The organism is Myxococcus faecalis, from assembly GCF_050039385.1.
Taxonomy (GTDB): Bacteria; Myxococcota; Myxococcia; order Myxococcales; family Myxococcaceae; genus Myxococcus; species Myxococcus fulvus.
On sequence record NZ_CP144336.1, the window covers coordinates 288358 to 519043 of the forward strand.

175 protein-coding genes and 1 other RNA gene (2 of these 176 running past the window's edge) are annotated in these 230686 nt (G+C 70.5%); 75 read left to right on the plus strand and 101 right to left on the minus strand.

Annotated elements, in window-relative coordinates:
• The 5 genes from VZQ01_RS00970 to VZQ01_RS00990 form a co-directional block, all read right to left on the minus strand.
• Positions 1 to 350 carry the beginning of an aspartate aminotransferase family protein gene (locus VZQ01_RS00970; RefSeq protein ID WP_046713256.1) on the minus strand. 886 nt of this gene lie to the left of the window's left edge, so only the first 350 of its 1236 coding nucleotides appear in the window; it begins with the start codon at positions 348 to 350; its stop codon lies off the left edge, out of view.
• 46 nt (positions 351 to 396) lie between these two features.
• Entirely contained in the window at positions 397 to 1803 is a 1407-nt protein-coding gene (gene hslU / locus VZQ01_RS00975) for an ATP-dependent protease ATPase subunit HslU (protein ID WP_426746678.1), read from the minus strand.
• Between the two features lie 10 nt (positions 1804 to 1813).
• The gene (hslV, locus tag VZQ01_RS00980; protein WP_223751764.1) at positions 1814 to 2341 is read right to left on the minus strand and encodes an ATP-dependent protease subunit HslV; all 528 of its coding nucleotides are present in this window, start codon (positions 2339 to 2341) and stop codon (positions 1814 to 1816) included.
• A gap of 72 nt (positions 2342 to 2413) precedes the next feature.
• Positions 2414 to 3316: a tyrosine recombinase XerC gene (locus tag VZQ01_RS00985; RefSeq protein WP_426746679.1), complete on the minus strand. Its 903-nt coding sequence runs from the start codon at positions 3314 to 3316 to the stop codon at positions 2414 to 2416.
• Positions 3317 to 3375: 59 nt separating this feature from the next.
• Positions 3376 to 5643: an EF-hand domain-containing protein gene (locus VZQ01_RS00990; protein ID WP_426746680.1), complete on the minus strand. Its 2268-nt coding sequence runs from the start codon at positions 5641 to 5643 to the stop codon at positions 3376 to 3378.
• A 194-nt stretch (positions 5644 to 5837) separates the two neighbouring features.
• Between VZQ01_RS00990 and VZQ01_RS00995 the strand changes: the two genes are divergently transcribed.
• Complete coding sequence (locus tag VZQ01_RS00995) at positions 5838 to 6149, plus strand: hypothetical protein (protein ID WP_223751767.1); 312 nt, start codon at positions 5838 to 5840, stop codon at positions 6147 to 6149.
• 18 nt (positions 6150 to 6167) lie between these two features.
• Here the strand turns inward: VZQ01_RS00995 and VZQ01_RS01000 are convergent, their stop codons facing one another.
• Positions 6168 to 7826, minus strand: a complete 1659-nt coding sequence (locus tag VZQ01_RS01000; RefSeq protein ID WP_426746681.1) for a gliding motility protein — start codon at positions 7824 to 7826, stop codon at positions 6168 to 6170.
• On the minus strand, positions 7823 to 9196 hold the full coding sequence (trmFO, locus tag VZQ01_RS01005; RefSeq protein ID WP_223751769.1) for a methylenetetrahydrofolate--tRNA-(uracil(54)-C(5))-methyltransferase (FADH(2)-oxidizing) TrmFO: 1374 nt from the start codon (positions 9194 to 9196) through the stop codon (positions 7823 to 7825). Before trmFO ends, VZQ01_RS01000 begins: the two co-directional genes overlap by 4 nt.
• 286 nt (positions 9197 to 9482) lie before the next feature.
• Here trmFO and VZQ01_RS01010 point away from each other — a divergent pair, with 286 nt between their 5' ends.
• Positions 9483 to 9869: a TraR/DksA family transcriptional regulator gene (locus tag VZQ01_RS01010; RefSeq protein WP_141329652.1), complete on the plus strand. Its 387-nt coding sequence runs from the start codon at positions 9483 to 9485 to the stop codon at positions 9867 to 9869.
• A 57-nt stretch (positions 9870 to 9926) separates the two neighbouring features.
• On the opposite strand, the gene VZQ01_RS01015 is transcribed toward VZQ01_RS01010, so the two are convergent.
• From VZQ01_RS01015 to pgeF, 8 genes are all read right to left on the minus strand, one after another.
• On the minus strand, positions 9927 to 10508 hold the full coding sequence (locus VZQ01_RS01015; protein WP_141329650.1) for an ExbD/TolR family protein: 582 nt from the start codon (positions 10506 to 10508) through the stop codon (positions 9927 to 9929).
• Between the two features lie 3 nt (positions 10509 to 10511).
• A complete protein-coding gene (locus VZQ01_RS01020) occupies positions 10512 to 11033 on the minus strand; it encodes an ExbD/TolR family protein (protein WP_426746682.1) in 522 nt (173 codons plus the stop codon).
• Between the two features lie 20 nt (positions 11034 to 11053).
• Positions 11054 to 11794, minus strand: coding sequence for a MotA/TolQ/ExbB proton channel family protein (locus VZQ01_RS01025; RefSeq protein WP_223784669.1), 741 nt, complete (start codon positions 11792 to 11794; stop codon positions 11054 to 11056).
• Between the two features lie 75 nt (positions 11795 to 11869).
• Complete coding sequence (gene topA, locus VZQ01_RS01030; RefSeq protein WP_223751771.1) at positions 11870 to 14446, minus strand: type I DNA topoisomerase; 2577 nt, start codon at positions 14444 to 14446, stop codon at positions 11870 to 11872.
• 11 nt (positions 14447 to 14457) lie between these two features.
• Positions 14458 to 15579 carry a DNA-processing protein DprA gene (locus VZQ01_RS01035; RefSeq protein WP_267696534.1) on the minus strand — a complete coding sequence of 374 codons (1122 nt, stop codon included), beginning with the start codon at positions 15577 to 15579 and terminating at the stop codon, positions 14458 to 14460.
• A gap of 135 nt (positions 15580 to 15714) precedes the next feature.
• The gene (locus VZQ01_RS01040; RefSeq protein ID WP_194869556.1) at positions 15715 to 16947 is read right to left on the minus strand and encodes a LysM peptidoglycan-binding domain-containing protein; all 1233 of its coding nucleotides are present in this window, start codon (positions 16945 to 16947) and stop codon (positions 15715 to 15717) included.
• Positions 16948 to 16973: 26 nt separating this feature from the next.
• The gene (locus VZQ01_RS01045; protein ID WP_141332706.1) at positions 16974 to 17846 is read right to left on the minus strand and encodes a tetratricopeptide repeat protein; all 873 of its coding nucleotides are present in this window, start codon (positions 17844 to 17846) and stop codon (positions 16974 to 16976) included.
• A gap of 84 nt (positions 17847 to 17930) precedes the next feature.
• Positions 17931 to 18695 (minus strand): peptidoglycan editing factor PgeF, encoded by a 765-nt coding sequence (gene pgeF / locus VZQ01_RS01050; RefSeq protein WP_426746684.1) that lies wholly within the window; start codon positions 18693 to 18695, stop codon positions 17931 to 17933.
• A 192-nt stretch (positions 18696 to 18887) separates the two neighbouring features.
• On the opposite strand from pgeF, the gene VZQ01_RS01055 reads away from it, so the two are divergent.
• On the plus strand, positions 18888 to 20813 hold the full coding sequence (locus VZQ01_RS01055; protein ID WP_408890678.1) for a GGDEF domain-containing protein: 1926 nt from the start codon (positions 18888 to 18890) through the stop codon (positions 20811 to 20813).
• Positions 20814 to 20833: 20 nt separating this feature from the next.
• Here VZQ01_RS01055 and VZQ01_RS01060 read toward each other — a convergent pair whose 3' ends face one another.
• The 4 genes from VZQ01_RS01060 to VZQ01_RS01075 form a co-directional block, all read right to left on the minus strand.
• Positions 20834 to 21427 carry an SGNH/GDSL hydrolase family protein gene (locus tag VZQ01_RS01060; protein WP_426746685.1) on the minus strand — a complete coding sequence of 198 codons (594 nt, stop codon included), beginning with the start codon at positions 21425 to 21427 and terminating at the stop codon, positions 20834 to 20836.
• 16 nt (positions 21428 to 21443) lie between these two features.
• On the minus strand, positions 21444 to 22901 hold the full coding sequence (locus tag VZQ01_RS01065; protein WP_223751777.1) for a trypsin-like peptidase domain-containing protein: 1458 nt from the start codon (positions 22899 to 22901) through the stop codon (positions 21444 to 21446).
• Between the two features lie 77 nt (positions 22902 to 22978).
• A complete protein-coding gene (locus VZQ01_RS01070) occupies positions 22979 to 24568 on the minus strand; it encodes a glycoside hydrolase family 57 protein (protein WP_426746686.1) in 1590 nt (529 codons plus the stop codon).
• A gap of 25 nt (positions 24569 to 24593) precedes the next feature.
• Positions 24594 to 27074, minus strand: a complete 2481-nt coding sequence (locus tag VZQ01_RS01075; protein ID WP_426746688.1) for a DUF4912 domain-containing protein — start codon at positions 27072 to 27074, stop codon at positions 24594 to 24596.
• A 133-nt stretch (positions 27075 to 27207) separates the two neighbouring features.
• Between VZQ01_RS01075 and VZQ01_RS01080 the strand changes: the two genes are divergently transcribed.
• Together VZQ01_RS01080 and VZQ01_RS01085 are read left to right on the plus strand one after the other, a co-directional pair.
• On the plus strand, positions 27208 to 30681 hold the full coding sequence (locus VZQ01_RS01080) for a glycosyltransferase family 4 protein (RefSeq protein ID WP_426746689.1): 3474 nt from the start codon (positions 27208 to 27210) through the stop codon (positions 30679 to 30681).
• 99 nt (positions 30682 to 30780) lie between these two features.
• Entirely contained in the window at positions 30781 to 35280 is a 4500-nt protein-coding gene (locus VZQ01_RS01085) for a response regulator (protein ID WP_426746690.1), read from the plus strand.
• A 164-nt stretch (positions 35281 to 35444) separates the two neighbouring features.
• Here the strand turns inward: VZQ01_RS01085 and VZQ01_RS01090 are convergent, their stop codons facing one another.
• Entirely contained in the window at positions 35445 to 35651 is a 207-nt protein-coding gene (locus VZQ01_RS01090) for a hypothetical protein (RefSeq protein WP_223750048.1), read from the minus strand.
• Between the two features lie 211 nt (positions 35652 to 35862).
• On the opposite strand from VZQ01_RS01090, the gene VZQ01_RS01095 reads away from it, so the two are divergent.
• From VZQ01_RS01095 to VZQ01_RS01130, 8 genes are all read left to right on the plus strand, one after another.
• Positions 35863 to 36801, plus strand: a complete 939-nt coding sequence (locus tag VZQ01_RS01095; RefSeq protein ID WP_141322822.1) for an AAA family ATPase — start codon at positions 35863 to 35865, stop codon at positions 36799 to 36801.
• 93 nt (positions 36802 to 36894) lie between these two features.
• A complete protein-coding gene (locus VZQ01_RS01100) occupies positions 36895 to 38310 on the plus strand; it encodes a patatin-like phospholipase family protein (protein ID WP_223750049.1) in 1416 nt (471 codons plus the stop codon).
• Between the two features lie 93 nt (positions 38311 to 38403).
• Entirely contained in the window at positions 38404 to 39351 is a 948-nt protein-coding gene (locus VZQ01_RS01105) for a branched-chain amino acid transaminase (protein WP_223750050.1), read from the plus strand.
• A 153-nt stretch (positions 39352 to 39504) separates the two neighbouring features.
• Entirely contained in the window at positions 39505 to 40842 is a 1338-nt protein-coding gene (locus VZQ01_RS01110; RefSeq protein ID WP_141322819.1) for a DUF8689 domain-containing protein, read from the plus strand.
• Positions 40843 to 40956: 114 nt separating this feature from the next.
• On the plus strand, positions 40957 to 41799 hold the full coding sequence (locus VZQ01_RS01115) for a Fic family protein (protein WP_141322818.1): 843 nt from the start codon (positions 40957 to 40959) through the stop codon (positions 41797 to 41799).
• A 219-nt stretch (positions 41800 to 42018) separates the two neighbouring features.
• Complete coding sequence (locus VZQ01_RS01120) at positions 42019 to 43140, plus strand: DHH family phosphoesterase (protein WP_223784676.1); 1122 nt, start codon at positions 42019 to 42021, stop codon at positions 43138 to 43140.
• Positions 43137 to 44282, plus strand: coding sequence for a cysteine desulfurase family protein (locus VZQ01_RS01125; RefSeq protein ID WP_426746692.1), 1146 nt, complete (start codon positions 43137 to 43139; stop codon positions 44280 to 44282). The genes VZQ01_RS01120 and VZQ01_RS01125 overlap by 4 nt, the downstream gene beginning before the upstream one ends.
• Before the next feature lie 485 nt (positions 44283 to 44767).
• Positions 44768 to 45991: a right-handed parallel beta-helix repeat-containing protein gene (locus VZQ01_RS01130; RefSeq protein ID WP_426746693.1), complete on the plus strand. Its 1224-nt coding sequence runs from the start codon at positions 44768 to 44770 to the stop codon at positions 45989 to 45991.
• Positions 45992 to 46027: 36 nt separating this feature from the next.
• Here VZQ01_RS01130 and VZQ01_RS01135 read toward each other — a convergent pair whose 3' ends face one another.
• From VZQ01_RS01135 to VZQ01_RS01145, 3 genes are all read right to left on the minus strand, one after another.
• Complete coding sequence (locus VZQ01_RS01135; RefSeq protein WP_223750054.1) at positions 46028 to 46210, minus strand: hypothetical protein; 183 nt, start codon at positions 46208 to 46210, stop codon at positions 46028 to 46030.
• Between the two features lie 121 nt (positions 46211 to 46331).
• Entirely contained in the window at positions 46332 to 47315 is a 984-nt protein-coding gene (locus VZQ01_RS01140; protein ID WP_426746695.1) for a serine/threonine-protein kinase, read from the minus strand.
• Positions 47312 to 48244, minus strand: a complete 933-nt coding sequence (locus VZQ01_RS01145) for a tetratricopeptide repeat protein (RefSeq protein ID WP_141322812.1) — start codon at positions 48242 to 48244, stop codon at positions 47312 to 47314. The genes VZQ01_RS01140 and VZQ01_RS01145 overlap by 4 nt, the downstream gene beginning before the upstream one ends.
• Positions 48245 to 48440: 196 nt before the next feature.
• On the opposite strand from VZQ01_RS01145, the gene ssrS reads away from it, so the two are divergent.
• The 5 genes from ssrS (at position 48441) to VZQ01_RS01170 (ending at position 52629) form a co-directional block, all read left to right on the plus strand.
• Positions 48441 to 48636, plus strand: a non-coding RNA gene (gene ssrS / locus VZQ01_RS01150) — 6S RNA.
• 19 nt (positions 48637 to 48655) lie between these two features.
• Complete coding sequence (locus tag VZQ01_RS01155) at positions 48656 to 49282, plus strand: 5-formyltetrahydrofolate cyclo-ligase (protein WP_141322811.1); 627 nt, start codon at positions 48656 to 48658, stop codon at positions 49280 to 49282.
• Positions 49279 to 50070: a TIGR00282 family metallophosphoesterase gene (locus VZQ01_RS01160; protein ID WP_141322810.1), complete on the plus strand. Its 792-nt coding sequence runs from the start codon at positions 49279 to 49281 to the stop codon at positions 50068 to 50070. The genes VZQ01_RS01155 and VZQ01_RS01160 overlap by 4 nt, the downstream gene beginning before the upstream one ends.
• A 59-nt stretch (positions 50071 to 50129) precedes the next feature.
• Entirely contained in the window at positions 50130 to 51392 is a 1263-nt protein-coding gene (gene tyrS / locus VZQ01_RS01165) for a tyrosine--tRNA ligase (RefSeq protein ID WP_223750057.1), read from the plus strand.
• Positions 51393 to 51492: 100 nt separating this feature from the next.
• Positions 51493 to 52629 carry a hypothetical protein gene (locus tag VZQ01_RS01170; RefSeq protein ID WP_426746696.1) on the plus strand — a complete coding sequence of 379 codons (1137 nt, stop codon included), beginning with the start codon at positions 51493 to 51495 and terminating at the stop codon, positions 52627 to 52629.
• A 328-nt stretch (positions 52630 to 52957) separates the two neighbouring features.
• On the opposite strand, the gene VZQ01_RS01175 is transcribed toward VZQ01_RS01170, so the two are convergent.
• From VZQ01_RS01175 to VZQ01_RS01185, 3 genes are read right to left on the minus strand one after another with little or no spacing between them, the layout of a single operon-like run.
• On the minus strand, positions 52958 to 54352 hold the full coding sequence (locus VZQ01_RS01175; protein WP_426746697.1) for a hypothetical protein: 1395 nt from the start codon (positions 54350 to 54352) through the stop codon (positions 52958 to 52960).
• 56 nt (positions 54353 to 54408) lie between these two features.
• Positions 54409 to 60462, minus strand: coding sequence for an alpha-2-macroglobulin family protein (locus tag VZQ01_RS01180; RefSeq protein ID WP_426746698.1), 6054 nt, complete (start codon positions 60460 to 60462; stop codon positions 54409 to 54411).
• Positions 60463 to 60511: 49 nt separating this feature from the next.
• The gene (locus VZQ01_RS01185) at positions 60512 to 61159 is read right to left on the minus strand and encodes an SAM-dependent methyltransferase (RefSeq protein ID WP_074957450.1); all 648 of its coding nucleotides are present in this window, start codon (positions 61157 to 61159) and stop codon (positions 60512 to 60514) included.
• A 52-nt stretch (positions 61160 to 61211) separates the two neighbouring features.
• Here VZQ01_RS01185 and VZQ01_RS01190 point away from each other — a divergent pair, with 52 nt between their 5' ends.
• The 3 genes from VZQ01_RS01190 to VZQ01_RS01200 all read left to right on the plus strand — a co-directional run bounded on the left by VZQ01_RS01190 (position 61212) and on the right by VZQ01_RS01200 (position 62334).
• Positions 61212 to 61652, plus strand: coding sequence for a hypothetical protein (locus VZQ01_RS01190; protein WP_223750062.1), 441 nt, complete (start codon positions 61212 to 61214; stop codon positions 61650 to 61652).
• A 61-nt stretch (positions 61653 to 61713) separates the two neighbouring features.
• On the plus strand, positions 61714 to 62001 hold the full coding sequence (locus VZQ01_RS01195) for a hypothetical protein (RefSeq protein WP_046713217.1): 288 nt from the start codon (positions 61714 to 61716) through the stop codon (positions 61999 to 62001).
• A 36-nt stretch (positions 62002 to 62037) separates the two neighbouring features.
• Positions 62038 to 62334, plus strand: coding sequence for a hypothetical protein (locus tag VZQ01_RS01200; RefSeq protein ID WP_223750063.1), 297 nt, complete (start codon positions 62038 to 62040; stop codon positions 62332 to 62334).
• Positions 62335 to 62392: 58 nt separating this feature from the next.
• On the opposite strand, the gene VZQ01_RS01205 is transcribed toward VZQ01_RS01200, so the two are convergent.
• Positions 62393 to 63532 carry an acyl-CoA dehydrogenase family protein gene (locus VZQ01_RS01205; protein ID WP_141322803.1) on the minus strand — a complete coding sequence of 380 codons (1140 nt, stop codon included), beginning with the start codon at positions 63530 to 63532 and terminating at the stop codon, positions 62393 to 62395.
• Positions 63533 to 63882: 350 nt separating this feature from the next.
• Between VZQ01_RS01205 and VZQ01_RS01210 the strand changes: the two genes are divergently transcribed.
• The 4 genes from VZQ01_RS01210 to VZQ01_RS01225 are packed head-to-tail and all read left to right on the plus strand — an operon-like array spanning position 63883 to position 69905.
• The gene (locus VZQ01_RS01210; protein ID WP_255653572.1) at positions 63883 to 64968 is read left to right on the plus strand and encodes an efflux RND transporter periplasmic adaptor subunit; all 1086 of its coding nucleotides are present in this window, start codon (positions 63883 to 63885) and stop codon (positions 64966 to 64968) included.
• Positions 64969 to 65009: 41 nt separating this feature from the next.
• Positions 65010 to 68156: an efflux RND transporter permease subunit gene (locus tag VZQ01_RS01215; protein WP_223750065.1), complete on the plus strand. Its 3147-nt coding sequence runs from the start codon at positions 65010 to 65012 to the stop codon at positions 68154 to 68156.
• Positions 68156 to 68725, plus strand: coding sequence for a MarR family winged helix-turn-helix transcriptional regulator (locus tag VZQ01_RS01220; protein ID WP_141322801.1), 570 nt, complete (start codon positions 68156 to 68158; stop codon positions 68723 to 68725). Before VZQ01_RS01215 ends, VZQ01_RS01220 begins: the two co-directional genes overlap by 1 nt.
• 1 nt (position 68726) lies before the next feature.
• The gene (locus VZQ01_RS01225; protein ID WP_426746699.1) at positions 68727 to 69905 is read left to right on the plus strand and encodes a hypothetical protein; all 1179 of its coding nucleotides are present in this window, start codon (positions 68727 to 68729) and stop codon (positions 69903 to 69905) included.
• On the opposite strand, the gene VZQ01_RS01230 is transcribed toward VZQ01_RS01225, so the two are convergent.
• The 3 genes from VZQ01_RS01230 to VZQ01_RS01240 all read right to left on the minus strand — a co-directional run bounded on the left by VZQ01_RS01230 (position 69871) and on the right by VZQ01_RS01240 (position 71932).
• On the minus strand, positions 69871 to 71040 hold the full coding sequence (locus VZQ01_RS01230) for a CaiB/BaiF CoA transferase family protein (protein ID WP_426746700.1): 1170 nt from the start codon (positions 71038 to 71040) through the stop codon (positions 69871 to 69873). The genes VZQ01_RS01225 and VZQ01_RS01230 overlap by 35 nt on opposite strands.
• Positions 71041 to 71135: 95 nt before the next feature.
• Positions 71136 to 71465, minus strand: a complete 330-nt coding sequence (locus VZQ01_RS01235) for an SCP2 sterol-binding domain-containing protein (RefSeq protein ID WP_223750067.1) — start codon at positions 71463 to 71465, stop codon at positions 71136 to 71138.
• 98 nt (positions 71466 to 71563) lie between these two features.
• On the minus strand, positions 71564 to 71932 hold the full coding sequence (locus VZQ01_RS01240; protein ID WP_174816746.1) for a response regulator: 369 nt from the start codon (positions 71930 to 71932) through the stop codon (positions 71564 to 71566).
• Between the two features lie 224 nt (positions 71933 to 72156).
• Between VZQ01_RS01240 and VZQ01_RS01245 the strand changes: the two genes are divergently transcribed.
• Complete coding sequence (locus VZQ01_RS01245; RefSeq protein WP_223750068.1) at positions 72157 to 73161, plus strand: sensor histidine kinase; 1005 nt, start codon at positions 72157 to 72159, stop codon at positions 73159 to 73161.
• An 88-nt stretch (positions 73162 to 73249) separates the two neighbouring features.
• A complete protein-coding gene (tatA, locus tag VZQ01_RS01250; RefSeq protein WP_223750069.1) occupies positions 73250 to 73474 on the plus strand; it encodes a twin-arginine translocase TatA/TatE family subunit in 225 nt (74 codons plus the stop codon).
• A 133-nt stretch (positions 73475 to 73607) separates the two neighbouring features.
• Here the strand turns inward: tatA and VZQ01_RS01255 are convergent, their stop codons facing one another.
• From VZQ01_RS01255 to VZQ01_RS01280, 6 genes are all read right to left on the minus strand, one after another.
• Positions 73608 to 75476 carry an AMP-dependent synthetase/ligase gene (locus VZQ01_RS01255; RefSeq protein WP_426746701.1) on the minus strand — a complete coding sequence of 623 codons (1869 nt, stop codon included), beginning with the start codon at positions 75474 to 75476 and terminating at the stop codon, positions 73608 to 73610.
• Positions 75473 to 76213, minus strand: coding sequence for a tetratricopeptide repeat protein (locus VZQ01_RS01260; RefSeq protein WP_223750070.1), 741 nt, complete (start codon positions 76211 to 76213; stop codon positions 75473 to 75475). Before VZQ01_RS01260 ends, VZQ01_RS01255 begins: the two co-directional genes overlap by 4 nt.
• 150 nt (positions 76214 to 76363) lie before the next feature.
• On the minus strand, positions 76364 to 77101 hold the full coding sequence (locus tag VZQ01_RS01265) for a sigma-70 family RNA polymerase sigma factor (protein ID WP_046713205.1): 738 nt from the start codon (positions 77099 to 77101) through the stop codon (positions 76364 to 76366).
• A 226-nt stretch (positions 77102 to 77327) separates the two neighbouring features.
• Complete coding sequence (locus VZQ01_RS01270) at positions 77328 to 78752, minus strand: FAD-binding oxidoreductase (RefSeq protein WP_426746702.1); 1425 nt, start codon at positions 78750 to 78752, stop codon at positions 77328 to 77330.
• Positions 78749 to 79306 (minus strand): GTP cyclohydrolase I, encoded by a 558-nt coding sequence (gene folE / locus VZQ01_RS01275; RefSeq protein ID WP_046713204.1) that lies wholly within the window; start codon positions 79304 to 79306, stop codon positions 78749 to 78751. The genes VZQ01_RS01270 and folE overlap by 4 nt, the downstream gene beginning before the upstream one ends.
• Before the next feature lie 106 nt (positions 79307 to 79412).
• Complete coding sequence (locus VZQ01_RS01280) at positions 79413 to 79757, minus strand: Rieske (2Fe-2S) protein (RefSeq protein ID WP_248541693.1); 345 nt, start codon at positions 79755 to 79757, stop codon at positions 79413 to 79415.
• Positions 79758 to 79899: 142 nt separating this feature from the next.
• On the opposite strand from VZQ01_RS01280, the gene VZQ01_RS01285 reads away from it, so the two are divergent.
• The 7 genes from VZQ01_RS01285 to VZQ01_RS01315 all read left to right on the plus strand — a co-directional run bounded on the left by VZQ01_RS01285 (position 79900) and on the right by VZQ01_RS01315 (position 86843).
• Positions 79900 to 80325, plus strand: coding sequence for a hypothetical protein (locus tag VZQ01_RS01285; protein WP_223750074.1), 426 nt, complete (start codon positions 79900 to 79902; stop codon positions 80323 to 80325).
• Positions 80326 to 80406: 81 nt separating this feature from the next.
• Complete coding sequence (locus tag VZQ01_RS01290; protein WP_223784689.1) at positions 80407 to 81777, plus strand: zinc-regulated TonB-dependent outer membrane receptor; 1371 nt, start codon at positions 80407 to 80409, stop codon at positions 81775 to 81777.
• 25 nt (positions 81778 to 81802) lie between these two features.
• Positions 81803 to 82729 carry a metal ABC transporter substrate-binding protein gene (locus VZQ01_RS01295; protein WP_223750076.1) on the plus strand — a complete coding sequence of 309 codons (927 nt, stop codon included), beginning with the start codon at positions 81803 to 81805 and terminating at the stop codon, positions 82727 to 82729.
• A gap of 4 nt (positions 82730 to 82733) precedes the next feature.
• Complete coding sequence (locus VZQ01_RS01300; RefSeq protein ID WP_426746703.1) at positions 82734 to 83579, plus strand: hypothetical protein; 846 nt, start codon at positions 82734 to 82736, stop codon at positions 83577 to 83579.
• Positions 83566 to 84387 carry a metal ABC transporter ATP-binding protein gene (locus VZQ01_RS01305; RefSeq protein WP_223750078.1) on the plus strand — a complete coding sequence of 274 codons (822 nt, stop codon included), beginning with the start codon at positions 83566 to 83568 and terminating at the stop codon, positions 84385 to 84387. Before VZQ01_RS01300 ends, VZQ01_RS01305 begins: the two co-directional genes overlap by 14 nt.
• A complete protein-coding gene (locus VZQ01_RS01310; RefSeq protein ID WP_223750079.1) occupies positions 84368 to 85243 on the plus strand; it encodes a metal ABC transporter permease in 876 nt (291 codons plus the stop codon). Before VZQ01_RS01305 ends, VZQ01_RS01310 begins: the two co-directional genes overlap by 20 nt.
• Before the next feature lie 103 nt (positions 85244 to 85346).
• Positions 85347 to 86843 carry a hypothetical protein gene (locus VZQ01_RS01315; RefSeq protein WP_223784690.1) on the plus strand — a complete coding sequence of 499 codons (1497 nt, stop codon included), beginning with the start codon at positions 85347 to 85349 and terminating at the stop codon, positions 86841 to 86843.
• Positions 86844 to 86846: 3 nt separating this feature from the next.
• Here VZQ01_RS01315 and VZQ01_RS01320 read toward each other — a convergent pair whose 3' ends face one another.
• The 7 genes from VZQ01_RS01320 to VZQ01_RS01350 all read right to left on the minus strand — a co-directional run bounded on the left by VZQ01_RS01320 (position 86847) and on the right by VZQ01_RS01350 (position 91941).
• Positions 86847 to 87395, minus strand: coding sequence for an isochorismatase family protein (locus VZQ01_RS01320; RefSeq protein ID WP_141322786.1), 549 nt, complete (start codon positions 87393 to 87395; stop codon positions 86847 to 86849).
• A 63-nt stretch (positions 87396 to 87458) separates the two neighbouring features.
• Positions 87459 to 87887, minus strand: a complete 429-nt coding sequence (locus tag VZQ01_RS01325; RefSeq protein ID WP_426746704.1) for a MerC domain-containing protein — start codon at positions 87885 to 87887, stop codon at positions 87459 to 87461.
• Positions 87884 to 89608: a hypothetical protein gene (locus tag VZQ01_RS01330; protein ID WP_426746705.1), complete on the minus strand. Its 1725-nt coding sequence runs from the start codon at positions 89606 to 89608 to the stop codon at positions 87884 to 87886. Before VZQ01_RS01330 ends, VZQ01_RS01325 begins: the two co-directional genes overlap by 4 nt.
• Positions 89580 to 90221: a hypothetical protein gene (locus VZQ01_RS01335; RefSeq protein WP_223750083.1), complete on the minus strand. Its 642-nt coding sequence runs from the start codon at positions 90219 to 90221 to the stop codon at positions 89580 to 89582. The genes VZQ01_RS01330 and VZQ01_RS01335 overlap by 29 nt, the downstream gene beginning before the upstream one ends.
• Positions 90222 to 90235: 14 nt before the next feature.
• Complete coding sequence (locus tag VZQ01_RS01340; RefSeq protein ID WP_223750084.1) at positions 90236 to 90619, minus strand: hypothetical protein; 384 nt, start codon at positions 90617 to 90619, stop codon at positions 90236 to 90238.
• Positions 90620 to 90715: 96 nt separating this feature from the next.
• Positions 90716 to 91207 (minus strand): hypothetical protein, encoded by a 492-nt coding sequence (locus tag VZQ01_RS01345; RefSeq protein ID WP_223750085.1) that lies wholly within the window; start codon positions 91205 to 91207, stop codon positions 90716 to 90718.
• 299 nt (positions 91208 to 91506) lie between these two features.
• Complete coding sequence (locus VZQ01_RS01350) at positions 91507 to 91941, minus strand: hypothetical protein (RefSeq protein WP_223750086.1); 435 nt, start codon at positions 91939 to 91941, stop codon at positions 91507 to 91509.
• Between the two features lie 224 nt (positions 91942 to 92165).
• Between VZQ01_RS01350 and VZQ01_RS01355 the strand changes: the two genes are divergently transcribed.
• From VZQ01_RS01355 to VZQ01_RS01365, 3 genes are all read left to right on the plus strand, one after another.
• Entirely contained in the window at positions 92166 to 93638 is a 1473-nt protein-coding gene (locus VZQ01_RS01355; RefSeq protein WP_426746706.1) for a hypothetical protein, read from the plus strand.
• A 99-nt stretch (positions 93639 to 93737) separates the two neighbouring features.
• Positions 93738 to 94448: a Bax inhibitor-1/YccA family protein gene (locus VZQ01_RS01360; RefSeq protein WP_046713189.1), complete on the plus strand. Its 711-nt coding sequence runs from the start codon at positions 93738 to 93740 to the stop codon at positions 94446 to 94448.
• A 139-nt stretch (positions 94449 to 94587) separates the two neighbouring features.
• Positions 94588 to 95739, plus strand: coding sequence for a lytic polysaccharide monooxygenase (locus tag VZQ01_RS01365; protein WP_426746708.1), 1152 nt, complete (start codon positions 94588 to 94590; stop codon positions 95737 to 95739).
• Between the two features lie 76 nt (positions 95740 to 95815).
• Here the strand turns inward: VZQ01_RS01365 and VZQ01_RS01370 are convergent, their stop codons facing one another.
• Entirely contained in the window at positions 95816 to 96157 is a 342-nt protein-coding gene (locus tag VZQ01_RS01370) for a (2Fe-2S) ferredoxin domain-containing protein (RefSeq protein WP_223750089.1), read from the minus strand.
• Positions 96158 to 96761: 604 nt separating this feature from the next.
• Between VZQ01_RS01370 and VZQ01_RS01375 the strand changes: the two genes are divergently transcribed.
• Entirely contained in the window at positions 96762 to 99551 is a 2790-nt protein-coding gene (locus VZQ01_RS01375) for a vitamin B12-dependent ribonucleotide reductase (protein WP_223784692.1), read from the plus strand.
• Between the two features lie 174 nt (positions 99552 to 99725).
• On the opposite strand, the gene VZQ01_RS01380 is transcribed toward VZQ01_RS01375, so the two are convergent.
• Positions 99726 to 105299, minus strand: coding sequence for a GspE/PulE/PilB domain-containing protein (locus VZQ01_RS01380; protein ID WP_426746709.1), 5574 nt, complete (start codon positions 105297 to 105299; stop codon positions 99726 to 99728).
• A gap of 335 nt (positions 105300 to 105634) precedes the next feature.
• Here VZQ01_RS01380 and VZQ01_RS01385 point away from each other — a divergent pair, with 335 nt between their 5' ends.
• Positions 105635 to 107575, plus strand: coding sequence for a trypsin-like peptidase domain-containing protein (locus tag VZQ01_RS01385; protein ID WP_426746710.1), 1941 nt, complete (start codon positions 105635 to 105637; stop codon positions 107573 to 107575).
• 97 nt (positions 107576 to 107672) lie between these two features.
• On the opposite strand, the gene VZQ01_RS01390 is transcribed toward VZQ01_RS01385, so the two are convergent.
• A complete protein-coding gene (locus VZQ01_RS01390; protein ID WP_223750093.1) occupies positions 107673 to 109067 on the minus strand; it encodes an undecaprenyl-phosphate glucose phosphotransferase in 1395 nt (464 codons plus the stop codon).
• Between the two features lie 218 nt (positions 109068 to 109285).
• Complete coding sequence (locus VZQ01_RS01395; RefSeq protein ID WP_267696573.1) at positions 109286 to 110428, minus strand: glycosyltransferase; 1143 nt, start codon at positions 110426 to 110428, stop codon at positions 109286 to 109288.
• Between the two features lie 82 nt (positions 110429 to 110510).
• On the opposite strand from VZQ01_RS01395, the gene VZQ01_RS01400 reads away from it, so the two are divergent.
• Complete coding sequence (locus VZQ01_RS01400) at positions 110511 to 111626, plus strand: glycosyltransferase family 4 protein (RefSeq protein ID WP_426746711.1); 1116 nt, start codon at positions 110511 to 110513, stop codon at positions 111624 to 111626.
• A gap of 162 nt (positions 111627 to 111788) precedes the next feature.
• On the opposite strand, the gene VZQ01_RS01405 is transcribed toward VZQ01_RS01400, so the two are convergent.
• From VZQ01_RS01405 to pssA, 13 genes are all read right to left on the minus strand, one after another.
• A complete protein-coding gene (locus tag VZQ01_RS01405) occupies positions 111789 to 113093 on the minus strand; it encodes an O-antigen ligase family protein (RefSeq protein WP_426746712.1) in 1305 nt (434 codons plus the stop codon).
• A gap of 13 nt (positions 113094 to 113106) precedes the next feature.
• Positions 113107 to 114222, minus strand: coding sequence for an LptF/LptG family permease (locus tag VZQ01_RS01410; RefSeq protein WP_426746713.1), 1116 nt, complete (start codon positions 114220 to 114222; stop codon positions 113107 to 113109).
• Positions 114219 to 115328, minus strand: a complete 1110-nt coding sequence (locus VZQ01_RS01415) for an LptF/LptG family permease (protein WP_223750097.1) — start codon at positions 115326 to 115328, stop codon at positions 114219 to 114221. Before VZQ01_RS01415 ends, VZQ01_RS01410 begins: the two co-directional genes overlap by 4 nt.
• Complete coding sequence (gene purD / locus VZQ01_RS01420; RefSeq protein WP_426746714.1) at positions 115325 to 116590, minus strand: phosphoribosylamine--glycine ligase; 1266 nt, start codon at positions 116588 to 116590, stop codon at positions 115325 to 115327. The genes VZQ01_RS01415 and purD overlap by 4 nt, the downstream gene beginning before the upstream one ends.
• Position 116591: 1 nt before the next feature.
• Positions 116592 to 119426: a zinc-ribbon domain-containing protein gene (locus VZQ01_RS01425; protein WP_426746715.1), complete on the minus strand. Its 2835-nt coding sequence runs from the start codon at positions 119424 to 119426 to the stop codon at positions 116592 to 116594.
• A gap of 3 nt (positions 119427 to 119429) precedes the next feature.
• Positions 119430 to 120974, minus strand: coding sequence for a bifunctional phosphoribosylaminoimidazolecarboxamide formyltransferase/IMP cyclohydrolase (gene purH, locus VZQ01_RS01430; RefSeq protein WP_426746716.1), 1545 nt, complete (start codon positions 120972 to 120974; stop codon positions 119430 to 119432).
• A gap of 104 nt (positions 120975 to 121078) precedes the next feature.
• Positions 121079 to 121570 carry a sigma factor-like helix-turn-helix DNA-binding protein gene (locus tag VZQ01_RS01435; RefSeq protein WP_141322767.1) on the minus strand — a complete coding sequence of 164 codons (492 nt, stop codon included), beginning with the start codon at positions 121568 to 121570 and terminating at the stop codon, positions 121079 to 121081.
• 55 nt (positions 121571 to 121625) lie between these two features.
• Positions 121626 to 122150 (minus strand): MerR family transcriptional regulator, encoded by a 525-nt coding sequence (locus tag VZQ01_RS01440; RefSeq protein WP_223750101.1) that lies wholly within the window; start codon positions 122148 to 122150, stop codon positions 121626 to 121628.
• 378 nt (positions 122151 to 122528) lie between these two features.
• Positions 122529 to 124793, minus strand: a complete 2265-nt coding sequence (locus tag VZQ01_RS01445) for a serine/threonine protein kinase (RefSeq protein WP_426746717.1) — start codon at positions 124791 to 124793, stop codon at positions 122529 to 122531.
• 22 nt (positions 124794 to 124815) lie between these two features.
• On the minus strand, positions 124816 to 127293 hold the full coding sequence (locus VZQ01_RS01450; protein ID WP_426746718.1) for a protein kinase domain-containing protein: 2478 nt from the start codon (positions 127291 to 127293) through the stop codon (positions 124816 to 124818).
• Between the two features lie 147 nt (positions 127294 to 127440).
• Positions 127441 to 127785, minus strand: a complete 345-nt coding sequence (locus tag VZQ01_RS01455) for a hypothetical protein (RefSeq protein ID WP_046713170.1) — start codon at positions 127783 to 127785, stop codon at positions 127441 to 127443.
• 197 nt (positions 127786 to 127982) lie between these two features.
• Positions 127983 to 130934 (minus strand): choice-of-anchor D domain-containing protein, encoded by a 2952-nt coding sequence (locus tag VZQ01_RS01460; protein ID WP_426746719.1) that lies wholly within the window; start codon positions 130932 to 130934, stop codon positions 127983 to 127985.
• Between the two features lie 163 nt (positions 130935 to 131097).
• Positions 131098 to 131742, minus strand: a complete 645-nt coding sequence (gene pssA / locus VZQ01_RS01465) for a CDP-diacylglycerol--serine O-phosphatidyltransferase (protein ID WP_223784701.1) — start codon at positions 131740 to 131742, stop codon at positions 131098 to 131100.
• A gap of 154 nt (positions 131743 to 131896) precedes the next feature.
• Here pssA and VZQ01_RS01470 point away from each other — a divergent pair, with 154 nt between their 5' ends.
• Positions 131897 to 134413 (plus strand): penicillin acylase family protein, encoded by a 2517-nt coding sequence (locus tag VZQ01_RS01470; protein WP_223784702.1) that lies wholly within the window; start codon positions 131897 to 131899, stop codon positions 134411 to 134413.
• A gap of 375 nt (positions 134414 to 134788) precedes the next feature.
• Complete coding sequence (locus VZQ01_RS01475; RefSeq protein ID WP_141322761.1) at positions 134789 to 135238, plus strand: DofA protein; 450 nt, start codon at positions 134789 to 134791, stop codon at positions 135236 to 135238.
• Positions 135239 to 135265: 27 nt separating this feature from the next.
• Here the strand turns inward: VZQ01_RS01475 and VZQ01_RS01480 are convergent, their stop codons facing one another.
• A complete protein-coding gene (locus VZQ01_RS01480; RefSeq protein ID WP_223750107.1) occupies positions 135266 to 136084 on the minus strand; it encodes a ThiF family adenylyltransferase in 819 nt (272 codons plus the stop codon).
• Positions 136085 to 136581: 497 nt separating this feature from the next.
• Here VZQ01_RS01480 and VZQ01_RS01485 point away from each other — a divergent pair, with 497 nt between their 5' ends.
• Entirely contained in the window at positions 136582 to 137940 is a 1359-nt protein-coding gene (locus tag VZQ01_RS01485; protein WP_426746720.1) for an alpha/beta fold hydrolase, read from the plus strand.
• Between the two features lie 10 nt (positions 137941 to 137950).
• On the opposite strand, the gene VZQ01_RS01490 is transcribed toward VZQ01_RS01485, so the two are convergent.
• Together VZQ01_RS01490 and VZQ01_RS01495 are read right to left on the minus strand one after the other, a co-directional pair.
• Positions 137951 to 139738: a sigma 54-interacting transcriptional regulator gene (locus VZQ01_RS01490; RefSeq protein ID WP_223750109.1), complete on the minus strand. Its 1788-nt coding sequence runs from the start codon at positions 139736 to 139738 to the stop codon at positions 137951 to 137953.
• A gap of 132 nt (positions 139739 to 139870) precedes the next feature.
• Positions 139871 to 140476, minus strand: coding sequence for a GNAT family N-acetyltransferase (locus tag VZQ01_RS01495; RefSeq protein ID WP_408890711.1), 606 nt, complete (start codon positions 140474 to 140476; stop codon positions 139871 to 139873).
• A 465-nt stretch (positions 140477 to 140941) separates the two neighbouring features.
• On the opposite strand from VZQ01_RS01495, the gene VZQ01_RS01500 reads away from it, so the two are divergent.
• Genes VZQ01_RS01500 through VZQ01_RS01540 form a run of 9 tightly spaced genes read left to right on the plus strand, consistent with a single transcriptional unit; the run spans position 140942 to position 151422 of the window.
• Entirely contained in the window at positions 140942 to 141646 is a 705-nt protein-coding gene (locus tag VZQ01_RS01500) for a hypothetical protein (RefSeq protein WP_426746722.1), read from the plus strand.
• Positions 141647 to 141649: 3 nt separating this feature from the next.
• A complete protein-coding gene (locus VZQ01_RS01505; protein WP_223750112.1) occupies positions 141650 to 142444 on the plus strand; it encodes a DUF4126 domain-containing protein in 795 nt (264 codons plus the stop codon).
• Positions 142445 to 142468: 24 nt separating this feature from the next.
• Complete coding sequence (locus VZQ01_RS01510) at positions 142469 to 143095, plus strand: 4Fe-4S single cluster domain-containing protein (RefSeq protein ID WP_426746723.1); 627 nt, start codon at positions 142469 to 142471, stop codon at positions 143093 to 143095.
• On the plus strand, positions 143092 to 144177 hold the full coding sequence (locus tag VZQ01_RS01515; RefSeq protein ID WP_223750114.1) for a hypothetical protein: 1086 nt from the start codon (positions 143092 to 143094) through the stop codon (positions 144175 to 144177). Before VZQ01_RS01510 ends, VZQ01_RS01515 begins: the two co-directional genes overlap by 4 nt.
• On the plus strand, positions 144174 to 144740 hold the full coding sequence (locus VZQ01_RS01520; RefSeq protein ID WP_223750115.1) for a hypothetical protein: 567 nt from the start codon (positions 144174 to 144176) through the stop codon (positions 144738 to 144740). The genes VZQ01_RS01515 and VZQ01_RS01520 overlap by 4 nt, the downstream gene beginning before the upstream one ends.
• A complete protein-coding gene (locus VZQ01_RS01525; protein WP_223784710.1) occupies positions 144737 to 146854 on the plus strand; it encodes an AAA family ATPase in 2118 nt (705 codons plus the stop codon). Before VZQ01_RS01520 ends, VZQ01_RS01525 begins: the two co-directional genes overlap by 4 nt.
• On the plus strand, positions 146847 to 147113 hold the full coding sequence (locus VZQ01_RS01530) for a hypothetical protein (protein ID WP_046713159.1): 267 nt from the start codon (positions 146847 to 146849) through the stop codon (positions 147111 to 147113). Before VZQ01_RS01525 ends, VZQ01_RS01530 begins: the two co-directional genes overlap by 8 nt.
• Complete coding sequence (locus VZQ01_RS01535; RefSeq protein ID WP_426746725.1) at positions 147113 to 150379, plus strand: DUF8586 domain-containing protein; 3267 nt, start codon at positions 147113 to 147115, stop codon at positions 150377 to 150379. The genes VZQ01_RS01530 and VZQ01_RS01535 overlap by 1 nt, the downstream gene beginning before the upstream one ends.
• Complete coding sequence (locus VZQ01_RS01540) at positions 150376 to 151422, plus strand: AAA family ATPase (RefSeq protein ID WP_223750117.1); 1047 nt, start codon at positions 150376 to 150378, stop codon at positions 151420 to 151422. Before VZQ01_RS01535 ends, VZQ01_RS01540 begins: the two co-directional genes overlap by 4 nt.
• Positions 151423 to 151470: 48 nt before the next feature.
• Here VZQ01_RS01540 and VZQ01_RS01545 read toward each other — a convergent pair whose 3' ends face one another.
• Positions 151471 to 152943: a hypothetical protein gene (locus tag VZQ01_RS01545; RefSeq protein ID WP_426746726.1), complete on the minus strand. Its 1473-nt coding sequence runs from the start codon at positions 152941 to 152943 to the stop codon at positions 151471 to 151473.
• A gap of 204 nt (positions 152944 to 153147) precedes the next feature.
• Here VZQ01_RS01545 and VZQ01_RS01550 point away from each other — a divergent pair, with 204 nt between their 5' ends.
• From VZQ01_RS01550 to VZQ01_RS01570, 5 genes are all read left to right on the plus strand, one after another.
• Complete coding sequence (locus VZQ01_RS01550; protein ID WP_426746728.1) at positions 153148 to 154638, plus strand: hypothetical protein; 1491 nt, start codon at positions 153148 to 153150, stop codon at positions 154636 to 154638.
• Between the two features lie 43 nt (positions 154639 to 154681).
• Entirely contained in the window at positions 154682 to 156040 is a 1359-nt protein-coding gene (locus VZQ01_RS01555; RefSeq protein WP_223750120.1) for a WGR domain-containing protein, read from the plus strand.
• A 7-nt stretch (positions 156041 to 156047) separates the two neighbouring features.
• Positions 156048 to 157199, plus strand: coding sequence for an STM4014 family protein (locus VZQ01_RS01560; RefSeq protein ID WP_426746729.1), 1152 nt, complete (start codon positions 156048 to 156050; stop codon positions 157197 to 157199).
• Between the two features lie 94 nt (positions 157200 to 157293).
• Positions 157294 to 158502, plus strand: a complete 1209-nt coding sequence (locus tag VZQ01_RS01565) for a type 2 periplasmic-binding domain-containing protein (RefSeq protein ID WP_426746730.1) — start codon at positions 157294 to 157296, stop codon at positions 158500 to 158502.
• 210 nt (positions 158503 to 158712) lie between these two features.
• A complete protein-coding gene (locus VZQ01_RS01570; RefSeq protein ID WP_426746731.1) occupies positions 158713 to 160047 on the plus strand; it encodes a reverse transcriptase family protein in 1335 nt (444 codons plus the stop codon).
• Positions 160048 to 160103: 56 nt separating this feature from the next.
• Here the strand turns inward: VZQ01_RS01570 and VZQ01_RS01575 are convergent, their stop codons facing one another.
• From VZQ01_RS01575 to VZQ01_RS01620, 10 genes are all read right to left on the minus strand, one after another.
• Positions 160104 to 163250 (minus strand): efflux RND transporter permease subunit, encoded by a 3147-nt coding sequence (locus tag VZQ01_RS01575; RefSeq protein WP_426746733.1) that lies wholly within the window; start codon positions 163248 to 163250, stop codon positions 160104 to 160106.
• A gap of 12 nt (positions 163251 to 163262) precedes the next feature.
• Positions 163263 to 164429: an efflux RND transporter periplasmic adaptor subunit gene (locus tag VZQ01_RS01580; RefSeq protein WP_305070691.1), complete on the minus strand. Its 1167-nt coding sequence runs from the start codon at positions 164427 to 164429 to the stop codon at positions 163263 to 163265.
• A gap of 361 nt (positions 164430 to 164790) precedes the next feature.
• Complete coding sequence (locus VZQ01_RS01585) at positions 164791 to 165708, minus strand: carboxylesterase family protein (protein ID WP_223750125.1); 918 nt, start codon at positions 165706 to 165708, stop codon at positions 164791 to 164793.
• 234 nt (positions 165709 to 165942) lie between these two features.
• Entirely contained in the window at positions 165943 to 166827 is an 885-nt protein-coding gene (locus VZQ01_RS01590) for an STM4011 family radical SAM protein (RefSeq protein WP_426746735.1), read from the minus strand.
• Positions 166824 to 168140 (minus strand): STM4012 family radical SAM protein, encoded by a 1317-nt coding sequence (locus tag VZQ01_RS01595; protein ID WP_426748917.1) that lies wholly within the window; start codon positions 168138 to 168140, stop codon positions 166824 to 166826. The genes VZQ01_RS01590 and VZQ01_RS01595 overlap by 4 nt, the downstream gene beginning before the upstream one ends.
• 11 nt (positions 168141 to 168151) lie before the next feature.
• Entirely contained in the window at positions 168152 to 168946 is a 795-nt protein-coding gene (locus VZQ01_RS01600; RefSeq protein ID WP_223750127.1) for an STM4013/SEN3800 family hydrolase, read from the minus strand.
• Positions 168937 to 169692 (minus strand): HAD family hydrolase, encoded by a 756-nt coding sequence (locus VZQ01_RS01605; protein ID WP_223784717.1) that lies wholly within the window; start codon positions 169690 to 169692, stop codon positions 168937 to 168939. The genes VZQ01_RS01600 and VZQ01_RS01605 overlap by 10 nt, the downstream gene beginning before the upstream one ends.
• 42 nt (positions 169693 to 169734) lie before the next feature.
• A complete protein-coding gene (locus VZQ01_RS01610) occupies positions 169735 to 170880 on the minus strand; it encodes an LOG family protein (protein WP_223750129.1) in 1146 nt (381 codons plus the stop codon).
• A 37-nt stretch (positions 170881 to 170917) separates the two neighbouring features.
• On the minus strand, positions 170918 to 171865 hold the full coding sequence (locus VZQ01_RS01615) for a L,D-transpeptidase family protein (RefSeq protein WP_223784718.1): 948 nt from the start codon (positions 171863 to 171865) through the stop codon (positions 170918 to 170920).
• 59 nt (positions 171866 to 171924) lie between these two features.
• Complete coding sequence (locus VZQ01_RS01620) at positions 171925 to 174177, minus strand: AAA family ATPase (protein WP_426746736.1); 2253 nt, start codon at positions 174175 to 174177, stop codon at positions 171925 to 171927.
• A gap of 435 nt (positions 174178 to 174612) precedes the next feature.
• Here VZQ01_RS01620 and VZQ01_RS01625 point away from each other — a divergent pair, with 435 nt between their 5' ends.
• The 5 genes from VZQ01_RS01625 (at position 174613) to srmL (ending at position 179646) form a co-directional block, all read left to right on the plus strand.
• Positions 174613 to 175857, plus strand: coding sequence for a heparin lyase I family protein (locus tag VZQ01_RS01625; RefSeq protein ID WP_223750131.1), 1245 nt, complete (start codon positions 174613 to 174615; stop codon positions 175855 to 175857).
• 92 nt (positions 175858 to 175949) lie between these two features.
• On the plus strand, positions 175950 to 176267 hold the full coding sequence (locus VZQ01_RS01630) for an antibiotic biosynthesis monooxygenase (RefSeq protein ID WP_141327140.1): 318 nt from the start codon (positions 175950 to 175952) through the stop codon (positions 176265 to 176267).
• On the plus strand, positions 176264 to 177439 hold the full coding sequence (locus tag VZQ01_RS01635) for an iron-containing alcohol dehydrogenase (protein WP_426746738.1): 1176 nt from the start codon (positions 176264 to 176266) through the stop codon (positions 177437 to 177439). The genes VZQ01_RS01630 and VZQ01_RS01635 overlap by 4 nt, the downstream gene beginning before the upstream one ends.
• Before the next feature lie 24 nt (positions 177440 to 177463).
• Positions 177464 to 178201: a dienelactone hydrolase family protein gene (locus VZQ01_RS01640; protein WP_141327136.1), complete on the plus strand. Its 738-nt coding sequence runs from the start codon at positions 177464 to 177466 to the stop codon at positions 178199 to 178201.
• Positions 178202 to 178488: 287 nt separating this feature from the next.
• Positions 178489 to 179646: a PheS-related mystery ligase SrmL gene (srmL, locus tag VZQ01_RS01645; protein WP_426746739.1), complete on the plus strand. Its 1158-nt coding sequence runs from the start codon at positions 178489 to 178491 to the stop codon at positions 179644 to 179646.
• Here the strand turns inward: srmL and VZQ01_RS01650 are convergent.
• A complete protein-coding gene (locus tag VZQ01_RS01650) occupies positions 179634 to 181163 on the minus strand; it encodes a pyridoxal phosphate-dependent decarboxylase family protein (RefSeq protein ID WP_223784723.1) in 1530 nt (509 codons plus the stop codon). The two genes, srmL and VZQ01_RS01650, sit on opposite strands and share 13 nt — an antisense overlap.
• Before the next feature lie 17 nt (positions 181164 to 181180).
• Positions 181181 to 182779, minus strand: a complete 1599-nt coding sequence (locus tag VZQ01_RS01655; protein ID WP_426746740.1) for a xylulokinase — start codon at positions 182777 to 182779, stop codon at positions 181181 to 181183.
• A 169-nt stretch (positions 182780 to 182948) separates the two neighbouring features.
• Here VZQ01_RS01655 and VZQ01_RS01660 point away from each other — a divergent pair, with 169 nt between their 5' ends.
• Together VZQ01_RS01660 and VZQ01_RS01665 are read left to right on the plus strand one after the other, a co-directional pair.
• Entirely contained in the window at positions 182949 to 184445 is a 1497-nt protein-coding gene (locus VZQ01_RS01660) for an ArnT family glycosyltransferase (protein ID WP_426746741.1), read from the plus strand.
• A gap of 260 nt (positions 184446 to 184705) precedes the next feature.
• Positions 184706 to 188308: an endopeptidase gene (locus VZQ01_RS01665; RefSeq protein ID WP_223784726.1), complete on the plus strand. Its 3603-nt coding sequence runs from the start codon at positions 184706 to 184708 to the stop codon at positions 188306 to 188308.
• 110 nt (positions 188309 to 188418) lie between these two features.
• On the opposite strand, the gene VZQ01_RS01670 is transcribed toward VZQ01_RS01665, so the two are convergent.
• Entirely contained in the window at positions 188419 to 189591 is a 1173-nt protein-coding gene (locus VZQ01_RS01670) for an AI-2E family transporter (RefSeq protein WP_426746742.1), read from the minus strand.
• Between the two features lie 308 nt (positions 189592 to 189899).
• Here VZQ01_RS01670 and VZQ01_RS01675 point away from each other — a divergent pair, with 308 nt between their 5' ends.
• Together VZQ01_RS01675 and VZQ01_RS01680 are read left to right on the plus strand one after the other, a co-directional pair.
• Positions 189900 to 190229, plus strand: a complete 330-nt coding sequence (locus tag VZQ01_RS01675; protein WP_223750139.1) for a hypothetical protein — start codon at positions 189900 to 189902, stop codon at positions 190227 to 190229.
• 111 nt (positions 190230 to 190340) lie between these two features.
• Positions 190341 to 190763: a cupin domain-containing protein gene (locus VZQ01_RS01680; protein ID WP_223750140.1), complete on the plus strand. Its 423-nt coding sequence runs from the start codon at positions 190341 to 190343 to the stop codon at positions 190761 to 190763.
• Between the two features lie 25 nt (positions 190764 to 190788).
• Here the strand turns inward: VZQ01_RS01680 and VZQ01_RS01685 are convergent, their stop codons facing one another.
• Genes VZQ01_RS01685 through VZQ01_RS01695 form a run of 3 tightly spaced genes read right to left on the minus strand, consistent with a single transcriptional unit; the run spans position 190789 to position 195764 of the window.
• Complete coding sequence (locus VZQ01_RS01685) at positions 190789 to 193350, minus strand: polynucleotide kinase-phosphatase (RefSeq protein WP_426746743.1); 2562 nt, start codon at positions 193348 to 193350, stop codon at positions 190789 to 190791.
• Positions 193347 to 194750: a 3' terminal RNA ribose 2'-O-methyltransferase Hen1 gene (locus VZQ01_RS01690; RefSeq protein WP_426746744.1), complete on the minus strand. Its 1404-nt coding sequence runs from the start codon at positions 194748 to 194750 to the stop codon at positions 193347 to 193349. Before VZQ01_RS01690 ends, VZQ01_RS01685 begins: the two co-directional genes overlap by 4 nt.
• Entirely contained in the window at positions 194751 to 195764 is a 1014-nt protein-coding gene (locus tag VZQ01_RS01695; protein ID WP_426746745.1) for a YxiH-YxzG fusion protein, read from the minus strand.
• Positions 195765 to 196081: 317 nt separating this feature from the next.
• On the opposite strand from VZQ01_RS01695, the gene VZQ01_RS01700 reads away from it, so the two are divergent.
• Entirely contained in the window at positions 196082 to 197365 is a 1284-nt protein-coding gene (locus tag VZQ01_RS01700; protein ID WP_223750144.1) for a DmpA family aminopeptidase, read from the plus strand.
• A 136-nt stretch (positions 197366 to 197501) separates the two neighbouring features.
• Positions 197502 to 199202: a hypothetical protein gene (locus VZQ01_RS01705; RefSeq protein WP_426746746.1), complete on the plus strand. Its 1701-nt coding sequence runs from the start codon at positions 197502 to 197504 to the stop codon at positions 199200 to 199202.
• An 11-nt stretch (positions 199203 to 199213) separates the two neighbouring features.
• Here VZQ01_RS01705 and VZQ01_RS01710 read toward each other — a convergent pair whose 3' ends face one another.
• The 3 genes from VZQ01_RS01710 to VZQ01_RS01720 all read right to left on the minus strand — a co-directional run bounded on the left by VZQ01_RS01710 (position 199214) and on the right by VZQ01_RS01720 (position 206066).
• Entirely contained in the window at positions 199214 to 200971 is a 1758-nt protein-coding gene (locus VZQ01_RS01710; protein ID WP_223750208.1) for a DUF885 domain-containing protein, read from the minus strand.
• Positions 200972 to 201006: 35 nt separating this feature from the next.
• A complete protein-coding gene (locus VZQ01_RS01715; RefSeq protein ID WP_426746747.1) occupies positions 201007 to 203961 on the minus strand; it encodes a DEAD/DEAH box helicase in 2955 nt (984 codons plus the stop codon).
• A 68-nt stretch (positions 203962 to 204029) separates the two neighbouring features.
• Positions 204030 to 206066, minus strand: coding sequence for a membrane dipeptidase (locus VZQ01_RS01720; RefSeq protein WP_426748918.1), 2037 nt, complete (start codon positions 206064 to 206066; stop codon positions 204030 to 204032).
• 271 nt (positions 206067 to 206337) lie between these two features.
• Between VZQ01_RS01720 and VZQ01_RS01725 the strand changes: the two genes are divergently transcribed.
• Together VZQ01_RS01725 and VZQ01_RS01730 are read left to right on the plus strand one after the other, a co-directional pair.
• Positions 206338 to 207792: an amidase gene (locus tag VZQ01_RS01725; protein ID WP_426746748.1), complete on the plus strand. Its 1455-nt coding sequence runs from the start codon at positions 206338 to 206340 to the stop codon at positions 207790 to 207792.
• Between the two features lie 149 nt (positions 207793 to 207941).
• Complete coding sequence (locus VZQ01_RS01730) at positions 207942 to 208340, plus strand: helix-turn-helix domain-containing protein (RefSeq protein ID WP_223784733.1); 399 nt, start codon at positions 207942 to 207944, stop codon at positions 208338 to 208340.
• A gap of 53 nt (positions 208341 to 208393) precedes the next feature.
• Here the strand turns inward: VZQ01_RS01730 and VZQ01_RS01735 are convergent, their stop codons facing one another.
• The 14 genes from VZQ01_RS01735 to VZQ01_RS01800 form a co-directional block, all read right to left on the minus strand.
• On the minus strand, positions 208394 to 208963 hold the full coding sequence (locus VZQ01_RS01735; RefSeq protein ID WP_223784734.1) for an imm11 family protein: 570 nt from the start codon (positions 208961 to 208963) through the stop codon (positions 208394 to 208396).
• A gap of 3 nt (positions 208964 to 208966) precedes the next feature.
• The gene (locus tag VZQ01_RS01740; protein WP_141329754.1) at positions 208967 to 210271 is read right to left on the minus strand and encodes an AHH domain-containing protein; all 1305 of its coding nucleotides are present in this window, start codon (positions 210269 to 210271) and stop codon (positions 208967 to 208969) included.
• Between the two features lie 77 nt (positions 210272 to 210348).
• The gene (locus VZQ01_RS01745) at positions 210349 to 210807 is read right to left on the minus strand and encodes a hypothetical protein (RefSeq protein ID WP_426746750.1); all 459 of its coding nucleotides are present in this window, start codon (positions 210805 to 210807) and stop codon (positions 210349 to 210351) included.
• A gap of 12 nt (positions 210808 to 210819) precedes the next feature.
• Positions 210820 to 211278, minus strand: a complete 459-nt coding sequence (locus VZQ01_RS01750) for a hypothetical protein (protein ID WP_223750149.1) — start codon at positions 211276 to 211278, stop codon at positions 210820 to 210822.
• Positions 211250 to 211711, minus strand: coding sequence for a hypothetical protein (locus VZQ01_RS01755; protein ID WP_426746752.1), 462 nt, complete (start codon positions 211709 to 211711; stop codon positions 211250 to 211252). The genes VZQ01_RS01750 and VZQ01_RS01755 overlap by 29 nt, the downstream gene beginning before the upstream one ends.
• A 9-nt stretch (positions 211712 to 211720) precedes the next feature.
• Positions 211721 to 212155 (minus strand): acyl-CoA thioesterase, encoded by a 435-nt coding sequence (locus tag VZQ01_RS01760; protein ID WP_426746753.1) that lies wholly within the window; start codon positions 212153 to 212155, stop codon positions 211721 to 211723.
• Between the two features lie 16 nt (positions 212156 to 212171).
• Positions 212172 to 213491, minus strand: a complete 1320-nt coding sequence (locus tag VZQ01_RS01765) for a hydroxyacid-oxoacid transhydrogenase (RefSeq protein WP_426746755.1) — start codon at positions 213489 to 213491, stop codon at positions 212172 to 212174.
• A 66-nt stretch (positions 213492 to 213557) separates the two neighbouring features.
• Positions 213558 to 214499, minus strand: a complete 942-nt coding sequence (locus VZQ01_RS01770) for a serine hydrolase (RefSeq protein ID WP_223784740.1) — start codon at positions 214497 to 214499, stop codon at positions 213558 to 213560.
• Positions 214499 to 215026: a choice-of-anchor Q domain-containing protein gene (locus VZQ01_RS01775; RefSeq protein WP_426746757.1), complete on the minus strand. Its 528-nt coding sequence runs from the start codon at positions 215024 to 215026 to the stop codon at positions 214499 to 214501. The genes VZQ01_RS01770 and VZQ01_RS01775 overlap by 1 nt, the downstream gene beginning before the upstream one ends.
• A 21-nt stretch (positions 215027 to 215047) precedes the next feature.
• Positions 215048 to 216907, minus strand: a complete 1860-nt coding sequence (locus VZQ01_RS01780) for a hypothetical protein (RefSeq protein ID WP_426746759.1) — start codon at positions 216905 to 216907, stop codon at positions 215048 to 215050.
• Between the two features lie 4 nt (positions 216908 to 216911).
• Complete coding sequence (locus tag VZQ01_RS01785; protein ID WP_223784742.1) at positions 216912 to 217664, minus strand: protein phosphatase 2C domain-containing protein; 753 nt, start codon at positions 217662 to 217664, stop codon at positions 216912 to 216914.
• Positions 217665 to 217666: 2 nt separating this feature from the next.
• Positions 217667 to 218506 (minus strand): vWA domain-containing protein, encoded by an 840-nt coding sequence (locus VZQ01_RS01790; RefSeq protein ID WP_223784743.1) that lies wholly within the window; start codon positions 218504 to 218506, stop codon positions 217667 to 217669.
• A gap of 124 nt (positions 218507 to 218630) precedes the next feature.
• On the minus strand, positions 218631 to 219833 hold the full coding sequence (locus tag VZQ01_RS01795) for a M20/M25/M40 family metallo-hydrolase (protein ID WP_426746761.1): 1203 nt from the start codon (positions 219831 to 219833) through the stop codon (positions 218631 to 218633).
• 272 nt (positions 219834 to 220105) lie between these two features.
• Positions 220106 to 221335, minus strand: coding sequence for a mechanosensitive ion channel family protein (locus VZQ01_RS01800; protein ID WP_223750158.1), 1230 nt, complete (start codon positions 221333 to 221335; stop codon positions 220106 to 220108).
• A gap of 264 nt (positions 221336 to 221599) precedes the next feature.
• Here VZQ01_RS01800 and VZQ01_RS01805 point away from each other — a divergent pair, with 264 nt between their 5' ends.
• Complete coding sequence (locus tag VZQ01_RS01805) at positions 221600 to 222826, plus strand: endonuclease/exonuclease/phosphatase family protein (protein ID WP_223784746.1); 1227 nt, start codon at positions 221600 to 221602, stop codon at positions 222824 to 222826.
• 7 nt (positions 222827 to 222833) lie between these two features.
• Here VZQ01_RS01805 and VZQ01_RS01810 read toward each other — a convergent pair whose 3' ends face one another.
• Genes VZQ01_RS01810 through VZQ01_RS01820 form a run of 3 tightly spaced genes read right to left on the minus strand, consistent with a single transcriptional unit; the run spans position 222834 to position 226267 of the window.
• Complete coding sequence (locus VZQ01_RS01810; protein WP_426746763.1) at positions 222834 to 223148, minus strand: hypothetical protein; 315 nt, start codon at positions 223146 to 223148, stop codon at positions 222834 to 222836.
• Positions 223149 to 223179: 31 nt separating this feature from the next.
• Positions 223180 to 224628: an aldehyde dehydrogenase family protein gene (locus tag VZQ01_RS01815; RefSeq protein WP_426746765.1), complete on the minus strand. Its 1449-nt coding sequence runs from the start codon at positions 224626 to 224628 to the stop codon at positions 223180 to 223182.
• Positions 224618 to 226267 (minus strand): acetolactate synthase large subunit, encoded by a 1650-nt coding sequence (locus VZQ01_RS01820; protein WP_074957532.1) that lies wholly within the window; start codon positions 226265 to 226267, stop codon positions 224618 to 224620. Before VZQ01_RS01820 ends, VZQ01_RS01815 begins: the two co-directional genes overlap by 11 nt.
• 104 nt (positions 226268 to 226371) lie before the next feature.
• Between VZQ01_RS01820 and VZQ01_RS01825 the strand changes: the two genes are divergently transcribed.
• The 3 genes from VZQ01_RS01825 to VZQ01_RS01835 all read left to right on the plus strand — a co-directional run bounded on the left by VZQ01_RS01825 (position 226372) and on the right by VZQ01_RS01835 (position 228635).
• Positions 226372 to 227256 carry a LysR substrate-binding domain-containing protein gene (locus tag VZQ01_RS01825; protein WP_426746766.1) on the plus strand — a complete coding sequence of 295 codons (885 nt, stop codon included), beginning with the start codon at positions 226372 to 226374 and terminating at the stop codon, positions 227254 to 227256.
• A gap of 132 nt (positions 227257 to 227388) precedes the next feature.
• Positions 227389 to 227784 (plus strand): VOC family protein, encoded by a 396-nt coding sequence (locus VZQ01_RS01830; protein ID WP_223750164.1) that lies wholly within the window; start codon positions 227389 to 227391, stop codon positions 227782 to 227784.
• A gap of 53 nt (positions 227785 to 227837) precedes the next feature.
• Positions 227838 to 228635, plus strand: a complete 798-nt coding sequence (locus VZQ01_RS01835) for a phytanoyl-CoA dioxygenase family protein (protein WP_426746767.1) — start codon at positions 227838 to 227840, stop codon at positions 228633 to 228635.
• Between the two features lie 217 nt (positions 228636 to 228852).
• On the opposite strand, the gene VZQ01_RS01840 is transcribed toward VZQ01_RS01835, so the two are convergent.
• Positions 228853 to 229548: a sigma-70 family RNA polymerase sigma factor gene (locus tag VZQ01_RS01840; RefSeq protein ID WP_408890747.1), complete on the minus strand. Its 696-nt coding sequence runs from the start codon at positions 229546 to 229548 to the stop codon at positions 228853 to 228855.
• Positions 229549 to 229586: 38 nt separating this feature from the next.
• On the opposite strand from VZQ01_RS01840, the gene VZQ01_RS01845 reads away from it, so the two are divergent.
• A protein-coding gene (locus VZQ01_RS01845) for a tetratricopeptide repeat protein (protein ID WP_426746768.1) crosses the window boundary here: on the plus strand, positions 229587 to 230686 show its start. Its footprint extends 1825 nt past the window's final position; the window shows 1100 of its 2925 coding nt (coding positions 1–1100); it begins with the start codon at positions 229587 to 229589; its stop codon lies off the right edge, out of view.

A 230686-nucleotide genomic window follows, 5' to 3' on the forward strand; every position in this document is an offset into this window, starting at 1 on the left:
GAGTTGCAGAAGAACGCGCGCGACAGGCCGCTCCACTCGCACAGCTGCGCCGCCAGGTCGATCTGCGGCTGCGAGTAGAACGCGTTGGAGACGTGCCACAGGGTGTCCAGCTGCGCGTGCGCCGCCGCCACCACGTCCGGGTGACAGTGCCCGAGCGCGCACGTGGCCACGCCCCCGATGAGGTCCAGGTACTCCCGCCCATCCGCGTCCCACACGCGCGTACCCTGCCCACGTGCCAGGACGATGGGCTGCTGCTTGTAGTTCTGCAGCAGGTGGTGGCGGGCCTTCTGGATGAGGGTGTCGTTGGAGCTGGGGGCGGCCGAGGGCACGGGTTGCGGCAAGGGAGTCAACCTTCCTTGTGGTGAGGGCACTGCGGTGTGCGCGCCATATAGCGCGCTAGAGGATGTAGCGCGACAGGTCCTCGTCCTGGACGATGGCGCCCAGCCGCTCGCGCACATAATTGCCGTCCACCTGGAAGTCCCGGGGGCCCAGCTCGCTGGCGGAGAAGGAGACCTCGTCGAGCAGCCGCTCGAGCACGGTGTGCAGGCGGCGAGCGCCGATGTTCTGCGTGCGCTCGTTCGCCTGCTGGGCGATGCGCGCCAGCTCCGTCACCGCGTCGTCGGTGAAGGACAGGCGCACGCCCTCGGTGGAGAGCAGCGCGGTGTACTGGCGCAAGAGGGAGTTCTTCGGCTCGCGCAGGATTCGGATGAGGTCGTCGCCGGAGAGCGGCTCCAGCTCCACGCGGATGGGGAAGCGGCCCTGCAGCTCCGGGATGAGGTCGCTGGGCTTGGAGACGTGGAAGGCGCCCGCGGCGATGAAGAGCATGTGGTCCGTCTTCACCATGCCGTACTTGGTGTTGACGGTGGAGCCCTCGACGATGGGGAGGATGTCGCGCTGCACGCCCTCGCGCGAGACGTCCGGGCCTCCCCCGCCCTTGCCGCCGCCGTCGCGGCTGGCGATCTTGTCGATCTCGTCGATGAACACGATGCCGCTCGACTCGGCGCGCACCACCGCCTCGCGCTGGACGCGGTCCGGGTCCACCAGCTTCTGGGCCTCCTCCTGACGCAGGAACTGGAGCGCCTCCGGCACGCGCACCCGACGCCTGCGCGTCTTGCTCATGCCGGGCATGTTCTTGAAGAGGTCCTGCAGGTTGACGCCGATCTCCTCCATGCCCTGGCCGGAGAAGCCGCGCATGAAGGTGGGCGCGCTGTCGCTCGTCTCCACCTCCACGAACTGGTCATCCAGCGTGCCCGCGCGCAGCTGGGCGCGCAGCTTCTCGCGCTCGTTGTCGCCCAGGCGCTGGGGCGCGGGCTGCGCAGGCGGCGGCGCGAAGCCGAACGGCGGCGGCGAGGACGGCGTGCGCGGCGCGCCGTTGTTCTGGAGCAGCTCCATCAGCCGGTCCTCGGCGAGCTCCTCCGCGCGGGGGCGGACCTTCTCCGTCTCCTCCTCGCGCACCAGGCCGATGGCGGCCTCGACGAGGTCGCGGATCATCGACTCCACGTCGCGGCCCACGTAGCCCACCTCCGTGAACTTGGAGGCCTCCACCTTGACGAACGGCGCCTGCGCCAGCTTCGCGAGCCGGCGGGCGATCTCCGTCTTCCCCACGCCGGTGGGGCCGATCATGATGATGTTCTTCGGGTGGATCTCGTCGCGCAGGTCGTCGGAGACCTGCTGGCGGCGCCAGCGGTTGCGCAGGGCGATGGCCACCGCGCGCTTGGCGGCGTTCTGCCCGACGATGTAGCGGTCCAGCTCGCCCACCACCTCACGAGGCGTGAAGGCGGACGTCTTGCGCGATTCGGCCACGGGGAGGCTCCTAGAGCTCTTCGATGGAGATGTTGGAGTTGGTGTAGATGTCGATTTCGCCCGCGATGGAGAGCGACTGCTGCGCCACCTCGCGAGCGGTCAGCTGCGTGTGGGCCATCAGCGCCCGGGCGGCGGCGAACGCGTAGGGGCCTCCGCTGCCCACCGCGGCGATGCCGTGGTCCGGCTCGATGACGTCCCCGGCGCCGGACAGGATGAACGTCTTGTCCTTGTCCGCGACGACGAGCAGCGCCTCCAGCCGGCGCAGGAAGCGGTCCGTGCGCCAGTCCTTGCCCAGCTCGACGCAGGCGCGCGCCATGTTCTTCTGGTGCTCCTTGAGCTTGCCCTCGAAGCGCTCGAACAGGGTGAAGGCATCGGCGGTGCTGCCCGCGAACCCGGCGAGGACCTGCCCCTCGCCCAGCTTGCGGACCTTCTTCGCCGTGTTCTTCATCACCGTCTTTTCGAGCGAGACCTGACCGTCGCTGGCGATGGCGACTTTTCCGTCGCGTCGCACACAGAGGATGGTGGTGCCGTGGAACATGGAGCGGGTTTAACAAGCCGCGCCCCGCGTTTCCAAGGAACACCGCCCGCCTGTCCGCTCCCGCACCGTTTCTCAGGCGCGGGGGTGGGCGGCGTCGTAGACCTGCTGGAGCTGCTCCCAGCTGACGTGGGTATACCGCTGCGTGGTGGACAGGCTCGCGTGGCCCAGCAGCTCCTGGATGCTGCGGATGTCCGCGCCCCCACCGAGCAGGTGCGTGGCGAACGAGTGACGCAACGCGTGCGGACTCACCTTGCGCGCCAGCGCGCACTTGAGCACGTGCTGGTCCAGGTGTCGGCGGATGCTCCGGGGCGTCAGCCGGCCGCCGCGGAAGTTGAGGAAGATGGCCTCCGGCGCCTGCCCCGGCCTGGGCTCCGCGAGCAGCTCTCCCCGGCGCGCCAGGTACGCCTCCAGCGAGCGGATGGCCTGCGCGTTGACGGGCACCAGGCGCTCCTTGCTGCCCTTGCCCATGACCCGGACGATGCGGCCGCTCCGGTCCACGGCGAGCAGGTCCAGGTCACACAGCTCGCTGATGCGCAGCCCGCCGCCGTAGAGCATCTCCAGGATGGCCTTGTCGCGCAGGCCGAGCACGGACTTCAAGTCGTGCACGTCGAGCAGCGCGAAGACCTCCTCCACCGGCAGCACCTTGGGGAGCGCCTTGGGCAGTTTCGGGCTCTTCACCAGCTTGGCGGGGTTGGCGGGCAGCAGCTTCTGGCGCACCAGGTACTTGTAGAAGGACTTGATGGAGGCCAGGCGCCGCGCGCGGCTGGCGGGCGCGTGGTCCACGCTCAGGGTGCCCAGGTAGCCGCGAATCGCCGCGTGCGTGCCGGCGAGCAGGGACGACTTCATCCGCTCGACCAGGTAGCGCTCGTAGTCCACCAGGTCGACCAGGTAGTTGCGCACCGTGTGCGGGGACGAGCCCTTCTCGTCCTCCAGGTGGACCCGGAACTTCTCCAAGAGCGGCGACAGGTTCGTCATGGCGAGGGGAGCGTAGGGGGCCCGGAGAGCCTCGCAAGATTCCGGGCCCCACGAAACCCCTACTTCGTCGGCACGGCCGGGGCGGTGGGCACGACGACCGGCGCGACGGGAGGCGTGGGCAGCAGCGCCACGCACGTGGCGTCCGACAGCCAGGCCTTCTGGCACATCCAGGTGAGGATGGGGTTGCGCACCTGCCAGAGCAGGATGAACAGCACCAGCGCCGCGAGCCCCAGGCGGGACCACCAGGACAGCCCCTCCTGCTCGCCATCCTCGTCCTGCTGGGCGAGCAGCGCCGGGCGGACCATGTCTCGGTGGTCCACGCGCGCGCCCTTGGGCAGTCGGGGCCGGCGCGTCACCAGCGTGGACAGCCCGCGCGTGAGCATCAGCCGATCATTGAGCGCCCAGCCGGAGCCCTCCAGCAGCAGCGCCAGGTTGCGCCGACGCAGCTTCAGCCAGCCGAGCAGCCCCGCCGGCGCCATCACCGCGATGGCGATGAGCGACGCGGCCGTGATGACGTCCCCCAGCGTCAGGGACTTCACCTGCGAGACGATGAACGCGAACGAGGAGCCGAGCGCCGCGGCCGCGATGCTGCCGGCCGCGATGACCCCCGCGAGCCCGCCAGGCGCCGCCGCGGGAGCGGGAGCGGGCGCCGCCGTGGCCGGAGCCGGGGGCGCGGTGGGGGATGGGGCCGCGGCCACCGTCTTCGCGTAGCCCTCCTCCAGCGTCGCGTCGAAGGTCTTCTCGCCCGCGGTGGCCATGCCCTCCACCTTGCTGGTGATGAAGCCGGCCATGCGCGTGAAGGGCATGGTCATCGACTCCCACAGCGACACGGGCTGACGGATGACGTGCGTGACCGTGGCGTCGTGCTCCTGGTTGTCCACGTCGTAGAAGACGCCGCGCTTGCCCACGACCAGGTCCGTGCTGCGGCCGCGCGTGACGGGCACCGCCACCTCGTAGCCGGGCGTGCCGTCCTTGGGCGCGACCATCACGTAGAGGATGCACGTGGTGCCCTGGCTCGTCAGCGCGGCGTGCTCGGCGCGGTTCTTGGCGAGCACCGACAGCGTGTACTTGCGCCCGCCGAGGATGAGCGTCCCGCGCTCCATCAGCGCCGGGGCCTTGGGCAGGTACAGGTTGGGCATGCTGATGAAGTTGTTGGCGAACACCAGCAGCCAGCGCTGGTAGAGCACCAGCCGCTCCAGCTCGATGATGGACGCGAGCGTGGGCGCCAGCGCGAGGTCCGCCTGGCTCGCGGCGTCGAGCGCATCCACGTCCGCGAGCGACACCGTCTCCAGCGAGCCGGCCAGCTTGTGCAGGGGGCTCGCGTCGCGCGTCGCGAACCACGCGAGCACCGCGTCCGCCTTCGCCACCAGCTCGCGCCACGCCGTGTCCGTCAGGCGCTCCGGGTCCCCCGTCAGCGGCGCCGCGACGTCGCGACGGAATGCCTGGAGCTGCTCGTACGCGGGGCCGCGCAAGAGGCGCGACCACTCGAGCACACCCGCCGCGTCGGGAGGAGCAATCGGCAGGGCGCCCGCGGCCTTGCCCAGCGCGGCCGTGTCACCGAGCGCGCCCTCCACCCGCTCCGCGCGCAGCCGCAGGGCCGCCGCCGCCTCGGGCTGCGCGGCGACGAGCCGGCACTGCAGGAAGTACGCGTCCAGAAGCGGCGCCACCTCGCGGATGCGCTTCGCGCGCGCCTCGCTCTCCTCGCCCCAGACGAAGACGTCGCCGCGCTTGCCCAGGTGCGTGAGCAGCGCCTGACGCTCGTCGCGGAAGCGCTGGAGCATGGGCTTGTCGACGCCCGCCTCCCCCGCGCGGTTCTTCACCTCGGGGAAGGACGCCATGATGTCGCGGGCGAGCGGACGCAGGGACTCCGGCAGCCGGTCCGGGGCGATGATGCCGTCGCCGTTCTGCCCCGCCTTGCGCAGCGCCTCGTCGCTGGCGCGGACCTGGGCCAGGGAGATTCGGCCCGTGTCCGCCGCGCCCACGGTGCGCAGGATCATCTCCGCCGCGCTCCGCAGCGGGGCCCCCTCCGAGGACAGCGCGTTGAGCTCCAGCACGTCGCTGCTCGCGTCCGCGCCGCGCCGGTCCTTCAGGTGTCGAGCGGCCCAGTCCACCGCGCTGCGGACCTCCGCCACGCGGACACGGCCATTGCCATCCGTGTCGAGGAACTTGAGGAAGGCCGGGTCACAGCTCAAGCCCTCCAACGGGCACGCCGTGGCAATCCACTGCGTCTCGGGGATGCGCGAGGCCTCCACGAGCACGTCGAAGGTGGGGATGTCGACCTGGAGCGAGCCGCCATAGCGGCGATACGTGAGCGGAGTCGAAGTCATGCGCGCCGCGGACCTAAGCACACCCGAGGACCCTCGGGCGACACCGAGCGAGGGGCTCCTGGGTTGTCATCCCGGACCCGGTGTCTCCGGGCCAGGACGACGGCGCGGGCCAAGCCATCGGAACGACGTGCCTCCCGCTGGCGAGGCCCCTGCACCCGTCGGCGGCACACCGCTTCACCTCCGCGAGGGAGCCGATGCACACCGCCGCCACCACCGAGTACGACGACCGTTTCCACCTGAGCCGCAAGCGCTACTTCCAACTGCTCGCGCTCTCCAGTCTCTGGTTCACGGTGAACGACACCCCACTGCTGCCCGTGGGGTTCTTCTTCGCGCTGCGCTTCGTGGGCGCCAACTACGAGACGACCTTCTTCCACTCGCTGCGCACCGGCCACAAGGTGGTGCTCGCATGCCTGGGCGTGGCGCTCTTCTCCGTGCTCGCCTTCGGCCCGCACGCGGGCTTCAGCATCGGGGACGGAGGCGTGAGCTTCCAGCTCACGCTCCGGTGAGTCCCGAGGTCTTCCGGGTCAGGGCAGCGCGCTCACGCTGTAGACGCCCGCCTTGGGCCCCTGCGCGATGATGTAGACGGCGCGCGCGTCCTCCTTGCCGCCGAAGTACACGGGCACCTGGACGCCCTGGTCCAGCGGCTTTCGCGCCTGCGTCTTCGCGTCGTACACGGCGATGTCGTACGTGTCCGAGTCCATGCGGGCGTACGTGGCCAGCACGCGCTTGCCATCCGTGGACAGCTTGTAGCTGAAGATGCCCTGGAGCCACGTCTGCGGCTCGGCCTTCTGGGGCAGCTCCAGCGCCTTGAAGTCACACGCGCGGCCGTTGCGGATGCAGTTCGAGCGGAACACCACCTGGCCGTTGCCCGGCATGAAGCCGTAGCCGAACACGCCCCGGTGCACCTTCTCCGCCTTCTCCGCGCCCAGCGGATAGAGCATCAGGTCCACCGAGTACTCGGGCTTGAGGAAGCGCGAGAGGAACGCCACGTAGCGCGCGTCCGAGCCCCACACGAAGTTGGGCACCCGGTCCCCCACCCGCTTGGGCGCGCCGTCCGGCAGCGACGCCACCGCCATCAACCCCGCGCGCGCCGTCACGTCGTACTTGTCCAGGAAGCCCACCGCCTGCGAGTCCGGCGAGAAGGCGAAGGTCTCCACGCGCTCGCCCACCTTGCGGCCCGGGCCGCCCGCCGCGGGGCCCACGTACAAGTCTCCCGGCACGTCCGGCTTGCCGTTCTCCGAGCGCGCCAGCCACTTGCCGTCCGGAGAGAAGCCGAACGACTGCGACGCGACGGCCAGCCGCTTCGGCTTCTCCGCGGGCAGCTCCGCCAGGTAGAGGTCATAGAGCCCGCGCACGGACTCGCTGCGCACCTGGAAGGCCACGCGCTGGCCATCCGGCGACACCGAGTAGTCGCCCACCTGGTCCGCCAGCTTGCGCGGCGCGGCCTCCGGCTTGTCCACGGTGACGACCGCCAGTCCGCCCGCCGCGGACAGCCGCCGCTTGAACAGGAGCGCCTTGCCGTCGGCGGTGAACTGCGCCGTGCTCACCTCGGCCGCCACGTCGACGAAGGGCCCCGCGGGCAGCGGCCCCAGCTTCAGCTTGCCGCCGTCGACGAACGCCACCTTCGTTCCATCCGGCGAGGGCAGCATGTAGCTGACGGCCGTGCCGAGCACCGCCGGCTCCGCCTTCGCGTCGTCGAGCGTCGCCACGTTGAGCGTGCCCGACTGCGAGGCCGGGTTGTAGCCGGTGAGGTACAGCGCGTAGCGCGAGTCGGCCGAGAACAAGAGCCCGCCCGGCACGTTCGTCACGCTGTCGCCCAGCTTGCGAGGCTCCCCTCCCTCCACCGGCACCACGCGCAGCTCGCCCAGCAGCATCTGCGGCGGCACGCCGTCCAGCCGGGGCTTCTGCCCGTTCATCAGGTACGTGGCGAAGCGCCCATCCGACGTGAGCCGCAGGTCCGCCGCGCGGCCCGCGTCCAGCAGCAGCCCCTGCCCCGCGCCCGCCGGAGCCCGCCCGGAGGGGCTCGGCGCGGCGGGCGCGCTCGGCGCCGCCGCCGAGGGAGTCGCGGCCGACGGGCTCCCCGCCGGCTTCGCGTCCTCGCTCTTCTTGCATCCGCCGCCAGCCACCACGAGCGAGGCGACCAGCCCCGCGCCCAGAAGTCGTCCCAGCCTCGGCCGAATCATGCGCTCCTCTGCTCCTCGTGCTCCGGGGCGCCCGATGCCGGGACACCCGCGTGTGGCAGCCACGCCGCCAGGTCCGTCCTCGCGCGGGCCGAATACGCCACGCGCTTCTCCGCCTTCTTCATCCGCCCCGTCAGCGGCGGGAAGAGGCCGAAGATGATGTTGGAGGGCTGATGCGGGTAGTCCGGCGGGTGCGCTTCGCCCGTCACATGACGGAACAGCGCGCCCAGCGCCGTCGTCGCCGGGGGCGGAACCCACGGCTTGCCGCTCAGCCGCGCATGCAGCGCCAGCGCCACCAGATAGCCGCACGCCGCGCTCTCCACGTACCCCTCCACGCCCGACACCTGCCCCGCGAAGAACACCCGGGGCTCGCTCTTGAGCGACAGGTCGCTCGACAACAGGCGCGGCGAGTCGATGAACGTGTTGCGGTGGATCTGCCCCATCCGCAGGAAGTCCGCGTTCTGCAGGCCCGGGATGCAGGTGGTGAAGATGCGCTTCTGCTCCCCCCACGTCAGGCGCGTCTGGAAGCCCACCATGTTCCACGCGGTGCCCGCGCGGTCCTCCATGCGCAGCTGCACCACGGCATGGGGCTCCTTGCCCGTGCGCGGGTCCCTCAGCCCCACCGGCTTCATCGGCCCGTAGGCCAGCGTGTCGTCGCCGCGTTCCGCCATCACCTCGATGGGCAGACAGCCTTCGAAGTATTTCGGTTCCTCGAAACTGTGCGGAACCACCTTCTGGCCCGCCTTCAGCTCCGCGATGAACCGGTAGTACTCCTCGCGGTTCATCGGCAGGTTCAGGTAGTCGTCCCCGCCGCCCTTGCCATAGCGGCTCTGCCGGAAGGCCACCGTCAGGTCGATGGAGTCCGCCGACAGGATGGGGGCGATGGAGTCGTAGAAATAGAGCTTCTGCCCCACGTGCCGCTCCAGCTCGCGCGTCAGGGCGTCGGACGTCAGCGGCCCGGTGGCCACCACCACGGGGCCCTCCTCGGGCAGCGTCTCCACCTCGCCCGCCACCAGCTCCACGCCGCCGGAGTTCCTCAGCGCCTGGGTGATGGCCTGGGAGAACCCCTCGCGCTCCACCGCCAGCGCGTCGCCCGCGGGCACCCGGTGCGCATCCGCGCTCGACAGCACCACCGAGCCCAAATCCCGCAGCTCCGCGTGCAGCAGGCCGATGGCGCTCTCCGGGTTGTCCGAGCGCAGCGAGTTGCTGCACACCAGCTCCGCGAGCGAATCCGACTTGTGCGCTGGCGAGCGCTTGTGGGGCTTCATCTCGCGCAGCACCACCGGCACGCCCCTGCGGGCGAGCTGGTACGCGCACTCCGTGCCCGCGAGACCGCCGCCAATCACCGTCACCCGCTGCTTCACGTCCGACATCCGCGTCCTCCCGGGAGCGCCCACGCGCGCGTGCCCGTCAGCCAACAGTTAGCAGGACTGGCACGCCCTGTCCCGACCGTGAATCCACGAGCGTCAACCCGTCGTCGGGGACAGGCCGCCGTGTCCGCCCGCCCGCCCCCCGAGCCACCTTTGCCCCCCGTTGGAAGGCGCGGTTTCCGCACCTGGGTTGCACCCCTACGTTTCTCGCGTTCGTCGCTCGGGGCCGCGTGCTTCCGAGCGAGCGCAAGACGCACTCGAAGCAGCATCCACGAAGACGAGGCCCATCATGAGCCGAGCCCAAGACTTGCTGAGGGTACGCGAGATACTCCAGCGCCGCAGGCGGGAAATCCTCACCACGAGCGACGGCGCGCACCGCGAGCTGACGGCGCTCAAGGAGCAGGAGCGCGACCCCGAATACGAGGAGCAGGCCCAGTCGGAGCTGGCGGACTACACCCTGTCCAGCCTGATGGAGGCCCAGCGGCGTGAAATCATGCTCATCGACGCCGCGCTGCGGCGCATGGACATGGGCGTCTTCGGCGAGTGCGTGGACTGCGGCCAGGAGATCTCCAAGGAGCGCCTGGAGGCCCTGCCCTTCGCCATCCGCTGCGAGGAGGACGCCACCGCGCACGAGCAGGAGATGCGCGGCGGCCACTACGCCACGCCGTCCCTCTAGGCGACGCGGGACACGGACACGGGCCGGGCGCTCCCTGACTCACGCCAGGGGGCGCCTTCAGTCTCCGTCCTTCTTGAGGACGACGAAGCGGTAGTTCTCCAGCTCGTTCTGTCCCGCCGTGTAGAGCACGCTCAGGAGCATGTCGTACGGCACCTTGCGGTCCGCGATGACGGACAGCTCCTGGCTGAAGGGCGCCTGCGGATTGCGCTCCGCGATGTACTTGAGCTTCTCCACTTCCTTCTTCAGTCGCGCGTCGAGCGGGAGCACCAGCCGGCCCTGGAGGGCCTCGGCCGGGAGCTGACCGTTCACCAGCCGCAGCACCTCGCGCTCGCCCACGAGGATGCTCTTGGGGGTGATCGTGACGGCCACCGTGTCCCGGGGCGTCGCGCGCGTGGTGGACACGGGGGGACGCACGTCCTCGGACGCCGTCACCGCCGCGGAGGACGAGGCGAAGGACTTGAGCAGGAACACCAGGAGGATGGTCATCATGTCCATCATCGCGGTGATGTTCAGCTCCTTGATCTCCCCCGCCGCCTCGCGCTCCTTGCGCTTCTTGCGCGCCAGGGCCCGGCGGTAGCGCAGCCGCGCGAGGGCCTCCTCGTCGACGACCTCCGGCACGTGCGGCAGCGTCTCGGCCATGGCTCAGGTCCCCGCCAGCGTGACGTCGGGGAACAGCAGGCGGCGCTGGGCGCCCTGCTCCTCGCGGATGGCGTCCATCGTCTGGATGAGCGCGTCGTAGGGGATGTCCGCGTCCGCGCCGACGATGACCTTGGTCTCCTTGGGGAACTCCGACTTGATCTTCATCATCCACGCGTTGAGCGCGGCGTAGTCGAAGTCGCCGTCGGCGCGGGTGGGCACCGTGGGCGCCCCGGCCTCGCCGAGGATGGCGTTCTCGCTGCTGACGAAGTGACCCTTGCGGGAGATGAGCACCGACAAGGTCAGCTTCGGCTCGTCGCTCGCCGACTCCTGCGTCATGCCCGCCGATGGAGGGCCGTACGCCGGCGCGCTCACGTTCAGGATGCCGAACGAGGCCAGGCCGGTGATCGACAGCAGCATGAAGATGATGAGGTTCATGAGGATGTCGAGGTACGGGACGACGTTCAGCTCGCCCGACTCCTCTTCCTCGCGGACCTTCAGCTTGCGGCGGGAGTAGTAGAACGCCATGGACGCGCGCTCCGCCCGCGCTACGACGCGCGAGCCTCGAGCTCCGTGGCCGCCGGGTCCACGCCGCCGCGCCGCGACAGCAGGTTCTCCAGCTTCAGCGCGTGCAGCTCCAGGCTCTCCACCATGCCCTTGGCGTACGACGTCAGGAACAGGTGGAACACGATGCACAGCACCGCGATGGAGAGCGCGAAGGCCGTGTTGTTCATCGCCTTGGAGATGCCCTCCGACAGGAGCACCTGCTTCTGCTCCGCCGGCACATTGCCCAGCGCCTGGAAGGTCCCGATGAGGCCGAAGATGGTGCCCACCAGGCCCACCAGCGTGGCGATGTTCGCCAGGGACCACAGCCAGGGGATGCGCTTCGTCACGTGCGGGCTGTACTCGACGATGGCCTCCTCCACGCCCTTGGCCACCTCGATCTCACCCCGGTTGGCGTTCACCAGCCCCGCGCGGATGACCTTCGCCAGCGGCGCGTTGGGCGCCATGGCGCAGACCTTCACCGCCCGGTCCAGGTTGCCGCTGCGCACCAGCTTGGAGATCTGCTCCATGAAGGGCGCGGGGTTCAGGTTGTAGCGGAACACCAGCGTGACGATGCGCTCGGTGGCCACCGCCAGCGCGCACGCCAGCCAGAACAGGTTCACGAACATGAACGGACCGCCATCCTTGAAGAACTTGATGACGGAGTCCGTGACACCCAGCTTGCCGGCGTCCGCGGCCGCGAGGCTCGCGTTGACCAGCCACTCGCTGACCACCGAGGAAATCATTGGCCGGGTTGTAGGGCGGGCCCGCCGAAGCTGTCAAGCCACGGACGGGCCAGCCCCCTGTAAACACTTGGGTTTTCAGGCAGCCGAGCTGGTCCCCGGGTCCGTGGGGACGCCCGGCTGCTCCGCGACCTCCCGCCGGTAGTCGCACTCCTTGTTGGGGCAGGAGATGTACGCCCCGTCCCGCTTGGAGAACTTCTGCAGCAGGTACGGCGAGGCGCACTGGGGGCAGGACTCGGCGAGCGGCCGGTCCCAGGCGGCGAAGCGGCAGTCGGGGTAGCGGTTGCAGCCGAAGAAGATCTTCCCCCGGCCGCTGCGGCGCTCCGTCAGGTAGCCCTGCTTGCACTCCGGGCAGTTGACGCCGATGGAGATGGGCTTGGACGTCTTGCAGTCCGGGTAGCCCGAGCACGCCATGAAGCGCCCGAAGCGGCCGCGCTTGATGACCATGGGCTTGCCGCACTTCTCGCACAGCTCGTCCGTCGTCTCCTCCTCGACGATGACGATCTTCCCCTCGGCGTCCCGCTTGAAGTCCTTGGTGTTCTTGCAGTCGGGGTAGTTCGAGCAGGCGAGGAAGTGCCCCATCTTCCCGAACTTGATGACGAAGTGGTTGCCGCACTTCTCACAGGCGATGTCGGTCTTGATCTCCTCGCGCTTGACGTCGCGCATCTCCGCCTTCGCCTTCTCGAGCGTGTCCTTGAAGGGCCCGTAGAAGTCGCGCAGCACCGCCACCCACTTGGCGCCGCCCTCGGAGATCTGATCGAGCTTCTCCTCCATCGTCGCCGTGAAGGTGACGTCCAGTTCGTGGGGGAAGTGCTTGACGAGCATCTCGTTCGTCATCTGCCCCAGGTCCGTGGGCCGGAAGCGGCTCTCCAGCTTCTCCACGTACTTCTTGTCCTGGATGGTGGAGAGGATGGCCGCATACGTGGACGGCCGGCCGATGCCCTTCTCCTCCAGCTCCTTCACCAGCGTGGCCTCGCTGAAGCGCGGGGGCGGCTGGGTGAAGTGCTGCTCGTGCACGAGCTTCTGCAGCCCCAGCTTGTCGCCGTCGTTGAGCACCGGCAGGTCGCCCACCGCGTCGGCGCCGTCCGCGCTCTCGTCACCGGCGGCCTTGGCCTTCTCCTTCTCCGCCTCCTCTTCCGGCGTCAGGCCCGCGCCGTACACCGCGAGGTAGCCGGGGAACTTCAGCGTGCTGCCGGAGGCGCGGAACGTGGCCCGGCCCGCGGCGATGTCCGCGCTCGTCTGGTCGTACACGGCGGGCTTCATCTGGCACGCCACGAACCGGTTCCAGATGAGCTCGTAGAGCCGGAACATGTCCTGCTCGTCCATCGCGTCGAAGAACGGGCGCACCCGCTCCGGCGGGTACTCCAGCGACGTGGGGCGGATGGCCTCGTGGGCGTCCTGCGCGCTCTTGCGCGACTTGTAGACCACCGGCTCCTCGGGCAGGTACTCCGCGCCGTACTTCGTGCCGATCATCTCCCGCACCTGCTTCACGGCGTCGTCCGACAGACGCGTGGAGTCCGTGCGCATGTACGTGATGAGCGCCGTCTGGCCCTCCTCGCCGAGGGGCACGCCCTCGTAGAGCTTCTGGGCCAGCGTCATCGTCTTCTTCGCGGTGAAGGACAGCCGGTTGGCCGCCTCCTGCTGGAGCTTGGACGTGATGAAGGGCGCGGGCGCGTTGCGGCGGCGCTCGCGGCGGTCCACCTTGGCCACGTTGAAGGCGGCGCCCTGCAGCTCGGCGACGAGCGCCTCCGTGTTGACGCGGTCCTTCAGCTCCACCTTCTTGCCGTCCACCTTGGACAGCTTGGCCTTGAACGGCGGCGGGCCGGACGGGCCCTCCAGGAGCGCGTCCAGCGTCCAGTACTCCTCGGGGACGAAGGCCTTGATCTCCGCCTCGCGCTCCACGATGAGCCGCACCGCCACCGACTGCACGCGGCCGGCGGACAGGCCCCGGCGGATCTTCTGCCAGAGCAGCGGGGAGATCTGATAGCCCACCAGGCGGTCCAGGATGCGGCGCGTCTGCTGCGAGTCGTAGTTGTCCTGGTTCAGCTCGCGCGGCTGGGCGATGGCTTCCTGGATGGCCTTCTTGGTGATTTCGTTGAAGGTCACCCGCATCGCGTCCGGGTGCGCCAGCTCTTCCTTGATGTGCCACGCAATGGCCTCGCCCTCGCGGTCGGGGTCCGTGGCCAGGAAGACCTTGTCGGCGGACTTCGCCATCTTCTTCAGCTCGTTGAGAACCTTCTCCTTGCCCTTGATGACCTCGTACTCGGGCTGGAAGTCGTGCTCGACGTCGACGCCGATCTTGCTCTTGGGCAGGTCCTTCACGTGCCCCACGGAGGCCTTCACCGTGTAGCCGGAGCCCAGGTACTTCTTGATGGTCTTCGCTTTGGCGGGGGACTCCACGACGACCAGGTAGTGCGGCCCCTTGCCGCGCGGCGTGGCCTCCTCCTCCGCATCCGCCTCCACGGAGGGCAGCGCGTCGTCGTCACCCTTCTTCGTCGCGCGCCGACGGGCGGCCGTCTTCTTCGCCGCGGCCTTCTTGGCCGCAGGCTTCTTCTTGGCGGCGGTGCGACCGGCCGCCTTGCCGGCTGCCTTGCGGGGCGCCTTCTCCTCGGTCGCCTCGGTCTCTTCCGCCTTCTTCTTCGTCCGCGTGGCCATGACTCTCCTACCTAGAGCTTCTCGTACAACCTGCCCGGGTGCTGGAGGACCAGCCCCGTCATCTCCAGCTCCACCAGCGCGCTCACCAGCGCGGCCGGCGTGAGGGTGCTCCCGGCCAGCACCTCGTCGAACGTCCGGGGAATCCGGTCCAACACCGCATAGGCCCCGCGTGCTTCCGCGGAGAGCCGGGCCCAGCAATCCTCCCTGCCCGGCGCCACCATCCACCCAGGGTCAACACCCACCGCCCGCCAGACGTCCTTCACGTCCAGGCACGCGCTCGCGTGGCCCTCTCGCAACAGCGCGTTGCAGCCCGCCGCCCCCTCCTGCCGCACGTCCCCGGGCATCGCGAGGACGGGCCGTCCCTGCGCCCGCCCCGCCCGGGCCGTGTACAGACTCCCCGACTCCGCCCCCGCCCTCACCACCAGGACCGCATCCGATGCGCCGGAGATGAGGCGGTTGCGCCGGGGGAACGTCGTGGTGCTCGCCCGGACCCCAGGCGGCAGCTCGCTGAAGAACACCCCACCCCGCTCCAGGAAGTGGGGCAGCAGGCGGGCCTGCGCCGGGTCCAACGCGTCCAGCGCCGACCCCAGGAACGCCCAGGTCTCCCCTCCCGCATCCAGCGCGCCCCAGTGACACGCCCGGTCCACGCCCGCCGCCGCTCCGGAGACCACCCCCACCCCGCCCTCGGCCACCTGACGGGCCAGCGACCGGGCGAACGGCAGGAAGCCCTGGTCCGGACGCCGGCTGCCCACCATCGCCACCCGTCGGCGCGGGGGGCCCGGCTGGCCCCGGAAGAACAGCAGCGGCGGCGCGTCCTCCACGTCCCGCAGTCGCTCCGGGTAGGCCCGCTCGTCGGCGAACGCCACCCGCGTGCCACTCGTCCGACACAGCTCCAGGAGTCGCTCCGCCACGGCCGGCAGCCCCGCCACCGCCGCCAGCCTCTGGCGGACCTGTGGGGAAACCGGCGCGTCGGACACCCAGTCCCGTACAGGAGTCGAGGCCAGGGGCGCCAGGCGACCGTCGGCGAACGCGCGCAGGGCGACCAGCGTCCTCGGCCCCAGGCCGGGAACCGCCCAGAGCGCCAGGCACGCCTGCTGCTCCGCCGTGAGGCTGTCCGTCTCAGCGTCCGCCATACCGACCCCCACTCGAGACCCACCTATATAGAAGATGGGTCCCCTGGGAGGGGCGCGACACATAAACACCGGGCCGCCACCGGTCAAGCACTCAACCCCTCCGGCGTGGAGGGGGATGCACTTTTCCTGCCGGACTCAGCGGCTGGCGCTGGTCGCCGGCGCGGCGCCGCTCGGACGCATGAGCGCGCGATCTCCCGTGGAGACCTCTTCCAGGGAGTTCATCATGAGGCAGTTGTTCGTGCGCTCCTTCACCTCGGTCACCATGCACGTGCCGATGCGCTCCCAGGGCAGCGCCTTGTCCGCCTCCGACTGGGCCGGCACGACCTTCTTGCCCAGCACCGCGCGCGCCGGATCCCCCTGGCGCAGGATGACGAAGGTGTTGCCCAGCTGCACGCCGTCCGCGCTGCCCTTGTCCAGGACGATGGTGTTGTGCTCGCCCAGGAGCGTCAGGTACGGCACCAGCGAGGTGATGACCGTGGCGTTGAGGTCCTTGGAGTTCGTGTTCGGACGCGGGGCCACGCGCTCGGTGAGCTTCTCGCCGTAGGGGCCCACCAGGAAGCCGCGCTCGATGCCGTCCCAGGTGTCGACGATCTGCGCCGTCACCAGGCCCTTGTCCACGCGCACCACGCGCAGCGTGCCCGCGAAGTCCGTCAGGTAGCCCAGCTTGGCGCCCGTGCGCGGGTGGTGCACCGCCTGCGTGGTGTGGAACACGACGTAGCGGTCGCCCACCTTCGCGTCCGCCTTGCGCTTGAAGCGCACGTAGACGTTGTCCGGGAAGGACAGCATGTGCGCGCCGTTGGGCGAGCCCTCGATGCGGCCCGCCTCGTCCAGCTCACGCGGCGTCACGAAGCCCTGCGTCGTCACGGGGCGCGACGAGGACACGTCGTAGCCGATCTTCCCCGTCACGGTGACGGTGTTGTCGGCGAGCTCCGTGGGCGCGACCACGTCCCCGGGGTCCTGCTCGGTCTCCACGCGCTGGGGGACCTCCTCGCCGGAGCCGAAGAAGCGCACCTGGTTGCCCGGGTAGATCCAATGCGGGTTGGCGATCTCCGGGTTGTAGGACCAGACCTTCGGCCAGTACCAGGGGCTGTCCAGGTAGCGCTGGGACAGGTCCCACAGCGTGTCGCCCTCCTGCACCGTGTGGACGGTGCCCGGCGCGCTCTCGCGGCCCCTGGGCGCGCCCGGGGGCAACTGCACGGTGGTGCCGCCGGAAGGAGGCTCGGGGGCCTCGTCCATGACGTCGGCGCCTTCAGTCTCTCCGCCAGCCTCCGTGTCGTCCTGCTCGCCACCCTCCTGCTGCGCGAGCGCGCTCCAGGCGGGGGCGACGGCGAGGCTCAACATCAGCGAGGTGAGGATCCGGGAGCGCATCGCACGACTTCCTTTCGATGAAGACTTCACTGCGAGAGCGCGGCGAGCCGCTGCTCCGCCTGCGTGGCGGCGGCCGTCCCCGGGAACTGGGTGACGACGCGCGTGTAGAGAGCCCGGGCATCCGCGGCCTGGTTGAGCCGCACCCGACACTCGGCGAGCCGGAGCATGCCGTCCAACACGGCGTCCCCGGCGGGATAGGTGGCGATCAGCCGCTCGAACGTGCTGGCGGCGTCCTTGAAGTCGTTGAGCCCCATCTGCCCCAGCCCGCTGAAGTACAGCGCGTTGTCCGCGCGCGGGTGGCGGGGGTTCTCCTCGGAGAAGCGGCGCAGGCGCTGCACGCCCCCCTCCACGTTGCCGGTGCGCAGCATGGACACGTACTTCTCGTAGTCCGCGTCGAGCACGTCCGGGTCCGGCTGGTCCGCGGGGTCCTCGCCCCGCGTGCTCACCATGGTGGCGCCGCCCGAGGAGGAGATGGAGGCCACGGGCGCGGAGTCCTCGCCCACCGGGCTGATGAACATCTCCATCTGCTCGGAGTCCGGCTCCACCACCGCCACCTGCGTGTTCAGCCTGGGCGCGGGCTCGAAGCGCGGCTTGAGCTTCACCACGGACAGCTCCGGCGTGGACATCAGCGCCCCACCCGACTCCACCGCCGTGACGGGCACCGTCGCGGAGGAAGCGGGCCGGGCCGCGCTGGGCGCCGTGCGCGCGCGGTCCACCGCGGCATGGGCCTCCAGGCGCTCCAACCGCTCCACCAGCCGGGACTGCGACTCACGCAGCGCGCGCACCTCGGCCGTCAGCGCCCCGACGTCCGCCTGGGAGGCGGCGTTGTTGGCACAGGCGCACAGCGCGCACAGCGGCGCGGCGACGAGCAGGCGGAAGATGACGGAGCGCGCGAGCACGGGCCTCGATGGACGCAAGGGAATTCCCCCGCGAGGATAGGAAGGCACGTCCAAGAGCGTCAAGAAAACGGCCGGAAGCCGCCCCTAGAACCGGTTCACCACCAGGTTCAGGTGCCGTCCGGTGCGCCCCGCGTCACGGCGGTGGGAGAAGAACCGCGAGGGCTCGCACGCGGTACAGGCCTGTAGCACGTCCACGTGCTCCGGCCGCAGCCCCGCGCCCACCAGTGACCTCCGCACCGCCCGGCTCAGGTCCAGCCGGACGCGGCCGGAGCGTTCCACCTCCACGACGTCCGCGCCGAAGCGCTGCGTGAAGCGCTGCCCCAGCTCCTGCGACACCTCGTAGCAGCAGCGCTGGATGGAAGGCCCCACCGCCGCGAGCAACCGCTCCGGCCGGGCCCCCCGCGCCACCAGCGCCTCCACGGCGCGCGCGCTGATGACCAGGTCCGTCCCCTTCCACCCCGAGTGGATCGCCGCCACGCGCCGCCCGTCCGGGTCCACCAACACCACCGGCACGCAGTCCGCCGTCCCCACCGCCACCCAGGTGCCAGGGACTTCCGTCCACAGCGCGTCCGCCTCGCCCTCCACCGGCCGCAGTGCTTCGTCCACCTGCTCGACGCGCGCCTCCAGCACCACGTCGCCATGCACTTGTGACACGCGGGACAGCGCGCCCAGCGGAGCACCCGCCGCGCCCGCGAGCCGGCGCAGGTTCTCCTCCACCTTCTCGCGCGCGTCTCCGGTGGAGAAACCCAGGTTCAGCGAGGAGAACGGGCCTTCGGACACTCCCCCCGCGCGCGTCGCGAAGCCGTGAGGGACTGGGAGCAGTCGGGACGTCAGCAACTCAATCGACATGGGGAAGCCTCTTCTAACCTCCCCTCCCCGCGCGACGCACGCGGACGTCGGCTCGCGCCAGCCGGATGCGCCAACGGAATGATAAATTTCCCATGGAAGTACGTTTGACAGTCCGCGTCAGCCCATTGACAATTCCGCGGACTCTTCGTGAAACGAGTGTCGTCTTTTCGAACGAAGTGACGCGAACGCGCCATGCCCCTGGGTCCCGACACCGTAGGCCGGAAGCTCCTCTGGAGCATCGCTCTGCCGGGACTGGTGGTGGCGCTGCTGGGGGTCGGTCACTTCTGGCGCGAGGCCCGGGTGGCGGTGCAGGACGCCACGCAGGTGGAGTCGCTCGCGCTCGCGGAGTTCGTCGCCTCCACCTTCATGCTGCCGCAGCCTCCTGGCGCCGCGGCGCACGGGGCGGTGACGGAGGTGCTGCACTCGGACACGCGGCTGTTCCGCTCGGTCGAGGACGTGCGCGTGCTGACGGCGGACGGCATCATCCGCTGGTCTCGCAACCCGTCCGAGGTGGGCACCCGGCACCGCGAGGCCGAGCGGCTCACCCGCCCCGGGCCGGAGACGGCGCGCTCGGCGGACGGCGTCACCGAGGTGGTGCGTCCCCTGGGCGGACCGGAGTGCGGCGGCTGTCACACGCGCGGTGAGGTCCCTGGCGAGAGCGTGCTGCAGATGCGGATGTTGGAGCCCGCGCTGCACCAGCAGCTCACGCACGTGTTCGGCGGCGCGCTGGCGTCCATGGCGCTGTTCGCCATCCTGCTCGCGCTGGTCATCGCGCTCTCGCTGCACTTCAACCTCACGCGGCCGCTGCGTCGGCTGAGCGCGGCGATGGGGCGCGCGGAGGCCGGAGACCTGCTGGTGCGCGCGGACGTGCGCGGCACGGATGAAATCGCCCGGCTGGGCGCCGCCTTCAACCAGATGCTCGCGCGGCTCACCGCCATGAAGGCGGAGGAGATCGACACCCACCGAGATCTGGAGCTGGTGAAGGAGAAGCTCGCGCTCAAGGACGAGCTCGAGGACCGCCTGCGGGAGCTGTCGCTGCTGTTCGACATCACCCGCTCGCTCAATGACACGCTGGAGCTGGACGAGCTGCTCGACGGCGTCACCCGGCTGGTGGTGGAGCGGCTGCAGATCCCCGAGTTCTCCATCATGCTCCTCAACCCGGAGGGCGCGCTGGAGGTGCGGCAGGCGTGGCCGGAGCACCGTGGGTCCGAGGGCCTCACCTTCGCCCTGGGCGAGGGCGCGTGTGGACGCGCGGCGCAGACGCACAAGGCGGTGTACCTGCCGGACGTGGCGGACCCGACGAGCATCTTCGCGCGCCGCGGACTGTCGGCGGACGCGCTGAACACGGGCGCGCTGCTGGCGGTGCCCATGGTGCACGCGGGCACGCTCCTGGGCGTGGTGAACTTCCAGCGGCCGCACATCGCCAGCTTCTCCGCAGGCGAAATCGAGCTGCTCACCGCCGTGGCGGACATCGCCGCGGCCGCGGTGAAGAACGCGCGGCTGCACGCGGAGACGGTGAAGCTCACCATGACGGACCCGCTGACGGGAGTCCCCAACCGGCGCCACCTGTTCCAGCGCATGGAGCTGGAGCTGGCGCGGGCGCAGCGCTTCGGCACGCCGCTGGCGCTGCTCATGGTGGACGTGGACCACTTCAAGCGCCTCAATGACCTCGCGGGCCACCGCGTGGGTGACGAGACGCTCCGCCGCGTCTGCGACATCCTGCGCACGCGCGTGCGCAAGGTGGACACGCTGGCGCGCTACGGCGGCGAGGAGTTCGTCCTGCTGCTGCCCCAGACGACCAAGCAGGACGCCATGGACGTGGCGGAGAAGCTGCGGCGCGCGGTGGCGGAGCACCTGGTGCTCTCGCAGCCGGGGCTGCCCGGAGGACACGTCACCGTCTCCGTCGGCGTGTCCCACTTCCCCAGCGACGCCTCCACGCAGGAGGGCCTGGTCGACAGCGCGGACGCGGCCCTCTATTGCAGCAAGCGCACGGGCCGCAACCGCAGCACGGCGTTCGAGGTGGGGATGGAGATCCACCCCGGCCGTGAGCGCGGCCCCCACGCGCCTCCCGCGGAGGCCGCCGCGTCGACGCCTCCCGGTGGCGTGGCCAAGGCCTGAAACCGGGGTACCCCACCGCTTCAGCGCGACACGAGCGTGCGCACCGTGGGCAGCATCAGGTCCGCCCACTCCTCGTAGCCCTCATCCGAGGGATGGAACCCGTCCTGCGAGAAGAAGTGCGCCGAGCGCGGGAACATCTCCCGGCTGGCCGAGTGCAGGTCCACCAGGTGCAGCCCTTCCGCGCACGCCACCTCGGCGATGGCGGCGTTGAAGGGCTCGATGCGGCCCTCGTAGAGGGTGCTCGGCACCATCCGCGCAATCGGCGCCAGCGCCATGTCCGCGATGTTCACCAGCACGAGCGGCGCGCCGGTCTGCTTGAGCCTGCGAGCGATCCGCTCCAGGTCCTCGCGGAAGTCCTCCAGCGCGGTGCCGCGCCAGATGTCGTTGGTGCCCACGCCCAGGGTCACCAGCGTCGGCTGCGCGGCCACCGCCGCCTTGACCTGGCCGGTGAAGACATCCCGGATGCGCGCGCCGCTGACGCCCAGGTTCGTCAAGCCGAGTGACAGGCCATCGCCGCGCAACCGCGAGGCGAGGCGCTCTGGATAGCCCCCTCCCCGCGTCGCGCCCACGCCCATCGCCGTGCTGTCTCCGAGCGCGACGTAGTTGACGCTCATGTGCGCCATCCCTCCGCTACGGCACGCGCAGCGCGCGCAGCAGGCGGCCACCACCCGGCCCCGTCACGCGCAGCAGCAGCGTGCTGCCCGCGGGCGCGGCGCGAATCGCCTTGGCCAGGTCATCCGCCCGGGCCACCGGCTTGCGATTGACCTCCACCACCACCATGCCCGCCTCGAGCTGCGCGCGGTCCGCGGGAGAGCCCGGCACCACGTCGGTGATGAGCGCGCCCTGGCGGTCCGTGAAGCCCGCCTGCTGCGCCGTGCGCGCATCCAGGTTCTGCAGGCTGACGCCCACGCGGCGGGAGCTCTCCTGCGACTCGTCCCCCTCCTGCTTGCGCGCGGCCACGCCCTCCAGGTCCGGCCGCGTGCCGAGCGTCACCTTCACGTCCTGCTTCTTGCCCTCGCGGAACACCGTCAGCGTGGACGTGCTGCCCGGCCGCTTGAGCGCCACCGTGCGCGTGAGCTGGCCGCTGGACGTCACCTGCTGCCCGTCGATGGCGGTGACGACGTCGTCGGACTTCAGCCCCGCCTTCGCCGCGGGAGAGCCCGGGTTCACCTGCGTGAGGATGGCGCCCTCGGTGACGGGCAGCTTGAGCGCGCCCGCCAGGTCGCGCGTCAAATCCTGGATGCCGACGCCCAGCCACGCGCGCGTGACGGAGCCGTCCTTCTCCAGCTGCGGCACCAGCGCCTTCACCAGGTTGCTGGGCACCGCGAAGCCGATGCCGGTGCCACCGCCGACGATGGCCGTGTTGATGCCGACGACCTCGCCCTTCATGTTGAACAGCGGACCACCGGAGTTGCCCGGGTTGATGGCGGCATCCGTCTGGAGGAACTCGTCGTACTGGCTCGCGCCGATGTCGCGGGCGCGCGCCGAGACGATGCCCAGGCTGACGCTGGAGGCCAGGCCGAACGGGTTGCCGATGGCGACCACCCAGTCCCCCACGCGCAGCGCGTCCGAGTCGCCCAGCTTCACCGTGGGCAGCCCCTCCACCTTGTCCTTGAGCTTCACCAGCGCGACGTCCGTCAGCGGATCCCTGCCCACCACGGTGCCGGCGAACGAGCGCCCGTCATCCAGGCGCACGGTGATGGAGACGGCGCCCTCCACCACGTGGTTGTTCGTGAGGACGATGCCCGTCGGCTCGATGATGAACCCCGAGCCCGCGCCCTGGCGCAGCGGCTCCCGCCCGCCCCTCCCGCCGCCGAAGAAGCGGTCGAAGAGCGGGTTGTCATCCATGCCACCGCCCATGCCCCGGGGACCGCCGCCCCCGCGCGCCTGCACGTCCACGTTGACGACGGCGGACTTCACCGACTCCACCAGCGGAGCCAGCGACGGCAGCGCCTGCGCCTCCCGCGTCGCGGGCTGGAGGTTGCCCGGCGCGGTCTGCGCCGGAGCCTGGGCCCAGGAGACCGACGGGACGGCGAGCAGGAGCGCGCCGACCAGGGCCCTGCGGAACATGACGGGAGAACGGTTCATATGCACCCCAAGCTAAAGCCGAAATGCGGTCCCGCAAGCGAAAGGGCCTGTGGGCGGTCATCCAGCGGAACGTGGTGTCAGCCGGGCTGGTAGAGGCGGTAGTCCAGCTCCGGGAAGACGTTGTCGCGCGCCTCCAGCCCGGTGAGCCAGGGCTCGTCCAGGGTACCCGCGCGCAGCTCGTCGTGCAGGCGGAGGAAGTGGCGCACGTGCTCCTGGGTGCGGCGCTTGGCGTAGTCCACCATGGTGCCCGTCTTCATGATGAAGGCCCAGTCGGAGCTCTGGGCGAGAAGCAGCTCGCGAGCGGCCTGGTTGAGCGCGCGGCGCTGCGAATCGGTGGCCTCCGGGAAGTCCCGGGCCAGCCCCACCATCTTCCGAGCGCAGTGGTTCAGGTGGCGGTAGACCCAGTCGTTGCTGTCGTCCAGCCACATGTGCGCGTAGCCGCCCGCGCCCCACGAGGACATCGGCGGCGTGGCCACCTGGTTCTCGGGGTGGTCTCGCAGGTCGTCCGCCGGCGTCACCAGGTCGAAGGTGGACCGGGCGCGCGCGGCCTGACGGATGAAGGACTCGAGGAACCACGGCCCCTCGAACCACCAGTGGCCGAAGAGCTCCGCGTCGTACGGGGCCACCACCACGGGCTTGCGGCCCCCGAGCCGCGAGGCGAGGTACTCGAGCTGCCGCTGCCGGTTGAAGAGGAAGTTGCCGGCGTGGACCTCGGCGCGTGCGCGGGCTCGCGCGGGGTCATAGGGCTGCTTGTCGTTCGTCTTGCCGGTGATGCGGTAGTACTTGAAGCCCGTGTTCTTCCGGTCCCCCGTGGGTTGGATGTACGGGCGGATGTAGTCCAGGTCCAGGTCCCAGCCGATGTCCCGGTAGAACTCGCGGTACTCGGGGTCGCCGGGGTAGCCGTACTCGGAGCTCCAGACCTGCTGACTGCTCTCGGGGTCTCTCGCGTACGCGGCGACGCCGGCCTCGGTGAAGATGGGCGCGTAGGGCCCGTGGAGCGGGCGCGGCGTGGCGTCCGTGAGGCCGTGCGTGTCGACGAAGAAGTACCGGATGCGCTCGGCGGCGAGCACGCGCTCCAGGCCCGGGAAGTAGCCGCACTCGGCCAGCCAGATGCCCGCGGGGTCCTTCCCGAAGTTCTGCCGGTAGTGGTTGGCGGCGACCGACACCTGCGCGCGCACGGCCTCGGGCACCTGCTGCATCAGCGGCAGGAAGCCGTGGGTCGCGTTGCACGTGAGGATGTCCAGGTGGCCCGCGTCCTGGAGTCGGCGGAACGCGGAGACGAGGTCTCCTCGGTAGCGGTCATGGAAGGCGCGGCGCAGCGACTCGAAGTGGTCGCGATGGAAGCGCGCCAGGGGACCGAAGGTGGCGTCGGTCCTCGTGCGATGGACCTCGCGCTCGCCCAGCTCACACAGCTGCTCGAGCTTCCTCTCGTAGCGCTTCATCAACAACTCGTCGCGCAGCATGGTGACGAGCGTGGGCGACAGCGTCATCGCCAGGCGGAACGGGACTCCATCCTCCGCCAGGGAATCGAACGCGAGCAGCAGCGGGAGGTAGGTCTCGGAGATGGCCTCGTAGAGCCAGTCCTCCTCGAGGAAGTCCTCGTGCTCGGGATGACGGACGAACGGCAGGTGCGCGTGGAGGACGAGAGAAAGGGAGCCCAGGCTCATGGTCGGTCGGGAGGTCCGTGGAGGTTCACGAGCGGCCGCCGCCCGAGGGCGGCTTCCGATGCGGGGGCTCGTTCGAGACAGCGGGTGGAGGACTCCTGACCTCCAGGACGCGCTCGGAGGCGGCGCGGTCCCTGGCGTCCGACGACCCGGAAGGCGCGTCGAAGAAGCCCGACACGGGGATGACCGACGCGGGCTCGTCGTGTCGCGGCGGCGCGGGCTCGCGAGTCTCTCGTGGGCGTGCCTCGAAGTAGCCGGACTCCGGCGAGGTGGGCGTCCCTGCGCCGGGGAGCTCTCGGGTACCCCGTGGCGCCTCGCTGTTCGCCGGTGTGGCCGCACCAGACACCCCAGGGCCCTGGTGAAGGTCCGGGCCCTCGCGCGAGGACGTGTCCCCATAGCGCAGGTCCGAGGCCTCGAAGGCTCGCGGGCTGGGCTCGACGTGGCGGGACGCCGCCACATCGCCATGACGGGGCCCCGCAACGACCTCGGGCGACGCGAGGGGCATGAAGTCCGAGCTGGTCAGCGCGCGTGGAGGTGACACGAGGTACTGCCAGCCCGCGGCGTCGCTGTAGGCCCAATCCGATGCACCCGAGGCTCTCGGAGGGGACTCCAGATAGCGCCAGCCGGACGCCCCCGGAACCTGCGCGGAGGCATCGAAGTACCGCATGTCCGATGCGCCCGGAGCACGCGGGGGCGATTCGAAGTATCTCCGGTCGGACGGCGACGGTGGCGCGGTGCCACCCGCGACGTCGACGTAGCGCATGTCCGATGCGCCAGGAGCTCGACCGACCTCCAGATACGCATACGTGGGGCGAGGACCTTCGACGGGTGGACGGGCGCCTTCGAGCCTGCCCACCGAGGGCGATTGATATCGCTGGTCCGAAGCCCCCGGAGCCCGCGGCGGCCCCACTTCGAGATACACGAGCGTGCGCGGCGCGGGAGGCGCGAGGGGCGGCTGCTCCGCGTAGCGCATGTCCGAGGCCCCGGCCATCCGAGCCTGGGCTTCGAGGTAGCGCTGCGAGGCGACGTAACGCTGATCCGAGGCTCCCGGCGCGCGTCCGATGCCGGCGAGGTGCGGGCCCGAGGATTCACCTGGAAGCACACCCTCGACGTCGAAGCGCTCGCGGTGGACGACGGAGATGTCCTTCATCCCCGCGCTTCCTGGCAGCTCCACGCGATGCCACGTGACGTACTCGCGCTCCTCCACCGGAGGCACCTGGCGCCTGGGAACGGGAGGCGCCTCGGGCTCCACGGGGACCGGGCGACGCATGAACCGCACGGAGGTGTCGGTCGACACGCCCGCCGGAGGAAGTGCAACCCGGTTGCTGGAACCACCGATTCTACGCGAACGACCATCGCGCCCGAGGAAGTGTGCCTCGATGCGGTACAGACGTCCGGAGGGCAGCCCGTGGATGTAGTAACCGCGCGTCTCGAGCACGCAGTCGAGCTCGCGCACGAGCGCGTCTCCGTCGAAGACCCGCAGCACGGCGCGAGGGGAATCGAGGTCACGCATCGCGCGCGTCCGCGTCGCGGCGCTGAAGTCCCAGAGCGCGAAGAGCGTGTTCGGGTCTCTCGCGAGCAGCAACACCGTGTCGTCCTGGTACTCGGAGGGCAGCGCATCCCGCGCGGCGGTATGTCCCTCGCCTCGCTCCGAGGACACGGGCGGGTGCTCGACCTTCTCCTGGAGGTGATGACGTCGGGCCTCGCTCTCGCCGGCGACACGGGCGACGAAGAAGCCTTCGATGACCGGCTCCGCGCGATGCTGCTCGACGGGAGCAGGTGCGGGCGGCGGCGCCTGGGATGACTCGGGGGCGCCCATCGGCGCCGAAGGCGTGGGTGCCGAGCCCTCGGCCTCCGCCCTCGCGGGTTCACGAGGCGCTCGAGGCTTGGGCGGAAAGTTCACCACCTGCGCGGGCCGCGCCGAGGGAGGACTGCCGGGCTTCTCGGAGGCGCGCTTCGCAGCCACGCGCTTGGGTGCGGACACCCTCCCCTGCTCCGAGGGCTCCTCCGCCCGGGAACGACCTGGCTTCGGCTTCGACTCGGCGGGCGCCTTCGCCACCGTCACCGGGGACGCCCGAGTCGCCCGCTTCGAGGCCAGCGCGTCCTTCGTGGCGCCACCGCGAGACGTCGGGGCCTCGGCCTTGGCGGACACGGCCGGGGCCTTCGACGCGGCGGTCTTCATCAGGGGCACCGCCTTCGTGGGGGGCCGGGCCCTGGCGGTCTTGGACGCCGGCGCTGGAGCCTTGGCCGCGGCGGCCTTCACCGGCGGAGCGGGTCGGGTCGCGATTTTCGCCGGGACCGGAGTTTTTTCAGCCGGGGCCTTCTTCGCGGCGGCCTTCTTCCCGGGAATCCTGAGGCCCGCCAGCCGGGCGAGCTTCGCCAGCGCGGGCACGAAGGCGGCCAGGGCGGCGATCAACTCTTCCTTCTTGAGCTTGCTGTATCCGCTCCCCAGGTGCTTCCGAGCCAGCTCTCGCAGGGAGCCGACGGTGACGCTCTTGAGGTCGTCCATAGGCACCGTTCGCCTTTAGGTCGCTGGCACTGGAGGGTCAACGTGCCAGCATTGCTTGTGTTCGTCGCCCGACCCCCTCAGCTTCTCATCAACCGATGACACCCACGATGCGGCTGGGTATTCTGCCCCCGCTTTGAGCGACCTGCCCAGACTGCTCCTGTGCAGCTTCGACGTCATCCCCGGCCCATCCGGCTCGTCACGCCGTTTGACCGAGTACCTCAAGGCGTTGCCCGACCGCTTCTCTGTGGTGGTGCTATCGGCGAAGACGCCTGACCACTCCCATATCGAGAAGTACCAGGGCGCTCGGCTGCTGCGCGTGCCGGTAGGCTCGGGGGACCTCGCCTCGCGAATCCAGGCCTTCGAGCGGGCCGTCCGGCGCCAGCTCGAGAGCGAGGACTATGCGCTCGCCCACTTCACGGACCCCTTCGGGGGCTACGCGCTGTGCGAGCTCAAGGGGGACTACGGCTACCGCCTCATCTACGAGGCGCAGACCTTCCCGTCCCAGGAGCTGCGCTACACGCACCCGCAGACGGAGGGCGACCGGCGCTTCCTGTCGAAGGTCCGCAGGCAGGAGCTGTTCTGCCTGATGAACGCGGACCGCATCATCACCGGCTCCGAGACGACTCGCTCGTACATCCAGTCCCTCGGCGCGAGCGAGGAGCTCATCCGTGTCGTGCGCGCCCCCGTGGACCTGGGGCCCTTCTCGCCCGACGTGCTGGGCGCTCCGGATGGGGAGCCGCTGCGGCTGATGTACCTGGGCAGTCACGTGGGCTGGCAGGGGCTGCCCACGCTGCTGCGCGCGGTGGCGCTGGCGGCGAAGCAGGTGGAGGTGCGGCTGACGCTCGTGGGCGCGCAGCACCCGGACTGGCAGCCGCACCTGGACGAGCTGGTGAAGGAGCTCGGCCTGAAGGACCAGGTGGAGTTCCAGCCGCCGGTGCACCACGACGACGTGGCGAAGGTGCTGGCGCTGGCGGACGTGGGAGTGCTGGCGCTCGACGATGTGGAGCGCAACCGGCTGCAGGGCGGACCGCTGGCGAAGGTGTCCGAGTACTGCGCCGCGGGCCGGCCCATCATCGCCGCCGACCTGCCGGTGTGCCGCGAGCTCATCCCGGCGGACGCGGCGGTGTTCTTCCCCGTCGGCGACAGCCAGGCGATGGCGGCCCGCATCGTCGAGCTGGCGCGCGACGTTCCTCGGCGAATCGAGCTGGGGCAGCGGGCGCGGGAGCACGCCGAGTCGGCGCTCGACGCGGGGGTCATCCGCGGGCAGCTGCTGGATATCTACGACTCGCTGTTGGACAAGCGCTCGGTCCCCGTGTCGGGCCGGAGCGAGGATGACCTGCCCGCGGCGACGATGGTGACGGGCACGCCGACCAGCCGGCTCGCGTCGCTGCTGCCGCCCGACAGCGGGCGCATCAAGATTCCGCAGCCGGCGAAGCGAGACCCCGTCGAGGAGAAGCCCGCCGAGCCCCCGTCCGAGGTGGCCGCCGAGGAGCCCCCCGTGGTGATGGGGATGGTGCTCGAGGACGGGTTCGATACGCGGCTCATCAAGACGGAGCCGGACGCGCGACCCATCGAGCCTCCCGTCGTCATGGGGCTGCCGCTGCGTGAGCGCGCCGCACAGACGTCGACTCCGGGCGCAGCTTCGTCGACCTCGGCCCCGACGACTTCCGAGCCCACGCCGGTGACGGCGCAGGGCATCCCTCCGGATCCGACACCGGTCACGCCCCGTCGCACGACGGAGCCCGAGGAGCCGGAGCAGGACGCGCCTGAAGCCTCACCTCGTCGCGAGGAGGACGCGGCGGAGGAGCGGCTGTCGAAGGTCCCGCCGCATGGGACGCCCCGGCTTGGGGATGAGCCACCGGCGCCGACGCCCGTGGAGTCACAATCGGCGAGGTTCCCGGACGAGTCGCGTGAGGAACCGGGCGGGAAGGAGGCCCGTGATGAGCGCGCCGAGGAGCCTCCGTCGCCGACGCCCGTGGTTCGCGCGCCGGCTCCGCTTCCGATGGATGAGCCGCCGTCCCCCACGCCCATCATCCGCATGCCGGCCTCGTTGAAGGATGACCGGGGCGCGATGGCGCGGGACGGGGGGGCGTATTCCAACGGCCGCCATTCGACGCGGGAGGAGCCGCCCTCTCCGACGCCGGTGGTCCGGGCGCCGGCGCCGCTGCCGTTCGACGAGCCGCCCTCGCCCACCCCCATCGTCAAGGCGCCCGCGCCGCTGCCGTTCGACGAGCCGCCCTCGCCCACGCCCATTGTTCGCAGCCCGCTCGCCTCGCGAGCGGAGGACGACGCACCGGCACCGACTCCGATCATCCCCGCGCGCTCGGTGCTCGCGAGTCGGAGCACGTCCGCACGGGTCGAGACACCGTCGCGTCGGATGGCGCCGCTCACTCCGCAGACGAAGGGCTCACCCGACGGAGACCGCGGATCGACGCGAGTCGACTCAGAGCGTCCGTCGGTTCGTGGTGCGCCCGTACCGGATCCGGAGCGTCCCGCGGGGCGCGCGGGCGCGACAACTGACTCCGAGCCCCCCTCGGTTCGCGGCACGCCACTCCCCGACGCGGAGCGCCCCTCCGTCCGAGGCACCCCCGTCCCCGAACCGGAACGGCCCTCCGGGCGCACTCCGACGGTCCCCGAGCCCGAACGGGCCTCCGTGCGCGTCCCGAATCCCGACTCGGAGCGGCCCTCGGTCCGAAGCGCCCTGCCGGAGCTGACCGCTCGCGGTCACACCACGGACCCGGAACGAAACACCCCGCGCCCCTCCGGCATCGTCGAACCGGAACGTCCTCGCACGGGTGAGACGGATCGGCTCCCGCCGCTCGTCCGTCCCAGCCCGCCGCCCGACCTCTCGCGCAGCGGATCACGCGGCAGCGCGCTCGACCCGGATCGCCCTCCGCCCATCCTCACCCCGGGAGCCGGCACCCCTTCCGTCGGAAAGTCCTCCCTGCTGGGCGACCTGCCGCCGCCCGACACCGACCGAGGACCTCCCGTCCTCAGCCCCTCCAGCGACGCCGACCGGCCCCCCTCCCTCCCCCCTCGCGCCACCAGCGCCCCGCCGCCCGTTCCCCGGCAGCGGCCGCCGCGCCTCTTGTCCATCGACGGGCCCCCTCGACTGGAGCCCGTCGACACCTCCGCGTCCCGCCCCGGCCTGCCCGCCATCAGGTCCCCCGAAGCCGAGGACGAACCGGAGGAGATCTCCGAGGACGAGGCCCACGCCATCGAGGATGGCGAGGAGGCGGGCCCCACTCCGCCCCACTCGCGCCCACGTCTGGACGATGAACCGGACGAAATCAGCAGCGACGAGGTCGAGGACGCCGAGGTCTCCGCCAGCAGCGCCGCCCAGCTCGTCGACGACGAGGACGACCTCCAGGAAGCCGACGCGGACCCCATCCCCGACGAGGACGAGGGCCCCCCGCCCGAGCCGCTCTCCTCGACGCTGAACCCCTGGTTCGCCCAGCTCGCCCACGGCTACTGTCCACCGGAAGGCACTCAGTTCGCGCGCCACACGCCCCCCACCACCTTCCCGGGGCGGGACGACGACGCGGATCCATCCCGAACGCCCTCCGCCCCCCGTGCACCAGGCGTCGTTCGCGGCAAGAGCTCGTGAAGCAGCCAACCGAGCACCCTCCGGAAAGTTTCCAAGCGTCGCTCCCGCCCAGTAGGATGTCGCGGTTTTCACTGCACTTTTTACGGGTGAAAGGGCTTCATGGAGCGCCGCGTCCTCATCGTTGAAAGCCAGAACGACTTCGCCCTCAGCATGGCGACCGTGCTCAAGAGCGCGGGTTACCAGACCGCCATGGCGGCGACCGCGACGGATGCGCAGCGCGAGCTGGAGAAGCGCCGACCGGATCTCGTCGTCCTTCGGGCCGAGCTTCCGGATCAATCCGGTTTCACGCTGTGCGGGCAGATCAAGAAGGGCAAGTGGGGCCAGAACCTCAAGGTCCTGCTCCTCTCCTCCGACACGGGCGTCGAGGGCCTCACGCAGCACCGGCAGACGCCGGGCGCCGCGGACGGCTACCTCGTCATCCCCTTCGAGATGGGAGAGCTGGCCACGATGAGCACGGGCATCATGCCCCCGGGCCAGGACGAGTCGGACGCCTCGCTCGACGCCGCGCTCGCCGGTAACGCGCCGCGCGAGGCGCCGCCCCCCATGCCGGGCATCCGCACCAACGCCGGCGGCCCGCCCAAGCTCCCCAAGCGCGAGCGCCGCAGCGCGATGACCGAGGAGGACCGCGCCTTCCTGGACCGCGCCTTCCAGTCCATCGCCGACCGCAAGGCGGAGCTGCTCGCCGAGTCGCGTCAGCTCAAGCGCCCACCCCCGCGCCGCGAGCTGATGGGCACGCCGGAGGGGAAGATCCAGATCCTCCGCGACGAGCTCAAGACGCGCGAGGCCCAGCTGGCCCGCCTCTCCGAGATCTGGAGCGTGCGCGAGCGCGAGCTGCTCTCCGGCGAGGACCGCCTCCACGAGAAGGACGTGGAGCTGCAGGGCCTCAAGATGCAGGTGGACGATCTGCTGCGGCGCTTCAACGAGGCCCAGCAGGCGATGCTCCAGAAGGAGCGCGAGCACGGCGCCACCGTCGACGACCTGCTGCTGCAGAAGTTCTCCTCGGAGAAGGACCTCATCGAGGTCGTCGCCTCCAAGGAGAAGGACATCAACCTGCTGCGCAAGGAGGTCCACAACCGCGACGACGACCTCGCGCGGCGGGGCGCCGAGCTGGAGCACCTGCGCGGCGAATACGAGAAGCTCGACAAGCACCTCAACGTCGTCACGTTGGAGTTCGAGGTCAAGGAGCAGAAGCTCCAGGACAGCGTGCGCGCGCACGAGGCCGAAGAGGCCCGGCTGGGCAAGCGCGGTGACGACTTCGAGGCGGAGCTGGGCCGCACCATCAGCGAGCGCGACCAGCGCTACGCCGAGCTGGACGGCGAGATTCAGGCCCTCCAGGAGCGGCTGCAGCAGACCGAGCAGGAGCGCGACTCCACCGTGCGCGGCCTGGAGACGCGCGCCGCCTCCGCCGAGGAGCACGGCGCCCGCGCCGACGCGGAGATCACCCGGCTGAACGCGGAGCGCGACGCGCTCGAGGCGCGGCTCAGCCAGCAGGTGGCGGATCTCGAGACGGACCTCGCGCGCACCACCGGCGAGCGGGATCAGCTCCGGCTGGACAAGGACGCCCAGGAGGCGGAGCTCAGCCAGCGCATCGAGGACCGCGACGCCAAGATCTCGGCGTTGGACCGCGAGCTGTCGGAGACCATCGCCCGCAACGAGCGCACCGAGGCGGACCTCAACTCCAGCATCCAGCAGCAGCTGGAGCGCATCGGCGAGCTGGAGGGCGAGGTCGAGGCCGTCAAGGCCCACCTGGCCGACCGCGAGGCCGAGCTCACCGGTGAGCTGCAGGCGCTCACCGAGGCGAAGAACGCGCTGGAGGAGGACCTCACCGGCCGCCTGGAGGCGCTGCGCGTCGCCAAGGACGCGCTGGAGGAGGACCTCACCCGCCAGCTCGAAGAGGTCCGCGCCGCCAAGGCGGAGCAGGAGGCCGACCTCACAGGTCAAATCCAGGCCCTCACCTCGCAGCTCGAGGCGGCCCAGAACCAGGGCGAGCAGCTCCAGGCCCGCGTCGCGTCCCTCGAGGGCACCGTCGCCCAGCGCGAGTCCACCATCGAGGGACTCCAGGGTGATGTCGCCACGCGCGACCAGCGCATCTCCGAGCTGACCGGAGACCTGGAGGCCACCAGCCAGACGCTGGCACAGACGCAGGGCACGCTCGCGCAGACCGAGCAGCAGCTCGCGGACACGCAGGGCACCCTCGCCTCCACCGAGCAGTCGCTGTCCGAGACGCGCGGCGAGCTGGAGGCCACCAGCCAGTCGCTGTCCGAGACGCAGACGCGCCTGGCCCAGACGGAGGAGGCGCTGTCCTCCACGCGCGGGGAGCTGGACGCCACCAGCCAGACGCTCGCGCAGACGCAGGACACCCTCTCCCGCACCGAGCAGCAGCTCGCGGACACGCAGAACACGCTCGCCACCACGGAGCAGTCGCTCTCCGAGACGCGCGGCGAGCTGGACGCCACCAGCCAGACGCTGGCGCAGACCCAAGGGACGCTCGCTCAGACCGAGCAGCAGCTCACGCAGACCGAACAGCAGCTCGCGCAGACCCAGGGGACGCTCGCCAACACGGAGCAGTCGCTCTCCGAGACGCGCGGGGAGCTGGATGCGACGAGCCAGACGCTGGCGCAGACCCAGGACACGCTGGCGCGCACCGAGCAGCAGCTGGCGCAGACGCAAGGCACGCTCTCCCAGACCGAGGGCAGCCTGGCCGAGACGCGCGGCGAGCTGGAGGCCACCAGCCAGACGCTCACCCAGACGCAGAACACGCTGGAGGAGACGCGCGACGAGCTGGGCACCACCACCGCGCAGCGGGATCAGCTCAAGCTGGAGCTGGACGAGACGCGCGCTGTGCTCCAGGAGACGCAGGCCTCGCTGTCCCGGACCACGGGCGAGAGGAACCAACGCATCGCCGAGCTCCAGGCCCTGGGCGAGGCCAAGGACGCGCTGGAGCAGCTGCTCACCGGCCAGATTGGCCAGCTGCGCGGCGAACTGTCTGAGACGCTGGGCAACTACGAGGCCGAGCGCGCCGCGCACGAGAAGCTCGCCGCCGAGACGAGCGCCACCATCGAGGCGCTCACCGGCGAGCGAGACGGGCTGCGCTCGGAGCTGGAGGCCACCAGCCAGACGCTGGAACAGGTGCAGGGCCAGCTCGCCGCCACCCGCGACGCCCTGTCGCGCGAGCAGCAGGCGCACACCACCAGCCGTCAGCAGGCGGCCAGCACCCAGTCCGCGCTGGAGGGCGAGCTCAACGAGGCGCGCAACCAGGCGGAGGAGCTGGGCGAGCAGCTCACCATCACCAAGCACGAGCTGGGCGCCCGCGTCGCGGACGTCACCCAGCTCACCGCGCAGCTCGCCCAGGTGGAGGACACCCGCGCGAACCTCAAGGAGCGCCTGGACACCCTCACCGAGGAGTCCCAGCGCCGCGAGGAGCTGCTCCAGAACGACCTGGCCACCAAGGGCAAGGAGCTCTCGGACACGCTGCGCAAGCTCACCCAGGTGACGCAGGAGAAGATGCGTCAGGCCGAGGTGCTCAACCGCGAGGTCGCCACCCGCACCGAGCAGGTCAAGGCCCTGGAGACCAAGCTCCAGACGCAGGCCACCGACGCCAAGCGCCACGCGGACGGGCTCGGCCAGCAGATGGCCGGCCTGAACAACCAGCTGGAGCTGGCGAAGAAGGCGCTCGGCGAGCGCGAGGAGCAGCTGCGCGCGGCGGGCACCAGCCACCAGAAGCTGACCCAGGAGCGCGACGGCCTGGCAGGACAGCTCCAGCAGGCGCAGGCGGCCCAGGCTCAAGCGGCCCAGGCCTGGCAGCAGGAGCGCGCCGAGGCGAAGCGCGCGTCCGACGAGCTGGCGGCGAAGCTGGCCAAGGCCGAGCAGCGCATCGCCCAGCTCACCCAGGAGGCCCAGGCGAAGGCGGCCGACGCGGACGCCAAGGCCAAGGACCTGCAGGCCCAGCTCGCCACCCGCACCAAGAAGGTGCAGGACCTGGAGCTGGCGGTGGAGAACGCGCAGGGCGCCAAGGCCCGCGCGGAGAAGGACCTGGCCGCCAAGGTGGCCGCCGCCGAGGGCAAGGCCAACGAGGCCGCCGCCCGCCTCGCCACCGCCCAGAAGGAGCGCAAGGACCTGGAGGCCCGCCAGCTGCGCGAAATCGAGGAGCTCAACACCAAGCAGAAGGCGGAGCTCGAGCGGCGCGAGGCCATCAAGACGCAGGAGGTCACCCGCCTGCAGCAGTCCGTCCAGGAGAAGAGCAAGGCGCTCAAGGTCGCCGAGCTGGAGCTGGCTCGCTACAAGAGCAAGGCCCCCGCCGCCACGCCCGCCCCCGTCGCCGCCAAGGCCGCCAAGGCCCCGGCGCCCGTCGAGGACGACGACCTGGCCACCCGGCCTCAGCTCAACCAGGTCATCCCCGCGGCCGCGGCCCCCGCTCCCGCCAAGGCCGCCAAGGCCGCCGCGAAGCCCGCCGCCGCGAAGAAGGCCGCTCCCGCCCCCGCCCCGCTGGGTGGCGACGAGTCGGAGCCCACGGACCGCACCATGGTCATCCAGCTGCCCACCCAGGCCGCCAAGGAGGATGACGACTGGACGGCCCTGGTGGACGAGCTGGACAAGTAGCGGGCCTGGGGCCGCCTCACGTGGGGCGGCCCCGCCGGCTTGCCGTCACCCTGGCTGTCTGGAGTCCCGGCATCCGCCGGAAGGCCGGCGGTCCGCCGACCCGGAGGGCTTCGGGAGCGACTCGCCTGGAGCCGCGACATCCGTGCCCTACCTGGGTGAAAAACTCAGAGGACGGCGCGCGCGTCGCGCACCAGCTCCTTGAAGTGCAGTGAGGCGAGGACGTCGCGGAGGGAGGCCTCACGGCCCACGCTGTGCGCCTGCGCCTGCGCCTCGCGCCAGCGGGCCATCAGCGTCCGCAGCGTGATGTACGCCAGCAGCAGCGGGAAGCCTCCCGGCAACAGGAGCACCGCCACCGCCATCACCATCCTCATCCACGCCCACACCATGACCACGGACCTCGCTGCTTTCCCTTCGTGAGTTGCGCCACTGAGATGCACGGTGCGTGCCCACGGTGCGCAAATAATTTCCCTCCCTTTTCCGCAGGGTTGGGGACCAGCGGGGCAAGAGAGCCGCGACGTGGGGGTGAGGATCCTGGCATTTTTGCCGCAGTCGCCTGAAAGGCCCTCGGTTAAGTTCCGCCGCGTGAGCACCCCAGAGACGGCCAAGGTCCGCGGATTCGACAGCGTCGCGGACGCAGAGAAGCAGCTCGAGCAGGTGGGATACCTGCCTTCACCGGAGATCGCCACCGCGGCCTTCCTGGCGGACCGGATGGACAAGCCCATCCTGGTGGAGGGCCCCGCGGGCGTGGGCAAGACGGAGCTGGCGCGCGCCATGGCCGCCGCGCTGGGCCGCGAGCTCATCCGGCTCCAGTGCTACGAGGGCCTGGACGAGGCCAAGGCGCTCTACGAGTGGGAGTACGCCAAGCAGCTGCTCTACACCCAGCTGCTCAAGGACAAGATTGGGGAGATGGTGGAGGGCACCCAGTCGCTGGCGGAGGCCGCGGATCGGCTGGCGTCCGGCGACGCGGTGTTCTTCTCCGAGCGCTTCCTGTTGCCCCGCCCCATCCTGCGCGCGCAGCTGTCCGAGCGCCCCGCCCTGCTGCTGGTGGACGAGATCGACAAGGCGGACCCGGAGTTCGAGGCCTTCCTGCTGGAGGTCCTCTCCGACAACGCCGTCACGATTCCGGAGCTGGGCACGTTCCGGGCGAAGCACATCCCGCGCGTGCTGCTCACGTCCAACGCCGCGCGCGAGCTGTCGGACGCGCTCAAGCGCCGCTGCCTGCACCTGCACATCGACTTCCCGGACCGCGAGCGCGAGCTGCGCATCGTCCGCTCCCGGCTGCCCCAGGTGCCGCAGGTGCTCGCCGAGCAGGTGGTGGAGGCCGTCGCCGCCATCCGCGCGCTGGACTTGAAGAAGGCTCCCTCCATCAGCGAGACGCTGGACTGGGCGCAGAGCCTGGTGCTGCTCAACGCGGACCAGCTCACCTCGGACGTGGTGGCCTCCACGCTCAACCTCGTCCTCAAGTACGAAGGCGACATCGAGAAGGCGCGCGCCAACCTGCCGCAGATCGCCCAGGCGTGAGGTGCGTCGGGACACCCGCCTCCGCGTGAGCCGGGGCATCCGTCCACCGGTGTATGCTCAGGCGGCCCGCTCTCCTCGAGGCCCTGGCCGCTCGTGCTCCTGAAGGAACGCTTCCAGATCAACCGCCCGCTCGAGCAGCAGGAGCTGACGCTCGTGCGCGCGTGCGTGGACGGCCCCGGCCTGCTCGACGCGCGCGAGGAGGCCGTGCTGCGCACCGCGCTGTCGCTCGCGAAGCTCTACAAGGTCCAGCACGGCGGCCTCGACGTGGGCGTGGGCGCGCAGCTCACCCCTTTCCGTGAGGAGGTGGAGCGGCGGCTCGGCCCGGTGCTGAACGGCGCGAGGCCTCCCACGCGGGACAGGCTGGTGCCGCACGTGAGGGACTTGCGCGAGCACGCGGCCCGCGCGCGCGATGGAGTCCTCGCGCGACTGCGGGGACGTGTACCGCCCGAGGCGCTGGACAGGGAGCTGCGGCACAAGGAGCTCGTCATGGTGACGGGCGGCGGAGGCGGCACCGCCTTCGTGTACCTGGGCGTGATGAGCCTGCTGGCCGAGCACGCGCTGGAGCCCCGGCTGCTCGCGGGCGCGTCGATGGGCGCGGTGCTCGCGCTGATGCGCTCGCGCATGGCGCGCTTCGACCCCACGGAGATGATCAACATCGTCCGGGGCCTGTCCTTCCGGAAGCTCTTCCGCTTCATCTCCACGGAGAGCCGCTACGGCCTGCCCGCCGCGCTGCGGCTGTTCCTGCGCGCGGGCCTGGGCCGCTTCTTCGGCGCGGGCCCCGAGGGCAGCGGCATGCGGCTCAAGGACCTCCCCGTCCCCACGCTCATCGCCGTGGGCGGCATCCGTCGGGGCATGCTCCCCAGGCCGCTCGAGTATTACGAGCGCCTGCTCGGCACCAGCCCCCTGGGGCTGCTCGACCCCGTGGGGGTCGCGCGCCGCATCCAGGCCGCCATGGGCGCCATGGCCGAGCTCTTCACGCGCCCCGAAATCACGATGCGCCTGCACCTGGGCGCCGACGACGCGAGCGGCGAGTTCGACGCGCTCGACGCCGCGGGCTTCTCCTCCGCCCTGCCCGGCGTCATCCACTACGACGTGCTGCGCGAGGACCCGCGCATGCACTCGCTGCTCGACGGGCTGATGGCGCACCACGGCATCGCGCGCTTCATCGACGGAGGCCTCGTCGACAACCTCCCCGCCAAGGCCGCCTGGAAGGCCGTGGCCAAGGGGCGCATCGGCACGCGCAACACCTTCATCCTCGCGCTGGACGGCTTCGCGCCCCGCCTCGCCACGCCCTTCTGGCTGCCCCTGCAGCGGCTCGCGGCGATGACGGTGGCGCCCAACCTGCCCTACGCGCATCACATCAAGCGCTTCCCTCGCACGCTCTCACCGCTCGACGTCGTGCCCTCCGTGGAGCTCGCCTCCAAGGCCCTCCACTTCGGCCGCAAGGCCATGGCGGACGACCTGCCGTGGCTCCGCCGCATGCTGACCCCCTTGCCCGCCGTGCTCTGAATTCCGGGGAACGGCTTTCACGCTTTGACCTCATAGCGTGTGGTGGCTAGAAGGGCGGGGCAGTTCCACTTTTCAGGGCGAAGGAACCCCCGCATGAGCTCCACCTCGACCAGCGTATTGCGTGCCGACCAGATCTGGCTCGACGGCAGATTGGTGAAATGGGACGAGGGCCATGTCCATGTGATGACGCACGCCCTCCACTATGGGCTGGGCGCGTTCGAGGGCATCCGCGCGTACCGCACGCATGATGGCCGGCTCGCTGTGTTCCGCCTGCGTGAGCACATCCGCCGGCTGCTCGACTCGGCGCACATCATCATGCTGAAGATTCCGTACTCCGAGGACGAGCTGGTCGAGGCGTGCCTGGACGTGCTGCGCAAGCAGAAGGACCTGTTCGCCAACGGCGCGTACCTGAGGCCGGTGGCCTTCATGGGCGACGGCGCCATGGGCCTGGGCGCCGTCAACCCCACCCGCGTCGCCGTGACGGCGTGGGATTGGGGCGCGTACCTGGGCGACAAGGGCATCCGCGAGGGCATCCGCGCCAAGGTGAGCTCCTTCACCCGCATGCACGTCAACGTGAACATGGTGCGCGGCAAGATCTCGGGCCAGTACGTCAACTCCATCCTCGCCAAGCGCGAGGCGGTGCTCGGCGGCTATGACGAGGCCATCCTCCTGGACATCAGCGGCTTCGTGGCCGAGGCGTCCGGCGAGAACATCTTCATGGTGAACAAGAAGGGCGTCATCAAGACGCCGCCCCTGTCCTCGCCCATCCTCGACGGCATCACCCGCGACACCGTGCTGAAGATCTTGCGCGACAGCGGCCGCGAGGTGGACGAGGTCACCTTCACCCGCGACGCGCTCTACATCTGCAACGAGATCTTCTTCACGGGCACCGCCGCGGAAATCACTCCCGTGCGCGAGGTGGACGACCGCATGGTCGGCACCGGCAAGCCCGGCCCCATCGGCACCTTCGTGCAGGAGACGTACTTCCGCACCGTCCGGGGCCAGGAGCCGCGCTACGCCGAGTGGCTCACCTACGTCTGACGCTCCACCCGTCCGGCTCCCGGCGCCCCTGACGGCCCGGGAGCCCGACGTCCCTTCCTCCACCCGAGGGCCCCGACGCCCCGGTGACGGAAGACCCTCCCCCCCATCGTCGCCTGCCCTCCACCCACCGGATTGGGCTAGAAAGGGCCCCCGATGGCACCCGCCGGCCCCGCATACGACGACAATCCATTCAAGCTAGAGAACCCGTCCATCCTGGACATCGCCCCGGCCGAGCCGAAGACGGTGGAGGAGACGGGGCTCAAGATGGGCCTGCTCGCGGACATCGCGCTCAAGTTCCTCTACTACTCCGGTACGGGCACCGGCATGGGCATCGCCGACGAGATGCGGCTGCCGTGGCCGGGCGTCATCGAGCACGTGGTGGATTTCCTCGCCACGGAGAAGCTGGTGGACCTGCGGGGTGGCAAGGGCTTCGGCCGCGCCTCGGTGGAGTTCATCCTCACGGAGAAGGGCCGCGAGTACGCGCGCGACGCGCTCACCCGCACCACCTACGTGGGCCCCGCCCCCGTCCCCATCGAGCAGTACAACGCGCTCATCACCAGCCAGACCGAGGAGACGCCCGTCGTCAGCCAGGAGGAGCTGGTGATGGCGCTCAGCCACCTCACCGTGCCCGCGGAGCTGATGGACAAGCTGGGCCCGGCGGTGAACTCCGGCCGCTCGCTCTTCCTCTACGGCCCGCCCGGCAACGGCAAGACGAGCCTGGCCGAGGCCGTCTCCCACATGTTCGGCGGCGAGGTGTACGTCCCGCACTGCCTGGAGATCGGCAATCAGATCATCCAGGTGCATGACCACCTCATCCACACCCCCGTCCCGCTGGAGCTGGGCCGCGACACCTCCGGCCGCCGGCAGACCTTCGAGATGGACAACCGGTGGATGCTCTGCCGCAGACCCGCCGTCGTCGTCGGCGGCGAGCTCACGCTGGAGACGCTCGACCTCATCTACTCGGAGAGCACCCGCTTCTACGAGGCCCCGTTCCAGGTGAAGGCCAACGGCGGCATGCTCCTCATCGACGACTTCGGCCGCCAGAAGGTCCACCCCACGGACCTGCTCAACCGGTGGATCGTCCCCCTCGAGAAGCGCGTCGACTTCCTTACCCTGCATACCGGGAAGAAGTTCGAAATCCCGTTTGATCAGCTTCTCGTGTTTTCAACGAATCTTGATCCGAAGGAACTGGTGGACGAGGCCTTCCTGCGGCGCATCAAGTACAAGATTGAGGTCACGAATCCGGACGAGGAGTCCTACCGGGAGATCTTCCGCCGGGTGTGCGAGGCGGCGGGAATCCCCTATGTGGACCAGGCCGTCACGTACCTCATCGAGCACTACTACAAGCCGCGGACCATGCAGCTGCGCGCCTGTCACCCCCGGGACCTGGTGGGACTCATCAAGGACGCGGCGCGCTACCGGCAGATCCCGCCCGCCCTCTCCAAGGACCTGCTCGACCAGGCGTGCGAGGTCTTCCTCGTCAATCTCTAACGGAATTCGTTGTTACAACCGTGCGGAATTTCTAGAATCCGCATGCCGTTGTATCGCTCGGCCGCACGCTATGGCCACTCTTGGGTGGCTCGGCGCAAGAAGGAGCCGCAGTCCGTGAAGGAACGCTACCAGGACATCGACGAGAAGAACGAGGCGCTGCGCGATTACCTCGAGATCTTCAAGGACAAGCAGCAGGCGCGTGACTTCCTCGAGCAGTTCGAGATGTCGTGGATCTACCACGACGCCGCGTTGGAAGGCGTGGTCTACACCCACCAGGAGCTGAAGGCCGCGCTGTATCCGCAACGCGCGAGCGCCGAGGCCTCGATGATTCCGGTGGTGCTCGAGATCCGCAACCACAAGGCCGTCTGCGACTTCATCCGCGAGGAAGCCGCGGGCGCCAAGAAGCAGGCGCAGATCACCCTCACCACCATCAAGCGGATGCACGACCTCTTCCTCGGGAACACCCCCGAGGCGCTGGCCGAGCGCGCGCGCATGGAGCGACGGGAGCGCACCGAGAAGGAGCTCGCCAAGGAGCGTGAGCGCTCGGGGCTGCGCAAGGACATGCCGCTGCACCGCACGTACTTCCACGACATCCACCAGCCCGCGAAGATCCAGCCCGCGCTGGAGAAGCTGGTGGACTACACGGCCAGCGCGGAGTTCCGCGAGTTCCACCCCATCAAGCAGGCCGCCACCGTGCAGCACATGTTCCTGCAGATCTTCCCCTTCACCGAGCACAGCGGGAAGGTGGGGCGCATGTGCAGCAACCTCATCCTGCTGCGCAACAACTACATGCCCGCGGTCATCCACTCCATCGATCGGCAGCGCTATTACGAGTGCTTCCGCGGCCCGGCGGCGCAGTTCCGCACGGTGCTGATGGACGCGATGGAGAACTCGCTCGACAACGGCGTGAAGTACTTCCGGGACCTGGGCCGCAAGTACAAGGCCATCAACAACTAGGTCCCCTCCCGCCAGGAAGACCAGGCCCCCTCCGGCCGGCAAGGCCCGCCGCCGGAAGGGCGGGCCTCCGCACCCGGGGCAGGAAGGCGTCCGGGCACCCGGTCTTCCGCCCCCGCGTGAACGTCGGCCGGGGCATCTGCAACTTTGGTGTGCGGCAGACACCCCGCACCCGCCGGCCCCTCGAAACCGGGAGCCGGAGGAAGTAAAGAAGACCACTCCATGCCCGTGACACAGTCCTTCAACAGCCGCCGTGCCCAGGGAGCCTCGGGGGGCGAGCTGACGGAGCCTCCGCCACCGCGACTGGCCCTGCTGTCGGCGCGGGACAAGCTGGAGCGGCTGCTCGAGGTGGCCAAGGGCCATCGCAAGGCGCTCATCCTCACCCACGACAACCCGGATCCGGACTCGCTGGCCGCCGCGGTGGCGCTCGCCCAACTGCTCGAGCGCCGGGCGAACCTGGAGGCCCAGGTGGGCTACGGGGGCATCATCGGCCGGGCGGAGAACATCGCCTTCGTGAAGGTGCTGCGGCTGCCCGTCTCGCACGTGTCGCAGCTGGACTTCGACGAGTACGACCTCTTCGGGCTGGTGGACACGCAGCCCAAGGTGGGCAACCACTCGCTGCCCGCGCGCATGGAGGCGCACCTGGTGGTGGACCACCATCCGCTGCGTGAGGAGAGCCTGGCCTCGCCGTTCGCGGACGTGGGCGGCGACTTCGGCGCCACGTCCACCATGCTGGTGGAGTACCTGCGCGCCGCGCGCGTGGAGCCCTCGGTGGAGGTGGCCACCGCGCTGTTCTACGGCATCAAGGCGGACACGCGCGACCTGGGCCGCGAGACGACTCAGACGGACATCGACAGCTACCTGTGGCTGTTCCCGCGCATGGACAAGTCGATGCTCGCGCAGATCGAGCACCCGGAGCTGCCGGCGCGCTACTTCCAGCTGTACCACACGGCCTTCGAGCGGGCGAAGGTGTACGGCACCGCCATCGTCACCGACCTGGAGGAGGTCTACTCCCCGGACATGGTGGCCGAGGTCGCCGAGCGGCTGATGTTCCTCGAGGGCACCAAGTGGTCGCTGGCCTTCGGCACGTACCGAAACCAGCTCTACTTCAGCCTGCGCGTGAAGGACCGGCGGATGAACGCGGGCCGGCTCATCCGGGAGATCTTCGAGGACTACGGCGGCTCGTCCGGCGGCCACGGCAGCATGGCGGGCGCGCGGCTGCCGTTGTCGGGCAAGGCGGCGCAGCGCAAGGCGCTCAAGCGCGAGCTGGTGAACCGCTTCCTCGATGCCTTCGGCGTCGCCGACGAGCGGCCCGTGTCGCTGCTGTCCGCGCAGGACTCGTGATCTACTGGGACCACAACGCCGCCGCGCCCGTGCGCGCGGAGGTGGCCTCGCTGCTCGCGCGCGCCTTTCTGCAAGGGGGCCACGGCAACGCGTCCAGCGTGCACGCGGCCGGACGCGAGGCCCGCGCCAGGCTGGATGCCGCCCGGGCCCGGGTGGCGCGGGTGCTGGGCTGCGAGCCGAAGGAAGTCTGCTTCACCGCCTCCGGCAGCGAGGCGGACGCGCTCGCGCTGGTGGGCGCCTTCCACGCGCGCCCCGTGGCGGAGCACCGCCGCGTGGTGACGTCCTCGGTGGAGCACCCCGCCCTGCTCGGCGCGGTGGCGCGGCTGGAGCAAGAGGGCGCGCAGGTGGTGCGGGTGGCGCCGGGCGCGGACGGGCGGGTGCGTGAGGAGGACCTGCTCGCGGCGCTGACGCCGGACACCGCGCTGTGCTCGTTGATGTGGGCCAACAACGAGACAGGCGTGGTGCAGCCCGCGGCGGAGCTCTCGCGCGCGTGTCGCAAGCAGGGCGTGCTCTTCCACACGGACGCGGTGCAGGCGGCGGGCAAGGTGCCGCTGTCGTTGCGCGAGGTGGACGCGGACCTCCTGTCCCTGTCCGCGCACAAGTTCGGCGGCCCCTCGGGGGTCGGCGTGCTGGTGGTGCGCAAGGGCGTGGACGTGCGGGCCCTCACGCCGGGACACCAGGAGGGGGGCCGGCGCGGAGGGACGCAGAACATCCCGCATGCGGAAGCCCTCGCGCTCGCGCTGGAGCTGGCCGCGAGCGAGCAGCCCCAGGTGGCCTCGCGCGTCGGCGCGCTGAGAGACGCCTTCGAGCAGGCGGTGCTCGCGCAGGTGCCGGGCGTGGTGGTCAATGGCGCGGGCGCGCCGCGCGTGCCCAACACCAGCAACCTGCGCTTCGAGGGGGTCGAGGGCGAGGCGCTGCTCATCGCGTTGGACCTCGAGGGCATCTGCGTGTCGATGGGCGCCGCGTGTGCCTCCGGAACGCTGACGCCCTCGCATGTGCTCCGGGCCATGGGCCTGTCGGCGGCCGAGGCCCGAGGCAGCCTGCGCTTCAGCCTGGGCTCCGAGACACGCGAGGAGGACGTGCGACAGGTCGTCGACGCCCTGCGTCGTCACGTCCCCACCGTCAGGGCGCTCTCGGGCTGAGGCCGGCGTGGCCCGGCGTGCTTGCAGGGTGAAAGGCGCGATTGACGCGGCCGCCCATCACGCGCGCGAGCATCCGGCGTTGAATGCCCCATCCCCCCTGGGGTGCATGGACCTTGAACATGCCCGCTCCGGTGGAAACCATTCTTTCCGCTGCCGATGCACGGGGGGAACACATGGGGATGGGCTCAGGAGGGAAGCAGTGGCTGACGCATCGACTCGCGGTGCTCGCGGGTGCGCTCGCGCTCGCGTGCGCGCCGGGCTCGGGACAGGAGGACGCCTCGCCGACGGAGGACGTCACGCGGGCCGCGAGCGCGCCGACGCCGCTGTGGGACGAGGACGCGATGCCGCTCGAGGCCGCGAGTGCTTTTAGAGATCGCTGCCCGGGGCCGGAGGCGGCGCTCGGCGCCACGCTCCACGTCGCGAACCTGGGACCTCGGGACGCCGAGGCGCCGCTCGGCTCTCGCGCCAATCCCTTCACCACCATCATGGCGGCGGTGAGGGAGGCACAGCCAGGGAACATCATCCAGGTCCACGCGGGCATCTATCCGGAGCAGGTCGCCATCACGCCGCTGAAGGCGCGCGCCGGCACGGCCTCCGCGCCCATCGTGCTGCGAGGTGAGCGCGCCGCGCGCCCCATCATCGTCCCCTCCGCCACCGACGTGGGCAGCCTGGTGATGCTGAGCCAGCCCTATTGGGTGGTCGAGTTCGTCGAGGTCGACGTGCGCGAGCGGCCCTCGTTCGCGGCGTTGTTCGAGAACGACACCACCTGCACGCAGCTCACCGATTCGGTGCTCCACGGCGGGCGCGCGGGAGGTGGCGTGGTCGTCAGCGACGCCTCACGGCTGCTCATCTCCGGCAACAAGGTGCATGACTTCTCGCGATGGGGTCAGGACTCCCACGCCGTCGTGGTGAAGGGGGCGTCGCGCGAGGTCTTCATCGTGGGGAACGATCTGCATGACGCCTCGGGAGACGCCGTGCAGTGCCAGCCCAACGAGGGCCGCCCCTCCGCGCTCTTCATCGAGGGGAACCAGATGCACGACTGCGGGGAGAACGGCATCGACGTGAAGGCGTGTGACGACCTGGCCATCCAGGGCAACGTGTTCTTCCGCTTCCCGAACCTGGAGCGCTTCCCCTGGCAGGCGACGACGTCCGCGGCGGAGGCGGTGCTGGTGCACGAGGACGCCACGAACATCCGCATCATCGGCAACGCCATCTTCCTGGCGGGGAGGGGCATCTCCATCGGCGGCCTCTCCCCCGTGGACAATCCCGTCGACGTGCTGGTGAAGGGCAACGTGGTGACGGACATCTTCAACTTCGCGAACCGGGCCAATGGCCAGGGCATCCGCATCGTGCGGGCGCACCGGGTGCGGGTGCTCGACAACATCATCGAGCGGACGGAGGACTCGGGGCTGCGGCTCGCCGCGGACGAGCCGCTCGTCGTCACGGACCTGCAGGTCTACGGCAACACGCTGCGCGACATGACGAGCTTCGTGAAGCTGGGACGCGACACCGCCCGCCCCGGACTGCGGATGGACCGCAATCGCTACGAGGGGGCGGACGGCAAGTTCAGCGCCTTCGGACTCCTCTCCATCGGCACCTTCACCACCTGGCAGAACCGGCTGGCCCCCTTCAACCTGGAACAGGGCTCCTCGCTCATCACCGCCGAGCCCGACGATGGGCAATCACCGCCCATGGTCGGCGAGGAGTGACACGTCGCCCGCGGCGCGGTGAGCGGCGCCTGGGCGCTACCACGGTTGATCGGGCAGCGACTTCTCGCGCACCTCTTCGTCCGGCTGGCCGTAGCCCGGCATCCCGTCCTCGCGAGGCTCCTCGGGCCGGGCGGGCAGCCGCTCGGGCTGCTCCTCACGCGTCTTGCGCTCGGGGGCGGACTCTTCGGGCTTCGGCGGCGGGGGCTTCTGGGTGGCCATGGCGGTCCTCGCGAGGGGGGCGCCGCGCGCACCTTGGCGCGGCATGCGAGGAGGTTCGTCATCCCCGCGCCCTCGTGCGACTGCCAGCGCCGAGGCGACAGCGGGGCGCGGGGCCGCTCCCCTACTCCGTGCCCGAGGAAGGCGGGGGCACCACCACCGCGGGCATGATGTCGCTGGCGCCGAACAGCCCGCGCACCACCGCGGCGATGGCCAGCGGCGTCCCCACGCGCTCGTCGTAGTGCGGCGCGAGCGCCTGGGCGAAGGACTCCGCCGTGGTGAACCGGTCCTCGGGGCGCGCGGAGAAGGCGCGCCGCATGACGTCCTCGAGCGCCTCGGGAACCTCCGGACGCAGCTCGCGCAGCGGCCGGTACGCGCGGGAGCGGATGGCCTGGAAGACCTCGTCCGGCGTGGCGCCCGTGAAGGGGCGCTCCAGGGTGAGCAGCTCGTAGAGCACCACCGTCGCCGCCCACAGGTCCGCCTCCGGGCTCACCTCGCCCAGGAGCGACTCCGGGGAGAGGTAGTACGGCTTGCCCAGCACCTCCCCCTCCTGGAGCTTGCCGTCCACGAGCACGCGCGAGACGCCGAAGTCCCCCAGCTTGATCTCCCCCACGCGGGAGATGAACAGGTTCGACGGGGACACGTCGCAGTGGACGATGCCCAGCGGCTCGCCCTGCGCGCCGGTGGCGGAGTGAGCGTACGCCAGCGCCTCCAGCAGCACCTTGCCCAGGTACACCGCGAAGTCGAGCGGCAGGGGGATGCCTCGCACCTTGCAGCGGCGGAGGATCTGCCCCAGGTCCCGCCCGTCCACCAGCTCCATGACGATGAAGTAGATGCCCTCCAGCTCACCGGCATCCAACACCGTCACGATGTTCGGGTGGTGCAGCTGCTTGGACAGCTGCGCCTCGCGCGAGAACAACGTCACCGAGTCCGGGTCCGCCGTCAGCGCCGGCAAGAGCCGCTTGAGCGCGACGGTCCACCCCTCGCGCGGGCCCGACAGCACCCGCGCGCGGTACACCTCCGCCATGCCGCCCTTGCCGAGCACGGAGAGGATTTCATAGGGGCCGAAGACCCGCTGGGCTTTCGGAGGCGAAGGCGTCTGGCTCACGGGCTCGAGCTTCCGGCTCCCGCCGACTCGCGGCCCGGCGCGCGCTTGCGATTCTTCACCGTCTTCTGCACCTGCTCGATGTCCGCGGCGAGCGCCCGCACCAGCACCGCCTCCCAGGGCTTCGGACTCTCCGGCGCCCAGTTCAGCTCCAGCGCCCGGCGCAGCAGCGGCACCACGCGCCCCTTGAAGCCCTGCTGCTCCGCCGCGTACGCCTGCCACGCGTAGACATCCGGCCGCGACGGAGGCACCGGGCGGATCCGCTCCAGGTACTCCACCGCCCGGACGGCGTTGCCCGAGCCCAGGTTGCTGGCGGCCATGCCCACCAGCGCGTCGATGTCCTTGTTGTCCTCGGCCAGCGCCGCCTCGAAGCGCGCCCGGGCCATGTCCCACTTGCCGTTCGCCAGCAGGTTCTGCCCCAGCTCCACCGGCCGGGTCCCCAGGGGCTGGGGCCGCGCCGCCGCGGCCTCCTTCGCCGGCGCCAGGGACGCCTCCACCTCATCGGGGGGCGCGGCGGGCACCTCCTCCTCGCGCTCCACCGGCTCCGCCCCCCGGACTCCGCGCAGCGTCAGCACCGAGTCCTTCAACCCGGGCGAGTGACACTTGGGCGGCAGCCGGAAGTGCGCGCTGAGCACCAGCGAGTTGGGGTTGTAGACGGCCAGCGCCGTGAAGGGCCTCACCCCCACGCAGTCCGGCGGGGGGCCCTCCAGGCAGAGCTGCACCGTGGCCACCAGGACGTTGCCCTGGAACTCTCCGGACAGGACTTCGGTGCCAGGGGCGAACTTGCAGCCACCTCCGGACCCGGCGGACAAGCCCACCAGGCGCTCGCCTTCCATGTGCAGGTCCACCTGCCCGTAGGTATCCCCCTGGTAGGGGCCTGCGAGCTTCGGTCCCGCCCAGGCGAGGCCGGAGGCGACGGAAAGAGCCGTCACGAGTCCCTTGTTTAGAAGCGAGGGCGGCATGTGCGGGGTGTGGGGGACTGCCATCATAGGGGGCCTGCGCCCGCCTTGTAAACGCGCGAGGATGCCTTGACCTCGCCGCTTCCCATCCTTATCATTTCAAAAGGTGGTCGCGAGTTTTCGCTGTAATTTCGGGACCTTGGTGGCACTGTAGCTTTGTTTCAAGGGCTGTCCCCTGCGGGGCGCGTGATGCCCAGCAGAAATTCGAACCGATACGTCCATTCCGGGGTCCGTTTCGGTCGCCATGTGCAAGCCCTCCCTCCTCACGGGGGATGAGGGAAGCCTGCGGCGGCATGATTTCGGTTCCCACCTGGCTTTTGAGGGTTCAATGGACGCTGGGCACACGGCCATGCGGCGGGGGACTTTTTCTGCGGAGCGGCGGCGGTGAGCGAGACGGTGGTGGAAGAGGCGGCGGCGGCGAGGAAGCAGACGCTGCGGGATGAGTTGACGGCGCGCCGCAAGGCGATGACGCCCGATCTCATCGATACGCGGGGTCTCAAGGTCCAATCTCGATTCCTGGCGACGAAGTATTACGAGAAGGCGCGGTACGTGGCGCTCTACGCCCCCATCAAGGGCGAGGTCCCCACGCAGGACATCCTCAAGGCGGCGCTGCAGGACGGGAAGATCGTCTGCTACCCGCTCTCCCATGTGCACGGGCGGATCCTCTCCTTCCGGGCCATCAAGTCCGAGCTGGAGCTGGAGCCCGGGCGGCTGGGCGTGAGGGAGCCGACGAACGCGTCGGATCTCATCGCGGTGGAGCAGATCGACCTGTTCGTGGTGCCGGGACTGGGCTTCACGGAGGACGGCAAGCGGCTGGGGCGCGGAGGCGGCTACTACGACGCCACCCTGCGCGCGGCGAGTCCCCGGAGCCGGCGCGTGGGACTGGCCTTCAAGGAGCAGCTCGTGTCGGTGCTGCCCACGACGGGTGACGACGTGGACATGGACCTCGTGGTGACCGAGTCCGAGGTCCACCGCGGCCTGCATCGCGAGCCAGAGTTCCTGGATACGTGAAGGTCCTCTTCATGGGAGACGTGGTGGGTCGTCCGGGGCTTCAAGCCGTCCGCGCCCTCCTGCCACGCCTGAAGGCCACCCATGGCATCGAAGTGACCATCGCCAACGCGGAGAACAGCGACCAGGGTGCCGGCATCTCTCCGGAGACGGCCGACACCCTGCTGTCCGCGGGCGTGGACCTGCTCACGAGCGGCAACCACTTCTGGTCCAAGAAATCCATCATCCCCTGGGTGACGGCGCGGCCGGACAAGCTGCTCCGGCCCGCCAACTATCCCAAGGACACCCCGGGCAAGGGCCATGGCCTGGTGACGCTCCCGGACGGGCGCGCGCTGGGGGTCATCAACCTGGAGGGTCGCGTCTTCATGCGTCCCCACGACAACCCCTTCGAGGTGGTGCTGGGGTTGGTGGAGGAGCTGAAGGCGCGCACGCCGTGCGTCCTCGTGGACATGCACTGCGAGGCCTCCAGCGAGAAGAACGCCATGGGGGCGCACCTGGACGGGCGGGTGTCCGTCGTGGTGGGCACTCACACGCACGTGCAGACGGCGGACGAGCGAATCCTCCCCGGCGGCACGGCCTTCATCACCGACGTGGGCATGTGTGGCCCGCTCGACTCCGTCATCGGGATGAAGAAGGAGCAGTCGCTGGCGCGGTTCCTGGGGCAGAAGCACGCGCCCTATGAAGTGGCCGAGCGGCTCGTCTACCTGCAGGGCGTGGTGGTGGACATCGACGACGCCACCGGCCGCGGCCGGAGCATCGAGCGCGTGCGCGTCCACCTGCCGGGTACCTGAACTTCCGGAAGCGGAAGGCTCGCGTGCAGGGCGGGGGTTTCGGTTATGGTCCGCCGGCCATGAATCAGGACGCACTGCGCAAGGCGACCCCCGAGGAGCAGTTCGAAGAAGTCACCCGCGGCACGGTGGACCTCCACTCGCCCGAGGACCTGAAGAAGAAGCTCCAGTATTCGTATGACTCGGGCAAGCCGCTGGTCATCAAGGCGGGGTTCGACCCGAGCCGGCCGGACCTGCACCTGGGCCACTCGCTGCTGCTCACGCGCATGCGGCGCTTCCAGGACTTCGGCCACTCGGTGGTGTTCCTCATCGGCGACTTCACGGCGCTGATTGGAGACCCCACGGGGCGCAACGCCACGCGCCCGGCGCTCACCCGCGACGAGGTGAAGGCGAACGCGGAGACGTACAAGCAGCAGGTCTTCAAGGTGCTGGACGCGGACAAGACGACGGTCCGCTTCAACTCCGAGTGGCTCGACAAGCTCGGCACCGAGGGGATGATCCGCCTGGCGTCGCGCTACTCGCTGCAGCGCATGCTGGAGCGCGACGACTTCAAGAAGCGCCACCGGGACAACGTCTCCATCGCCATCCACGAGCTGCTCTACCCGCTGCTGCAGGGCTACGACTCCGTGGCGCTGAAGTCGGACGTGGAGCTGGGCGCGACGGACCAGCTCTTCAACCTGCTGGTGGGCCGGCAGCTCATGCGCGAGGAGAGCATGGCCCCGCAGGTCATCATGACGGGCCCCATCCTCGAGGGCCTGGGCGCCCGCCTCATCGACGGGAAGATCGTCGGCGACAAGATGTCCAAGAGCCTGGACAACTACGTGGGCGTCAGCGAGCCGGCGGACACCATGTTCGGCAAGCTGATGAGCATCACCGACGACCTGATGTGGCGCTACTACGAGCTGCTCTCGTCGAAGACGCTCAAGGAAGTCACGGAGCTGAAGGCCAAGGTGGCCAGCGGCGAGGTGCACCCCAAGGCCGCGAAGGTGGCCTTCGCCCGGGAGATGACGGCGCGCTTCCACGACGAGGAGGCGGGCCGCAAGGCGGAGGAGGACTTCGAGAAGCGCTTCGCGAAGAAGGAGCTGTCCGCGGACGCGCTGCCCCAGGTGGACGTGTCGCTGGGCGGCGCGCCCACGCTGCCGCTGACGAAGGTGCTGGCCGAGGCGAAGCTGGTGGCGTCCTCGACCGAGGGCCGGAAGATGCTGGCCCAGGGCGGCGTGCGGGTGAACGGCGAGAAGGCCACGGACCCGAAGGCGGAGCTGTCCGCCGGCGAGTACACGCTCCAGGTGGGCAAGCTGAAGGCGGCGCGAGTCAAGCTGGCGTGAATTCCCTCCGGGGGTGGTGCGTCCCTGGTGGCCGAGGAGTGGCCCGTCCCGTCCCTCGTGTCGAGGGGCGGGGTGGGATTGGGATACAGTCCCGCGCACCATGCGTCTTTCCGCCGCCCTGAGCCTCGGTCTGCTGCTGAGCGCCCTCCCCGCCCTCGCGGGCCCGGGCGCGTTCGTCTCCGAGTCCTCCGTCGACGCGGTGGAGCAGCCCGAGTCCTCCCGCGTCGTCTTCACCGTGGAGGCTGGGAAGACGTATCCGTTGCTCAAGAAGGGCGGCCCTGCCCGGGCGTGGTGCAAGCTGCGGGGCCCCTCCGCCGAGGGCTGGGTGCTGTGCGAAGGTGCCGAGGAGTCCGCGGCCCCTTCGGCGCCGAGCGCGGCCACGCTGGCGGCGGCGGACCGGGCGGATGCGTCCGAGCGCGCACGCAGTCGCGAGAAGCAGCTGGCGGAGCGTGAAGAGGAGAACCGCGCGCCTGTCGTCGTCACCGCCCCGAGCGCCGAGGCTCCCCGGTATGCCGCCGAGACGAAGCCCGCCGTGTCGTGGAAGCCGGCCACGGGCTGCGCCACGACGTGCTCGCGAGAGCCGCTGTTCGCCACGCCCCCTCCCCTGTCGGCGATGGACCGGGAGGTGTTGGGTTTATGCCCCGCGCGGCCGGACGTGAGCGTGAGCGCGGCGGACGTGCGGCGCTTCGTCGCCCGGCACTACGACGACTCGCGGCTCCAGACGGCGCTGTCCGCGGCGGGACGCCCTGGAAACCGGCAGGCGAACATCGACTGGCTGACGAGCCTGTGGGTGAGCACGGGGCCGCGCAACGCCTTCACGCACGTGTTCTGTGGGGACGACTGGCAGCGCGGTCCCATTGGCGGGCTGCACTTCCTGCCGCGCTACGCCCAGCTCGAGGCGGAGGGACGCATCTGCTACGGCGGCCCGGTGCGCGGAGGTTCCGCGAAGACGAAGGAGCAGTACCTCATCCGCTTCCAGGGCGTGGCCCCGTGGTCCTGTGGCGAGAAGCGCGTGGGCGGGTTCACCGACTCGCAGGACGCGGTGGGTCTGATGTCGATCGGGACGCGGGCCTTCGCGCGCTGCTGCGCTCGGGATGGGGCGAAGAAGGAAGGTGGCGTGTACGCCGCGAAGGACCTGGGCAACACGCGCTGGCAGATCTGGTGCGGCACGCGCAACGGCACCTACGGCATCGCGACGCTGCACCCCACGGACAACGCCGCCACCTGCGGCGAGTAGCCGCTTGGCAGCACCGAAGGCTTCGCCACACGGCCCTCCACCGACAACGTCGCCGCCTGCGGCGAGGAGCCGCTCCGTTCGCGGACCACCTCGAGAGGCACACGATGTGCCTCATGGCGCCACTCCGCCATCCCGCGGACCACGCCGCCTCCTGCGGTGAGTAGCCGCTCAGCTCGCGCACTGCCTCGACAGGCACGCGCCTCATGGGGCCACTCCAGCATCCGCACGCCCCATGGTCACCATGGCCCTTCTCAGGGACGCGGAAGCTCGCTCTTGGACGGACCAGGCGGCCACCGCCGCGAGGTCGATGACGTCCCCGACTGCACCGTCAGGGCGCGACGTACTCGCGAGGCCGGTAGCCCAGTCGGGTGACTTCGAGCTGCCCGTGCGCGAGCGGGTCCTGGAACACGCAGACCAGGTCCGGCCGGCCTTCACAGGCCGAGGGCACCATCCACTTGGTGATGCGCTGGATGAGCTCGTCGGTCATCGTCCTGTCCGCGAAGCGCTCGTAGCGGACATGGATGAAGCGCGACAGCGCCAGAGGAGCCATCCACGACGTCGTCGCCGCGGTGATGGGGAAGATGTCCACGCCGAAGCTGTCCACCTGGAGCCACGGCGTCGCGTTGTGTGGGAAGGGGCGCGTCGGGAGCACGCCGCTGTTCACGTACACATCGACGTCCTCGCGCGCGGGCCACCCTTCCAGCTTCGATGTGTCCCCTCGCCCCGACTCATCGAGTCCTGACTCGAGCGTCGTGAAGAAGCCCACGCGAAGCCGGTTCGGGTACTCCGCCGACGGGTAGTCGTAGGGGTAATCCAGCGGGTCCGTGGCGTCGATCGCCGCCTGCGCGGTGAAGACGCCGGGGGTCGCGAAGAGCACCTGCGCGATGGGGGCGTAGGCGGCCAGCTTCGCGCGGAGGACCGCCACTCCCGGCGCCTCTCCCGAGCAGTACCGGGGCCAGGCGCGCCGCAGGGAGTCGACCGTCTCGCCCAGGCTCAGGTTCACGAAGCGGACGCCATGTCGCTCGATGACGCCCCGCAGCCCCGTGGCCGCGCGCTGAGCCCTGCCCCTCAGTCGCTCCAGGGCGCCCGGCTCACCCGTGGGCTCGCAGAACTCCGAGCGCGACAGTTCATACAGGCCCGGATGGTCCATCACGACGATGGGCTGCCGGGGATTGGCCTCCACCAACAGGGAGAACACCGTGCTGCCGTGTCCCACGCTCTGTCGACCCTGCTCGGGATAGTGGGCCCGCAGCGGCTCCGCCAGCGCGCGCAACGCCTCGGCCGGGATGAAGTCCTCGGTGGCGAACGTGGTCAGTGCCTCGTGGAACCTGGGGGGAACCAGCCACCCTGGGTCCGCCGCGACGACGTCACCGCCCTCCAGCGCCCGGTAGTACCCGAGGAGTCGATTGCGATAGCGCAGCGCCCTCGCGGGCAACGTCGGGAAGTCGTCGACGATGAGCAATGCTTCGCCCGTGCTGTCCTTCATGGCGAAGTCGCGCGTCGGCGCGAACGGCACCGTCACGCGGGGACAGCCGCGGGTGTCCTCCCCCTGGTAGCACGTATCCGAGAGGATCTCCGTCCTCAGGGCCTCCAGTCGCGCGGCGCGCTCGGGAGACAGCCGGTACTCGGGCGCGGGCGGCTCCGCGTCGCCGTTGGAGCACGCCAAACCGAGACACAGCAGCAGCCACCCACCCGACCGACACAGACCGCGCGACAAGGACATGACGACACCCGCTCCCAGGGGACCCGGGCCCGCCCGGCCCGGGCCCTGGAGCGAGCCTACTTCGCGGCCCCCACCGTGATCACCGCTCCCGACGAGTACGCGGTGAACTCCGGCGCGTACATGGACTGCACGGTGGCGGGCCCCACGCGGAACGTCCCCGCCATGTTGGCGCGCAGCCGGTACTTGAAGGTGTATTCACCCGCGGGCAGCCACTCGAAGAAGAAGTTCGAGCCCGAGTCCCGCGTCTCCTCGTACCAGACGATGCCCAGGTCCCACCGGTGCCGCGACTGCGCGTTCTCCGGCTCCAGGCCCGCCGCGCGCGGATCCCTCAGGTGGACGTACTCCGCCGCGTGCCTGGTGCGCAGCGACAGCTGCACCTCCACCTCGTCACCCGGGGCAATCATCGCCCCTTCCTTCAGCGGCTGGAGCACCACCTGCTTGCCCTCGCGCTCGCGACGGAAGTAGCGCCGCGACACCTGGAAGAAGTCACCCCGGTCCTCGTCCGGCAGCTTCTCCGTGGAGAAGTGCCACGTGGCCGACGCGAAGGCGAAGCCCTGGGTCGTCTTCTCCACCACCACGCTGCTCATGGTCTCCGGCTGGAGCTCCGGCCCGAGCACCACGACCTGGTTCTTCTTCCCCGTGTACGCGTCCGGCGCGAACTCCATCCGCACCACGCGCGGGCCCACCGTCACCTTCGCGTCCTCGCGGATGCCCAGCGCACCCTCGGCCTCCAGGTACTTCACCAGCGCGTAGAGCGCCTCGGCCGTGGCCCGCGTGGACTTCCAGTGGTTGAGCTTCTTGTCGAGCAGCAGCCACTGCACCAGTCCCTCGCGTCGGGAGTCCTTGGGCCGCAGCTCCGTCAGCGTGCGCAGCGCGAAGGCGTGCGTCTCCGTGGTGTCGTTGTACCAGAGCCAGCTGCGGTCCTCGGGGGCCCAGTACGTGCCCAGCTCCTCGCTCGTCTTCGCCGAGTCCATCACGCTGTCCCAGACCTTCAGCGCGTCCGGGTTGCGCCCGGCGCGCTTGAGCGTCAGGGCCAGGTAGCCCTTCAGGTACGGCGAGTGCTTCTTCCAGTGCGTGAAGCTGAAGGCGAGCATCGCCTTGCGCTCGTCCTCGGTCAGCGCGTCGCCCGTGTAGCTCGCGTTCGGATAGTTGGACGCCACGTAGTTGAGGAAGGTGAGGAACTCCCAGCCCACCCCCTTCTTCATCAGCTTCTCGGAGTACTCCTCGCGGTAATGCCGGGCCACGTACTCCCAGGCACGGCTCGTCATGTCCGCCGGGACCTCCACGCCGTACTCCATGGCGCGCGACAGGCCGTGCAGGATGTAGAGCGTCATGTACGGCGACGGCGGGCCACCCGGCCACCAGGGGAAGCCGCCGCTGGACGTCTGCGCCTTGCGCAGCTTCGCCATCGCCGAGTCCCGCTCCGCCCGAGCCACCTTCGGGTCCAGCACCTTCACCAGGCCCGCGTTGCCCTCGCGGCCGCCCTTGGCCAGCTCGAGCCAGGGCGTCTCCTCCAGGGCCATCTTCCGGTTCGGGTCCACCGCGTCCCAGGTCTCGAACTGGGTCTCCCGCTGGCTCATCTCCTTCGCCATCTTCGCGACGGCCGGGTACTTGTCGTAGAGGCTGCCCAGGATGCCGGAGGACACGAAGCGGTTGAGCGTCTGCTCCGAGCACTCGTAGGGGTAGTCCACCAGGTAAGGCAGCGCCTGGAGCGCGGAGTAGAAGAGCTGCGTGTCCACCGTGACGACGAGCTGCTCGTTCACCCGCGTGGAATCTCCGCCCTTCTTCAAGTCGTCGAAGCGCATCGTCTTCGAGCCCGGGCCCTTGAGCGTCACGAAGCGCGACTGCGCCAGGTGCACGCGGCCGGGGAGCACGGGCAAGGGCCGCAGCTCTCCGTCGCTCAAATCCCCGGAGCGGGCCTCCACGAGGAAGGCCACCTGGCCCACGCGCGTCGGCGTGGTGAGCGGGAAGCGCAGGCTGGTCCCCCGCCCCGCCGCCACCGTGAAGGCCTGCGACGCGTTCTTCACGCCGAACTCCGACAGCAGGCTCTTGCGAGTATCCGGGTCGACGATGTCCAGCGTGAGCGTGCCCTGCTTCTGCTGCTCGGAGGCGTTGTTCACCACCACCTCCAGCACCGCGCGGTCTCCCTCGCGCAGGAAGCGCGGCACGTACGGCCGCACCATCAGCTCCTTGATGCTGCGCGTGGTGCGCTGGGCCGAGCCCCCCTTCAAGTCCCTCGTGAGGCCGTGGACCCAGACATTCCAGGCCGTCACCGAGTCGGGCACCGTGAACTCCAACGACGCGGACCCGTCGTTGCCCGTGATGAGGTGCGGCACCCAGAACGCCGTCTCCGCGAAGTTGGAGCGCAGCCCGCTGGACGGCGCCTCGGCCTGACCGCCGCCCGGGTTGGGCTTCTCGGCCTTCGCCTTCTGCTCCATCGGCGGCGCCGGAGGCGGCGGAGGAGGAGGAGCCCCCGGAGCATCCTGCTCGCGCATCACCCTCGACTCGTTCCGGACCATCTCCGGAGCCGCCGCGGACGGACTGGCGACACCCCCGAAGCTCATTCGCGAGGACCGGTGCCGACGCCCGGGTCCTCCCACGCCGTAGCCGTCATCGAACCGCAGCCGGTCCGACGAAGGCTGCGTCCACGAGGAGAACTCTCCGTAACCCTGTGACACCAGCCACTGGGCGTGCGACATGGACAGCGAGGTCCCCAGCTCCACCGCCGTCGCGCGGTTGGGATAGAGGCTGGAGGCGCTCGGCGGCGAGTGCGGCGCGAACAGGTCCAGCGACTGGTCGTACATATACGCGAGCAGCTCCGCGGCGCCCGCCTCCACCTTCGCGCCCTTCGGGCCCTTCACCGTCACGCGCCAGGTCTCCTTCGCGCCGGGGCGGATCTTGTCGCGGAACGTGGAGAACTCCAGCTGCAGCTCCTTGTTGTCCCACGGGACGAAGACGTGCTCGGTGAAGCGCACGAACTGCCAGTCACGCACGGCCACGAGCACCGCGGTGAAGCCGCCGCGCATCGCCTCCGTCACCGGAATCTCCACCACCGACGCGCCCTCGCCCGCCACCAGCGCCTTGCGCAGGATGCGCGTGTCTCCCTGGTACAGGTCCAGCACCAGCGGCTGTCCTTCGAAGCCGGACGTGGCCAGCAGCCGCGCCTTCTCGCCCACGCGCACCGAGGACCGCTCCACCACCAGCGCCGCGGCGAGCTCGGCCGGCGACTTCGTTCCGGCCACCAGCAGCTCGCGCGCCACGGTGAAGGTCTGCCCGAAGGCGTCCTTCGTCTCGTAGTGCAGCCGATAGGCGCCCGCCTCGAGCGCGGGCAGCGTCACCTTGGCCACGCCGTCCTGACCGTGCTGGACACTGCCCTTGGCGCGCTCCGCGCCATCCGCCCAACGGGCCAGCACCGACTCGGGCTTGTAGTCCTGCGCCCAGCGCGGCTGGAGCGCGTCCCCCGGCGTGGGCGAAGGCGCGGCGGCGGGGTCTTCCTTCAGGTTCGGCGGCGTGGGAATCGGCTCGTCCGCCGGCAGCAGCGGCTGCGCGGGCTGCTTGAGCGCCACGAGGCGCCAGCGTCCCTCACCGGGCTGCGGCGCGCCGTCCAGCGTGGAGCGGACCAGCCGCACCTCCGACCTCGCGCCCTGGGACAGGAAGCCCGTGTCCGTCTCCACGCGGCCCTCCACCGCGACGAAGCCCAGGCGGAACGCCCGCTCCGCCGAGCGCGTCTCGCCGCCCTCGTCGGTGGCATCCGCCTCCACGCGGTAGCGCCACGTCAGCCCGGGCGTGCTCGCGGAGCGCTCGTCCGCCTCCGGCGTGAACGTGATGTCGAAGCCGCCGTCCTCCTTCACCGACGACGAGCCCGCGGCGACCAGCTGCCGCTGCTGCGAGATGAAGCGCGTGTCGTACCACCACCACCAGGGCAGCACCGGCTCGCGGTACGCGCGCCAGCGCACCGTGCCGGACGCCACGGGCAGCCCGAAGTAGTAGCGCGCCTCGCCCTTGAAGGTCGCCGGCCGGTTGAGCCGCATCGGCGAGTCCGGGTCCTTCAGCGTCACCTCGAAGGTCGGCCGCTTGTACTCCTCCACGCGCACCGCCGCGCTGCCACCCGACTCGACCTGGACCTGCCACGCGCCCAGCAGCCGGCCCGTGGGAATGGTGAACTCGCCCGCCGCCGAGCCGAAGTCGTTCGTGCGGACCTCCTTCGACGCGACCTCCTGGTAGTTCGGGTCCATCAGCCGCACCTTCACCGAGGTGTGCGGCATCGTCTCGTAGCGCGACTGGCTCGTCTGTCCGCTGTACGCCACCACCTTCCACTGCAGCTTCTGCAGCGGCCGGTAGACGCTGCGGTCCGTGAAGACGAGCGACGACACGACCTGCTGCGGCTCCGAGAAGGGATAGAAGTTCACCCCGTTGAGCAGCATCAGCGCGGACCTCCCCTCGCCCAGCACCACGATGTAGCTCTGGTAGTTCTGGCCCTTGGGCGCGTCGAACGACACCTCGCCCTGGGCATTGCTCTTCGCCCGGGCCACGGTGCGCGGGCCCTGGCGGTAGTCCATCTGGACCAGACGCACGGCCACGTCCGGCGCGGCGACGCCCGTGTCGCCCTTCACGATGCGCGCGTCCACGCCCCGGCCGCGGATGTTGCGGGTGATGGCCACCCACGGCGTCACCGACAGGAACGACGCCTGGATGCGGTTGCCCTTCTCACGGAAGTCCTCCCGCGCGGACGCGACGATGACGTACGTGCCCACGTCCTTCAGCGGCGGCGTGACGAAGGTGCGGTGCGGCTGGAAGTCGGGCGTGGCGGGCAGCTGCGTGGTCCACGTGGCCACGGGCTTCGTGCTCCGGACGAGGCGCAGGAGCGCGTCCCCGTACGGCAGCAGGTTGTAGTCGTCGATCTTCTTCAGCCGCGCCTCGACATCCAGCGGGTACGCCCGGAAGTGGAGCGCCGGCACGTTGCGGTGCGTGACCTCCACCGAGCGACGGTTCGCGCCGTCCGACTGCATGGAGACGACACGGAAGTCCGGCGCCTCCAGCGACTCCACCAGCGTCCGGCACCGCGAGGCGCCCAGCGACTTGGGGAACGCCGCCATGCCCGCCTTGCCGAGCGCGTGCGCCCGCACCGCGTGGCCCGCCGCGTTCTCCTGCTCCGCCAGGAGCCCCTGCCCCATGGACCACCAGGGCACGTCCTTGAACCCCGCCAGGTGCGCGGTCAGGTGCTCGCGGATGCGCGCGCGGTCCTCCGCGTCGGTGATGTGCTGATGCAGGACCTCGTAGCGACGCAGCCGCGCCTCCAGCGCCGCCTCGCGCCGTCCGCCCGCGCGGTGCCAGGACTCCAGATCCCCCAGCACCGCGGCCACCTTCACCAGCGGGTGGATGTTCGGGTCCGTCAGGTCCACCACCGGCGTGCCCTCCAGCAGCGAGCGCAGGTCCAGCTTGAAGACCTCGTTGGCCTGCTCGGGCAACCAGTGCGTGCTGTCGGCGAGCAGCTCCACGCGCAGGTACGTGACGGCGTCGCGCAGCGTGGGCCGGATGCCTTCCGGGTACGTGTTCAGCTGCAGGTACTCGGACAGCGCCTTCACCGGCTCCTGGCCCAGCGCCTGCCGCTGCTTCCAGAGGTCCTCGTACGCGCGCTGCGCCTCGGTGATGAGCTGCGAGTACGTCCACGCCTTCAGGTCCACCGGCCCCGAGGACGCCACCTGCTCGCGCTGACGGACCTCCCAGCTGTAGACGCGCGCGTACGTGACGAGCGAGTTGGCGTAGTAGAGGTTCAGCGCGGCGCGAGACAGCTGCCCCTTGGGCCAGGGCTCCTCGCGCAGGAAGCGCACCGCCGTCTCGTACCCGTGCAGCGCCCTGCGCAGGCGCACCGTGCGGAGCAGCGCGCGCGTCCACTCGGCCTCGTCCTGACCTTCACGCGCCTTGACGAGCCGGGCCTCCGCGCCCTTCGCGGCGGCCTCGTACTGCTGATTCGACTCCAGCGCGTCGATGTCCTTCCACGAGGGAGGCGCCTTCGCCGCCGCGGCGCCGAGCGCGGGCGGGGCGAAGAGCAGCAGGGACACGAACAACAGCGAGACAGTGGATGCCCAGGTGCGGAGGGTGTGGTGCATGGTCGGCACTCTAGACACAGGAGGCCGCCCCACCGTTCCACAATGCGGATCAACTCGCGGGGGGCGCCCCCTCCGACGGCGCCTTGCGGCGCAGCCCCACCAGGTAGACCTCCATGCTGGCGCCGCGCGTCGCCTCGGGGCGCACCACCTTCACCTCCTCGAAGAGGGCGCGCACCTGGTCGCGGAAGTCCTCGAAGTCGCCCCCCATGAACACCTTCGCCACGAAGGACGAGCCGGGCCGGCCCCGCTTCTGGGCCAGCTCCAGCGCCTTGCCCGCCAGCCGCAGGCTGCGCGCCTCGTCCGTGGCCTTGATGCCGCTCGTCTTGGGCGCCATGTCGGAGATGACCGCGTCGAACAGGCCGTCATGCAGCGCGGTGAGCTTCGCGTCGAAGTCGTCCGCGAGCACGTCCAGCACCGCCGTGCGCACGTGCCGCTGGGTGAAGGGACGGATGGCGACGATGTCCACGCCAATCACCTGCCCCGTGCCTCCCACCGCGTCCGCGAGGATCTGGAGGAACCCTCCAGGCGCGGCCCCCAGGTCCAGCACCACATGGCCCTTCTTCACCATGGGGAAGCGTTTGATGAGCTCGTCGACCTTGAAGGCGGACCTCGCTCGGAGGCCCTCCTGCTTGGCTTTCTGGAAATAGTGGTCTTTAGGACGGTAGGGCTTGCCCATGTCAGGGGGGCTCCCTACCATCCGCTACTGTCTTCGGGAAGCCGGGGCAGGCGTGGGTGTCGAGGCCCGCGCAATGGCGATTCCGGAGGACGAGGCGATGGGCACCCGGAGCTTGACGCTGGCGCTGTGCTTCACCCTGCTCTCCTCGGGCGGGGCGGTCTACTGCTACACCCGGGCGGATGCGCTCCAGGTGCAGGGGCAGTGGCTGATGGAGCGCGGCACCGCCCAGGCCCAGGAGTACGCCCAGCGGCTGGACGACAAGGCCGCCGCCGCCCAGCTCAAGACGTTCTCCGAGCGCCGCGGGGTGATGGAGAAGGCGCACCTGTGGGAGCGCGGGATGATGCTGGCCGTGCTGGCCGCCGCCCTGTCCCTGGTGGGTGCCTACGTGCTGTTCCTCCTCAAGCGCCTGGATGACCAGCTCCTGGATGCCCTCGGGGAGCTGCGCCCCTCCGCGCCGCCCTCGCCCGCTCCCTCGGAGCGCACGCCGGCGCTCGTGTCCAGCCTCCAACGGTAGGCCTCCCGGCCGTCACGCCACGCTGGCAGAATGTCCCCCCTGCTCTTTCGCGGAGGTGGTCATGGCCGGCTGTGCGCACTGTGGACACACGCTCGACATCATCGCCAACCAGGTCGGTCGCAGCGACACGTGTCCGAAGTGTGACGAGGACGTGCGCTCGTGCCGCAACTGCCGGCACTACGACGCGAGCTTCGCCAAGGAGTGCAAGGAGCCCTTCGCGGAGGTGCCCTCCGACAAGGACGGCGCCAACTTCTGCGAGCTGTTCCAGATTGGCGAGGGCGGCCTGCACGCGAAGGCGAGCCGCGACGCGCTCATGAGCGCCGCCGAGGCCCTGTTCCGCAAGCGATGAAACGCCCCACGGCGGGCCCGTGATAGACGCTCGGGCATGAACCGAAAGCTCATCGGACTGCTCGCGCTGCTCGTGCTCCCCGGCTGCGTCACCGTCGCCGCCACCACCGCCGCCGTGCCCAAGGAGCGGGCCACGGAGTGCGTGAAGATCTGCACCGACCTGGACATGGAGTTGGGCGCGTTGGTCATCATCCGCAACTCCGCGGGGTGCGTGTGCTCCCCCAAGGGCAAGCCGGCGACCCCCGAGGACATGGGCGCGGCGGCGGCGGGAGCGGTGCTCGACGACGAGCAGCAGAGCGGCACCTACGCCTCGCAGCAGGGCGGCGTCCGCTGAAGGAGCACGCCCGGGCGGACCGGACACCACCGTCCGCCCGAGCCGTGCTCACGGCCTCCTAGAAGCCGTAGAGCTTGGAGATGATCTCCTTCATCACCTCGGAGGTGCCGCCGCCGATGGTGATGAGGCGCACGTCGCGCCACATGCGGGCGACGGGCGTCTCCTCCACGTAGCCCATGCCGCCGTAGAACTGCTGGGCGTCGTAGGCCACGCGCTGGGCCAGGTCGCCCGCGAACAGCTTCGCCATGGAGATCTCCTTCACCGGGTTCTCCTTCCGGTCGAAGAGGTCCACCGCGTGGTACGTCAGCCGCCTGGCCGCCTCGATGGCCGTCAGGTGCTCCACGAACTTGTGGCGCCACACCTGGAACTTCATCAGCGGCCGGCCGAACGCCTCGCGCTCGTTGCCGTACTGGATGGCGTCCTCCATCATCCGCTCCATGCCGGCCACCGCGGTGATGGCGCCCACCAGGCGCTCGCCCTGGAAGTTCGTCATGATGTGGTAGAAGCCCTCGTTCTCCTCCCCCAGCACGTAGCGCGCGGGGATGCGGCAGTCCTCGAAGTACAGGACGGCCGTGTCCGAGGACAGGTTGCCCACCTTGTCGAGCTTCTTGGAGACGCCGAAGCCCTTCACGTCCGTGGGGAACGTCACCAGGGAGATGCCGCCGTAGCCGGCCTCACCCGTGCGCACCGCCAGCGTGATGAAGTCCGCGCGCGTGCCGTTGGTGATCCACATCTTCGAGCCGTTGATGACGTAGTCGTCGCCGTCCCTGCGCGCCGTCGTCTTGAGGCTCGCCACGTCCGAGCCGCAGCCCGGCTCGCTCACGCCCAGCGCGGCGATCTTCTCGCCCTTGAGCGCCGGCTCCAGGAACTCCTTCTTCTGCTCGTCGGTGCCGATCTCGTTGATGATGGGCGTGGCCATCTGGCTCTGCACCAGGAGCGCCATGTTCACGCCCGCGTTCTTGCTGTAGCTGAGCTCCTCGCAGAACGCCGTGACGTACCAGTAGTCCAGTCCACTGCCGCCGAAGCGTGGATCATGGTTGATGCCGAGGAAGCCCAGCTCCGCGCACTTCTTGAACAGCTCGCGCGGGAAGATGCCGGCCCGGTCCCACTCCAGCCCGTACGGCGCCATCTCCTTGTCGACGAAGGCTCGCACCGTCCTGCGAAACGCCTCGTGCTCCTCGGTGAACGGGTTCGGCATGCACGCTCCTCCCTGGAGAAATCCGGGGGGTACCTCGGGGGATTGATTCGCGAATCAATACGCAGCCCCGTCCGGTGGGCAACACCCGTGACGCAACCGGCAAGGTGACGCAGTGAGCCAACCCGCTCGCCCTCCGGGGCAGGTCCCGCAGAAAGTCCTGCTTGCCCGGTAAGCGGGCGTTAGGTAGGCGCGTCAGGAGATAGTCCGCATCACGGAGTATCCCCTTGACAGACAGTTCAGTCTCTGTAGTTTCTGGGGCGCAGACTTTCCATGGCATCAAGCCGGAGCAGCGACCTGGAGGAGTCCAGGTCACGCGAGCCGGCAGGAGCAGGACGATCGTGATTCGACGCATGTGGATGGCCGCGGTGCTGGCGGCGGTGATTTCGACGGGCTGCGGCAAGGGTGGAGCCCAGCCGACCCTGCCCCAGCAGACGGGCCCGGCGGCGATGGGCGTGAAGGCGATTGCGCCCGCCACGGAGCTGGAGGCCAGCGTGACGCGCGTCACCGGTCAGGTCCGCTCCAAGCAGGAGGCGACGCTCAGCCCGCAGGCCAGCGGCACCATCGCGAAGATGCTGGTGAAGGTGGGCGACAAGGTGAAGAAGGGCCAGGCGCTGGCGGTGCTGGACACGTCCAACATCCTCATCGGCGTGGAGCAGGCGCGCGCGGTGAAGGCGGCGGCGGAGGCCGGGCTGCAGCTGGCGACGAACAACCTGGAGCGCACCCGCAAGGTGGCCGAGGGTGGCGGCATCGCGGCGGCCGGCCTGGACCAGGCGGAGATCGGCCAGAAGCAGGCGGCGGCCCAGGCGGCCCAGGCCACGGCGGCGCTGCGCATGGCGGAGGAGAACCTGCGCGACATGACCATCGTCGCCCCGTTCGATGGTGTCATCACGGCCCGGCTCAAGAACCTGGGTGACTCGGTGGCCATGACGCCGCCCACCGCGGTGTTCACCCTGGTGGACACCACGGGCCTGGAGGTCCGCGCGCTCGTGCCTGAGTCCGTCGTGGACAAGGTCAAGCCCGGCGTGAAGACGCACGGCACGGTGAGCCCCAGCGGCATGCGCTTCGAGGTGCAGGTGGCCACGGTGGGCGCGGTGGTGGACGCCACCAACCGCACCGTGGAGGTGCTGGCGGACGTGGTGGGTGAGACGACCAACCCCCTGCGCCCCGGCGCGCTGGTGGACCTGGACTTCTCCAACGTCGCGGAGCAGGCGGACGACAAGGGCCTGTTCCTGCCGACGCAGGCCGTCTCCGCGCGAGGCCAGGACGGCTTCGTGTGGGTGGTGCAGGACGGCACCGTGCGCAAGCGCGACGTGCGCGTGGAGCGCGTGCTCCCCGGCTACGTGCGCGTCCTCCAGGGACTCAGCGCGGACGAGCGCGTGCTCGCCGACTCCTCCCTGGACGTGAAGGAGGGCACGGCCGTCCGCGTGGTGCAGTGACGCCCTGCCCTTCCCCTTCGAGACTTATAGGGAGCTGCTGAATGAGCCCACTCAAGACCTTCATTTCACGACCCATCTTCACCGCCATGTTGATGATGGCGGTGGTCGTGTTCGGCATCAACGCGTACCCGCGCATCGGCGTGGACCAGTTCCCGGACGTCGACTTCCCCGTCGTCACGGTGACGACGGTGCTGCCCGGCGCGGACCCGGAGACCATCGAGAAGAACGTCAGTGATCCGCTGGAAGAGGCGCTCAACACGCTCAACGGCGTGGAGCAGCTTCGCTCCATCAACATGGAGAGCGTGTCGCAGATCGTCGTGCGCTTCACGCTGGACACGGCGGTCGACGTGGCGGCGCAGGACGTGCGTGATCGCGTCCAGGCGACGCTGAGCAAGCTGCCGAACGAAATCGAGACGCCCGTCGTCGAGAAGTTCGACATCGGCGCGGCGCCCATCGTCACCCTGTCGCTGTCCGGCGCGCTGCCCATCCAGGAGCTGACGCGGACGGCCGAGGACATCGTCAAGCCGGCGCTGCAGCGTCAGCCGGGCGTGGGCAGCATCGACGTGACGGGTGGCCGGGAGCGTGAAATCCAGCTCGTGGTGGACCCGGACCGCCTGCGCGGCTTCGGCATGGCCATCAGCGACGTGAGCCAGGCGGTCAAGGCGCAGAGCCTGGACATGCCGGGTGGTCGCACCATGGACTCGGGCCGCGAGCGCGTGCTGCGCCTGACGTCCGAGGCCAAGAGCGTGGACGACATCCGCAACATCATCCTTACCAACACCAACGGCGCGCCGGTGCGCGTGCGTGACGTGGCGGACGTGGTGGACGGCCCGGAGGAGGCGCGCGGCGCGGCGAAGAACGGCGACCGCAGCGCCGTGGCGCTCATCGTGCGCAAGCAGTCCGGCTCCAACACGGTGCAGGTGGCCGAGCTCATCAAGGAGTCGCTGGCGGACATCAACAAGCAGCTGCCCGAGGGCATCCTCATCGAGACGGTGTCGGACAACTCGCGGTTCATCCGCTCGTCCATCGCGTCGGTGCAGTTCGACCTGGTGCTCGGCGGTGTGCTCGCCGTGCTCATCGTGCTGGTGTTCCTGCGCAACCTGAACTCGACCATCGTCGCCGCGATTGCCCTGCCGGTGTCCATCGTCGGCACGTTCGCCGTGATGGCCGCGCTGGGCTTCACGTTCAACATGATCACCATGCTGGCGCTGACGCTCTCCATCGGTCTGCTCATCGACGACGCCATCGTGGTCATCGAGAACATCGTGCGTCACATGGAGGAGGGTAAGTCCCCCATGCAGGCGGCCATGGACGGCGCCGGGCAGATCGCCGTCGCGGTGCTCGCGGTGACGCTGGCCATCGTGGCGGTGTTCATCCCCGTGGCCTTCATGGACGGCATGATGGGCAAGTTCTTCTACCAGTTCGGCGTCACGGTGGCGGTGGCCACGCTCATCTCCTACGCCGTGTCCATGACGCTCACGCCGATGATGTCGTCGCGCCTGCTTCGTCACCACGGCCAGCCGACGGGCATCTCCGCGAAGGTGGAGAAGGTGCTGGTGGGCATGGAGACCGGCTACCGCAACCTGCTGGCGGGCATCCTGCGTCGCCGGGCGCTGACGCTGGTCATCGCGGTGGGCGTGCTCTTCGCCACCTTCGCGATGGCGCGCTTCCTGAAGTTCACGTTCATCCCCGAGCAGGACAACGGCAACATCAAGATGACGGTGGAGCTGCCCATCGGCTCGACGCTGCAGGAGACGCAGGCGGAGCTGGACCGGCTCGACGCCGTCATCCGGCCGTTGCCGGGCATCGCCTCCACCTTCGCCACCGCCGGCGGCGGCGTTCAGGAGGAGGTGCACAAGGGTGAGCTGCTCATCAACCTGGTGAACGTGAAGCTGCGCGGCTACACGCAGGGCGAGCTCAAGACGTACCTGCGCCAGAACATCAAGGCGCCTCCTGGAGTCCACCTCGCGGTGCAGGACATCTCGCCGGTGGCCGGTGGCGGCTCGCGCACGCAGGCGGTGCAGTTCAACCTGCGCGGCGACAACTGGCAGCAGCTCATCGAGACCGCGGAGAAGGTGAAGGCGGCCATGGCCAAGAACCCGGGCCTGGTGGACGTCGACTCCACGTACCGCTCGGGCAAGCCGCAGTACGACGTGGAGGTGGACCGCGAGCGCGCCGCCGCCCTCGGCGTGCCGGCCGCGTCCCTGGGCGCCACGCTGCGTGCCTTCCTCGGCCGCGACAAGTTCATGGACTACCGCGAGGGGGGCGAGACGTACGAGGTGAAGCTGAGCCTGCCGCCCTCCACGCTGGCGTCCGCGGACTCGCTGGGCAAGCTCACGGTGCGCTCGCCGAGCGGCCAGCTGGTGGAGCTGCGCAACCTGGCGAAGATCACCCCCGCCGACGGTCCGGTGCAGATCGACCGCGAGGCGCAGAAGCGGCAGATCACCCTGCTGGCCAACCTGGCCAGCGGCTACCAGCTCTCCGAGGCCATCGCGTTCATGAACACGACGGCGCAGGAGCTGGCGCCCGCGGGCGTCATCCACGACTTCGAGGGCAACGCGAAGGAGCTCGGCAAGGCGGTGACGGCGTTCGTCTCCGCGCTGCTGCTCGGCATCATCCTCGTGTACATGATTCTCGCGGCCCAGTTCGAGAGCCTGGTCCACCCGTTCACCATCATGCTGTCCCTGCCCTTCGCCTTCATCGGCGCCATCGGCGCGCTGCTCATCACCGGGCAGGCCATGTCCATGTTCGCCCTCATCGGCGTCATCATGCTCATGGGTCTGGTGGTGAAGAACGGCATCCTCCTGGTGGACTTCACGCTGCAGCTTCGTGAGGAGGGCAAGTCGGCCACGGAGGCGCTGCTCGGCGCCGCCCCGGTGCGTCTGCGTCCCATCCTCATGACCACCATCGCGATGATCGCCGGCATGGTGCCGGTGGCCATCGCCCGCGGCGACGGCGCCGAGACGCGCGCGCCCATGGCCATCACCATCATCGGCGGTCTCATCACCTCCACGGTGCTGACGCTGGCCGTGGTGCCGGTGGTGTACTCGCTGCTGGATCAGCTCACGGAGAAGTTCAAGCGCAAGAAGGGCCCGGGCTCCGCTCCGGACCACGGCACGCCGCACGCCGTGGACCCGCACAGCGGCAAGCCCGCGGTGGCCGCCGCCGCGCGAGTGGAGACGGCCTGATGCGAGTGCCGGCCAACAGACCGGCCCTCCGCGTGCAGCCGACGGGCGCGGGCGAGGAGGAGCTGGAGTCCACCGAGGATTCGGGCGCGGCCTACGAGGCGCCCCCCGAGGAGGACACCTCCACTCCCGCGTCGCGGCGGCTGCACGACCTCATCATCCAGCTCGGGCGCTACCGCTCGTTGAGGGATCCGCTGCACGGAATCTGCGAGAGCAACCAGCTCACCCCCACGCAGATCCACGTGCTGATGTGGCTGGGCAACGACGGCCCCACGCACGTGGGCGTCCTGGCCCAGCGGGTCGGAATCACGAAGAAGACCATCACCGGCGTGGTGGACCGGCTGGAGGACATGAAGATGGTGGAGCGCACGAGGGACGCCGAGGACCGGCGCGCCGTCGTCGCGCAGCTCACCCCGGAGGGCGTCAAGCTCTTCACCCTCATCAGCCGCAGCGTGGACCAGGGGCTGCGGCGGATGCTGGACCTGCTTCCCCCCGATGACCAGGAGGCCCTCTTCGGCCTCCTGGAGCGGGTGCTGAAGCGGCTCGGGACCACGCCCGAGCAGGCCATCTAGGATGGACGAGCGCGCGTCGGTGGCGACCTCCGCCCGACGCGCGCTCCGTCTCCTGGCGTGCCTCCCCTGTCTCTTCTTCACCCCACAGGTTCGAGCCGAGCCCTCGCCGCTCGCGCGTGAGCTGGCGTCGAGGTGCCGCGCGTGGGCCTCGGATGCACGGGCTCCGTGGGCGCTCGCGCATGGCATGGCGCTGGACGGGCGTGAGTTCCGCGCGGCGGATGGACGGCTCGCCGCCGAGGTCGTGGTGGCGGACTTCCTGCGCCAGGCGCCCGCGCGAGAGCAGACCGCGGCGAGCCGGGCGGACGTCTACTTCGACTCGTTCACGTCCGACGGCACACCGGTGGAGCCGCACCCCGCGCTCCAGGTGAAGACGCTGCTCGCCTCCGGGTTGCCCTTGTCACAGCGCTTCAAGACGGACTGGGGCGAGGTGACGCTGCGGGAGCTGGTGGAGGACGTGAAGCGCGACTTCCGCATGGCGCAGGTGGAGTCCGGTGAGAGCGCGTGGATGTTGGAGGCGCTCTCGCTGAGCTCGCGGCCCGGGGATTCGTTCCGTGACTCGACGGGGCAGCGGGTGCGCGTGGATGAGGTGATGACCCGTGCGCTCACGGCGCTGGAGACGGCGAACGCGGAGCTGGCCGAGGGGATGAAGGCGAAGCGGCCCGAGGTGCCCAAGCGGGGCCAGGGCATCTACGCGCATCCGTGTGGCGGGCTGCACTACTTCCAGGCCGTGGCCGGCTGGGCGCGGCATGCCTCGGTGCGTGCGGCATGGAGACGACGGCTCGCGGCCCAGGTGGACGTGCTGCTGTATCGGCTGGATTCGGAGACGCGGCAGTACGAGACCGCGTGGGCCTCGGCGCCCGCGGAGCGCGAGCGCGTCCTCGCGCAGATGCTGAAGTTCCAGGGGCATCTGCTGGAAACCCTCGGGCGATTGCGGGAGGACACGGGCTGGCGCCCTACCCCCGCACAGCAGCAGACGGTGGAGCGGGCACGCCGGTACCTGGAGAACACGGTGCGCCGGATGGACCAGACGGGCCTGCTCGCCGCCCCCGCGTCGGTGGCCGGGCGCGACAAGCAGCTCGCGCTCGACCTGGTGGGCGACACCTGTCACGCCGCTCGAGGAGAGTCCTTCTGGAGCCCCCGAGAGCTCACACGCCCAGCCGCGCCATCTCCTCCTCGGTGAAGCCCGCCTCCGAGAGCACCTCGCGCGAGTGCTGTCCCAACCCGGGCGGCTCGCGCAGCGGCGTGGGCCCCATGCGCAGCGGCGTCAGCAGGTGCGTCACCTTGCCCAGCCTGGAGTCCTCCGCCTCGACGAAGAGCCCCCGGGCACGCAGCTGCGCGTCCTTCAGCACGTCGTCCCCTTCGGCCACCGGCTCCACGCACAGGTCCGAGCCGGCGAACCGCTCCGCCCAGTGCGCCAGCGGCTTCGAGGCGAACAGCTTCGTCAGCTCCGCCTTCACCCGCGCGCCCGCCTCCCCTGGCGCGTACGCGTCCTCCATCAGGTCCGGCCGCTCCAGCCGCTCGCACACGCCCGAGAAGAACTTGGGCTCCAGCGCGCCCACCGCCAGCCACCGGTCGTCCGCCGTGCGGTACAGGCCGTAGCACGCATACCCGCCGTTGAGCGCCTCGCGCCCGCGCTCCAGGGGCGCGCCCTGCTCACCCATGAAGAGCCGCGCCGCCAGGTGCATGTGCAGGAACGCCGTGGCCCCGTCCGTCATCGACACGTCCACGAACCGGCCCAGCCCCGTGCGCTCGCGCTCGTACAGCGCGGCCAGGATGCCCACCAGCGCGAAGAGGCTGCCGCCACCGATGTCCCCCATCTGCACGCCCGGGAACGCCGGCGCACCGCCCGCCTCGCCGCCGTACCCCAGCAGCCCCGCCCGGGCGATGTAGTTCAGGTCATGCCCCGCCTTGAGCCGGTCCGGCCCCGTCTGCCCGTACCCGGAGATGGAGCAGAAGACGAGCCGGGGGTTCTCCGCGCGCAGCACCGCCTCCCCCACGCCCAGCTTGTCCATGACGCCCGGACGGAAGCTCTCCACCAGCACGTCGTGCGTGCGCGCGAGCTTCTTGAGCGCCTCGCGCCCCTCGGGCGTCTTGAGGTTCAACGTCAACGAGCGCTTGTTCCGGTTGAGCCCGTAGAACAGCGCCCCCACGTCGTCACGCGACGGCGGCATCGCCCGGACGTAGTCACCGCCCTCCGGCTCCTCCACCTTCACCACCGTGGCACCCAGGTCCGCCAGCACCAGCGTGGCGTAGGGACCGGGCAACAGGCGCGACAGGTCCAACACGCGCAAACCCTTCAGCGGCAACGTCGACATGGGAGTCTCTCCAGGAGGTGCTCGGGGGCCCGAAACGACACGCGGCGCGCTCCCGAGGACGGGGGCGCGCCGCACATGACTCACTCAAACGGCCATCAGCCCAGGATCTTCGCCAGCTTCATCGCGAGACCCATGTCCATGGGCTTGAACTTCAGCTTGCCCTGCATGGCCGCCATCTGGGGGTTGAGCGTCTTGTTCTTGATCTTCACGAAGTCGTCGTTGCTCACGAGGATGGTCATCTTCGACGCACCTTCGTGGCCGGCGGAGACCCAGCCCTCGGACTTGGTCAGGTCCAGCGTCCACTTCCCGCCACCCTCACCGGAGACGTCGAAGTGGATGATGGCGTTGACCTCCTTCGCCAGCTCCGGCTTCGCCGTGAGCTTCTGCGGAATCTCGGTCTCGATGATTTCCTTCGCGGTCGTCATGGGGCGCTCCTTGGCCTGGTCGTTGATTGGAGAATCAAGACGGGGGGACCGTAATGTCGCCCCCCTGGCAGGTCAAGGCATCAGATGCGCCGTGTTCATCACGCGCTGGTCGTGTTCGCGGCCGACGAGGGCAGTGAGCGGCGCACCATGTTGAGCAGATCATTGAGCTCGAACGGCTTGGCCAGGTGCCCCACCGCGCCGATGTCCTGGGCCTTGCTGCCCACGTTGCGGTCCGCGCTGAGGACGATGATGGGGATTTCCGCGTGCGTCGTGGGCCGCTGGCGCATGCGCTGGGCGAACTCCCACCCGTCCATCACCGGCATCATCAAGTCCAGCAGGATGAGGTGGGGGGGCTCCGGCTCGAGGCGCTCCAGGGCCTCCTTGCCGTTGCGCGCGCGGCGGATGACGAAGCCCTCGGCCTCGAGGATTTCGGAGAGGGCTTCGAGGATGTCCGGATCATCGTCCACGACGAGGACGACGGGGGCACCATCAGGCTGTGTGTTAGGCGGAGTCAGGGCAGTCTCCCTCGGTGCGACGCTGGGGATTCTTCCACCATCCTCCCACCCGGCGGCGCAACAAAAACGCGCTCCCCGCACGCGACGGGGGTGCACGTTGCAAAACCGACAGTCACGCCCCACCCTTTCCGTGACCTGCTGGACGGGAGGTGGAAAACGTGAGGAGCCCAGGGGAGATGGGAGCTGGCAGCACGGCGGAAGCGCCTGGCCTCGTCCTCGTCCCCACGCAGGGGCCCCCGCGCCTGCTGGGCGGCCTGCTGCTCGAGCATCTGGGCCTCCAGGCGCTGCCCGGGGACGTGAGCTCCCTGGACGCCCTGCTGGGCGCCGCCGGCTTCCAGCGCCGCATGGGGGACGCGCGCCTCTGGGAGAAGGACGACGACCACGTCCTGCTCGCGGGCGAGGAGTCCCTGGGCGACGGGGGGCGCCTGTTCTGGACCTTCCCCGTGGCGTGGGACGAGGCCGACAACCGCCGGCGGGTGCGCTACCTGGGCATGGCGTCCCACGACCTGCGCGGCTCGCTGGCCAACATCCGCTCCTATGCCGCGCTGCTGCTCAACGGCCGCTCGCCGCTGGAGCCCAAGGTGCAGCGCGGGCTGGAGACCATCCTGCGCAACGCGGACCGCTCGCTGTCCTTCTCGCAGGACTTCTTCGACTCCAGCCGCGCCGACCTGGGCTCGCTCGCCTGCGAGCCGGAGCGCCAGCCCCTGTTGCCCCTGCTGGACGCGGCGGTGGAGCGGCAGCGCGCGGCGGCCACCGCCGCCAACGTGGCGCTCGTGCTGGACCTGGACCCGAGCGAGGCCCAGCCCGAGGTGAGCGTGGACGGCGCCCGCATCCAGCACGCCCTGGAGGCCTTCATCCTCTACCAGCTCTCCCGCGCCCAGCCCGGCGAGGTCATCCACCTGCGCATCCATCCCGGCGCGCCCCGGGTGCGGGTGGAGGTGCGCCGCGAGGGGGTGCCCCTGTCGGACGAGGACGCCTCGGCGGTGTTCCGGCGCGAGGAGCGGGCCTTCCGGGAGAAGAAGCTGGAGGATCCGCTGCGCATCTACCTGGCCCGCCAGGAGGTGGAGGCGCACGGGGGAAGCGTGGGGGTGGAGACGGATCCGTCCGGCAGCTCCCTCTTCATCACCCTGACGGCGGTGCCGGGCGCCACGCTCGCAGAGGCAGCGGCCCTCCAGGCATGACACGTCCGCTCTTGCTGGCGGTCCAAGGCGCCCCCCGGTATGCTCCGCCCGTTTTCACGAAGGAGCCGTGATGCTGGGGCTGAAGCCGATGGAACTTCTTCTCATCCTGTTTGTGCTGCTGCTCCTCTTCGGGGCCACGCGGCTGCCGCAGCTCGGCTCGTCCCTGGGCAGCGCGATTCGCAACTTCAAGCGCGGCTTCGGCGGCGAGGAGGACGCGGGGACGCCCGGCGCCGACAAGAAGGGCGGCAACCTGGCCAGCGGCGGCAACGTGGACAAGGACGTGAAGTCCTCGTCCCCCAGCAGCCACGCCTGAGCCCCGCTTCCTGAAGCCCCCTTGACGCACGACGCCCGCTCCACCCCTCCTCCAGGGGCCGAGCGGGCGTTGACGTTTCCACCGGCCAGCCGGGCCCCCGGTCGACCGCACCGGGGGCGAGCGGCCTTGAGCGCTACTCGACGACGGCCACGTTGTCGTACATGGCGTCGATCTGCGCCTTGTACTTCTGGCTGCACACCTTGCGCTTCACCTTGAGGGTGGGCGTCAGCTCGCCGGACTCCTGGGTGAAGTCGGCGGACATGATGGTGAAGCGCTTGATGGTGGCGTACGGCGGCGAGTCCGCGTTCACCTTGTCCAGCACCGCCTTCACGGCCGCGTGGACCTCGGGGCGCTTGGCGTTCTCCGCGTAGCTGCCCACCGGGGCGCCCTTCTCCTCCAGCAGCTTCTTCGCCGTGTCCTCGCCCACGGTGATGAGCGCCACCAGGTACGGGCGCTTGTCGCCGTACACCATGGCCTGGCTGAGGATGGGGAAGGTCTTGAGCGTGTTCTCGATGTTCTGCGGCGCCACGTTCTTGCCGCCCGCGGTGACGATGATGTCCTTCTTGCGGTCGGTGATGCGCAGGTAGCCGTCCGAGTCCAGCTCACCGATGTCCCCGGTGTGGAACCAGCCGTCCGCCTCCAGGACCTCGGCCGTGGCCGTGTCGTTCTTGTAGTAGCCCTTCATGATGCAGGGGCCACGGGCGAGCACCTCGCCGTCGGAGGCGATCTTCACCTCGGTTCCCGGCATGGCGGGGCCCACGGTGCCGATCTTGATCTTGTTCGGGCGGTTCGCGTTGGTGGGCGCGGCCGTCTCCGTCAGGCCGTAGCCCTCCACCACCTTGAAGCCGAGCAGGTCGAAGAAGTAGCCGATCTTCCGCGACAGCGGCGCGCCGCCGGAGACGAACAGGCGCATGTTGCCGCCCAGCTTCTCGTCCAGCGTGCCGCGCACCTTGGTGAACACCAGCTTCTTGGCCAGGGTGAACGCCAGGCCGTCGTACTCGCGGCCCTGCTGCTTCGCCTCGACGTACTCGTCGAACAGCTTGAAGGCCCAGCGCGCCATCCGGCCCTTGAGGCCCGGGGCCGACGTGCCGTTGGACACCACCGTGTTGTAGACCTTCTCGAACACGCGCGGCACCGACGGCAGCACCGTGGGGCGCGTCTCCACGATGTTCGCCATCAGCTTGTCCACCGACTCCGCGATGATGAGCCGGAAGCCCATGGACAACCACGCCGCCTTCACCACCTGCGCGAACACGTGCGCCAGCGGCAGGAACAGCATGACCGCGTCGCTGGGCTCCATCATCCCGATGGCCTGCACCGCGTGCGCCTGGTACGTCCAGTTGCCGTGCGTGAGGATGGCGCCCTTCGGGTCACCCGTGGTGCCCGAGGTGTAGATGAGACAGTTGGTGTCCTCGGACTTCACCGAGGCCACCCGCTCCTCGAAGGACGCCGGGTTGGCCTGGTGCGCCTCGCGGCCCTGGGCCATCACGTCCGCCAGCGCGACCTCCTGGCCGCCCGCCACGGCGCCCTCGAAGACGATGACCTTCTGGACGGTGGGGCACTCGGCCAGCTTCTGCCGCACGCGCGTCAGGCGGCCCGCCTGCTTGGCATCCTTCTCGTCATTGTCCACGAAGACGAAGGACGTCTCCGAGTGCTTGATGACGTAGCGGAACTCGTCCGGGAGGTTGGACGAATAGATGGGGACGGTGATGGCCTGCGCCGCCGTGATCGCCAGGTCCGCGACGATCCACATGAGGCTGGTGTTGGCGAACAGCGCCACCCGGTCCCCGGGCTTCACGCCCTGCGCCACCAGGCCCGCGGACAACGCCTTCACGTCGTCCAGCACCTGCCCGAAACTCACGTCCTGCCAGCGGCCGTCCTTCTTGTGCGTCACACCCGCCTTGGAGGCGTTCTGCGCGCGCTGGATCAGCAACTGGACCAGGTTTCCCTCCTGCGCTCCGGCCGCCGAAGCCGAAGGTCCTACCTGATTCTCTGCTCTCACTTGAGCTCCTCCTCGATGTCGGCTTCGACCTTCTTCGCCCACTCCTGGATGCGCCGTCCCTCCGGGGGGTCGTACGCGACGCTGCCCTGCTTCACCTTCTGGATGGCGTTGCGCGCCTCCTTCGCCTTGTCGTCCCTGAGGAGCGTCTCGGCCAGGAAGTAGTATGCGCGCAACATCTCCGGATGCTGCTGGATGGCCTTCTCGTAATACTCGGCCGACTTCTTGAGGTCCCGCTTGGGCCAGGGCAGCTCGTAGTAGTAGCGCCCCTTGGCCAGCAGCGGCGCGGCGCCGTAGAAGCCGGAGTCCAGCTTGATGGCCGCGTCGAGCCGCTCGTTGAACTTGCCTTCAAGGCCCTCGCCCAGCGCCTTCATCACCCCCACTGCTTGAGAGTAGGCGCCAATCCCCGCCGCCGCGAAGTAGTGGCCTTCCACGCGGTTGGGGGCCAGCTTGACGGCCTTCTCCGCCACGTCCCACGTCTGCCGGCCGAGCACCTTCTTGAGCTTCTCGCTCGCGGCCCCGTCCGCCTGCCACTGGAGCTGTCGCGCCTGGCGCCACACCAGCTCGAAGTCGTCCGGCGTCACCGACAGCGCCGCCTTGAGCTCGGCCTCCAGCGCCTTGCCACCCTCCGCCTCGCCACGTCGCTCATGCAGGGCATCCAGCCGAGCGAGCAATTCCGGCTCCGCCGCCCGTGCCGAAACCGCCACGAACGAGCACAAGGCGAATAAAATCAAGCGCATGGCGGGTGGGCTTAGCACGCACGCTCGGTTGCACGCAAACGACCAGGACCGACTTTTCCACCAAACAGAAGGGGCGGGTCCAGCAAGGGTTGAAGACCCCGCCAGTCCCGCCCCATTCGAGCGCCTCCCCAGGTGGGGAAGCGAGGTGGCTCAGGCCACGTCCTGCAGGGCCTGCTCCTCGTTCTCGTTGAACGCCGAGAGGTAGCGCTCGAGGAACGTCTTCGTCTTGAGCTCCACCTGGCGCACGCGCTCGCGCGACACGCCCCAGCGCTGCCCCAGTTCCTCCAGCGTCAGCGGCTTGTCCTGCGTCAGCCGCTCCGTGAGGATGTCCCAGCCCAGGTCGCCGATGCGCTTGCGCACCTTGGTGAGCGCGTCCTGGATTTCGGTGTCCTGCTCGTTCGACAGGAACACGTCCTGGGGCGACGGCCCGTTGTCCTCCAGCCGGTCCAGGAAGGTCGTCTCGCCTTCCTCGTCGATGGAGGCGTCGAGCGAGAAGTCCACCATGCTGCCCCGCTCGGCCTCGCCGCCGCGCACCTGGCTGCGGTTGTCCTTCAGATAGCGGGTGATGTAGGCGCGAATCCACCACACCGCGTACGTCGCGAAGCGCACGTTCTTCTTCGGATCGAAATGCTCGATTGCCTTCATCAGGCCGACGTTGCCTTCCTGGACGAGGTCATCCAGGCGAGCGCCGCGATTGGCGAACTTCTTCGCGACGGCGACAACGAAAGCCAGGTTGGAGGTGGCGAGCGTCTGCCTCGCCGACTCGTCGCCCTTGCGAGCGCGCCGAGCCAGCTCGTACTCCTGCTCGCGAGTCAGTTGCTGGTGTCCCCCCAGCTGACGCAGGTATTGCGACAGGCCCTCCGCCGCAAACTTCGTCGAGTTGGCCATGATTTCCCGTCCTCCGTTCGATGCCGGACGCGCCGTCCCCGCCGACTCGCGTCCACCTGTCTCTAGGACGCCCAACGAGCGAAAGGGTTTCTCATTCCATCGCCGAAAGTCGTTTCGACTGTCGAACTTCGCCCTCACGCGGACGCAAGGCTTGCGCTTCCGCTGACTTGCAAGGTCGAGAAGCACCGACTCCCACGGCGATGGCCGCGACGCGGCCACTCACTCATCAACGTTTGAGCGCGGGGAAGATTTTCTCGGGATTGAGCAGCCCTGATGGGTCGAAGAAGGCCTTGAGCCGCCGCTGCAATTCCAGCAGCGCTGGCTGCTGTTCGAGCGCGAGAAATTCCCGCTTCGCGAGGCCCACACCATGCTCGCCTGTGATCGTCCCGCCCAGCTCCACCGTCATCAACAACATGCGGCGCAGCGCCTCATCCACCAGCGGGCGTTGATGCGGGCCTTCATAGAGGATGTTGGCGTGGAGGTTCCCATCGCCCGCATGGCCATACGTGGCCACGGTGAGGCCCAGCTGGGCGCCCATCGCCTTCAAGCGCTCGATGACCTCGGGGATTCTCGAACGTGGGACGACGATGTCCTCGGAGACCTTGCGCGGCTTGAGCGCGCGCAGCGCGGGGGAGATGACCCGACGCACGGCCCACAGTTTCTCGCGTTGGGAATCATCCTGCGCGACGAGTGTTTGACTGGCTCCCTGCTGTGCGCAGATGTCGCCGAGGCGTGACAGCTCCTCCAACAAACCCTCTGCGCCGTGGCCATCGACCTCGGCGATGAGGGCCGCGCCCGCGCCGGGTGGGAACTGGAAGCCGCGTCCGTCCACCGCGCGCAGGGCCACGTCGTCGATGAGCTCCAGGCATCGGGGCAACAGGCCCGCCGCGAGCACGGCCGACACCGCGCGGGCCGCGTCCAGCACCGACGGAAAGACGACCAGGGCGGTCAGCACTTTTCGTGGGAGCGGAATGAGCTGGAGGGTGATTTCGGTGGCCACGCCCAGCGTGCCCTCGGAGCCGACGAAGAGGCCCACCAGGTCGTAGCCGGCCACGCCCTTGATGGTGCGCCGCCCCACCTTGACGACCTCGCCGTCCGGGAGCACCCACTCCAGGCCGATGACGTAGTCGCGCGTGACGCCGTACTTCAGCGCGCGCGGGCCGCCCGCGTTCTCCGCGACGTTGCCGCCCAGCGTGCACGACTCCCAGGAGTTGGGGTCCGGTGGATAGAAGAGCCCCACGGCCTCCACGGCCTTCATCAGGTCGCCCGTCACCACGCCGGGCTCCACCACCGCGGTGAGGTCCTCCACGGAGATGGAGCGGATGCGGTTCATGCGCTCCAGGCTCACCGCCACGCCGCCGCACAGGGGCAGCGAGCCACCACTCTTGCCCGTGCGCGCGCCACACGGCGTGTAGGGGACTCCGTGCGCCACGCAGGCCTTGAAGATGGCGGAGACCTGCGCGGTGTCCTCGGGGAACACGACGACATCCGGAGGGAAGATGCCGCTGTCGGACTCGTCCCGCGCGTAGGCGGCGAGCGTGGCCTGGTCGCGCTTCAGCTGCCCGGCGGCGAGCACCCGCGAGAGCGCCTCGCACACGCGCTCCACCCGCTCGGGCTCCACGCGGTCCGGCCGCGCGGACACGTCACTCATCGCCGCGCCCCGAGCCGCGCCCACAGCTCGCGTCGCAGCGCACCGTCGCTGCGCAGCTCGCCTTCATAGGCCTCCGCGTGGGTGATGGCGTCGCGCTGCTGGGGACCGCGCATGCGCAGGCACGCCTGCTCCGCCTCGATGATGCACGCGGTGGCGGGGCTGCCCAGCTCACGGGCCAGGGAGCCCGCGACCTCGCGCGCCAGGTCCTCCTGGAGGATGAGCCGGTGCGCGAAGCAGTCCACCAGCGCGGACAGGCCGCCGAAGCCCGCCACGTGCTTGCCCGGGACGTACGCCACATGCGCGACGCCCGTCACCGGCAACAGGTGGTGCGGACACATGGAATGGAAGCGCAGGCCCGTCACCACCACCAGCTCACGCGACGAGCCGCGCGGCGCGGAGAACGTCTTGCCCAGCACCTCTCCGGGCGTCTGGGCATAGCCGTCCAGGAACTCGCGGCTCCAGGCGTCGGCCACGCGCTTGGGCGTGTCCACCAGGTTCTCGTCATCCATCGGCAGGCCGGCGGCCCGGAGGAAGGCCTCCACCGCGCTCGCCATGGCGACGGGGTCTGGCACGCTGGCGAAGGACCTGGGGGCAGGGACTCCGCGGGGACGGACTTTGGACGAGCTCACGGGGCAAGGACTCCTGCGGGGGTGCGGGCGCTCAACGGCCGGGCACCCTATCCGATGCGGCGATGAGGATCTCCCCACCTCGCACGAGCACGTCGTAGATGCGAACCTTCGCGTCCGGGCGCCAGGGGCACAGCCCCGTGCGGACATCGAACGGCCAGGCGTGCAGGGGACAGTGCAGCAGCGTCCCCTCCAGATCTCCCTCATGAAGCGAGCCGCCACGGTGGGGACAGGTGTCCTCCAGCGCGTGCACCTGCCCGTCGACCCGCACCAGGGCCACCCGGGTGTCTCCCACCTGGACCACGGCGCGACCGCGTGCGTCCAACGCGGTGAGCCGCGCCACCGGAATGAAGCGTCCGTCCGGTTGTCCTTCCTCCATCCAGGTGTCTCCCTCGCCCGGGCCCACCGGGCCGCCCTACGTGAATGCGGTGACACGAGTATGCGTCCCACCACCGTGCTAGCCTGCCTTGACTCTCCCGGGGGCCGTCAGTAGAGCACCCGGGCCTCCCCCCTTCCCGCCGATGACCCAGCGCGCCCATACCTTCGCCCGCGGCACCGCGACGCTGTTGGTCGTGCTGTGGGCGTTGCAGCCGCTGGGGACCCTGCTCCATGCCCGGGACGCGCACGCGCACCGCTTCTGTCCCGAGCACCAGACCTTCGAGGAGACGGCCAAGGGCACGGGTGCCATCCAGGCCCGGCTCGCCCCGGAGAAGCTGGCGCAGCTGACCGCCGTTCCTCCCTCGGGCACGGACTCCAGCCGGCCGACCCACGAGACGTGCCCACTCCTCACGTCGAGCTCGCGCGACGAGGGGTGGTTCGTCGCGCCCTCCTCGTGGGTCCTCGCGCGGCTCGTGGTGAGCCGTCCCACCACCGCGCCGCCCCACGTCACCCCTCCCCTCTCCGTCCTCGACACCGCGCCCAAGTCCTCGCCACCCGCGCACGCCTGAGTCGCGTCCGCAGTGAGCTTGCAGGTCCTGTGCTGTGGGGCGCCACGCGCACGCGTGCGTCCCGTCCGAGGAGCATCACCGGTGTCATCCGTTCCACGTCGTCCGCACGGCGCGCTTTTCGTCGTGTCCCTCTCCGTCCTGTTGTCCACGGCCACGGCCGCGGCGCAGGAGCTTTCCCCACCCTCTCCCGATGCGGGCGTCCCCGCGTCGGACGCGCCCACCGCCGAGCCCGACGCCGGCCCTTCCTCCGACCTGCCCGCCGGCCTGACGCCGGAGGAGATGGCTCAAATCGAGAAGGCCTTCGGCGGCGACACGCAGCAGGGCGTGCCCGCCAGCACCTCCGCCGCGCCGGATGCCACACCCGGCGGGGGCTTTCCGCTGTCCATCCCTGGCGCGAGCAGCGGCACCAACTTCCTGGACATGAGCTTCATCCTGGATGTGGCCGCGGCGGCCTTCACGTCCAAGGAGCCGCTGCAGGGCGGCGCGCATGACCCCACGCGCAACGGCTTCAACCTGCAGCAGCTGGAGCTGTCCATCGGCTCGGTGGTGGACCCGTACTTCCGCTTCGACGCGAACATCGTCTACAGCCAGTTCGGCGTCGAAATCGAGGAGGCCTACGGCACCACGCTGGCGCTCCCCGCGAGCCTCCAGGTGCGCGCGGGTCAGTTCCTCACCCGCTTCGGCCGGCTCAACGCCACGCACCCGCACGCGTGGGACTTCGTGGACCAGCCCTTCGCGATGAGCCGCGTCTTCGGCGGCGAGGGCAACCGGGGCCTGGGCGTGGAGCTGTCGTGGCTCACGCCACTGCCCTGGTTCGTCGAGGTGACGGGCAGCCTCACCGACGCCACCGGCGAGGCCACCGCGCGCAGCTTCCTGGCGTCCTCGGGCGACCGCGTGTTGTCGCCGTTGGACCTGCAGGCCACGGGCGTCGTGAAGCAGTTCTTCCCGCTGTCGGACGACCTGTCCTTCATGTGGGGTCTGTCCGGCGCCACGGGCCCCAACCCCACCGGCTACCGCAACCGCACGGACATCTTCGGCACCGACCTGTACCTGCGCTACCGCCCGATCACGGAGGCGAGCAACACGCTGGTGTCGCTGCAGGTGGAGGCGCTCTACCGACGCAGGCAGGTGCCCGGCGACGTGCTGACGGACTTCAACGCCTACGCCCAGCTCGCGTGGCGCTTCTCCCAGCGATGGGCCACCGCCGCGCGCTACGAGCTGGGGACCGCGGCCAAGGGTGAGGACGGCCAGGTGGCCGTGGACCCGTTGGACCCGGAGTGGACGAAGCGTCGCGACCGCGTCTCGGTGAACCTCACCTTCTGGCCCACCGAGTTCTCCCGCCTCCGCTTCCAGGCCGCGCGTGACAACGCACGGTGGCGCGACGAGGCGGACTACTCGGCGTTCCTCGCCCTCGAACTGGTCACGGGTGCCCATGGCGCCCATGCGTTCTGAACCTCTTTCACGGGAGCCCTTCCCCATGCGTTCTCTTCGATTCGTCGCGGCCCTGTGCGCCGCCCTCTGTGTGCTCGCCGCCGCCCCCGCGCTCGCGGCCGTCAATGTCGTCACCACGCTGCCGGACCTCGCCGCGCTGACCAAGGCGGTGGGCGGAGACCTGGTCAAGGTGCAGTCCATGGCGCTCGGGACGCAGGACCCGCACCGCGTCGACGCCAAGCCCAGCCTCGCGCTCGCGCTGCGCAACGCGGACCTGCTCGTCTGCGTGGGACTGGACCTGGAGGTGGGCTGGCTGCCGAACCTCCAGACCGGCTCGCGCAACCCGCGCATCCAGCAGGGCAGCCCGGGCTTCCTCAACGCCTCGCAGTTCGTGCGGCTGCTCGAGGTGCCCCCCACCAAGGTGGACCGCAGCGAGGGCGACGTGCACCCCGGCGGCAACCCCCACTACCTCTACGACCCGAGGCAGGGCGCGGCCGTGGCGCGCGGAATCGCCGAGCGGCTGGCCCAGCTCGACTCCAAGAACGCGGCCACCTACCGCGCCAACGCGGCGAAGCTGACGGCGGACCTGGATGCGGCGCGCGTGGAGTGGGAGAAGCGGCTGGCGGGCCTGAAGGGCGCGCCCGTGGTCGCCTTCCACCGGACGACGGCGTACCTGGCGGACTGGCTCGGCTTCGACGCCATCGCGTTCCTGGAGCCCAAGCCGGGCATCCCGCCCAACCCGTCGCACGTGGCCGGCGTGCTGGTGCTCGCGCGTCAGCGCAAGGCGCGCATGGTGCTCATCGAGAGCTACTACAACGACCGCGAGGCGAAGATGCTCGCCGGCATGATTCCGGCGCCGCTCGTCGTCCTCCACGGCGGCACGGACTTCCGCGCGGGCGAGACGTACCTCCAGCACATCAACGAGATGGTGGGCAACCTGGAGAAGGGCCTCAACGCCGGGAAGGGGGGCTGACGCCATGAAGCTTGGACGACTGCTTCCCCTGTTGTTGCTGTCCGGCTGCGCGCTGGACGCGGGCGAGGGCTTCGCCGTGCTCGAGCCCACCGTCCACGCGACGTATGTCCCGGCGGTCTCGCGCGATGCGGGCAATGGCTTCCAGCGCCTCGCGTCGGACTACCAGCTGCGACTGGACTCGGCCGCGCTGGGCGTCTCGCATGTCGAGCTGGTGGGTGGCGCGGGCGGTGGTGGGCCGACGACGTTCGACCCCGCCAATCCGCCTCCGGGTTACTCGCTGTGCCACAACGGCCACTGTCACAGCGACAGCGGCGCGCTCGTGGACTACGAGGACATCGAGGCGGAGCTGGGCGGCGGCGCGTCCTCGTCCGTGGTGGCCGCGCTGCACGTGGATGGCACGCTGGACCTGCTGACGTCGGCGGCGACCCCGGTGGAGTGCGAGCCGGACTGCGAGCTGCCTCGCACCGCGCTGTCCCGCGGCGTCTGGGAGGTGACGGCCGTCACGCTGACGGGCGTCGTGCGCGACTCGCGCGCAAGCCCCAGGCTCCAGGAGGTGCCCTTCCGGCTCACGCTCGAGTCCACGGGCGGCGAGGAGGCCGAGCCGCTGTTCACCGTGACGGGGGACGTGGACGTCCCGTCGGACCGGGAGCACAAGCCGCGCGTGAAGCTGGACCTGTCGCTCGCGGTGCCGCCGAGCATCTTCGACACCGTGGACTGGGCCCAGGTGACGCCCGGCGCGGACGGCGTGCTGGACCTGGGCACGGCCGCGAACGAGGCGACCCGCAAGGCGCTGCTCGCGGAGCTGGCGGAGCTGACACCCCAGGCGGAGGTCCGACGTGAAGACCGATGAGCCCGTGCCCTCCGAGGGCACCGCGCACGCCGTGTCGCCGACCTTCACCGTGGGCGAGCCGCTGCTCACCTGCACGGAGCTGGTCATCGGCTACAACGACAAGGCCATGCTGCCGCCCATCAACATGGTCATCCGCCGCGGCCAGTTCATCGCCGTCGTCGGTCGCAACGGCTCCGGCAAGAGCACCTGGTTCAAGACGCTGCTGGGCATGCTCGAACCGGTGTCGGGCACCATCTCCCGGAGCCATCCGACGATGCGCAGCGCGTACGTGCCGCAGACGTCCAGCATCGACTCCATCCTCCCGCTGCGGGCGCGGGAGCTGACGGCGTGGGGGCGGCTGCGCGGGTGGAGCTTCCTGTGGCCCTTCGCGCGCAAGCCGGAGCGCGACGCGGTGGAGGTGGCGCTGGAGACGGCGGGCGCGAAGGCCATCGCCAACAAGCCCTACCGCGAGCTGTCCGAGGGCCAGAAGCAGCGCACGCTGCTGGCCCGCCTCATCGCCACCGAGGCGGACCTGGTGCTGCTGGACGAGCCCACCGCCGCGATGGACGCCGTCGCCGAGCGCGAGACGATGCAGCGGCTGTGCTCGCTCGCGCGGGAGCGCGGCCTGGGCGTGGTGGTGGTGTGCCACGACCTGGAGGTGGCCGCCGAGCACGCGGACGTGCTGCTCTTCGTGGACCGGGAGACCTCCGCCTTCGTCGTGGGCGACGCGCGCACCGTGTTCTGCCACCCCGCCTTCCGTCGTCAGTACGGCGACGAGTACTGCCACCGCGCTCCCGAGGGACCCCACCGTGGACCCGATGCTCGCTGAACCCTCCCAGTGGCAGCAGTTCGTCGAGGGGTTCGAGCTGTTCAGAGACCCGCTCCTGTGCGCGCTCCTGGCCGGGGGCGTGCTGGGCTTCCTGAGCGTCTACGTCGTGCTCCGGCGCATGGTGTTCGTCAGCGCCGCGGTGGCCCAGTCCGCCGGCCTGGGCGTGGCGCTCGCGTTCTACGCGGGCATCCACCTGGGCTTCGAGGTGGAACCCGTCATCGGCGCCACCGCGCTCGCCCTGCTCGCGACGATGCTGCTCATGATGGACCCCACGCGGCTGCGCCTGACGCGTGAGAGCCTGCTGGGCATGGCCTATGCCCTGTCCGGCGGCGCGGCCATCCTCGTGGGAGACCGCATCGCCCAGGAGTCGCACGACATCCAGGGCATCCTCTTCGGCACCGCCGTGCTGGTGACGCCCGAGCAGCTGCGCACCGTGGCCGTCGCGGGCATCGCGGTGATGGCGCTCCACCTGTGGTGGTACCGGGGCATCACCTTCGCGAGCTTCGACCGCATCGGCGCGCTGGTGCAGGGGCTGCCGGTGCGACTGCTCGACGGCGTGCTGATGGTGTCCATCGGCGTCATGGTGGGCGTGTGCGCGCGGGCCCTGGGCGCCCTGCCCGTGTTCGCGTTCTCCACGCTGTCCGCCATCGCCGCGCTGATGTTGGACCTGCGGCTGCCGTGGACCTTCGTCGTGGCGACGCTCGCGGGCATCGTCTCCGGCGTGGGTGGCTACATGTTCGCCTACTTCTTCGACTTCCCGGTGGGCGGCTCGCAGACGGTGGTCGCCGCGCTCCTGGTCGGCGTGGCCATGGGTGCACGCGCACTCATCCAGTTCGTTCTGCGCAGAGCCAGTTGAAACCCGTGCGTGCCGGGTGAGGGGTATCCCCCGGCGCGCAGATATGCACCCGCGCGAAGGCCGTTCCCCGTTCATCCCAGCGATGAATGACGCGAGGTTGCACATGGAGCCGCGAAGCGGGTGGTGGTGTCTTGTCTGGCTGCTCTTCGTGGGGTGTGCCCATGCCCCCCGCTCCGAGGAGCCTGACACGCCGAAGTTCGAGCACGTCTTCCAGAAACCCCTGGAGGAGGCGCTGGCCGTGACGCGGGAGCTGCTCGCCAACCGCGGCATGACCTTCGAGCAGACGGAGGACCCGCACCAGTTGCTCACCACGTGGGAGGTCCGTGACTCCATGCGGACGGCGAACAACACCTATACCCGCTACCTGGTGACGGGCATCGCCGTGGGTCCGCGCCAGTCCGTGGTCCGCGTGTTCAAGTCGACGTTCCAGTCGTCCGGGAACGACGCCAGTCGCGGCGACCACTGGTGGAAGATCCTCTGGGAGCGCGCGGAGATGGACATTCAGAGCCCAGCCCAGTTCCAGACGGGTCTCCAGCGCGCCATGCCACGCAGAGGCGGTCCCATCGAGCTGCGCAACGCGCTCAAGGGGACCCGAGACCTGGACCTGGAGAAGGAGCTGACGCTGCGGCTGGAGTCCGGCCCGTCGCTGGAGGTGGTGAGCGGGAACGTGAAGGAGGACCCGCGTCCACCGGCTCCCGTGCGCGACTCGGACTTCTATCTCACGCGCTGGAAGGAGGACGGCGTGAAGGAGGGCCCCTGCGCAGAGACGATGCGAGGGCTGCATGAGCTCCTGGCTCCGGGGCTCACGCTGCTGGTGGGCGAGCAGCTGGGCTCACGCGAGGCGCCCGCGGTCGTGGGCGAGCTGGTGTGTCAGGTGGCCGAGCTGGGGCTGCCCGTCGCGCTGGGCGTGTCCATCCCTCGCAAGGAGCAGGAGCGGCTGGACCGCTACCTCGCGAGCCCCGGTGCGCCGGCGGACCAGGACGCGCTGCTCGAGGGGCGCTTCTGGCACCGGCCCTATCAGGACGGCCGCAGCAGCCGGGCCATCCTGGACCTCATCGACCGCGTGCGGGCGATGCGGCTCGCGGGGCTCGCGGTGTCGCTGGTGGCGTATGACACGGACCTGAAGGGCGGCAGCGAGCGGGACCAGGCGCAGGCGGACCTCTGGAATCGTCGCAGGCAGGCGCTCAAGGACGAGGTGCAGGTGGTCCTCGCGGGCAACACGCACACGCGCACCGTCGCGGGCACGCCGTGGGACAAGGCCTTCACGCCCATGGCCCACCTGCTGAAGGCCTCGCGGCTCGTCGTGCTGGAGATGAGCTACGCGCAGGGCACGCGGTGGGGGTGTGACCTGGACCGCGCCGGGAAGATCCAGTGCGGCTTCGTCGGCGCGACGCCCAGCGGACGCGTGGCGGCGCGGCCGGGCCTGTCGCCCCACATCACCCTGTTCGAGGCACCCACGCCCGAGGGCACGCATGGACTGCTCTACGTGGGCGAGCTGTCGCCGTCGCTCCCGGCCATCTCGCCCCACAAGGAAGCACCGCCGCCCACGAACATCCGGCCGCCTCGGCCGATGCGCGACGACAAGCCGCCCATGTTCTAGGCGTCAGCGGACCGCGGTGGAGATGGCCTTGAACTCGGGCGTGCCCGCGCGCCCGAGCACGTCGAACAAGGCGGTCTCCACCGTCGCCACCACGGCGCCCGCGTCGCGGCACAGGTCCAGCCCCACCCGGCGGTCCTCCGTCGAGCGCGACAGCAGCGCGTCCGCCAGCAGCACGGGCAGCAGCCCCTTCTGCGCCAGGTCCCTCGCCGTCTGGAAGACGCAGATGTGCGTCTCCATTCCCGCGATGAGCACCTGCTTGCGCTCACCCAGCTGCGCGAGCACGTCCGGCACCGCGGCGCTGAACTCGAGCTTCTCCACGGCCTTGTAGCTCTTCAGGAACATCTTCAGGAGCGAGTGCGTGGGCCCCAGCCCCTGCGGGTATTGCTCCGTGACGATGATGGGCAGCCCCAGCGCGCGGGCCCCCTGGATGGCCGCGTTGGTGCGCGCGAGCATCCGGTCCAGTGCGTCGCGCTCCATGGCCGCGCACAGGCGCTCCTGGACATCGACGATGAGCAGCGCGGTCTGGTCCTGCGTGAGACGGAAGGTGGCCATGCCCCCTCCTCGCGCGAATGGCGCGGGGCCGTCAAGCGCGAGGCACGGTGGACGCCCGACGCCTCACGCTTCGGCGCGGGCCGCTTCGGGCGGACAACACTCGCGGCACAGCGTCCGGTTGCGACCATGCGCCACGGCCAACAGCACGCCGCCGCCCACGGTGAGTCCCACCTCCCACGCCTCGTCCGCGCCCTCGGGCACCAGGAAGGCCCCGGCGCCGAGCAACCCGAGCCCTCCCACCGCGAGCACCGGCACCCACGCGCGGCGATGCAGCCGCCACCCCGGGAGGAAGGCCGCGAGCGCTCCGAGCAACGCCAACGCCAGCAGCCCGCGGTGAGCCCCCTCCCCGCCCAGCCACCCCGCCAGCGCCGCGGGCAACAGCCCGAGCACCGCGGGGAGCACCAGGCAATGCACGAAACACAACGCGGAGAGCAGCTGTCCCACGCCATCCCAGCGCGAGGGCGCGACGGCGCTCCGTTCAAGAGAGCTCAACAGGACACCTTCTCCAGGGAACGGAAGTCGGGAGGAACCGGGGGCGGCGCCTCCGCTGTGTGGACCAGTCGCAGGATGCGCCCGCGGCCGGAGATGTACGTGCGCGCGCGCCGCAGCTCCGGCAGGTGCTCGTCCGCGTCACGCCACCGCTCCAGGAAGCGCTCGAAGTCCTGCACCGCGAGCACCCGCTCCCCCATCGCCACGTGCGTCTCCGCCAGGAGCAGCCGGTAGTGGCCACACGCGGGGCGCTCCTCCACCAGCGCGCGCGCCAGCTCCAGCGCCTTCTGCTCGCGCTCGCCGCGCAGCCGCGCCCGGGCCAGCGTCTCCCGCGCGGGGCGGGAGAAGGCCGAGGGCCCCGCGGTCCGCAGCCGCCGCTCCATGCGCCACGCGCGCACCAGCGTGGCCTCGGCGCGGCCACCATCACCCCGGCGTGACTCCAGCGCGCCGCGCAGCTCCTGCTCGGCCACCTCCACGACGCGGGCGACATCGCGCGGACACAGCTGCCGTCCCTCGGCGCGGCGCAGCTCGGACAGGGGCGCGTGCAGCAGCGCGAGCGCATCACACGCGCGCTCCACCTCCGAGAGTCGGCCGGCATCCATCGCGTTGATGCCGCGCGTGTACAGGCGCAGGCCATCGCGCAGGCCCCGCTCGGCCGCGGAGAGCGCGCCCGAAAGCTCCAGGGGCACGTCCGCCGCCGCGCGGCAGAAGCCGAAGCGCAGGTGCGTGGACACCAGCGTGGACGCCGCGAACAGGAGCGCCTGGGGCTCGGCGCCCGCGGACTCCACGCGCTGACGCAGCCGCCGCGCCCACGTCTGCGCGTCGCTGTACTGCCCCGCCTCCGCGCAGCCCTGGCTGAGCAGTCGCATGGCCAGCTCCGCGCACGGCGCGAAGGACGCGGGCAGCGACTCCGCCGCCAGGTACGCGTCATCCGTCTCCACGACGGCCTCCAGCACCCGATAGGCCGCGTCCGTCTCCCCCAGCCGGCTCAGCAACCGCCCCGACGCCAGCAGCGCGGGGCTCGCTCCAGGCGCGAGCCGGGGCAGTCGCAGCGCGCTCTCGTGCGCCGCTTCGGGGCGGGAGCTCGGCAGCGTCGCGCACACCCAGGCGAAGTGGACGCCCACGTGGTCCGGACTCGTGCGCATCAAGTCCCGCAACATCGCCTGCGCGTAGGGCTGGCCCTGTCCGGGGCGGCCGTCCGGCTCGTAGCCGTCCACGAGGAAGCCCGCGAGCAGCAGCTTCGCCTCGACGTCCTCGGGATAGCGGTCGATGAGGCTCTCCATCTCGCGGATGAAGGCATGGCGACCGTTGGCGGGCCCCTTGTCCGACAGCAGGCTGGCCGCGACGATGTAGCGCTGCTCCAGGTCCGGCAGGCCCTCGCTCAGCGCGAGCGCGCGGGCCATGGCCTCGGCGCGAGCGGCCGCGAAGCGCGCTCCCGGCCCGCGCGTCAGGGCCAGGCCCCACCACGCCATGGCCAGCTCCGGGTCGTGCCTCGCCGCCTCCGCGAAGGCGCGGCGGGCCTCCGAGCCCCAGCCCAGGTGCAGGAGGCTCAAGCCCTGGTCGAACCAGGCCTGCGCCAGCGGCACACGCGTGCTCACCTTCAGGTGCGAGGCGCCCAGTCCCTCGCGCAGCCGGGGACGCGGAAGCGCCTCGTCCGCGACGTCCTCCCAGGCGGCCTGGACGTAGACGGATGGCTCATCGTTGCGCAGCAGTCGCGACAGCATGATGTCCTCCCAGTGCCCCGGCATCCGAGGCGCCACAGGCTTCGAATTCACAACCCAGTGAGCGAATGCGCGCGCCGAGCCGCCACCACGCGGCGGCCAGCGCTTCCGGTGGAACCGGAGACGCCTTGCGCCGCGACGCGACGCACGCACGCCTCCAGTCCAGTCCCACTTCCCGCAGCACCCAGTCCTCGTGCCCGGCCAACCACTCGGCGAGCTCCACCAGACACTGGTGGACCTCCCGCCGCTCTCCGACGGTGGCCGGAGCCCGCGAGGGACCCAGCTCACTCGCCTGGAAGGCCGGACGCGCGGGCGCGTGCTCGAGCCAGCGAGGGGTGAAGCCGTCCCGTGGGACGAAGACGGCCTGACCGCACTCGCACAGCGCACCGAAGCCCCAGAGCGACAGCCTTCCGCCGTGCGCCAGCGCGATGGAGTAGGCGCTCTGCCCCTCCACGCCCTCGGGCCGCGCGTGACGCGTGAGCCCTCGACGCAAGAGGAGGTTCCCCTCCGGGCAGCGCACATCCTGTCCGAGACACCACATGGTGACGTCGAACAGGCGGTCCGCGTCCCGGAGGACGTCGCGGGGAAGCAGCTGAAGGGCCTCGGTTCCAGACATGGGGTCTCCGGGGCTCAGCTCGCGGACTTCTTCGCGGGGGCGCCGGAGCGGATGGCCGTGTCACCGAACAGGGCCTTGGAGTCCACCGCCGCGCCGCCCTTCTTCGACAGCACCGCGTTGATGGCCCGCACCAGCTTGCCGCGAACCTTGCGGGGCAACGGCTTGTCCTCGAGCGCCGCCTGGAGCTGCTGCGAGCTCACACCCCGGCCGCTCTTCGGCTTGGCGAGCGACAGCTCCGTGTAGCTCTTGCCCTGCGTCTCCTTGTCCCGCCGCTTCGAGGTCCGCTTGCGCGCGAGCGCGCGGCCATCACTCCCCTGCGCCTCCAGCTGACGGGACAGGCGCAGCAACGCGTCGGAGGCAATCTGCTTCTCGGTCAGGAACTGCTGAAAGGTACCCATGGTCTTCTCTCCAGGAGGGGCCGGCCGGAAGGCCGACCCCGGATTCGGTTGAGGCAGGACACGAGGCCCCTCGCGAGGCCCCGGACACGCGGCCGGCTAGTGCTCGTGGCCCTCGTGCGACGCCTCCTCGATGACGAGGTTCACGGACGCGGAGGTGGTGGGGCCGAAGGTGAAGGTGAACGTGCCGACGGACAGCGGGACGACGTGGCGACCCTTGATGTCGGTGCAGGACTCGGAGCTCTTGGCGCTCTCCTCGATCTCCACCGCCGCGCCGCTGGCGTCGGTGATGACCACCGGCACGTCCGCGCTCAGGTAGAGGACGTAGTCGGTGGCCTCCGCCGCGGCGAACGACACCGAGCCCCGACGGCCGCCCGCGCCATCCACCAGCGAGATGTCGTAGCGGCGGTGGTCGTTCGACACGGAGGGCGGCGTGCCCGTCAGCGTGGCGTTGACGGCCGTGGACGGGCCCTCGGCCAGGTGCTCGCACCCCTCGACATCGACGTCCTCTTCGTGCGGCTCGTCGTCACCGCAGGCGGTGGTCAGGAGCGCGGTGGACATCAGGAGGGCGGCCAGAAGCTTCTTGTTCATGTGTGTAGCTCCACGTGGATGGACTGCGGATACCCAGCCACCAACGCCGCCACGGACCCCACCCGCGAGGGCAGAGCCAAGACAGACATGGGCGACAGGGTGGGAATCGCGCGAACCGTGCGCGACACGGGGGGCGAGAGCGTGCACGCAGGGGAAACGAGTCATCCGGCGGCGCGTCGCGCGACGTCTGACGCGGGGCTCCGAATTCCGGAGCCGGACGTCAGGTGTCGACCACGGACCGCGGCCTCCTCACGGCATGGCTGTGCCGGGAGCGAGGGACGCGTACCCTGGGTGCTGACTCAGGCGCGAGGCGGAGAGGCCTTGGGGGCCAGGTGCAGACGGGCCACGGGCTCCGCGTGGAAGCGGAACACGGCCAGCGCCGGCGAGGAACGGGTGGGCACCCGGGTGACGACCGGGGTGACCTCTGTCGGAGGAGGACCCTCGCGACGGATCAACGTGTGGACGCAGTGGGCCTCGGAGCCGTGGCCCGCAGGAGCGTCGTCACGAGAAGTCAGCCGGACGTCGTCGAAGGACTCCTCGGCGACGGGGGCGGTGTGCGAGCCCCCCTCCTCCACGTGGACCACCTCACCGTGCTCCAGACACGTGGCGTGCTGGACCATGGCGAAGTGGAGCACCGTCCCCATGTACGCCAGCGCACACACAGCCGCGAGCGGCAGCGCCAGGAGGCGCGACCGGACGAGACGCGAGGGCAGCGAGTGGAGGGAGCGGCTCACGGTGATAGGGATTCCAGCGTTGAACGCAACGCGGTTGTAAGCCAGACGGAGCGCGCGTGCAAGTCACACGAGCGAGTCCGTGGCGCGCGCGGGCCCCGCTGCTTGTTGGCGCGCGCGCCGTGAGGGGCCGTGCAGGCGGCGCGCCGATGGACCGGTGAGCCTGTCCGCGCATAGGTTCGCCGCCCCGGGCAGGCCCCGGCATCTCGAGAAGGACAGAAACACCCGTGCAAGAGCTCATCGACGTGCTGCGACATCAGGCGCGCCACTTCGCGCCCGAACTCGCGCAGCTCGCGTACAAGCGCGGACTGGCCGTCACCCAGTCGGACGGCACCACGCGCCCCATCCCCATCACCGCGACGCCCGTCATCCTCGACGCCGCGGAGATCCGCCGCCGCGCGGAGCTGTCCGCGCACCTGGCCTCCGCCACGGTGAAGATGGCGCGCGCGTGGCTCGCCGCGCCCGACGCCGAGCTCCTGCTGGCCTCGCTCTCCCCGCTCGAGCGCGCGCTCGCGGAGCGCACCTGGCCCCAGGCGGTGCGGCTGGCCACCACGCGCGTGGACTACTTCGTCTCCGGCGGAAAGCCGTGGGCGCTGGAGGTCAACGCGACCATTCCAGCCATGCAGGGCTACTCGGACATCGCGGCCCGCACGTTCATCGAGGTGGTGGCGCGCCACTTCCGCTATCCGGAGAAGGCGCTGCCCTCGCTGCTCACGCTCAACGGCAGCAACGCGCTGGCGCTCTATCGTTCGCTGTTGGACGGTTACGCCGCCGAGCGCCCTGGCCGGTTCCCGGACACGGTGGCGCTGTTGTGCCGCCGCAACGACGCGCAGATTTCGGAGCTGCGGTGGCTGTGCGAGCGCTTCCGGGAGTTCGGCGCCGACGCGGACATCGTTCACCCGGATGAGGTGTCCGGTGATGCGACGTTCGAGGCGCGCGGCAAGAAGTACGACCTGGTCTACCGCCACCTCTTCGTGCGGCGGCTGGAGCAGCAGCCCTCGCCGTGGGTCGAGGACTTCCTCGCCACGGTGCCCGGCAAGAAGGCCGTGTTCCTCAACCCGCCCGCGTCGCAGGTCGAGGTGAAGTCCACCTTCGCGCGCCTGTCGCAGGCGCTGGCGGAGCCCGAGCTCGCCGAGGCCGCGGGGCTCACCCCCACGGAGCTGGAGGCCATCCGCGCCTCCGTTCCCTGGACGCGGCTGTTCCGCGCGGGCCCGACGACGGGGCCGGATGGGACGAAGCTGGACGACGTGGTGGCGGAGGTGGCGCGCAACCCCGCCCGCTTCGTGCTCAAGCGGGCGTGGGACTACGGCGGCAAGGCCGTGTTCCTCGGTCGCTCGGCGGGCACGGTGCCGTACACCGAGCGCGTGACGGCGGCGTATGGCGAGCCCCTGGGCTGGCCGGAGCTGTGCGCGCGCGCGGCGAGCGACCCGACGGGCGGCGGCTTCGTCGTGCAGGAGATCGTCGACTCTCCTCCCGAGGACCACCTGCTGGTGGAGCCGCATGGGACGGTGCTGCCCACGTCGTTCTTCGTGGACTACTCGGCCTACGCGTCCGTGGGGCTGGCGAAGCAGCCCGCCTGGGGCGGCGTGTGCCGGGGCTCCATGGCGGAAATCGTGAATATCGTGGGCGGCGGCGGCGTGCTGCCCCTCATCACCACCGAGGTCGCCTCGAAGCTTTTGCTCGCGTGGAAGGCGATTTAAGGAAGGGCCTCAGCCAGGGTCCGCGCACGCCCGGGTCGAAGACGCTATAAGCAGTGGCGCCGCCGGGGCGGGTCCCCGGCGCGAAAGGATACGATTCAAATGGCCTGGGAAACTTCCGGATGGCAGACGGCCGAGAGCGACTCGGTCAACTCCGTCCTGGTGCAGGAGTCGAAGCGCGCGTTCATGACGCGCGTGCATGGTTGGATGTTCGCGGGGCTGCTGCTCACGGGCGTGATGGCCATGGTGACGCTGAGCAACGAGGCGCTCCTGCGCACGGTGCTCGAGTGGCGGTTCGGGTTCATGATCGCGCAGCTGGGCGCGGTGTTCGCGCTGTCGTTCCTGGCGCCCCGCCTGTCGGGCCCGGCGGCCGCGGCCCTGTTCCTGGGCTACTCCGCGCTCACGGGGATGACGTTCTCCATCCTCTTCCTCGTCTACACGGCGGGCAGCATCGCGCAGGCGTTCTTCCTGACGGCGGGCGTCTATGGCGCCATGGCGTTGTACGGCACGGTGACCAAGAAGGACCTGAGCGCCTGGGGCACGTTCCTCTTCATGGGCCTCATCGGCGTGGTGCTCGCGGGCCTGGTCAACCTCTTCATGCGCAGTGACATGATGTCGTTCGTCATCGCGTGCGCGTCGGTCCTCGTGTTCGCGGGTCTGACGGCGTACGACACGCAGAAGCTGCGGGAGATGCACGCCAACACCGGCTACAGCAGCGCGGCCACGGTGAGCATCGTCGGCGCGCTGACCTTGTACCTGGACTTCATCAACCTGTTCCTCGCCATCCTCCGGTTGCTCGGCCGCCGTCGGTAGTCAGGCAGGCGACAACCCTCCGTTCGCGACGAGCGGCGGCACGGCCCATGTGGGCACGTGTCGCCGCTTTTTTATTGGGGCGTGTTTGACCCGATTGCCGGCCCTCCCTGCTCCATCCGTGGGCACAGGAGGAAACCCCATGCAGAGGTCTCTCGCATCATCCCTCGTCGCGCTGTCCCTGTTGTCCTCGAGCCTGGCGTCCGCGCACGGCTCCATGGAGGTGCCGCTCAGCCGCGTCTACGGCTGCTTCAAGGAAGGACCGGAGACGCCCAAGTCCGCGGCGTGCAAGGCTGCCATCCAGAGTGGTGGCACCCAGGCGCTCTATGACTGGAACGGTGTCCGGCAAGGCAACGCCAACGGCCGCCACCGCGAGCTCATCGCGGACGGCAAGCTGTGCAGCGCGGCCAACGAGAGCCACCGGGGCCTGGACCTGGCGCGCACGGACTGGCCCGCGACGCTCATCTCGCCGGACGCGAACAACCGCTTCGACTTCGTCTTCCACGCGACGGCGGTGCACGCGACCGCGTACTTCCACCTCTACGTCACGAAGGAGGGCTACAACCCCGCGCTGCCGCTGAAGTGGTCGGACCTGGAGGCCTCGCCCTTCTGCACGCTGACGGCGCCGTCCGCCCCGCAGAACAACCGCTATCGATTCACCTGTCCGTTCCCCCAGGGGCGCACCGGCCAGCACGTCATCTACGCCATCTGGCAGCGCTCCGACAGCCCGGAGGCCTTCTACGCGTGCACCGACGTGAAGTTCAGCAACACGCCCCCGCCCCCCACCACGTGGAAGGAGCTGGGCGCGGTGCAGGCGCGCGAGGACCTGGCCGCGCAGAGCAAGGTGACGCTGCGCCTGTTCGACAGCGGCGGTCGTGACGCGGAGACGCACCCGCTGACGCTCTCCGCCGCGACGCCCGCGGCCACGTGGATCTACCAGCTGGCCCAGCAGGTGAACGCCACCTCCAGCCGGGTGCAGGTGGGTGAGCTCCAGACGAACGGCACCGTGCGGCCGGCCAACAGCGCCACCGCGAACCGCGTCTACTCGCGCGAGGCGAGCGACTCGTTCCAGCTCGACATCGAGAAGCCCACGGGCGGCGGCGGGGACCCGGCGCAGTACAAGTATCCCAATGGCATCGACAGCTACGTGGCGGGGACGCTGGTCGAGGGGACCAACGGCAGCATCTACCGGTGCAAGCCCTTCCCCTACTCCGGCTGGTGCAAGGGCTCCGCGCCGTACTACGCGCCCGGCACGGGCAGCCACTGGAGCGACGCGTGGGAGTTCGTGCGCTGAAGGAGCGCTCGAGGTCGGTCCCGACGCGATGACGCAGTGGATGGGCGGGGGGTTGCCGGGGGCCAGGTGCCTTGCGTCAGCTCCCCGCTTTCTCCTTGCGGGAGAACGGCATCAGCAGCCGCTCCACGGGGCGGCCGTTCATCAGGTGCTCCTCGACGATCTCGCGCACGTCCTCCACCTTCACGCCCGCGTACCAGGAGCCCTCCGGGTAGATGACGACGGACACGCCGAAGGCGCAGGTGTCCAGGCACCCCGCGGCGTTGGCGCGCATGCGGCCCTTCACCCCGCGCTTGTCGAGCTCCTCCTTGAACGCGGCGCGCACCTCCTCCGCGCCCTTGGTGGCGCAACACCCCTTGGGGTGTCCGTCCGGTCGACGGTTGGTGCAGACGAAAACGTGGCGCTGGAAGGGAGGAGGCATGCTGGCCTCCTAACGCGCCGGATGTCCGAAATCGACCCCCTCCTGGCCACCCGGCGACGGGACTGTCGAGCGGCGGGCGCGCGGATCATCGCCCCCACTTGTGGCATCGCGGATCCCATGCACAGACTTTCAGCAAACGTCCCCCAGTGATCACGCCCGTTTGCGTCGGAGTGACGATACATGTCTCGCACGCTGTTATCCGTCAAGGTAGAGCCTGGCTTGCGGTGCCGGCGCCAAGGGTCTAGATCCGCCCTTGCACGCCCTCCGAGCTACAGGTTGCTACGCCCTCTGCCCGCACGGACGGCAGCGGGATAGAGCCCATTTAGTTGTGTGTGCGACAAGGCACAGCACTACCAATAGGGTCTGAGCTGTTCCTTGATCAGCCGAGGCGAAGCGCGTATTGATCCCGGCCGCCCGGTCCTCGGCCGGGCAATCTCCACAACGGAAGTCCGGGGCCAGCAGCCCCCCACGCACCGCTCGCGAGCCTGATCCAGTGCCGCTCACGCCTGTCCGCGTGACGTCCCTGGAACCTCCGGAATCTCGCGCGTTTAGCGTTGCGCAAAATTTTGCATTCCAACTCAGAGTGAACCCGGAGGGTGGCGACATGGAGAAGGAACTGAGTTCGAAGGCCCTGATCAACGGCAAGGAGCGCCGTGCGGCACGCAGCAAGCCGAAGGGGGTTTCGACGGGGCTGGGCCTGGAGCGCTACTTCACGACGCCGGGCGTGGACCCCGCGGACGAGCTGGCGTGGGAGTACCGCAGCGCGAGCATCACCGGTGAGGACGGCAAGGCCGTCTTCGAGCAGAAGAACATCGAGGTCCCCCGCTCCTGGTCGATGCTGGCCACCAACGTCGTGGCCTCGAAGTATTTCCGCGGCACGCCGGGCACGCCCGAGCGCGAGACGAGCGTGCGCAAGCTGGTGGCGCGCGTGGTGGACACCCTCACCCGCTGGGGCGTGGAGGGCGGCTACTTCGCCACGGACGTGGACAAGGAGACCTTCCACGCCGAGCTGACGCACCTGCTCCTGCGCCAGAAGGCCTCGTTCAACTCCCCCGTCTGGTTCAACGTCGGCGTGGAGGCGCAGCCCCAGTGCTCGGCGTGCTTCATCAACAGCGTGGATGACTCCATGGAGTCCATCCTCACGCTCGCCCGTACGGAGGGCATGCTCTTCAAGTACGGCAGCGGCACCGGCAGCAACCTCTCCACCATCCGGGGCAGCAAGGAGCTGCTCGCGGGCGGAGGCACCGCGTCCGGCCCGGTGTCGTTCATGCGCGGCTTCGACGCCTTCGCCGGCGTCATCAAGAGCGGCGGCAAGACGCGCCGCGCGGCGAAGATGGTCATCCTCAACGCGGACCACCCGGACGTGCTCGAGTTCATCCGCTGCAAGTCCGCCGAGGAGAAGAAGGCCTGGGCCCTCATCGAGGCCGGGTATGACCCGTCCTTCAACGGTGAGGCCTATGCCTCGGTGTTCTTCCAGAACTCCAACAACTCCGTGCGCGTCACCGACGACTTCATGAAGGCCGTCGTCTCGGATGGCCCCTGGCAGACGCGCGCCGTGCGCGACGGCTCTCCCCTGGACACCTACCGGGCGCGCGACGTGTTCCGCGAGATCGCCGAGGCCGCGCACCTGTGCGGTGACCCGGGCATGCAGTTCGACACCACCGTCAACGGCTGGCACACGTGCTCGACCACCGCGCGCATCAACGCGTCGAATCCGTGCTCCGAGTACATGTTCCTGGACGATTCGGCGTGCAACCTGGCGTCGCTGAACCTGATGCACTTCCGCGACATCGCGGGTGACTTCGACGTGGCCGCCTTCAAGCACGCCGTCGACGTCATGCTCATGGCGCAGGAGATCATCGTCGGCTTCTCGCGCTACCCCACCGAGCGCATCGCCAAGAACAGCCACGACTACCGGCCGCTGGGGCTGGGCTTCGCGAACCTGGGCGCGCTGCTGATGGCGTCGGGCCTGCCGTATGACTCGGACGCGGGCCGCAACTACGCGGCCGCCATCACCTCGCTGATGTGCGGTGAGGCCTACGCGATGAGCGCGCGACTGGCCGAGAAGCAGGGCCCCTTCGCCGGCTACGCGAAGAACGCCGAGCCCATGCTCGGTGTCATCCGCAAGCACCGCAAGGCCGCCTACAGCGTCCCCCAGGCGGGCGTCACGGCCGACCTGCACGCCGCGCAGAAGGCCGCGTGGGACTCGGCGCTCGCCCTCGGTGAGGTCCATGGATTCCGCAACAGCCAGGTCACCGTGCTCGCCCCCACCGGCACCATCGGCTTCATGATGGACTGCGACACCACCGGCATCGAGCCCGACATCGCGCTCATCAAGTACAAGAAGCTGGTCGGCGGCGGGATGCTGAAGATCGTCAACCAGACGGTGCCGCAGGCGCTCGAGAAGCTGGGCTACCCCCAGACGCAGGCCCAGGACATCGTCGCCGCCCTGGACAAGGCCGACACCATCGAGGGCGCTCCCCACCTCAAGCCCGAGCACCTGTCCGTCTTCGACTGCGCCTTCAAGCCCGCCAACGGCTCTCGCAGCATCCACTGGATGGGCCACATCCAGATGATGGAGGCCTGCCAGCCCTTCCTCTCCGGCGCCATCTCCAAGACCGTCAACATGCCCTCGGACTCCACCGTGGAGGACATCGAGAAGGCGTACATGGAGTCGTGGAAGCGCGGCCTGAAGGCCGTCGCCGTCTACCGCGATGGTTGCAAGCGCACCCAGCCGCTCAACACGTCGAAGGCCGGCGTGAAGGACACGCGCAAGGCCGAGGCGGCCCCCGTGGTGGAGCCGGCCGTGAAGCCGGAGCCTCGCGCGGTGCGCCGTCGCCTGCCGGACGAGCGCCGCTCCATCACCCACAAGTTCTCGATTGGCGGCCACGAGGGGTACCTCACGGTCGGCATGTACGAGGATGGCTCGCCGGGCGAGCTGTTCATCGTCATGGCGAAGGAGGGCTCGGTGGTCAGCGGGTTGATGGACAGCTTCGCCACCAGCATCTCCCTGGCGCTCCAGTACGGCGTCCCGCTGAAGGTCATGGTGGACAAGCTGAGCCACACCCGCTTCGAGCCGAGCGGCTTCACGGGCAACCCCGCCATCCCCATCGCCAAGTCCATCACCGACTACATCTTCCGGTGGCTCGAGCTGAAGTTCCTGCCGAGCGAGGACCTGGTGGAGGACGCGGTCCTGTCTCCCGCGGAGGGCGCGTCCAAGCAGCCCGCCCTGCCCGCCCAGGCGGCCTCGTTGTCGCTCCCGTCGACGAACACGCGCGCGACGTGGCTCAACCAGGCGGATGCCCCGCCCTGCCACACCTGCGGCGCCATCATGGTCCGCAGTGGCGCTTGCTATAAGTGCGGCAACTGCGGCGCGACCAGCGGCTGCAGCTGAACCTCACGCGATGAGCTGAAGCACTCGAGGGCTCCGGAGCGCTGCTTCCGGGGCCCTCGCTGTTCTCGCGCTCGCGGCGGCGGCCACGCGGGTGGCGCGGTACGCCCGCCGTGCCCACTTGGGGCGCGAGGTCCGTGGATGCGGGACCTCGCGCGGGAGCGGACGATGCGTGGCTCAGTCCGCCCGGGTCGCGGGCAGCCGGTCGTAGACCTCCGAAGCCTTCGCGGACACTCGCGTCAGCTCGTCGAGCGTCGTGGTGGCCACCTGCGCGCCTCCCGAATCCGCGACGACGAACGCCACGGGACGCCCACGGGCGCGGATGGGGACGACGAGCAGGTGTGACGTGGGCCCACCGAGCGCGGCGAAGATGGCCTCGTCCTGGACGCAGGACGGAGCATCGAAGCTGCTGGGCCCCAGCTGGCCGAGCGCGGACACGAGCAGCGACGGGGCCTCCAGGTCCACCTTGAGCGAGGCCACTGCGGGGCTGTCACTCCCCGGCCCCCATGCATGGCCGACGCGCACGAGCCCGAAACTCTCCCCGAGCAGGAAGGCTCGCTGGAATCGACCCGCGCAGTAGGCGATCAACACCTTGCCGAGCACGCCTTGTGAGCCGACGTCATCGAGCGCCGTGAGGACCTGGTCCGCGGAGACCCTGGGGCCGTCGGGGCTCGCGTCTGGAGTGGACTCGTCCGCGGCGGCCAGCAGCGTCGTCAGTGCCTCCGAGGGAGCACGGGCCTGGGGCTGCCAGGGCTGCTGGATGAAGTCCCAGGCGGAGGCGAGGGGAAGCTCCGTGGTGGCGCCCGCTGGCGCCGCCGGACGAGCGTTGCCCTCGAGGTCCACCGCGCGGTCCTCCCACGTGTTCTCCGCGGAGTGACCGATGGTTCCGTTGCCTTCGGCCCCCTGCCACCCGACGAACTCCCACGTGGACGCGAGCTGCATCGGCGCATCGTCCGCCGCTGGAAGTTCGTCCAACTCGATGGCCGCGCGGCGCAGCGGGACGGGCCTGGGGGGCGGCGCCGAGGGCGTGGGCTCCGCGTCGGGCACCTGGGGCTCGCGCAGGGCAATCACCTCGGCGCCCGAGTGGGGACTGGGTGACGGTGGATCCACGGGAGGCGAAGCCACGGTCGCGGAGCCGGAGGACTCACCGTGGGATGCGAGCATCGTCCCCGCGGCCTCGAGGGTCAGGGTCTCCCCCACGTCGCCCTCGACGGGCAGGGAGGACGACGCCCCCGAGTCAATCGCGGAGGCTGGCGTGTCCTGGGCAACCGGGCTCGCGTCACCGAGCGTTGCCTTCATGAGCTTCCAGTGTTCGACCGACGGCGCTTCCGTGCTGTCGGATGCGGCGGCGCCCGAGTGCTCGGCCTCGGGGACCTCCGGTGACGACGGGACCTCGGCATGAGGCTTCACCTCGGTTTCGTCGAGGTAGGCCACCGCGGAGGACGACTGGACCTCGGGAGCGCTCGACGTCTCCGCGTTGCGCGTCTCTGTCGCGTCGTTCGATAGCGCGGCGGTCTGGAGCGCTCGTGCAGCCGACCCGGTGGTCGATGTGAGAGGCACCTCAGGCGCTGCGCTGTCATCGGACTGCGCGGAGATGGAAGGGGCATCAACGCTCGGCTCGAGCGTGGAGACCTCGCTGGAAGACCGCGCGACGGTTTGGGACGGCTCGTCGACAGCTCGGCGCTCTTCCGGCGTGGTCCTCGCCTCTCGCGCGGCAGGCTCCACATCCACGGAAGCCCCCGTGACCTTCGACTCCGGCTGCGCGACATCACCCCAGTCATCAAGCGGGCTCGCGTCCTGGCCGGTGATGCGGCCGTCCGCCCCGGAGACACCCTCCGCCACGGGACGCGCGGAAGGCGCACGGTCGGAAGCCGCGGCGCTCGAATCGACCTCGACCGTCTGGAGCGAACTGCCCTGTGCTGTCTGCGATTCGACCGCGAACGGCGCGGAGGCAATCACCGAGGCGAGGGCCACGTCCGAAACCGTCTCGACATCAGCTGGTGCGGCCCCGTCCAGCGTCGGCACATCGGAGCCCGTGGTGGACGGCGCCACCACCGCGCCCTCCCCGACTTCTTCAGGAGTGGAGAGCCGAACCGCCTCGGCATCCTCGGACGACGATGCGGCTGCGTCCTTGTCCGCGGGAGCGACGTGCTCCTCCAGTCGGGCAGGGACCGGCACATCGGTCGTCGCAGCCGCGCCCTCTCCTTCGAGCGGGTGGGCCGCGCGCGACGTGGCACCGGCCTCATGCGATGAGGCGGGCTCGACCCCATCGACCTGCGCGTTATCACGTGCCTCGATGCGTTCGTCCGCCACACGGGGTTGCGCGAGGTGCGTCTGCGCTCCGCTCAACGGCTCGGGGTGCTTGGCGACGGTCTCGTGCGAGGCGACTTCGCCGCTCGGCGCAGGCTCAGTTCGAGCACCCGCGTCACCCTCACTCCACGGTGACCCGGAGACGTCGGACGTCGTGGCCTGCGGCGACTTCTCCGCGGCACGTTCCCCAGGAGGGAGCTCCTCCTCGGACACGTCCCCCCGTGTCAGGTCGCTCGCGGCTTCGACGTTCAGCGCTGGAGCCGAGCCCGCTGCCGTCGGAGGACTCGCTGCGGCGACCGCATCGTCCAGACCCTGCGTGTTCGACGACGCGAGCCCCGCCACTTGCGCAGGTCCATCGTCGAGAGCACCGAGCGCCGCTGGAGAGACGTCACGTGCGTCTGTCTCGCGAACCGACGAAACCTCGGAGGCATCCGCGGCCTTCGCCGGCCCATCGTCGAGAGCGCTGTGCCCCGCTTGAGGGACCCCAGGTGCTCCACCCTCACGAACCGCGGAGACCTCGGAGCCATCCGAGGCTTGCGCCTGACTGCCTTCGCGAGCGCTGAGCACCGCGCTGGAGACTTCGAGCGCGCCTCCATCGAGGACCGCTCCGGCCACGGAGGCATCCGGGCCCGAAGCGGACTGGCTGTCCTCCGTGGAGAGAATCTCCGGACCCGACTCAGACTCCACGCGCGCATCGAGCGCGCTCGGAGGAGCCTGCGAGACATCGCCGACCGAAGGCGTTGCGGGTCCGATGCTCGACGGAACGGAGCTGGCGGCGGCGTGCGGTGGCGCTCCTCTTGGCGCCATCCCCGGAGGTTGTGGCGCGGCGATTCCCTTCATGCCCGGAGGCGGCTGCGGCCCCATCGACGGGCGCGGCGCTGCACCACCCACTTCGGGAGTCATGCCGCCCATGGGCTGGGGCGGACGCACCGTTCCTGGAGGCGGTGGCGCTCCGGGTCCTCCGGACATCGAGGGAGGTCGTCCCCCTTGCATTCCGGGAGGCATCGCACCGTGCGGTGGTCCGGGGACCGTGGGGAAGCCCGTTCCCGAGGGAGGGCGCGCACCCGACATGCCTGGAGGCACGGGGCCTTGTGGGGCCCCCATGCTCGGCATGCCCGGGTTCGAAGGACGCGTCCCCGCGCCCCCCGGAGGCACCGGCCCCTGCGGTCCCGGACCGCCCGCTCCCTGCGGAGGACGAGGTCCCATCCCAGGAGGCACGGGCCCGGGCACCGTGGGAACTCCCGTACGCGACGGAGGCCGTGCCCCCGTCATCCCAGGAGGCACGGGCCCCGACGGAGGCCGAGCGTTCATCATCCCAGGAGGTGCGGAACCAGGCCCCCCCATCGACCCCGGAGCAGGCGCGGCCCCAGGCATCGGCGGCGCCCCTGGTCCCGGAGGCGGCCCGCCCACGCCCTGCGCGGGTCTCGCCACCATTCCAGGCGGCAGCCCCTGACCTCCCGCTCCGGGTCCACCCGGAACAGGAGGCCCTCCCTGAACGGAAGGCATGCCGCTGCTCGACGGAGGCCGGGCCCCCATCATTCCAGGGGGCCCACCAGGTCCACCGGCGACAGGTCCACCTCCAGGCGCCCTGGGCGGAACAGCCCCCTGCACCGAGGGCACTCCACTGCTCGAGGGAGGACGCGCGCCCGGCATCGCAGGCGGCCCCACGGGGCCCGGTCCACCCGGCATCCCAGGAGGCACAGGGCCAGGAACCACGGCCATGCCCGCGCTCGACGGAGGTCTCGCTCCGCTCATCCCAGGAGGAACAGGTCCCTGCGCACCGGACACGACGGGAATCCCCACCCCCGACGGCCGGGCACTCGCGAGCCCCGGCGGGACAGCCCCTGGGCCCCCCGGCGCGCCGGTGTTCGGAGGAGGCCTTGCGCCTGGCGCGGCGGCCGGTCCCCATCCCGGTGACGCAGGCGGCTTCGCGCCTTGAGGCGCCGCGGACGGAGCCACCACCGGAGCGCCCAGGCCCGGCTGCGGCCGCGCTCCCGGTCCCGCCACGGGCCCCGGAGGCACCGTCCCCTGCGTCGCCACGGCCGGCTCGGAAATGCCACCCGCGGCAGCGGACGGCCGCGCCGCAGCCCCCATCCCCGAAGGAATCCCACCCTGCAGTCCCGAGGCAGCGGCCTCCACGACTCCACCGGGAGCAGACGGCGGTCGCGGGGCCATCGCCGGAGACACCGGCGCCTGCGGCTCCACGGGTGCGCCTCCGGCTCCAGGTCCACGAACCGGAGGCAGCCCCGCGCCACCAGGCCCCGCCGCCCGGGCCAACCCCGGAGGTTGGACCGGAGACCACTGCCCCGCGGACTGTCGCGACACCATGCCCGGCGGTTGAGCGGATTGTCCCCCCTGTCCCTCGGGGTTGCCGGCGAGCACCGGGCTCCTCGGGGCGGGAGTCTCCACCACCTCCTCCATCACCCCTTCGAGCACCTCCTCGGTGTCCACCACATCGAGTTCCTCGGTGGGCTCGATCTCCTCCGCCGCCTCGAACTCCTCCTCGGGTTCGATCTCCTCCGCCTCCTCAATCGGCGTGGGAGGAATCGCCGGAGCCAGCCGAGGCGGCTCCGCCGGCGCGAGCCGAGGCGGAGGCCCCGACGGCCGAGCCCCTCGCGCCGCGTCCACGGACGCCAACTGGAGCGGCCCCGGAGGCCGGGCCGACGCCGCGGGCCCCAGCACGGGTGGCCCGGACTTCGTCACCACCGCCGCGGGCGCCTCCGACGCATCCCCCAGCAGCCCCCCCGTTGGCGCCAGCACCGGGCTCGCTCCCGTCCACGGCGTCTCTTCCGTCGTCGCGTCGTCGGAGTCGTCACTCAGGAACTGCCCGGGCGCCAATCCACCGAACATCCCCTCCGTCCCCGGAGCGGCCCGCACGGGCGCGGGCGGGGGCGGAGACTCGGGCTGCTCCACCACCCCGCCCCGCGTCTGCACGGGCGGGGCCGCGGGACGAGGCGGCGGCGCCGGAGCCAACCGCCGGGCCGTCGCCATGCTCAACGAGCGCGACTCGCGCCGGATGCCATAGCGCTGGGCCTGGTAGTGGAACAGCCGCAGCTCGGGCGTGATGTGCGGAAGGATTCGCAGGCCCGTGATGAACCCCAGCGCGTCCGTGTGCTGGATTTCGAAGGGGCTCGCCATGGCCACCCTCAGCCGGCGCCCCTCCTGTCCCAGCGGGAAGGCCAGGTGCTTCTCCGCGAGCGCCGCCGGAAGCAACGTGAGCGTCGCGTCCGTGACGGCCTCGAAGTCGGCCTCCTGCGCCACCGGGTAGCGGGTCTGCTCCCCCAGCACCATCGCCAGGGTGTCGATGTCCAGCATCTCCAGCTCGACGAGGATGGAGCCCAGCCGCCCACCGTAGATGAGCTGTGCCTTCAGGGCTTCGTCGAGCTGCGCCTGCGAGAGGAGGCCCTTGCGGACCAGGATTGCTCCGAGCTTTTCGGCCATGCCTCCCGGAGTCTAGACGGCTTCGCCCCACACCGGACCGGCCCCCGTGCGCCCTCGCGTCATTTCGCCCAGGTCCGCGGGTACCTCGCACACAACCCGGCGGCAACAATCGCGCTCCGTGTGAAATCAGACGGGCGCCCAACCTGCCTGCCCTCCCCCCGAGACAGTGTCAGTTCCGCGTCCAGGACCCTTGCTCCCGGCAAACGCCGCCAGGCCCACATCCCATCGCCTTGTTGCAACCGGGTACTCAACTGCGAGTCGGGGCCCTACGTGACTGCCGCTATAACGGTGCGTGCAGCCCACGCTGCGAAGTCCCATCCCCTGCAGGAGAACCGATGAAACGATTCCAGCTCGCAGGTCTCGTCGCCGCGCTGTCGCTCAGCGCGCCGGCGGCGCTGGCCTCGGCGCCCGTGTGTGAGGCGACCGTGTCGCCCGCCTCCCAGCGCGCCACGAAGGTCGGCGAAGACGTGCACCGGCGTTTCGAGTCGGCCCATCCCTACGCCACCCCGGAGCTGCGCACACGAAGCGGTCCGCTCCACACCGACGTCATCACCCACCCGGGCGCCGCGTACATCGCCGCGCACTTCGAGCGGCTGGAGCTGGCGGAGGGCGACTTCGTCGTGGTGCGCGCCCCGGACGGCTCCCGCGCCAAGCGCTACGACAACCGCCACCCGGGCGCGCGCGACGGCTTCTGGGCCCTGCACATCCCCGGCGACACGGCCATCATCGAACTGCACAGCGCGGACCACCCCGGCCGCCAGGGCATCCTGAACCAGCACGGCTACAGCATCGACCGGTTCGCGCGCGGCTACACCAACGAGGAGATGGGCTTCACCTCCGAGCTGAACAAGGCCGTGTGTGGCGCGGACGACTCGCGCTGGGCGCCCTGCTACGCCGCCAGCGACCCCGCCATCTACGGCCGCGCCCGCCCCGTGGCGCGCCTGCTCATCGGCGGTTCCAGCGCGTGCACCGGTTGGCTCGTGGGCAGCCAGGGCCACGTCATGACGAACCAGCACTGCATCGCCACCGCGAGCGACGCGCAGAACACCGACTTCGAGTTCATGGCGGAGGGCTCCAGCTGCGCCACGAGCTGCGGCAGCTGGTTCGGCTGCCCCGGCCACGTCATCTCCGGCGGCACCCTGGTCCAGGCGGACGCGCCCCGTGACTACGCGCTGGTGCGGCTGGCGATGAATCCCACCAACAGCTTCGGCTACCTGCAGCTTCGCGGCTCGGGCGCGGTGGTGAACGAGCGCATCTACGTCCCGCAGCACCCCGCCGGGTACGGGAAGAAGATCGCCGTCGCCTCCACGGACGCCTCGGACGCGTCCGGCTTCGCGGAGGTCTACAGCCTCAACGAGCCGTCCTGCCAGTCTGGCGGCCCCAACGACGTGGGCTACTTCGCGGACACGCAGGGCGGCTCCTCGGGCTCCCCCGTGATTGGCCATGGCGACCACCTGGTGGTGTCGCTGCACCACTGCGCCAACTGCCCCAACCGCGGCGTCCCCATCCAGGCCGTCATCAGCCACCTGGGAGCGAACCTGCCCACGTGCGCCCTGCCCGCCGCCGGCTGCCCCAACCCGAACGGGGACGGCACACCGCCCCCGGAGGAGCCGCCTCCGCCGGCCAACTCCTTCGCGTACACGGCCTCCAACACCAGCGACGCCCAGCAGAACACGACGAACAAGCGCATCGCCCTCACCGCCGGCCAGACGCTCACCGTGGCCACCTGCGGCCTGACGGGAGCGAAGACCTCCGGGGACACCTATCTGCGCCTGCACAACCCGTCCGGAGCCTCCGTGGCCGCCAACGACGACGCCTGTGGAGGCCGCGGCTCCAGCATCACCCACGTCGCCACCGTCACCGGAGAGTACGAGGTGCGCGCGGGCTGCTACGCCAACGGGAGCTGCGGCGGCACCGTGGTGTGGGAGGTCTCCGGCGGAGGCAATCCCCCCACGCCCCCCACCTCCGGCACCTTCCAGTACAACGGGACGAACACCGACAGCGCCCAGCGCAACACCACCAACCGGGATGTCGTCGTCACCGCGGGCCAGACGCTCCTGGTGGCCACCTGCGGCCTGCCGAACACGTCCTTCAGCGGGGACACCTTCCTGCGCCTCTACGGCAACGGGGCGCAGGTCGCGGCGAACGATGACGCGTGCGGGGGCCGGGGCTCCAGCGTGAGCTACACCGCCACCGCCAACGGCACGGTCCAGATTCGCGCGGGCTGCTACACCAGCGGGACCTGCAGCGGCACGGTGGTCTGGAACCTCCAGTAGCGCGGGTCCGGTTCCACGGCGCGTCGGGCTCTCGGATTTCCACGGCCCGGCGCGGGCGGGGGCCTCGGATTTCCGAGGCCCGCTCGCCCTCCCGACGTCAGTAGGCGTTCTTCGAGAGGAAGCCGCCGAGCGCGGTGCGCACGAGGATCTTCAGGTCCATCAGGAGCGACCAGTTCTCGATGTAGTACAGGTCGTACTCGATGCGCTTCTCGATGCACGTCTGGCCGCGCAGGCCGTTGATCTGCGCCCAGCCGGTGATGCCCGCCTTCACCTTGTGCCGCAGGTGGTAGCGCGGAATCTGGCGCTTGAACTCCTCGATGAAGACGGGGCGCTCGGGGCGAGGGCCCACGAGGCTCATGTCCCCCGTCAGCACGTTGAAGAACTGCGGCAGCTCATCCAGCGAGTACTTGCGCAGGAACGTGCCGATGACGGTGCGGCGCGGGTCGTCCTTGCGCGCCATCATCGCCCCGGAGTGCTCGGCGTCCACGCGCATGGTGCGGAACTTGAGGATGGAGAAGGTGCGCCCGTCCATCCCCATGCGCTCCTGGCGATAGAGCACCGGCCCGCGGCTGGTCAGCCGCACGGCGATCGCGGTGGCCAGGATGAGCGGCGAGGTGGCGAGGATGGCCAGGAGCGAGAAGAGGATGTCGAACGCCCGCTTGGCCACCCGGCTCCAGCCCTCCATCGGGTCGCCCTGCAGCCGGATGATGGGCAGGCCGCCGAACTCCTCCAGGCCGCCATACAGGGTGATGTACTGGTAGAGGTCCGGGACGACGCGGACGTCCACGGTGCGCAGCGCCAGTTGCTCCATGAGCTGCTTGACGTGGGCCTGCTCCTGCAGCGGCAGCGCGAGGATGACCTGGTCCACCGGGTGCGCGTCCAGCACGCGCTCCACGTCGCCCACGTGGCCAATCACGCGCACGCCGTTGACGTACTGGCCCACCTTCTCCGGCCGCAGCGACAGAAGGCCCGTCACCCGGAAGCCCAGTTCCTTGTGGACCTCCACCGTCTCCACCACGCGCTGCCCCAGCTCCCCCGCGCCGATGACGAGGATGGACTTCAGGTTGTGGCCGCGCCGGCGCACCTCGCTGAGTACGTAGCGGAACGCCAGCCGGCTGCACGTGACCAGCACGAAGGCGTAGACGACGAAGATGACCAGCGTCAGGCGCGAGTAGCGCTCGCGCACGAAGTAGGTCACCGCCACCAGGATGAGCGTCGCGGTGATGGTGGACTTGAAGACCTCGAACACCTCACCGGTGTTCGTCCGGGAGCGGATGGCCGCGTACAGCCGCGACTGCTTGAAGGTCACCGGGAAGATGACCAGCAGCATCAGCAGGAAGACGAACGAGTCCTCCCAGGGAGGGATGCCCTCCGTGACGGGGACGATGCCCGAGAACCGCGTGGCGTACGCCAAGGCGAACGCCAGCGCGAGCATCACCATGTCCGCGACAACCTTGATGGACGTGTAGAAGCGCTGGAGACGACTGAACACGCCTGGACTCCTGTAACCTGGTCAACGGGGCGCCACCCCACTGCAAGACTCGCACCCTGGTCCGACGAGCACGCGTCCTGCCCGACTCCCTCTGACGAGACGGCCTCCTAACACGGAAAAACGCGTGAAACCAATGGGTTACCTCCACCCCGGCTGGACAATGGTGGGCAGAGGACACAGCCCGTCGATGAAAGACGGAGGTGGGGATGACAGCCGCGTCACACCGCCGTGGCGCGAGTTGTGGATTTCGTCGACAGGCTGAGGAGCGACTCCACTTCGCGGAGCATCGCCTGCTGGAAGGAGGCGCGGCTGAAGCGCTCGGCCTGCGAGCGGGCCTCTCGGGGACTGAAGCTCGCTTCCCAGGAATCGAAGCGGCGGACGGCCTCCGACAACGACGCGGGTGTCTGTTCTGAAAAGAACAGTCCGGTGCGGCTGTTCACCGTCTCCAACGCGCCGCCCTTGGCGAAGGCGATGACGGGGCGGCCGGTGGCCTGGGCCTCCAGCGGGGTGATGCCGAAGTCCTCCTCGGGCGTGAAGATGAGGGCGCGGGCGTCCCGGTACAAGGACGGCAGGGCGTCATCGGAGACGTTGCCCAGGAAGCGGATGTTCGGCGGCGGAGCGCCGGAGGTGAGCCGCGCGGCCTCCTGGCCGGTGCCCACCACCCAGAGGGGAACGCCCAGCTCGCGGAAGGCCTCGAGCGCGATGTCCAGCCGCTTGTAGGGCGCGAAGGCGCCGAGCCACAGGAAGTATCCGCCGCGTCCCCCGCCCTCCAGCGGAGACCGGGTGAAGCGCTCCAGGTCCACCGGGGGATGCACGACGGTGGCCTCGCGCCCCCAGAAGCGCTGGAGCTTGCCGGCGACGTGGTGGCTGTTGGCCACGAAGCGGTCCACGCGCGCCGCCGAGGCGCGGTCCCAGCGCCGCAGCCAGGGCCGCACCGCGTGCGCCGCCGCGCGCACGGGCAGCCGGGCGCGGCCGGGGCCGAAGTAGTCGTCGAACAAATCCCACATGTACCGCATGGGCGCGTGCACGTAGCTCAGGTGCGGCACCCCCGCGGGCGCGCGCAGGCCCTTGGCCACGCAGTGGCTGGAGGACAGCACCAGGTCGTAGTGCCCCTGGAGGCGCAGCGACTCGATGGCCCGGGGCATCAGGGGCAGCAGGTGCCGGTAGCGGCCGTGGACGCCGGGGATGTGCTGGAGGAACGAGGTGAAGATGCGCCGGGACTCGATGGCGGGGGACTGGGTGCCCGGCTGGTGGATGAGGGTGTAGATGTCCGCGTCGGGCAGTGCTTCGCAGAGCGCGTCGAGCACGCGCTCTCCCCCGCGGTGGGTGACCAACCAATCGTGGACCAGGGCGACCTTCACGAGGGCGGCTTCTAGCACCCCCCATGCCGTGCACGGCCAGCAACATGAAGCAGGTGGCTGCCTGCCCCCACGAGGGCCGCGCGTGTGGTACGCGGGAAGCGTGGCTCAAGTCCTCCTCGACCTGCGCATGGTGCGCGGCCGGCTGCATGGAATCGCTCGCTACGCGCTGGAGCTGGCGCGACGTGTGCCGCTCCTCGCGCCGGACCTGCGCTTCTCCGCGCTGGTGCCACCCGAGGGGCTCCCCTCGGACCTGGGGGTGCTCGCGCCCCGGATCCCGCTGCACCGCTCGCTCGCGGGCTTCCTCTCGCCGGTGGAGCAGGCCGCGCTGGCGGCGGAGCTGACGAGGCTGTCACCGGACGTCTTCCACGCCACGTCGTTCTCGCTGCCGCTGTTCTGGCGCGGTCCGCTGGTCGCCACGCTGCATGATGCCAACCACGTCGCGCTCGCCCGCGAGTACACGCCGGCGCAGGCGCTCTACTACCGGCTGGTGGTGGGTCCTCGCGCGAGGCGGGCCTCGGCGCTGGTGACGGTGTCCGAGTTCTCCCGGGAGGAGCTGGCGCGACACCTGGGGCTGTCGCCCTATCGGCTGCAGGTGATCCACAACGGCGTGGACCCGAGCTTCCAGCCGCCGTCCCCGGTGGAGGCCCGCGCGTTCCGCGAGCGGCACGAGCTGCCCGCGCGCTACGTGGCCGCGGTGGGCAACGCGAAGCGGTTCAAGAACCTGGAGCTGCTGCGCCACTTCGCCGCGGACCTGCCGGTGCCCATCGTCCTGCTGGCCGGCAAGGGCGCGGTGGCGCACGAGCTGGGGCTGCACGAGAACGTCCTGGACCTCGAGGAGCTGCCCGAGTCTCAGATGCCGCTGTTCTATGGCGCCGCGGCGGCGCTGCTGTTGCCCTCGAAGTACGAGGGCTTCGGGCTGCCCGCGCTCGAGGCGATGGCGACCGGGTGCCCGGTGCTCGCGGCGGACGCGACGGCGCTGCCCGAGGTGGTGGGGGGCGCGGCGTTGAGACTGCCTCCGGATGACCCGGACGCCTGGCGCGAGGCGACGCTGCGAATCCTGCGCGACGATGCGCTGCGCTCGGAGTTGATGGAGCTGGGGCGAGAGCGCGCCGCGCGCTTCACCTGGGACGAGTGTGCTCGGCGCACCGTCGCCGTGTACCGGCGTGTCCTCGAGAACCGCGCGCCCTCCACGACCTGAGGAGTCGACCGACGTCACGCCTGCACGTCGCATCCCGCGGGCGGCGACACCTGTTCCTCACGCGGCCTCGAAGCAATTCATGGCGCGAGCCATGGAAAAGCCCTGACACACGACGACGCGCCAGGCCGAGGCAGAGCGGCGACACGCAACGCCGCTCGGACCTCACTCGTGCGCGGCGGGCGCCGGTGCGGCGGGCCGACGTGGCGAAGCGCCGCGCAGCACCCCGCTGCCCTCGCACAGCCCCAGTCCCCACACGAGCGCGAACGACAGGTGCACGCTGGAGTGGAACGGCAGGTAGTGCACGAGCGCGAGGATGTGGAAGCCCACGAACGACAGCAGCGCGCCGGTGGCCGCGATCGACCCCGCGCGGTGTCGACGGATGAGCGCCCAGCCCAACAGGCCGTGCACGGTGAGCATCAACACCAGCCCCACCAGCCCCGTCTCGGCCCACACCGTGAGCCAGAGGTTGTGCGAGTCCGTGGCCAGCAGGTCCGTGATGCCCGACTCGTCCTGCCGCGCGAGCACCGCCGCCTTGTGGTTGCCGAAGCCCACGCCCACCCAGGGGTGGTCCTGGACGAGGCTCCAACCCACCGTCATCGCCAGCTCGCGCTCGCCGCCGTAGATGTTGTCCGCCGCCTTCCCCAGGCGCGCGCGCCACGCGGGAGACGCAAGCACGACGACAATCAATCCGGCGATGAGCCCCAGCCCCACCCTGCGCGCCAGGCCGCTCACGAGCAGCAGCAGCGCCACCACGCTCACCATCAACGCCGCGCCGAGCGCCGCGCGCGCGAACGCGTTGTAGATGGACACCAACATGCCCAGCACCACCACCCCCGCCAGCAGCCGACGGCGCGCGACCTCGGAGCCTCCGAGGATGGCCAGCGCGGGCCCCAGCGCGGCGATGGCGCCGTGCGCGAAGCGCAACCGGTGGAAGAAGATGCCGCCCGCCGCGTAGCGCGGTGAGGCCTCCGTGCCGAAGTTCTCGTGCAGCCGGGCCAGGTTCAGCTTCAGGAACGCGGGGGGCTCCCAGGGCCAGCGCACGCGGTTCTGGAAGACGCCCAGGCCCGCCGCGAACAACCACCCGCCCAACACCGTCCCGGCAAGCGCCAACCAGGGCACCCCCACCGAGCCCACGCACGCCACCGCCGCGCCCGCCACCGAGTCGAGCACCTGCCCGTAGCGGGAGCTCCGCGGCCACGCCGCCGCCGCGCCCGTCATGAGCGCGAGCGCGGGCGACACCACCTGCCACGCGCACAAGGCCACGCTCGCCAGGACATACGCGCGCACGTCCCTGGCGAGCACGAGCCTCCGCTTCGCCAACAGCACCAGCGAGAGCAGCACCGCGGCGGACGCGGCCACCTGCAGCACGACCTCCGCCAGCACGAGTCCCACGGCCCAGGCGAGCAGCACTCCGGCCACGACGCGACGAAGAAGAATCTCCAGCCGGGGCTGGGAGGGTTGGTCCATGAGGGGGTTCACGCTATCTCACGGCGAGCCAACGACGGGGCACGTGAAGAAACCCCTCCCGACGGAGCCAGAGCGCGGCGGCCACCAGCACGAGGATGACGGGGGGTGTCCACGCCGCCACCGGGGGTGACAGGCGCTCCGTCAGCACCAACGTGCGGCACACCATCATCAGGCCCCACATGCCCACCGCCACGAGCAGGCCCTCGACGATGGCGGCGGTGAGGTGGCCCTTGCGGCTGTTTCGCAGCGCCAGCCCCACCCCCAGCAGCGCGGCCGGCAGCGCCGCCAGCGGATAGGCGAAGCGGTTGTGCAGCGCGAGCTCGAACTGCTTGGTGGCGAGCCCCACCTCGCGCCGCGCGACGATCTGCTCGCGCAGCTCCCGCACGCGCATCTGCTCCGGACGGCCCGGGCGGATGCGGAAGGCCGAGGCGGCGATGCCCAGCTCGTACTCCGCGCTCTCCAGGCTCTTCACCGCCGTGTCCTGCTCCCCGCTGAACGTGCGCTCCACCACGCCCGTCAGTCGCCAGCGGTTGCCGTCCAGCCACTCCATGCGCGCCGCGTCCAGTCGGCTTCGCAGATCGAACTCGCGCGACAGGGTGAAGATGGACACATCCTGGAAGCCCTCCTGCGCGCTGCCCGCGCGGAGGAAGAAGATGCGGTCCCCTCGGCGGAACCACTGCTTCGGCGTGTAGTAGAAGCGCCAGTCCCCCCACCGGTTGAAGCGCTGGGTGGTGATTTCGTCCACGCGGCGCCCGGCGTGCGTCGCCACGACCTCGTCGAAGACCACCAGGCCCGAGCAGGCCAACAAGCCGAACGCCAGCACCGGCATGTACAGCGCGGAGGGGCCGAAGGTCAGCGCGCGGATGGCCGTCACCTCCCCCTGCTTGCGCAGCGCGGACACCGTGGTGCCCGCGGCCAACAGCAGCGCGGCCGGCCCCAGCTGCTGGACGGCCATCAGCGCCTTGTAGCCGTAGAGCTTCGCCGCGTCCGTCACCCAGCCCGGGCCCGTGTACGTCTTCGCCCGGTCCACGAAGTCCACCACCACGAACACGAGCACCAGGCCGCCGAGGATTCCCAGCGCGAAGCGCACGTACGTCCGCAGCACATAGCCGAAGAGCGTCAGTCTCACCGGACCGTCCCCGAGCGGCTCACCCGATACAGGGCCACCGCCCCCACCACCATGAACACGACATTGGCCAGCTGTCCCGCGAGCGCCGCCGGCAGCTTGCCCTGCTGTCCCAGCTGCTCGAAGGCCCGGCTGAGCAGGTAGTACAGGACGTAGCCACCCAGCGTCAGCAGGTAGCCCCACGCGCGGCCCGCCTGTCGCCGACCGATGGCCAGCGGCGTGCCCAGCAGCGCGAACGCGATGGGCGCCAGCGCGCCCCCCAACCGGCTGTGCAGCGCCATCCGGAAGCCTCGCGCGTCGCCGCCCTGCGCCTCCGCCTCGCTCGCCGCCTGCATCAACTCCACCGGCGTCAGCTCCTCCTTCGCGGAGGTGAAGCGGCCCCGCTTGCCCATGGACGCACCCACGCCCACGCTGATCTCCGCGCCATCGAAGTGGATGACGCTGTAGTCCTCGCTCGCGCGCCCGGAGCGGTGCACCTCGCCGTCCTCCAGCGCGAAGCGCAGCACCTCGCCGCTGTTGGACGTGCCCACCTGTCCGCGATGCGCCAGCACGAGCAGGGGCGAGCTCGCCTCGCGGTCATCGTGCAGCAGGACGTTCGTCCACTTGCCGTCCGCGGACACCTTCTCCGCGTACAGCGTCAGGTCACTCAGGTCCTCGTAGAAGGTCCCCGACTTCACGTCGCCCACGACGTTCTTGCGGATGACCTCGCTCACCAGCTCCTTCACGCCGGTGAGCCCCCACGGCTGCGCGGTGGAGGTGATGAGCAGCATGAGCGCGCTGAGCGCCACCGCGATGCCCATGGGCGCCGCGAGCAGCCGCGAGGGCCCCACGCCCAACGCCTGGAGCGCCGTCAGCTCGCGGTCCTCGCCCAGCCGCCCCAGCCCCAGCAGGATGGCCAGCAGGAAGGCGATGGGCAGCGCCATCATCAGGAAGTGCGGCGTCAGGTACGCCACCAGCCGGCCCAGGTCCGTCAGCGTCACGGACGAACCCAAGAGCACGTCCGTGCCCCGCAGGAACTGCATCACGAAGAGCAGCAGGAACATGAAGGCCACCCAGACACCGAGCGGCACCAGCAGTTCCTTGAGCAGATAACGCGAGATGCGCGTCACGGCGTCGCCTTCAGCCCCTTCGCGCCGATGTCACGACGGAAGTGCATGCCCTCGAAGCGGACCGCCTCCACCGCCGCGTAGGCGCGCTCCCGCGCCCGCGCCAGGTCCTCGCCCCGGGCGCACACCGTCAGCACGCGTCCGCCACTGGTCACCAGCGCCCCACCCCGCTCCTCCGCGCCCGCGATGAACACCAACGCGTCCGCCGGCACCGCGTCCACCCCGTCGATGCGCTGCCCCTTGCGCGGTGACTCGGGATACCCCTCCGCCGCCACCACCACGCCCACCGAAGCGCCGGACGCGGCCACCAGCGACCTCGACTCCAGCTGCCCCCGCGCGCACGCATCCACCAGCGGCAGCAGGTCCTCACCCAGCTGCATCATCAACACCTGCGTCTCCGGGTCTCCGAAGCGCGCGTTGAACTCCAGCACCTTGGGGCCGCTCCGCGTGAGCATCAGCCCCGCGTACAGCACGCCCCGGAACGCAAGCCCGCGCCGACGCAGCACCGCCAGCGTGGGCGCGATGACGCTCTCGCCCACCTCCGCCAGCTGCCGCGCGTCCAGGAAGGGCGCCGGGCTGTAGGCCCCCATGCCTCCGGTGTTCGGACCGGTGTCGCCATCCCCCACGCGCTTGTGGTCCTGCGACAGGGGCAGCATCGCGTAGCGCTCGCCGTCGCAGAGCGCCATGGCGGAGACCTCTTCGCCCTCGAGCAGCTCCTCCAGCACCATGCGCTGGCCCGACGAGCCCAGGGCCGCCACGGCCCGCACCGCCTCGCGCGCGGCCTCCACGTCGTGCGCGACGATGACGCCCTTGCCCGCGGCCAGCCCGTCCGCCTTGACGACGATGCGGCCCTGCGCCACCGCGTAGGCCTCCGCCTCCGCCGCGTCCGTGAACGTCCGGAAGGCCGCGGTGGGCACGCCCGCCTCCGCCATGATCTCCTTGGCGAAGGCCTTGGAGCCCTCGATGAGCGCGGCGCCCGCCACCGGCCCGAAGCAGGCGATGCCCGCCTTCGCCAGCGCGTCCGCCACACCCGCCACCAGCGGCGCCTCCGGCCCCACCACCACCAGGTCCACCGACTCGCGCTTCGCGAGCGCGACGACCTCGTCCGGCGAGTCCGCCTTCACCGGCACGTTCGTCGCCAGCTTCGCGGTGCCCGGGTTGCCCGGGGCACACCACAGCCGCGTGAGGCGCGGGCTCTGCGACAGCTTCCACGCCAGCGCGTGCTCACGGCCTCCGGAACCCAGCAACAGGACCTTCACATCCACCTCATCTGTCCAACAGGTAGAGCATCCGTTTGGCGGGGAGGTACTCGGGGTCCAACCCCACCACGCTCACGAGTTCCTTGCGCGCCTCGGCTCGCCGCTGCGTGGACTCCAGCTCCGCCAGCCGCACCCTCGCGGACCAGAGCGTGGGAGACAACCCCAGCGCATCCCGCAGCGCGCGCTTGGCGGGCTCCACCTGACGGCCGTCCGCCAGCGCCCAGCCATGCGCCAGGTGCGCCACCGGGTGCTGCCGCCCCGCCGACACCGCGCGCGCCGACAGCGCCCGCGCCTCCGTGGTGTTGCCCTTGCGCGAGGCGATGAGCGAGCGGTACGCCAGCGCGTCCGCGTTGTTCGCGTCCGACTCCAGCACGTCGCGCAGGTGCCGGTCCGCCGCGTCCAGCTCCCCCTGGTGGAAGCGCAGAACCCCCTCGTAGAGGGAGGGGCCCGGGTCATCGGGGTTCTGCGCGAGCGCGAGGATGGTGCCCTCCACGCCCCTCACCGTCTCCGCGGGCCGCAGCCAGAAGCGCGTGCTCACGGGCCGGGGCTCCAGCCGCAGCGGGTCCGCCGCCAGGGCCTGTTTCAGCACCCGGAACGCCTCCGTGCTCCGCTTCGCCGCGGCCTCGGCCACGCCCGCCAGCAACTGCGCGTCCAGCCGCCGCGCATCCAGGCCCGTCGCCGTCTGGAAGCGCTCCAGGGCCTCCAGGGGCTTCTTCTCCAGGAGCAGCAGGCGGCCCTCCAGCACCGCCTCCAGCGCGCGGTCCTCGAGCCGACCCTTGATGCCGTCCAGGTGCTTGCGCGCCCTCGCCGCGTCGCGCTGCTCCAGCGCCACCAGGAAGACCTGCAGGTGCGCCTCGGGCAGCTCCTTCGCCAGGCCCAGCGCCTCTTCCGCGGCCTTCACGCCCGCGTCGCTGTTGCCCGCGGCGCGCTCGGCGGCGGCCAGGTGCACGAGCACCTGCGCCACGTCGCGGTGGTCATGTCGCTCGCGCGTCTTCAACAGCGCCCGCAGCTCTCGCACGCCCGCGGCGGCATTGCCCTCCGCCTGATAGCGCAGCACCGCGAGCGGCAGCAGCGCCCGCAGCTCCCCGGGGTCCGCCTTCACGCGCGCCTCGTACAGCTTGCGCGCCTCCTGCGGCTCACCGACCTCCTGGTAGATGCGTGACGTGGCCGCCAGGCTGTCCCAGTCCCGAGGGTCCGCCGTCAGGCGCTTGCGCAGCGTCTCCAGCGCGAGCTTGTACTCACCCGCGGACTCGTGCGCGAGCGCCCGGTAGTACTGGATGCGCTTGAGGTCCGGGGCGAGCTTCTGCGCCATGCCGAACTGCTGGTCCGCCAGCCCCCCGGACGACGACAGGTAGACGCGGCCCATCACCAGATGCGCCTCCGCCTTCTGCGCATCCGTCGCCTTCGCGTGCGCCAGCGACTCCTCCGCCAGCACCCGGGCCCGCTCACGCGGCGCGCTCTGCCGCGAGCGCGTCAGCAACAGGTTCGCCTCCGCCAGGAGCAGTTGGGGCACGCGCCCAGCGCGCGACTGGGCGGCCTCGACCAGCTCGCTCGCCTCCTTGAAGGCCCCGTCATCCAACCCCGCGCCGCGCCCCAGCGCGAGCGACTGGACATAGCCCGCGATGGCCTCGTCGCTGCGAGGGTCCAGCAACAACGCCTGCTGGAAGGACTCCTCGGCCTCCGTGTACGCGGAGCGCTCCTCGCGGGCCAGCTGCCGCCGGCCGTCCTCGAGTCGCTGCGCGCTCGTGCCCTCCAGCTCCAGGTACTTCAGCTTCCAGCGCGGGAGCACCGTCTGGATGACCTCGGGGATGGGCGCCACGACGGGCGTCGCGGCCGCCTGCCGCGCCTCTTCCTGATGCTGCAGGTAGAAGTAGCCGCCCACCCCCGCGCCACCGAGCACGAGCACCAGCCCGCCCACCAATCCCCAGCGCCCCCCACCGCCCGACGAGCCCTGCTTCTGCGCGGAGCCCGAGCGCACGTTGGACGGCGGACGCGCCGCGGCGCGCTTGCCACTGCGCGGCTCCGCGCCCAGCTCCGGCGCGGGCGGGCCCCGCATCGAGCTCACGTCGTCCCGCATGCTCTGCCCCAGCGAGGCGTCCACCCCACCTTCCTCGGGCGCGGTGAGCGGGGGCAGGAAGTCCATGCTTCCCGGAGCGGCGACGGGCGCGGCCGACTTGGGCGCACTGCCCGCGGACTCGCGCTGACGGCACGCATCACAGATGCCGAGCGCCTGGTCGAACGGGTCGACGAGCGGCTTGTTGCAGGTGCGGCACCCCATCGTCGCCGGCTTCGGCGCGGCGGCAGCGGCGGGCGGAGGCGCGGCGGGACGCGGCGGCGCCACGGAGACAGGCACCGCGCCGGGCTCCGAGGAGATGCGAGCCACGGGCGCGGGCGGCGAGGTGGGCGCGGGCCCCAGGAAGTCGAGCAGCGGATCCGCTCCCGCCGAGGGCGCCGGCGCGGGCCCGCCCAGGTCGGCGAACGGGTCCACCGGCGGCGCGCTGCTCGGCGAGGGCTCCGGCATCGCACCGAAGTCTCCGAACAGGTCGGCCTCCGGCGCCGCGGCCTTCGCGGGCCGGGCCGGAGCGGCGGGCGCCTGCGCGGGCGTCGGCGCCGGGGCGCCGAAGTCACCGAACAGGTCATCCGCGGGAGGCGGCGCGGAGGAAGCGGGCGCCGCGGGACGTGACGGGGCCGCTGGCGCGTCCTGTGAAGGCGCGGCCGAGGGATCCCGCCGGACGAGCTGCAGGTTGCGGCAGCGGGGACATTGCGCGCGGACGCCCTTTGCCGTGATCAGTCGATCATCGATGGCATAGGCGGCGGCGCATTTCTGGCAGACGATGCGCATGAGTCAGTGCCGGAAGTGTCGCACTCCGGTCACCACCATGGCCATCCCATGTTCGTCCGCGGCGGAGATGACCTCCGCATCCCGAACAGAGCCGCCCGGCTGGATGACGCAGGTCGCACCCGCCCGGGCCGCCTCGTCCAGGCCGTCCCGGAAGGGGAAGAAGGCGTCCGAGGCCACGGCGCTCCCCTGGAGGGCCGCTCCGCCGCGCTGCATCGCGATTCGGACCGAGTCCACCCGGTTCGTCTGTCCGCCGCCCTGCGCCAACAGCTGGCTGCCCGAGGCGAAGACGATGGCGTTGCTCTTGACGTGCTTGCACACCTTCCAGGCGAAGCGCAGGGCGCGCTCCTCGTCCGGTGTGGGTGCCCGCTTGGACACCACCTTCCACCCCAGCTCCGGCTCCACCGCGTCCCGGTCCATCAGCAGCAGGCCCCCGGACACGCTCCGGCCGTCCAGCTGGGCCCTTGGCCGCGCGGTCGGAGACGCGAGCGCCGCGCCCGCCTCCAAGAGCCGCAGGTTCTTCTTGGCCGCCAGCACCTGCAGCGCCGCCTGCGAGTACGAGGGGGCGATGACCGCCTCCAGGAACGTCTCCGCCATCGCCTGCGCGGTGGCCTCGTCCACCTCGCGGTTGAACGCCACGATGCCGCCGAACGCGGAGGTCTCATCCACCGCCCGCGCCGTGCGGTACGCCTTCACCAGCGCGTCATCCACCGCCACGCCGCACGGCGTGTTGTGCTTGATGATGACCGCGGCGGGCCGCTCGGCGAACTCGAGCGCCAGGCCCAGCGCCGCGTCCAGGTCCAGGATGTTGTTGTACGAGAGCTCCTTGCCCTGGAGCACCTTGGCGAAGCCCACCGTCGGCTCCGAGGGCGCCGAGTGCTCGCGGTAGAAAGCACCGCGCTGGTGCGGGTTCTCCCCGTAGCGCAGGTCCTGCGCCTTCTTGAACGACAGCGACAGCTCTCCGGGGAAGGGCTCGCTTGCCTGCGCGGACAGCCACGCGGAGATGGACGCGTCGTAGGCCGCCGTGTGCGCGAACGCCTTGCGCATCAGCTTGCGCCGCGTCGCCTCGCCCACCGCCTTGTGCTGCTCCAGCTCCGCGAGCACCGACGGATAGTCGTCCGGGTCCACCACCACGGCCACGTGGCGGAAGTTCTTCGCGGAGGCGCGCACCATCGCCGGCCCGCCGATATCAATCTGCTCGATGACGTCCGCCTCCGCCGCGCCCGACGCCACCGTCTGACGGAACGGATACAGGTTCACCGCGACCAGGGAGATGGGCTCGATGCCGTGCGCCTTCATCTCCTCGCGGTCCGCCTCCAGCTCCAGGCGGCCGAGGATGCCGCCGTGGATGCGCGGGTGGAGCGTCTTCACGCGGCCGCCGAGAATCTCGGGACTCTGCGTGTGCTCGGACACCTGGGAGGCGGGGATGCCGGCGCCCTTGAGCGCCTCCAAGGTTCCCCCCGTCGACAGCAACCGGAACCCCAGGTGAACCAGCCCCTGGGCGAAGGGAACCAGACCGCGCTTATCGGAAACGCTGAGGAGTGCCAGCACGTGTGCGCCTCGGTGTGCGGGAAGCGGCGGTACTAGCAACCACCCCCTGGGGTGTCAACGCAACACGTCGGCGCGACGTTGGCGGCACCAGGCCGCCGGTCGATTCAGGGCTTGCGGGCCGAGACAGGAGGCTCGGCCTCGGTGGCCTCGCGCAGCTTCATCAGCCCGCGCGTCTCCACCTGGCGGATGCGCTCACGGGTGAGGTTCATGATCTCCCCCACCTCCTCGAGCGTGATGCCGCCCTTCTCCGCCACGTCCAGGGCGCAGGTGTGCTCCAACTCCCAGATCTCCTTGTCCGGGAAGTTGAGCTTGATGGACCCCGTCTCCGGGTTCACGTCCAGATACAGGTTGTGCTTGCAGGAGACGAACATGCACGGACGCGGTCCGTTCACGCAGTCCGCGCGCGTGCGCGGCCGGGTGTCGTCCATCTGCTTGAGCAGGTCCGCCTCTTCCGGGTCCACCTGCCCGGTGAGCCGACGGCGGCGCAAATCACGCGCCATCTCCTTGCGCGACATCGTCTTGGACCGTCGGCGCTCCTGCGCCAGGTCCTCTTGCGCCTGGTCTCCGCCCTCCTCCACTTGCTTCACTTCCGACATGTCCCCTCCACGTGAGGCCAGTCTAACCGGGTCCACCGGTTGCAGGGCCGGCATCTTATTGCGAACTCATCGTTTCGTCTTCGCGTGCGGTCACCGCGCTGCCCAGCCGGGCCACGTCCCGGACCAGATCCTGCGCTCTTTGCCGCAGCGTTGCCAACTCCGCCTCGAGCGAACGTCGATGCTCCCCCCCGAAGGCGCGCTCTCCCAACTCCTCCTGGAGCCCATCCAATAGACCGCCGAGGTCGCGTTCCACCTGGTCGATGTGGTTGCGGTGGAAGACGAAGGACTTCTTGATGTCCTCCAGGGTGTGCCCCTCCGCCATCATCTTCTTGATGACATTGATCCGGCGCACCGCTTCCACGGGGTAGAGCCCCAGGCTCCCCTGGTGCTTCCCCTTCCGCCCCACCCGGCGACTCCTCGGTAGCAACCCCGCCTGGACGTACTTGCGGAAGGTCGCCTCCGACAGCCTCACGCCCCTCGGACGAAAGATTTCAAGGATGGCGCTCGCGGGCAGACCGCCCGCGTTCTCGCGCTCGATCCGAGCAATCTCGTCGGGAGCCAACAGGTCCATCGGTTCCATTGAATATAAGCCACTCAGTAGAGGACACTGAGTGCCAGAAACGACCATTCGGTGTCAAGGCAGACCGCTACAGGGCTGTTGTGCTGTCGGCCTGTTCACGCTTTCGAGAAAGACGGCGGGTGCGCCCGCGCCCGAGCGAGCGGCGCTTCGAACGGAGTGCTCGCGGACCCGGAGGACCCCTCGGTTTTCCACGAGGCGACGCGCGACGCGGGGTGACGGGAGACCCGGCGTGCGACTCGGACGCGGAGTGATGCGGACGAAGCGGGGCTCCGTCACGCGTGGCGCGAGGGCGGAACAGGGATGCAGGCGGGCCGGGTCAGCTCACGGCGCGCGGCGCAGACGACGCGATGCTTCGGGGGGCGACGTCGCCGCGGAGGTTCAACGACCGCGCGGCGGTCGGAACTCTCGCGTCACCGTGCCGCCCGCGGAGAGGGTGATGACGAAGAGCTTCTCGCCCGCGGGATGATGGAAGAGCAGCTTGTAGGTGCCCGGCGCGAGCTTGAAGGTCGCTCGGCCGGAGACTTCGCCCAGCTTCCGTCCGTCGAGGAACACCGTGGCATACGGCGTGGCCCGGACGAGCAGCGTGCCCGTGCTCGCGGGGACCTGCGACGAGGGCTCGGGGACGGAGTCTCCTCCCCTCGAGGGAGTCGGTCCCGCCGCGAGCACCTCCTCGCGCTTCATCCCCTCGACCTCGGCCTCTGAATCGGCGGACGAGGGCTCCACCACCGGGCTCGCGGCGTCACCGGTCTCCACGTCGACCTTCGGCGCGGTGGGAGCCTGCCCCGTGCCACCCCGCGCGCTGAACTCGCTCGGCGCGGGAACGGCCTCGGGCGGAGTCTTCACCGCGGAGGTGGAAGGGGTCTGCGTGCCCGTCGGCACCGGGTTCCATCGATCCTGCGTCACCACGATGGCGGACACGAGCAGCGACAGGCCCAGGCTGCCGACGAGCAGCCACGTCCTCGGCCGCCGCGACTTCGAGGTCGAAGCGCTGCCCGGCGAGGAATCGGTGACGGTGGGGACCTCACTGCCCGACAGGGACTGTGGCCCCCCTGCCCGCGCATCGGGCACCGCGACGTGGTTCCCGTCCGTCGAGGTCCGCGCACGGCCCTGGCTCGCGTCTCGTTGCGCCCAGGCTCCCGAGTCTCCCTCACCGACGGGCTCCGGAGCACCCTCCGGCCGGGGCGAGGATGTCGCCGCCCCCTCGGACACGTCGGAGACCGCGTCGTCATGCTCCGCGAGTGAGTCCCGTCGCGAGACAGCGGCCACGTCGCCCGGACGGCTCGGCGTCCGAGCGGGCACCGCCGACACGCCGGAGGTCTCCTTCTCGAGCGGCAACGCAACCGAGGGGGTCCCCTCCGGGCGGCTCGGGCGCACCGAGGCCAACGGCGCGGCCACGGGTGGAAGCGAAGACGGCGTGGGCCTGCGAGGCACCGGCGACGACGCCACCGCCGGCAGCGGCATCATCGGCGTGGCCATGGGCGGCAACGGGACGAGCGGCGCCTCCATCACGGCCTCGTCGCGCCGGGGCAGCACGAAGGTGGACGCGTCGAAGTCCTCGTCGGGCGAGGACGGCGCCCCACCCGTCCGCCCCGGCCTCATCACCGCGGTGGGCTCCCTGCGCGCCGGAGCCAGCGGCGCGACGTCCTCGTCGTCACCCTCGGGCCCCTGCTCGCCCGGCAGCACCTGCGTGCGCTCCTGCACCGCGGGCAGCGCCATGGTGGGCGTCGTGGGGAACAGCCGCCGCAGGAAGCCCGCCAGGTCCGTGTCATCCACGGAGCGGGCGTGCCGCAACACGCACTGCGCCAGGGCGCGCTCCAGTTCTCCCGCAGTCTGGAACCGCGCGGCCGGATCCCTCTCCAGCGCGCGCATCACCACCGCGTCCAGCTCCGCGGGCACCTCCGGGTTGAGCCGCGCCGGGGGCGGGATGACGCTGTGCTGCACCGCCCGCAGCACCGCCAGCTCCGAGTCCCCGTCGAACAGCCGCCCGCCCGTCAGCATCTCCCACAGCACCACGCCCAGCGCGAACAGGTCCGTGCGCGAGTCCACATCCTCGCCCCGCGACTGCTCCGGGGACATGTACGCGAACTTGCCCTTGAGCATCCCCGGCTGCGTGAGCTTCTTGCCCGCCTTGGCGATGCCGAAGTCCGTCAGCTTCACCGCGCCGTCGTACGAGAGCAGCACGTTGTGCGGCGTCACGTCGCGGTGCACCAGGTCCAGCGGGTGCCCGTTCACCTTCAGCCGGTGCGCGTAGTGCAGCCCCCGGGCGACCTCCGCGCCGATGTGCGCCACCAGCATCGGCGGCATCGGCTCCATCAGCTCCTTGCACTTGCGCCGCAGCTCCCACAGCGAGCAGCCGCGCACGTACTCCATCGCCAGGTAGTACGTGTCCTCGTGCTTGTCGAAGTCGAAGATCTGCACCACGTTCGCGTGGTTGAGCCGCGAGGCCAACCGGGCCTCCGCGATGAACATCCCCACGAACTCCGGGTCGCTCGCCAGGAACGCGCGCACCCGCTTGATGACCACTTCCTTCTCGAAGCCCTCCGCGCCCCGGGCGGTGCAGAGGTAGATCTCCGCCATCCCGCCCTCCGCGAGCTTGCGGCGGACGACGTACTTGCCGATCTGCGTACCGGCGAGGAGCGTCAAGGGAGCTTCCGGAGCATGTGCGCTATTCGAACTTCACGCTCACGACGTTCAGGTCGATGGGCTTCACTTCGATACGTCGACTGAGCGTCTTCTTGAGGTCGGGATTGAAGAATTTGCAGTCGTAGCTGCCAACGCGCAGCTCTACCGCCTCGAAGGGCGTCTCGCCCAGCTTCTTCCCTCCACACGTCACCTCGGCCCACGGCCTGACGGCGAAGCGCACCTTCGCCATCCGCGTCTCCGCGCGGACCTCCTGCCGGGGCGGACGCGGCGGCGTCACCACCGGGGCCACCCTCGCCTCAGGCTGCAGCGTGAAGCGCTCCACCTGCTCCGGCCCCGAGCCCACCGTCACGGTGCGCTCCAGCGGGTGGTGCTTCGCGGCCTCCACCCGGACGGCCAGCGCCACGCCCGGCGCGGACTCCACCACCAGCGGCGCCGCACCCTGCTGGCGCCCATCCACGTACACGAGCGCCTGCGCGGGCTGCGCCTCCAGCCGCAGGCGGACCTTCTGGGCGACCTGCGCGGGAGGCGCCTCCACGGGCGCCTGCTCCGGCTCGGCCACGGGCACGGGCTTCTTCTCCACCGGCGCCACCGACACCAGCTTCAGCACGCCCAGCGGCAAAGGCCCCGAGGCCTGCACCTCCAGCTCCGTCCTCAGCTCCTGGTAGCCCTCCAGGGACACCACGAGCGCGTAGCGCCCCTCGGGCATCCCCGGCAGCGTCAGCGGCGTGCGCTCGGGCAGCTCGCGCCCGTCGAACACCACCCGCGCGCCCGCGGGCTCGGTCTCCAGCCGCGCCTGCACCGGCGCCGACTCGCCCGGCTTCATCCACGCCCACAGCAGCACCAGCACCACCAGCCCCAACCCCACCGCGGGAATCCACCAGCCCAGCCGTGACGTGGTCGCCTGCGACACCTCGCCCGTGCGCGCCGCGCCCTTCTTGCGCCCCGGCCGCGACATGCCCAGCGACAAGGTGGGCGCGTCCTCCTCCTGCTCCTCATCCTCCTCACGCGGCACTGGCAGCGCCAGGCGGGAGGGCCTCGAGGGTGACGCCACCTCCGGCAGCGCCAGGCGGGAGGGCCGCGACGGCGTCGACGCCAGCTCCGGCATCGCCAGCGTGGGCGCGTCCTCCTCCACGTGGTGGCCGTGGTGCACGACGACGGGCACGGCCCGCGTCGGCGGCCTGCCCTCGGGCTTGGGCTCGGTGGCCGCCTTCACGTCCGTCAGCGTGGCCCGGGACGCCGCGCGCCCGTCCATCGTCGGCGCGTCCTCCTCCACCCGCGGCGCCGCCGGCACCGCGCCCAGCCCCGAGCGCGACGCCCGCTCCGGCGCGGACGACGACTCCAACGCCCGGCGCTGGCCCGTCAGCCGGCCCGCCGGTGACTCCAGCTCGATGCGCCCCGTGTTCCGCGTCTGCCCGCGAGGCCGCAGCGCCGCCGTCTCCCCCTCGGGCGCCACCGCCGAGCGCGACAACGACGGCCGCAGACCGCTCCTGCGAGGGCCCTGTTCCTGGCGCCCGGATCCCGACGCGGGGTCGGAGTCCTCCATCGGCACCTCGCCCGAGCGCGCCTCCGACGCCAGCCGCTCCGCGTAGATGTCCTTCATGTACACGGCGACGTGCGCCGTGGACGAGGGCAGCCGGTTCGCGCTCAGCCAGTCCTCGAGCGCCAGCTGCAGGTGGACCGCCTCCTGGTAGCGGTCCACCGGGTCCTTCGCGAGCGCCTTGAGGACGATGGCGTCCAGGTCCTGCGGCACCCGGGGGTTCACCTGCGAGGGCGGCAGCACCTTGCACTCGGCCACCGCCGCCAGGGTCTGGATGTCGCTGGGGCGCTTGAACAGGCGCGTGCAGGTGAGCAGCTCGTACAGCACCACGCCCAGGGCGAAGATGTCCGCCCGGCAGTCCACGCGCTGACCCGCGGCCTGCTCCGGCGACATGTACGAATACTTCCCCTTCAGCACGCCCGAGCGCGTGACGGTGGCCTGGTCCGCCGCCTTGGCGATACCGAAGTCCACCACCTTCACCCCACCCTCGAACGTCACCAGGATGTTCTGCGGGGACACGTCGCGGTGGACGATGCCCAGGGGCCGCCCCGTCGACGGGTCCGTGCGCTTGTGCGCGTAGTCCAGGCCCGAGCACGCCTCGATGAGGATGCGGCACACCAGCGGCACCGGCACCGGCTGCCCCATCGCCTCCGACTGCTTCCAGATGCGCCGCAGGTCGTCGCCGTGGATGTACTCCATGGCGATGAAGAACGAGTCGTCCTGCGCGCCCAGGTCGAAGATCTGCACCACGTTCGCGTGGTTCAGCCGCGCGGCGATGCGCGCCTCGTCCAGGAACATCTTGACGAAGTCGTCGTTCTCCGCGAGGTGCGGGAGGATCCGCTTCACCACCACCAGCTTCTCGAAGCCCTCCGGGCCCTGCTGGCGCGCGAGATAAAGCTGCGCCATCCCGCCCATGGCGAGTCGCTTCAGGAGCTGGTACCTGCCATACGTTTCAATGGTCACGGCGACCTGACCGGCACTCCCACAGGGATACCCACGGCCCGTGGCCTACCGGAATCCGGGCGCGGCGAAGTCCCGAGCGTAAGCCCACACGACAGGGGGGTCAAACCCTTGTAGGCATGGCGGAACCGGTTAATCGCGGCCCGCGCGCTACCGCCGGGCCACCCGGACCTCGCGCGTCTCGCGCATCAGCGCCTCCAGTTCGTCCAGGTGCCGCTTGAGCACCGGCATCAGCACCGGCGCCCGGTCCACCCGGTCGAACAGGTCCAGGACCCGGTCCACCTTGCGCTCGATTTCCTGGGCTCGCGCCGGAGAGATGCGGCGCAGGAGCAGGTCGGCGCCGGCCTCCATCAGGGCGCGGGCGACGGCATCCCGGGAAGCGAGCGGCTCCTCCTTGCGGCGGCCCTCGCCCTGGATGACCCGCAGGCCCGGCGAGCGCGCCGCGCTGGGGCGGGCCGGGCTCGTCGTCTTGGTTCCTTCGGAGTCTGGGGACATCACCGGGTGCCTCCTCGGCGGGAGCGGGTACGACCTCAGGGTACACACCGTGAGGAGCGCTCCAATTTTCTGGTCATCCGCACAGGCGGAAGCAGACCTGTAGCACCCGGGACCGACATGAACGTCGAGGGCCGGATGACCGGCCCTTCGACTGGCTCACACCTCCTGTCTGGAAGCCCCCGCCCGCGCCCGCCTGCTCACCCGGCGTCGCACGAGCGGCGGTAGCTGATGGACACCTTGGCGCCCGGCGCCGGCACGTTGGTGAAGACCACGCTGTTGGTGGGCGCGTCGTAGCGCCAGCCCGTCGTCACCGGGGCGCCGTTGACCGTCACCGTCACGCTGCCCGGCTCCGGCGAGTCGCTCAGCGGGAAGCGGTCCTGGGCGGAGAAGGCCTTGTTGGCCACCGCGGACAGGAGCGGGCCGTAGTTGGCCGCGCAGACGTTCATCACCTCGCCGCCGGTGCGCGCGGTGGCCTCCGCGTAGCGCGTGCCCGTGCCGCCCGCGGTGCCGCACGCCGTCGCCGTGGGGGCGATGGCGTAGAACGTCGCGCGCTGGGGCTGGTTCTGCCCCTTGAGCTGCTGGGCCCACGCCACGTAGGTGTCCACCGCGTCCGGCGAGTGGTCATCCTCGTCGCCCACGAACACCACCACCAGGGCGGCCGCGTCGCGCAGGAAGCCCAGGTTGCCGTCGCGCGGCAGGGACGTGCGCGGATCATCCGCGTTGTTCACCAGGGGCGGCGACAGCGCCCGCCGCATCGACTCGAAGCCCTGCTCCACCTGGGCGCACTGCCCCACCTGCACGTTCTGCTGCAGCAGCGTCGTCAGGTTCGGCGTGTTCTGGGTGAGGATGCGCGGCCGGGCGTTGTCCGCCGGGAAGAAGCGGCCGGCCTCGCCACCCTGCGCGCCGCCCGGGCACGCGTTGGAGACGGCAGAGATGCCCGTCGTCGTCACGGCCACGTGCAGGTCCACCTGCTTGGCCAGCGCCGCGTCCACGAAGGACGGAATCGCCGACACGAGCCGCGGGTGCTCCTCCACCATGGACGCGGTGTTGTCCACGACGAAGAGCACGTCCACCTTGCTCACGTCCTGCTGGGTGAAGTGGTCCGTCTTGTCCGTGCGCTTGGAGGACTCGCCGATGAGCGGCACCAGCAGCGGCGCGGCCAGGTCGTCGGAGCTCACGAACAAGGGCGACAGGTTCATGCCGTACACCTGCGCGGTGTAGTCCAGGTCCACCGTGAAGGCCTCGCCCGGCTGCAGCGTGAAGGGCAGCGGCGTGGGCACGCCGCTCACGGAGAACTCGCCGTCCGTGGTGCCGGGGCCGATCCACACGTTGGACACCGACACGGGCATGGTGCACGCGTTGAGGTAGTTCACCTCGCGCGGCTCGGGCGGACAGTCGCGCCGGGCCACGCCCCAGTCCACGTACCAGGGCGACGGGATGAGGCACGTCGCCTGCGCGTTGGCGATGAGCGGCACCAGCACCACCGGGTTGGCCGGCTCCATCTGCTCCACCTGCAGCGTGCCCGCGAAGGTGCCGCCGGTGACGGGCATCTGCACCGCCACCTGGAAGCTGAACCAGTCGCCCGGGTAGATGATGACGCCGAACAGGTCCCCACCCGGCATGCGGAACACGCCGCCGTCGCTGTCGCGCAGCTGGATGTTCTTCACGGGGCACAAATCGCGCCCCTTGTTCTCCAGCTTCACGCCCAGCACCGCGCCGCGCCCCGGCGGCACCGTGCCGAAGTCCAGCGCCATGGGAGTGATCGCCAGCTCGCAGGGCGCGTGCGCCAGGGCCGTGCCGCGGAAGTCCATCTGCACCGTGGCCGCGGAGTACGCGTTCGTCGTCATCACCAGCACGCCCGACGCGGAGCCCGTGCGCGTGGGCTCGTAGAAGACGGGGATGTTGATCTCCTGCCCCGGCTGCAGCGTGTGCGGCATGGCCAGCGGCGTGTGGTTGAACTGCGCCGCGCCCGCGGGGTCCGGCTGCCAGTTGAGCGACTCCAGCGTGAGCGCGCCCGCGTTGGACGAGCCGCAGTTCTTCACGTTGACCATGATGCGCGTCTTGGAGCCCAACGGCTGCATGCCGAAGTCGTGCGTCACCGGCGACACGCACAGCTCCGCCGCGCCGCCGAAGCCCTTGAGCTTCACGTCCGTCGTCGGGTGGCGCTTGCTCACCACGTGGTAGCGCGCCATGTCCTCCGCGGGCCCCATGTGGCCGGGGCTGTAGCGCACCTGGAACCCGCGCACCTCGCCGGGTTGGAGCACCAGCGGGAAGCCCGTGTTCGCCTGCGAATAGGACAGGTCCAGCCCGTCCAGCGTGAGCTGGTTCACCGTCATGGGCTCGGTGCTGATGTTGCGGATGCGCGACTCGCGGAAGGCCTCGCGGTCCACCGGCACCGCGGCGAAGTCGAGCACGGGGGGCTCGGCCACCACCGCCTGCTCCAGCGACTCGGCCGCCACCAACACCGGCACGTCCGCGCAGCCCCGGCACGGCGTGAGCGCCAGCGCCACCTGCTTGCGGCCCACCTTCACCGGGTTGAACTGGATGGGCAGCTCCACCTTGGCGCCCGGCTCCACCACCACGGACTTCGCCACGAACTCGTCCTTGTCCGCGCCGACCAGCCGGGGCGTCACCTCCACCGCCAGCTCCGTGGGGTTCTCCAGCGACAGCGCCAGCGTCTTGCTGGAGTCCGCCTCGATGCGCCCGAAGTCCAGCGAGCGCGGCGACACCCGCGCCCACGCGTCCACGCCCGCGCCCGTGAGGGGGATGCGCAAGAGCGGCTCGATGCGCGTGTCCGAGCGCACCACCAGCATCGCCGGCTGCCCACCCTCCTTCGTCGGCGCGAAGCGCACCTTCAGCGACGCCGCGCTCCCAGGCACCAGGCTGTGGGGCACGTCGCTGGTGAACTCCGCCCGGTAGGCGCCTTCCGGCCCCTCCACCCAGACCTCGTTCACGTCCACCGGCGCACGTCCCACGTTGCGCAGGGAGATCTCCGTCTCGCGCGCGTCGTAGAGCGCCACCTTCTGGAAATCCATCCCGCCCGGGGTCGCCGTCAACCGCCCGTCCGCGAGCGTCGAGCGCTCGCGATCCGCGCACCCCGCAACCAGCCCCAACACCGCGAGGGCCCAAATGCCCAAGCGCCCCGTCATGGCTTCCACCCCTTCCCCGCGCCCATCGCCCTGTGCCGCTTGCTTGCCGCCAGTGAGGCAGCCGAGCGGACCCGATGGCGAAACTAGGCACCCACCCAGGGGCGGGCAACCACCCACGAGGGCCAATCCCGGTGTCAGGGGGGCCTACGACGTCCGGTTTCCCTCAAATCTTCGGGATGCGCAGCGTCTTGGAGATCATCGCGCTGCCGCTGGCCGCGTACAGCAGCACCAACGGGTGCAGCACCAGCGGCCCCACCTCCCAGGTGCCACCCAACAGCGCATCGCCGATGCGGCCCATGTAGGTGGCCACCGCCAGCACCATCACCAGGGCCAGGCTGGTGGGGATGGGCGTACCCTCGAAGTACTTCACCTTCCCCGTCGGGTCGGCCAACTCCGCCGACGTGACGTTGAAGCGCGCCAGCCGGCTGATGCCGCACGCCACGAAGTACAGCAGCACCGCCACGTCCAGCGCCCCGCGCATCCCCACCGCGAACGCCAGCGCCGCCGGCGCCATCCCGAAGGAGATGACGTCCGCCAGCGAGTCCAGGTCCGCCCCCAGCGGCGACTTCTTGAAGCGCCACCGGGCGATGCGTCCATCCAGGAAGTCCATCACCAGCGCCAGGGGCATCAGCGCGAAGGCCACCCACATCCAAATCACCTGCCCGGTCGCCAGGTACTGCATCGCGGCGAGGATGGTCCCCGCTCCCGCGAAGCCGTTGCCCAGCGTCACGAAGTCGGCGAGCACGAAGGTGCGGATCATCGAGAAGTGGCGGCGCGGGCGGCGGGCTCGCGGCTGCTCGGTCGTCATATGCGCGCTCTCCTAGCACAGTGAACCCTCACTGCCGGTCCCTCGCTGTCGTGTTTCATGCCGCGGTGCGTCTGAGTTCAGGCTCTCAGGAATCGTCGAGTTCGAGAAAACTTTTGACGGCTGAATCAGCCCCTTCCTACGCTCGACGACTGCCATGCATCCAAACCCAACCGTGTCCTCCCCGCGAGGGGCGTCCTGGAAGTCCGGGCGCTCTCGCTGGCACCTCACCCTTTTCGCCGGCGTGAGCCTGGCGCTCGCCACCGCCTGTGGTGAGGATGATGACGGCAAGCCCACCCCGCCAGCGCCGGAGGAGCCCGCGAAGTACGAGGCCACCATCCGCCGCACCGCGCATGGCATCCCCCACATCATCGCGGACGACCTGGGCAGCCTGTCCTATGGCCAGGGCTTCGCCTTCGCCAAGGACCACGTCTGCATCCTGTCGGATCAGATCCTCAAGGTCCGCGGCGAGCGCGCCCGCTACCTGGGCGCGGGCCCGGGCAACACGTACGCGGGCAGCGACTTCGGCTACCGGGTGCTGGCGCTGGACAAGAAGGCGGAGGCCGCCTTCCCCAAGCTGCCCACGGACGTGCAGGAGATGTTCAACGGCTACGTGGCGGGCTTCAACCGCTACGTGAAGGAGACGCCGCCGGACAAGCTCCCCGCGCCCTGCACGAACGCGCCCTGGGTCAAGCCCATCAGCGCGGTGGACCTGCTGGCCTATGACATCAGCGTCGGCCTCGCTGGCAGCAGCTACCAGCTCATCCTCGCCATCGCCGCGGCCACGCCCCCCATCCCGGGCGCCGGCAGCGAGGGCCGCCCCGCCCCCGGCAGCTTCAAGGTGGAGCGCCCCGAGTGGAGCAGCGTGGGCAGCAACGGCTGGGCCATCGGCGCGGACCGCTCGGCGTCCGGCCACGGCATGGTGGTGGCCAACCCCCACTTCCCCTGGGAGGGTGAGCTCAAGCTGTGGGAGAGCCAGCTGACCGTCCCCGGCCAGCTCAACGTCTACGGCGTGGGCCTGCTCGGCGTGCCCGCGGTGCTCATCGGCTTCAACGAGCACGTGGCCTGGACGCACACGTTCTCCTCCGGCCAGCGCATGACGCTCTACGGGCTGCAGCTCGTCCCCGGCAACCCCACCCGCTACAAGTACGGCACCGAGGAGCGGGACATGGTGGCCCAGGACATCACCATCCTGGTGAAGCTGCCCGAAGGCTCGCTCACGCACATCACGCAGCGCTTCTACAGCAGCCACTACGGCCCCGTCATCGTCATCCCCGGCACCGCGCCGTGGACCGCGCAGTCGGTGCTCACCTACCGCGACGCCAACCTGGACAACACCCAGCTGGTCAGCCAGTTCGTGGGGATGAACCGGGCCAAGAGCCTGGAGGAGTTCCAGAACGTCTACGCCACCGTCCAGGGCATCCCCTGGGTGAACACCATGGCCGCCGACCGCGCGGGCAACGTCTGGTACACCGACGCGACGCCCACCCCCAACCTGTCGCCCGTCGCCATCGGCACCTGGCGCGCGGCCTCCGCCGGCGCGGACCCGACGACGGCCGCCATCTGGAACAGCATGGGCCTGGTGCTGCTCGACGGCAGCAACCCGGAGAACGAGTGGCGTGACGCCGAGGGCGCGCGCGGCCCCGGCCTGGTCCCCTTCAGCGGCGTGCCCAAGCTCGCCCGCCGCGACTTCGTCTTCAACGCCAACGACAGCTACTGGCTGGCGAACCCGAACCAGCCGCTCACGGGCTTCTCCCCCATGCACGGCCTGGAGAACGTGGGCCAGACGCCGCGCACGCGCATCAACGCCAAGCTCCTGATGGAGGAGAACGGCGCGTCGGGCGCGGACAACAAGTTCACCGTGGCGGAGCTGGAGAACGCCATCCTCAGCAACCGGGGCATGGTCTCCGAGCTGCTCAAGGACCAGGTGGTGGCGCGCTGCACGGGCGTGACGACGGTGCAGTACAACACCACGCAGATCGACATCCGCGCGGGCTGCGCGGCGCTCACGGCCTGGGACGGCCTGTTCAACGCGGACAGCCGCGGCGCGGCGCTGTTCCGCGAGTTCTCCGGTCACCACACCATGGGCACGCTGTCCAACGGCGGCACCCTGTTCGCGGTGCCCTTCAACGCCGCGGAGCCCCTGGCCACGCCGCACACGCTGGCGGCCGCTCCCGCGACGGGCTCGGACCCGGTGCTGCTGGCCCTGGCCGCGGCCGTCTACCGGCTGCAGGTCGCGGGCATCCCCGTGGACGCGCCGCTGGGTGAGTCGCAGTACTCCACCCGCGTGGACGGCAAGAAGATCCCCATCCACGGCGGCGGCAGCTACGACGGCACGGCGAACATCGTGTCGTGGGGCACGCTCAAGTCCACCACGCCGGACTCCGACTACAGCGCGGTGCGCGGCAGCACGGTCATCAACTCCCGCACCAACCTCACGGACCAGGGCTACGTCATCAACAACGGCAGCAGCTTCATCATGGCCATGGGCTTCACCGACACGGGCGTCGAGGGCCGCGCGGTGCTGACCTACAGCGAGTCCAGCGACAAGAGCTCGCCGTACTACGCCGACCAGACGGAGCTGTTCTCCAACAAGCAGTGGCGCAACATCGTCTTCACCGAGGAGGCCATCAACGCCGCCAAGGTCGAGGAGACGAAGATCTCCGGCAACTAGCCCCAAGCCGTCCGGGCGCTCGCTCCTCGCGTGAGGCAGCGCCCCCTTGAAGCACCCGAGGCCCCTGCCCTTCCACGGCGGGGGCCTTCGTTTTTTCGGGCGCGTGGGGGACACCGCCCCGCACCTTCCCGGGCCGGCCCTATGAAGCCCGCAGTCCACCACGCGACAGCGGCGGGGGCGCGGGCAACCTCGGGGCGACACTCGGCGCGACGTGGGGACGAGCCCCGTGTCCAGCGGGTGATGCCCGCCCCCGTGGGCGGCTGGCGTCACGGCGGGGCGAACCCAGGATGCGCGGGCAGACCGCCCGGCACCGCCAGCAGCACGCGGTGAAACGGCCCCGGGGGCACCGGTACTGCGAAGGAGCGGTAGCGCACCATGACGACGACACCCGTCTTCAAGACAGCCATCATCGACAGGGTCTTCTTCTTGCGGTGGGAGTCCCCTCCCGACCCGCAGGACATCCAGCGCGTGTTCCAGCAGATGCGCGACGCCCACGCGAGGCCCGAGCCACCCCTGGTGCTGGTGGCGAGCCTGTCCTCCAGGTCCGCGGTCCCCAACAGCGAGCAGCGCTCGAACCTGTCCGCGTTCCAGTCGGATGCGCGGCCGCTGTTCACGGAGATCCACGCCATCGTCGAGGGCAATGACCTGCAGTACAACCTCCAGCGCGTCATCATCGCCGGCATCAACATCGTCACGCGCACCTACGACAAGACGCTCCAGCGCGTGCACCAGCGCGCCGAACAGGTGGCGCCGCTGCTCTCCGACACCCTGGGCGTGGACGGGCCCCGGGTCATCGAGGAGGCCAAAAGGCGCGGCGTGGTGTGAGCCACCTGCACGCGCGTCGGCCCGCCCTCACGCGGGCTGGCGCGCGGGCTCCTCGCTCCGGGGCCTCGCGCGGGCCTTGACGTAGCGGTGGTCGAAGAGGTCCACGTAGAGGTACTCCGGCCACGACACCATGGTGTGGGCGCCGAGCATCACCCCCCGCATCAGCTCGCTCACCATCATCCCCGCCGCGGTGGTGGCCCCCACGACACAGGTGGGCGCGGGCCCCTTGCCCGCGAAGCACGCCTCCATGGCGGCCTGATGCAGGTAGTCGCCCAGATGCGGGATGATGGCCGGCAGGTCCACGCGGCCATCCGGAAGGATGTACAGCTCCTCGTACAGCGGGGCATCCGGTTGGAAGACATGCAACGCCGCCCCGAACCCCAGCATCAACCCCGTCATCGCCGGGACGCCGCGCTCGCGGCACGCCTTGTGGAGGGCCTGCTTGGCGCGCGCGCCCGCGATGTCGATGACCTCCACCACGTAGTCCACCGGCGGCAGCACCTGGGTGCCCGCCAGCACGTCGGTGACGTTGTCCTCGGTGATGCCCTCGTGGACCAGCCGCAGGCGCAGGTCCGGGTGGATGTCCAGGCACATGCGCCCCACCACGTCCACCTTGGACGCGCCGAGCGTGCTCTCGAAGCACCCCACCTGCCGGTTCATGTTGTGGACCTCGTAGGTGTCGAAGTCGGCGAGCGTCAGGCACCCCACGCCCAGCCGCGCCAGGTCCACCGCGCACTGGCCTCCGGCCCCTCCCACCCCGGCGACGAGGACGTGCGTGCGGGCCAGACGCGCCATCACCTCGGCGCTCACCACTCCCAGATTGCGCTCGAAACGGGGCTCCACCATGACGCCTCCCCTTTCTTTCCCGGGAGCGTCGAGGTGTGCGTGCGACGTGTCGCCCTCGCGTCATCCCAGGGCCCGTCGATGTGGTCCTCGTCCCCCGCTCCCGGGAGGGGCTGGCGCCCCGGGATGTTCACCAGTCCGCCTCCCCCGGGGACGGTGTCCGGCGCACGGCACTCGGCACGTCCGACAGCCTCAGCCATCCGCCCCGCGCCACACCCGTGATGTGCCTGCTTCAGTCGTGAAGCGGGGTCTTTCCCACCGCACCCGCCAGGGCATGTCAGACGGTTGCTTCACAGTGGACACCAGGCGTGAAGTCCAGGGATAGGAGACACTCCGCGAGTTTCGTGTGTTCAAACTCTGGCGTGGATTCTGCTCAGCGGGTGACACGGCACGGAGGAGCCAGGACACCGACGCGCGGCCTCCTCCGAACCCCTCTTCTTCGATTCGAGGTCCCTATGCGTTTGAGGTTCAGCCTTCTTGTCTGTCTGACATTCTTGTCATTGGGTTGTGGGAATTCCGAGCCGCCCGCCACGCCGGAGGCGCTGCGGGACAGCGCGACGGAGGCGCTCGCGACGAACGGCTCCGAGCTGTTGGGTGTGGCGGGCCCCGCCACCGCGCGGCACGCGACGCGCGAGGTGCTCTTCGGAGACCTGGCGCACTACCGCTTCGAGCTCCAGGTGGGGCCCGGTGAGCATGACGTGGTGACGGTGCACCGCGTGGTGCGGGAGAACGCGCCCTGGTGGCCCGCACGGACGCAGCGGGCGGTGTTCATGCTGCACGGCGACGCGTGGGGTTTCGACGCCGCGTTCCTGTCGAGCGTGGGCTCCGCGCACGTGCCGCGCGAGCAGTCCATCGCCGCGTACCTGGCGGAGGAGGGCGTGGACGTGTGGGGCATGGACATGCGGTGGGTGGGCGTGCCCGCCGGTCAGCAGGACTTCTCCTTCATGGCCGGGTGGAACCTGGGCACGCATGCGAAGGACCTGGGCGCCAGCATCCTCCTGGCCAAGGCGCTGCGGCTGACGAATGGAAGCCTGGGCTCGCTGCACCTGCTCGCCTGGAGCCGCGGCGCCATGGTCGCGTATGCCTATCTGAACGACGAGGCGCGGCTGCCCAGGGGGCTGCGCCAGGTGGATGGGTTCATCCCCGTGGACATGGTGATGCGGCATGCCCCGCAGAACGCGGAGCAGCGGGCCTGGGCGTGCGGGCGTCACGCGGCGATGAAGGCCCGGCGGGACTCGGGCATCTACGAGGGTGGGCTGCTCGGCGCGGCGCCGGGAATCACGCTGCAGGCCATCGGCCAGCTCGCGGCCCTGGCGCCGTCGGCGCCGTCCCCGCTCTTGCCGGATGATGTCTTCGGCCCCGGCACGGGTCGGCCCACCAACCGCCGGGCGGCCATCGTCTCCGCCGCGGCCACGGGCGCGCTGCTCAAGCCGCTGGAGCCGCTCGCCCCGGGCTACCACCTGCTGGCGGGCAAGCCGGACGAGACGGGACTGCCGGGCAGCCTGACGTACACGTCCGAGGCCTACCTCTACGAGTACGCCCAGCGCGCGGCGCCCTACCAGAGCCTCAACGAGGTGGTGGAGTCGGATGCGTGGACGTGCGGGCTGGAGGTGCCCTACGACGACCGGCTGAGCCAGGTGAAGCTGCCCGTGCTGTACGTGGGCGCGGGCGGCGGCGTGGGTGAGTACGGGGTGTTCTCCACGTCGCTCCTGGGGAGCAACGACGTGGTGTCCCTCATCGTGAGGGACCACCCGGTGGCCGAGCGCGCGCTCGACTTCGGTCACGCGGACCTGTTCCTCGCGGCCAGCGCCCGTCAGCGGGTGTGGCGTCCCATCCTCCAGTGGGTGCGCGCCCACTGACGCCCGGACGTCAGTCCTGCTTCCACAGGCCGTGGCGCCGGGCCCGGCGGCCCAGCGTCACCGGGTCCATGCCCAGCGCCATGGCCGCGCGTCGGAGCACCCCGCCGTGGCGCTCGAGCGCCTCGCGGATGAGCTCACGCTCCACCCGCTCCAGTCGCGCGCGCAAGGAGCCGTCTCCCGCCAGTTCGTTCCGGGGCGGGGACGCGGACGCCAGGCTCGGCGGCAACAGCCGGCGCGACACCACCTCCCCCGGCCGCGACAGCAGCACGGCGCGCTCCAGCACGTTGCGCAGCTCGCGCACGTTGCCCGGCCACGGGTAGGCCCGCAGCATGTCCTCCACCTCCTGGGACATGCCGCTGGCCGAGCGGCGCAGGGTGCGGTTGAACAGGCCCAGGAAGTAGCGCGCCAGCTCCGGGATGTCCTCGGGCCGCTCGCGCAAGGGCGGGATGTCGATGGTGAAGCTGTTGAGCCGGTAGAACAGGTCCGCGCGGAAGCGCCCCGCGCGCACCTCCTCGCCCAGGTCCTTGTTGCTCGCGGCCAGCACCCGCACGTCCACGTGGCGCACCTGGGTGCCGCCCACCGGACGCACGTCGCCCGTCTCCAACACGCGCAGGAGCTTCGCCTGCAGGTTGGGGGTGGTGTTCTCGATCTCATCCAGGAAGATGGTGCCGCCGTTGGCCAGGACGAACAGGCCCGGGTGGTCCGCCACCGCGCCGGTGAAGGCGCCCTTCACGTGGCCGAACAGCTCGCTCTCCAGCAGCGTCTCCGTGAGCGCGCCGCAGTCCTGGATGACCAGCGGGGCCTCGCCGCGCCCGCTGAGGCGGTGGACGATGCGCGAGAGCACCTCCTTGCCCGTGCCCGTCTCGCCCTGCAGCAGGACCGCCACGCGGTGCGGAGCGACCAGCCGCACCATCTCCATCACCCGCTGCATGGCGGCGCTGCGCAGGCCCACCTCCTCCTCACCCCGTGCCCCCGACACCGAGGGCAGGGCCTGCGACAGCGCGCGCTCACGCAGGAGGTTGCGCTCGAGCTCCAGCGCCATGCGCCACTGTTCGGTGCGCACGCCCCGCTCGCGGCCTGCCTGGAGCACGGCTTGGAGCACGGCCTCGGGAGGGGGAGACTCACCGAGCGCGCGGAAGACGAGCCCCGCGTTGAACAGGGCCACCAGTCGCTCGGGCGCGGCGGGCGCGCAGTAGATGATGCGCGAGGTCAGGTCGGAGGGTGGCCCCGCGGAGGACAGGTCCACGTCCTCGGCCGGCGTGCCCAGCCCCGCGACCAACGACAGCGCGCGCTCCTCGTCACGGCCGCAGACCAGCAGCGCCGCCGCGTCGCCACGGGCCAGGAGCGCCTGGGCCTCCTCGGCGCTCGACGCGAAGTGTGGCACCGCCTGGCCCTCGAGCGCGGCCCGCACGTCCTGGGCCTCCTCGTCGCTGGCGAACGCCACCACCACGTGGAGCCGCGCGGTGGCCAGATAGCGCGCCAGCTTCACCCCGTCCGAGTCCTCGAAGGCGTGGAAGAAGACGCCGAGCGCCGTCACCGGGCCGCCCGTCTCGTGCCGCCAGCGCACGTCGCCCCGGGCGCGGATGTGCTCGCCCGAGTCCGGCAGGGAGAAGGACAGCTCCACGGACTCGCCCTCGCACGGGCCTTCCTGCGGGCCGCGCGGCGTGGCGATGAGGCCGATGCCGGTCTCGCTGATGTTGACGGCCCAGCACCCAGGGAGCGCGGGCTGCGTCACCACCTTCACGTACAACGGCTTGCGTTCGCTTCGAGGGGCGTAGGCGGACACAGGCCGCGTCATGACGCCCGCAGTCTACTTCACGGATGAAGCCTTGCTGGGAAATTGCGGCGGCAGGGGAAAGACAATGTCGCCGTCCGGTCGTCGAGGGGCGGTGCGGGCAAGCCCGGTGGCGGAGTGAGGGTGGAAGGCGACTCAGGGCCGCTCGGGGTGGAGCAGCAGGCTCATGAGGAGGTCGTCGACCCAGACGCCCTCCTCGGTGCGCAGGAAGTCGCGACGGGTGCCCTCGAGGACGAAGCCGAAGGAGCGATAGAGGGCCTGGGCGCGGGGGTTGTCGCCCCGGACCTGGAGCTCCACGCGGTGGACCCTGTCTCCGTTCGCGTCACGATGGGCGCGCAGCCACGCGAGCAGGTGATGCATCAGCGCGCGACCCACGCCCAGGCCCTGGGCGTCGGGGTGGACGCCGATGCCGAGCACGCCGCCGTGGCGCAGCATCCGGTAGCTCGGCCTCAGGAAGGAGGCCTCGCCCAGGAGCGCGCCTCCGGGTGCGGTGGCGACGAGTGGGAACGCGGTGCCGTCCTGACGGTGGAGCCCCGCGGCCTCACGTCGGGCGGTGAAGGCGGCCGCGTCCGCGGGCAGCTCGTCCGGCAGCTTCACCAGCCCCTCGCGAGCCTGGACGACGGCGCGCTCCAGTTCGAACAACGCGGGTCCATCCTCGGGCGTCGCCTCCCGGATGAGACAGGGACGACCCTCCTTCAGCGACAGCGACACGGGCGAAAAGCGCATCGGTGCATCCTTCATCGAGCAAGACTCCAGGGGGGAGAGAAGACAGGGGGTCGCCTCACTCGGCAAGAGCGCCCTCGCGAAAGGCGGCATGGCCATGGGATGACGAGATGCCCGAGGGCGCTTCTTCAACAAGCGCGACGGCCGGAGAGACAGTCGACATGGGCTGGAGAGATAGCGCCGGCCGCCTTCAGCAGGAGCAACCGCCGGGGGGAGCATCGACCTGGAATGGGGAGGCAACGGAGCCGCCCCTCGTTCCGCACGCTCCACCCATGGAACGCCCCTCCTTCGACGAGAGCGCCGCTGATGACGAGCCTGTCGACACGGTCTGGCGAGACGGCAGGAAGGCCCCTCCCTCAGTGAGCACGCTCCCGGTAACGGACCTGTCGACATGGGCGGTCGCGACGGGGTGCGGAGACCGGACCTGACTCGCTCGCGGGTTCGGGGCATGATGCGCGCACGCAGATGAGGGGGAGTCCCATCTTGACGATGACCACCACCGCGAGCCCTCGCGGCGAGGAACACGAGCTCGCGCTGCTGCTCGGCGGACGCTGTCGGCGCTGCGCCGAGCGGATTCCGGGAGGGACCGCGCTGCGCGGCCGCCCCTGCCCTCGCTGTGCCGAGGCCACGCTGCCCAGCCCCGAGGACCGGGAGGTGATCCACCAGCTCGCCACCCAGCGCGCCACGGTGCGCCTGAGCGTCGCGGTGGTGGGCGTCGCGGCCGCGGCCCTGGTGGCCAGCTGGGTGCCGCTGCTCACGTCGTTCCTCCTGGTCGCCGCGCTCGTGTGGCTTCGCGTGACGCTGGTGACGCCCGCGCTCCAGCTCCTCTCGCTCCAGCGCAAGCTCGTCGCACGCTGGACGCTGCGGCTGGCCGCGGGCTGCTTCGTGGCGCTGTCCGTCCTCCTGCTGGAGCTCCTGACGCTGGTGCCCGGCCTGGGCGCGCTGGCGAAGGTGGCGCTGAGCGCGGGACAGGTCGCCGTGGCGGGGCTCTTCGCGCGTCGCTACCTGGCGTGGCAGACCGGACGCGAAGCCCGGGGCGTGCCCATCGCCTGGTGGGAGCTGGGGCTTCTCGTAGCGTGGATGCTCCTGCTACTCGCCTTCACCACGGCGTCGGTGCTGCTGGTGCTCTACGTGCTCCAGTCCCTGGGGTTCGTGAAGGAGTTCCTCGTCATGCCGGTGGGAGGCTGAGCGATGCTCACGTACGCCCTCGTCTCGCAGGCCATCGGCCTGAGCGGTGCTTCGGGGACTCGCGCGGGAGGCAGCCTGCTGCTGCTCGCGCTGGCCGCGCATGCGCAGTACCTCACGCTGCCTCCTGAGCTGACGTGGCTCGCCACGCCGCAGGCGCTCGGCGCCATGGTGGCCCTGCTCGCGTTCGAGATGTACACGCAGCGCGACAGCGACCTGCGCATGGTGCTCGGCCTCGCGCAGTTCGCGTTGAGCGCGGGCAGCGGCGCCACGGTGGCGCTCGCCTCCGTGGGCGTGGGCACCGAGACTCTCCCACCCTGGGCCGTGGGCGCGGTGGGCGCCTTCGTCGCCGTGTCCACGCTGTCGCTGCGCCAGTGGCTGCACACGCGCGTGGACCAACTGGAGACGGAGGTCCTGCGCCCCCGGAAGTGGCTCCTGCGCATCGAGGACTGCTTCGGACTGGGACTCGCGGCGGTCGCCATCCTCTGGGCCCCGCTCGCCCTGGTGCTCGTCCTCCTGTTCACCCTGGCCTGCGCCGTGGCCGGCTGGTTCGCCTACCGGCTGGAGGCACGTGGCCGGCGCCCCTGCCCCGCCGGCTGTGGCGCGCGCATCCGACAAGAAGCCTCGCGCTGTCCGAAGTGTCGCGCGGATGTGCCCATCGCCCGCACGCTGGACCTGCGACTCGCGGGCCGGATGCGGGATGCGCTCCAGAACGCGCTGGGCTCCGGGACTTCCGGTGTTTCCCGCGCGGACCCGAGCGTCCGGCGCGGCGGCGGCAAGCTCCCCTCCCGACTGGGGTGATGCGCGGCCCGCGCCGTTCCTGGCATGCTGCGAACCTCCGCCATGTCCTCGAGCCCGGACACGTCTTCGACCGGCCCGGTGCTCCGGGTCGCCCAGCAGGTTCCTCGCACCGAGGCGGAGGGCCCAGGCCGCCGCTTCGCGCTCTGGGTCCAGGGCTGTCCGCTGCGCTGCCCGGGCTGCTGCAATCCGGAGATGTTCGCGATGGAGCGCGGCGCCGTCGTGACGGTGGAAGCCCTGGCGGCCCGGGTGCTCGCGACGCCCGGCATCGAGGGCCTCACGATCCTGGGCGGTGAGCCCTTCTCCCAAGCGGACGCCGCGGCGGAGCTGTGTGAGCGCGTGCGCGCGGGCGGGCTCAGCACCCTCGTCTTCACCGGCTACACGCTGGCCGAGCTGAAGGCGCAGGGCCGACCTGAGGTCGAGCGCCTGCTCGCCTCGCTGGACCTGCTGGTGGATGGGCGCTACGAGAAGGACCAACCGGAGACGCGCCGGCGCTGGATTGGCTCTCGCAACCAGGTCATGCACTTCCTCACCCCGCACTACGCCCCGGAGGACCCGACGTTCACCGCGCCGAACACGGCCGAGGTCCACCTCATCGAGGGGCGCATCATCGTCAACGGCTGGCCCGACCTCGCGGACCGCCTGCGCCCATGACGCGCGTCTCGCCCTCCGAGCACCGGCTGCTCACGCTCGCGCGCGCCATCCTGGGTCAGGGCCCCTACGTGCCCGTGGAGGACCTGTTCCGCGGCAGTCACGTCTGTGCGCCCCAGCTCGGCCCCGCGGCCCTCTCCGCGCTGAGGGACTCGCTGTCCAAGGGCACCGTGCTCGCCCTCGCGCGGATGGGCGGCGGTCGCAAGCGTCGCCACCTGCCCTCCACCTCCGGAGCGACGCGGCTCTGGGAGCGACACCCGTCCCGCCCGCTCCACTTCTCCGCGCTCTGCTTCCACACCCTGCGCTGGCTGGTGGAGCAGCCGCTCACCGTCCCCGACCACCGTGCCCTGGACGTCGACGCGCCTCCGACGCTCGCGGATGAGCTGTTCCTGTATCTGTGCTGCCGGATGCTCGTGGGGACCTCCTGCGCGCCGGCGCTGGGCAAGGAGCCCCAGTTCCGCCGCTCCGCCCTGTGCCGGCTCGGGTTCCCCGACGTGTTCGCCTCCGTGTCCGATTCGCTCTCGGCCGACGACTTCGCGCCGCTGCTCGCCGAGGGTGGCTGGCTCCTGGAGGCCGTCCAGGACGAGCTGGCCCTGCGCTGGCGGAAGATGGAGGAGTCCAAGAGCCGGCGAATCGAACCCCGGGAGCTCGTCGAGCTGGGGGCCTCGCAGACGCGGGTGCTGGACGCCTTCTTCGATGCGCTGGACCGCGCGCGCCGAAGAGACCTCGCGGGCTTCCTGCTGGACGCGCTGCGCCCCCTCGTGGACCAGCCCGCGGCCCGCTGGGTGGCCCACCTGTCGCCGCGCGCGCCGCTGGGCGCGAAGGTCGAGGCACGCCGTGGCGCTGGCGCGGGATTGCGTGCCCTGGCCCGACTGGCGCGGTGGGACCAGGAGCACCGCGCGGTGCGCTTCTTCGACGATGACCACGATGACGCCCAGCTGCTGCTCTCCGAGTGGTCCTCGTTCGGCGACGCGGGCTTCCGGCTCGCGGCGGACCGGGAGCGCGAGCTGGGCTCGGACCTGATGGTTTCCTCCGAGGTCCCCGAGGACGGGGCCTCTTCGACTTTCACCGGGAGCGCCCCATGAGCCGCGCCTATCGCATCTCCGTCTCCGAGTCCCTCAACCGCATCGTCCACGCCGACGACGGCGTGTGCTCCAAGCTGGAGCTGTTGCCGCTGCTGTCGCGCGAGGAGACGGCGGGCCTGCTCGCCGCGGACCTCGCCGCGCGAGGCTTCGTCCAGGAAGGCGACGTGGCGGTGCGCACGGAGGCGGACGGCGTGCGCGTGGCCGTGGACGTCACCACCGGCGAGGTCAGCGTCACGCTCGCGGCCCAGCAGGAGGTGGAGCTGACGGCCGTGGGCGAGGTCCTCACCAATGCCCCCTCCGGCACCGAGGCCACGCAGAAGCTCGCCCGGGAGAAGGCGCGCGCGAAGCTGGAGGACCGCGCCCAGGACGCCACGGAGGCGCTGCGCGAGGAGGTCACTCGCAAGCTGGAGGGCCGCCTGCGCGACCTCAAGGCGGAGCTGGACGCCATCTCCAACAAGGTGACGGCGGAGGCGCTCAAGGTGCGCGCCTCCCAGCTCGGCACGGTGGAGGAGATCCACGAGGACGCGGCGACGGGCTCGCTCACCATCAAGGTCCGCGTATGAGCCAGCGCATCCCCGACGACTCGCTCCCCACGGAGCTGACGCCGTTCCAGGCGGTCGAGGCCGCGTACCCCGCGGAGCTGGAGCGCACCCGCGAGGCGCTCCTGCGCGGCCTGCCCGTCATGGTGGAGGCGGACAAGGAGCTGACGCCCTACTTCTACAAGTGCCTGCGAGACAGGCTGAAGAAGGACGGCAAGCAGTTCCTCTATCTGGACGGGCGCGCCGCCGCGGAGCCGCCTCCAGGCATGCCCGCGCCCAGCATGATGGCCACGCTCATCGGCCAGCTGCGGGACGCGGTGCGCGGCGCGGTGCGAGAGCGCATCGTCGTGCTGCCGCACCTCGACCTGCTCACCACCAGCAGCGGAGGGCTCACCTCCGAGGCGCGCGAGGTGATTCCGCTGCTCTACGAGAACCCGGAGATGGTCTGGGTCGGCTTCAAGGACCCGTCCTTCCCGCTGCCTCGGGTCATCGAGAACCTGTTCCCGCACAAGGAGACCCTCCTCGGTGTGAGCCGCGAGCGGCTGCGCCACCTGGTCACCCAGCGCGAGTGCCGCAAGTTCGGCCGGGGCCTCCAGCCCTACGTGCTCTACAAGCACGTGTCCGGAGTGAACGCCGTCCGCCTGCGTCGGCTGCTCGGCGCCATCACTGGCGAGGACTATCCGAGCGACGCGCGGCCCGCGTACGCGCAGCTCCGCTCGGCCACGCTGAGCGGCTCGCTGAACGTGCCGGACCTGGACCTGCGGGCGGACATCGGCGGCTACACGCAGGTGAAGGACCGGCTCCAGCGCGAAATCCTCGACGTGCTCGCGCACAAGGACACGCTGTCGGACCCGGAGGCGGTGAAGCGTGTCGAGGGCCTGCTCCCGCGCGGGATGATCTTCTGGGGCCCGCCGGGCACGGGCAAGACGCTCTTCGCCAAGGCCATGGCGTCCTCGCTGGGCGCGGCGGTGCTCGTGGTGAGCGGCCCGGAGCTCAAGAGCCGCTGGGTGGGCGAGAGCGAGGAGAACCTCCGGCAGATCTTCGTCCGGGCCCGGCAGGCGGCGCCGAGCATCATCATCTTCGACGAGCTGGACTCGTTCGCCTCCGCGCGTGGGACCTATACGGGCTCCGGCGTGGAGCACTCGATGGTGAACCAGCTGCTCACGGAGATGGACGGCTTTCGCAAGGAGGAGCTCGTCTTCGTGGTGGGCACCACCAACTTCGTGGAGTCGCTGGACCCCGCGCTGCTGCGGCCGGGGCGCTTCGAGTTCCAGCTGTGCATCCCCTACCCCAACAACACGGACCGCCGGGCCATCCTGTCCATCTACAACGAGAAGCTGGCCCTGGGCATGACCGAGCGCGCGCTGGACTACGCGGTGAAGCGCACCGGAGACCGCGTCGAGGGCACGGGCACGCGCTTCTCCGGCGACCACATCCAGGCGCTGTGCCGCGCGCTCGCGCGACGCCGGCTGCGTGAAGGCGCCCAGACGCCCACCGAGCCCGTGGACGTCGAGCGCGCCCTCACCGACTACCTGGACCGGCCCGCGCTCACGCCCACCGAGGAGCGCGTCGTCGCCACGCACGAGGCCGGCCACGCGGTGTGCGCGCTGTTCTGCCCCAGCGCTCCCGCCATCGACCGCATCAGCATCCGCGGTGACCTGGCGGGCACGCTCGGCTTCGTGCAGTACGCGGACCCCGCGCATCGCCACGTCGTCACCCGGGGGCAGCTGCTCGACAGCATCTGCATGCTCTTCGGCGGACGCGAGGCGGAGGCGCTGCTGCTCGAGGACCTGTCCATCGGCAGCGCGCATGATCTGGAGCGCGCAACGGAGATCGCCCGCGAGCTGGTGGAGGAATTGGGCATGGGCGGCGACGGCCTGCCCGTGCGCCGCTTCGACGCGCCGGGCAGGAACGCGGACCGACACGCGCTCTCCGACGCGACGCGCGGCACGCTGGAGGCGGCCATCCTGGAGGTGCTCGAGGTGCAGCGGGCCCGGGCGCGCGACATCCTGCGCCGCGAGAAGCCCCGCCTCGTCGCGCTGCGGGATTTGCTCCTGGAGCGCAAGGTGTTGGACCGCGAGGCATTCGTCCACCTGGCGCCCGAGGCGGCGCCCAAGAAGGAGCCGGCCCATGGCTAGTCTCATCCTCCGCCTGCTCGTCAATCCCCAGACGGGCCGCAAGGACGTCGTCATCCAGTACGAGAGCGACTCCGACGCGCTGCCCATGGAGCACGAGGACGAGCACCGCCGCCTCGTGGACCAGCTCATCGCCGGGGGCGCGTTGAAGGCGTCGGAGCTGGGCCAGGTCATCGTCCAGCGCGACACGCCGTCCGGCCAGGCCGCGAACCCCGAGTCCACGTCCGACGGCAACGCCGAGAAGGTGAGCCAGAAGGCCTGATGTCCACGCTCGTCTTTCCCACCCGGGAAGCGCTCCACCTCGCGCTGACCTCCCGGCTCGTCCCTCCCGAAGTCCAGGCCGCGCCGGCCCATCACCACACCCGCGCCGAGGGCCCGCTCTACGTCACGCCGCACGCGCCGCTGACGAAGGCCGCGCTCGCGGAGCTGGCCGCGTTCGGCGTCCGCGTCGACGCGAAGGCCCCTCGCGGTGAGGCCATGGTGCGCTGCTGGGCGGAGCTGCTGCCCACCCACCGCGCCCCGCTGGAGGGCGTGCTCCCCGGCACGGTGATGTTCCTGCCCACCGACGCGGACGCGCTGCTCGCGCTCGCGGGTGAGCTGCTGCGCCTGGGATGCGACCGACAGGAGGTCTGCTTCGCGAAGGGCGAGGCGGGCTCGCGGGCGCTGCTGCGCGCGGTGGCGCCTCCGTACTTCACGCTCACGGGCGCCCTCGACCGCGCGGGCGGGCTGCGCGCCTTCGTCCCCGCCGTCCCGGGTCAGACGTCCGTCTGGGTGGAGCTGGGGCATGTGCATCCGCTGGCGCGAACGCTCCAGCCCGCCGCCGGCAACGTGCTGCTCATCCCGGGCGAGGGCGCGTGGCTGACGGCCGCGGACGGCCCCTGGCTGGACCTGTACCAGCTCACGGACTTGCGGCTCCCGGAGCCCGCGCGCGCCTGGGAGCCCCTCCCCGCGCCCGGCCGGCTGTCCGTCCCGCTGCGCCTCACCCGCGCCGCGCGCACCGAGGCCGCGAGCCTCTGGGTGCTGCGAGAGAACGCCGTGGCCCAGGTGGAGTCACTCGTCCACACGCTGCCCGAGCCCGTTCTCGCGCAGCTCCGCTTCGCGGTGACGGGTCCACCGGACGCGCCCTGCATCATCCTGCGCGCGCGCGCCGGCCGGGAGCGACCTCCGGAGCTGGGCCTGTCCGCGATGGCCTATGCGCCGCTGCCGCAGGTCGCGGAGCTGTACCTGCCGTGCGACGGACTGCTGGAGCCGCCCGTGCGCAAGGAGCGGCTGCGCGCGCTGCTCGTCCCCACGCCGGAGACGGTGACGTGGCTGCACCCCACGGGGGACGGAGGCTTCCGCGCCGAGCGCATCTGCGAGAAGGCCTTCCAGCCACTCGAGACCTGGGTGGACTACGTGGTGGACGCGAGCGCCGTCGCGCTGGAGCCCTGGATGAAGGGCGCGACGTTCGACTTCGACGCCATCGAGCTCGCTGACGGGGAGTGGATTCCCGGCACCACGCGCGCCCCGTCCGCGGAGAAGAAGCCCAAGGACGCGCAGCCCTCGCGGACGGAGCGCCGCGCCCATGACACCGCCGGGCCCGAGCCCGTCGCGGAGCCCTCGCGCAAGGCCTCGAGGAAGGCGGCCACGAAGGCCCCGAGCGCGCCGCTCGTCCCCCTCGCGCCCGAGCGACAGGACGCGGCGGCCGAGGCGCTCGCCCGCGCGGAGAAGGACTTCCTCGCGCTGGACGTCCCGGCCGATGCCCCCGAGCGACAGGCGCTGTGGGTGCGCATGGCGGAGCTGCAGGTGCAGCTCGGACGCGCTCGCGAGGCGACCCTGTGCTGGACCCGCGCGCTGTGGAGCGCGACGGGCGATGAGGCCACCGAGCTGGCCGAGCGCTGGGCCCGCGCCGAGACTCGCAATGGCCAGCCCCCCGAGCAGCTGTTGACCCGGGACACGCCGTCGGAGGACGACGTCCGCGGCCTCGCGAGCGCGCTCGTGCACGCGGCGCGCGCATCGGGCGGGGCAACCTTCAGCGACGTCCCGACGGTCCAGCGCTGGCTGGACAAGCACGACACCGCGCTCGACGTGCGCACGCTGTGGCTGTCCCGCGCGGCGCTGGACAAGCTCGCGGGGGGAGATCCGCTGAGCCTCGCGAAGGCGGGAGACCGGGTGCAGGAGATGCTCCAGCGCGGCCTCTCCCTGTCGCGCGACGTGCCGCTCTTCCTGCGCGGAGGCACGGACGCGGCGCTGCTGCCCCGGCTGGCGACGCACCTGACGACGCTCCTGGACCGCTTCGAGCGCACCACGCGCCGACGCTCGTCGGTGGAAGCCCCCACCGCGCTCACCCAGGCCTATGTCCGCCTCGTCTTCGCCTGCGGCCTCGCACGGGTGGGCCAGCCGGAGCACGCGCGCACGCTGGTGGAGGCGGCCACGGCGGCGCTCTCCAAGTCGGACCCCATCCACGGCTTCCTCGTCCGGGCGTACGGCGCGCGCGTGACGCAGGCCATGGAGGGCGAGCCCCTCGAGACGCCGCTCCCCGCGGACATCGCCGCGGAGCTCAACGCGCTGGTCACCTTCCAGCGGTACAAGGTGGACCGGCTGCGCCAGGGCTCCGGACTGCTGGAGCCCAGCGAGCGACTGGACCCGGCGCGCGCCTTCGGACGCGGGACGCGCGACCTGCGTGGCGAGGAGTTCGCCGCGCTGCGAGACATCCGCGACCCGGAGGTCGTCGACCGCGAGGTGCGCCAGCTCGTCCAGCGCGCCACCGGGGCGAAGCTGAACGCGGCCGAACGACAGCGGCTCATCGGCGGGCTGCTGGAGACGCTGCCCCGGCTCCCGATGGCGCGCGCGCTGCCGTTGATGGACTCGCTCGTGTCCGCGGTGGACACGCTGCCGGGCGAGGTGCAGGCGCGGCTGCTCGGAGACGCGCTCGCGCTGGCGGCGCTCTTCGGCCGGGTGGACCGCGCCACCACCTTCGCGGGACGCCTGCGCACCGTGCTGGCGGGCCTGCCGCCCGACTCCCACGCGTGGAGCGCGGGCATCCTGGAGGCGAGCCTGCGCGGTCTGCGTCGGGTGGGCCTGACGCGCGAGGCGGGCGACCTGGTGGAGGCGACGCGCGGCCTGCTGACGCGGCCCAAGACGCCGGTGGCCGCGCGACTCGGCGTCGCGTCCGGCATGGCCTTCGTCGGCCGCATGCAGGAGGCGCTGCCCGTGTTCGACGCCGCGTTCGAGGCGCTCGACGCGCTGAAGGGCACGCTGCCGGAGCGGCTGGCGCTGATGCGCAGCCTCGCGGGAGCGCTGTCCCATGCGCCCGCGGACCTGGCGCTGTCGGGCCTGGCGCGCCTGTCCGAGGTGCTGCCCCTGGTGACGGACAGCTACAACACCAACAGCCACTTCTGCCTCTCGGTGGTGGAGCTGGCGGACATGCTGGTGCTGGGACACGTGGAAGTGGCGCGCGGCTCGGGTGAGCGCGCGCGTGGTTGGTTGGATGAGGATGAGTTCCTGGTGCGACGACGCATCCATCAGGAGTTGGAGGAGCGTCTATGAGCAGTGTTCCCCGGCGTGAGGAGCCCGCCGCCGACCCCATCTCCGCGCTGACGTTCGATGCGCTGTCGCGCGAGGCCCAGGGGCTGAGAGACCGACTCAACCGCTTCCGTCAGGCGCTGGGGCGGCACTTCGTGGGCAAGCAGACCCTGGTGGACCTGATGACGGTGGCGGCGGTGGCCCAGGAGCCGCTGCTGCTCGTGGGCCCTCCGGGCACGGCCAAGTCGGACCTGGTGCTCAAGTTCCGCGAGGCGCTGCGCATCCCCTCCGAGGACTACTTCGAGTACCTGCTGACGCGCTTCACCGAGCCGTCGGAGGTGCTGGGCCCCATCGACATCAACCTGCTGCGACAGGGGCGCTACATCCGGCGCGAGGGCGGCAAGCTGCCCACCGCCCGGCTCGTCTTCCTGGACGAGGTCTTCAAGGCGAGCTCCGCCATCCTCAACGCGCTGCTCACGGTCATCAACGAGCGCAAGTTCTACCAGGACGGCGCGCCGCAGCCGGTGCGCCTCAAGGTGCTCTTCGCCGCCACCAACGAGCTGCCCGAGCACGCGGAGCTGGGCGCGCTCAAGGACCGCTTCTGCCTCAAGGCCGCGTGCCGGCCGGTGCAGGACCGCTACTTCCTGGAGCTGCTCGACTCGGGCCTGGAATCGCAGACGAACCGGGAGCTGAACCAGAAGCCCTGGGCGGAGGGGCACGCCACGCTGGAGGACGTGCTCAAGGCGCACCGCTACCTGACGCTGATGATGGGCCGCAAGGAGGCCGGGCCGGAGGGACGCGAGCTGAGAGACCGCGACCTGTTCTTCCGCGACGAGCTCTTGCGTGAGTTCCGCCGCGTGGTGCAGACGCTGACGCGCGAGGACGGCGTGTTCATCAGCGACCGCAAGCTCGTGAAGCTCTACCGGCTCCTGCGCACGCGCGCGTGGATCTTCCACGGCGGCGCGGTGGAGCGGCAGGACCTCCAGCTCCTCTCCTACCTGGGAGAGACGCGAGAGGAGATCGACCTCCTGGAGGAGAAGGTGCCCCGGCTGCTCGGCCTGACGTGAGTCCGGAAGGAGCGGAAGGCGCCCTGCCCTCCGCTCCCGTCCCTTCGGCTACGGCGTGCAGCTCACGTTCGAGGGCATGGCCCAGAGCTGGTGGTAGCCCGTGTCATCCCTCGCGCCGAAGTAGATGCGGTTGCCCACCCGGGCGAACGCGGTCGCCAGATGCGTGCGCGACGGGCTCGTGGTGATTTCGGACGAGGTCTCGTCGGTGCCGTAGGACACCCACGGCACCGCGAAGGAGCCCTCGCCGCCCGCGGTGAACACCACCCCGCCATTGTCCGCGGCGATGAGCGGAGACCAGTACTCGTCGGAGGTGCTCAGCGCCGCGGGAACCCGCCGCGTCGTCGCGGCCGTCCCCTGCGTCACCCACAGCCACACCCTGCGCGGCGCGGGACCCGACGTCCCGATGGCGACGGAGAAGTAGAGCGTGTCCCCCGAACGCACGACGCCCTGGACGTAGGTCCCCGCATCCGGGTCATTCCCCCATGGGTTCTCCAACTGGGTGACGTTCGCCTTCCCGCCCCCCGCCAGCGACACGCTGGAGAGCGTCATGATGGGCAGGTAGGCGCTGTCCACCAGGTACACCGAGCCGCCCAGCGAGCCGAGCATCAGCATGCGCTTGCCGAAGGTCTCCAGCCGCACCGTTCCCGCGGCCGTCCCGTCCGTCTTCCAGACCTCCGTGTTGCCGCCATCCAGCAGGGTGAACAGCCCCACGGCGCCATCCTGCGTGGTGCCCACGTCCATCACGGGGACCTGTCCGGCATCCAGCTTCTTGACGAAGACCGTTCCGCCCGCGGTGCCATCCGTGCGCCACAGCGACGTGCCGTCCGTCGCATTGGACATGAAGAAGAAGTGCGCGCTCGTGGTCCGCACGTATTTCTCCGACAGCGTGCTCAGCACGCCCAGGTTCACCTCCATCCGCGTGCCGGCCTCCGTGCCATCCGTGCGCCACAGCTCCACCTGCGTCCGGGGCGGCGTGAGCACCTGCCGGGTGCGGAAGAACGACGCGCTGTTGCCCCACACGGAGACCTGCGACATCGCCGTGCCCTCCGGTCCGGGTGTCACGTCCTTCAGCAGCCGCGTGCCAACCTCCGTCCCGTCCGACACCCACGGCTCGCGGCCCGACTCCGGCGTGTAGACGGTGAACAGCAGCTTGTCGCCGAGCGGCGCCCGGGTGGACAACGCGCGCTCGGGCCACATCGCGGAGAAGGCGCGGACCTGCACGGTGCTGCCCTCGGTGCCCTGCGTGCGCCACAGCACGGAGGCGCCGTCGGGGTAGTTCACGGTGAAGTACGTCGTGCCCTGCACGCCCAGGAAGCCGAAGGGCGACAGCCCCGCGAACGGCGGAGGCTCGGGCGTCCCCGGGGGAATGACGACCTTCACCCGCTGCGCGCCACCGGTCGGGCATGACGGCGCCAGCAGCGGCGCTTCCGCCGTGCTCACGGGACTCTCCGCCCTCGCCTCCGGTCCTCCGCAGCCCAGGGCCCCCAGCAACATCACCGCCCAGCCAGACTTCGCGCGCATGTGGCCTCCTCTCCCGCGAGGGAGCAAGGAAGCGAGGGTGGGAACCGACCCTGGGCTGGACAACTGCCCCGAAGTCGCAGGGGCCTGTCCGCGTCGAGACAGGGACCGCTCCTCCGGTCCCCTGCCGAAACCACGGCGCCTCGGCGCCGCGCACCGACACGCCCCTGCATCCGCCCCCAGCGGGAAGTGATACATGGTGGACGCATGGGAGTCCCCGAGCCGCGAGCCCCCCAGGACCTGGAACGCTGGTTGTGCGCGGGGCTCTGCCTCTCACGGCAGGAGGGGCTCGACGCGGAGGCGCTCGCCGCGAGCATCCCCGGGCTGAGGGCCATGCTCGAGGAGGCCCCCACGCTCCCGCCGCCCGCGCTCATCGCCGACCTGGGGCGGCTCGTCTCGGGGCAACCTCCCGCACCCTCCCTCCCCATCCCGGACACCCTGCCCCGCCTGCGCGACGCCGTGCGGGCCTACGACGACCACGTCCTCGCGCGCCTGGCCGCCGAGCCCACCCTGGAGGCCGTGTCCGCCGCGCTGGCCCGCGTGCCCCAGGCCCTGCGGCCCAAGGGCCTGGCCTTCCTCGTCGGCCGCGTGCTCACGCGCATGGGCTTCACCTCGGGCACGCCCGTCAGCCCCGCGCTGGCGCGGCGCATCCTCGAGAAGCCACCGGGTGAACTGTTGCAATCGGGATACGGCGCCCTGCGCGAGCGGGACTCCGCGCTCGAGTCGCTCGCCCTGGGCTACGAGGCGCTGGCCACCGGGGCGCGTCGCGCCAGCGCCCTGCTCGGCGACGCCGAGGTCTTCACGCTGGAGAACCTGGAGCACCTGAAGGGCAAGGCGCAGCGCCTGGCGTTGGAGCAGGCCGTGGAGGCCGCCGAGTCCCTGTCGCGCACGCTGCCGCCGCGTCTGCGCGCGCGCGCCGTCTCGCAGGGCCCCGCGCCCACAGCGCTGGAGGACGAGGCCGCGTTCCCGCAAGGAGGCTTCTCGTCGGTCTCCAACGTGGGCAGCCTGGAGAACCTGGTCACCTCCGAGCTCGTCTACATGGAGGACGAGCCCACGCTCGACTTGTTCGACGTGCGCTACGTCGAGGGCGAGCTGCTCTACTACACGCGCGACGAGAGCCTCGCGGTGCGCCGCCGTCGGGTGCTCGTGTTCCTGCTGCCCGTGAGCCTCGCGGACGCGCGCGTGAAGGACAGCGGCGTGAGCTGGCAGCGCGCCGTGCTGGCCCTGGGGCTGGTGCTCTGCCTGGTGCGTCGGCTCTCCGTGTGGCTCGGAGACCAGGACCTGCGCTTCCAGGTCGCCTTCCCCTGGGAGGGACAGGGCCCCCACCCGCTCGAGGCCGAGCGCGGCTTGTGCGAGCTGCTCCTGCGTGAGTGGCGCGCCCGCGGCACGGTGGAGATTCTCACGCCGCGAGACAATGAGCAGGTGTTGGAGCAGGTGCGTGTCGACGCGAAGCGGGCACGCGTGGACGTGCTGTGGCTCGACGCGGTCCGTCAGTCGCCGCTCGACACGCGCGGGCTGCCCTCGCACGTGAGCGTGCACCGGGTGGACCTGAGCGGGCCGAGCCCTCGGGTGCAGACGTCACGGCCGGGTGTCCCCGCGCAGGGAATCCCGGAAGACGGGCAGGCAGGGCGCGTGCCCGAGACGCCCTGGGAAGCCTGGATGGGCGCGACGCTTGAGCTTGCGCGAGGGCTTCTCTAGCTTCCGGTCGGACGCGCCACGCTCGGCGCAGGAGAGGACGGCCATGCCGCGGTACGAGTTCAAGGAAGGCAGCTCCAGCAAGTTCTGGGAGATCAAGCTCGAGGGCGACTCCTTCACCACGCGTTGGGGCCGCATCGGCACCGACGGCCAGGAGAAGACGCAGTCGTTCGACTCCGACGAGAAGGCCCAGAAGGAGTACGACAAGCTCGTCCGTGAGAAGGAGAAGAAGGGCTACGAGCTGGTGGGCGACGGCGAGGGCGGCGACGACGACGACGAGGGCGAGGCCGTCGAGGGCAAGTCGAACCCGGAACTCGAGGCCGCCATCCAGAAGGACCCGGACAACGTCGACGCGTACCTCGTCTATGGCGACTGGCTCCAGGCCCAGGGCGACCCACGCGGCGAGCTCATCGCGCTGCAGCACGCGCTCTCCAAGGCGTCCGGCGCCGAGGCCACCGCGCTCAAGAAGCAGGTGTCCGCGCACATCAAGAAGCACAAGGCGCTGCTGCTCGGCTCCATGGCGAAGGGTTGGAGCGACGAGGAGATCACCCTCGAGTGGCACCTGGGCTTCATCCGCTCGGCGCGCCTGGGCCGCAAGGAGTACGACTCCGAGTTCGACGTGGGCGAGGGCGTCAAGACGCTGCTGACGCACCCGTCGGGGCGCTTCCTGCGCTCGCTCGCGGTGGGCATCGTCGACGCCTCGGATGGCGAGAACAGCTACGAGCCCGTCCTGGAGGCCCTGCAGGAGGCGCCCCCCAAGGGGCTCGAGCACCTGTTCCTGGGCGACTTCGAGTACCCGGACGAGACCGAGATCTCCTGGTCCTACGTGAACGACGTCTCGGCGCTCTACAAGCTGGTGCCGAACCTGCGCTCGCTGCGGCTGCGCGGCGCGGGCGCGGACCTGGGCGACATCGACCTGCCGGAGCTGCGCGAGTTCACCATCGAGACGGGCGGCCTGCCGCTGGGCGCGGTGAAGTCCATCGCCAGCGCGAAGTGGCCCAAGCTGGAGAAGCTGGAGGTGTGGTTCGGCCAGGACAGCTACGGCGCCGAGGGCGGCGTGGCGGACATCCAGCCCATCCTGGACGGCAAGGGCCTGTCGAACCTCAAGGTGCTGGGCCTGCGCAACGCGGAGTTCACCAATGACCTGGTCAAGGTGCTGCCGACCGCGAAGGTGCTCCCCCAGCTCGAGAAGCTGGACCTGTCCATGGGCTGTCTGACGGACGAGGGCGCGAAGACGCTCGCGGAGAACGCGGCGGCCTTCAAGCACCTCAAGCACCTGGACCTGACGGAGAACACGCTCACCGACGCGGGTGAGAAGCTGGTGGCGAAGCTCGCCGGCACCGTGGCCGCGGGCAACCAGCGCGAGTACGACCCCGAGTACCACTACGCCGCGGTGGGCGAGTAGTCCTCCCATGTCCGCGTTGCCCGGCTTCATCGTCATCGGCAACGCGGAGAACCGGCGCGTCTCGCTGTTCCAGGACGCGCTGGACCGTCAGGGCCTGCCGCCCGCGAAGGTGGTGCCCTGGCGGGAGCTGCTGGAGTCCCCTGCCCGCCTCGCCGAGCTCCCCGACACGGAGGCGCTCGTCCGCATCGACGCCGCGGGCGAGAGCTGGGAGGTGGAGAAGGGCCTGTTGAAGCGGGGCTACGAGGACGCGCTCGCGCACCGCGGACAGGTGCTCGCCCCGGACGAAGTCGACGCGCTCGTCGAGGCCCCCGGGCGCATCCTCGCGCCCCGGCAGGGACACCTCGGCTTCCTCCGCGTCCTCTCGGAACTGGAGGCCGTGTTCCGCGAGCGCCCGTCGTGGCGGGTGCTCCAGTCGCCCGCGAGCATCGGGGACTTGTTCGACAAGCGCATCACCTCGCGCAGGTACGCCGGGCTGGGTGTGCCGGTGCCGGAGCCCCTGGACGGGGTGACGGACGTGGCGTCGCTGCGCGAGCGCATGGACGAGGAAGGCTGGCGCGAGGTGTTCGTGAAGGTGTCCTGCGGCTCGTCCGCGTCGTGCCTGGGCATCTTCCGGCGACTTCGCGGCCACGAGTCGCTGGTCACCACCGTCGAGCTGTCGCCGCGGGGCTGGTTCAACACGCTCAAGGTGCGCCGCATCCGCGAGCCGGAGCCGCTGGAGCAGGTGCTCGGCTTCCTCTTGCGCGAGGGCTCGCAGGTGGAGCGCTCGATTCCGAAGGCGCGGCTGGGTGGCGACCTCTTCGACTGTCGGGTGCTGGCGGTGCGCGGCGAGCCCGCGTTCATCGTGGTGCGCCAGAGCCGGCTGCCCATCACCAACCTGCATCTGGGCGGCTGGCGCGGAGAGCTGGAGGAGCTGGAGGCGGCGGTGCCCCGGAGCGAATGGGACGCCGCGATGGAGAGCTGCCGCCAGGTGGCGCGCGCCCATGACTGCCTGCACGTCGGCATCGACCTGATGTTCGAGGAGTACTTCACCGGGCACCGCGTGCTGGAGGCGAATGCCTTCGGTGACCTGCTGCCCGGCCTGAAGCGCGATGGCCTCACCGTGTACGAGTGGGAGATTCGCGAGGCCCTGCGGGCCGCGGGCTTCCACGTGCCCGCCTGACGCCTCCGTCGCAAAGACAGGCACGGACGCGAAATAGCGGTTTATCCGCCTCACCGGGCCTAGAGTGCGAACCTTTCTCGAGGAAGGTTCCGCCATGAATTGGAAAGCGTCACTCGGTGCGTTGCTCTTCACGCTGACGGCCTGCTCGGAGTCTCCGGACCCGACGCCCACGCCGCCCCGGCCGATGAAGGCCGTGTTGTTCCCGTACATCCCGGACACGGTGGGGGACGGCTTCGCGAGCCTCGCGGCGCGGCTCGAAGCGGACTTCGAGCGGGAGCACTCGGACATCGACCTGGACATCGTGTTCGATGCCAACCTGGATGTGTATGACCTGGATGATGGCGGCACGCTGAACCAGCTGCTCGGCTCGGGCCCCTCGGCGGCGCAGGTGGTGGAGGTGGACACGCTCATCCTGGGCTCACTGGTGTCGAAGGGCTGGATTCAGCCGGTGACGCCGGCGGCGGGCACGGTGCATCCGGCGGCCGAGGAGGCGGTGCGCATCTCCGGCACCAGCTACGGCATGCCCACGTACCTGTGCACCTACGTGGTGTACTCGCACAGCACGAACATCCGCTCCGCCACGAATGGCGCGACGCTGGTGGACATCCTGCGAGAGGTCTCTCCTGGCAAGCGGCCGCTGGCGGCGAACTTCGACGGGAGCTGGACGCTGCCCTCCTCGTACATCGATGCGTGGGGAGACACGCACCCGGCGGACGCCCTGCCCGGCGCGCTGTCGTTGCCGCTGGATGCGACGACGCTGACCCCGTTCGAGACCGTGGTGGACAGCTGCGCGATGGAGCCCGGCGTCAACCCGTGCCTGGATGGGACGTACGCGGACAACACGGCGGCGGAGGAGGCGTTCGCCACGGAGCAGGCCAACGGGTTCATGGGCTACACCGAGCGCCTGGTGCCCATCCTGAAGGCCCGGCCGGGGATGGCGTTGCCGGACGTCGTCTCGGTGCCGCTGGGCGGCGGCTCGGCGCCCACCGTGTTCGTGGACGCGCTGGTGGTCAACGCGGGCTGCACGGGCACGTGCGCGGAGGACGCGAAGGCGCTCACCACGTTCCTCGGCAGCACCGAGGTGCGCGGCCTCATCGCCTTCAGCGGCGAGGGGCCGGAGGGCACCCTGCCCCGCTACCTGCTCCAGGCCAACCGCGCCTTCTACCAGCAGGAGCCCGCGCGCTCGGACCCGATGTACCGCAAGTTCGAGCCGCTCATCCACGGCGCGCGGCCCTTCCCCAGCCAGGGCTTCCCGGAGAACCGCAAGGCGATGCAAGCCGCCCTGTTGGAGGCGCTGAAGTAGTAGGGTCCGCCTCGCCATGCGGCGGCTCGGAAACCCAGCGCGTAGACGGTCCGTGGTGACACGGCCCTCTGCATCTCCGGGGCACCCCCGGGGACTCTTCATGAGGAACACACTCCCACTCGAGGCCGGAATCGCGGCGAGCCGCGAGTCTGGCCACGCCGGACGGGACAGGTGGGCCCGAGCCGCCGCATGGCACCCGGAGGCCCGGACGTGAGCACGCGCCACCCCGTGGCGGCGGCGCTCGCGTCCGCGTTCCTCGCGGGTCCCTGGACTCGAGCGGGACTGAGGGAACGAGGCGCCCATGTCGTGGGCGGCCGCCCGCGCTGGCTCGTGCCCGTCGTCCGCGGCATCCTGAGGTACTTTCCTCGCCCGCCCCACGCCCGCATCGAGCTGCTCACCGAGCTGCTCGCCACCCGCCCAGCGCTCATCCGCGCCTGCGGCAACAGCGCCGAGCCCATCCGCATCCACCATTGGCTGGACGCGGAGCCTCAGATGGGCCGGCGGCCCTGGCCCGTTCCCGAGCTGACGACGCAGGCAGCCCTCGCGGAGTGGCTCGGGGTGACGGATGCGCAGCTCGGCTGGCTCGTGGATGGCTCGGGCTTCGAGCGCACGTCGCGTCCCGGCCAGTGGCGACGCTATCGCTACGTCTGGATTCCCAAGCGCACGGGAGGCAAGCGGCTCCTGGAGCAGCCAGGGCTGGACCTCGCGCGACTTCAGCGCAAGGTGCTCCACGACATCCTGGACGTCATCCCTCCCCACGCGGCTGCTCGCGGATTCGTCCGGGGTCTTGGGGTGAAGGACTTCGCGGAGCCGCACGTGGGCCGGGCCGTGGTGGTGCGCGTGGACCTGGAGGACTTCTTCCACGCGGTGCGGCCCGCGCAGGTGTGGGGCGTGTTCCGGACGGCCGGCTACCCCGATGGCGTCGTCAACGCCCTCGCCGGGCTCTGCACCAACCGCACGCCGGGCCCTGTCGTCGAACAGGCGCGTCGGGCCGAGAGCGCGAAGGAGCTGGACGCCTGCTGGCGACTGTCGCGCAGACTCTCCGCGAGACACCTCCCGCAAGGAGCGCCCACGTCACCAGCGCTCGCGAACCTCGCGGCGTATCGACTCGATGTCCGCCTGTCCGCGCTCGCGGCGACGCTGGGCGCCCGGTACACGCGCTACGCGGATGACCTGGCCTTCTCCGGTGACGAAGCCCTGGCGCGACGCGCGCGCAGGCTGCTCACGTGCGTGACGCGCATCATCCGCGAGGAGGGCTTCACCGTGCGCCACGGCAAGACGCGCGTGATGCACCAGGGCCAGCAGCAGCGGCTCGCGGGCGTCGTGGTGAACGCGCACCCCACCGTCCCTCGCGAGGACTACGAGCGCCTGAAGGCCGTGCTGCACCTGTGCCGCACACGCGGCCCCGAGAGCCAGAACACCGAGCAGCATCCCGACTTCCGCGCGCACCTGCTCGGGAGGATTGCCTGGGTGGAGCATCTGCACCCGGCGCGAGGAGCCCGCTTGAGGGCCACCTTCGAGCGCATCACCTGGGCGTCGGAATGAAAAGAGGCCGCCGACAACGCGCCGGCGGCCTCTTCGGGCTTCACGTCGTCCCAGGCTCAGGACGTCGCGTGTGAGTCATCCACGGGAGCCGAGGACTCCGTCTTGCGTCGGGTGAACAGGCGCTGCACCACGACGAAGAACAGCGGCACGAAGAAGATGCCCAGCAGCGTGCCCACCAGCATGCCGCCGAGCACGCCCGTGCCGATGGCCCGCTGGGCACCGGCGCCCGCGCCCGAGGCGATGGCCAGCGGCACCACGCCGAAGCCGAACGCCAGCGACGTCATCAGGATGGGCCGCAGACGCGCACGCACCGCGAGCAGCGTGGCCTCCACCAGCTCCATGCCCTTCTCGACGTTCTCCTTCGCGAACTCCACGATGAGGATGGCGTTCTTGCTCGACAACCCCACCGTGGTCAGCATGGCCACCTGGAAGTAGACGTCGCGGTCCATGCCTCGCATGAAGCTGCCCAGCACCGTGCCGAGGATGCCCAGCGGCGCCACCAGCAGCACGGCCGTCGGGATGGTCCAGCTCTCGTACATGGCCGCCAGACACAGGAACACCAGGAGCAGCGACAGCGTGTACAAGAGCGGCGTCTGCGAGCCCGCCTGCCGCTCCTGATACGACTGGCCCGTCCACTCCAGGCTGAAGCCCGGCGGCAGCTGCGCCACCATCTGCTCCACCGCGGCCATGGCATCGCCGGAGCTCACTCCGGGCGCCGCCTCACCGGTCAGCTCCATGGCGGACACGCCGTTGAAGCGCTCGAGCCGGGGAGATCCCGAGCCCCACCGCACGCTCGCGAACGCGGGGAACGGCACCATCTCCCCCTTCGTGTTGCGCACGGACCACCGGCTGAAGTCCTCCGGCACCATGCGGAACGGAGCGTCCGCCTGGATGAACACCCGCTTCACGCGGCCGCGGTCGATGAAGTCGTCGATGTACTGACCACCCCACGCCGCCGTCAGCGTGTTGTTGATGTCCGCCGTGGAGAGCCCCAGCGCGGTCGCCTTCGCCACGTCCACGTCCACGCGGAACTGCGGCGTGTCCTCCTGGCCGTTGGGCCGCACGTAGGCAATCAGCGGGTTCTGCATCGCGGCGCCCATGAACTGGTTGCGCGCGGCCGTCAGCGCCTCGTGCCCCTGTCCGATGTTGTCCTTGAGGAAGAACGTGAAGCCGGCCGAGTTGCCCAGCTCCGCCACCGCGGGCGGCGGGAAGGCGAACGCGAGCGCGTCCTCAATCTGCCCCAGGGCCCCCGCGGCGCGACCCGCCACCGCGTTGACGCCCAGCTCCGCCGACTTGCGCTCCTTCCAGTCCCGCAGGTTGATGAACGCGATGCCGGCGTTCTGACCGCTGCCGGCGAAGCTGAAGCCCTGCACGCTGAAGAGCGCCTTGACGGTGTCCTTCTCGTTCTCCAGGAAGTGGTCCTCCAGCTGCTCGATGACCTTCATCGTGCGCTCCTGCGTGGCGCCCACCGGCGTCTGCACCAGGGCGAACAGGAAGCCCTGGTCCTCGGACGGGAGGAACGAGGTGGGCAGCTTGAGGAACAGCACCACCATCAGCGCGACCATGGCCACGAAGGCGACCATGAAGCTCCACGCCCGGCCCAGGATGCCCTTCACCACCGACTGGTAGCGGGCGTTGCTCCAGTCGAACGCGCGGTTGAACGCGCCGAAGAAGCCCTTGCTCGCCGCGTGGTGGCCCTTGGGAATCGGCTTGAGCAGCGTGGCGCACAAGGCCGGCGTGAGCACCAGCGCCACCAGCACCGACAGCGCCATGGACGTCACGATGGTCACCGAGAACTGCCGGTAGATGACGCCCGTGGAGCCCGCCAGGAACGCCATGGGGATGAACACCGCGGAGAGCACCACGCCGATGCCCACCAGCGCGCTGGTGATCTGCGACATCGACTTGCGCGTGGCCTCCTTGGGGGACAGCCCCTCCTCGCTCATCACGCGCTCGACGTTCTCCACCACGACGATGGCGTCATCCACGAGCAGGCCGATGGCGAGCACCATCGCGAACATGGTGAGCATGTTCGCCGAGTACCCCAGCGCCGTGAGCACGCCGATGGTGCCCAACAGCACCACCGGCACCGCGATGGTGGGGATGAGCGTGGCGCGGAAGTTCTGCAGGAACAGGTACATCACCAGGAACACCAGGAGGATGGCCTCCAGCAGCGTGGAGACCACGCCCTGGATGGCGACCCGGACGAACGGCGTGGTGTCGAACGGCACCACCGCCTTGAGTCCCTTGGGCAGCGTCGGCTCCATCTCCTTGAGGGCCGCCGCCACGCCCTGCGCGGTGTCCAGGGCGTTGGCGCCCGTGGCCAGCGACACGGCGATGCCCGTGGCGGGCTTGCCGTTGTAGCGGCTGATGACGCTGTAGTCCTCGGAGCCCAGCTCCACGCGGGCCACGTCGCCCAGCCGCAGCACGGAGCCGTCCGCGTTGCCTCGCAGGACGATGTTCCGGAACTGCTCCGGCGTCTGGAGGCGGTCCTGCGCCGTCACCGTGGCGTTGAGCTGCTGGCCCTTCACCGCGGGCGTGCCGCCCAGCTGGCCCACCACCACCTGCTGGTTCTGCCCGCGGATGGCGCCGATGACGTCCGTGGGCGTCAGCGCGTAGGTGTCCAGCTTGTTGGGGTCCAGCCAGATGCGCATGGCGTACTTCGTGCCGAACACCTGCGTGCTGCCCACGCCCGGGACGCGGGAGATGGGGTCCACCATGTTGGTGGCGACGAAGTCCTGGATGTCGTCACCGCCCATGCTGCCGTCCTCGGACACGAAGCCGATGACCTGCAGGAAGCCCGAGGCCGCCTTGGTGACGGCGATGCCCTGCTGCTGCACGGCCTGCGGCAGCAGCGGCGTGGCCAGCTGCAGCTTGTTCTGCACCTGCACCTGCGCGATGTCCGGGTCGGTGCCGTTGGCGAACGTGAGGGTGATGGTCGCCGCGCCGTTCGACTCGCTGGTCGACGACATGTAGAGCAGGTTGTCGAGCCCCTTCATCGTCTGCTCGATGACCTGCGTGACGGAGTCCTCGATGGCCTTCGCCGAGGCGCCCGGGTACACGGCGCCGACCGTCACGGTCGGCGGAGCGATGATGGGGTACTGCGCGATGGGCAGCCGGGTGATGGAGAGCGCGCCAGCCATCATGATGATGATGGCGAGGACCCACGCGAAGATGGGTCGATCAATGAAGAATCTTGCCATGGCTGCGTTCCGTCACTGGTTGGGAGCCGGCGGGACGAGGGGCGCGGCTTCGCCCCCCTTCGTCTCTGTCGGCGGGGCTTCCGTCGCCTGGACGGGCATGCCCGGCTGGATCTTCTGGAGACCGGAGATGATGACGCGGTCGCCCTCGGTCAGGCCGCTGTCCACGAGCCAGCGGTCTCCCACGGTGCGGCTCACCGCGACGGTGCGCGGCTCCACCTTGCCGTCCTTGCCCACCACGAGCGCGGAGGCGTTGCCCTTCGCGTCGCGCGCAATGCCCTGCTGCGGGACCAGGAGGCCCTCCTGACGCAGGCCGTTGCCCACGAGCGCGCGCACGTACATGCCGGGCAGGAGCATCTGGTCGGGATTGGGGACGGTGATGCGCAGCGCGAAGGTGCCGGTGCCCGGGTCCACCGTCACGTCGGAGAACGTGAGCGAGCCGGGGTGGGCATAGCGGCTGCCGTCCTCCAACAGGAGCGTGACGGGCGTGCTGTCGGTGGGCTTGAGCGTGCCGGCGCTGAGCTCCTTGCGCAGGCGGAGCAGCTCGCTGCTCGACTGGGTCAGGTCGACGTAGAGCGGGTCCAGCTGCTGCACGACGGCGAGCGCCTGCGGCTGGTTGGCGGTGACGAGCGCGCCCTGGGTGACGGACGACTTGCCGATGCGACCGGCGATGGGCGAGGTGATGCGCGCGTGTCCGAGCGTCACGCCGGCGCGCTGGACGGCGGCCTGCGCGGCCTTGACGTCCGCCTCCGCCTGGGCGAGCGCGGCGACGGCCTTCTCGTTGTCGGCGGGGGTGACGGCCTCGAGCTTGAACAGCTCGGCGGAGCGCTTGGTGGAGAGGGCGACCGAGGTCAGCGTCGCCTGGGCGCGCTCCAGCGCGGCCTTGGCGCTGGCGTAGTCGGCGCGGTAGGTGGCGTCATCGAGCTCATAGAGGGCCTGGCCCTCCTTCACCTGGCCGCCCTCGGTGAAGAGCCGGCGCTGGACCAGGCCGTTGACCTGGGGGCGGACCTCCGCGACGAGGAACGCCTGGGTGCGCCCGGGCAGCTCGCGCGTGAGCAGCACGGACTCCGACTTGAGGGTGACGACGGTGACGGGGGCGGCCTGGGGAGCCTGCTGCTGCTGCTGTTGCTGCTGCTCGGCGGGCTTCTCACAGGCGACGAGCAGCACGGCGCCAGACAGCATTCCAACGAACGCCGGCGTGAGCCGACGTGAACGAGACCACATGAAGTCCTCGGGGGTGGGGGACTGAAACGGGCGGCCGAAATCCTTCCGGCGCGGCCTCTCCTCTACCGAATACGCGCGCTCATGCCACCAAATCCGCATGCGCCCGGAGTGAATCCTCCGAAGCGACGTCAGCAATTCGCGGCGGACGAAATCCCGCTGGAATCCTGACAGGAGTTGTGTGCACGCGAGATTTCCGGTTGTGCGGCGTGCACGCGTTTTCGAGCACGACGAACGGTCGTTCTCGGGCGCGACACGCGCACGTCACGGAGGTGAGGACGGGCGCCACCCCACGAGGGCGCCCGTCCTCAGGAGCCGGAGCTCAGGGCACCGACGCGCGCTGCTGCGCGAGGAGCCAGTCCCAGAAGGCGTAGTTGTTGTAGGTCTGGGTCCAGCAGTCATGCGCGCTGCCGGGAATCACGGTGAGCCGGGCCTGGAGGTTGCCCGTCGACACGTAGCCCGGCTGGGACGTCCACACGTTGCTCGCGGCGCCGGCGAACAGGTACGTCAGCGTCGCGGACGGCTGCGGCACCGTCACCATCTGTCCCTGGTTGAAGTTCTTCGTCACGCCCATCAGCCACGAGCGCTCGGCCAGCAGCGAGTTGCCATCCGCGAACGAGTGCACGGCCCACACCGGCACGTTCTTCAGCTGGGTGATGGTGGGGCCCGGGCCGCCGATGTTGGTCGCCATGGGCGCGAGCGCCGCCAGGCGGTGGCCGTACGTATACGCGTACTGCCAGGCGCCATAGCCGCCGTAGCTCAGGCCCGTGACGTAGATGCGGGACAGGTCCACGCGGTAGTTCGCCACGATGAAGTCGACGAAGGCGTTGACCTCGGCGGGGACCCAGTTCGTCGCCGCCTGCGGCGTGAAGATCATCACCTGCTTCTGACCGAAGTACGTCTTGGCCGTGGGCTCGTGGCGGATCTTCTTCAGCGCCCCGTTGGCCGTGCCCTTCTCGAACAGGGCCGCCTCGTTCTGCGCGGTGCCGAACTCACCCCGGCCGTTGAGGTGGATGATGACCGGGTAGCGCGTCTCCGGAGACGTCAGGTAGCCGGGCGGCAGGTACTCGACGTAGCCATACAGCGTGCCCGTGCTCGCGGGCATGCGCGTCACGAGCTGGTCCTCGGTGGTGACGGTGAGCCGCGAGCCCTGCGCCTCCAGGGACTCGTGCTCCCCCAGCTCCCCTCCGCAAGCAACAACCCCCATCACGAAACACAGCAACATCCAACGTAGCAGCATGGTGTGCTCTCCAGGGTGAACGACGGTAGGCACCTGGAGTCTGCACAAAAGCTGGAATCCCGGAAACAGCCACAGCCCTGCTGATACAATCGGGATTCAAATGCGACACGAGGGCTGTCGACGCACCTGACCCCCGCTGCCCTCACATCAACCGCCCCAATAGCCCCGGGCCATGCAGGTGCAGCGCACAAACAGACACGCCATGTCTTGCTTTGCGGCCGCGACGCCCAGGCTTCAGCGACTCGCGACAGGCTCACGCCGCCACAGCGGCTCGGCCGGCACGCGCTCCAGGATTCCGGAGCCGAAGACCCGATCCAGCTCCAGGTAGTCCATGTGCACGTAGCCGATGTGGCAGCCACAGGTCGCCTTCGAGCACGGCCGGGGTCGCAGCGCCTGGTCGAAGTCCGGCGCGTAGATGTTGCCAATCGCCTCGTCGATGAAGTGACACCGCCGCGCCGTGCCCTCCCCGTCCACGGAGATGACCGACTCCCCTCCCCTGCACGCCTTCCCCAGGCTCGGGTGACGCACGTTGTTCACCGGGAACAGCGGGTCCAACCGCGTGAAGCGCGCCACGTCCTCGGGCGTGTACGGCTCCTCCTGCCCGTCCTTCACCGCGTTGATCCACAGGTACGTCTCGGCCGGCAGCTCGCGGCGCAGCGTCTCCGCCTCCTCCACGAAGCGCAGGAAGCCCACCACGCCCACACTGTGCCGGACGCCCAGCGACACCAACGTCTCACACTGCTTCAGGAAGCGCGGCCGCTTCGTCCACTCCGGGTGGTACGTCGCCCAGAGGCCCAGCTTCTCCGCGCGGCAGTCCTTCACCCAGTCCAGCCGACACGACAGGTTCGTCTGCGCCGCCACCCGCTCCACGTGCGGCAGATGCGTCAGCCGCGCCAGCGCCTGCTGATACCAGGGCCAGATGAGCGCCTCACCCCACGGCGTGAAGAACACCGACACCGTGTGCTGCGTGCGCGCCTCCACCCACGCGATGAACCGCTCCAGGTCCGCGCGGTCCTTCGCCAGCTCCTCGTCCGTGTGCTTCCACTTCCCGAACGGGCAGTACTCGCAGCCGTAGTTGCAGCTCGACAACGGCCCCCGATAGAGCACCGTGAGCTTCATCGCCAGGCGTACTCCGACGACAGCGCGCGCACCCCGTCCGAATGCAGCCACGGACCAATCAAGTCCGAGCGCTCCACCCCCGCCGCCGTCAGCCGCAGCCCCGTGGCGTCCCTGCGCCCCAGGCCGTGCGCCTCCAGCTCCAACAGCTCCGGGAAATCCTCCAGCACCTCCGCGCCGAACCGCGCCCGGTACGCCGCCAGGTCCACTCCTTCCGCGAGCAGCGACAACAACATGAACCTGCGCCGCCGCTCCCCCTCGTCCAACCGGAAGCCGTACCCCACCTCTCCAAAGGACTCCGCCGTCCGAGCGCTGTACGACGCGATGATGTTGCGCACCTCGCGCGAGCCCACCGCGTACTCGGACGAGTAATGCACCGCCCCCGTGTACGAGCGCGCCCCGCAGCCCAGCCCCACCATCCCGTCCTCCTGGCAGCGGTACACGGGGCCCCCCGCGTCCGGCGCGTGCTTCGCGCGGAACATGCGCATCGACACCTGCGTGTACCCCTGCGACAGGAGGAAGTCCCGACCCGTGCGGTACAGCGACAGCCGCAGGTCATCCCACGCGCGCGCCTTCTTCCCCAGGAACGTCAGCGGACGCACGTACAGGGGATACAGGTAGATCTCCTCGGGCGAGAAGCGCAGCGTCTCCCGCAGCGAGTACAGGAAGCTCTCCGGCGTCTGCCCCTCCATCCCATAGATGAGGTCCAGGTTCAGCGTCGGGAAGCCCGTCGAGCGGATGAGGTCCAGCGCCGACTCCACCTGCGCCGTCTTCTGCGGACGCTTCACCGCGGCCACCTCCGCCTCGATGAAGCTCTGCACGCCCATGCTCACCCGGTCCGTGCCCCGCGAGCGCAGCGTCCGCAGCTTCTCCGCATCCACCGTCTCCGGCGACACCTCCACCGACACCGGGATGTTCCGAGGGTCCGCCCCCAGCACCTTCTCCGCCAGGTCGAACACCTTGTTCAATCCCGTCACGTCCAGCAGCGTCGGCGTGCCTCCGCCCAGCGCCAGCCTGGCGAAGCTCGCCCGGCCCAGCGCGCCCTTCACCCGCTGCGTCTCGCGCTCCAGCGCGCCCAGATACCCGTCCACCACGTCCTGCTTGGGGCCCGCCGCGGTGAACAGGTTGCAGAACCCGCAGCGCATCTCGCAGAACGGGACGTGGAAGTAGAGGAACAGCGCGTCGCGCCGCTCCTCGGCCCACACCGACTCCAACGAGAGGGGCGGCGTGAAGGGCCGGTAGGCCGTCTTGTGCGGGTACCCATACAGGTACGCCACGTACGGCGACTCTCCCAACATCTGCTCCAGGCGCGTCATGGTGCGGGCTCTCACGGCAGGGTGAACTCCGCGTAGGGCACCGTCCAGACGACGGGGTGACCCACGCGGTGACCGTTATAACCGTCCTCGCCGTACGCCGTGCCGTGGTCCGAGCAGACAATGCAGAAAGCCGGCCCCCGCCGCCGCAGCGCGGCGAACAGGGGAGGGAGCTGACTGTCCACGTATTCCAGGGCTGCCGCGTGGGTCTCCCGCGAGTCCTCGCTGGCGCCCGGCAGGTAATGACGGTTGGGCTGGTGGAGCGCGGAGATGTTGATGAACAGGAAGACTCGCTGTTGCCTCGGGAGGGCGTCCAGGCGACGGACCGCCAGGGCCACCTGGTGCTCGGTCGAGCGGGGCTCGCGCACCCCCAGCTCCGGCGCCCAGTGGCTCTCCGCGAACAGGCCCGGCAACACGTTGCCCAGCGGGTTCAGCTTGTTGAAGAAGCCCACGCCGCCGATGCACACCGTGTGGTAGCCGCGCCCCGCGAGCCCCGTCACCAGGTCCGGCGCATCCAGCACGCACGTCCCCTGCCCCGTCGTCTCGCTGCCCTCGAAGCGCATGGCGAACAGGCGCGGGTGGCGACCCGGGCGCGCGGGGGTGGGAAGGAAGCCCGCGAAGAAGGCGTGGTGCGCGGCGTAGGTGAAGCTCGCGGGCGAGTGCCGCTCCTCCCACTGTCCTCCGGGCAGGAGCGCGGCCAGGTTCGGGATGCGCCCCGAGGCGGCCAGCTCGGTGGCCACGTCGTGGCGCAAGGTGTCCAGCGTGAGGAGGAGCAGGTCGTGCGAGCCGACCACCTGGTTCATGTCCATGTCGAGAGCACCCGCTCGAGGTCCCGCACGGCCGTGGAGACGCGCTCCACGGTGAAGTCGGGCGGAGGCAGCGACGCGGGCCACTCGCGCCCGTGCGACACCCAGCACGTGGTGATGCCCAGCCGCCCCGCGCCGACGATGTCGCGCACCGGGTCATCGCCCACGTGGAGCACCTCCGAGGGCGCGCGGTTCACGTGCTTCAGCGCCGCCTGGAAGATGGCCGGGTCGGGCTTCTCCACGCCCACCTCGCTGGAGAAGAAGCCCTGCGGCACGCAGTGGTAGAGCCCGGCGTGGAGCAGCTTCATGCGCTGCGTGTCCGCCGCGCCGTTGGACACCACCACCACGGGCTGACGGCCCGCCCGCGCGGCGAGCCACGCCACCAGCTCCGGGTCCGACGTCACCTGCCGCGCCAGCCCCACGTGGAACTCCGCGCGCACCGCCTTCTCGGAGAGCCCCACCGGGAAGCGCTCGAGCAGGTCCTGGAAGAACGCCTGCCGGTCGCGCCCACCCCGCTCGTCGAGCACGCGCAAGGTGGCCAGGTCCTCGGCGCGACGGTGCGCGGGGAAGACGTCCGGGAAGCGGGCCATGAAGCTCTCGAAGTAGCGCGTGAAGGCGCCCCCTCGGTCGACCAACGTGTCGTCGACGTCGAAGAAGAGCGCCTTCGGACGCACCGGGCCGTGCTTCCCGAAGGCCCGGGGCTTGTCCATCCAGCGTCTGTCCGCGTACTGCCCACCCTTCTTTCGCATCGCATCCTCCCGTGCCTCACGGCGCGGGTGAAGTCCAGCGGCTCAGCTGGCGGCCGGCGATGAGCGGTCGTACGCCCGCAGCGCCTCGACGACCTCCTCGCGTGAGTCCGTGAGGAGCAGGTGCCGCGCGTACTCGTGGCCCTGCGCGAGCTGCGCCAGCAGCGGGTACACCGGGCGGGTGCGCGTCCAGAACTCCCGGCCCAGGAAGATCATCGGGCTGATGACGCCCACGCTGTTGTAGTGATTCTGGCAGGCGTCCTGGAACACCTCCTGGATGGTGCCGGCGCTGCCGGGCGCGTACACGATGCCGCCCTTGGCGATGGTGAGCAGGCCGTCCTCGCGCACGCTGTTGGCGAAGTACTTGGCGATGTGCGTGGCGAACGGGTTGGGCGGCTCGTGGCCGTAGTGCCACGTGGGGATGCCCAGGCTCGAGCAGGCGAAGACGTCCTTGGGCCCGAGGGGGAACGCGCCGCGCACCTCGAAGGCCCGCGCCAGCCACTCGCGGTCCGTATAGCTGGGGGCCCTGGCGAGGATCTCGAGCCCCGCGTCGAGCTCCGCCTCCGTGCGCGTGGCGAACCAGGCGCCCACGTGCGTGGCCTCCATCGCGCCGGGGCCGCCGCCGCTCACCAGGAAGAAGCCCGCGCGCGTCAGCTCGCGCGACAGCGTGGCCACCTCGCGATAGTCGGGCATGCCGCGCTTCATGGAGTGCCCACCCATGATGGCCACCACCTTGCGCGGCGGCCCCGCCTTGAAGAGCAGGCCCTCCATCGCGTCCGTCACCGCGTGGTCATGCAGCCGCTGCGCGAGCGTCTCCAGCAGCGTCGGCGGCGTGCCCCGGCCGTGGGATTCCCAGTGGCGATAGATGCGCGCGTCGAGCGTGTCCTCATACGTCTCCGGGCGCGCCGGGTCGAAGCCCGCGTACAGCTCCTCCGGCGTGTAGAGCGTGCCCCGGTACGGCTGATAGGGCACCCCGGAGATGGGCGGGAAGACGAGCGCGCCGTGGGCGAGCGCCGCCTGGAGCGCGTCCTTCTCCAGCTCGCAGCCCAGGAACACGGTGCCCGCCAGCGGCAGCGTGCCCAGCTCGCGCGTGTAGCGCCTCAGGTCCAACCCCTGGATGACGACGTTGGCGAGGCTGTGTCCCTCGCGAAGATGCCGCTCGAAGGCCTCGGGAGTCTCTAGCTCGATCACCCCGGAAGGATTCCACGCCTCGCGGCCATCTTGAAGGCTAGAAGAGGACCACCATGGTGCCCTTGGGCATCTGCTCGTACAGCCTGGTGATGTCCCCCGGGTGGAACACGACGCAGCCCCAGGACAGCCGCCCGCCGCTCTCCTCCAGGGACCACTCGCCCGACCAGCCGTGGAACCCGATGCCGCTGCCCAGCCGGGTGCTCGCGTCCGTCGCCTCGCGCGCCGTCCACGCGCGCGCAATCCTCTCGCGCCCCTTCTCCGTGAGCCACCCGCGCTTCACGCCCCGGCTCGCGTCCCACGGGTTCGGGTAGTTCACCCGCAGCCAGTGTCCGCCGTAATAGGCCGCGTACGGCCCGGTGATGTTCCCGCGCACCGTCTGCACGATGAAGTACATGCCCACGGGCGTGCGGTTGTCGCCCCGCTCCTGCTTGGGCCCCTCCCCCTGGCCGAAGCCCACCTCCACCCTCGCCCGCTCGACGCCCCGCTCGTACAACCGGAGCTCGTTCCGAGCGTGCGAGATGAGCACCAGCACCGGCTCCTCCAACGGCTGCGGCAGGCGGGCCCGCTCCCGGGTGAAGCGCCGGGCCTCCGCCGGGGACAGCTCGCGGTCCGTGTGCAGCACCACCGAGGCCCGCGGCCCCACGCGCCCGAGCACCTGTCCACGGGACACCCCGGCTCCGCGGTCAAGCGACACCGACGCCAGTCCCGAGTACACGGCGCGCACGCGCTGGAGCTCGTGGTTCTCGTGATACAGATGTTCCAGGGTGACACTTTCGCCCGTGGCCGCCACCACGCGGCCTCGCGCCAGGGAGCGCGCCTCGGCGCCGGGCTTCGCGCCGCCCAGGTCCGGCCACGCCTCGAACCCGTCCGCGGGAGCGTGGGCCGGACGCAGCCAGGCCTCGAAGACATCCGGCGCCTCGGCGAGCGCGCGTGGGGTGACCAGGGCGAACAGGAGGCAGGACAGGAGCCCGCCACGACGGAGCACGAATCGAGGCACGTGTCCTGGACACTCGGGCCGCGCCGACGGTTCCGTCAACCCCCTCGTCAGCGCCGGGCCTCCAGCGCGCGCAGGGCCGCCTGGGCCTGGAGCAGCTCCGAGTGGGCATTGGCCGCGGCGGCGTCCTGCGCGGCCAGCCGCAACTGTCGCGCGGCCTCCTCGCGCTCTCCCAGCCGCAGGTGGGCGCGCCCCAGGGCGCAGCGCAGGAGCGACTTCAGCTTCCGGTCTCCCAGCATCCCCGCGAGCTGGAGCCCCCGGACGGCGTCCTCCTTCGCCAGCTCCGGCGCGTCCGCCTGGCTGTGCAAGAGCGCGAGGCCATGGTGCGTGTACGCCATGCCGCCCCGGTCCCCCGTGCGCGCCTTCGAGTCCAGCGCGAGCTGGAAGTAGTGCACCGCGCGCTCACGGTCCCCCGAGCGCGCGTAGGCATCCCCCAGGTTGAACAGCGCCGTGGAGTGCTCCCACGTGTCCCCCGCGCGCTCGGTCCAGCGCAGCACCGCCGCGTACTCCGCCGTGGCCTGCTCCGCGCGCCCCTGCCGCATCAGCAGCATCCCCATGGCGCGGTGCAGGGACGCCTCCGCGCTCGCCCGGCCCACGCCGTCCTGCCCCGACACCTGGAGCAGCCGCGCGCGCGCGCTCCCCAGCCGCGCCTCCGCCTCGGTGAAGCGGCCCAGCCAGCACAGCGCGAGCGAGGACAGCGCGTCCAACGAAGCGGCGGCGACGAGCGCCTCCTCGGACGACTCCTCCACGACGCCCACCTCGCCCAGCGCCACCACCTCCTCGTGGCGCTCCAGCGACAACACCACCGAGACCAGCTTGCTCAAGCACTGGAGCCGCCCGGCCGTCCCCCTGCGTCCCCCCACCTCGTCGAGGGACAGGGCGATGCGCCACGCGGACTCCGCCTCCCCCCGCTCCCCCGCCAGCCGGTGCGCATCCCCCATCCGCTCCCACAACACCCGCCCCCACTGACACGCGGACTCCAATGACAGCCGCGAGGACACCTCCAGCGCGAAGCGGTACACCTCCAGCGCGGCCGCGGGCTCCATCGCGGCCAGGTTCCACCCGGCGACCTCCAACAGGTGCGGCAGCGCGCGCTCCGGCCGCTTCGCCCCCAGCCAGTGACGGGCCACCTCCGCGCACGCGCGCCGACGGGTCTCCTCGGAGAGCGCCTCGTAGGCCTCCGCCACGCGCGCGTGCAAGGCCACCCGCTCCGCTTCCGTCCACGTCGCCTCGAGCCCCGGCGCCCGCGTCGCGCTCGCGTAGCGGCCTCCCGAGACGGGCGTGAGCCACCCGCCCGACTCCAACCCCGCGAGCGACGCGAAGCCCCCCACGAGCGCGCCCAGCACCGCCCGGGGGAAACACGGCCCCAGCAACGCGCCCACCCGCAGCGCCTCGCGCCGCGCGTCCGACAGCGCCTGGAACCGGGCCGACACCACCTGCTCCGCCGTCGCGGGCAACGGCTCCAGCGGCGACTCCTCGTGGAGCGCGAGCGCCTGCAACAACCTGCGCGGATGGCCCGCGCCCACGCGCAAGAGCGCCTCCCGCGGCAGGCCCGCGGGCAGGCGCGCGGAGACCAGCGTGGCGGCCTCGCTCGCGCTCAACGCTCCCACCTCCAGCACCTCGGCCGGTGGCGGCACGGACGCCCCCGTGCGCTCCAGCACGAGCACGAGCACCGGCGCATGCGCCAGTCGCGTCACCAGCACCTCGAGCATCGCCCGGCTGAGGCCATCCGCGTGCTGCCAGTCCTCCAGGACGAGGACGCGCGGCGTCCGGTGTGGCAGCAGCGCATGGCAGAGCGCGTCGAGCAGGGCGATGCTCTCCGCGGAGAGGCTCGCGGGCACGCCTCGCCACCGCCGCCCCTCCAGCCACCCCGCCACCCGCTCCGCCTCGGCGCTCGACATGCGCCCCACGCCCGCCACCGGCCGCAGCGAGCGCGTGGCGTCCAGCAGGTCCAACAGCGGCCCCGCCGGAGTCCCTGGATGGGCCAGGCCGCTGCCCTCCCAGATGTCGAAGCGGTGCGCGGACAGCGACTCCACCAGCGCGTCCTTCAGCCTCGACTTGCCGATGCCCTCTTCTCCCACCAGCCAGATGGCCCGCCCCAGCCCCCGGCGCGCCTCCTCGGCGCACCACGTCAGCCGCTCCAGGTGCGCCACCCGCCCCACGAGCGGCGGCTGACACGAGGCGAGCCCCCAGCGGCGCACCCCGCCCGCCAGGGGCGCGAGCAGCAGCGCGCGCGGGCACGTGGAGAGACCCGGGGAAAGTCGTGTCCCACAGGCCAGGCACACGCCCGACGACGCGGTCATGAGCACCTCCAGAGCCCGAACCTCTAACGCCACGGCCCCTTCACGCGCCTCGCGCCCGGGGGCTGTGCGTCTGTATTGAATCCGCCTGTGGGCCTGCCCTCCAGGCCACCGCACGCACGCACGCCCCCGCTGGATGTATGCCCTTTCCCTCACGGCATGGATGGGCTCGCCACCAATGCCAGACATTTCCAGCACCATCGCCCAGACCCACACGTCGAGTATGCGCGCCGCGTTTCCTGCCCAGCAGGCAGGCTCGACGAGAACTGTTGAATACGAAATAAAATGAGGCGATGGTTGTCCTCCGCTGCAACGCGGCGAACCCCCGCCGTGACCTTGGAGAAGCCCCGCAACTGAAATCACTCGTCGGCCCGTCGTGAGACGTCGCCGGACACACTCCCCGTCTGTCTGTTTTTGAATCCCCCCAGAGGTTCCCACATGAAGCAGTCTCTTCTGCTGGCCGGCGCGTTGCTCGGCCTTGGCGCCACCGCGTGCGGTCCCCAGGACTACAATGAGCTGGGAGAGGCCCCCTCCGGCGCGGAGGCCACCGCGTTCGCGACGTCCGCCGCCGCGCTGACCGCCTCCAACTGCACGCAGCTCACGGCCACCTCCGTCATCGCCAAGGGCCACGACGGCAATGTGCCGGCCAACACGATGGATGACCGGCTCGACACGCGCTGGAGCATGCTCGGCAAGGGCGCGTGGATCGACTACGACCTGGGCGCCATCAAGTCGATCTCCGGCGTCACGGTGGCCTGGCACGAGGGCAACACGCGCTCCAACACCTTCACCGTGTCGGTGTCGCCGGATGGCTATACGTACACGCAGGTCTACAGCGGCACGAGCGCGCTGCAGACCGCGGCGCAGACGTACTCCTTCGGCACCACGTCGGCGCGCCGGGTGCGCATCACCGTCATGGGCAACACCGTGAACGACTGGGCGTCCATCGCGGAGGCCCGCGCCTGCGGCAGCACCGTGACGTCCCCGCCTCCGCCCACCGGCAGCAGCGTGGTGTGGGTGGGTGACTTCGAGACGGGAGACCGCACCCAGTGGACGCGCGCGCAGATGGTGAGCTCGGACCGGCTGGCGCTGGTGTCCTCACCCAAGCGCCAGGGCGGCTACGCGCTGAAGGCCACGGTGAAGAAGGGCGATGACCCCATCAACTCCAGCGGCAACCGCAACGAGCTGGTGCGCATGACGAAGGAGCCGTCCGGCTCCGAGTACTACTACCGCTGGAGCACGATGTTCGACTCCACGTTCCCCAACGTGAACACGTGGCAGCTGTTCACGCAGTGGCACCAGGAGAGCGACACGGTGGGCGGCTCGCCGCCGGTGGAGTTCTACGTCTACGGCAACGAGGTCCGCCTGAACATCGGCGGCAACCCTGGCACCATCGTCTGGCGGGCGCCGCTGGTGCGCGCCAGGTGGATGGACTTCATCTTCCACGTGCGCTGGTCGGCGGACGCGAAGGTGGGCTTCGTGGAGCTGTACGTGGACGGCAAGCTGGTGCTGCCCAAGCGCTACATCGCCACGCAGTACAAGGGGCAGGTCAACTACCTGAAGATCGGCCTGTACCGGAACGACACCATCACCCCCACCGGCATCGTCTACCACGATGGCTGGGTGATGGCGCGCAAGCTCGAGGACGTGCTGAGCCCCACGGCCATCGTCAAGGCGCCGTAGCCCGGCGACGGCTGTACGGCACTCCACACGGTTTCAACCTCCGGGTCCTGGTCGCGTCCCCACGCGGCCCGGGCCCGGAGTAGTTTCGGGGCATGCCCAACACCCTGCGGGTCGTCCATGTCCACGTCCACGTGAAGCCCGAGCACGTGGACGCCTTCCGGGAAGCCACCCTGGCCAACGCGCGCGAGAGCGTGAAGGAGCCGGGGGTGGCGCGCTTCGATGTCATCCAGGACAGCGAGGACGCCACGCGGTTCGTGCTCGTGGAGGTGTACCGGAGCGCCGAGGCACCGGCCGCGCACAAGGACACGGCGCACTACCTGCGCTGGCGCGACACGGTGGCGCCGATGATGGCAGAGCCGCGCACCAGCCGGAAGTACGTGAACCTGTTCCCCGAGGACGCCGGGTGGTGACGGCGGGCCCCGCGGTCTTCGAGTTCGCCACCGCCACGCGGATTGTCTTCGGACCGGGCAGGTTGTCGGAGGCCCCCGCGTTGGTGCGCGGCCTGGGCGCGGAGCGCGTGTTGCTCGTGACAGGGAAGAACCCCGGGCGTGCGCACGGGCTCCAGACGGCGCTGGAGGCGCAGGGGTTGGTGGTGAGCACGTTCTCGGTGGAGGGCGAGCCCACGGTGGACGTGGTGCGGCGTGGGCTGTCGGTGCTCGCGGCGGCGAGATGCGAGGCGGTGGTGGCGCTGGGAGGTGGCAGCGCGCTCGACGCGGGCAAGGCGCTCGCCGCGCTGGCGACGCAGCGGGGCGACCCGCTGGACTACCTGGAGGTCATCGGCCGCGGACAGCCGCTCACCGGGGTGGCCCTCCCCTTCCTGGCGATTCCGACCACGGCGGGCACGGGGTCGGAGGTGACACGCAACGCGGTGCTGGGGTCGAAGGAGGCGCAGGTGAAGGCGAGCCTGCGCGGACCGCAGCTGCTGCCGCGGGTGGCGTTGGTGGACCCGGACCTGCTCATCGGCGCGCCGCCGTCGGTGCTCGCGTCCAGTGGCATGGATGCGCTGTCGCAGCTCATCGAGCCGTTCCTCTCCGCGCGCGCCAATCCGCTCACGGACGCATTGGCGCGCGAGGGGTTGCGTCGGTCCGCGCGCTCGCTGCGCCGGGCTGTGTTGTCGACGGAGCCGGATGCCGAGGCCCGCGAGGACCTGGCGCTGGCCAGCCTCTTCGGTGGACTGTGTCTGGCCAACTCGGGGCTGGGTGCGGTGCATGGCTTCGCGGCGCCGCTCGGAGGCATGTTCGATGCGCCGCATGGCGCGGTCTGCGCGGCGCTGCTCTCCGCGGTGCTCGAGACCAATCTGCGCGCGCTGCGGGAGCGTGCTCCCGAGCACCCGGCGCTGCCGCGTTACCGGGAGCTGGCGACGCTGCTCACGGGCCGCGAGGGAGCGAGCGCCGAGGATGCCATCGAATGGGTGGAGTCCTTGCGAGGAGCGCTGAGCATCCCTGGCCTGGCTCGTTATGGGCTGACCGTGGAGCGGGTGCCGGAGCTGGTGACGAAGGCGCGCGCCGCGAGCAGCATGAAGGCCAACCCGCTTCCACTCACTGACGCGGAGCTCACGCACATCGCCACCCGTGCGCTGTAGCCCCCGGCATTCACGAGGAACCCTATGGAAGACATCGACCTCGACACGCCTGATGGAACGATGGACGCGAAGCTATTCCAGCCGGAGGGGCGCGGCCCGTGGCCCGCTGTGCTGCTGCTCACGGACGCGATGGGCATCCGCCCCGCCTTCGAGCACGCGGCCCAGCGGCTCGCGGACGCCGGCTTTGTCGTGCTGCTGCCCAATGTCTTCTATCGCGAGGGGCGCGCCGCGACCCTGGACCTGAACGGCTCCTTCGCGGATGAGGCCTTCCGCAAGCGCATCTACGCGCTCATCGCCACGCTGACGCCGGAGCGCGTGCGCACGGACGGCGCGGCGGAGCTGGACTTCCTCGCGCGGCTTCCTCAGGTGCGTGGCCCCAAGGTCGGCGTCGCCGGCTACTGCATGAGCGGCGGCATCGCCGTGCGGCTGGCCGCGGACTTCCCTGACGTCATCGCCGCCGCCGTGTCCAATCATGGCGGTCGACTCGCGACGGACTCGCCGGACAGTCCTCACCTGCGCCTGGGCGACGTGAAGGGCGAGCTCGTCTTCGGCCACGCGGACCAGGACGCCTCCATGCCGGCTGATGCCATCCAGCGACTGGAAGCAGCGCTGAAGGCGGCCGGCGTGCGACACCAGTCCCGACTCCACGTGGGAGCCCGCCACGGCTACGCGGTGGAGGACTCGGCCGCCTATCAGCCCGAGGCCGCCGAGGAACACTGGCGCGAGCTGCTCGACGTCATGGGACGCACGCTGGCGAAGTGAGGCCCACCCGAGGCCCTCTTGCCAGCAAATCGCGGGAGCGTTATTCGTACGCCCATGGTTCGCGTCGTGATTGCTCGTCGATTTAGCCGCCCCCCGGCCCCCTTCGGGTGTCGGGAGGCCGTGCTGCTCTGAGCGCGCACGCACCTCTCGTTGGCGAAACGCCGTCTGGCGCGACGCCCACCCGGAGCCGCCGGGGGGGCATCCGAGGCCGGTGACGCCTGGCGGACTCCTCGCTCGGCGTGCCGGAGACCGCTGCGTTTCCCGTTCGCTTCCGAGAGGTCTTCCCCATGTCGTCCCTTCCCATCGCCGTCCTCAGCGCCGAGGAGCTTCGGCGCGCCCTGTCCGTTCGCGATTTGACCGACCCCGCCTCGGGTCCCCACGCCCTCCAGCTCCTCGTCGCCTCCGCGCTCGAGGCCCTGCGCACCGCCTGGAGCTGCGCGGTCCTGACGCATCGACAAAGCCCCGTCGTCTCCATCGCCGACAACTACGACCGCCTCCACTACCCACCCGGAGGCGTCGCCCGCGACGCGCGCTACACCCGATACGTCTGTGACACCGCCCTTTTGCGCTCGCAGACCTCCGCCATGATTCCCGGCGTCCTGCGCCGCCTCGCCTCCTCCCCACCCGAGGACGTACTGGTCGCCTGTCCCGGCCTCGTCTATCGACGCGACTGCATCGACCGGCTCCACACCGGCGAGCCCCATCAGATGGACCTGTGGCGCATCCGCCGTGGCCCGCCCCTCACCCCCCAGGACCTGCGCCAGATGATCGCCACCGTGGTCCAGGCACTCCTCCCCGGACGCGAGCTGAAGCTCACCGACGCCGTGCACCCGTACACGACCGACGGCCTGCAGATCGACGTCCAGGACGGCGACGACTGGGTGGAGATTGGCGAGTGCGGCCTCGCGCTCCCCGCCCTGCTCGCCGAGAGCGGCTTGGCGGCAGGCCCCGTCACCGGACTCGCCATGGGCCTGGGACTCGACCGCATCCTCATGCTGCGCAAGGGCCTGGACGACATCCGGCTTCTGCGCTCCACCGACCCACGCATCGCCACGCAGCTGTTGGACCTGACGCCCTATCAGCCCGTGTCCTCGATGCCCGCCGTGCGCCGCGACATGTCCCTGGTCATCGACGAGCACCGCACGGCGGAGGAGCTGGGCGACGCCGTCCGCGCCGCGCTGGGCGCACGGGCGGAGCTGGTGGAGAGCGTCGAGGTGGTGAGCCAGACGCCCTACGCCGAGCTCCACCCCAACGCGGTGAAGCGCCTGGCCCTCCGCCCGGACCAGAAGAACGTCCTCCTACGCGTGGTGCTGCGCTCCCTGGAGCGAACCCTCACGCATGACGAGTGCAACGAGCTGCGCGACGACATCTACGCCACGCTGCACCAGGGGACCACGTGGGAGTGGGCCGCGCGCCCACGTCCCAGGGCGCCTCAGACCTTGTAGAGCAGGTCCATGTACTTCTTGAGCAAGTCGCTCACGAGGCCACGGAAGGGGACGGCGGCGGCCATGCCGTAGACGGGCGCCATCGTCCCCTTCTGGCCGGGGTTCGCCTTCACGTGCTCCACCGCGGCGCGCAGATCCGACAGGAAGCGCTCCGCCACACCCGGCTGCGCGTGCCGCAACGTCACGCACAGATGCACCGCCGCGGGCTTGTGCAGCCCGTTGAGGCTCCACCCCTGCTCCCCCAACCGCTCCATCACCTTGAAGATGTCCACCGTCTCGGAGCCGAACGCGATGACGAACAGCGGGTCTCCCAGCACGTGCAGCTCGGGGATGGCCCGGATGCCCTGCTTGATCGTATCCGCCGTCTCGAGGATGCGGCGCGTGGCCTCCAGGTAGCCCTGCTCCCCCATGCTGACCAGCGACGCCCACGCCACCGCGATGAGCGCGCCGGGACGACTTCCGGAGAACGTGGGCGAGAAGTAGATGCCGCCGGGCCACTCCGTGGCCGTGAAGTACTGATGGGAGCGCAGCTCGGTGCCCCGATACAACACCACCGACGAGCCCTTCGCCGCGTAACCGAACTTGTGCGTGTCCGCGGACATCGACGTCACGCCCGGCAGCCGGAAGTCGAACGGCGGCACCTCGCGCCCCAGCTTCCTCGCGAAGGGCAGCACGAAGCCGCCCAGGCACGCGTCGGTGTGGAAGCCGATGCGCTTCTTGCGCGCCAGCTCGGACAGCTCGGCGATCGGGTCGATGACACCATGAGGGAAGCCCGGCGCCGAGCCGATGAGCACGATGGTGTTGCGCGTGATGGCCTTCTTCGTCGCGGCCACGTCCGCGCGGTAGTCGGCCCCCACCGGCACGCGCACCATCTTCACGCCGAAGTAGTGCGCCGCCTTGTCGAAGGCCGGGTGCGCGCTGGAGGGCGCCACCATCTCCGGCTTCGTGATTCCCTTCGTCTCCCGCGCCCAGTCCCGGTACGTCTTGATGGCGAGCATGATGCTCTCGGTGCCACCCGAGGACATCGAGCCACAGACGTGCTCGGAGGCCGGGCGCCCCGCGTTCGCCGCGTCCGCGCCCAACATCGTCGCGGCCATGGCGATGACCTCGGCCTCGAACTTGGTGGCGCTCGGCCACAGGTCCGCGTGCAGCGGATTGCTCTGCGAGTGCAGCGCGTAGACGCGGTTGAGGAAGTCGATGTGCTCCGAGTCGCCGCTGTACACGGCGCCGGACACCTTGCCGTCCCGCCAGCGCTCCTCCTCCTGCGACTCCAGCGCCTGCAGCTCGCGCAGCACCTCCTCGCGCGAGCGCCCCGTCACCGGCAGCCGGTCGAACGCGGGCATCTTGCCCCGGTACGGCTTGAGCCCTCCCTCCAGCTCCGACAGCAGCGTGTCCGTCTCCTTCGAGAGCAGGTCGCGCACCAGCGGCACGGCCTTGAGATAGCGCTCGGCCGCCGACAGCAGGCGGGGCGGGACGTGGTTCAGCAGGTTCAGCGACTTGGGGTCGGGCAATGCCATGCGCGGCTCCTGGGCCTTCAGGCGCTTCGCGCGCGGTTGAGCCGCGCGAAGATGGCCTTGTTGCTCTTGTAGAGGTTGACGAATTCGCGGAACAGCTCGTCGTACAGCGCGCGGTTCGCGGGGTCCGGCTCGAAGGTCCGCGCCACGGGGACGAGCGCGGGCAGCTGCTCCACCGTCAGCTCCCCCAGCGCCACGGCCGCCTGGAACGCGGCGCCGCGCGCGTTGGCCAGCACCGGCTCGTCCACCTGTTGGATGGAGCGGCCCAGCACGTCCGCGTGAATCTGGCACCAGAGCGCCGAGCGCGCCCCTCCGCCGATGATGCGCAGCGACTCCAGCTTGCGCCCGACGAACTGCTCCACGTAGGTGAACAGCCAGCGCGAGTTGAAGGCCACGCCCTCCATCACCGCGCGCACCAGGTGCGCCCGCGTCGTCTTCAGCGACTGGTTGAAGAACCCACCGCGCAGCGACTTGTCGTCCACCGGGCTGCGCTCGCCGTTGAGCCAGGGCAGGAAGATGAGCCTGTCGCTGCCGGCGGGCACCTGGCTCGCCTCGCGCTCCATCAGCCGGTACACCTCCGCGGAGTCCTCCTCCTGTCCCTCGGGCCGGCCCGCCTGGCCATACAGGATGTTGTCCTTGAGGAAGGTGAGGCAGATGCCCGCGGACTCCTGCTCGTTCGCGAGCAGGTAGCGCCCCGGCAGCGCCGACGGCACGGACGCCATCTGGTGGAACAGGTCCGACTTCTTGTACGGCACGTGGCAGCACAGCCACGACGACGTGCCCACGCACAGGTGCGCCTCGAAGTCGCGCACCGCGCCCGAGCCCACCGCCGCGGCGAGGATGTCCGGCGCCCCCGTCACCACCCGCACGTCCTCGCTCAGCCCCAGCTCGCTCGCGGCCCGGGGGCTCAGCGGCCCCAGCACGCTCGCGGCGGGCACCAGGTCCGGCAGCTTCTCGCGGTGCAGGCCCGACATGCGCAACAGCCCCGCGTCGTAGTCCACGCGGCCCAGCGTCCGGTTGTCCGTCACCCAGTGCAGGGTGATGGAGTCGTACGACGCCGCGAAGCGCCCGCTCAGCTTCAGGTTGAGCCAGTCCTTGGGCTCCAGGAACTTGTACGTCGCGCGGTAGACGTCCGGGTGCTCCGCCTGGAGGTAGAGGATGTGGCCCACCGGGTCCTTCCCGGACAGGCTCGGCACGCCGCCCGTCAGGCGGATCCACTGGAACAGCCGCGTGACGCCATAGCCCTCGATGGGCACCAGGCCTCCCGCCACGCGCTTCACGTGGGGCGCCCCGCGCGAGTCCATCCAGATGAGCGCCGGACGCAGCGGCGTCCCCTGCTCGTCCACCGCCACCGTGCCGGACCACTGCGAGCTGCAGTTGACGCCGATGATGTCGCGCGCGGACACCGTCCCCGCGCCGAGCAGCCTGCGCGTGCCCCGGACGATGGCGCTCCACCACGCCTCCGGGTCCTGCTCCGCGCCGCCGTCCGGCAACAAGTCCAGCGCCAGGGGCTCCACCTCGCCCCCGAGGATGCGCCCGCGCAGCGTGACGACTGCCAGCTTCACGGCGGAGGTGCCCAGGTCGATGGCCAGGATGGACTTGTCACCTGCGTGGGACACTCGGCCCTCCGAGCCGGAATGGGGAGCCGCCCGAGCACGACGGCGGGCCGGACTCTAGAAAGCGCGTCGTGCCCCTTGCCATCCACAAGTCGGGGCAAGGGCGCTTTTCTGAACGACGGGCCCCGCCCCGGGCCTTGGTGCTAGCGTGCACGCCTCCCCTGGGGGTGGCATGCGCCGGTTCGTCGTCAGCGCGAGGGAGCTGTGGCAGCGGCACCCGGTGGCGCTGGGTGTCGCGGTGACGTTCTCGCTCAGCCTGCTGTTGCGCTGGCTGTATCTCCAGTCCGCGCCGGACCGCGCCTGGCCCTTCTCCATCTTCTTCTACGGCGACTCGCGCTTCTTCCACACGTACGCGCTCGAGCACGCCCGGGGCCTCGCGAGCTCCGCCACCCTGCCCTACCACCCGCCCCTGTTCCCGTGGCTCCTGGGCCTGCTGTACCGCGTGCTGGGCGAGCCCCAGGGCAACGCCTATCCGTACAAGCTGTGCCTCGCCGCGCTCAGCGCCTCCACCGTGGCGCTGTCGTGGACGTGGTGGCGGGGCCTGCTGGGCACCGCGTGGAGCTTCGTGGCCGCGGGCCTGTTCGCCGCGAGCTTCGGCTGGCTGGTGCTGTCCACCACGTACAGCAACGAGGTCCTGTACGCCTTCTTCCTCACCGCCACGCTCGCGCTCGTGCTGCGCCACCGCGCGGGGCCCACGCCCGTCGGCGCCGTGCTGCTGGGACTCGCGATGGGACTGGGCTCGCTCACCCGCGCCGAGCACCTGTACCTGTGGCCCTTCCTGCTCGCGTGGGCCTGGCTGTACCGGGGCTCCACGCCGCTGACGTCGCTGGCCACCCGCTGGGGCGCCGCGGTGCTCGTGTCCGCGCTGGTGCTCGCACCGTGGGCCCTGCGCAACGCGCGCGTGCTCCAGGAGCTCAACGCGAGCACGCCCGCGCTGGAGCCCCTGCCCGTCATGGCGCCCGTCACCGTGTACGGCCCCATCAACTTCGCCATGGCGAACCACGCCGGCGCCACCGGCGGCTTCACCCCGGACTCCGTCAACCAGCTGGGCCAGGACGGCCACCTGGACGTGGCCAACACCGCCCAGCGACACCTGCTCCTGCACGGCTACGCGGTGGGCCTGGCGTGGATGCGCGAGCACCCCGCCGACGCCGCGCGGCTGTGGAGCGCCAAGCTGGGACGGTGGCTGGATGGACTGAGCCTGGGCCTGGGCGCGTCCAACCTGCCCTCGGGCCTGAGCGGCTCGCGCGCGCCCGTGGACCTCTTCGTCCCCGAGGGCGGCGCGCTCAAGTGGCCGCTCGTCGCGCTCCTCGTCGCGGGCGTCCTGTTGTCCGTGACGCCCCGCTGGCGCGCCTTCAGCCTGCTGTCGCTCGTCGTCCTGCACCGGGCGCTCATCACCGCCGCCTTCTTCGGCTACACGCGCGGCCTGCTCACCATCTTCCCCGCCCTGCTCCCGCTGCTGCTGCTGCCCCTCGTCGCGCTCACCGCGCGAAGGCCCGCGCTCGCCCTGCGCGTGCCCGCGGTCGCGGGCGTCCTGCTGCTCCTGTTGTGGGTGGAGGCCGGGGCGCTCGCGCTCGGCGCGCCCCGCGGCTTCATGGCCAGCGGCAGCACGGACCGCACCAGCGGCAAGCTCATCCAGGACGACTGGGTGCGCATCTGGCCGAAGTGAGCCAGAACAACCTGTCAATAAAATTTGGATGAGGGTGGCACAAATACGCGCCCAGCGCCATAGCGGTATTCACTTAGGGTGCGTCGAAGTGTTCGCCAGTCAACACTCCTACCCCGCGTTTTCCCTAGAGCACATGTCTGGAACGAATCTCTGGGAATAAGCCATATTCAATTTTCTGCGGGGCATCAGTAAGGCGTCTGCGGGCTCCGCACCGGAGCCTTCGGGGTCCGCCCCTCGGGACCCCCATAGAGGAGAACCGCATGCGCCACACCCAGGTGTCAGCAGCATGTCTTGCCTTGCTCCTGTCAGGGACGAGCTGGGCGGTCCAGCCCCCCCAGGCGGGACCGAGCGCCGTCGCCGACAAGGCCTTCTTCAAGCCGGAGTTCTACCTTCCCATCCAGAACATGCCGCTGCAGCAGGCCCAGCAGACGCTGGACAAGGCGGCGGTGGGAGGCTGGGACGACTTCTTCAAGCGCAACGGGAGGGACTTCCGCGTCCACATCGACCCTCGCACCGGCACGCCGTCGGGCATCGAGGGCGCCTACCCCATCATCCCCGGCAAGGGCGTGCGCAACCGCGTCACGCTCGACAGCGTGCGCGAGGCCATCGGCCGCTCCGTGGCGGAGGTGGACGAGTCCGTCGTGGGTGACCTGGTGTTCAAGTACATCGCGGACAACCAGGCCGCCTTCAACCTCGACGTGATGCAGATGAGCGCGCCGCGCGTCACGAAGATCAACGACAACCTCTGGCAGGTGCACATCGGCCAGGTGGTCAACGGCATCCCCGTGCGCCACGCGCGCATCGCGGCGACCATCAGCCACGGCAACCTCATCCTCGTCGGCACCGAGGCGTGGGCCACGGTGGGCATCGAGACCCGCCCGGCGCTCTCCGCCGGTGACGCGCTGGTGGCCGGCAACGGCTTCGTGGGCCTGAACACCAGCCCCCAGGGCCTGTGGCAGCAGCCCACGCTGGAGATCGCCCCCGTCGCGCCGGAAGGTGAGTCCTTCGCCGGCGCCGTGGGCACCGGCTACAAGCACCAGCTGGTCTACGCCTACGGGTTCCAGGACCCGGACAGCCACCAGCGCTGGAAGGTCACGGTGGACGCGAACTCGGGCGAGACGCTCGCCATCGAGGACGACAACCACTACTTCGACGCGCAGATCAACGGCGGCATCTACCCGTCCACGAACATCGGCACGTGCACGGACAACACCGTGTGCGGCACCATCAAGCCCAACTCTCCCATGCCCTGGGCGAACACGGGCCTGGCCTCACCGAACAACTTCACCGACGGCGCCGGCATCTTCAACTACAGCTCCGGCACCGTCACCACGTCGCTCGCCGGTCGCTACGTCCGCGTGTCCGACAGCTGCGGCGCCATCAACGTCAGCTCCACCACGGGCAACATCGCCCTGGGCGGCGTGAACAACGACCACGACTGCACCGTGCCCACCGGCACGTCCGCGGGCAACACCGCCGCGTCGCGCTCCAGCTTCTACGAGCTCAACAAGCTGGCGGAGCAGGCCCGCGGCTACCTGCCCAACAACACGTGGCTGCAGCAGCAGCTGCTCGCCAACGTGAACATCAACAGCACGTGCAACGCCTTCTGGAACGGCACGTCGGTCAACTTCTACCGCAGCGGCGGCGGCTGCCGGAACACGGGTGAGATTGGCGCCGTGTTCGACCACGAGTGGGGCCACGGCCTGGATGACTTCGACGCCAACGGCTCGCTGTCCAGCTCCAGCGAGGGCTACGCGGACATCGCGGCCATCTACCGCCTGCAGACCTCCTGCGTCGGCTACGGCTTCTTCCACACGACCAACCTGGGCTGCGGCCAGACGCCGGACGGCTCGGGCTACAACCAGCAGGAGTCGCAGGTCTCCGGCTACAAGTGGTGCGACACGCGCTGCTCCGGCGTGCGCGACTCCGACTGGGGCGCGGCGCTCTACGCCACCCCGTCCGCCCCGACGCTGGTGCCGGCGCCCCCGGCCACCCCGCAGAACTTCGTGTGCCCCATGTGCTCCTCCGGCACGGGCCCCTGCAGCAAGCAGGTGCACTGCGCCGCGTCGCCCGCGCGTCAGGCCGCCTGGGACCTGGTCGCTCGTGACCTGACGGCCGCGCCGTTCAACTACGACTCCAACACGGCGTTCATCGTCGGCAACAAGCTGTTCTACCAGGGCTCCGGCAACATCGGCGCCTGGCACGCCTGCAACTGCTCGGGCGGCACGTCCGACGGCTGCGGCTCCACCAACGGCTACATGCAGTGGCTGGCGGCGGACGACGACAACGGCAACCTGAACGACGGCACGCCGCACATGACGGCCATCCACGCCGCGTTCAACCGTCACAACATCGCCTGTAACACCATCACCCCGGTGAACTCCGGTTGTTCGTCCGGTCCCACCGCGGCGCCCACGCACACCGCGACGCCGGGTGACGGCCAGGTGGCCCTCAACTGGACGGCCTCCGCGGGCGCCACGGAGTACTGGGTGATGAAGACCGAGGGCATGGGCTGCGACTTCGGCAAGGCGAAGGTCGCCACCGTCTCCGGCACCAGCTACACGGACACCGAGGTCGCCAACGGCCGCGAGTACTGCTACTCCATCGTCCCCGCGTCCTCCAACGCCTGCTACGGCGCGGCGAGCACCTGCTCGTGCACCACGCCGGTCTGCGCGGCGCCGGGCGTCGCCACCCTGTCCACGCCGTCCAACGGCGCCACCGGCGCGGAGCTGGCCACGGTGCTGGACTGGAACGACGTGACGGGCGCGTCCACGTACGAGGTGCAGGTCTCCACCAGCCCCACGTTCGCCACGGTGGTGGCGTCCGCCAACTCGCTGGTGGGCAGCACCTGGACGGTGACGCCGTCGCTCAACGTGAACACGACCTACTACTGGCGCGTGCGCGCGAACAACTCGTGCGGCGGCGTGGGCACCTGGTCCACGGCGTCCAGCTTCACCACGCGCGGCTGCGTGGCGCTCTCCGCGCCCACGCTCGCGTCCCCGGCGGATGGCGCCACGGGCGTGGCCTCGGCCACGGCGCTGGACTGGACCGACGTGCCGAGCGCGGCGACGTACGAGGTGCAGGTGGCCACGGACGCGGGCTTCGCCAACATCGTCCGCTCCGCCAACGCGCTGACCACCAGCAACTGGACGGTGTCCCCCAACCTGAGCAGCGCCACGACGTACTACTGGCGGGCCCGGGCGGCGGACGTCTGCGGCACCAGCGCCTTCAGCGCCGTGCGCAGCTTCACCACGTCCACCGTCTGCACGCCGACGCTCGCCACGTTCGACACCACCCGCCAGGCCCCCACGTGCGGCACGGTGTGCGGCTGCGACACCGGCCCCACGCTGGTCAACGGCCGCGGCTCGATGTCCGGCGGTATCGAGCCGAACCAGCCGAACACCATCAATGACTCGTGCGCGGACGGCACCTCCGGCTCCTACCACGGCGACGAGAGCATCGACCGGGTCGTCATCAAGACGGTCGACCAGGGTCCGTTCGCCGCGGGCAAGCAGGTGACGGTGGAGGTCACGGTGTGGTGCTACAGCACCGGCTCCTCCGACTTCTTCGACCTGTACTACACGACCAACGCCGCGTCCCCGACGTGGACGGCCCTGGTCACCGGCGTGGTCTGCCCGGCGGGAGGCGTGCAGAAGTTCACGCACACGTTCAACCTGGCCAACACGGCGGGCACGCACGCCATCCGCCCGCAGTTCCGGTTCACCGGCACGGCGAGCGCCTGCGCCAGCGGCAGCTACAACGATCGCGACGACATGGTCTTCTCCGTCGGCGCGGCCGTGGCCTCCGCGGACTCGGGCAAGTCCACCACGTCCCAGGGCCGCGCGGCTCCCGCCGGCCGCTGACCGACGCCTCCCGTCCCCTCCGGTGCAAGCGGGCCGGAGGGACGCGGGTGAGTGACAGCAGGGATGGATGACGAGGGCTTCCGGGCGGTCCGCCGGAGGCCCTCTGTCTTTCAGTGGCGCTCGCCGGGGCCCTGCTCCGACGGAGGCTCGCCGCCTTCCAGCGGGCCCGCGAGCAACAGCCCCTCCTCCACCGCGCCCTTGCCCACCTGGCGGCGCGCGCGCTCGCGGTGGTGGGCGCGCCTGAAGCGCAGCTGCCGCTCGCGGAGGACCTCCTGGAGCAGCACCTGCGCGGCGGCGGCCAGCGGCACGGCGATGACCGCGCCGAGCAGCCCCGCCAGGGCGCCACCACACAGCACCACCAGCGAGATGAGCAGCGGGTTCATCCGGATGGCGCGCCGCTGCACCATGGGGCCCAGCACGTTGGACTCAATCTGGTTGTAGACGACGAAGATGATCAGCGCGATGACCGCCGAGCGGAACCCCACGGTGGCCAGCGTGGTGAGGCTCACCAGCACACCGCTGACGATGCTGCCGATGTAGGGGATGACGCCCAGCACCATCACCGCCAGCCCCAACGGCAGGAAGTACGGCACGCCCTGGGCGAGCGCGACGATGGCCGCCACCACGCCGCCGATGGTCATCACGAACAGGGTGCCGGCGATGTAGTTGCTCACCGCCTCGCGCATGCGGCCCACCAGCTGGCGCACGTGGTGGTGCCGCCGCGGCGCCACCCACTGGAGGATGCTCTCGTACAGTTCGCCGCCGAACAGCAGGCCGAACACGGTGAGCGCCACCACCGTGATTCCACCGGCGAGCAGTCCCAGGGAGGAGGACAGCACGCCCACCGCGCGACCCGCCAGGTCCAGCGGCTCGAAGCGCAGCAGCTCCTCCGGCTTCAGCTCGAAGCCGTAGCGCGTCCCCAGCTCCTGGAGCCACTTCGACTGGGAGAGCTTCTCCAACAGCCCCGGCGCGGACTGGACCAGGCCCTCCAACTGCTGCACCAGCGCGGGCACCAGCGTCCCCACCAGCACGCCCATCAACCCCAGCAGGAGCAGCGCCACCGCCGCCACGCCCAGGCCGCGGCGCACGCCCCAGCGCTCCAGCCTGCGCACCAGCGGGTCCAGCGCGAGCGACAGCAGGAGCACGACGGCCAGCAGCGTCAGGAGCGGATAGAGCCTGCGCAGCACCAGCCAGCAGACGGCGAGCAACAGCACCTGAAGCCCCACGGCCCACACCGTGCGGGCGGGCACGTAGACGGGGAGCTGGCGTCCTGAGTCCTTCATGCGCGACAAGGTAGGAAGTGGCGCGCCGCCAGTCAGTCCCCCACCCACACGAGCGCGGGACGCTCGCGCGCACGAGCGCCCGGGCCCAGGGGCGTCGACGCTCGGTGTCTCGTGGAGCAGGCGGACGGCCGAGCCCCCGTGCGCGCGCTGACTCCACGGGGCGGTTGGCGGCGCGCCGGAACGAACCTGTGCCGTGAGGGTGCTGGCGCCCCACCCTTCAGTCCGACAGCGACGGGACACAACCGGACTGCGCCATGTCCGATAATCTTCAAGCAGACCTGGAATCACGCCCGGAAGGAGGCGACGCGATGTGGGTCGAAGCCATCGTCATGCCCCGAGAGAAGCCCGCGGAGGTTCGAGCCGCTCCACGCGGCGAGGCCAGGCGTGCGTCCGCGGCCGCGCCCCTGGAGAGCCGCGCGGCCATCCACCAGCGTGCGGGGGAGGAGAGCCGCCAGTTCCGCGACCAGGTGCTCGGCTTCCTGCGGGCGCACCAGTTGATGAGCGCGGTGCGCTGGGTGAGCGAGCCCGGGGTGTTTCCGTTGGTGACGCTGCACTGCACACGCGGCGTGCTGGAGCGGCTGCGCCGCGAGCCGGGCTTCGAGGCGGGCCAGGCCATGTCGTTGGAGCTGACGACCTGAGGCCCTGTCGCGCCCCGGGAGCATCCCTACGTTTCCCTTGAGACATCACAGTCGGGCCACGGGTTCCGGGGCGCTCCGGCGCTCCTCCGCAGGCTCGCAGGGGGGAACATCATGAGCGAGCTCAGCATCAAGCGCTTCTCCACGCCCGACGAGCGTCGGCCGTTCGCCGACCACGGGCACGCGGAGATCCTCCGCTTCGACGACGACACGACGGTGGGAAGGGTCGTCTTCGAGCCGGGTTGGAAGTGGTCCCAGGACGTCAAGCCGCTGGCGGGAACCGACTCCTGCCAGGTGGCGCACGCCTGCTACATCGTCAGCGGGCGCATGGTGATCCGGATGGATGACGGCACCGAGCTCGAAGCGGGCCCGGGAGACGTGGCCATCATCCCGCCGGGCCATGATGGCTGGGTGATTGGCGACGAGCCCTGCATCGCGGTGGACTTCGAGGGCATGGGCCACTACGCGGAGCGCGGCGCGTCCCAGGGCCGCGCGCGCGTGCAGTCCTCCACCCAGCAGCCGCCGGGCGTTCACTGACTCGGGGAGCGGGGCGGGCCCTCGGCTACAGCCGGGGGTCCACCGGTTCACTCTCCAGCGCGAGCACGCCGAAGACACACTCGTGCACGCGCCGCAGCGGCTCCCGGCGCACGAAGCGCTCCAGCGCCTCCAGGCCCAGTGACAGCTCCCGCATGGCCAGCGAGCGCTTGGTGGACACGCCCCGCTGGCGCAGGCGCGACAGGTGCTCGGGCGCGGTGTACTCGGGGCCGTAGATGATGCGCAGGTAGTCGGGCCCGCGGCACTTGATGGCCGGCTGGAGGTAGCCCTTCTTGCCACGCGCCACATAAGCCCGGGGCTTCACCACCATGCCCTCGCCGCCGTTCGCCGTCAGCGACTCCCACCACCGCGTCGCCTCCTCCACCTCCTCCGCGTCCGCCAGCGACACCACGCGATAGGGCGTGGCCACCAGCCACCCGGCATCCGCGCGGCACACCCTGGCCAGCGACTCCATGTGCCACACGTGGTCCTTGTCCGTGTGCACGGCGCCCTCCGTCGCCAGCAGGTGGAACGGCGCGAGCCGCACGTCCTCCAGCGAAGCCACCGGCCAGCAGTAGCGCCGATAGGCCGCGACATAGCGCCCCACGCCGTCCGCCTTGCGCTCGAAGCGGCTCACCAGCGCCGACAGGTCCAGCCCCCGCGCCGCCGCCTGGGCCACCGCCTCCCGGGCCGCGCCCACCGAGGCCAACGCCGCCGCGCCCACCGCCGCGTACTGTTCGCGCACCAGCTCCCGCGCCTTCAGCGACCACGGCATCAGCTCGCAGTCCAGGCAGGCCCAGTCCGTCTGGTGCTCCCCCCAGAACCCGGAGGCGTCGAAGGCCGCGCCCAGCCGCGCCAGGAACGCCGCCTCCAGCGCCTCGTCCTGGAAGAACCGCCGCCCGGTCCGCGTGTAGCACGCGCCCCGCTCGTCCCCGTCGAGCCCGAAGCGCCGCCGGGCCACGTCCGCGTCGCGGCACAGCACGACGACGGCGCGCGAGCCCATGTGCTTCTCCTCGCACACCACCTCCAGCACGCCCTCGCGCTGGTAGTAGGCGAACGCCTCCTCCGGGTGCTCCAGGAGGCCGGGGCGCGCGCTCGTCTCCGACGGCGACATGGTGGGCGGCAGGTAGATGAGCCACTTGGGGTGCACCGCGAAGCGGCTCATCACCTCCAGCGCGGCCGCGGCGTTCTCCTCGCGGAGGGTGATGTTGCGCATCAGCCCCGTGGTCACGATGCGCTTGCCCAGCACGTCCGCCACGTCGAGCACGTCGTCGTCCTGCTGCTGCGCCGTCAGCGCGGCGGGAGCGCCTCCGATGCCCGGCGGCCTGCGCGCCTCGCAGTACACGCGCGCCGCCTGCACGGAGCACAGCTCCCGCTCCGGATAGCGCAGCGCCGTCAGCTTCCCGCCGTAGACACAGCCGGTGTCCACGCAGAGCGTGTTGTTGAGCCACTCGGCCTCCGGCACGGGCGTGTGGCCGTAGACCACCATCGCCTTGCCCCGGTACTCGGAGGCCCAGTCGTGGCGGACGGGCAGCCCGTACTCGTCCGTCTCCCCCGTCGTCTCGCCGTAGAGCGCGAAGTCGCGCACCTTGCCCGAGCCGCGCCCCTGCATGGACTCCTTGAGCCCCGCGTGCGCGACCACGAGCCTTCCACCGTCCAGCACGTAGTGGGACACCAACCCGTCGATGAACTTCACCACCTGGGCGCGGAACTCCGGGGGCTCGCGCTCGAGCTGCTCCATCGACTCCGCGAGGCCGTGGGACAGCTTGACGTCACCGCCCCGCAGCTTCCGCATCAGCTTGATTTCGTGGTTGCCCGGCACGCACAGCGCCGTGCCCGCCTCCACCATCCCCATCACCAGCCGCAGCACCCCGACGACTCCCGGCCCCCGGTCGACCAGGTCGCCCAGGAACACCACCTTGCGGCCCTCGGGCGGGCGCACGTCGAAACCAGGGTCCCCCACCGGTTGGGGCGTGACGACGTAGCCCAGCTTCGTCAGCAGCAGCACCAGCTCGTCCAGACACCCGTGGATGTCGCCGATGATGTCGAAGGGCCCCGTCTCCTGCTTGCGGTTGTTCCACAGCGGCTGACGCTCGATGACCAGGTCCTCGAGCTGCTCGGGCTTGAGGATGTGGACGTGGCGGAAGCCCTCGCGCTCCAGGCCGCGCAGGGACTGGCGCAGCTGCTGGAGCTGGTGGCGCACCACCCGGAGTCCGAACTGACGGTTGGGCCGCAGCGCGTTGCGCGCGTGGCAGGTGGCCTCGGGCACGTCCAGGACGATGACCACCGGCAGCACGTGGTACTCGCGCGCCAGGGCCACCAGCGGCTTGCGCGCCTCGGGCTGGGTGTTGGTCGCGTCGATGACCGTCAGCCGGCCGCGCGCCAGCCGCTTCGCCGCGATGAAGCGCAGCACGTCGAACGCGTCGCGCGTCGCGTCCTGGTCGTTCTCGTCGTCGGACACGAAGCCGCGGCAGGTGTCGGACGAGAGGACCTCCGTCGGGAGGAAGTGCTTGCGCGCGAAGGTGGACTTGCCGGCGCCAGAGGGGCCGACAAGCAGGACCAGGGACAGCTCGGGAAGGGAGACTTTCATCGTGTGAACACCGCCATCTGGGTCGGCGCGCCGACCTCCGCATCCAGCGTCCCGACGGGCACGAAGCGCACGCCGTAGCCGAAGCGCTCCGCCTGCCGCCGCGCCCAGGACTCGAACTGCGCCCGCGTCCACTCGAAGCGGTGGTCCTTGTGCCGGAACGCGCCCGGGGCCAGGCCCTCGAAGCGCACGTTGTACTCCGCGTTGGGCGTCGTCAGCACCACGACGCCCGGACGCGCCCACTCGAACAGCACCCGCTCGAACGCGGCCAGCCGGGACGGCTCCAGGTGCTCGATGACCTCCACCACCGTCGCGGCGTCATGGCCCGAGAGCCGCGCGTCCCGGTACAGCAGCGAGCCTTGCAGCAGCTGGATGCGCTGACGTTGGAGGTCGGGGAGCCGCTCCAGCTTCAGCCGCTCGGCGGCGACCTCCAGCGCCCGCGTGGACACGTCCATGCCGGTGATGCGCGTGAAGCGACGCTCCTGGAGCAAGGCCCGCAGGAGCTTGCCCTCGCCGCAACCCACGTCCACCACCGACGCCGCGCCCTGCTCGACGAGCGCCGTCAGCACGGCCTCCCGCCGCTGCTCGTCCAGGCTGACCCGCCGCTCCAGCGTGGCCTCGGCCTCGTCGCGGGCCGTCTCGACCGCGTCCGTCACACCGGTGTCCTCGCCCTCCAGCAGACGCGACATCGCCTCGCGCGCGAGGCTGCGCTGGTGGCGCAGGTAGCGCCGCGTGATGACCTCCCGCTCCGGATGCGACGCGAGCCAGCCCTCGCCGTGGCGCAGGAGCTTGTCGACCTCATCCTCCGTCACCCAGTAGTGCTTGTCGTCGTCCAGCACCGGCACCAGCACGTACAGGTGGCTGAGCAGGTCCGACAGCGGCTTGTCCCCCTGGAGCGTCACCGTGAAGTAGCGGCTGGGCCCCCACTCCGGCACTGTCTCGTCGAGCACATGGCGGGTGGCTGTCACGGTGTAGCCGAGCGGCTCGAAGAGGCGCCGCAGGAAGGGCTCGCCTCCACGACACGGCAGCACGGACAGCCGCGCGGTGAGCGGCAGCGCCCGGGACGCCAGCTCGGGCCGCTCGCGGCTGCGGCCGGAGAGGGCCGCGCCGAAGACGCGCGAGAGCGCCACGCTCAGGAACGACGAGGCCACGTAGGGGCGGTCATTGACGTACTGCTCCAGCGCGCCGCCGTCGCCGGAGGGGCCCTTGCGCTCGCGCACCAGCGCCACCGGGTCCACCTCCAACAGGAGCGCGGCCGTGCAGCGCTGCTCGGTCGCCTCCGGGTAGAAGACGTGCGCCGTGCCGAACGACACGTCGAACGACTGGGGCTTGTGCGGGCTCTTGTGCAGCAGGTAGCCCAGGTCCGTCGCGGGAGAGTGGGTCGTCGAGAGTGTCAGGAGCATTCAGTGCCAGACCCGGGCCGAGGCCACGAGGGTGTCGAGGTCGATGCGAAACGCGCGAGTGCCTTCGCCGCCATACAACCAGGGCCCACGCCCGCGCATCCACGTGGGCTGCCAGCGTTCGCCGTCCGGGTCCACGAAGACGAAGGTCCCCGCGGAGGCCAACGTCTTCTCGCGGCGACCGTGCAGCACGTACAGCTCGAACTGGGAGCGTGCCGAATACGAGCCGCCGAACAACACGTGCGTGGCGCCCACCGCCATCGCGCTCGCTCCCGCGACGGGTGTCTTCCAGGTCACGGGCTTCGCGCCGTCGCGCAGCCGCACCAACGGGAAGTCCGTGTAGAAGTACAGCCAGGTCTCGTCGTCCGACGCGACGTTGAGCGCATAGCAGTCGATGATGATGTCCGTCCCGGCGGCGCGAGGGTCGAACTCACTCAAGCGCCGCCCCATCACATCGAATTGCACCAGCCCGCTGCGGCCGATGGGCTCGCTGTCGATGTCACCCTGGCCCCAACCCCGGTTGCCGAGCACACCTTCGTCGAAGTAGCTCACCCACAGCCGACCATCGCCCGTGGCCTGGATGTCCTGGATGCCATCACCGAGCGTCAGTTCGCGCCGGGCCACGCCTTGTCGCGAGTAGACGATGGCGTTGCGCGCGTGAGCGTCCTTGTCCACGTAGGCGCACCGGGCCCCCGCCAGCAGCAGGTCTCCATCGGGCAGGGGTTGGACGAAGTGGAAGTTGAGGCGCTCGGGTGGAAGGAGGATGGACTCGGGCTCGGCGTCTGGGAAGGGATAGCGCAGGACCTCGTAGGACTGCGGAGCGTCCGCGTGGGACTTGGCGAACGAGGCACCTCCTGGAGTGAAGGACATCCGGTCGTCGCGCTTGCCGTCCAGTGCCACGAGCCACAGGTCGAGGTCGGGCCCAACTCCCTGCGCCACCACCTCCCGGCCCGCCAGTGCCTCCGAGAAATCGACGAAACACGGCACCTCGAGATGGGTCAACTCGCGTTCTGACATGGCTTTTTCCTGGTCTGGGAACCGAGCTCGGGGGGGCCGGTTTCGAGGCCGCAGACGCCAGGTCCGGAGGGGACCTGACGCTCCCCGCGGGCGCACACCTCCCCCCATGACAGGCACTCGCGCTACAGTGGAAACACCCTCCGCGCGCTTCGTTGTTCAAGCCGCACAACGTCGTGTCCCCCACGGGCCTCACCTCGTCGCCGGGTCTGCGCGCGGACGGCACCGCGTTCTGACGCGGTGCGAGGGCGCCCGGAATGACGCGGGCGCCCTCATCCCCGCGCTACACGACCACCGCGCGGAGGAGTAGGAAGCGGTGCATGCGCACCCTGCTCTCCTCTTCCGTGCTGCTGTCGCTGCTGCTGACTCCCACGCTCGGCGCCGCCCAGGCCGAGCGCCCCAGGCCTCGCGCCAGGGACCTGGGCATCACCTTCGGGGGGCAATCAGGCCCCCTCAACGCCATCACCGACGTGCCGGGCGTGGAGGTGGGCCACACCACGCTCATCTCCGGCCAGGGCCGCATCGAAGCGGGCAAGGGCCCCGTGCGCACCGGCGTCACCGCCGTGCTGCCCCGAGGCAAGGCCAACGTGGGCGAGCCCGTCTTCGCCTCCACCTACGCCCTCAACGGCAACGGCGAGATGACCGGCACGCACTGGATTCAGGAGTCCGGTGAGCTCAACGGCCCGGTGATGATCACCAACACCAACGACATCAGCGCCGTGCGCGAGGCCGTCATCACCTGGGCGGTGAAGAAGGACCTCGCGTGGGACCTGGGCCTGCCCGTCGTCGCGGAGACGTGGGACGGCATGCTGCACGACGTATATGGCTTCCACGTCAAGCCCGAGCACGCGCACCAGGCGCTCGAGACGGCGCGCACCGGCCCCGTCCCGGAGGGCTCCGTAGGCGGCGGCACGGGCATGGTGTGCCACAACTTCAAGGGCGGCATCGGCACCGCGTCGCGCAAGCTGCCCGAGTCCGCCGGCGGCTACACGCTCGGGGTACTGGTGCAATGCAACTACGGCTCGCGCCGCCTCTTCTCCGTCGAGGGCGTGCCCGTGGGCGAGGAGCTCCCGGACCAGCGGCCGTGCTACCTCGGCTCCCAGAAGCCCGGCAGCCCCATGATGCAGGCGGTGCCGTCCTGCGACGCGACGGGCGCCCCGTCCAAGGCACCCAACCCCTTCGAGGGCGCGGGCTCCATCATCGTCATCGTCGCCACGGACGCGCCGCTCCTGCCCCACCAGCTCAACCGGCTCGCCCGCCGCGTGCCGCTGGGCATCGCCAAGATGGGCGGCCTGGGTGAGAACTACTCGGGCGACATCTTCCTCGCCTTCTCCACCCAGCACCTGAAGCCGCCGACCCAGGCACACGTCGCCAACGTGGCGGTGCTCGGAAATGATCGCCTCAACCCCCTCTTCGCGGCCACCGTCCAGGCCACGCAGGAGGCCATCCTCAACTCCATGCTGGCCTCCGACACCATGACCGGGGCGGACAACATCCGCGTCTTCGGCCTGCCGCACGACGGCCTGGTCAAGGCGATGAAGAAGTACGGACGGCTCAAGCCCGCCGCGCCCGCGCCGGCGACCCGCAAGACGGCGAAGCCCTGACCGGACTCGGGCGGCGGCTCGCATGGGCTCCAGGCGGCCACTCGGAGCCCCACCCGCCGTCGCCCGGGCCACAGTCATTCTTTGTCATGCAAGTATCGAGTGACGACATTGTCACGTCCGTGATTAAGGAACGGGAATGCGCTTCTCGTTCTTCGCGACTTCCACCACCCTGAAGAAGCTCTATGCCCCCGAGATGTCCAAGGTCCTCCTGGCCGGAGGATTCAATGGATACTGGAACTTCGGGGACATCCTCATGCTGCAGGGCGCCGTGCGCTGGCACCTGGGGCGCAAGGAGTCGGCGGTCGTCTCCATCCACGAGCTGGGGCGGGTGCAGGACGCGCAGTACCTGCGTCAGCTCCCCGTGGTGCTCGGGACGGAGGACTTCGTCTTCTTCTCCGCGGACAGCGGAGACACCGCGTCCACCAAGGCCCGGGAGCTGGGCCTGGAGCCCGTGTCGCCCACGCGCCTGAGGGGCGCGGCCCGGCTGCACGTCTATGGCGGCGGCTACTTCAATGGCCGCTGGGGCGACGGGATGCTGTCGCTCGTGGAGTCGCTGCTGCACGCCTGGCTGCCGGGGCACTACGTGTTGTCGGGGCTGCAGGTCGGTCCGGAGTTCGCGAGCCGGCTGGCCGCGCACGCGCACCAGTGGCAGCCGCTGCTGCTCGGGTGTCGGGACCCCGAGTCCGTCCAGGCGTTGGTGGAGCATGGCGCCCCGGCGCTCCTGTCCGGGGATGACGCGCTCGAGGAGCTGGACCGCGCGGCCGGGGAGGCCTCGCGTCAGGAGCCCCGGCCGAAGGTGCCCGGTCGCTTCGCGCTGCACATGAACCTGTCCACCTACGCGTATACGGACCCCGGCGTGGACCCGGACTCGCTGCCGCCTCCCGCCGCGACGATGAACGAGCAGTTGCAGGCGCTGCGCTCGCACTTCGGCGAGGCCGCGGCGCCGGTGGTGCTCAATGCGTATATCGACGAGCGCCCCGTGGTGGAGGACAGCCTCGCGGCCATGCGCAAGACGGCCTTCACGGAGCACTTCCCGCAGGCGGACGTGGTGGACCTGGTGGGCCTGCTCTTCCAGGGGCGCCTGTCCCAGGCGGTGGAGCGCATCCGCGAGTGCGAGGCGCTCGTCGCGTCCTCGTACCATGTGACGCTGCTGGGCAAGGTGTCCGGGGTGCCCAGCCACCTGTTCGCCTTCAACGAGTACTACCGCCAGAAGAAGGCGGGGCTGGCCGAGTCGGAGACGTCGCTGAAGGACTTCCTCGAGGGCGGCCTGCCATCGTCGGTGGAGCGCGGCGGCGCATACATCGAGGAGCAGCGGAGGCTCCGGCGCGAGTGGCTGTCACGGCTGGAGGCGAGCCTCGCGCAGCCGGTGGCCAACGTGAACTGGGTGTCGCGCGCGGCGACGTGGCTGGAGGAGGTCCGCGCCGAGCTGCGGCAGGAGAAGCAGCTGCGCGCCGAGGAGACCCACGCGACGCGCTCCGCGCTCAAGGAGCTCCAGGCGCGCCACCACGCCCTGCTCGCGCGCTGCGAGGCGGGTGAGGCGCGGGTGAGGGAGCTGGAGCAGCAGCTCGCCCACCGGGACGCGGAGGGCACGGCGCTCAGGGGAGAGCTGCACGGCGTGCGCGAGCTGCTCGCGTCGAAGGAGTTCGAGCTCGAGTGCTCCACGAGGCGCGAGGAGGAGCTGCGCGCCAGCTACGAGGCCCTGCTCACCACCGAGCCGCCCCTGCGCCACCGACTGGTGGATGACCTGAATGACCGGCTCATCAAGTCCGCCGGAGGCCAGCGCGCGCACCGGGCCATCAAGCACCTGGTGCGCGTCACCGTGGGGCGCGGCAAGTAGCCCGCGCTCCCCTACTTCGCGAGGGCCTTCTGGCGGGCCACCCACGCGTCCACCTTGCGCTCGAGCACGTCGAGCGGCAGCGAGCCGCTCAGCAGCACCACGTCGTGGAACTCGCGCACGTCGAAGCGCTCACCCAGCGAGGCCTCGGCGCGGGTGCGCAGCTCGCGAATCTTGAGCTGCCCCACTTTGTACGCCAGCGCCTGTCCCGGCCAGGCGATGTAGCGGTCCACCTCGTTGGTGATGTCCAACGCCTGGCGGGGCGCGTTCTCCATGAAGTAGTCGAGCGCCTGCTGACGCGTCCACTGCTTCGCGTGCATGCCCGTGTCCACCACCAGCCGCACCGCGCGCCACATGTCGTACGAGAGCTGGCCGAACTTGTCGTACGGGTTCTCGTACAGGCCCATCTCGTCGCCGAGCGTCTCGCAGTACAACGCCCAGCCCTCGCCGTACGCCACGTAGTAGCCAAAGCGGCGGAAGTCCGGCAGCGCCGTCTGCTCGGTGGCCAGGGACGTCTGCAGGTGATGTCCCGGCACGGCCTCGTGCAGCGTGAGGGGCACCATCTCCCAGTGCGGCCGCGTCTCCGGACGGTACAGGTTCACCAGGTACGTGCCAGGGCGCGAGCCGTCCGAGGAGCCCGCGTAATAGAAGCCCGTCGTCACGTCCGGCGCCATGGCCTCCGGCGTGGGCTCCACCGCGTACGGCTGCCGGGGCAGCGTCTTGAACAGCCGCACCAGCAGCGGGTCGATCTGCTTGGCCAGGCTCCGGTAGCGCATCAACAGCTCTTCACCGGTGCGCGAGTAGAAGCGCGGGTCCGTGCGCAGGAACTGGAAGAACTCCGGCAGCGTGCCCTTGAAGCCCGTGCGCTTCATGATGGCGTCCATCTCCGCCCGGATGCGCTTCACCTCCGACAACCCGAGCGCGTGGATCTCCTCGGGCGTCAGCGACGTGGTGGTGAACCGGCGCGCGAAGAAGCCGTACGCGGCCTGGCCGTCGGGGAACTGCCAGATGCCCACCGCCTCGGGCGCGCCGGGCAGGTACTCCTCGACGAGGAAGCGGTGGAAGGCACGCAGCGCGGGCACCACGCCCTCGCGCACCGCCTTCTGCCCCGCCGCCGCCAGACGCTGCTGGTCCTGGGCGGACAGCTTCGCGGGGAAGCGCAGGAAGGGCGTGTAGAAGCCGCTCTTCGTCGGGTCCTCCACCAGTTGCCGCTCGATCTGCGGCGGCACGCGCTGGAGGATGACGCGCGGGTGCACCTTCTTCTGGCGCACCCCCTCGCGCATCAGCGCCGTCACCTGCTCCACGTAGGTCCGAAAGCCCTCCAGCCGGGCCACCCAGTCCTCGTAGTCCTTCACCGTGTCGAAGCGCAGCGTGTCCGCGAGCTGGTAGGCCGTCTGCACGCCCGGAGGCTGGCGGATGCCCTCGGGGATGCCGCCCACCTGGTTGACGGGCAGCAGGTGCCAGCCGAAGCGGAACTCCTCCAGCCACGTCTCGTGCTCCTTGCGGAACAGGTCCAGGTTGAGCTGGTCCTCCTCGGACAGCTTCGCGCGGTCCACCTTCTTCAGCTGCTCGAGCACCTGGCGCGAGTGCGTGTTGTCCGCCTGGAGCGCGGTGAGGCTCAGGTCATCCCAGCGCGTGTTCCAGCGCCGGTCTCCGGCGACGGACGCGTACGTCGGGCTGCGCTCCAGTTGGTATTGCCAGTCGCGCTCGAGGATGGTGCGCAGCGTGGTGGCCGCGTCCTGCTTCTTGGCTTCGGCATCCATGGACAGCATCAGGAAGAACCCCAGGGTGAGTCCGAGCAACCGCTTCACGAGAACAGCTCCAGCAGGTCTTCACGGGTGATGGCCGCCGCGCCGCCGGCCTCGCTCAGCGCGGCCTCCATCAGCGCGCGCTTCTTGTCCTGCAGCCCGAGGATGCGCTCCTCGACGGTGCCCTGCGACACCAGCCGGTAGACGTTCACGGGTCGCTCCTGGCCGATGCGATGCGCGCGGTCCGCCGCCTGCGCCTCCGCGGCCGGGTTCCACCACGGGTCCACCAGGAACACGTGGTCGGCCGCCGTCAGGTTCAAGCCCGTGCCGCCCGCCTTCAGCGACATCAGGAGCACCGGCGGGCCGTCGTCCGCCTGGAAGCGCGCCGTCACCTCGCCCCGGTTCGCCGTGCTGCCGTCCAGCCGGTCGAAGCCGATGCCCGCGCGCTTGAGCGCCGGCTCGATGAGGTCCAGCAGCGACGTCCACTGCGAGAACACCAGCGCCTTGTGGCCCTCCGACACCGCCGTGTCGAGCGCCTCCACCAGCGTGTCCACCTTCGACGACGAGGTGGCCTTCTGCCCGGGCACCAGCGCCGGGTGGCACGCGGCCTGACGCAGGCGCAGGAGCGCCTCCAGCGCCTTGAGCACGCTGCCGCCCTCGTTGAGCAGGGCCACCACCTCCGCGCGCGTGGCCGCCATCACCGCGTCGTAGATGGAGCGCTCGCGCTCATCCAGCGACACGTGCATCACCGACTCGATGCGCGGCGGCAGCTCCGGCGCCACGTCGCGCTTGAGGCGGCGCAGCACGAAGGGACGGATGCGGCGGCGCAGCTCGCTCGCGGCGCCCGCGTTGCCCTCGGAGATGGGGCGCGCGAGCTTCTCCTCGAACTGCCGCCGTCCTCCGAGCAGGCCCGGGTTGGTGAAGTGCATCAGGCTCCACAGCTCGTCCAGGCGGTTCTCCAGCGGCGTGCCGCTGAGCGCCAGCCGGAAGCCGGACTTGATGCCGAAGGCGGCGCGCGCCACCTGGCTCTCCGGGTTCTTGATGGCCTGCGCCTCGTCCAGCACCACCATGGCCCAGTCCTGCGCGCCCAGCACCGCCGCGTCCAGGCGCAGGATGGAATACGTGGTGAGCGTCACGTCCGCCGCCGCGTCCAGCGCGCGGCCGGGGCCGTGGTAGACGCAGACCTTCAGCGAGGGACGGAAGCGCTTGAGCTCCGCTACCCAGTTGGGCAGCACGCTGGTGGGGCACACCACGAGCGAGCCCTTTCCCAGGACGCAGATGGTCTGGAGCGTCTTTCCCAGGCCCATGTCGTCCGCGAGGATGCCGCCCAGACCCGCGCTCTTGAGGAAGCCCAGCCAGCTCACGCCCGTCTGCTGGTAGTGGCGCAGCGACGCGTTGAGCTCCTCCGGCAACACCGGCGGCGGCAGCTTCTCGAAGCCCTCGACGAGCGGCGCCAGCTTGTCCAGGCCCGGCGGAGGCGGCTGCTCCAGCGTCTCGCACAGCTGCGACAGCTGCGGCAGCGCGTGGTTGGACACGCGGCCATCCGACTGACGCGCGGCCAGGAGGTCCGCCACGCGCTGGCCGTTCTTCTCCAGCCAGGCGCGAGGCAAGGGCGCCCAGCCCCCGCCCACCAGCGGCACCAGGCCCAGCCCCTCCTGCCACGCGCGCACCACCGCGGCCGCGTCCACCGAGCGCGTCTCGCCGCCCTTGCCCCCCTCCACCTGGAAGTCGAGCGTGAAGCGCACCTCCGGCACGCCGAGCGCGTTGGTGGCACCCTCCACGGACAACGAGGGCTTGAGCCGCACGTCCGGGCTCACCACCGACGCGCCGTCACCGGCGAGGTCCCCGCCCCACCGCCGCAGCTTGTCCGCCCAGCGCACCATCTCCGGCCCCTGCACCGTCACCCGACGGCCCGGCACCAGGTTCAGCTCCTCGCGCAGCTCGTGCACCAGGCGCTGCTCCACGGCCTCGTCGCGCAGCGGCACCGCGCCGCGCAGGTACACCATGCGGCCGTTGTCGATGCGCACCGCCGGCGGCGCGCCGTAGACCAGCGTCGGCAGCACCGACAGCCCGGACTCCAGCTGGTGCAGCTCCAGCAGGATGCGCGGCTTGAGCTCGCGGTCGATGGACGGCACCCGCTTCGTGCGCACGTCCACGGGCATGCGACGCCCCAGCTCCGGCAGCACCTTGGAGGTCAGCTCGCCGAGCTGCTCCGCGCCGTAGGTGCGGACGATGGGCAGGTTGTTGAGCCACGGGCCCGTCATGCCCGTCTCGCCCAGCCGCGCCAGCGCGTCCCCCACCAGCGCGACGCCGGGGCTCACCACCTCCGTCACGCGGGAGTCCCTCGCCACCGTCACCACCAGCTGCCCGCCACGCTCCTCCACCAGCGCCCGGGGCACGACGACCTCGTCGGGGATGGCCACGGGGCGGCCATCGAGCAGCACGTTGCGCGCCTGCACCAGGACCTTGAGCAGCGCCTCCAGCGTCTCGGGGGCCAGGGCGCCGCGCGTGCGGCGCTGCTCGAGGATGCGGTCGGCCAGCAGGTCGGCCTGCTCCACCTGGAGCTGCGCGGCCTGCGCCGGCTTCGCCATGTACGAGGCGAGGCTGCCGTCGAGCGCCTCCTCGCGTCCGTCCGCGTGGGCCAGCGTGCGCTTGAGCTGGAGGCCGTCGCCCGTGCGCGCGAAGTGGTACACCACGCGCGACCAGCGGGTGGCCGCCGTCTCCATGGGCGCGTCCGTCTTCTCCGCCTGCTGGAGCGACAGGGCCGCGGCCACCACGTGCTCGCACGGGTCCACGCGGCTGGGGCAGTCACACTCCCAGGCCTCGTCGGCCGGATAGAGCGTCACCGTGAAGGGAACCGGGCGCCCCGACGAGCGCACCCTCAGCTCCAGCTCGCTCTCCGTCTTCGACTGGAGGACCACCGCCCCGGCGCGGGAGAGGTTCACTCCGTTGGACCAGATACCGGGGCGGGCTTCCTTCCGGACGGCTTCGAGCAGTTGGACGGTGGCGGACATAGGGGATGGGAACTCCCTACGCCCCCGGGGTGCGCCGCGCAACGGCGATGCGCACCCCGGCCCCCGGCTCAGCCGCAGGTCAGCGTCCAGCGGCAGCTACCCGACAAGCACTCCTTCCCGTACAGGCAGGTGGCCCCTCGGGCTTTCTTCGGCTGGCACTTGCCGCTGTTGAGACCCCAACCACAGTACTGCGTCGACGCGCAGTCGGCCTCCTCGTCGCAGATGCAGGTGCCGGAGCTGTTGCAGCCGGACGCGGTGCACGCGTCGCTGATGCACTCCTCCTTGAAGCGGCAGGACTCGCCCACGGCCTTGGAGTCCGGCGCGTAGCGCACGCCGCACAAGAGCGGGTACTGCGCCTCGCGGGTGGCCTTGTCCACGTAGGTGGCCACGCCGCTGGTGTCGATGTCCGCCGCCGCGTCCGCCATGCCCGTGCGCGGGTTCACGGCGCGCTCCCACGTCTTCAGGAACGTCTCCGCCGAGCCCGACAGGCCCGCGGTGTTCGCGCCCACGCGGCCCAAATCCTTGAGCAGGTCCGGCAGGTAGCCCACGTGCGCGAGGCCGTACTCGTCGAAGCCCGTGCCCAGGCGCGTGGGGCCGGCGACGTTCTGCTGCCGCAGGTGCGCGTCCGCCTCCGCCTGGAACGTGGCCGAGCACGCGCCGTTGTTGCCGAAGCGCGGACGGGTCTGCTGGATGAAGCCGTTCAGGTCCGCGCCGAAGGCCATGGGCACCTTGAGGCCCTGGCGGCCGAACTCGACCGCCTGCGCCAAGGAGCGCGTGGAGCCGTGGCAGTTGTTGGCCACGCCCGAGCGCGAGTACGTGCGCGTCTCGTCATGCGCCGTGCGCAGGCCGAAGATGCCGCCCGTCTGGCGCAGGTAGCGCACCACCCACGCGGGCGTGGTCTTCTCGTCGTCCGCCAGCTTCGGGTTCATCACCTCGCGGAAGTGGCCGTGGGAGATGACCAGCGGGTAGTACGTGTTCGCCTGCGCCAGGGCGAAGGCGTCCTGCAGGCCCTTCTCCGACAGGTGCGCCACGTCGATGAGCATCCCGCGGCTCATCATCGCCTGCACCAGCGCCTTGCCGTCCGCGGTGAGGCCCTTGGTGTTGCGGCAGTTGCCCGCCGCGTCGCGGTACACGTCGAAGCCGAGCGTCATCGTGTCGGTCGTCACGCCGCAGTCGGTGTCCACGTGGCACGTCTCCAGGAACTGCGCGGCCTGGAAGATGGCGTTGTGCAGCGCCGCGCCGCCGAAGCGGTTGTCCAGCTGGTGCACCGGCTGGAGCGAGCGCACACCCAACGAATAGAAGCGGTCCAGCTCCGTGCGCCAGTCCTTGGTGCCGAACAGCTTGCTCGTCTCGATGGAGAGCACCATGGCCAGCTTCCCGGAGGCGATGATGTTGCGCGCGTGCGAGGGCGTCAGGGCGATCTCCACCCAGTCGTTGCGCGCGTCGAAGTCACGCGCCATCTGGAGCTGGAGCTCCACGTCCACCATCTCGTCGCACGGCCGCGAGATGTTCTGGTACGGCAACACCTTGCAGAGGAACTCGTTGCTGACCAGCGACACCATCACCAGCGACATGCCGCCCTGGTGCGCCTGCCGCAGCCACCCCTCCCACGACTGCTGATGGGCGATGGTGTCCCAGCGCGGCCACTGGGTGTTGACGGACATGCGGCCCAGGTGGATGCCGGTGTCGCCCTCGGTGCCCTCAATCTTGCCGATGAACTCCGAGCCCACCGCGCCGCCCAGGCCGAAGAGCGCCGCGAGCAGCGGGTTGCCGCCCAGGTTGATGCCTCCCGAGTTCGGGCACAGGTTGAGCAGGTTGCTCAAGTCCATGCGCACGCGGGCGTGGTCGCTCTCCGGAAGGCCGCCGTCACAGCTCGTCAGCGAGCCGGTGTGGCTGCCGTGGAACCAGCCACCGCCGAAGGCCTCCTCCGCGAACATGTGGTGGTGCAGCTCCGCGAAGCCCGGGGCCGTCAGCGGCTGGGATTCGGACTCGGTCGCGGGCGCTTCGGACGGCGCCTCCTCCTGCACGGGACCGCAGGCGAGCCCCAGACACAGGCTCAAGGGAAGAAGGGCCAGGACACCCTGGCGTCGATGACGCGGGGACATGAACATAAGCGGGGGATTCCTTCTCGGGATGCGGGCGGATGGCTCCGCGGCCGCGGTGGTGAGGATACTCCTCGCTCAACGCGCATTTCGAGCCGCGTCCGTGCTGCTTGAAACATTCGGTGACAGTTGTCGCCGCCTTGCGTCATCGGCTTCGCGTGGTGGTGCGGTGGCGACCCGGCGCGGCGCGCGCGAGCAGCGGCGAGAGGTGTAGCGGTATCCTCTCGCGCCGCACCTGGGCCGCGTCCCGTCGGCCGGTGCGCCACGAGGACTCATGCACCTGGACGACTACACGCGATACGACGCGCTGGGGCTGGCGGAGCTGGTGCGTCAGAAGGAAGTCAGCCCCGACGAGCTGCTGCGCGCGGCGCTGGAGGCCATCGCCCGCGTCAATCCGAAGCTGAACGCGGTCATCGACGTCCGGGAAGCCGACGCGCGCGAGGCCTTGAAGCGGGGGGTGGCCGATGGGCCCTTCCGTGGGGTGCCCTTCCTCATCAAGGACCTGGTGGTGCACGCCGCGGGAATCCCCACGGAGCTGGGCAGCCGGCTGGCGCGTGGCCTGGTGCTCCCGCATGACACGGTGTTGATGGAGCGCTATCGCCGCTCGGGCCTGGTGCTGATGGGGCGGACGAACACGCCGGAGTTCGGCAACAACGCGACCACGGAGCCGGTGACGTACGGCCCCACGCGCAACCCGTGGGACCTGTCGCGCAGCCCGGGTGGCTCGAGCGGCGGCTCGGCGGCGGCGGTGGCGTCGGGCATCGTCCCGGTGGCGCACGGCAACGATGGCGGCGGCTCGCTGCGCATCCCGGCCTCGCTGTGCGGTGTGTTCGGCTTGAAGCCCACGCGCGGGCGCGTCTCGGTGGGTCCGGACGGGGGCGACGCGGTCAACGGCCTGGGCATCGAGCATGTCATTACCCGCTCGGTGCGCGACAGCGCGGCGATGCTGGATGCCACGCAGGGCGCGGCGCCGGGTGACCCGTACTACGCGCCGCCGCCGGAGCGGCCCTTCCTGGAGGAGGTGCGTCGGGAGCCGGGGAAGCTGCGCATCGCGATTTCACGCAAGGCGGCGTCGGGCGTGCCGGTGCACCCGGACAACGTGGCGGCGGTGGAGGACGCGGCGAAGCTGTGCGCGTCGCTGGGGCACGACATCGTGGAGGCCGCGCCCGTCTATGACGACGCGGTCCTGGTGGAGGCCATGGTGTCGGTGTGGTGCGCGAGCAACGCGGCGCTGGCGGAGCTGCTCGGCGGAGCGCTGGGGCGCACGCTGGGGCCAGACACACTGGAGGCCACGACGTGGGCCGCCGTGGAGCACGGACGGCGTCTGCGCGCGCTGGACCTGCAGGCGGCGTTCGCGGTCTTCAACCAGGTGAGCCGCGTGGTGGGCGCGTTCTTCGTGGACCACGACGCGCTGCTGACGCCCACCGTGGCCGTGCCGCCCTACCCGCTCGGCGTGCTGGACTCGAACAAGCCCATGGGCGCGGGCGAGTGGTACCGGCACGTCTTCACGCTGATTCCCTTCACGCCGCTCTTCAACGTGACGGGACAGCCGGCCATGTCCGTGCCCCTGCACTGGAACGCGCAGGGTCTGCCCATCGGCGTGCAGTTCGTCGGCCGCTTCGCGGAGGAGGCCACCCTGTTCCGGCTCGCGGGCCAGCTGGAGCACACCCGCCCCTGGTCCGTGCGCAGGCCGCCCGTGCACGCGGCGCGGGACACCTCCGCCTCCTAAACCGAGGTTCGTGATTCTCGATCAGGTTGGAGAGTAGGCGGGCGTGTAGCGAGCGGGAAGAGAGAGCAGGGGCACCTCTCGTTCGGCTCTGTGTGCGCAGAAGACCTGAGAGCGAGAAGGCCCTGCCCGAGGGTAAAGGTAGGCAGTGGATGAAGAGGAAGCAGCGCCGGGCGCTGCTTCGGTGGGCAGCCAAGAGTGGCTGCCTGCTCACCTATCGGAGCTGCGAGGCGGTCGCCGCGGTGGGACGAGGCGCCTCGTGTCGCGCTGCGGCTCGGTGGCTGGAGTGCGCGACCTCGACGGTGGTGGCGGCGGTGCGGAGGTATCGAGAGGGCGGACGCCATGCCCTGCGAGACAAGAGGGCAGGAAACGGACGAGCCATCCAACTGCTCTGGCGCCTGTCGAATGTCCACCGGCGGGCTCGCCGCATCCACCTCGCCCTCGACAACGCCTCGGTCCACTCCAGCAAGAAGACGTGCCTCGCCGCTCCTAACCGCCAGCGCTCCGCCAGTCCATCCCTGCGCCGCACCGACCTCAGGCGTGTCGTCTGAGGTCGTTCGAGAATCGCGATCGTTGGTTTAGCGACTGGGGCAGGCCCAGTGACTCAGACTTCCTCGAACTTCCCCCCCAAGATGCCGGTTGCCTCCAGGGCGTCTTTGACGTCCTCGTCGACAATGAGCGCGGGCCCCCAGCCCCACGTTCGGAACACACGCGCGTTCCCCACCTGCGACTTGTGGATCCGCATGCCGGCAACGGACCAGTATTCGCCAATCCGGTCGGCAAACTCCTCAGCGGTGCGGTATTGAACTTCTTCGCTGGCAGCATCATCGATACAGCGAATCGTCCGCGCCACATTGAGCACGAAGAAGGGACCCGACGCGCCCTCGACTGCCACGGGGAAGAGCTGAACATCCGCAGGAGCCCATTCGCGAAAGACAGACGCCACCCGTTCACTGACGACGGGTGTTCCCCCCGCCCCCGCGAATTCGATATCCAGGGGGATTCCGGGCCGGTGGAGGGGGACTCGTAGCCGCTCATTGACTTCGACCCGCGCCCCTTTCCGGAAGAGCCAGATATCGTCGATCTCCGTCCCCTCTGCATCGGTCGGATCCGAGAGATACCAACGCCCCTTCACATAGACGTCGACAGACAGGTTGAAGAATCGTCGCTCCACGACCTAGTCCTCCACGCCTTTCGCAATGAGCCTTCGGAGCCTCGACCCGTCCCGTACGAGGTCTCGGGCAATCTTGGCAAGCGCCTCACTCAACGCGACCCGGCATTGAGCAGGCCTACCACAACCTTGTGTTGCGAACTCCAGCATCCTGAAAACCTCTTCGTGGTACTCACGAGGATGGGGCCCCTGATGCCCCTTGATACGAACGAGATTCTCGGGGTCGCTCAGTTTCATCCCTGCTCGCGCGAATATTCGTTCGAACTGCGGCGTCCAGGGCCCACCGCTCGCATCCGAGACCGTGTTCTTGTCCGTGCAGATGTGATGCACGTTTCCCTCCGGGTCTCCCCGGATGCCTCCAACAGTCCCCGTCGCAGCTCCTGCCCCTGTTGCGGCCGCTGCGACCGCTGTTGGCGCCAGCGTCACGCTCAACACCCCAGCCGACGTGATGGAGATGGCCTGGACCTCGCCCGCCATGGCGCCCGCGAGCTGGAATCCCCCCTCCATCTGTGCCCGAGTTGCCGCGTGTGCGAAGCCCGGCATCCTGGGTCCCTGAGAGGCCATGGCGCTCTTGCCACCGAGCGCGGAGAGAGCAACGACCACCAGGACGCGGGCGCCATTGTCTCCCAGCAATTTCCCGAAGCGATGTCCAACCCGCATGAGTTCCTGGACGGTCACCGCGTCGCGAGACTCATCCATGAGCCGCAGGAACCCTTGCCCCAGGTTCCAGACAGGCCCAGTCCCCAGATAGGCGATCAGGGATGCGGTGAGGGCTACCGCCACCAGCTTTGTCACTGGCTCGGGGGCAACCAGCATCACGAGGGCTGTCCCGATCATCGTCGTGACCATGGCGCGCAGAGCAGCGGCGTTCACCATTCCGCGAATCGCCTCTTCAACGCCCTCCCACACCGTGTCGAGGGCGAAGTAGAGCGCCATCATCCTCCGCTCCATGGCACCGAGCGTCAATCCACCGGCGAGCATGCTCATGCAGGTCAATGGCTCCTCCTGCCGCTGACAAATTCGCTCATAGGAAGAAGGCCGCGGCCGTATGCCATCGACAAGCCCTGTCGAGGATGCCAACAAAGCACGGTGGTCGTCCTGTTCATCTTCTCGGAAGGCAACGTCCAGTTGCATATCGAGGACGAGCCGAGTCACCGTGCGTTTGAATGCGTCCTCGTCAACCTCGACAGGGGCTGACTCGATGGGTTCGTACGTAATGACTTCGCCCTGTCCCGTCCTGAGATGGACAACGCGCGTCGACGCACACCCACTCGCCAATAACAACAGCGCGGCAATTCCTACAGCTCTCATGAGGCCCCCACTCTTGGCCGCCAGCGCATCGGCAGGCAAAGCGGGGAATAGCAACCCACGCCTGCGCCCTCAAGGGTTCATGTCATTGAACGCTGGGGCGGCAGGTATCGGCCGAGTCCATCCATCACCAGGGCCTCGATTCGGACCACGGTCCGGTCGGGCCCGATGACGAGTGTCTCGACGCGCTGGAACTGGGAGGTCTCACGCCGCCGCTCCTTGATTTCAGACCAGGGGATGAGCAGCGGCGGATGGAACGGTGTGAAGCTGGGCATCATCGCGAGATAGAGCCCCGCTTCACTCGCGCCCACCGTCAGGCAGCGGTTGTAGTGCGTCCAGCCCATCCGCCCGGTCGACATCTTCATGAACAGGTCCGGCCGGGGCGCGCTCGTCCGGTAGCGCTTCGCGAGCCGGGACCAGCCGCCCTTGACCGACGCGAAGAACGAGATGCCCACGAGGCCCAGCACGAACAACGGAGGAAACAGCCAGCCCGGTAAGGCCCCCGTCGCCAGCAGGAGCATGTCTCGTGACTCCAGCATCTGAATCCCTCCTCACTCGCCCCGGCGCGGAGCACGCGCCCAGAGCACATCCCAGGTCAGCTCCAACCCCGCGGAGCCGGGGGTCTCGATGACGACCTGCACCTCGGTGGCCGCCACCTGTGCCCCCTCCGCCCTGGCCCGATTGAAGAGCTGCTGGAGCAGCTTCGGCCCATCGACATACGTCGCGAAGAGGAACCCCGAGGCGCCCACCGGCGTCAGCGGCTCCGCCTCCGGCAGGTCCACCCCCAGCCCCCACGCGGCCAGCAGCTCGTCGTACAGCTCATCCAGATCATACAGCGGCGCATGAATCCCCAGCGCGCCACAGCCACACTCCCACCCGAAGCTCCCCGCCAGCGCGCCCTCCTCGAGCAGCCGCCCCTTCGCCGGCGCGGCGCACAGCCCGCACGACACCGGGGGCACCTCCCCCACCAGCTCCCGCTGCTCATCGAAGACGAGTCTGAACGCGTCCATCGCGGCCGTCCTCCAGGTAGGCAGTGAGCGACTCCATCGCGGACGAGGGAACCGTCAGCCGAAGGTGCGTCGGGCCGAGGAGGAGCGTGTCGGTCCACCAGAACAGGAACTGCTTGCGCTCCCACGCACGAATCTCCGACCAGGGGATGCGCAGCGGGGAATGGGAGAGCCGTAGCGGCAGGATGGGACACAGGTAGAGCCCTCGCGCGTCGCCTCCCATCCGGAGACAATTGTTATACGAGGTCCACCCCAACCGGGCCGAGCGCAACCACCGCATCGACTCGGGCCGGTCCTCGGTGTCCGTCGCGAAGTCCCGCGCCAGCCCACGCCAGCCACTCATCCACGACAAGCCCCACATCACGAACGCGAACCACAGCGCCGCGAGCGGCAGGATGAGCACGAGAGCAGGACCTGACAGGGACAGGGACGCCATGACACCTCCCTAGGCGGGCAGCCGCAACCGCGAAAGCGCTTCTCTCAATCGCTCGGGCATCGCCGTGGACCTGCGCGTCTGTCGGTCCACGAACACATGGACGAAGTGACCGTGGGCCGCGGCCTCCGCCTCGCCCTCCTTGAAGATGCCAATCCCATACGTCACCGAGCGCGTGCCCAGCTTGTCCACCCGCAGCCCCGCCCGGAGGCGGTCCGGATACGCAAGCGGCGCGCGGTACTGGCACTTCGACTCCACCACCAACCCGATGATGGGGCTCGCGTGGATGTCCAGCCCCCCCTCGTGGATGAGGTAGTGGTTCGCCACGGTGTCGAAGTAGCTGTAGTACGTGACGTTGTTGATGTGACCGTAGACGTCATTGTCCATCCACCGCGTGGTGATGGGCAGGAAGTAGGTGTAGCGCTCGGCGGTCTCGACGTCACTCACGGCACAATCCCTCTCATCACGGCGACCAGTACCCCAGGGCCTGCTGGAAGAGCCCTTCCAGCACCGGCCGCGTCATCTCTCGGGGCGCGTTCTGGAGCAGGCGCTGCTGGGGCAGCGCCCCCGACGCGAGCGCCGATACGTCCTCCTGCGTGTACCCCACCCCTCGAAGCCCGTTCGGCATCCCCACCGCGCGCATGATGCGGATGAGCTTGTCCGCCAGCACCTCGCCCGCGTCCCCAGGCCCCGCGCCCCGCGCGTCCGCGCCCAGCCACGTGGCCGCCTCCAGATGACGCTCCGGGCTCTCGGCCGCCGTGTAGCGGAACACCGCCGGCGCGTTGAGGATGACCGCCATGCCGTGCGGCACCAGCGGCTCCTCCTGGGGATAACCCGAGGGACGGAAGTCCCGCACCCGCCCCGCCACCGCGTACGCCATGCCGTGCGGCGCATGCACGCCCGCGTTGCCGAACGCGATGCCCGCCAGCGTCGCCGCCCACATCAACTGCTCTCGAGCCTCGTGGTCCGTCGCGTCCGCCACACCCCGCTCCAGATACAGCCCCATCAACCGCAGCGCCTCACGGCAGCCCAGATCACTCCAGGGATTCGCCCCCTGACTCATCGGCCGCAGCGTCGGACGCGCGGGCGCGGGCCGGCGCACATAGGCCCGGGCCGTATAGCTCTCCAGCGCGTGGGACAGGACATCCAGTCCACTGGCCGCCACGACCTCGCCCGGCAGCGTGGCGGTGCAGTCCGGGTCCACCAGCGCCTCGGTGGGCCGCAGCGCGTTCGACGCGATGCCCGTCTTCGCGCCCAGCGAGCGCAAATCGAAGATGGTGATGCCCGTCACCTCGCTGCCCGTGCCGGACGTGGTGGGACACGCGAGGTGGGGCTTGAGCGGCCCGGGCACCGGCCGGCCCTCGCCCACCGGCGCATTCACGTACGTCAGGAAGTCGGACGGCCAGGTGGCGAAGAGGTTCGCCGCCTTGCACGTGTCGATGACGGAGCCACCGCCCAGCGAGACATAGCCATCCGGACGCAGGTCCGCGGCGAAGCGGATCGCCTCCAGGAAGGACTGGTCCGTGGGCTCGATGCTCACGTCCTTGAAGACGCCAAACTCCAGCCCCGCCGCGCGCAGCGACTCCACCACGGTGCCGAAGATGGGCAGCCTGGCCACCCCCGCGTCGGTGAAGAGCGCCACGCGCCGCATCCCGAGCGCCCTCGCCCTGTCCCCCACCTCCGACAGGCAGCCCCGTCCGAAGGTGACGCGCGAGGACTCCATCGTGAAGGCGGAGTCACATCCCTCCCCCACCTCCTGGTAGTGGCAGCACCCGAAGCCCATGACGTCCTCCCGCGAGGGTCCAGGCCGCAATCTACCGTGGCTCGACGCCCCAGGGGCACGCCGTCGTCAGCAGTCGTAGTCGGGAGGTGTCCCCCCATCCTCGATGACCACCGGCGCGGGGCCGCCCTGCTTCGCCAGCGCCTCCCCGCAGTCGAGCGATGCCTCCCCCGACAGCGTGCGGTAGAGCACACATGACGCGCGCTCGACGAAGAACGCCTGACGTGGCCAGTCCGGCCCGCGCGCCACCAGGATGGCCACGGTGTAGTGCCCGCCGTCCGGCAGCCGCACCACGCCCACCTCGTTGAGCACGTTGTAGCGCGCGTCGTCCGAGCAGCACCCCGGAGGCAGCCACCCCGCCTTGTGCCGCAAGCTCGCGCGGGCCTTCGCCGGCAGGCGCGTGCCCAGCCACCCACCGCAGCCCTCGCGAGGCGTCAGCTCCATCCACTTCAACAGGCGCGACGTCGGCCGGGGCTTCAGCAGCTCGCCCGCCGCCAGGCGATGGAGGAAGGCCACCGCGTCCGCCGCGCAGAGGTAGTTGTCGTTCCCCATCACCTTCGGGGAGTTGGTGGCCCAGCGCGGCTTGCCGTAGTTCCACTTCGTCAGCGCGGTGTTCTTCACCTCGAGCGAGCGCAGATAGTCGTTGATGGCGTCCGGCCCACCCACCAGGTCGATGACCGCGCCCGAGGCCTCGTTGTCCGAGGTGCGGAAGACCTTCTCCGCCAGCGGGGCCACCTTCTTCTCCTCGGCCTTCTTCAGCGCCGCGGCCACCCAGAACACCTTGGCCGAGCTCGCGGAGATGTGCGGCACCGTGTCCGAGAACCCGGCGTACTCCCCCGTCCTCGAGTCCCGCACCGCCAACGCGATGTCCGAGCCCGGCGACAGGCTCGCCGCCTCCGCCGCCAGCGAGTCCACGACGGACTGGAGCGAGGCACGCGCGGGGCCCGCATCCGTCGCCTGAGCGGTCCCCACCGCGAGCAGCCCCAGCACCAACGCTCCCACCCGAAACATCAGCGCTCCACCTGGGGCGGCGTGACGAGCGGAATCCCCGCGGCCGCCACGTACGCGCCGTAGTCATAGGGAGGCAGGCGCTGGGCGCCGTCGTAGTCGAAGTCCACCACGCCGGTGAGCGTCACGCCCTTGTCCACCGCGGCCGAGGAGGCCAGCAGGTGGAAGTCCTTCGCCGCCGCGTCCCTGAAGCCCGCCGCCGACAGCTGCGTGGACACCAGGTTCGCCCTCGCGAGCAGGTCCAGGCACGCCGTGTTGTTGCCATTGCCCGCGTGCGTCGTCGGCGCGCCCGCGACGATGTTGTTGGAGCAGGTGACGTTGAAGCGCGTCCCCGTCCGGGCTCCGAGGATGATGTTGTTCATCACCAGCGAGCCGCCCAGGCCCTGGAACATGATGCGCTCGGGGCCCGCGCTGGAGCCATCCCCCCAGATGGAGCCGCTGCCAGCGCCGATGAGCTCCGAGCACCCGCCCCCCACGACGAGGACTGCCCATCCCACGGCCGCAGTGAAGATGCTCGAGCGAGTCGTCATGGACCTGCTCAATACAACTTTTCACGGTTTGTCGGGAGTCTCCTGAAAGAGCCAGCCGAGGAAATGGGAGAACTGGCTGGAGCCGTAAGCGGCGAGCGCGCATTCGGCGACGAGCTCACGCGAGCCCTCGACGACGAGGTCATGTCGCGTCTGAGCGAGCGCGCGGTCCACCTCGACGAGCGGACTCACCTGCGTCCGCAGCAGCTCGATGAGCGCGGCGGCCCGGGACATGGCCTCACGGAAGGCCCTGGAGAGGACGCCAGAGGTCCGAGCCTGGGCCGCCGCGGTGTCCTCCTCCGCCTCCAGCGCGGCGCGGCGCTCGTCGAACCGGGCCTCGAGCGCAGCCAGGCGCTGCTTGAAGCGCAGCAGCGCCTCGTCGCGCGCGCGGGCTGAGAGCGATTGTTGAAGCTCCGCGTCGTCCTCCCAGCGTCGACGTTCGACCTCCAGGTCCTTGCGAGCGTTGAGCTCCTCGCGCTCCACCTGCGCCCGCCGTCCCTCGATGCGCTCCAGCTCGGAGCTGTCCACGTCGAGGTTGCGTCGACGCACGTCCTCCATCCACGCGTGCAGGGCGTCCTGCTCCGTGAGCAATGGGGAGCGCGCGGCCTGGGACTCGCGCAGGACGGCGGGACGGGACTGGGTCAGCCGACGCAGCTGCTCCTCCAACCGGACTCGCGCCGTGGCCGCCTCGGTCCGCTGGCGTTCCCACGCGAGGCGCTCACGCGCCAGTGCGTCGCGCAGGTACAGCGCTCGACTTCGCACCGCCCCCACGCTCCCGACGAACCCCGCGCCCAGCAGCCACCACGGCGAGAACACCACGGCGGGCACCAGGCCCAGCGCCGCGGTGACCAGCAGCCCGCCGACCATGCCGCGCTCCAGCGAGCCCTCGCGGGAGAACTCCCGCACCACGGGCTTGTCGAGGGGAAGGAACCGCGACAGCTCGCGCAGCCAGGCCATCGTCGGCGACGCCTCGCCCTCCCTGGGCGGCGACACGTCCAGCGACACCTCGGGCACCGCGTCGGCGCGCATCGCCAGCAGTCGCGACAACATGGGGGCCACGTACTCGCGCACCCGCGCGTGGGGCGAGGTCCGCAGCGCCTGGAGCAGCGGGGAGCGCTCCGGCTCGACGAAGTCCCTGCGGCGCAACAGCAGACAGTCATCCCCGCCCTGGAAGCGCTCCCAGAGCGACGGCTCGTGCGCGAGCGCCACGAGCGACAGCCACACCACCCAGCCCGAGAAGTGGTCCAGCCGCAGGTCGAAGAACGCCGCGTCGCGGCCGGGGTGCTGGTAGTTCGGGTGACCCGTCTCGTGGCCCGTGCGCCCGACCAGCGCGGGTACGCACATGCCGTCGTAATCGATGAGCCGCAGCCCCCGCTCCGTGACGAGCACATTGCCGTGCTGCAAATCGCCGTGCGCGATGCCGGCGTCACGCAGGGCCGACAGCAGCCCCAGCCACTCCGCGGCGAGCCTGAACAACGTCAGCGGCTCATGCAGGTGTCGGCCGACGTAGCGCTCCAGGGACTCGCCCTGCACCCACTCCATCATGACGATGGGCAGCCAACGGCCACGGACGTGGATGCCACGAGGCTGGAACCAGACCCCCACGGACGATGGCAGCCAGCGCTGCTCCAGATGCCGCCGGATCTCGAGGTAGCGCGACTCCTGGTCCCGGGGATACGGGCGCGTGAAGCAGCGCACGGCGTAGACCTGGTCGCCGCAGGTCACCTTGTACGTGGTGGCGAAGTTGCCCGCGCGAGGCCGGGGCAGCCCCGCCATCGCCCCCGTCCCCTGCTCGACGACGCCCGCCTTCAGCCGAGCGTCGGAGAAGGCCTGTCCCGGATGCTGAAGGGCGGCTTGATAGTCGCTGTCGGAAGGCAGGGCCATGACGTCACGCCCCCACCGACAGGCGCATCAGCGTGGTGTCGTCATTGCGGATGCTCCGCGCTGCGCGCAGGCCCGCCACGAACGACTCGAATGAAGCCCGGGCAGGCAACGCCAGCCAGGGCCGCGCTCCCCGCTCATGCTCCCCCAGGAACCAGTGGGCCAGCGCATCCGTCATCAGGAGCAGCATGTCACCCGCGCGCACCTCGCCCGTCGCCCCGCGCGCCTGCTCGACGACGCGTGCGTTCTGCGCGCCGTGCGTGGACACCAGGAAGGGACGCGAGCCGAACGACGACGCGAGCTCCAGGGGGAAGCTCCGCACCAGCTGCTCGTCGCGCACCTGGAACAGACACGAGTCCCCCACCGCCAGCGCGGACCACGTGCCCACGACGCCGTCCCCTCGCGCCGGCGTCCCCACGAGGCTCACGCCCAGCAGCGTGGCGAAGGCCCCCTCGCGGAGCTTCTCCTGGGCGTACCAGGGCAGCTCCCGCCCCTCGACCTCCGCGAGCCAGCGACGCTGCAGTCCCGGCAACGCCTGGAGCAGGTCCGGGGGCGCCCGCAGCGGGCCCTGGGCGTACTCACGCGCGAGCAGCCGCGCCCACAGACCGGAGAAGAGGCTCTCCGTCGCCCCGTCCGCGACGGCCACGTGCAGCGTGTCCTCTTCGATGACACAGGCGTGCTCGGGCGCCGCGGCGTCCTCGTTCTCCGAGGGCGCGTTGCCGTCCTTCTGGACGCCCATCACCTCGAGCCCGATTCGCATGCTCAACGCAGGTTGCTCGGCCGCGTCCCGATGTTCAGGAACTTGATGAGCGAGAGGATGTCCGCGTTGAAGACGAAGCCGCGCGCGCCCTCGCGCACCGCGTGGCCCTCGTCCCTGGCCGCGGCGAGCATGCCCTGGGTGAGCGGGCTGGAGAGCGCGAAGAGCCTGCGCGCGTGCGCGTCCGGCAGGTTCGTCTCCGAGTCGGGGAACTGGATGGGCACGGCCGGGTTCGAGGACAGGTGCACGTTGAGCAGCAGCACCGCGCCGTCCGCGCCCTGCACCGAGCGGAGCGCCGCCGCGGCCTCCGTCGGGTCGCCGTCCGTGGGCTCGCCGTCGGAGATGTTCACCACGATGGGCGGGAAGCTCTCCGGGTGCTCGCGCCTCCAGGTCGTCACCAGCTCGCGGGCCCGGAGGAGCACCTCGCACATGGGCGTGGGGCCGTGCGCGTGCGGCTCGACCCAGATGGGGAAGCGGACCTTCTCGCGCACCAGGCCCCCCATCCCGTCCTCGCGCTCGCGCGTGCGCTCTTCCAGCCTCGCGGGCGCATGCCCCACCTCGCTGATGGGCACCAGCCCCCGCCCCGCGAGCGCGCCGGAGAAGGCCGGGGCGACCTTCTCGCCATACCCGAGCACGCCCAGGTGGAAGTAGTCCCGGATGCCCTCCTCGCGGGCGCACCGCACCACCAGGTTCTGCAACAGGCGGTTGGTGACGTCCGCCACACCCTCGGCCTTCTTGCGCGTGCCGCCCTGCCCCCCGAAGGGGTCGTCCATCGACCCCGACTGGTCGATGAGCAGCAGGATGCAAGCGGGCTGGGTGCGGCTGATCTCCGACGAGTAGGCCATGGGTCCTCGCACTGCGCGGTCCAAGCTGCGCGCGCGAGCCTACAGTGCCCCCTGCCGACGGGGACGACGATTCGACGCCCTCCGCCGCGCCCCGGGACAGCCGGCGCGGCGGAGGACGGACGGCCTAGTTCGTGGTGCCCTTGGCCAGCTCACCCACGAAGCCCGCGGCGATGCGCGAGAACTTCAGGGCGTGGTTGGCGTTGTTGCCCGACTGGGCAATCGTGTCGTTGACCGTGTGGATGTAGGGGTTGCCCGAGCTGACCGTCGACTCGTGCGGGATGGAGGCGGCGAAGCCCTGGGCCGTCCACGACGCGTGGTCCGAGCACGCGTAGCCACACGTGGTGTCGCGCTGGACGATGCCACCGCCGTAGGTGGTGATGATGTTGCGCAGGAACGTGTTCTGCGCGGCGTTGGTGTAGTCCGTGACCACGCCCACGTCATGGGTGTTGCCGGCGCGCTTGTAGTTGGTCATGTCCAGTTGGAGCACGCCCACCACGTTGATGCCGTTGTTCTTGTGCCAGGCGGCGATCTCCTTCGAGCCGCGCAGGCCGACCTCTTCGGCCGCGTAGCCGATGAACTTCACCGTGCGCAGCGGACGGTAGTTGCAGGACACCGCGGCGCGGATGACCTCCGTGAAGGACGCGATGCCGGAGGCGTTGTCATCCGCGCCAGGCGCCGTGGAGCCCGAGGAGATGGAGTCCAGGTGGCCGCCCACCACCACCACCTCGCTGGCCAGCGTGGAGCCAGGGATGGTGAGGACCACGGAGGGCTGCGCCCACGCCGCGTGGGTGAACAGCGACGCGGTGATGTCGCTGCGCGACGCGGCGATGTTCGCCCAGAGGGTGCGCAGCGCGTTCGCCGCGTTCACGCCCGTCGTGTGCGTGTAGTAGCGCGTGGTGTACCCCGACAGCGTGGTGATGGTGGAGCGCACGCCGGGCTCGGTCAGCCGGCCAATCATGCAGTTGACGGCGGTGGCGTTGTCGATGGTGTACGTCACCAGCTCCTGCGTGGCCGCCAGCGGCTCGGGCACCAGCGACTTCTCCGCCTCGTCCCGGGTCTCGAACGTGACGAAGCCCGCACACCGGTTGAACTTCTCGTGCATGACGTGGGCGATGCGCTCCAGCTGCGACTCGCGCACCGCAATCACCGACACCTCCTTCTTCGTCAGCGACGGCGGCGGCAGCTTCCAGCCTTCCTTCGCGAACGCCTCCGCCACGGGCTCCATGGCGTCGGCGCCCAACGAAATCCACAGCTCCCGGTCCTCGGCCCCCGCGAACGACGCGGTAGGGCTCAGCAACATCAGGGCAAACGGAATCAACCGCTTCATGGGCAGCGCTCCTTGCTGGGTGGGTGGTGCGTCGCGGATCACCGCGGCCAGCCGCATCGCACGGCCTCCGCGTGTGGACTCCACATGGCGCGCGCACTGCTGCCGCGCGCGCCCTCGGGAGACGGAACCGCACTTTCCGCTTAATCCGCGATTGCGGACAACCTACCCCACCCCGGAGACGCAGGGTGAACTATTCACCATTCAACATGGACGCTCCGTATGGGCGTTGCGCCTCCACGCCCCCACCTGCACGGCCGTGGAGTGCGGGCCAGTCACTCGCTGGGGAGCACGGCCACCACATTCGTGCCCGGCCGGGCGCCGTTGTGGGAGGACGGCTCGTGCTCGGTGAGGCAGGCCTCGGTGCGGACCATGGGCAGGCCGTAGGGCTGCTCGCGCAGGAAGGCCATCAGCCGCTCGCGCACCAGGCACCGCAGGTCGAACGCCTTGCCGGAGTCCGCCGCGCTCACCAGGGCGCGCAGCTTCATGGTGCGCTCGGACATGTCCGTCACCTGCAGCCCGCCCACCTTGCCGTCCCACAGCCCGTTGGACTCCTGCTCCAGGATGCGCCGCAGCTCGGCGCGGACCGCGGGCACGTCCGTGCGGAAGTCCACGTAGAACTCCGCGGTGCCCATGATGTCCGGAGACACCTTGCTCCAGTTCTGGAAGGGCTTCTCCAGGAAGTGGCCCATGGGAATCACCAGCCGGCGCAAATCCCACACCTTCACCACCACGTACGTGAGGGTGATCTCCTCCACCCACCCCCACTCGTTCTCCACGATGACGGTGTCGCCGATGCGGATGGGCTGGGTGATGGACAGCTGGATGCCGGCCAGCAGCGTGGAGATGGACTTCTGCGCCGCCAGGCCGATGAACAGGCCGGCGATGCCCGCCGAGGCGAGCAGCGACACGCCCACGTTCCGCACCGCCTCGAACTGCAGCAGCATCAGCGACGCGCCGATGAGCACCACGGCGACCTCGACGACCCGCCGCAGCACCGCCAGCTGCGTGCGCAGGCCGCGGGCCCGGCCCACGTTGCCGCCCTTCTCCTCGCGCACCACCGTCTGCTCGACGAAGCCCGCGGCGAGCTTCACGAAGCGCAAGAGGAACCACGCCACCGCCACCAGGCCCACCGAGCGCGTCACCAGCTCCACGCCGTGCTTCGCCACCGGCGGCAGCTTCAGCGCCCACAGCCCCGAGGCCACCAACACCGCGAACAGCACGTAGCGCGTGGGGCCTCGCGCGGACGTCGCCAGCTGGTCATCCCAGCCCGACTTCGTCATGGCGGTGGCCCGGTCCACCAACCTGAGCACCAGCCACTCGAGGGCCCGCCCCAACAGCCACGCCCCCACGAACAGCACCGCCAGCCCCGCCCACTGCCACAGCTCCAGGCCCCACGCGCTGCCCTCGGGCACCGGGACGGGCAACGGAGGCGGCGGGGCGCTCGCCACGGGTGCTTCGGGAGTCGCGGCGGAGAGCCAGGGCAAGGGGATGGAACGCACCATGTCTGGGACCTTTCGAGTCGGGGCGCACGGCGAGCCCCGGTCCCGCGCCTCCCTCTCGCGTGGACTCCGTGCTCCCGGGCTTAATGTTTGAGGTCAAACCTACTAACGGTATGAGCGGGGATGGTCCAGGACCTTTTTGGAGGGAGGTTCCCCTGGACCCGGCGCGGCTTTCCGGGATGACCGGGTTGAGGGAGACTCGGGCCCCACGCTGTCCACGCGGAACCACGGCCCGGGCCGTGTGCTTCCTGAGCGCAGGAGATGGTGATGAGCATCTGGAATGTCGCGGGCCGTTGGGCCCGGAGCGTCGTTCAGCAGCCGCCCGCCCCCTCCACGGCCAACGAGGCGCGGCCCAAGGATGGCGCGGGCGCGGCGTCGGGCTCGGCGCAGGCGAAGGACTCCTTCACGCCGTCTCCGTCACCGGGCCCCAGCCCCACGCGGCCGGACTTGTCTGGGGGAGCGAACGAGGGGCCGAGCGGGTACTCGAAGCCGGTGCACGCGGACGAGCTGCCGAACATCCAGAACGGCACGGGGGTGCTGACGCTGAACCTGGCCAACGGCGCGGGCTCCGAGTACCGCACGGCGAAGAACCGGGAGGAGCAGGCGGAGCTCATCCGCGAGACGGGCGCGACCATCGCCGGGTTCCAGGAGGTGGACATCGGCGTGGACCGCAGCGGGAACGCGAACACGGCGTTGGACATCGCGCGGCACCTGAACCCGGCGTTCGAGGCGTTCAAGTCGGGCACGGTGCCCACGGTGGGGCTGCACGAGGACGCGCCGGCCACGGCGATCCGCAAGGGCGCGGATGGGACGACGCTGTACCAGACGCCCGAGGGGACGCTGGTGACGGGCGAGTCGTTCTCCGGGGACGACAGGAGCATCAAGGGCGACACGGACGCGGACGCGACGTACGGCAACGCCATCTACGTGGGGGCGCCGGACAAGGTGGTGGACGCGTACACGGTGACGCTGCCGGCGGCGGAGTCCGGAGGACCCGCGGTGTCGACGAAGGAGGACCTGGCGGCGCTGGGAGACGGCAAGCTGACGGAGTCCGAGCGCAAGGCGCTGGGGGAGCGCAACGAGGCGCTCAGGAAGAACAGTCCCTCCGAGCCGCGCACGGCGCTGGTGACGCGCGTGGTGGGGCCGGATGGCCAGGAGAAGAGCATCATCAACGTGCACCTGGCCGCGGGGAAGGAAGGCGCGGGGCTGCGTGAGAAGCAGCTCCAGTTCCTCGCGGAGGTGGCGCGCGCGGAGGCCAAGGGGCCGCCGGCGCGCGAGCTGGTGGTGATGGGTGACTTCAACGACTCGACCGAGAACGTGGGCAAGGCGCTCGAGGGCGCGGGGCTGCACCGCGTGGTCGGCGGCAAGAAGGCCAACGGCGACAACTTCGACCAGGTCTGGGTGTCGGGCGGGCTGGACACGCACAACGCCGCGCAGGTGAAGACGGACGGCGTGAGCGACCACGCGCACGCCGGTTACGCCATCATCCGCTGACGTGGGGTCACTCGATGACCTCGACGTACTGCGCACCGCCGGCCTTCAGGTAGTCGGCGATGCGCTGGACGATGACCTCGCGCTCCGCGTCGGTGACCTTCTTGCCGTCGTCCCAGCGCCGGATGGACCTCTTGACGATGAAGCCGAAGCCGGCGCTGAACTCGAACAGCAGGGCCCTGTCGTTCTGCTGGTAGAAGCCCATCTCGCCGCGGCCGAGCGCCGTGACGCGGTACTCCTCCGAGTCACTCACGCGCACGCGGAGCCCCCGGGAGGGCTCCTCCTTCTTGATGCGCTCGATGAAGTCGCGCTCGTCCTGGTCCATCCGGGCATCTTGGCCACGCTCGCGCCGCGCCTCAATCCTCCTGGGGCGCGCGCTGGCGCAGCACCAGCAACCGCAGCTCGGTCATGTCCTCGATGGCGTACTTCACGCCCTCGCGCCCCAGGCCGGAGCCCTTCACGCCGCCGTAGGGCATGGTGTCCACGCGGAAGCTCGGCACGTCCCCCACCACCACGCCGCCCACCTCCAGCTCGTCCCAGGCGTGCATCGCCCGTGAGAGGTCGTTGGTGAAGAGCCCTGCCTGGAGCCCGTACCGCCCCGCGTTGACCTGGGCCATCGCCTCCGTGAAGGACGTGAAGGGCTGCAAGAGCACCACCGGACCGAACGCCTCCTCCGCGCTCAGCGGCGCGTCCTCGGGCACACCCTCCAGCACCGTGGCCTCCAGCAGCGCCCCCTTGCGTCCACCGCCCGTCAGCACCCGGGCGCCCCGCTCCACCGCGTCCTGGATCCACCCCTCGAGCCGCTTCGCCGCCGGCTCGTCGATCATCGGCCCCAGCGTCGTCGCCTCGTCCCGAGGGTTCCCCGAGCGCAGCGCCCGCGCCCGCGCGACGATGAGCGCCTTGAATGCGTCGTAGTGCGACGCATGCACCAGCACCCGCTGCACCGAGATGCAGCTCTGCCCCGACTGGAAGAACGCCCCGAGCGCCACGCGGTCCGCCACCGCCTCCAGCGGCGCGCCCGGCTCGCGGTCCACCACGCACGCCGCGTTGCCGCCCAGCTCCAGCACCACCTTCTTGCGCCCCGCGCGCGCCTTGAGCTCCCAGCCCACCTTCTCCGAGCCCGTGAACGACAGGAGCTTCAGCCGCTCGTCCTCGATGAGCGGACCGATGTCCTTCAGCGTCGGCGTCACGACGGAGAACGCGCCCTCGGGCAGGTCCGTCTCCGCGAGCACCTCCGCCAGAATCATCGCGCTCACCGGCGTGCGGTCCGACGGCTTCAGGATGAACGGGCAGCCCGCGGCAATCGCGGGGGCGACCTTGTGCGCTACCAGGTTGAGCGGGAAGTTGAATGGCGTGATGAGCGACACCGGCCCCACCGGCACCCGACGCGTGAAGCCCCGATAACCCTCGGCCCGCGCGGACACCTCCAGGTTCAGCACCTCGCCGCCTCCTCGCACCGCCTCCTCGGCGGCGGCCTTGAACGTCTCGATGAGCCGCGTCACCTCGCCGCGCGCGTCACGCAGGGGCTTGCCCGCCTCGATGCAGAGGACCCGGGCCAGCTCCTCCGCGCGCGCCTGGAAGCGACGCACGCAGTGCTCCAGCACCGCCTGTCGGGCATGCGCGGGCAGCCGCCGCATCGGCCCCGCCGCGCGCACCGCGGCGGCGATGGCCTCCTCCACCGCGGCCGCGTCCGAGAGCGCGACGCGCGTCACCACCTCACCCGAGTACTTGTCCACCACGGGCAGGTCCGTGTTCGGCCAGCGCGGCCGGTTGGCCACGTAGTACGGGTAGCGTTCAGCCAACATGGAGCACCTCGCCTTCCTTCTCCCCGACGCCGAGCGCGCGGGTGTTGTCCGAGTAGTCGATGGGCAGGTCGATGACATGCACGCCGCCCGACTCCAGGCAGCGTGACAGGGTGGAGCCGAACTCCGACGCGCTCGTGGGTCGATGCCCCCTGGCGCCGTACGCCTCCGCGTAGCGGACGAAGTCGGGGTTGCCCAACGCCATGCCGAAATCCGGCAGACCCATCTCCCCCTGCTTCCAGCGAATCATCCCGTAGCCGTCGTCACGCACGACGACCACCGTCAGGTCCAGCCCCAGCCGCACCGCCGTCTCCAGCTCCTGCGAGTTCATCATGAACCCACCGTCACCGCAGACCGCCACCACCTTGCGGCGCGGATGCACCAGCTTCGCCGCAATCGCGGAGGGCAGCCCCGCCCCCATCGTCGCGAGCGCGTTGTCCAACAGGAGCGTGTTGGGCCGCCGCGTGCGGTAGTACCGGGCGAACCACAGCTTGTACATGCCGTTGTCCAGGCACACGATGCCGTCATCCGGCAGCGCGCGGCGCACCTCCGCCACCAGCCGCGCGGGGTAGATGGGGAAGCGGTCATCCGCCGCGCCTCGCGCCAGCTGCGCCTCCAGCCCCGCCCGGGCCTTCTCGAACGGCGCGAAGTCCCAGCTCGCCCCACGCTGTCCCAGCCCCTCCGCGATGCGCCACACGGCGTTGGCGATGTCCCCCGTCACCTCCAGCTTCGGGAAGTAGACCGGGTCCACCTCCGCCGAGGAGAAGTTCAGGTGGACAACGGCGCGGCTGCTGTCGCGCATCACGAACGGCGGCTTCTCGATGACGTCGTGTCCCACGTTGATGATGCAGTCGGACATCTCGATGGCGCGGTGGACGAAGTCTCCGTCCGACAGCGCGGCGGTGCCCATCCACAGCGGGTGGGACTCATCGACGACGCCCTTGCCCATCTGCGTGCTCGAGAAGGGAATCCCCACCCGGTCCACCAGGACGCGCAGCATCTCCGAGGTGAGCTTCCGGTTCGCGCCCGCGCCCACCATCAGCAGCGGCCGGCGCGCGGAGGCAATCGTCTCCACCGCCCGCGCGATGGAGCCCTCGTCCGCCACGGGCCTGCGCCACGCGCTGGGCGCGAGCAACGGCGCCTCGGTGGCCTCGCGCGCGACGTCCTCGGGCAGCTCCAGATGGGTGGCGCCGGGGCGCTCCTCCTCCGCGCGGCGGAAGGCCTCGCGCACGGCGGACGGGACGTGCTCCGCGGAGACGAGCGTGCGCGTCAGCTTGGTGAGCGGGCGCATCATCCCCACCACGTCGACAATCTGGAAGTGGCCCTGCTTGCTCGCCTTGATGGGCTTCTGCCCGGTGAGCATCACCATGGGCATGGCGCCCAGCTGCGCGTACGCGGCGGGCGTGACGAGGTTGGTGGCGCCCGGCCCCAGCGTCGCCAGGGTGACGCCCGCCTTGCCGGTCAGCCGCCCCCACGTCGCCGCCATGAAGCCGGCCGCCTGCTCGTGGCGGGTCAGCACCAGCTTCAGGCTGGAGCCGCGCATCGACTCCAAGAGGTCCAGATTCTCCTCGCCGGGCAGCCCGAAGACGTAGCGCACGCCCTCGGCCTCCAGCGCTTTGACGAACAGGTCCGATGCCTTCATCTCGCGGTCCTTCCTTCCGGTGACACCGAAGTTCTACGGACCGGGCTCGATTCGTACATTCGTTTGTTCACATCGCTTTAATAGGCACCATCTATGATGGCCCCATGGAGCTCCGACACCTGCGCTACTTCACCGCCGTGGCGGACACGCTGCACTTCGGCCGGGCCGCGCGGCGGGTACACGTCTCGCAGCCCACGCTGTCCCAGCAGATCCGCCAGCTGGAGGAGGAGCTGCGGACGCCCCTCTTCGAGCGCTCCCGCGCGGGCGTGCGCCTGACGCAGGCCGGAGAGCTGTTCCGCAGCTACGCGTCGCGCGCGCTGGAGGACGTGGACGCGGGACGGATGGCGGTGGGCGCGCTGCGAGGACTGGCCACGGGCGCGCTGCGCGTGGGCTACCCCCCCAGCATGCGAGGCCTGGTCGTCCCCGCGCTCGCCGCCGTCCTGCGCCGGCACCCCGGCCTCGCGCTCAGCGCGGAGGAGCTGGTGGTGCGCAGGATGGAGCGGCGCCTGACGGACGGAAAGCTGGACGTGGGGCTGGGCTACGCGCCGGCGCGCGCACCGGACCTGGACACGGAGCCGGTGTTCGACAGCCGGCTCGCGCTCGTCGTCGCGCGAGGCCATGTGCTGGCGGGCGCGGAGACGGTGGGCGTGAAGCAGCTCACGAACGAGCCGTTCGCCCTGCTCTCCCCGGGCCTGCGGGTGCGCTCGCGCGTGGACGCGTACTTCGCCACGCTGAAGCTGTCCCCGCGCATCGCGCTCGAGTCCAACGCCGTGGGCACGGTGCTCGCCATCGTCCGCGCGGGGCTCGCCGTCACGGTGCTGCCCGAGCCACGTCTCGCCGACGTGGAGCGGCTGGTCGTCAAGCGGCTGTCCCCGGCGCCGCGCTCCGAGCTGGCCGCCCTCCTCTGGCGCAAGGGTGCGCCCCGAGCCCCCGCCGCCGAGCTGTTCGCCGCCGAGGTCCGCGCCCGCGCCAGGGAGTCCGGAAGCTGACCCCCTTCACGCCCGAGCCGCACTCACAACCAGATGGTTGACTGTCCCGCCTCCATCGCTATTCTCAACGAAATGGTTGAACGTCACGCGGGAGGACCGCGTCGACGACGTTGTCCCCTCTTGGAGGAACCGATGCGCATCTCGATGAATAGCGTGTTCGTCGACGACCAGGCCAAGGCCCAGAAGTTCTACACGGAGAAGCTGGGCTTCGTGACGAAGGTGGACGTGCCCGCGGGCGGAGCGCGCTGGCTGACGGTGGTGTCGCCGGACGACCCGAACGGCACGGAGCTGCTGCTGGAGCCCAACGGGCACCCGGCGGCGACGGCGTACCAGAAGGCCATCTTCGCGGATGGCATCCCCGCCACGGCCTTCACGTCGACGAACATCCACGAGGAATATGAGCGACTGAAGGCACGCGGCGTGGTGTTCACCAAGGCGCCCACCCAGTTCGGACCCGCCATCATCGCCACGTTCGAGGACACCTGCGGCAATCTCATCCAGATGCTCCAGGTCGTGGGACAACCCTGACGTCCCCGCGCGGGACCTGTCAGGATCAGCGCGTCCCTTCGTCCCCGCGCCCCATGCCCCCTGAATCCTCCCCGGTCCTGAGTGCGTCCCAGCTTCAACAGTTCATCGAGCAGGGCTTCGTCCGGCTCGATGACGCCTTCCCGAAGGAGGTCGCCGCCGAGGCGCGCGCCCTCCTCTGGAAGGACACCGGCTGTTCACCCGACGACCCTTCGAGCTGGACCCGCCCCGTGGTCCGGCTCGGCGAGTACACGCAGGACGTCTTCCGCGCGGCCGCGAACACCCCGAGGCTGAAGGCCGCGTACGACCAGCTCGTCGGCTTCGAGCGATGGTGGCCGAGGATGAGCCTGGGCTCCTTCCCGGTCCGCTTCCCCAGCACCGAGAACCCCGGTGACGACGGCTGGCACGTCGACGTCAGCTTCCCTCCACCGGGCGGCACCGACTCCTTCTTCGAGTGGCGCAGCAACGTCTCCACCCAGGGGCGCGCACTCCTGATGCTCTTCTTGTTCTCCGATGTCGGAGAGAGCGACGCTCCCACGCGACTCCGTGTCGGCTCACATCACGACGTCGCGCGGATGCTGGCCCCCATGGGCGATGCGGGTCTTTCGTTCATGGAGCTGGCGCAGCGGATGGAGCAGACGGCGTCACGACCGGAGGCGCTGGCCACGGGCGACGCGGGGACCGTCTACCTCTGCCATCCGTTCATCGCCCACGCCGCGCAGCCGCACCGGGGCACCCGCCCCCGCTTCATGGCGCAGCCTCCCCTCTTCCCTCGCAAGCCCTTCGACCTGGAGAAGGACGACTGCCCCCTGGTGGTCGCCATCCGACAGGCGCTCGCGACGACGAAGGCCTGAGCGCACGCTCGAACAAGGAGCGTGGAGAGGCCCCCCGCGGACCTTCTCCACGCTCCCCTCGAATTCCCGACCAGGAGCGGTCAGCCGTCCCCGGGTCCGCGCAGGGGGTGTGGGGAAGCAAGCGCGGCTTCGGGGCACATCACCCTCTCGACACGCCCCGGCGCGAAGTGGCGCATTCGCGCCTCGCTTTTCCCCAAGAGTCCGGGCGCGCCAGCGCTCAAGACGGCGTCGCGTCGCGCATCACCGAGCGGATGCTCAGGTCCAGCTGGCTCTGGAGCACCCGCAACAGGCTGGTGAGCCCCTCGGAGTTCTCGCCCAGCCGGGCCGCGAGCCGCTCGCGCACGTCCTGCCGCAGCCGCTCGCGGAACTGCGCCAGCCACCGCTTCACCGTGGAGCGGTCCACCTGGTACGCGCGGGCAATCTGCGCCGTGCCCATCCCCTCCACCAGGTGCAGCCGCAGCAGCGTCCGCCCCCGGGGCTCCAGCGCGCCGAGCGCCTCCTGGAACGCCACCGTGAAGTCCTCGCGGTAGCGCTCCTGGATGAAGCGCCGGTCCATGTCCACGTCTTGAACGCTCGTCTCCGCGAGCTTGGAATCATCCAGGTCGAGCGAAATCTTCCGCTCCCGCATCAGGTTGAGCGCGGTGCGCAGGGCGGCCACGCGGAGCCACGCCAGCAACGAGCCCTGGCCCTCGTAGTCGGCGATGCGCGGCGCGCGCTCTCCGTTGGGAAGGAAGAGCTTCACGCGCAGCAACTGGAGCGCCTCATCCGCCACCGTGACTTCCAGCCCCCGGTGCAGCAGCGCCTTGCGGAGCGACGGGATGAAGCGCGACTCGAACTCGGTCAGGGCGCTGGCGTCCTGCCGCGCACAGGCGCGCGCGAAGGCCAGGTCCTCTTCATGCTCGGAGCCACTCATCGTCTTGACCGCCCACGTCGGTTATCGTCACCACGGTCATGGAATGCATCGAGACACGACGACTCTTCGCCTTCGCACTGGGTGAGCTGGACGTCGAAGCGACGCATGAGGTGGAGCAGCATCTTGATTCCTGCGCCTCCTGTCGAGCACTCCTGGCGGAGGCCGCGCGTTCGCGGGACGAGGAGGCAAGCCCCCCGTCCTCGACGCCCGCGACGCCCACCTCCGCGCGCTCGTGGATCGAGCGCGGGGCGCTGCTCGGGCGCTACGTGGTGCTCGAGCGCATCGGCTCCGGGGGCATGGGCGTCGTCCACGCGGCGTATGACCCGGAGCTGGACCGGCGCGTCGCGCTCAAGCTGATCCGCATCGACTCCAGCAGCTCCGCCCACCTCGAGCGCGCCCAGGCGCGGCTGTTGCGCGAGGCCCAGGCCACCGCCCGCGTCATCCACCCGAACGTCATCACCATCCACGACGTGGGCCGCTTCGGTGAGCACGTCTTCCTGGCCATGGAGCTGGTGGACGGCACCACGCTGCGCGCGCACATCCGCGCGAGCAAGGGCCCCAAGGACTGGCGCGAGACGCTGGGCCTGTTCATCCAGGCCGGGCGCGGGCTCGCGGCGGCGCACGCGCAGGGGCTGGTGCACCGGGACTTCAAGCCCGACAACGCGCTCGTCGGCAAGGACGGGCGCGTGCGCATCACCGACTTCGGGCTGGCGCGCATCGTCGAGGGCGTCGAGGACACGCCCACGCCCACCCCGAGCGGCCCACCCGCCCCGCTGCGCAGCGAGTGGCACACCCGCTCGGACATGGTGCTGGGAACGCCGGCCTACATGGCGCCCGAGCAGAAGCGCGGCGAGCCCTCCGACGCGCGCAGCGACCAGTACAGCTTCTGCGTCGCGCTGTACGAGGCCCTCTATGGCAAGCGCCCCTTCACCCCGGCCGAGCCCGCGAGCCCCGGCACGCAGATGCCTGTCCGCGTGCCGCCCGGACCTCGGCCACCACCGGGCTCGGATGTCCCGGTGTGGCTGCATCAGGTGTTGCTGCGAGGACTCGCCGCCTCGCCGGAGGCGCGCCACGAATCCATGGACGCGCTTTTGCGCGGGCTCAGCCATGCCCCCGGGACCCGGTGGCGCCGCGCCGC

Coding starts and splice junctions, on each gene's coding strand:
- hslV (WP_223751764.1), bottom strand. CDS start 2,341: ATGTTCCACGGCACCACCATCCTCTGTGTGCGACGCGACGGAAAAGTC.
- VZQ01_RS00985 (WP_426746679.1), bottom strand. CDS start 3,316: ATGACGAACCTGTCGCCGCTCTTGGAGAAGTTCCGGGTCCACCTGGAG.
- VZQ01_RS00990 (WP_426746680.1), bottom strand. CDS start 5,643: ATGACTTCGACTCCGCTCACGTATCGCCGCTATGGCGGCTCGCTCCAG.
- VZQ01_RS00995 (WP_223751767.1), top strand. CDS start 5,838: ATGCACACCGCCGCCACCACCGAGTACGACGACCGTTTCCACCTGAGC.
- VZQ01_RS01000 (WP_426746681.1), bottom strand. CDS start 7,826: ATGATTCGGCCGAGGCTGGGACGACTTCTGGGCGCGGGGCTGGTCGCC.
- trmFO (WP_223751769.1), bottom strand. CDS start 9,196: ATGTCGGACGTGAAGCAGCGGGTGACGGTGATTGGCGGCGGTCTCGCG.
- VZQ01_RS01010 (WP_141329652.1), top strand. CDS start 9,483: ATGAGCCGAGCCCAAGACTTGCTGAGGGTACGCGAGATACTCCAGCGC.
- VZQ01_RS01015 (WP_141329650.1), bottom strand. CDS start 10,508: ATGGCCGAGACGCTGCCGCACGTGCCGGAGGTCGTCGACGAGGAGGCC.
- VZQ01_RS01020 (WP_426746682.1), bottom strand. CDS start 11,033: ATGGCGTTCTACTACTCCCGCCGCAAGCTGAAGGTCCGCGAGGAAGAG.
- VZQ01_RS01025 (WP_223784669.1), bottom strand. CDS start 11,794: ATGATTTCCTCGGTGGTCAGCGAGTGGCTGGTCAACGCGAGCCTCGCG.
- topA (WP_223751771.1), bottom strand. CDS start 14,446: ATGGCCACGCGGACGAAGAAGAAGGCGGAAGAGACCGAGGCGACCGAG.
- VZQ01_RS01035 (WP_267696534.1), bottom strand. CDS start 15,579: ATGGCGGACGCTGAGACGGACAGCCTCACGGCGGAGCAGCAGGCGTGC.
- VZQ01_RS01040 (WP_194869556.1), bottom strand. CDS start 16,947: ATGCGCTCCCGGATCCTCACCTCGCTGATGTTGAGCCTCGCCGTCGCC.
- pgeF (WP_426746684.1), bottom strand. CDS start 18,695: ATGTCGATTGAGTTGCTGACGTCCCGACTGCTCCCAGTCCCTCACGGC.
- VZQ01_RS01055 (WP_408890678.1), top strand. CDS start 18,888: ATGCCCCTGGGTCCCGACACCGTAGGCCGGAAGCTCCTCTGGAGCATC.
- VZQ01_RS01060 (WP_426746685.1), bottom strand. CDS start 21,427: ATGAGCGTCAACTACGTCGCGCTCGGAGACAGCACGGCGATGGGCGTG.
- VZQ01_RS01065 (WP_223751777.1), bottom strand. CDS start 22,901: ATGAACCGTTCTCCCGTCATGTTCCGCAGGGCCCTGGTCGGCGCGCTC.
- VZQ01_RS01070 (WP_426746686.1), bottom strand. CDS start 24,568: ATGAGCCTGGGCTCCCTTTCTCTCGTCCTCCACGCGCACCTGCCGTTC.
- VZQ01_RS01075 (WP_426746688.1), bottom strand. CDS start 27,074: ATGGACGACCTCAAGAGCGTCACCGTCGGCTCCCTGCGAGAGCTGGCT.
- VZQ01_RS01085 (WP_426746690.1), top strand. CDS start 30,781: ATGGAGCGCCGCGTCCTCATCGTTGAAAGCCAGAACGACTTCGCCCTC.
- VZQ01_RS01090 (WP_223750048.1), bottom strand. CDS start 35,651: ATGAGGATGGTGATGGCGGTGGCGGTGCTCCTGTTGCCGGGAGGCTTC.
- VZQ01_RS01105 (WP_223750050.1), top strand. CDS start 38,404: ATGAGCTCCACCTCGACCAGCGTATTGCGTGCCGACCAGATCTGGCTC.
- VZQ01_RS01110 (WP_141322819.1), top strand. CDS start 39,505: ATGGCACCCGCCGGCCCCGCATACGACGACAATCCATTCAAGCTAGAG.
- VZQ01_RS01120 (WP_223784676.1), top strand. CDS start 42,019: ATGCCCGTGACACAGTCCTTCAACAGCCGCCGTGCCCAGGGAGCCTCG.
- VZQ01_RS01130 (WP_426746693.1), top strand. CDS start 44,768: ATGGCGGCGGTGAGGGAGGCACAGCCAGGGAACATCATCCAGGTCCAC.
- VZQ01_RS01135 (WP_223750054.1), bottom strand. CDS start 46,210: ATGGCCACCCAGAAGCCCCCGCCGCCGAAGCCCGAAGAGTCCGCCCCC.
- tyrS (WP_223750057.1), top strand. CDS start 50,130: ATGAATCAGGACGCACTGCGCAAGGCGACCCCCGAGGAGCAGTTCGAA.
- VZQ01_RS01170 (WP_426746696.1), top strand. CDS start 51,493: ATGCGTCTTTCCGCCGCCCTGAGCCTCGGTCTGCTGCTGAGCGCCCTC.
- VZQ01_RS01175 (WP_426746697.1), bottom strand. CDS start 54,352: ATGTCCTTGTCGCGCGGTCTGTGTCGGTCGGGTGGGTGGCTGCTGCTG.
- VZQ01_RS01180 (WP_426746698.1), bottom strand. CDS start 60,462: ATGCACCACACCCTCCGCACCTGGGCATCCACTGTCTCGCTGTTGTTC.
- VZQ01_RS01185 (WP_074957450.1), bottom strand. CDS start 61,159: ATGGTAGGGAGCCCCCCTGACATGGGCAAGCCCTACCGTCCTAAAGAC.
- VZQ01_RS01190 (WP_223750062.1), top strand. CDS start 61,212: ATGGCGATTCCGGAGGACGAGGCGATGGGCACCCGGAGCTTGACGCTG.
- VZQ01_RS01195 (WP_046713217.1), top strand. CDS start 61,714: ATGGCCGGCTGTGCGCACTGTGGACACACGCTCGACATCATCGCCAAC.
- VZQ01_RS01200 (WP_223750063.1), top strand. CDS start 62,038: ATGAACCGAAAGCTCATCGGACTGCTCGCGCTGCTCGTGCTCCCCGGC.
- VZQ01_RS01205 (WP_141322803.1), bottom strand. CDS start 63,532: ATGCCGAACCCGTTCACCGAGGAGCACGAGGCGTTTCGCAGGACGGTG.
- VZQ01_RS01210 (WP_255653572.1), top strand. CDS start 63,883: ATGTGGATGGCCGCGGTGCTGGCGGCGGTGATTTCGACGGGCTGCGGC.
- VZQ01_RS01215 (WP_223750065.1), top strand. CDS start 65,010: ATGAGCCCACTCAAGACCTTCATTTCACGACCCATCTTCACCGCCATG.
- VZQ01_RS01220 (WP_141322801.1), top strand. CDS start 68,156: ATGCGAGTGCCGGCCAACAGACCGGCCCTCCGCGTGCAGCCGACGGGC.
- VZQ01_RS01225 (WP_426746699.1), top strand. CDS start 68,727: ATGGACGAGCGCGCGTCGGTGGCGACCTCCGCCCGACGCGCGCTCCGT.
- VZQ01_RS01230 (WP_426746700.1), bottom strand. CDS start 71,040: ATGTCGACGTTGCCGCTGAAGGGTTTGCGCGTGTTGGACCTGTCGCGC.
- VZQ01_RS01235 (WP_223750067.1), bottom strand. CDS start 71,465: ATGACGACCGCGAAGGAAATCATCGAGACCGAGATTCCGCAGAAGCTC.
- VZQ01_RS01245 (WP_223750068.1), top strand. CDS start 72,157: ATGGGAGCTGGCAGCACGGCGGAAGCGCCTGGCCTCGTCCTCGTCCCC.
- tatA (WP_223750069.1), top strand. CDS start 73,250: ATGGAACTTCTTCTCATCCTGTTTGTGCTGCTGCTCCTCTTCGGGGCC.
- VZQ01_RS01260 (WP_223750070.1), bottom strand. CDS start 76,213: ATGCGCTTGATTTTATTCGCCTTGTGCTCGTTCGTGGCGGTTTCGGCA.
- VZQ01_RS01265 (WP_046713205.1), bottom strand. CDS start 77,101: ATGGCCAACTCGACGAAGTTTGCGGCGGAGGGCCTGTCGCAATACCTG.
- VZQ01_RS01270 (WP_426746702.1), bottom strand. CDS start 78,752: ATGAGTGACGTGTCCGCGCGGCCGGACCGCGTGGAGCCCGAGCGGGTG.
- folE (WP_046713204.1), bottom strand. CDS start 79,306: ATGGCGAGCGCGGTGGAGGCCTTCCTCCGGGCCGCCGGCCTGCCGATG.
- VZQ01_RS01280 (WP_248541693.1), bottom strand. CDS start 79,757: ATGGAGGAAGGACAACCGGACGGACGCTTCATTCCGGTGGCGCGGCTC.
- VZQ01_RS01285 (WP_223750074.1), top strand. CDS start 79,900: ATGACCCAGCGCGCCCATACCTTCGCCCGCGGCACCGCGACGCTGTTG.
- VZQ01_RS01295 (WP_223750076.1), top strand. CDS start 81,803: ATGCGTTCTCTTCGATTCGTCGCGGCCCTGTGCGCCGCCCTCTGTGTG.
- VZQ01_RS01300 (WP_426746703.1), top strand. CDS start 82,734: ATGAAGCTTGGACGACTGCTTCCCCTGTTGTTGCTGTCCGGCTGCGCG.
- VZQ01_RS01315 (WP_223784690.1), top strand. CDS start 85,347: ATGGAGCCGCGAAGCGGGTGGTGGTGTCTTGTCTGGCTGCTCTTCGTG.
- VZQ01_RS01320 (WP_141322786.1), bottom strand. CDS start 87,395: ATGGCCACCTTCCGTCTCACGCAGGACCAGACCGCGCTGCTCATCGTC.
- VZQ01_RS01330 (WP_426746705.1), bottom strand. CDS start 89,608: ATGCTGTCGCGACTGCTGCGCAACGATGAGCCATCCGTCTACGTCCAG.
- VZQ01_RS01335 (WP_223750083.1), bottom strand. CDS start 90,221: ATGTCTGGAACCGAGGCCCTTCAGCTGCTTCCCCGCGACGTCCTCCGG.
- VZQ01_RS01340 (WP_223750084.1), bottom strand. CDS start 90,619: ATGGGTACCTTTCAGCAGTTCCTGACCGAGAAGCAGATTGCCTCCGAC.
- VZQ01_RS01345 (WP_223750085.1), bottom strand. CDS start 91,207: ATGAACAAGAAGCTTCTGGCCGCCCTCCTGATGTCCACCGCGCTCCTG.
- VZQ01_RS01360 (WP_046713189.1), top strand. CDS start 93,738: ATGGCCTGGGAAACTTCCGGATGGCAGACGGCCGAGAGCGACTCGGTC.
- VZQ01_RS01365 (WP_426746708.1), top strand. CDS start 94,588: ATGCAGAGGTCTCTCGCATCATCCCTCGTCGCGCTGTCCCTGTTGTCC.
- VZQ01_RS01370 (WP_223750089.1), bottom strand. CDS start 96,157: ATGCCTCCTCCCTTCCAGCGCCACGTTTTCGTCTGCACCAACCGTCGA.
- VZQ01_RS01375 (WP_223784692.1), top strand. CDS start 96,762: ATGGAGAAGGAACTGAGTTCGAAGGCCCTGATCAACGGCAAGGAGCGC.
- VZQ01_RS01380 (WP_426746709.1), bottom strand. CDS start 105,299: ATGGCCGAAAAGCTCGGAGCAATCCTGGTCCGCAAGGGCCTCCTCTCG.
- VZQ01_RS01385 (WP_426746710.1), top strand. CDS start 105,635: ATGAAACGATTCCAGCTCGCAGGTCTCGTCGCCGCGCTGTCGCTCAGC.
- VZQ01_RS01405 (WP_426746712.1), bottom strand. CDS start 113,093: ATGGACCAACCCTCCCAGCCCCGGCTGGAGATTCTTCTTCGTCGCGTC.
- VZQ01_RS01425 (WP_426746715.1), bottom strand. CDS start 119,426: ATGCGCATCGTCTGCCAGAAATGCGCCGCCGCCTATGCCATCGATGAT.
- VZQ01_RS01435 (WP_141322767.1), bottom strand. CDS start 121,570: ATGTCGGAAGTGAAGCAAGTGGAGGAGGGCGGAGACCAGGCGCAAGAG.
- VZQ01_RS01440 (WP_223750101.1), bottom strand. CDS start 122,150: ATGGAACCGATGGACCTGTTGGCTCCCGACGAGATTGCTCGGATCGAG.
- VZQ01_RS01455 (WP_046713170.1), bottom strand. CDS start 127,785: ATGTCCCCAGACTCCGAAGGAACCAAGACGACGAGCCCGGCCCGCCCC.
- VZQ01_RS01460 (WP_426746719.1), bottom strand. CDS start 130,934: ATGACGGGGCGCTTGGGCATTTGGGCCCTCGCGGTGTTGGGGCTGGTT.
- pssA (WP_223784701.1), bottom strand. CDS start 131,742: ATGACGACCGAGCAGCCGCGAGCCCGCCGCCCGCGCCGCCACTTCTCG.
- VZQ01_RS01470 (WP_223784702.1), top strand. CDS start 131,897: ATGCATCCAAACCCAACCGTGTCCTCCCCGCGAGGGGCGTCCTGGAAG.
- VZQ01_RS01475 (WP_141322761.1), top strand. CDS start 134,789: ATGACGACGACACCCGTCTTCAAGACAGCCATCATCGACAGGGTCTTC.
- VZQ01_RS01480 (WP_223750107.1), bottom strand. CDS start 136,084: ATGGTGGAGCCCCGTTTCGAGCGCAATCTGGGAGTGGTGAGCGCCGAG.
- VZQ01_RS01490 (WP_223750109.1), bottom strand. CDS start 139,738: ATGACGCGGCCTGTGTCCGCCTACGCCCCTCGAAGCGAACGCAAGCCG.
- VZQ01_RS01495 (WP_408890711.1), bottom strand. CDS start 140,476: ATGAAGGATGCACCGATGCGCTTTTCGCCCGTGTCGCTGTCGCTGAAG.
- VZQ01_RS01505 (WP_223750112.1), top strand. CDS start 141,650: ATGCTCACGTACGCCCTCGTCTCGCAGGCCATCGGCCTGAGCGGTGCT.
- VZQ01_RS01510 (WP_426746723.1), top strand. CDS start 142,469: ATGCTGCGAACCTCCGCCATGTCCTCGAGCCCGGACACGTCTTCGACC.
- VZQ01_RS01515 (WP_223750114.1), top strand. CDS start 143,092: ATGACGCGCGTCTCGCCCTCCGAGCACCGGCTGCTCACGCTCGCGCGC.
- VZQ01_RS01520 (WP_223750115.1), top strand. CDS start 144,174: ATGAGCCGCGCCTATCGCATCTCCGTCTCCGAGTCCCTCAACCGCATC.
- VZQ01_RS01525 (WP_223784710.1), top strand. CDS start 144,737: ATGAGCCAGCGCATCCCCGACGACTCGCTCCCCACGGAGCTGACGCCG.
- VZQ01_RS01530 (WP_046713159.1), top strand. CDS start 146,847: ATGGCTAGTCTCATCCTCCGCCTGCTCGTCAATCCCCAGACGGGCCGC.
- VZQ01_RS01535 (WP_426746725.1), top strand. CDS start 147,113: ATGTCCACGCTCGTCTTTCCCACCCGGGAAGCGCTCCACCTCGCGCTG.
- VZQ01_RS01540 (WP_223750117.1), top strand. CDS start 150,376: ATGAGCAGTGTTCCCCGGCGTGAGGAGCCCGCCGCCGACCCCATCTCC.
- VZQ01_RS01545 (WP_426746726.1), bottom strand. CDS start 152,943: ATGCGCGCGAAGTCTGGCTGGGCGGTGATGTTGCTGGGGGCCCTGGGC.
- VZQ01_RS01550 (WP_426746728.1), top strand. CDS start 153,148: ATGGGAGTCCCCGAGCCGCGAGCCCCCCAGGACCTGGAACGCTGGTTG.
- VZQ01_RS01555 (WP_223750120.1), top strand. CDS start 154,682: ATGCCGCGGTACGAGTTCAAGGAAGGCAGCTCCAGCAAGTTCTGGGAG.
- VZQ01_RS01560 (WP_426746729.1), top strand. CDS start 156,048: ATGTCCGCGTTGCCCGGCTTCATCGTCATCGGCAACGCGGAGAACCGG.
- VZQ01_RS01565 (WP_426746730.1), top strand. CDS start 157,294: ATGAATTGGAAAGCGTCACTCGGTGCGTTGCTCTTCACGCTGACGGCC.
- VZQ01_RS01575 (WP_426746733.1), bottom strand. CDS start 163,250: ATGGCAAGATTCTTCATTGATCGACCCATCTTCGCGTGGGTCCTCGCC.
- VZQ01_RS01580 (WP_305070691.1), bottom strand. CDS start 164,429: ATGCTGTCTGGCGCCGTGCTGCTCGTCGCCTGTGAGAAGCCCGCCGAG.
- VZQ01_RS01585 (WP_223750125.1), bottom strand. CDS start 165,708: ATGCTGCTACGTTGGATGTTGCTGTGTTTCGTGATGGGGGTTGTTGCT.
- VZQ01_RS01590 (WP_426746735.1), bottom strand. CDS start 166,827: ATGAAGCTCACGGTGCTCTATCGGGGGCCGTTGTCGAGCTGCAACTAC.
- VZQ01_RS01595 (WP_426748917.1), bottom strand. CDS start 168,140: ATGACGCGCCTGGAGCAGATGTTGGGAGAGTCGCCGTACGTGGCGTAC.
- VZQ01_RS01600 (WP_223750127.1), bottom strand. CDS start 168,946: ATGGACATGAACCAGGTGGTCGGCTCGCACGACCTGCTCCTCCTCACG.
- VZQ01_RS01605 (WP_223784717.1), bottom strand. CDS start 169,692: ATGCGAAAGAAGGGTGGGCAGTACGCGGACAGACGCTGGATGGACAAG.
- VZQ01_RS01620 (WP_426746736.1), bottom strand. CDS start 174,177: ATGACCGCGTCGTCGGGCGTGTGCCTGGCCTGTGGGACACGACTTTCC.
- VZQ01_RS01625 (WP_223750131.1), top strand. CDS start 174,613: ATGAAGCAGTCTCTTCTGCTGGCCGGCGCGTTGCTCGGCCTTGGCGCC.
- VZQ01_RS01630 (WP_141327140.1), top strand. CDS start 175,950: ATGCCCAACACCCTGCGGGTCGTCCATGTCCACGTCCACGTGAAGCCC.
- VZQ01_RS01640 (WP_141327136.1), top strand. CDS start 177,464: ATGGAAGACATCGACCTCGACACGCCTGATGGAACGATGGACGCGAAG.
- srmL (WP_426746739.1), top strand. CDS start 178,489: ATGTCGTCCCTTCCCATCGCCGTCCTCAGCGCCGAGGAGCTTCGGCGC.
- VZQ01_RS01650 (WP_223784723.1), bottom strand. CDS start 181,163: ATGGCATTGCCCGACCCCAAGTCGCTGAACCTGCTGAACCACGTCCCG.
- VZQ01_RS01660 (WP_426746741.1), top strand. CDS start 182,949: ATGCGCCGGTTCGTCGTCAGCGCGAGGGAGCTGTGGCAGCGGCACCCG.
- VZQ01_RS01665 (WP_223784726.1), top strand. CDS start 184,706: ATGCGCCACACCCAGGTGTCAGCAGCATGTCTTGCCTTGCTCCTGTCA.
- VZQ01_RS01670 (WP_426746742.1), bottom strand. CDS start 189,591: ATGAAGGACTCAGGACGCCAGCTCCCCGTCTACGTGCCCGCCCGCACG.
- VZQ01_RS01675 (WP_223750139.1), top strand. CDS start 189,900: ATGTGGGTCGAAGCCATCGTCATGCCCCGAGAGAAGCCCGCGGAGGTT.
- VZQ01_RS01680 (WP_223750140.1), top strand. CDS start 190,341: ATGAGCGAGCTCAGCATCAAGCGCTTCTCCACGCCCGACGAGCGTCGG.
- VZQ01_RS01685 (WP_426746743.1), bottom strand. CDS start 193,350: ATGAAAGTCTCCCTTCCCGAGCTGTCCCTGGTCCTGCTTGTCGGCCCC.
- VZQ01_RS01690 (WP_426746744.1), bottom strand. CDS start 194,750: ATGCTCCTGACACTCTCGACGACCCACTCTCCCGCGACGGACCTGGGC.
- VZQ01_RS01695 (WP_426746745.1), bottom strand. CDS start 195,764: ATGTCAGAACGCGAGTTGACCCATCTCGAGGTGCCGTGTTTCGTCGAT.
- VZQ01_RS01700 (WP_223750144.1), top strand. CDS start 196,082: ATGCGCACCCTGCTCTCCTCTTCCGTGCTGCTGTCGCTGCTGCTGACT.
- VZQ01_RS01705 (WP_426746746.1), top strand. CDS start 197,502: ATGCGCTTCTCGTTCTTCGCGACTTCCACCACCCTGAAGAAGCTCTAT.
- VZQ01_RS01710 (WP_223750208.1), bottom strand. CDS start 200,971: ATGCTGTCCATGGATGCCGAAGCCAAGAAGCAGGACGCGGCCACCACG.
- VZQ01_RS01715 (WP_426746747.1), bottom strand. CDS start 203,961: ATGTCCGCCACCGTCCAACTGCTCGAAGCCGTCCGGAAGGAAGCCCGC.
- VZQ01_RS01720 (WP_426748918.1), bottom strand. CDS start 206,066: ATGTCCCCGCGTCATCGACGCCAGGGTGTCCTGGCCCTTCTTCCCTTG.
- VZQ01_RS01725 (WP_426746748.1), top strand. CDS start 206,338: ATGCACCTGGACGACTACACGCGATACGACGCGCTGGGGCTGGCGGAG.
- VZQ01_RS01730 (WP_223784733.1), top strand. CDS start 207,942: ATGAAGAGGAAGCAGCGCCGGGCGCTGCTTCGGTGGGCAGCCAAGAGT.
- VZQ01_RS01740 (WP_141329754.1), bottom strand. CDS start 210,271: ATGAGAGCTGTAGGAATTGCCGCGCTGTTGTTATTGGCGAGTGGGTGT.
- VZQ01_RS01745 (WP_426746750.1), bottom strand. CDS start 210,807: ATGCTGGAGTCACGAGACATGCTCCTGCTGGCGACGGGGGCCTTACCG.
- VZQ01_RS01750 (WP_223750149.1), bottom strand. CDS start 211,278: ATGGACGCGTTCAGACTCGTCTTCGATGAGCAGCGGGAGCTGGTGGGG.
- VZQ01_RS01755 (WP_426746752.1), bottom strand. CDS start 211,711: ATGGCGTCCCTGTCCCTGTCAGGTCCTGCTCTCGTGCTCATCCTGCCG.
- VZQ01_RS01765 (WP_426746755.1), bottom strand. CDS start 213,491: ATGGGCTTCGGGTGCTGCCACTACCAGGAGGTGGGGGAGGGATGTGAC.
- VZQ01_RS01770 (WP_223784740.1), bottom strand. CDS start 214,499: ATGTTTCGGGTGGGAGCGTTGGTGCTGGGGCTGCTCGCGGTGGGGACC.
- VZQ01_RS01775 (WP_426746757.1), bottom strand. CDS start 215,026: ATGACGACTCGCTCGAGCATCTTCACTGCGGCCGTGGGATGGGCAGTC.
- VZQ01_RS01780 (WP_426746759.1), bottom strand. CDS start 216,907: ATGGCCCTGCCTTCCGACAGCGACTATCAAGCCGCCCTTCAGCATCCG.
- VZQ01_RS01785 (WP_223784742.1), bottom strand. CDS start 217,664: ATGCGAATCGGGCTCGAGGTGATGGGCGTCCAGAAGGACGGCAACGCG.
- VZQ01_RS01790 (WP_223784743.1), bottom strand. CDS start 218,506: ATGGCCTACTCGTCGGAGATCAGCCGCACCCAGCCCGCTTGCATCCTG.
- VZQ01_RS01795 (WP_426746761.1), bottom strand. CDS start 219,833: ATGAAGCGGTTGATTCCGTTTGCCCTGATGTTGCTGAGCCCTACCGCG.
- VZQ01_RS01800 (WP_223750158.1), bottom strand. CDS start 221,335: ATGGTGCGTTCCATCCCCTTGCCCTGGCTCTCCGCCGCGACTCCCGAA.
- VZQ01_RS01805 (WP_223784746.1), top strand. CDS start 221,600: ATGAGCATCTGGAATGTCGCGGGCCGTTGGGCCCGGAGCGTCGTTCAG.
- VZQ01_RS01810 (WP_426746763.1), bottom strand. CDS start 223,148: ATGGACCAGGACGAGCGCGACTTCATCGAGCGCATCAAGAAGGAGGAG.
- VZQ01_RS01815 (WP_426746765.1), bottom strand. CDS start 224,628: ATGTTGGCTGAACGCTACCCGTACTACGTGGCCAACCGGCCGCGCTGG.
- VZQ01_RS01820 (WP_074957532.1), bottom strand. CDS start 226,267: ATGAAGGCATCGGACCTGTTCGTCAAAGCGCTGGAGGCCGAGGGCGTG.
- VZQ01_RS01825 (WP_426746766.1), top strand. CDS start 226,372: ATGGAGCTCCGACACCTGCGCTACTTCACCGCCGTGGCGGACACGCTG.
- VZQ01_RS01830 (WP_223750164.1), top strand. CDS start 227,389: ATGCGCATCTCGATGAATAGCGTGTTCGTCGACGACCAGGCCAAGGCC.
- VZQ01_RS01835 (WP_426746767.1), top strand. CDS start 227,838: ATGCCCCCTGAATCCTCCCCGGTCCTGAGTGCGTCCCAGCTTCAACAG.
- VZQ01_RS01840 (WP_408890747.1), bottom strand. CDS start 229,548: ATGAGTGGCTCCGAGCATGAAGAGGACCTGGCCTTCGCGCGCGCCTGT.